This window comes from Paenibacillus sp. FSL K6-2441, assembly GCF_037964765.1.
GTDB lineage: Bacteria > Bacillota > Bacilli > Paenibacillales > Paenibacillaceae > Fontibacillus > Fontibacillus phoenicis.
The window spans coordinates 3,542,672-3,773,357 of record NZ_CP150174.1 but is presented as its reverse complement, the minus strand read 5'-3'; the positions used below and the strand labels follow the sequence as shown (position 1 = coordinate 3,773,357).

General features: G+C 51.7%; 222 protein-coding genes, 2 tRNA genes, 3 pseudogenes, 4 riboswitches and 1 other annotated feature (2 of these 232 cut by a window edge). Of the genes and pseudogenes, 166 read left to right on the top strand and 61 right to left on the bottom strand.

Annotated features, from left to right (window positions below):
* The 9 genes from NSQ80_RS17400 to NSQ80_RS17360 form a co-directional block, all read left to right on the top strand.
* On the top strand, positions 1-1,035 hold the 3' portion of the coding sequence (locus NSQ80_RS17400; protein ID WP_323077712.1) for a helix-turn-helix domain-containing protein. Its footprint begins 375 nt before the window's first position; the window shows 1,035 of its 1,410 coding nt (coding positions 376-1,410); its start codon lies off the left edge, out of view; the stop codon is at positions 1,033-1,035.
* 35 nt (positions 1,036-1,070) lie between these two features.
* A complete protein-coding gene (locus NSQ80_RS17395) occupies positions 1,071-2,522 on the top strand; it encodes a sugar ABC transporter substrate-binding protein (protein ID WP_323077710.1) in 1,452 nt (483 codons plus the stop codon).
* A 355-nt stretch (positions 2,523-2,877) separates the two neighbouring features.
* On the top strand, positions 2,878-4,044 hold the full coding sequence (locus NSQ80_RS17390; protein ID WP_339300128.1) for a substrate-binding domain-containing protein: 1,167 nt from the start codon (positions 2,878-2,880) through the stop codon (positions 4,042-4,044).
* Positions 4,045-4,113: 69 nt separating this feature from the next.
* The gene (locus tag NSQ80_RS17385) at positions 4,114-5,613 is read left to right on the top strand and encodes a sugar ABC transporter ATP-binding protein (RefSeq protein WP_339300126.1); all 1,500 of its coding nucleotides are present in this window, start codon (positions 4,114-4,116) and stop codon (positions 5,611-5,613) included.
* The gene (locus NSQ80_RS17380; RefSeq protein WP_339300124.1) at positions 5,594-6,577 is read left to right on the top strand and encodes an ABC transporter permease; all 984 of its coding nucleotides are present in this window, start codon (positions 5,594-5,596) and stop codon (positions 6,575-6,577) included. The genes NSQ80_RS17385 and NSQ80_RS17380 overlap by 20 nt, the downstream gene beginning before the upstream one ends.
* 25 nt (positions 6,578-6,602) lie before the next feature.
* The gene (locus NSQ80_RS17375) at positions 6,603-7,772 is read left to right on the top strand and encodes a Gfo/Idh/MocA family oxidoreductase (RefSeq protein ID WP_339300122.1); all 1,170 of its coding nucleotides are present in this window, start codon (positions 6,603-6,605) and stop codon (positions 7,770-7,772) included.
* 25 nt (positions 7,773-7,797) lie between these two features.
* Positions 7,798-8,835, top strand: a complete 1,038-nt coding sequence (locus NSQ80_RS17370) for a zinc-binding dehydrogenase (RefSeq protein ID WP_339300120.1) — start codon at positions 7,798-7,800, stop codon at positions 8,833-8,835.
* A 45-nt stretch (positions 8,836-8,880) separates the two neighbouring features.
* Entirely contained in the window at positions 8,881-9,726 is an 846-nt protein-coding gene (locus tag NSQ80_RS17365; RefSeq protein WP_260070564.1) for a sugar phosphate isomerase/epimerase, read from the top strand.
* A gap of 32 nt (positions 9,727-9,758) precedes the next feature.
* Entirely contained in the window at positions 9,759-10,727 is a 969-nt protein-coding gene (locus NSQ80_RS17360) for a sugar phosphate isomerase/epimerase (RefSeq protein ID WP_260070563.1), read from the top strand.
* On the opposite strand, the gene NSQ80_RS17355 is transcribed toward NSQ80_RS17360, so the two are convergent.
* Positions 10,693-11,097, bottom strand: a complete 405-nt coding sequence (locus NSQ80_RS17355; RefSeq protein ID WP_323077697.1) for a hypothetical protein — start codon at positions 11,095-11,097, stop codon at positions 10,693-10,695. The genes NSQ80_RS17360 and NSQ80_RS17355 overlap by 35 nt on opposite strands.
* Positions 11,098-11,314: 217 nt before the next feature.
* Between NSQ80_RS17355 and yunB the strand changes: the two genes are divergently transcribed.
* Positions 11,315-12,205, top strand: a complete 891-nt coding sequence (gene yunB, locus NSQ80_RS17350) for a sporulation protein YunB (RefSeq protein WP_339300117.1) — start codon at positions 11,315-11,317, stop codon at positions 12,203-12,205.
* Between the two features lie 11 nt (positions 12,206-12,216).
* Here the strand turns inward: yunB and NSQ80_RS17345 are convergent, their stop codons facing one another.
* Positions 12,217-13,269, bottom strand: coding sequence for a M23 family metallopeptidase (locus NSQ80_RS17345; RefSeq protein WP_339300115.1), 1,053 nt, complete (start codon positions 13,267-13,269; stop codon positions 12,217-12,219).
* A 165-nt stretch (positions 13,270-13,434) separates the two neighbouring features.
* Between NSQ80_RS17345 and lipA the strand changes: the two genes are divergently transcribed.
* Together lipA and NSQ80_RS17335 are read left to right on the top strand one after the other, a co-directional pair.
* Positions 13,435-14,331, top strand: a complete 897-nt coding sequence (gene lipA / locus NSQ80_RS17340; RefSeq protein WP_339300113.1) for a lipoyl synthase — start codon at positions 13,435-13,437, stop codon at positions 14,329-14,331.
* A gap of 20 nt (positions 14,332-14,351) precedes the next feature.
* Positions 14,352-14,714 carry a YutD family protein gene (locus NSQ80_RS17335; RefSeq protein ID WP_009224733.1) on the top strand — a complete coding sequence of 121 codons (363 nt, stop codon included), beginning with the start codon at positions 14,352-14,354 and terminating at the stop codon, positions 14,712-14,714.
* A 30-nt stretch (positions 14,715-14,744) separates the two neighbouring features.
* On the opposite strand, the gene NSQ80_RS17330 is transcribed toward NSQ80_RS17335, so the two are convergent.
* The 3 genes from NSQ80_RS17330 to ylbJ form a co-directional block, all read right to left on the bottom strand.
* Positions 14,745-16,238, bottom strand: coding sequence for a S41 family peptidase (locus NSQ80_RS17330; RefSeq protein ID WP_339300111.1), 1,494 nt, complete (start codon positions 16,236-16,238; stop codon positions 14,745-14,747).
* A gap of 57 nt (positions 16,239-16,295) precedes the next feature.
* Positions 16,296-17,099, bottom strand: a complete 804-nt coding sequence (locus NSQ80_RS17325; protein ID WP_036645006.1) for an NAD kinase — start codon at positions 17,097-17,099, stop codon at positions 16,296-16,298.
* Positions 17,100-17,210: 111 nt separating this feature from the next.
* Positions 17,211-18,434 (bottom strand): sporulation integral membrane protein YlbJ, encoded by a 1,224-nt coding sequence (ylbJ, locus tag NSQ80_RS17320; RefSeq protein ID WP_260070559.1) that lies wholly within the window; start codon positions 18,432-18,434, stop codon positions 17,211-17,213.
* A 398-nt stretch (positions 18,435-18,832) separates the two neighbouring features.
* On the opposite strand from ylbJ, the gene NSQ80_RS17315 reads away from it, so the two are divergent.
* Both NSQ80_RS17315 and NSQ80_RS17310 read left to right on the top strand, forming a co-directional pair.
* Positions 18,833-19,210, top strand: a complete 378-nt coding sequence (locus NSQ80_RS17315) for a globin (protein WP_009224737.1) — start codon at positions 18,833-18,835, stop codon at positions 19,208-19,210.
* Between the two features lie 54 nt (positions 19,211-19,264).
* Entirely contained in the window at positions 19,265-19,963 is a 699-nt protein-coding gene (locus NSQ80_RS17310; RefSeq protein WP_260070558.1) for a DUF2225 domain-containing protein, read from the top strand.
* A gap of 105 nt (positions 19,964-20,068) precedes the next feature.
* On the opposite strand, the gene NSQ80_RS17305 is transcribed toward NSQ80_RS17310, so the two are convergent.
* Together NSQ80_RS17305 and NSQ80_RS17300 are read right to left on the bottom strand one after the other, a co-directional pair.
* Complete coding sequence (locus tag NSQ80_RS17305; protein ID WP_009224739.1) at positions 20,069-20,299, bottom strand: hypothetical protein; 231 nt, start codon at positions 20,297-20,299, stop codon at positions 20,069-20,071.
* Positions 20,296-20,499 (bottom strand): YycC family protein, encoded by a 204-nt coding sequence (locus tag NSQ80_RS17300; protein WP_036644968.1) that lies wholly within the window; start codon positions 20,497-20,499, stop codon positions 20,296-20,298. Before NSQ80_RS17300 ends, NSQ80_RS17305 begins: the two co-directional genes overlap by 4 nt.
* Before the next feature lie 110 nt (positions 20,500-20,609).
* Between NSQ80_RS17300 and NSQ80_RS17295 the strand changes: the two genes are divergently transcribed.
* Together NSQ80_RS17295 and NSQ80_RS17290 are read left to right on the top strand one after the other, a co-directional pair.
* Positions 20,610-22,412: a M3 family oligoendopeptidase gene (locus tag NSQ80_RS17295; protein ID WP_323077685.1), complete on the top strand. Its 1,803-nt coding sequence runs from the start codon at positions 20,610-20,612 to the stop codon at positions 22,410-22,412.
* A gap of 208 nt (positions 22,413-22,620) precedes the next feature.
* Complete coding sequence (locus NSQ80_RS17290) at positions 22,621-23,037, top strand: hypothetical protein (RefSeq protein WP_009224742.1); 417 nt, start codon at positions 22,621-22,623, stop codon at positions 23,035-23,037.
* A gap of 79 nt (positions 23,038-23,116) precedes the next feature.
* On the opposite strand, the gene NSQ80_RS17285 is transcribed toward NSQ80_RS17290, so the two are convergent.
* Together NSQ80_RS17285 and NSQ80_RS17280 are read right to left on the bottom strand one after the other, a co-directional pair.
* Entirely contained in the window at positions 23,117-23,344 is a 228-nt protein-coding gene (locus NSQ80_RS17285) for an alpha/beta-type small acid-soluble spore protein (RefSeq protein WP_009224743.1), read from the bottom strand.
* Between the two features lie 164 nt (positions 23,345-23,508).
* Entirely contained in the window at positions 23,509-24,498 is a 990-nt protein-coding gene (locus tag NSQ80_RS17280; protein WP_323077683.1) for an aldose 1-epimerase, read from the bottom strand.
* A 121-nt stretch (positions 24,499-24,619) separates the two neighbouring features.
* Positions 24,620-24,894 (top strand) — a binding site (T-box leader).
* Between the two features lie 80 nt (positions 24,895-24,974).
* On the opposite strand from NSQ80_RS17280, the gene trpS reads away from it, so the two are divergent.
* The 3 genes from trpS (at position 24,975) to NSQ80_RS17265 (ending at position 27,739) form a co-directional block, all read left to right on the top strand.
* Positions 24,975-25,958 carry a tryptophan--tRNA ligase gene (gene trpS, locus NSQ80_RS17275; RefSeq protein ID WP_339300106.1) on the top strand — a complete coding sequence of 328 codons (984 nt, stop codon included), beginning with the start codon at positions 24,975-24,977 and terminating at the stop codon, positions 25,956-25,958.
* Between the two features lie 227 nt (positions 25,959-26,185).
* Positions 26,186-27,124, top strand: coding sequence for a heme o synthase (gene cyoE / locus NSQ80_RS17270; protein ID WP_009224746.1), 939 nt, complete (start codon positions 26,186-26,188; stop codon positions 27,122-27,124).
* Between the two features lie 15 nt (positions 27,125-27,139).
* Positions 27,140-27,739 carry an SCO family protein gene (locus NSQ80_RS17265; RefSeq protein ID WP_009224747.1) on the top strand — a complete coding sequence of 200 codons (600 nt, stop codon included), beginning with the start codon at positions 27,140-27,142 and terminating at the stop codon, positions 27,737-27,739.
* A gap of 12 nt (positions 27,740-27,751) precedes the next feature.
* Here the strand turns inward: NSQ80_RS17265 and NSQ80_RS17260 are convergent, their stop codons facing one another.
* The 3 genes from NSQ80_RS17260 to NSQ80_RS17250 all read right to left on the bottom strand — a co-directional run bounded on the left by NSQ80_RS17260 (position 27,752) and on the right by NSQ80_RS17250 (position 31,924).
* A complete protein-coding gene (locus NSQ80_RS17260; RefSeq protein WP_323077681.1) occupies positions 27,752-28,111 on the bottom strand; it encodes a toprim domain-containing protein in 360 nt (119 codons plus the stop codon).
* 130 nt (positions 28,112-28,241) lie between these two features.
* Complete coding sequence (locus NSQ80_RS17255) at positions 28,242-30,320, bottom strand: serine hydrolase domain-containing protein (RefSeq protein WP_339300103.1); 2,079 nt, start codon at positions 30,318-30,320, stop codon at positions 28,242-28,244.
* 434 nt (positions 30,321-30,754) lie between these two features.
* Positions 30,755-31,924, bottom strand: coding sequence for an MFS transporter (locus tag NSQ80_RS17250; protein WP_009224750.1), 1,170 nt, complete (start codon positions 31,922-31,924; stop codon positions 30,755-30,757).
* A gap of 304 nt (positions 31,925-32,228) precedes the next feature.
* Between NSQ80_RS17250 and NSQ80_RS17245 the strand changes: the two genes are divergently transcribed.
* The 9 genes from NSQ80_RS17245 (at position 32,229) to NSQ80_RS17205 (ending at position 43,061) form a co-directional block, all read left to right on the top strand.
* Entirely contained in the window at positions 32,229-32,672 is a 444-nt protein-coding gene (locus tag NSQ80_RS17245; RefSeq protein WP_009224751.1) for a hypothetical protein, read from the top strand.
* Between the two features lie 44 nt (positions 32,673-32,716).
* Complete coding sequence (locus NSQ80_RS17240) at positions 32,717-33,877, top strand: transglutaminase domain-containing protein (RefSeq protein WP_260070552.1); 1,161 nt, start codon at positions 32,717-32,719, stop codon at positions 33,875-33,877.
* A 226-nt stretch (positions 33,878-34,103) separates the two neighbouring features.
* A complete protein-coding gene (locus NSQ80_RS17235) occupies positions 34,104-36,140 on the top strand; it encodes a penicillin-binding transpeptidase domain-containing protein (RefSeq protein WP_050769742.1) in 2,037 nt (678 codons plus the stop codon).
* Between the two features lie 94 nt (positions 36,141-36,234).
* Positions 36,235-38,241: a penicillin-binding transpeptidase domain-containing protein gene (locus tag NSQ80_RS17230; protein ID WP_339300099.1), complete on the top strand. Its 2,007-nt coding sequence runs from the start codon at positions 36,235-36,237 to the stop codon at positions 38,239-38,241.
* Positions 38,242-38,439: 198 nt separating this feature from the next.
* Positions 38,440-39,414: a zinc ABC transporter substrate-binding protein gene (locus tag NSQ80_RS17225; protein WP_339300097.1), complete on the top strand. Its 975-nt coding sequence runs from the start codon at positions 38,440-38,442 to the stop codon at positions 39,412-39,414.
* Positions 39,415-39,435: 21 nt separating this feature from the next.
* Positions 39,436-40,194 carry a metal ABC transporter ATP-binding protein gene (locus tag NSQ80_RS17220; protein WP_009224756.1) on the top strand — a complete coding sequence of 253 codons (759 nt, stop codon included), beginning with the start codon at positions 39,436-39,438 and terminating at the stop codon, positions 40,192-40,194.
* Between the two features lie 4 nt (positions 40,195-40,198).
* Positions 40,199-41,161 (top strand): metal ABC transporter permease, encoded by a 963-nt coding sequence (locus tag NSQ80_RS17215; RefSeq protein ID WP_339300095.1) that lies wholly within the window; start codon positions 40,199-40,201, stop codon positions 41,159-41,161.
* 1 nt (position 41,162) lies between these two features.
* Positions 41,163-42,056 carry a metal ABC transporter permease gene (locus NSQ80_RS17210; RefSeq protein ID WP_339300094.1) on the top strand — a complete coding sequence of 298 codons (894 nt, stop codon included), beginning with the start codon at positions 41,163-41,165 and terminating at the stop codon, positions 42,054-42,056.
* Positions 42,057-42,221: 165 nt separating this feature from the next.
* Complete coding sequence (locus NSQ80_RS17205) at positions 42,222-43,061, top strand: prohibitin family protein (protein WP_339300092.1); 840 nt, start codon at positions 42,222-42,224, stop codon at positions 43,059-43,061.
* Positions 43,062-43,176: 115 nt separating this feature from the next.
* On the opposite strand, the gene NSQ80_RS17200 is transcribed toward NSQ80_RS17205, so the two are convergent.
* Positions 43,177-44,214 (bottom strand): LacI family DNA-binding transcriptional regulator, encoded by a 1,038-nt coding sequence (locus NSQ80_RS17200; RefSeq protein ID WP_323077674.1) that lies wholly within the window; start codon positions 44,212-44,214, stop codon positions 43,177-43,179.
* 524 nt (positions 44,215-44,738) lie between these two features.
* Between NSQ80_RS17200 and NSQ80_RS17195 the strand changes: the two genes are divergently transcribed.
* From NSQ80_RS17195 to NSQ80_RS17155, 9 genes and pseudogenes are all read left to right on the top strand, one after another.
* Positions 44,739-45,632, top strand: coding sequence for an ABC transporter permease subunit (locus tag NSQ80_RS17195; protein ID WP_323077673.1), 894 nt, complete (start codon positions 44,739-44,741; stop codon positions 45,630-45,632).
* A gap of 44 nt (positions 45,633-45,676) precedes the next feature.
* A complete protein-coding gene (locus tag NSQ80_RS17190) occupies positions 45,677-46,558 on the top strand; it encodes a carbohydrate ABC transporter permease (RefSeq protein WP_323077672.1) in 882 nt (293 codons plus the stop codon).
* A gap of 56 nt (positions 46,559-46,614) precedes the next feature.
* Positions 46,615-48,225 carry an ABC transporter substrate-binding protein gene (locus NSQ80_RS17185; RefSeq protein ID WP_339300089.1) on the top strand — a complete coding sequence of 537 codons (1,611 nt, stop codon included), beginning with the start codon at positions 46,615-46,617 and terminating at the stop codon, positions 48,223-48,225.
* Between the two features lie 75 nt (positions 48,226-48,300).
* On the top strand, positions 48,301-49,755 hold the full coding sequence (locus tag NSQ80_RS17180; protein WP_339300087.1) for a glycoside hydrolase family 32 protein: 1,455 nt from the start codon (positions 48,301-48,303) through the stop codon (positions 49,753-49,755).
* 79 nt (positions 49,756-49,834) lie between these two features.
* Positions 49,835-50,725, top strand: a complete 891-nt coding sequence (locus NSQ80_RS17175; RefSeq protein ID WP_028539809.1) for an ROK family protein — start codon at positions 49,835-49,837, stop codon at positions 50,723-50,725.
* 108 nt (positions 50,726-50,833) lie between these two features.
* Positions 50,834-54,657, top strand: a pseudogene (locus NSQ80_RS17170) (GH32 C-terminal domain-containing protein).
* A gap of 115 nt (positions 54,658-54,772) precedes the next feature.
* Entirely contained in the window at positions 54,773-55,573 is an 801-nt protein-coding gene (locus NSQ80_RS17165) for a Cof-type HAD-IIB family hydrolase (RefSeq protein WP_323079132.1), read from the top strand.
* Between the two features lie 10 nt (positions 55,574-55,583).
* Positions 55,584-56,069 carry a DUF456 family protein gene (locus tag NSQ80_RS17160; protein ID WP_036645012.1) on the top strand — a complete coding sequence of 162 codons (486 nt, stop codon included), beginning with the start codon at positions 55,584-55,586 and terminating at the stop codon, positions 56,067-56,069.
* 51 nt (positions 56,070-56,120) lie between these two features.
* A complete protein-coding gene (locus NSQ80_RS17155) occupies positions 56,121-57,755 on the top strand; it encodes a polysaccharide biosynthesis protein (RefSeq protein ID WP_339300085.1) in 1,635 nt (544 codons plus the stop codon).
* 403 nt (positions 57,756-58,158) lie between these two features.
* Here the strand turns inward: NSQ80_RS17155 and NSQ80_RS17150 are convergent, their stop codons facing one another.
* Positions 58,159-59,457 carry a DUF2515 family protein gene (locus tag NSQ80_RS17150; RefSeq protein ID WP_339300083.1) on the bottom strand — a complete coding sequence of 433 codons (1,299 nt, stop codon included), beginning with the start codon at positions 59,455-59,457 and terminating at the stop codon, positions 58,159-58,161.
* 147 nt (positions 59,458-59,604) lie between these two features.
* Between NSQ80_RS17150 and NSQ80_RS17145 the strand changes: the two genes are divergently transcribed.
* The 8 genes from NSQ80_RS17145 (at position 59,605) to NSQ80_RS17110 (ending at position 68,184) form a co-directional block, all read left to right on the top strand.
* Positions 59,605-59,973 (top strand): thioredoxin family protein, encoded by a 369-nt coding sequence (locus NSQ80_RS17145; protein ID WP_260070548.1) that lies wholly within the window; start codon positions 59,605-59,607, stop codon positions 59,971-59,973.
* 148 nt (positions 59,974-60,121) lie between these two features.
* Complete coding sequence (locus NSQ80_RS17140) at positions 60,122-61,117, top strand: heme A synthase (protein WP_323077663.1); 996 nt, start codon at positions 60,122-60,124, stop codon at positions 61,115-61,117.
* A gap of 174 nt (positions 61,118-61,291) precedes the next feature.
* On the top strand, positions 61,292-63,058 hold the full coding sequence (locus tag NSQ80_RS17135; protein ID WP_339300080.1) for a UbiD family decarboxylase: 1,767 nt from the start codon (positions 61,292-61,294) through the stop codon (positions 63,056-63,058).
* 14 nt (positions 63,059-63,072) lie between these two features.
* Complete coding sequence (locus NSQ80_RS17130; protein ID WP_009224767.1) at positions 63,073-63,789, top strand: Cthe_2314 family HEPN domain-containing protein; 717 nt, start codon at positions 63,073-63,075, stop codon at positions 63,787-63,789.
* A 127-nt stretch (positions 63,790-63,916) separates the two neighbouring features.
* Positions 63,917-64,074: riboswitch (SAM riboswitch) on the top strand.
* Between the two features lie 313 nt (positions 64,075-64,387).
* Positions 64,388-65,401, top strand: a complete 1,014-nt coding sequence (locus tag NSQ80_RS17125) for a methionine ABC transporter ATP-binding protein (RefSeq protein ID WP_009224768.1) — start codon at positions 64,388-64,390, stop codon at positions 65,399-65,401.
* Entirely contained in the window at positions 65,401-66,069 is a 669-nt protein-coding gene (locus tag NSQ80_RS17120) for a methionine ABC transporter permease (protein ID WP_009224769.1), read from the top strand. Before NSQ80_RS17125 ends, NSQ80_RS17120 begins: the two co-directional genes overlap by 1 nt.
* Before the next feature lie 60 nt (positions 66,070-66,129).
* The gene (locus NSQ80_RS17115) at positions 66,130-67,011 is read left to right on the top strand and encodes a MetQ/NlpA family ABC transporter substrate-binding protein (protein ID WP_009224770.1); all 882 of its coding nucleotides are present in this window, start codon (positions 66,130-66,132) and stop codon (positions 67,009-67,011) included.
* Between the two features lie 399 nt (positions 67,012-67,410).
* The gene (locus tag NSQ80_RS17110) at positions 67,411-68,184 is read left to right on the top strand and encodes an SDR family oxidoreductase (protein ID WP_009224771.1); all 774 of its coding nucleotides are present in this window, start codon (positions 67,411-67,413) and stop codon (positions 68,182-68,184) included.
* 105 nt (positions 68,185-68,289) lie between these two features.
* Here the strand turns inward: NSQ80_RS17110 and NSQ80_RS17105 are convergent, their stop codons facing one another.
* Positions 68,290-68,535, bottom strand: a complete 246-nt coding sequence (locus tag NSQ80_RS17105) for a NifU family protein (RefSeq protein WP_009224772.1) — start codon at positions 68,533-68,535, stop codon at positions 68,290-68,292.
* 78 nt (positions 68,536-68,613) lie between these two features.
* On the opposite strand from NSQ80_RS17105, the gene NSQ80_RS17100 reads away from it, so the two are divergent.
* Positions 68,614-68,847, top strand: a complete 234-nt coding sequence (locus tag NSQ80_RS17100; RefSeq protein WP_323077661.1) for a YuzB family protein — start codon at positions 68,614-68,616, stop codon at positions 68,845-68,847.
* A 22-nt stretch (positions 68,848-68,869) separates the two neighbouring features.
* On the opposite strand, the gene mqnE is transcribed toward NSQ80_RS17100, so the two are convergent.
* Positions 68,870-69,976, bottom strand: a complete 1,107-nt coding sequence (mqnE, locus tag NSQ80_RS17095) for an aminofutalosine synthase MqnE (RefSeq protein WP_009224774.1) — start codon at positions 69,974-69,976, stop codon at positions 68,870-68,872.
* A 195-nt stretch (positions 69,977-70,171) separates the two neighbouring features.
* Here mqnE and NSQ80_RS17090 point away from each other — a divergent pair, with 195 nt between their 5' ends.
* Positions 70,172-70,528: an iron-sulfur cluster assembly accessory protein gene (locus tag NSQ80_RS17090; protein WP_009224775.1), complete on the top strand. Its 357-nt coding sequence runs from the start codon at positions 70,172-70,174 to the stop codon at positions 70,526-70,528.
* A 44-nt stretch (positions 70,529-70,572) separates the two neighbouring features.
* Here the strand turns inward: NSQ80_RS17090 and NSQ80_RS17085 are convergent, their stop codons facing one another.
* Together NSQ80_RS17085 and NSQ80_RS17080 are read right to left on the bottom strand one after the other, a co-directional pair.
* A complete protein-coding gene (locus tag NSQ80_RS17085) occupies positions 70,573-71,766 on the bottom strand; it encodes an AI-2E family transporter (RefSeq protein WP_339300073.1) in 1,194 nt (397 codons plus the stop codon).
* A 170-nt stretch (positions 71,767-71,936) separates the two neighbouring features.
* Positions 71,937-72,161 (bottom strand): hypothetical protein, encoded by a 225-nt coding sequence (locus tag NSQ80_RS17080; protein WP_009224804.1) that lies wholly within the window; start codon positions 72,159-72,161, stop codon positions 71,937-71,939.
* A gap of 196 nt (positions 72,162-72,357) precedes the next feature.
* Between NSQ80_RS17080 and NSQ80_RS17075 the strand changes: the two genes are divergently transcribed.
* Both NSQ80_RS17075 and sda read left to right on the top strand, forming a co-directional pair.
* The gene (locus NSQ80_RS17075) at positions 72,358-73,020 is read left to right on the top strand and encodes a YheC/YheD family protein (RefSeq protein ID WP_009224805.1); all 663 of its coding nucleotides are present in this window, start codon (positions 72,358-72,360) and stop codon (positions 73,018-73,020) included.
* A gap of 224 nt (positions 73,021-73,244) precedes the next feature.
* The gene (gene sda / locus NSQ80_RS17070) at positions 73,245-73,388 is read left to right on the top strand and encodes a sporulation histidine kinase inhibitor Sda (protein WP_028540204.1); all 144 of its coding nucleotides are present in this window, start codon (positions 73,245-73,247) and stop codon (positions 73,386-73,388) included.
* 393 nt (positions 73,389-73,781) lie between these two features.
* Here the strand turns inward: sda and NSQ80_RS17065 are convergent, their stop codons facing one another.
* Positions 73,782-74,780 (bottom strand): NAD(P)/FAD-dependent oxidoreductase, encoded by a 999-nt coding sequence (locus NSQ80_RS17065; protein WP_323077613.1) that lies wholly within the window; start codon positions 74,778-74,780, stop codon positions 73,782-73,784.
* A 441-nt stretch (positions 74,781-75,221) separates the two neighbouring features.
* Here NSQ80_RS17065 and NSQ80_RS17060 point away from each other — a divergent pair, with 441 nt between their 5' ends.
* Together NSQ80_RS17060 and NSQ80_RS17055 are read left to right on the top strand one after the other, a co-directional pair.
* The gene (locus NSQ80_RS17060) at positions 75,222-76,415 is read left to right on the top strand and encodes an NAD(P)/FAD-dependent oxidoreductase (RefSeq protein ID WP_009224808.1); all 1,194 of its coding nucleotides are present in this window, start codon (positions 75,222-75,224) and stop codon (positions 76,413-76,415) included.
* 1 nt (position 76,416) lies between these two features.
* Positions 76,417-76,668 carry a hypothetical protein gene (locus tag NSQ80_RS17055; RefSeq protein WP_260070541.1) on the top strand — a complete coding sequence of 84 codons (252 nt, stop codon included), beginning with the start codon at positions 76,417-76,419 and terminating at the stop codon, positions 76,666-76,668.
* 170 nt (positions 76,669-76,838) lie between these two features.
* On the opposite strand, the gene hemQ is transcribed toward NSQ80_RS17055, so the two are convergent.
* The gene (hemQ, locus tag NSQ80_RS17050) at positions 76,839-77,585 is read right to left on the bottom strand and encodes a hydrogen peroxide-dependent heme synthase (RefSeq protein WP_009224810.1); all 747 of its coding nucleotides are present in this window, start codon (positions 77,583-77,585) and stop codon (positions 76,839-76,841) included.
* A 214-nt stretch (positions 77,586-77,799) separates the two neighbouring features.
* On the opposite strand from hemQ, the gene NSQ80_RS17045 reads away from it, so the two are divergent.
* Complete coding sequence (locus NSQ80_RS17045) at positions 77,800-78,093, top strand: YuiB family protein (RefSeq protein ID WP_009224811.1); 294 nt, start codon at positions 77,800-77,802, stop codon at positions 78,091-78,093.
* 76 nt (positions 78,094-78,169) lie between these two features.
* Here NSQ80_RS17045 and NSQ80_RS17040 read toward each other — a convergent pair whose 3' ends face one another.
* From NSQ80_RS17040 to NSQ80_RS17025, 4 genes are all read right to left on the bottom strand, one after another.
* On the bottom strand, positions 78,170-78,505 hold the full coding sequence (locus tag NSQ80_RS17040; RefSeq protein ID WP_009224812.1) for a helix-turn-helix domain-containing protein: 336 nt from the start codon (positions 78,503-78,505) through the stop codon (positions 78,170-78,172).
* A 148-nt stretch (positions 78,506-78,653) separates the two neighbouring features.
* On the bottom strand, positions 78,654-79,241 hold the full coding sequence (locus NSQ80_RS17035; RefSeq protein ID WP_260070539.1) for a CalY family protein: 588 nt from the start codon (positions 79,239-79,241) through the stop codon (positions 78,654-78,656).
* Positions 79,242-79,332: 91 nt separating this feature from the next.
* Positions 79,333-79,938, bottom strand: coding sequence for a signal peptidase I (locus tag NSQ80_RS17030; protein ID WP_323077610.1), 606 nt, complete (start codon positions 79,936-79,938; stop codon positions 79,333-79,335).
* 1 nt (position 79,939) lies between these two features.
* Positions 79,940-81,199, bottom strand: a complete 1,260-nt coding sequence (locus NSQ80_RS17025) for a hypothetical protein (protein WP_339300067.1) — start codon at positions 81,197-81,199, stop codon at positions 79,940-79,942.
* A 461-nt stretch (positions 81,200-81,660) separates the two neighbouring features.
* A riboswitch (cyclic di-GMP riboswitch) is annotated at positions 81,661-81,745 on the top strand.
* 39 nt (positions 81,746-81,784) lie between these two features.
* Between NSQ80_RS17025 and NSQ80_RS17020 the strand changes: the two genes are divergently transcribed.
* The 3 genes from NSQ80_RS17020 to dnaI all read left to right on the top strand — a co-directional run bounded on the left by NSQ80_RS17020 (position 81,785) and on the right by dnaI (position 84,702).
* Entirely contained in the window at positions 81,785-81,958 is a 174-nt protein-coding gene (locus tag NSQ80_RS17020) for an anti-repressor SinI family protein (protein ID WP_260070536.1), read from the top strand.
* 202 nt (positions 81,959-82,160) lie between these two features.
* Positions 82,161-83,711: a DnaD domain protein gene (locus NSQ80_RS17015; RefSeq protein WP_260070535.1), complete on the top strand. Its 1,551-nt coding sequence runs from the start codon at positions 82,161-82,163 to the stop codon at positions 83,709-83,711.
* 37 nt (positions 83,712-83,748) lie between these two features.
* Positions 83,749-84,702 carry a primosomal protein DnaI gene (gene dnaI, locus NSQ80_RS17010; RefSeq protein ID WP_009224818.1) on the top strand — a complete coding sequence of 318 codons (954 nt, stop codon included), beginning with the start codon at positions 83,749-83,751 and terminating at the stop codon, positions 84,700-84,702.
* Between the two features lie 93 nt (positions 84,703-84,795).
* On the opposite strand, the gene NSQ80_RS17005 is transcribed toward dnaI, so the two are convergent.
* Entirely contained in the window at positions 84,796-84,951 is a 156-nt protein-coding gene (locus NSQ80_RS17005) for a hypothetical protein (RefSeq protein ID WP_009224819.1), read from the bottom strand.
* Positions 84,952-85,223: 272 nt separating this feature from the next.
* On the opposite strand from NSQ80_RS17005, the gene trxA reads away from it, so the two are divergent.
* Both trxA and uvrC read left to right on the top strand, forming a co-directional pair.
* Positions 85,224-85,541, top strand: a complete 318-nt coding sequence (gene trxA, locus NSQ80_RS17000) for a thioredoxin (RefSeq protein ID WP_009224820.1) — start codon at positions 85,224-85,226, stop codon at positions 85,539-85,541.
* A 144-nt stretch (positions 85,542-85,685) separates the two neighbouring features.
* A complete protein-coding gene (uvrC, locus tag NSQ80_RS16995; RefSeq protein ID WP_339302184.1) occupies positions 85,686-87,503 on the top strand; it encodes an excinuclease ABC subunit UvrC in 1,818 nt (605 codons plus the stop codon).
* Here uvrC and NSQ80_RS16990 read toward each other — a convergent pair.
* A complete protein-coding gene (locus tag NSQ80_RS16990; protein ID WP_260070534.1) occupies positions 87,463-89,211 on the bottom strand; it encodes a type II CAAX endopeptidase family protein in 1,749 nt (582 codons plus the stop codon). The two genes, uvrC and NSQ80_RS16990, sit on opposite strands and share 41 nt — an antisense overlap.
* A 313-nt stretch (positions 89,212-89,524) precedes the next feature.
* A riboswitch (cyclic di-AMP (ydaO/yuaA leader) is annotated at positions 89,525-89,687 on the top strand.
* A gap of 67 nt (positions 89,688-89,754) precedes the next feature.
* Here NSQ80_RS16990 and NSQ80_RS16985 point away from each other — a divergent pair.
* The 3 genes from NSQ80_RS16985 to NSQ80_RS16975 are packed head-to-tail and all read left to right on the top strand — an operon-like array spanning position 89,755 to position 93,101.
* Positions 89,755-91,098: a TrkH family potassium uptake protein gene (locus NSQ80_RS16985; RefSeq protein ID WP_339300061.1), complete on the top strand. Its 1,344-nt coding sequence runs from the start codon at positions 89,755-89,757 to the stop codon at positions 91,096-91,098.
* Positions 91,099-91,115: 17 nt separating this feature from the next.
* Positions 91,116-91,778, top strand: coding sequence for a TrkA family potassium uptake protein (locus NSQ80_RS16980; protein WP_323077603.1), 663 nt, complete (start codon positions 91,116-91,118; stop codon positions 91,776-91,778).
* 42 nt (positions 91,779-91,820) lie between these two features.
* On the top strand, positions 91,821-93,101 hold the full coding sequence (locus tag NSQ80_RS16975; RefSeq protein ID WP_009224825.1) for an ArsB/NhaD family transporter: 1,281 nt from the start codon (positions 91,821-91,823) through the stop codon (positions 93,099-93,101).
* A 99-nt stretch (positions 93,102-93,200) separates the two neighbouring features.
* Here the strand turns inward: NSQ80_RS16975 and NSQ80_RS16970 are convergent, their stop codons facing one another.
* Complete coding sequence (locus NSQ80_RS16970; RefSeq protein WP_009224826.1) at positions 93,201-94,112, bottom strand: LysR family transcriptional regulator; 912 nt, start codon at positions 94,110-94,112, stop codon at positions 93,201-93,203.
* A 283-nt stretch (positions 94,113-94,395) separates the two neighbouring features.
* Here NSQ80_RS16970 and NSQ80_RS16965 point away from each other — a divergent pair, with 283 nt between their 5' ends.
* The 9 genes from NSQ80_RS16965 to NSQ80_RS16925 all read left to right on the top strand — a co-directional run bounded on the left by NSQ80_RS16965 (position 94,396) and on the right by NSQ80_RS16925 (position 102,767).
* On the top strand, positions 94,396-95,067 hold the full coding sequence (locus NSQ80_RS16965; RefSeq protein WP_339300056.1) for a succinate dehydrogenase cytochrome b558 subunit: 672 nt from the start codon (positions 94,396-94,398) through the stop codon (positions 95,065-95,067).
* A 125-nt stretch (positions 95,068-95,192) separates the two neighbouring features.
* Complete coding sequence (sdhA, locus tag NSQ80_RS16960) at positions 95,193-96,938, top strand: succinate dehydrogenase flavoprotein subunit (protein ID WP_016310977.1); 1,746 nt, start codon at positions 95,193-95,195, stop codon at positions 96,936-96,938.
* Positions 96,939-96,956: 18 nt separating this feature from the next.
* Entirely contained in the window at positions 96,957-97,736 is a 780-nt protein-coding gene (gene sdhB / locus NSQ80_RS16955; RefSeq protein WP_260070573.1) for a succinate dehydrogenase iron-sulfur subunit, read from the top strand.
* 120 nt (positions 97,737-97,856) lie between these two features.
* The gene (locus NSQ80_RS16950) at positions 97,857-98,954 is read left to right on the top strand and encodes a tyrosine-type recombinase/integrase (RefSeq protein ID WP_339300053.1); all 1,098 of its coding nucleotides are present in this window, start codon (positions 97,857-97,859) and stop codon (positions 98,952-98,954) included.
* A 224-nt stretch (positions 98,955-99,178) separates the two neighbouring features.
* Positions 99,179-99,625: a GNAT family N-acetyltransferase gene (locus NSQ80_RS16945; protein ID WP_009224833.1), complete on the top strand. Its 447-nt coding sequence runs from the start codon at positions 99,179-99,181 to the stop codon at positions 99,623-99,625.
* A gap of 234 nt (positions 99,626-99,859) precedes the next feature.
* Positions 99,860-100,066, top strand: coding sequence for a hypothetical protein (locus tag NSQ80_RS16940; protein ID WP_339300050.1), 207 nt, complete (start codon positions 99,860-99,862; stop codon positions 100,064-100,066).
* A gap of 83 nt (positions 100,067-100,149) precedes the next feature.
* Positions 100,150-100,962, top strand: coding sequence for a TIR domain-containing protein (locus NSQ80_RS16935; RefSeq protein WP_339300048.1), 813 nt, complete (start codon positions 100,150-100,152; stop codon positions 100,960-100,962).
* A 302-nt stretch (positions 100,963-101,264) separates the two neighbouring features.
* The gene (locus NSQ80_RS16930) at positions 101,265-101,879 is read left to right on the top strand and encodes a GNAT family N-acetyltransferase (RefSeq protein WP_339300046.1); all 615 of its coding nucleotides are present in this window, start codon (positions 101,265-101,267) and stop codon (positions 101,877-101,879) included.
* Between the two features lie 195 nt (positions 101,880-102,074).
* On the top strand, positions 102,075-102,767 hold the full coding sequence (locus NSQ80_RS16925) for a toll/interleukin-1 receptor domain-containing protein (RefSeq protein WP_339300044.1): 693 nt from the start codon (positions 102,075-102,077) through the stop codon (positions 102,765-102,767).
* Between the two features lie 393 nt (positions 102,768-103,160).
* On the opposite strand, the gene NSQ80_RS16920 is transcribed toward NSQ80_RS16925, so the two are convergent.
* On the bottom strand, positions 103,161-104,060 hold the full coding sequence (locus NSQ80_RS16920) for a hypothetical protein (RefSeq protein WP_339300042.1): 900 nt from the start codon (positions 104,058-104,060) through the stop codon (positions 103,161-103,163).
* A 318-nt stretch (positions 104,061-104,378) separates the two neighbouring features.
* Between NSQ80_RS16920 and NSQ80_RS16915 the strand changes: the two genes are divergently transcribed.
* The 7 genes from NSQ80_RS16915 (at position 104,379) to NSQ80_RS16885 (ending at position 110,283) form a co-directional block, all read left to right on the top strand.
* Entirely contained in the window at positions 104,379-104,666 is a 288-nt protein-coding gene (locus tag NSQ80_RS16915) for a nucleotidyltransferase family protein (RefSeq protein ID WP_036645127.1), read from the top strand.
* Positions 104,663-105,010 carry a DUF86 domain-containing protein gene (locus NSQ80_RS16910; protein ID WP_339300040.1) on the top strand — a complete coding sequence of 116 codons (348 nt, stop codon included), beginning with the start codon at positions 104,663-104,665 and terminating at the stop codon, positions 105,008-105,010. The genes NSQ80_RS16915 and NSQ80_RS16910 overlap by 4 nt, the downstream gene beginning before the upstream one ends.
* Before the next feature lie 414 nt (positions 105,011-105,424).
* Entirely contained in the window at positions 105,425-106,111 is a 687-nt protein-coding gene (locus NSQ80_RS16905) for a hypothetical protein (protein WP_260070379.1), read from the top strand.
* A 250-nt stretch (positions 106,112-106,361) separates the two neighbouring features.
* On the top strand, positions 106,362-106,646 hold the full coding sequence (locus NSQ80_RS16900; RefSeq protein ID WP_009225040.1) for a hypothetical protein: 285 nt from the start codon (positions 106,362-106,364) through the stop codon (positions 106,644-106,646).
* A gap of 326 nt (positions 106,647-106,972) precedes the next feature.
* Positions 106,973-107,308: an HIT domain-containing protein gene (locus NSQ80_RS16895; protein WP_339300037.1), complete on the top strand. Its 336-nt coding sequence runs from the start codon at positions 106,973-106,975 to the stop codon at positions 107,306-107,308.
* A 162-nt stretch (positions 107,309-107,470) separates the two neighbouring features.
* Complete coding sequence (locus tag NSQ80_RS16890) at positions 107,471-109,030, top strand: IS5 family transposase (RefSeq protein ID WP_339302183.1); 1,560 nt, start codon at positions 107,471-107,473, stop codon at positions 109,028-109,030.
* Positions 109,031-109,725: 695 nt separating this feature from the next.
* Positions 109,726-110,283, top strand: a complete 558-nt coding sequence (locus NSQ80_RS16885) for an SMI1/KNR4 family protein (protein ID WP_339300036.1) — start codon at positions 109,726-109,728, stop codon at positions 110,281-110,283.
* 83 nt (positions 110,284-110,366) lie between these two features.
* Here NSQ80_RS16885 and NSQ80_RS16880 read toward each other — a convergent pair whose 3' ends face one another.
* Entirely contained in the window at positions 110,367-111,587 is a 1,221-nt protein-coding gene (locus NSQ80_RS16880) for an IS256 family transposase (protein ID WP_009226529.1), read from the bottom strand.
* Positions 111,588-111,866: 279 nt separating this feature from the next.
* Here NSQ80_RS16880 and NSQ80_RS16875 point away from each other — a divergent pair, with 279 nt between their 5' ends.
* The 4 genes from NSQ80_RS16875 (at position 111,867) to NSQ80_RS16860 (ending at position 115,471) form a co-directional block, all read left to right on the top strand.
* Positions 111,867-112,748 (top strand): hypothetical protein, encoded by an 882-nt coding sequence (locus NSQ80_RS16875; RefSeq protein WP_339300034.1) that lies wholly within the window; start codon positions 111,867-111,869, stop codon positions 112,746-112,748.
* A gap of 235 nt (positions 112,749-112,983) precedes the next feature.
* A complete protein-coding gene (locus NSQ80_RS16870) occupies positions 112,984-114,015 on the top strand; it encodes a DUF4917 family protein (protein WP_339300032.1) in 1,032 nt (343 codons plus the stop codon).
* Positions 114,016-114,233: 218 nt separating this feature from the next.
* Positions 114,234-114,761, top strand: a complete 528-nt coding sequence (locus tag NSQ80_RS16865; protein WP_339300031.1) for a hypothetical protein — start codon at positions 114,234-114,236, stop codon at positions 114,759-114,761.
* 245 nt (positions 114,762-115,006) lie between these two features.
* Positions 115,007-115,471, top strand: a complete 465-nt coding sequence (locus NSQ80_RS16860; RefSeq protein WP_339300029.1) for a GNAT family N-acetyltransferase — start codon at positions 115,007-115,009, stop codon at positions 115,469-115,471.
* Between the two features lie 243 nt (positions 115,472-115,714).
* Here NSQ80_RS16860 and NSQ80_RS16855 read toward each other — a convergent pair whose 3' ends face one another.
* Both NSQ80_RS16855 and NSQ80_RS16850 read right to left on the bottom strand, forming a co-directional pair.
* Positions 115,715-115,981: a type II toxin-antitoxin system RelE/ParE family toxin gene (locus NSQ80_RS16855; protein WP_212953172.1), complete on the bottom strand. Its 267-nt coding sequence runs from the start codon at positions 115,979-115,981 to the stop codon at positions 115,715-115,717.
* Positions 115,965-116,201: a hypothetical protein gene (locus NSQ80_RS16850; protein WP_016310982.1), complete on the bottom strand. Its 237-nt coding sequence runs from the start codon at positions 116,199-116,201 to the stop codon at positions 115,965-115,967. Before NSQ80_RS16850 ends, NSQ80_RS16855 begins: the two co-directional genes overlap by 17 nt.
* Positions 116,202-116,526: 325 nt before the next feature.
* On the opposite strand from NSQ80_RS16850, the gene NSQ80_RS16845 reads away from it, so the two are divergent.
* The gene (locus tag NSQ80_RS16845) at positions 116,527-116,874 is read left to right on the top strand and encodes an AAA family ATPase (RefSeq protein WP_339300025.1); all 348 of its coding nucleotides are present in this window, start codon (positions 116,527-116,529) and stop codon (positions 116,872-116,874) included.
* Between the two features lie 417 nt (positions 116,875-117,291).
* Here the strand turns inward: NSQ80_RS16845 and NSQ80_RS16840 are convergent, their stop codons facing one another.
* Positions 117,292-118,656: an ISNCY family transposase gene (locus tag NSQ80_RS16840; RefSeq protein ID WP_339300023.1), complete on the bottom strand. Its 1,365-nt coding sequence runs from the start codon at positions 118,654-118,656 to the stop codon at positions 117,292-117,294.
* Positions 118,657-118,852: 196 nt separating this feature from the next.
* Between NSQ80_RS16840 and NSQ80_RS16835 the strand changes: the two genes are divergently transcribed.
* The 6 genes from NSQ80_RS16835 to NSQ80_RS16810 all read left to right on the top strand — a co-directional run bounded on the left by NSQ80_RS16835 (position 118,853) and on the right by NSQ80_RS16810 (position 122,394).
* Entirely contained in the window at positions 118,853-119,137 is a 285-nt protein-coding gene (locus NSQ80_RS16835) for a hypothetical protein (protein WP_339300021.1), read from the top strand.
* A 4-nt stretch (positions 119,138-119,141) separates the two neighbouring features.
* Positions 119,142-119,537: a hypothetical protein gene (locus NSQ80_RS16830; RefSeq protein ID WP_339300019.1), complete on the top strand. Its 396-nt coding sequence runs from the start codon at positions 119,142-119,144 to the stop codon at positions 119,535-119,537.
* Positions 119,521-119,883, top strand: a complete 363-nt coding sequence (locus NSQ80_RS16825) for a YbaK/EbsC family protein (protein WP_339302182.1) — start codon at positions 119,521-119,523, stop codon at positions 119,881-119,883. Before NSQ80_RS16830 ends, NSQ80_RS16825 begins: the two co-directional genes overlap by 17 nt.
* Positions 119,861-120,364 carry a GNAT family protein gene (locus tag NSQ80_RS16820; protein WP_339300017.1) on the top strand — a complete coding sequence of 168 codons (504 nt, stop codon included), beginning with the start codon at positions 119,861-119,863 and terminating at the stop codon, positions 120,362-120,364. Before NSQ80_RS16825 ends, NSQ80_RS16820 begins: the two co-directional genes overlap by 23 nt.
* A gap of 194 nt (positions 120,365-120,558) precedes the next feature.
* Positions 120,559-121,779: an IS256 family transposase gene (locus NSQ80_RS16815; protein WP_009226529.1), complete on the top strand. Its 1,221-nt coding sequence runs from the start codon at positions 120,559-120,561 to the stop codon at positions 121,777-121,779.
* 159 nt (positions 121,780-121,938) lie between these two features.
* Positions 121,939-122,394, top strand: coding sequence for an NUDIX hydrolase (locus NSQ80_RS16810; RefSeq protein ID WP_339300015.1), 456 nt, complete (start codon positions 121,939-121,941; stop codon positions 122,392-122,394).
* 106 nt (positions 122,395-122,500) lie between these two features.
* Here NSQ80_RS16810 and NSQ80_RS16805 read toward each other — a convergent pair.
* Positions 122,501-123,552: pseudogene (locus tag NSQ80_RS16805) on the bottom strand (MFS transporter).
* A 425-nt stretch (positions 123,553-123,977) separates the two neighbouring features.
* On the opposite strand from NSQ80_RS16805, the gene NSQ80_RS16800 reads away from it, so the two are divergent.
* From NSQ80_RS16800 to NSQ80_RS16780, 5 genes are all read left to right on the top strand, one after another.
* A complete protein-coding gene (locus NSQ80_RS16800; protein WP_339300013.1) occupies positions 123,978-124,865 on the top strand; it encodes a LysR family transcriptional regulator in 888 nt (295 codons plus the stop codon).
* 312 nt (positions 124,866-125,177) lie between these two features.
* On the top strand, positions 125,178-125,549 hold the full coding sequence (locus tag NSQ80_RS16795) for a hypothetical protein (RefSeq protein ID WP_339300011.1): 372 nt from the start codon (positions 125,178-125,180) through the stop codon (positions 125,547-125,549).
* 172 nt (positions 125,550-125,721) lie between these two features.
* Positions 125,722-126,183: a GNAT family N-acetyltransferase gene (locus NSQ80_RS16790; RefSeq protein ID WP_339302181.1), complete on the top strand. Its 462-nt coding sequence runs from the start codon at positions 125,722-125,724 to the stop codon at positions 126,181-126,183.
* Between the two features lie 17 nt (positions 126,184-126,200).
* Entirely contained in the window at positions 126,201-126,584 is a 384-nt protein-coding gene (locus tag NSQ80_RS16785) for a VOC family protein (RefSeq protein ID WP_127575814.1), read from the top strand.
* Positions 126,585-126,694: 110 nt separating this feature from the next.
* On the top strand, positions 126,695-127,309 hold the full coding sequence (locus NSQ80_RS16780) for a YjgB family protein (RefSeq protein WP_339300008.1): 615 nt from the start codon (positions 126,695-126,697) through the stop codon (positions 127,307-127,309).
* A 164-nt stretch (positions 127,310-127,473) separates the two neighbouring features.
* Here NSQ80_RS16780 and NSQ80_RS16775 read toward each other — a convergent pair whose 3' ends face one another.
* Entirely contained in the window at positions 127,474-127,848 is a 375-nt protein-coding gene (locus NSQ80_RS16775) for a hypothetical protein (RefSeq protein WP_339300006.1), read from the bottom strand.
* Between the two features lie 283 nt (positions 127,849-128,131).
* Here NSQ80_RS16775 and NSQ80_RS16770 point away from each other — a divergent pair, with 283 nt between their 5' ends.
* The 5 genes from NSQ80_RS16770 to NSQ80_RS16750 all read left to right on the top strand — a co-directional run bounded on the left by NSQ80_RS16770 (position 128,132) and on the right by NSQ80_RS16750 (position 135,184).
* Entirely contained in the window at positions 128,132-129,730 is a 1,599-nt protein-coding gene (locus NSQ80_RS16770) for a response regulator (RefSeq protein WP_339300004.1), read from the top strand.
* A gap of 40 nt (positions 129,731-129,770) precedes the next feature.
* Entirely contained in the window at positions 129,771-131,510 is a 1,740-nt protein-coding gene (locus tag NSQ80_RS16765; RefSeq protein WP_339300002.1) for a sensor histidine kinase, read from the top strand.
* A 209-nt stretch (positions 131,511-131,719) separates the two neighbouring features.
* The gene (locus NSQ80_RS16760; RefSeq protein WP_339300000.1) at positions 131,720-133,366 is read left to right on the top strand and encodes an extracellular solute-binding protein; all 1,647 of its coding nucleotides are present in this window, start codon (positions 131,720-131,722) and stop codon (positions 133,364-133,366) included.
* A 15-nt stretch (positions 133,367-133,381) separates the two neighbouring features.
* Positions 133,382-134,272, top strand: a complete 891-nt coding sequence (locus NSQ80_RS16755) for an ABC transporter permease subunit (RefSeq protein WP_028538635.1) — start codon at positions 133,382-133,384, stop codon at positions 134,270-134,272.
* Between the two features lie 21 nt (positions 134,273-134,293).
* Positions 134,294-135,184, top strand: a complete 891-nt coding sequence (locus NSQ80_RS16750) for a carbohydrate ABC transporter permease (RefSeq protein WP_316010251.1) — start codon at positions 134,294-134,296, stop codon at positions 135,182-135,184.
* A gap of 77 nt (positions 135,185-135,261) precedes the next feature.
* Here the strand turns inward: NSQ80_RS16750 and NSQ80_RS16745 are convergent, their stop codons facing one another.
* Together NSQ80_RS16745 and NSQ80_RS16740 are read right to left on the bottom strand one after the other, a co-directional pair.
* On the bottom strand, positions 135,262-135,807 hold the full coding sequence (locus tag NSQ80_RS16745; RefSeq protein ID WP_339299994.1) for a helix-turn-helix transcriptional regulator: 546 nt from the start codon (positions 135,805-135,807) through the stop codon (positions 135,262-135,264).
* A complete protein-coding gene (locus tag NSQ80_RS16740) occupies positions 135,804-136,649 on the bottom strand; it encodes a sialate O-acetylesterase (RefSeq protein WP_339299992.1) in 846 nt (281 codons plus the stop codon). Before NSQ80_RS16740 ends, NSQ80_RS16745 begins: the two co-directional genes overlap by 4 nt.
* Before the next feature lie 413 nt (positions 136,650-137,062).
* Here NSQ80_RS16740 and NSQ80_RS16735 point away from each other — a divergent pair, with 413 nt between their 5' ends.
* On the top strand, positions 137,063-137,485 hold the full coding sequence (locus tag NSQ80_RS16735) for a hypothetical protein (RefSeq protein WP_085279853.1): 423 nt from the start codon (positions 137,063-137,065) through the stop codon (positions 137,483-137,485).
* A gap of 61 nt (positions 137,486-137,546) precedes the next feature.
* Here NSQ80_RS16735 and NSQ80_RS16730 read toward each other — a convergent pair whose 3' ends face one another.
* A complete protein-coding gene (locus NSQ80_RS16730) occupies positions 137,547-139,175 on the bottom strand; it encodes a helix-turn-helix domain-containing protein (protein ID WP_028538637.1) in 1,629 nt (542 codons plus the stop codon).
* Positions 139,172-140,917, bottom strand: a complete 1,746-nt coding sequence (locus NSQ80_RS16725; RefSeq protein WP_339299988.1) for a histidine kinase — start codon at positions 140,915-140,917, stop codon at positions 139,172-139,174. The genes NSQ80_RS16730 and NSQ80_RS16725 overlap by 4 nt, the downstream gene beginning before the upstream one ends.
* Positions 140,918-141,279: 362 nt before the next feature.
* On the opposite strand from NSQ80_RS16725, the gene NSQ80_RS16720 reads away from it, so the two are divergent.
* The 7 genes from NSQ80_RS16720 to NSQ80_RS16690 all read left to right on the top strand — a co-directional run bounded on the left by NSQ80_RS16720 (position 141,280) and on the right by NSQ80_RS16690 (position 146,632).
* Positions 141,280-142,203, top strand: a complete 924-nt coding sequence (locus tag NSQ80_RS16720) for an ABC transporter permease subunit (RefSeq protein ID WP_009225056.1) — start codon at positions 141,280-141,282, stop codon at positions 142,201-142,203.
* A gap of 18 nt (positions 142,204-142,221) precedes the next feature.
* Positions 142,222-143,148 carry a carbohydrate ABC transporter permease gene (locus NSQ80_RS16715; RefSeq protein ID WP_339299985.1) on the top strand — a complete coding sequence of 309 codons (927 nt, stop codon included), beginning with the start codon at positions 142,222-142,224 and terminating at the stop codon, positions 143,146-143,148.
* A 47-nt stretch (positions 143,149-143,195) separates the two neighbouring features.
* A complete protein-coding gene (locus tag NSQ80_RS16710; RefSeq protein ID WP_339299983.1) occupies positions 143,196-144,815 on the top strand; it encodes an extracellular solute-binding protein in 1,620 nt (539 codons plus the stop codon).
* Between the two features lie 156 nt (positions 144,816-144,971).
* Positions 144,972-145,910 carry a glycoside hydrolase family 43 protein gene (locus NSQ80_RS16705; protein WP_339299981.1) on the top strand — a complete coding sequence of 313 codons (939 nt, stop codon included), beginning with the start codon at positions 144,972-144,974 and terminating at the stop codon, positions 145,908-145,910.
* Entirely contained in the window at positions 145,907-146,053 is a 147-nt protein-coding gene (locus NSQ80_RS16700) for a hypothetical protein (RefSeq protein WP_016311002.1), read from the top strand. The genes NSQ80_RS16705 and NSQ80_RS16700 overlap by 4 nt, the downstream gene beginning before the upstream one ends.
* Positions 146,050-146,385 (top strand): cupin domain-containing protein, encoded by a 336-nt coding sequence (locus NSQ80_RS16695; RefSeq protein WP_016311003.1) that lies wholly within the window; start codon positions 146,050-146,052, stop codon positions 146,383-146,385. The genes NSQ80_RS16700 and NSQ80_RS16695 overlap by 4 nt, the downstream gene beginning before the upstream one ends.
* A 13-nt stretch (positions 146,386-146,398) precedes the next feature.
* On the top strand, positions 146,399-146,632 hold the full coding sequence (locus NSQ80_RS16690; RefSeq protein ID WP_323077569.1) for a hypothetical protein: 234 nt from the start codon (positions 146,399-146,401) through the stop codon (positions 146,630-146,632).
* Positions 146,633-146,654: 22 nt separating this feature from the next.
* Here the strand turns inward: NSQ80_RS16690 and NSQ80_RS16685 are convergent, their stop codons facing one another.
* A complete protein-coding gene (locus NSQ80_RS16685) occupies positions 146,655-147,338 on the bottom strand; it encodes an MBL fold metallo-hydrolase (protein ID WP_323077568.1) in 684 nt (227 codons plus the stop codon).
* Positions 147,339-147,531: 193 nt separating this feature from the next.
* Between NSQ80_RS16685 and NSQ80_RS16680 the strand changes: the two genes are divergently transcribed.
* The gene (locus tag NSQ80_RS16680; RefSeq protein ID WP_323077567.1) at positions 147,532-148,053 is read left to right on the top strand and encodes a YfiT family bacillithiol transferase; all 522 of its coding nucleotides are present in this window, start codon (positions 147,532-147,534) and stop codon (positions 148,051-148,053) included.
* Positions 148,054-148,283: 230 nt separating this feature from the next.
* A complete protein-coding gene (locus NSQ80_RS16675) occupies positions 148,284-150,896 on the top strand; it encodes a carbohydrate-binding protein (protein WP_339299977.1) in 2,613 nt (870 codons plus the stop codon).
* 41 nt (positions 150,897-150,937) lie between these two features.
* On the opposite strand, the gene NSQ80_RS16670 is transcribed toward NSQ80_RS16675, so the two are convergent.
* The gene (locus tag NSQ80_RS16670; protein WP_260070368.1) at positions 150,938-152,017 is read right to left on the bottom strand and encodes a permease; all 1,080 of its coding nucleotides are present in this window, start codon (positions 152,015-152,017) and stop codon (positions 150,938-150,940) included.
* A gap of 204 nt (positions 152,018-152,221) precedes the next feature.
* Between NSQ80_RS16670 and selD the strand changes: the two genes are divergently transcribed.
* From selD to nagZ, 7 genes are all read left to right on the top strand, one after another.
* Positions 152,222-153,274, top strand: a complete 1,053-nt coding sequence (selD, locus tag NSQ80_RS16665; protein WP_260070367.1) for a selenide, water dikinase SelD — start codon at positions 152,222-152,224, stop codon at positions 153,272-153,274.
* A 22-nt stretch (positions 153,275-153,296) separates the two neighbouring features.
* Positions 153,297-154,334: a tRNA 2-selenouridine(34) synthase MnmH gene (mnmH, locus tag NSQ80_RS16660; RefSeq protein ID WP_260070366.1), complete on the top strand. Its 1,038-nt coding sequence runs from the start codon at positions 153,297-153,299 to the stop codon at positions 154,332-154,334.
* Between the two features lie 136 nt (positions 154,335-154,470).
* Positions 154,471-156,870, top strand: coding sequence for an S-layer homology domain-containing protein (locus tag NSQ80_RS16655; RefSeq protein WP_339299973.1), 2,400 nt, complete (start codon positions 154,471-154,473; stop codon positions 156,868-156,870).
* A 380-nt stretch (positions 156,871-157,250) separates the two neighbouring features.
* Positions 157,251-157,709 carry a DinB family protein gene (locus NSQ80_RS16650; RefSeq protein WP_339299971.1) on the top strand — a complete coding sequence of 153 codons (459 nt, stop codon included), beginning with the start codon at positions 157,251-157,253 and terminating at the stop codon, positions 157,707-157,709.
* Between the two features lie 62 nt (positions 157,710-157,771).
* A complete protein-coding gene (locus tag NSQ80_RS16645) occupies positions 157,772-158,314 on the top strand; it encodes a hypothetical protein (RefSeq protein WP_339299969.1) in 543 nt (180 codons plus the stop codon).
* A gap of 37 nt (positions 158,315-158,351) precedes the next feature.
* Positions 158,352-158,936, top strand: coding sequence for a TIGR00730 family Rossman fold protein (locus tag NSQ80_RS16640; protein ID WP_260070363.1), 585 nt, complete (start codon positions 158,352-158,354; stop codon positions 158,934-158,936).
* Positions 158,937-158,972: 36 nt separating this feature from the next.
* Positions 158,973-160,295, top strand: a complete 1,323-nt coding sequence (gene nagZ / locus NSQ80_RS16635) for a beta-N-acetylhexosaminidase (RefSeq protein ID WP_339299967.1) — start codon at positions 158,973-158,975, stop codon at positions 160,293-160,295.
* On the opposite strand, the gene NSQ80_RS16630 is transcribed toward nagZ, so the two are convergent.
* On the bottom strand, positions 160,283-160,618 hold the full coding sequence (locus tag NSQ80_RS16630; protein ID WP_009225070.1) for an MGMT family protein: 336 nt from the start codon (positions 160,616-160,618) through the stop codon (positions 160,283-160,285). The genes nagZ and NSQ80_RS16630 overlap by 13 nt on opposite strands.
* A gap of 178 nt (positions 160,619-160,796) precedes the next feature.
* Here NSQ80_RS16630 and NSQ80_RS16625 point away from each other — a divergent pair, with 178 nt between their 5' ends.
* Both NSQ80_RS16625 and NSQ80_RS16620 read left to right on the top strand, forming a co-directional pair.
* Positions 160,797-161,540 (top strand): DUF1361 domain-containing protein, encoded by a 744-nt coding sequence (locus NSQ80_RS16625; RefSeq protein WP_009225071.1) that lies wholly within the window; start codon positions 160,797-160,799, stop codon positions 161,538-161,540.
* A gap of 40 nt (positions 161,541-161,580) precedes the next feature.
* The gene (locus tag NSQ80_RS16620) at positions 161,581-162,144 is read left to right on the top strand and encodes a GNAT family N-acetyltransferase (protein WP_009225072.1); all 564 of its coding nucleotides are present in this window, start codon (positions 161,581-161,583) and stop codon (positions 162,142-162,144) included.
* Positions 162,145-162,283: 139 nt separating this feature from the next.
* Here NSQ80_RS16620 and NSQ80_RS16615 read toward each other — a convergent pair whose 3' ends face one another.
* Complete coding sequence (locus tag NSQ80_RS16615; RefSeq protein WP_009225073.1) at positions 162,284-163,093, bottom strand: histidinol-phosphatase; 810 nt, start codon at positions 163,091-163,093, stop codon at positions 162,284-162,286.
* A gap of 63 nt (positions 163,094-163,156) precedes the next feature.
* A complete protein-coding gene (locus NSQ80_RS16610; protein ID WP_323077553.1) occupies positions 163,157-164,059 on the bottom strand; it encodes a LysR family transcriptional regulator in 903 nt (300 codons plus the stop codon).
* 271 nt (positions 164,060-164,330) lie between these two features.
* Between NSQ80_RS16610 and NSQ80_RS16605 the strand changes: the two genes are divergently transcribed.
* The 5 genes from NSQ80_RS16605 to NSQ80_RS16585 all read left to right on the top strand — a co-directional run bounded on the left by NSQ80_RS16605 (position 164,331) and on the right by NSQ80_RS16585 (position 169,217).
* Entirely contained in the window at positions 164,331-164,789 is a 459-nt protein-coding gene (locus NSQ80_RS16605; RefSeq protein ID WP_323077551.1) for a chemotaxis protein CheX, read from the top strand.
* 105 nt (positions 164,790-164,894) lie between these two features.
* On the top strand, positions 164,895-165,671 hold the full coding sequence (locus NSQ80_RS16600) for an SDR family oxidoreductase (RefSeq protein WP_339302180.1): 777 nt from the start codon (positions 164,895-164,897) through the stop codon (positions 165,669-165,671).
* A gap of 122 nt (positions 165,672-165,793) precedes the next feature.
* On the top strand, positions 165,794-167,212 hold the full coding sequence (locus tag NSQ80_RS16595) for a DEAD/DEAH box helicase (RefSeq protein ID WP_339299963.1): 1,419 nt from the start codon (positions 165,794-165,796) through the stop codon (positions 167,210-167,212).
* Positions 167,213-167,235: 23 nt separating this feature from the next.
* Entirely contained in the window at positions 167,236-167,988 is a 753-nt protein-coding gene (locus NSQ80_RS16590; RefSeq protein WP_339299961.1) for an ABC transporter ATP-binding protein, read from the top strand.
* Positions 167,989-167,990: 2 nt separating this feature from the next.
* Positions 167,991-169,217, top strand: a complete 1,227-nt coding sequence (locus tag NSQ80_RS16585) for an ABC transporter permease (protein ID WP_339299959.1) — start codon at positions 167,991-167,993, stop codon at positions 169,215-169,217.
* A gap of 65 nt (positions 169,218-169,282) precedes the next feature.
* On the opposite strand, the gene NSQ80_RS16580 is transcribed toward NSQ80_RS16585, so the two are convergent.
* From NSQ80_RS16580 to NSQ80_RS16570, 3 genes and pseudogenes are all read right to left on the bottom strand, one after another.
* Positions 169,283-169,417: a YjcZ family sporulation protein gene (locus NSQ80_RS16580; protein ID WP_232282282.1), complete on the bottom strand. Its 135-nt coding sequence runs from the start codon at positions 169,415-169,417 to the stop codon at positions 169,283-169,285.
* A 108-nt stretch (positions 169,418-169,525) separates the two neighbouring features.
* Positions 169,526-170,824: an aminotransferase class I/II-fold pyridoxal phosphate-dependent enzyme gene (locus NSQ80_RS16575; RefSeq protein ID WP_036645138.1), complete on the bottom strand. Its 1,299-nt coding sequence runs from the start codon at positions 170,822-170,824 to the stop codon at positions 169,526-169,528.
* 128 nt (positions 170,825-170,952) lie between these two features.
* Positions 170,953-171,231 (bottom strand): annotated as a pseudogene (locus NSQ80_RS16570) (pyridoxamine 5'-phosphate oxidase family protein); the annotation flags it as partial.
* 243 nt (positions 171,232-171,474) lie between these two features.
* On the opposite strand from NSQ80_RS16570, the gene NSQ80_RS16565 reads away from it, so the two are divergent.
* Both NSQ80_RS16565 and NSQ80_RS16560 read left to right on the top strand, forming a co-directional pair.
* On the top strand, positions 171,475-172,260 hold the full coding sequence (locus NSQ80_RS16565) for an AraC family transcriptional regulator (RefSeq protein ID WP_009225083.1): 786 nt from the start codon (positions 171,475-171,477) through the stop codon (positions 172,258-172,260).
* 209 nt (positions 172,261-172,469) lie between these two features.
* Entirely contained in the window at positions 172,470-173,405 is a 936-nt protein-coding gene (locus NSQ80_RS16560) for a hypothetical protein (RefSeq protein ID WP_009225084.1), read from the top strand.
* Between the two features lie 42 nt (positions 173,406-173,447).
* Here the strand turns inward: NSQ80_RS16560 and asd are convergent, their stop codons facing one another.
* On the bottom strand, positions 173,448-174,245 hold the full coding sequence (asd, locus tag NSQ80_RS16555) for an archaetidylserine decarboxylase (protein ID WP_339299956.1): 798 nt from the start codon (positions 174,243-174,245) through the stop codon (positions 173,448-173,450).
* A 181-nt stretch (positions 174,246-174,426) separates the two neighbouring features.
* Positions 174,427-174,538: riboswitch (TPP riboswitch) on the top strand.
* A 108-nt stretch (positions 174,539-174,646) separates the two neighbouring features.
* On the opposite strand from asd, the gene NSQ80_RS16550 reads away from it, so the two are divergent.
* From NSQ80_RS16550 to NSQ80_RS16540, 3 genes are read left to right on the top strand one after another with little or no spacing between them, the layout of a single operon-like run.
* The gene (locus tag NSQ80_RS16550) at positions 174,647-175,252 is read left to right on the top strand and encodes an ECF transporter S component (RefSeq protein ID WP_339299954.1); all 606 of its coding nucleotides are present in this window, start codon (positions 174,647-174,649) and stop codon (positions 175,250-175,252) included.
* Positions 175,252-176,877 carry an ABC transporter ATP-binding protein gene (locus tag NSQ80_RS16545; protein ID WP_009225087.1) on the top strand — a complete coding sequence of 542 codons (1,626 nt, stop codon included), beginning with the start codon at positions 175,252-175,254 and terminating at the stop codon, positions 176,875-176,877. Before NSQ80_RS16550 ends, NSQ80_RS16545 begins: the two co-directional genes overlap by 1 nt.
* Positions 176,874-177,677: an energy-coupling factor transporter transmembrane component T gene (locus NSQ80_RS16540; protein WP_009225088.1), complete on the top strand. Its 804-nt coding sequence runs from the start codon at positions 176,874-176,876 to the stop codon at positions 177,675-177,677. Before NSQ80_RS16545 ends, NSQ80_RS16540 begins: the two co-directional genes overlap by 4 nt.
* 96 nt (positions 177,678-177,773) lie before the next feature.
* Here the strand turns inward: NSQ80_RS16540 and NSQ80_RS16535 are convergent, their stop codons facing one another.
* Positions 177,774-178,871: a YheC/YheD family protein gene (locus NSQ80_RS16535; protein WP_323077541.1), complete on the bottom strand. Its 1,098-nt coding sequence runs from the start codon at positions 178,869-178,871 to the stop codon at positions 177,774-177,776.
* 224 nt (positions 178,872-179,095) lie between these two features.
* Between NSQ80_RS16535 and NSQ80_RS16530 the strand changes: the two genes are divergently transcribed.
* The 11 genes from NSQ80_RS16530 to NSQ80_RS16480 all read left to right on the top strand — a co-directional run bounded on the left by NSQ80_RS16530 (position 179,096) and on the right by NSQ80_RS16480 (position 188,115).
* Positions 179,096-180,274 carry a glycosyltransferase family 4 protein gene (locus NSQ80_RS16530; RefSeq protein WP_339299951.1) on the top strand — a complete coding sequence of 393 codons (1,179 nt, stop codon included), beginning with the start codon at positions 179,096-179,098 and terminating at the stop codon, positions 180,272-180,274.
* Between the two features lie 184 nt (positions 180,275-180,458).
* Positions 180,459-181,289 (top strand): glycosyltransferase, encoded by an 831-nt coding sequence (locus NSQ80_RS16525; protein WP_036645143.1) that lies wholly within the window; start codon positions 180,459-180,461, stop codon positions 181,287-181,289.
* 7 nt (positions 181,290-181,296) lie between these two features.
* On the top strand, positions 181,297-182,433 hold the full coding sequence (locus NSQ80_RS16520) for a glycosyltransferase family A protein (RefSeq protein WP_339299949.1): 1,137 nt from the start codon (positions 181,297-181,299) through the stop codon (positions 182,431-182,433).
* Positions 182,430-183,173 carry a glycosyltransferase family 2 protein gene (locus tag NSQ80_RS16515; RefSeq protein WP_260070348.1) on the top strand — a complete coding sequence of 248 codons (744 nt, stop codon included), beginning with the start codon at positions 182,430-182,432 and terminating at the stop codon, positions 183,171-183,173. The genes NSQ80_RS16520 and NSQ80_RS16515 overlap by 4 nt, the downstream gene beginning before the upstream one ends.
* A gap of 38 nt (positions 183,174-183,211) precedes the next feature.
* Positions 183,212-183,943, top strand: coding sequence for a sugar phosphate nucleotidyltransferase (locus NSQ80_RS16510; protein ID WP_323077535.1), 732 nt, complete (start codon positions 183,212-183,214; stop codon positions 183,941-183,943).
* Positions 183,944-183,973: 30 nt separating this feature from the next.
* The gene (locus NSQ80_RS16505; protein ID WP_339299938.1) at positions 183,974-185,323 is read left to right on the top strand and encodes a GT-D fold domain-containing glycosyltransferase; all 1,350 of its coding nucleotides are present in this window, start codon (positions 183,974-183,976) and stop codon (positions 185,321-185,323) included.
* Positions 185,313-186,632 carry a glycosyltransferase family 2 protein gene (locus NSQ80_RS16500; protein ID WP_339302179.1) on the top strand — a complete coding sequence of 440 codons (1,320 nt, stop codon included), beginning with the start codon at positions 185,313-185,315 and terminating at the stop codon, positions 186,630-186,632. The genes NSQ80_RS16505 and NSQ80_RS16500 overlap by 11 nt, the downstream gene beginning before the upstream one ends.
* Before the next feature lie 137 nt (positions 186,633-186,769).
* On the top strand, positions 186,770-187,057 hold the full coding sequence (locus tag NSQ80_RS16495; protein ID WP_009225097.1) for a hypothetical protein: 288 nt from the start codon (positions 186,770-186,772) through the stop codon (positions 187,055-187,057).
* Positions 187,058-187,082: 25 nt separating this feature from the next.
* Positions 187,083-187,439, top strand: coding sequence for a hypothetical protein (locus NSQ80_RS16490; protein ID WP_009225098.1), 357 nt, complete (start codon positions 187,083-187,085; stop codon positions 187,437-187,439).
* The gene (locus tag NSQ80_RS16485; protein WP_009225099.1) at positions 187,436-187,783 is read left to right on the top strand and encodes a hypothetical protein; all 348 of its coding nucleotides are present in this window, start codon (positions 187,436-187,438) and stop codon (positions 187,781-187,783) included. The genes NSQ80_RS16490 and NSQ80_RS16485 overlap by 4 nt, the downstream gene beginning before the upstream one ends.
* A complete protein-coding gene (locus NSQ80_RS16480) occupies positions 187,747-188,115 on the top strand; it encodes a hypothetical protein (protein WP_036645147.1) in 369 nt (122 codons plus the stop codon). The genes NSQ80_RS16485 and NSQ80_RS16480 overlap by 37 nt, the downstream gene beginning before the upstream one ends.
* Positions 188,116-188,295: 180 nt before the next feature.
* Here NSQ80_RS16480 and NSQ80_RS16475 read toward each other — a convergent pair whose 3' ends face one another.
* Positions 188,296-188,790 (bottom strand): hypothetical protein, encoded by a 495-nt coding sequence (locus NSQ80_RS16475; protein ID WP_339299933.1) that lies wholly within the window; start codon positions 188,788-188,790, stop codon positions 188,296-188,298.
* A gap of 102 nt (positions 188,791-188,892) precedes the next feature.
* Positions 188,893-189,201 carry an IS1595 family transposase gene (locus tag NSQ80_RS16470; protein WP_339299931.1) on the bottom strand — a complete coding sequence of 103 codons (309 nt, stop codon included), beginning with the start codon at positions 189,199-189,201 and terminating at the stop codon, positions 188,893-188,895.
* A gap of 504 nt (positions 189,202-189,705) precedes the next feature.
* Between NSQ80_RS16470 and NSQ80_RS16465 the strand changes: the two genes are divergently transcribed.
* From NSQ80_RS16465 to NSQ80_RS16405, 13 genes are all read left to right on the top strand, one after another.
* On the top strand, positions 189,706-190,791 hold the full coding sequence (locus NSQ80_RS16465; RefSeq protein WP_339299929.1) for a DUF3880 domain-containing protein: 1,086 nt from the start codon (positions 189,706-189,708) through the stop codon (positions 190,789-190,791).
* A 74-nt stretch (positions 190,792-190,865) separates the two neighbouring features.
* On the top strand, positions 190,866-191,990 hold the full coding sequence (locus NSQ80_RS16460) for a glycosyltransferase (protein ID WP_339299927.1): 1,125 nt from the start codon (positions 190,866-190,868) through the stop codon (positions 191,988-191,990).
* 64 nt (positions 191,991-192,054) lie between these two features.
* Positions 192,055-193,629, top strand: a complete 1,575-nt coding sequence (locus NSQ80_RS16455) for a glycosyltransferase (protein ID WP_339299925.1) — start codon at positions 192,055-192,057, stop codon at positions 193,627-193,629.
* A gap of 20 nt (positions 193,630-193,649) precedes the next feature.
* Positions 193,650-194,741, top strand: a complete 1,092-nt coding sequence (gene wecB / locus NSQ80_RS16450; RefSeq protein ID WP_339302178.1) for a UDP-N-acetylglucosamine 2-epimerase (non-hydrolyzing) — start codon at positions 193,650-193,652, stop codon at positions 194,739-194,741.
* Positions 194,734-195,720 carry a polysaccharide biosynthesis protein gene (locus NSQ80_RS16445; protein ID WP_260070342.1) on the top strand — a complete coding sequence of 329 codons (987 nt, stop codon included), beginning with the start codon at positions 194,734-194,736 and terminating at the stop codon, positions 195,718-195,720. The genes wecB and NSQ80_RS16445 overlap by 8 nt, the downstream gene beginning before the upstream one ends.
* Entirely contained in the window at positions 195,717-196,547 is an 831-nt protein-coding gene (locus NSQ80_RS16440) for an SDR family oxidoreductase (protein WP_339299922.1), read from the top strand. The genes NSQ80_RS16445 and NSQ80_RS16440 overlap by 4 nt, the downstream gene beginning before the upstream one ends.
* Positions 196,540-197,472, top strand: a complete 933-nt coding sequence (locus NSQ80_RS16435; RefSeq protein WP_009225108.1) for an SDR family NAD(P)-dependent oxidoreductase — start codon at positions 196,540-196,542, stop codon at positions 197,470-197,472. The genes NSQ80_RS16440 and NSQ80_RS16435 overlap by 8 nt, the downstream gene beginning before the upstream one ends.
* Entirely contained in the window at positions 197,469-198,179 is a 711-nt protein-coding gene (locus NSQ80_RS16430) for a glycosyltransferase (RefSeq protein WP_009225109.1), read from the top strand. The genes NSQ80_RS16435 and NSQ80_RS16430 overlap by 4 nt, the downstream gene beginning before the upstream one ends.
* Positions 198,180-198,318: 139 nt before the next feature.
* On the top strand, positions 198,319-198,726 hold the full coding sequence (locus NSQ80_RS16425; protein ID WP_009225110.1) for a hypothetical protein: 408 nt from the start codon (positions 198,319-198,321) through the stop codon (positions 198,724-198,726).
* A 90-nt stretch (positions 198,727-198,816) separates the two neighbouring features.
* The gene (locus NSQ80_RS16420; protein ID WP_009225111.1) at positions 198,817-199,746 is read left to right on the top strand and encodes a glycosyltransferase; all 930 of its coding nucleotides are present in this window, start codon (positions 198,817-198,819) and stop codon (positions 199,744-199,746) included.
* A gap of 64 nt (positions 199,747-199,810) precedes the next feature.
* A complete protein-coding gene (locus NSQ80_RS16415; protein WP_339299917.1) occupies positions 199,811-201,121 on the top strand; it encodes a nucleotide sugar dehydrogenase in 1,311 nt (436 codons plus the stop codon).
* Positions 201,122-201,148: 27 nt separating this feature from the next.
* Positions 201,149-202,135, top strand: coding sequence for a polysaccharide biosynthesis protein (locus NSQ80_RS16410; protein WP_260070338.1), 987 nt, complete (start codon positions 201,149-201,151; stop codon positions 202,133-202,135).
* 17 nt (positions 202,136-202,152) lie between these two features.
* Complete coding sequence (locus tag NSQ80_RS16405) at positions 202,153-203,223, top strand: glycosyltransferase family 2 protein (protein ID WP_260070337.1); 1,071 nt, start codon at positions 202,153-202,155, stop codon at positions 203,221-203,223.
* Between the two features lie 86 nt (positions 203,224-203,309).
* Here NSQ80_RS16405 and NSQ80_RS16400 read toward each other — a convergent pair whose 3' ends face one another.
* Entirely contained in the window at positions 203,310-204,380 is a 1,071-nt protein-coding gene (locus NSQ80_RS16400) for a glycosyltransferase (RefSeq protein ID WP_009225115.1), read from the bottom strand.
* Positions 204,381-204,593: 213 nt separating this feature from the next.
* Between NSQ80_RS16400 and NSQ80_RS16395 the strand changes: the two genes are divergently transcribed.
* Positions 204,594-205,595: a YhcN/YlaJ family sporulation lipoprotein gene (locus tag NSQ80_RS16395; RefSeq protein WP_036645153.1), complete on the top strand. Its 1,002-nt coding sequence runs from the start codon at positions 204,594-204,596 to the stop codon at positions 205,593-205,595.
* Between the two features lie 91 nt (positions 205,596-205,686).
* On the opposite strand, the gene nagA is transcribed toward NSQ80_RS16395, so the two are convergent.
* From nagA to NSQ80_RS16380, 3 genes are read right to left on the bottom strand one after another with little or no spacing between them, the layout of a single operon-like run.
* Positions 205,687-206,877: an N-acetylglucosamine-6-phosphate deacetylase gene (nagA, locus tag NSQ80_RS16390; protein ID WP_009225117.1), complete on the bottom strand. Its 1,191-nt coding sequence runs from the start codon at positions 206,875-206,877 to the stop codon at positions 205,687-205,689.
* Complete coding sequence (gene nagB / locus NSQ80_RS16385) at positions 206,877-207,605, bottom strand: glucosamine-6-phosphate deaminase (RefSeq protein ID WP_009225118.1); 729 nt, start codon at positions 207,603-207,605, stop codon at positions 206,877-206,879. Before nagB ends, nagA begins: the two co-directional genes overlap by 1 nt.
* Positions 207,599-208,468, bottom strand: a complete 870-nt coding sequence (locus NSQ80_RS16380) for a MurR/RpiR family transcriptional regulator (RefSeq protein WP_009225119.1) — start codon at positions 208,466-208,468, stop codon at positions 207,599-207,601. The genes nagB and NSQ80_RS16380 overlap by 7 nt, the downstream gene beginning before the upstream one ends.
* A gap of 236 nt (positions 208,469-208,704) precedes the next feature.
* On the opposite strand from NSQ80_RS16380, the gene NSQ80_RS16375 reads away from it, so the two are divergent.
* A complete protein-coding gene (locus tag NSQ80_RS16375; RefSeq protein WP_009225120.1) occupies positions 208,705-209,148 on the top strand; it encodes a MarR family transcriptional regulator in 444 nt (147 codons plus the stop codon).
* A gap of 378 nt (positions 209,149-209,526) precedes the next feature.
* Here the strand turns inward: NSQ80_RS16375 and NSQ80_RS16370 are convergent, their stop codons facing one another.
* Entirely contained in the window at positions 209,527-210,903 is a 1,377-nt protein-coding gene (locus NSQ80_RS16370; protein ID WP_260072012.1) for an IS110 family transposase, read from the bottom strand.
* A gap of 320 nt (positions 210,904-211,223) precedes the next feature.
* Between NSQ80_RS16370 and glpK the strand changes: the two genes are divergently transcribed.
* Both glpK and NSQ80_RS16360 read left to right on the top strand, forming a co-directional pair.
* A complete protein-coding gene (gene glpK, locus NSQ80_RS16365) occupies positions 211,224-212,714 on the top strand; it encodes a glycerol kinase GlpK (RefSeq protein ID WP_009225121.1) in 1,491 nt (496 codons plus the stop codon).
* Between the two features lie 118 nt (positions 212,715-212,832).
* On the top strand, positions 212,833-213,057 hold the full coding sequence (locus NSQ80_RS16360) for a LuxR C-terminal-related transcriptional regulator (protein ID WP_009225122.1): 225 nt from the start codon (positions 212,833-212,835) through the stop codon (positions 213,055-213,057).
* 151 nt (positions 213,058-213,208) lie between these two features.
* Here NSQ80_RS16360 and NSQ80_RS16355 read toward each other — a convergent pair whose 3' ends face one another.
* Positions 213,209-214,564 (bottom strand): dipeptidase, encoded by a 1,356-nt coding sequence (locus tag NSQ80_RS16355; protein ID WP_009225123.1) that lies wholly within the window; start codon positions 214,562-214,564, stop codon positions 213,209-213,211.
* A gap of 247 nt (positions 214,565-214,811) precedes the next feature.
* Between NSQ80_RS16355 and NSQ80_RS16350 the strand changes: the two genes are divergently transcribed.
* From NSQ80_RS16350 to NSQ80_RS16340, 3 genes are all read left to right on the top strand, one after another.
* Positions 214,812-216,008 (top strand): peptidylprolyl isomerase, encoded by a 1,197-nt coding sequence (locus tag NSQ80_RS16350; protein WP_339299911.1) that lies wholly within the window; start codon positions 214,812-214,814, stop codon positions 216,006-216,008.
* A 179-nt stretch (positions 216,009-216,187) separates the two neighbouring features.
* Positions 216,188-216,922 carry a class I SAM-dependent methyltransferase gene (locus NSQ80_RS16345; protein ID WP_036645155.1) on the top strand — a complete coding sequence of 245 codons (735 nt, stop codon included), beginning with the start codon at positions 216,188-216,190 and terminating at the stop codon, positions 216,920-216,922.
* Positions 216,919-217,920 carry an MBL fold metallo-hydrolase gene (locus NSQ80_RS16340; RefSeq protein ID WP_339299909.1) on the top strand — a complete coding sequence of 334 codons (1,002 nt, stop codon included), beginning with the start codon at positions 216,919-216,921 and terminating at the stop codon, positions 217,918-217,920. Before NSQ80_RS16345 ends, NSQ80_RS16340 begins: the two co-directional genes overlap by 4 nt.
* Before the next feature lie 66 nt (positions 217,921-217,986).
* Here the strand turns inward: NSQ80_RS16340 and NSQ80_RS16335 are convergent, their stop codons facing one another.
* Positions 217,987-218,547, bottom strand: a complete 561-nt coding sequence (locus NSQ80_RS16335) for a phosphatidylglycerophosphatase A (protein WP_323079125.1) — start codon at positions 218,545-218,547, stop codon at positions 217,987-217,989.
* Positions 218,548-218,707: 160 nt separating this feature from the next.
* On the opposite strand from NSQ80_RS16335, the gene NSQ80_RS16330 reads away from it, so the two are divergent.
* The 3 genes from NSQ80_RS16330 (at position 218,708) to NSQ80_RS16320 (ending at position 221,318) form a co-directional block, all read left to right on the top strand.
* The gene (locus NSQ80_RS16330) at positions 218,708-219,766 is read left to right on the top strand and encodes a GerMN domain-containing protein (RefSeq protein ID WP_339299907.1); all 1,059 of its coding nucleotides are present in this window, start codon (positions 218,708-218,710) and stop codon (positions 219,764-219,766) included.
* 155 nt (positions 219,767-219,921) lie between these two features.
* Positions 219,922-220,680 (top strand): ribonuclease PH, encoded by a 759-nt coding sequence (rph, locus tag NSQ80_RS16325; RefSeq protein ID WP_323077496.1) that lies wholly within the window; start codon positions 219,922-219,924, stop codon positions 220,678-220,680.
* A 2-nt stretch (positions 220,681-220,682) separates the two neighbouring features.
* Positions 220,683-221,318, top strand: coding sequence for an XTP/dITP diphosphatase (locus NSQ80_RS16320; protein WP_009225130.1), 636 nt, complete (start codon positions 220,683-220,685; stop codon positions 221,316-221,318).
* A 370-nt stretch (positions 221,319-221,688) separates the two neighbouring features.
* Here NSQ80_RS16320 and asnB read toward each other — a convergent pair whose 3' ends face one another.
* A complete protein-coding gene (asnB, locus tag NSQ80_RS16315) occupies positions 221,689-223,533 on the bottom strand; it encodes an asparagine synthase (glutamine-hydrolyzing) (RefSeq protein ID WP_339299904.1) in 1,845 nt (614 codons plus the stop codon).
* A gap of 170 nt (positions 223,534-223,703) precedes the next feature.
* Here asnB and NSQ80_RS16310 point away from each other — a divergent pair, with 170 nt between their 5' ends.
* The 3 genes from NSQ80_RS16310 to NSQ80_RS16300 all read left to right on the top strand — a co-directional run bounded on the left by NSQ80_RS16310 (position 223,704) and on the right by NSQ80_RS16300 (position 224,568).
* Positions 223,704-224,018, top strand: a complete 315-nt coding sequence (locus tag NSQ80_RS16310) for a hypothetical protein (protein WP_339299902.1) — start codon at positions 223,704-223,706, stop codon at positions 224,016-224,018.
* A 34-nt stretch (positions 224,019-224,052) separates the two neighbouring features.
* A complete protein-coding gene (locus tag NSQ80_RS16305; protein ID WP_232282284.1) occupies positions 224,053-224,403 on the top strand; it encodes a hypothetical protein in 351 nt (116 codons plus the stop codon).
* 91 nt (positions 224,404-224,494) lie between these two features.
* Positions 224,495-224,568 (top strand) — tRNA-Arg (locus NSQ80_RS16300).
* 538 nt (positions 224,569-225,106) lie between these two features.
* On the opposite strand, the gene NSQ80_RS16295 is transcribed toward NSQ80_RS16300, so the two are convergent.
* From NSQ80_RS16295 to NSQ80_RS16285, 3 genes are all read right to left on the bottom strand, one after another.
* Positions 225,107-225,180 (bottom strand) — tRNA-Gly (locus NSQ80_RS16295).
* Between the two features lie 365 nt (positions 225,181-225,545).
* Positions 225,546-226,046: a glutathione peroxidase gene (locus NSQ80_RS16290; protein WP_009225134.1), complete on the bottom strand. Its 501-nt coding sequence runs from the start codon at positions 226,044-226,046 to the stop codon at positions 225,546-225,548.
* A 4-nt stretch (positions 226,047-226,050) separates the two neighbouring features.
* Positions 226,051-226,632 carry a thioredoxin family protein gene (locus NSQ80_RS16285; protein ID WP_036645157.1) on the bottom strand — a complete coding sequence of 194 codons (582 nt, stop codon included), beginning with the start codon at positions 226,630-226,632 and terminating at the stop codon, positions 226,051-226,053.
* A 525-nt stretch (positions 226,633-227,157) separates the two neighbouring features.
* On the opposite strand from NSQ80_RS16285, the gene NSQ80_RS16280 reads away from it, so the two are divergent.
* From NSQ80_RS16280 to NSQ80_RS16270, 3 genes are all read left to right on the top strand, one after another.
* Positions 227,158-228,147: an ABC transporter ATP-binding protein gene (locus NSQ80_RS16280; protein ID WP_028539362.1), complete on the top strand. Its 990-nt coding sequence runs from the start codon at positions 227,158-227,160 to the stop codon at positions 228,145-228,147.
* Entirely contained in the window at positions 228,144-229,145 is a 1,002-nt protein-coding gene (locus tag NSQ80_RS16275; RefSeq protein ID WP_339299898.1) for a dipeptide ABC transporter ATP-binding protein, read from the top strand. Before NSQ80_RS16280 ends, NSQ80_RS16275 begins: the two co-directional genes overlap by 4 nt.
* 104 nt (positions 229,146-229,249) lie before the next feature.
* Positions 229,250-230,686, top strand: partial view of an ABC transporter substrate-binding protein gene (locus tag NSQ80_RS16270; protein ID WP_339299896.1) — the 5' portion only. Its footprint extends 228 nt past the window's final position; only the first 1,437 of its 1,665 coding nucleotides appear in the window; the start codon lies at positions 229,250-229,252; its stop codon lies off the right edge, out of view.

Below are 230,686 nucleotides of genomic sequence, written 5' to 3'. Positions count from 1 at the left end.
CTTACGGAGCTCGATTTGCTCGTCTCCAAGGAGCCTGGAGTACGGGCGATTCTGAAGGAGATCCATCCGGTCAATACAAGCCTATGGTTTGATGAGCGAATATGGAAGCGCATACAATTTGAGGATGGGCCGCCGTCGGCGGATTTTCTCTCCCGGGAAATACTGCTTACGTTTGTTACGGATGCGGGGAGCCGGGGAAAGGTCGTGCAAACCAATCTGGATCAAGGCGGAGGGTGCTTTAGGGAAAAGAAGAAATTTGCCGAAGCGCTGCTGCTTCAATATCGGAGGAACCGGCAAATCGCTTTTTTTCAGCTTAAAGGTGAAGAGGCGGCGCTCAACCCGAAAGAGCGGAAGGAGGCGGCGAAGCGGGCCGCGAAAATGCGGCAGGAGATGATCAGCCGGGCCAGAGGCGGAGATTTTGCGGGACTTGAGCGCGACCTTGAGCGATGGTTTGACTGCTTGGAGCAAGCCGGGTATGAGGAGCTGCAGAAGGAATGCGGTTATCTGATGTCGCTCTTGGATGAGGGGCTAAGCAAGCAGGAGATCATTTATCTGGAAGAAGACACCTTATATTACTGGGCCGATTGGGTAGCAAGGCATCGTACTTGGGATGAGCTGAAGGGTAAAATCAAAAAAATAGTTCTTGGCGGAGTTAAGGCGCTAAAAAACCTTGAACAGCAGCAGGAGCAGCACGCTTCCGGGCTGCAGCCTTGGCTTCTTGAAGCGCTCCGCCTTGTCGAAAACTGCAGTGACCCGAACGTAAGCCTGGAATGGATCGCCGAGGAGGTCAACGTCCACCCGGTTACGTTAAGCCGAATCTTCAAGCAGCAGACCGGCATGAATTTTGTGAAATATTTGACGCAGAAGCGGCTCCGTATGGCCCGGACTCTGCTACTTGAAACGAACAAAAAAATCAATGAAATCGCGGAAGAGGTCGGATATGCGGATTATCCTTATTTCCGGAGTAAGTTTAAGAAGGAGTTCGGACTGTCTCCCTCCGAGTTTCGCAAAAGTCACGGTATAGCGTCGGATTAACTCTGGGAACATACAGCATGTAAGGGGGGAAAAGTATGAACAAAAACAACGTGCTACTCCTGAAGATCGTTTTTGCGCTGCTGGCCTTCGCGGCCGGCACCGGCTGCTTGGACCGCATGATCGAGCCAGCGAAGCCGGACGAGAAGGAGAGCCGGGCGCAGCAGCAGGTGCTTCGCGTGCTGTACTCAAACCATGAAGCCGGGCCGGAAGCCGTTATCGACGCCATGGAGACGTATTCCCGGCAGACCGGCATCCGCATCGAAGTGGAGGCGCTCCCCTACAACAATCTTCAGGAAAAGGTGTTCTCGGAGCTTGCGCAGGGGAAGGGAACCTATGATCTGATCGCAGTCGATACCCCATGGATGCCCAAAGTGATTGAGCATCTGGAGCCGCTAAGCTCCTATATCAAGCAGTCGAATCATCCGGATTCGATCAAGCTAGACGATTTTATCGCCAAAGTCTTCCTGGACACTTCCGTCTTTAGGCTGGACTCTCCCCAAGCGGAGCCTCCTTCGCTGGAGACGGTAAGTTTAGACGGGATTACGTCGGCTGGTTTTGAAATATGGAGCCTGCCGATTCAATCGAACGCGCTGACGGTCAGCTATCGCAAAGACCTGTTTGAATCGCCGCAGTATCGGGAAGAATTCCGGCGATTGTATGGCCGGGAGCTTGAGATTCCCCGCACCTTCGACGAATATGCCCAACTCGCCAAGTTTTTTACCCGGGATACGGATGGCGACGGCAAGACGGACTTGTACGGAACGACGTTGATGGGAAGCCGACACGAAGCGAATTTCGTGGATTTCAAATCCTTCCTCAACTCCTTTGGCGGCCGTTTGTTTGACGATGATTTTGAGCCGGCTTTTCAGAGCAAGGAAGGGGTAGAGGCGCTGCAAACTTACGGGAGCTGGATTAACGAGTACAAGATTACGCCGCCGGACGTCTTAACCTATACGTGGGACGAAGTCTCCGTCGTGTTCGAATTCGGAAAAGCGGCGATGGGGATGAACTATCACAACATGAGGCTGAATCCGAAGGTCGGCGGAGAAGTGGGGTACTTTATGTTTCCGGGAACGATGGAAAGCGGCGCTTTGATCCGAGGCCCCCATTTCGGTTCTTGGGGGCTGGCGATCAACCGTTACTCCCGGCAGAAGGAGGACGCTTATGCGCTGGCGGAATATTTGACGAGTCCTCAGTCCCAGATGGGGTATTTGAAGTTTAACCACCATGTGACCCGAAAATCGGCTTATGAACAAGCTCAGCATATCACCGATCCGTCCCTCCGCGAGTATTACCGCGTACTTGGAGATTCGTTAAGAGTCGGCGTAGGCCGGCCGCGCATCACGAATTACGAACAAGTATCGGATGCGGTGCAGTCCGCTGTCCATGAATACCTCACCGGCGAAAAAACGGCGCAAGATGCGCTTTCCGATGCGGCGGCGGAGGTGAGAGGGCTGATGCGGCAGGCCGGATACCATAAAAGTTAAGATGAACCTCCAACAAACACATCCAACCTAGAGCGAACATCCGCTCATCCCGGAGCGCCGTTTCTTAAAGGCCGCGCCGGGATTTTTTTAAGATATCAGAAAGTATAAACTTCGGGGGATCGGCATCCTGATATCGCAAGAAAAACTTCCGCTAAACGCGGTCTGGCTACATTGAATGTACGTCGATAGACGTTTTTCTTATGCCCGGAGCCGGGCGTGTTGTAAGCGCTAAAAACATCCCCCCACATAGCTAAATTCGTCTTCTATTTCAAGCCGATCCGGCGCTCTATACTGTGGGTATCAAGCAGCCGGGGGACAGCTTGAAAGCGATCACAAAATACCAGGGGGGAACAAAATGAAAAAAGTATGGATGGGAACTTGCCTGGCGCTTGCGCTTAGTCTTGCGATTGCAGGCTGCGGCAAGCAAAACGCCGCAACCAACACCGGAGCCGGGCAGGAGAATCCGAATTACAGCGCCACTTCGGGGCCGCTTACGATCAACCCGAATATTCCCGACCTCGAGGTGCTCGATAAAGGTCCGAGCGGCGTGCAGGCCGTATCGGCCAAGTCGCTGAAGCTTACCGAGGAGGAGCTTCAGAAGATCAAGGAAGGGAAATACAAAGCGGCGATTGTCATGCACTACTCCGGTACGGACTATATGTCCGCCGCTGTGAACGCCATGAAGAATACGTTCAAACAAATGGGCATCGAAGTCATAGCCGTAACGGATGCGCAGTTCAAGGCGGAGAAGCAGGTGAACGATATCGAAACCGTGCTCGCCAAGAAGCCGGATGTGATGATTTCCGTGCCGGTCGATTCGGTATCGACCGCGGGCGCTTACAAGAAAGCCGTTCAGCAAGGCGTCAAGCTGGTATTTATGGATGGGGCGGCTGACGGGCTTGTCGCAGGCAAGGATTATATCAGCATCGTGTCGGGCGACAACTACGGCAACGGCGTCCTGGCGGCTGACATTATGGCCGAAAAGCTTGGCGGGAAAGGCAAAGTCGGCATCGTGTACCATGACGTGAACTTCTTTGTGACGAAGAACCGTTCGGATGCTTTTGAAGCGACGATAAAAGAAAAATACCCGAATATTGAAATCGTCACCAAGGGCGGTATTACAGATCCCAATAAAGGGCAGGAGGTTGCTGCCGGAATGCTAACCAAGTATCCCGATATCGACGGCATCTTTGCTCCCTGGGACGTGCCGGCAGAAGGCGTGATGGCCGCGGCCCGCACGGCAGGGCGAAATGATCTGGTGGTGACGACAGTCGATCTGGGAACCAACGTCGCGATCTCGATTGCTTCGGACGGCATTGTGAAAGGGCTTGGCGCGCAGCTTCCATATGACCAGGGGGTAGCGCAGGCGATCCTGGCAGGCTATGCCCTGTTGGGCAAGGAGGCGCCCGCTTACGTGGCTTCTCCGGCGATCAAAGTCACCAAAGAGAATGTGCTTGAGAGCTGGAAGCTGATCTACGGCGTAGACGCTCCCGACAGCGTGAAGAACGCCGCGGCAAAGTAACCAAATTTGCGGAAGCGGGGACGGCCTGCAAACCGTTCCCTTGCTTCCTGGTAAAGAAGGTGAGACATCATGGACCGTAACGTACTCGAAATGAAAGGCATCAGCAAAGCGTTTAACGGCGTCAAGGTTCTGCAAAACGTTGACTTTTCCTTAAAAAAGGGCGAAGTACACGCCTTGATGGGCGGGAATGGAGCCGGAAAATCGACGCTGATGAAAATACTGACTGGAGTTTACAACGCCGATCAGGGAGAGATTTATATCGATGGCGAGCCGGTAAGCATCAAAAGTTTCGAGGACGCGCAAAAGAATAAAATTTCGATGATTTTCCAAGAGTTCAGCTTAATTCCCACGTTAACCGTGTCCCAGAATATTTTTCTCGGCAGGGAAGCCAAAACGGCGGCAGGTCTGCTTGACGATAAGGAGAACGAGCGCAAGACGGAGCGGCTTCTCCATGAACTCGGCGTAAACATCAAGCCTACGGAACTGGTGCAAAATCTGGGCGTCGGCTATTGGCAGATGACCGAAATCGCCAAAGCGCTGTCGCAGGAAGCCAAAATATTGATCATGGATGAACCGACCTCTTCGCTGACCAAGAGCGAAACGGAAATTTTGTTCTCTTTTATCAGACGTCTGAAAGAAAAAGATTATTCCATCATCTATATTTCCCACCGGATGGATGAAATTTTTCAAATCTGCGACCGCGTCACCGTGATGAGAGACGGGAAGAAGGTTACGACGGAAGTGATCGCCGAGACGGATATGGATACGGTGATCCAGCATATCGTGGGCATGGAGTTCAACAAAGCGTTTGAGTGGAAAGAGCGGAGCTATTCGACCGATTTGACGCCGGTGCTGGAAGTGAAGAAGCTGACATCGGGAACGAAGGTTAAGGATGTCAGCCTGCGCGTCTACCCGGGAGAAATTGTCGGCATAGCCGGGCTAATGGGAAGCGGAAGAACGGAGCTATTGCGGGCGATCTTCGGAATCGCGCCCATCGAAAGCGGCGAAATTTTGATCGAAGGGAAGCCAAAGAAGATCGGCAGCGTGCGCGACGCGATCGAAGCCGGGCTGGCGCTGATCCCGGAGGACCGGCGGATGCAGGGACTGGTGCTTCAGCACAGCGTAAAGGAGAACATGATCCTGCCGATGTTGTCCAAGCTGAAGAAAGGATTGCTACTGGACGACAGAAAATCGAACCAAATCAGCGAGCGCTTTGTGCGGAAGCTGAATATTAAGACGGATGGCATTTTTAAGCAGGTGAATCTTCTGTCCGGAGGCAATCAGCAAAAAATCGTCTTGGCCAAATGGCTGGCTAACGAACCGACGGTGCTGCTGCTGGACGAGCCGACCATCGGCGTGGATATCGGAGCGAAGACGGAAATCATTGATATCGTGCGGGAAATGGCCGACAGCGGCAAAGGAATTGTTGTTGTTTCTTCGGAACTCCCCGAACTTCTGGCGCTTAGCGATCGGGTGATCGTGCTGCATGAAGGACGCGTCAAAAGAGAACTTGATCGCAGAGACATTCAATCAGAGGAGGAGCTGCAATATGCAATCCAGGGATTCTAACGTGCAGACGGCCAAAACGGCGCTTAGCCTCAAAAAATTCGATTGGCGGAATTATATCGTTTATTTGGCGTTTGTAGGCGTGTTCATTTATTTTTCCGTCATGCTGTTTGACGACGGATTCCTTACGGTCGGCAATCTGCTCAATATCGTAAGGCAGACGACGACCATTACGCTGATGGCGCTTGCCATGACCTTCGTCATTAGCACGGGAGAAATCGACCTGTCGGTCGGCTCCATCACCGCCCTATCCTCGCTGGTCGGCGCGCTTGCGCTGCAAGCCGGATTCGGGCTTCTTGGCGGCTTGATCGCCGGGGTAGGCGCGGGCCTTATCATCGGCCTCATTAACGGGCTTCTGGTGACCAAGGTGGCGATCCCCTCCTTCCTCGTTACCTTAGGGACGATGGGGGCGGTCAAAGGGATGGCGATGTGGATTACGGGAACGGCTCCGGTATCCATTGTCCATGAACAGTTCAACTTTATTTTCGGATCGGGGGATATCGGTCCTGTGCCGATTCTGCTGATTTGGACTTTAGTCTTCACGGTGATCGCCCATATTCTGCTTCGCAAAACCTCCTTTGGCCGGCAAGTGCTGGCGACCGGCGGGAACGAGAGCGCGGCGCGTTTCTCCGGCGTCAAGACGATGAAAGTGAAGCTTTGGGTGTTCTTGGGCACGGGCTTTATGGCCGGATTGGCCGGGCTCTTGTATGCGGGGCGCATGAACGCCGGACGATTTTCCTTCGGCGAAGGAGACGAGCTGTCGGTTATTGCCGCGGTCATTCTGGGCGGCACTAGCCTGTTCGGAGGAGTGGGCACGATCATTGGCACGGTTGTCGGCTCGCTCATGATCGGAACGATTAACAACGGGCTGATCATTATGGGACTGGACGTCAGCCAGCAAATGATCATTAAGGGATTGATTATTATTCTGGCGGTAGCTTTCGGCAAAAAAGCGATGAAGAAATAAGAACCGAATTGGGGAGGACAAAGAGATGAACAAGACGATCAACGTTGGCATTATCGGGAGCGGATTTATCGGACCGGCCCATACCGAAGCGATCCGCAGGCTGGGATTCGTTCAGGTCGTCGCCATCGCCGAGCAAAATGAGGAAAAAGCCCGGGCTGTCGCCGAGAAGCTGAATATTCCTAAGGCTTACGGGGATTACAAGGAACTGCTTAGCGATCCGGACATCGACGCGGTTCACAACTGTACGCCCAACCATCTGCATTTTGAAATCAACAAAGCGATCATGGAAGCGGGCAAACATGTACTGTCGGAAAAGCCGCTGGCCATGGATGCCAAGGAAAGCGCGGAGCTGGTTAGGCTGGCGAGAGAAAAAGGGGTTGTCCATGGAGTCAACTTTAACTACAGACAGTACCCTATGATGAAACAGGTTGCGGAAATGGTTCGACGTGGCGATCTCGGCAGTGTCTACCTTGTTCACGGCGGCTACCAGCAGGATTGGCTCCTGTACGACACGGATTTCAACTGGCGGCTGGCTAAGGAGGTGGGCGGAAAATCCCGCGCTGTGGCGGATATCGGCTCCCACTGGTGCGATACGGTGCAGTATGTGACCGGGAAGCGGATTAAGGAAGTGTTCGCCGACCTTTGGACCGTACATCCGGTGCGCAAAAAACCGAAGGTAGCCCAAGTCACGTACAGCGGCCAGGCGCCGGACGGCGATGGCTATGACCCGGTGGAGGTCAGCACGGAGGATTATGCGTCGGTGTTGATTCATTTTGAAGACGGCACTAAAGGGGTGTTTACCGTTTCGCAAGTAAGCGCAGGCCGCAAGAACCGGCTCAGCTTCGAGCTAAGCGGAAGCGAAAAATCCGTGTTCTGGGACCAGGAAGAGCCTGCCCGGCTGTGGATCGGGCATAGGGACCAGCCGAATCAGACGCTGATGGCGGACCCGGGGCTGTTCTATGAAGGAGCGAGGGACGCGGTTCATTATCCCGGAGGACATACCGAAGGCTGGCCGGATTCGATCAAAAATATGATGCTTCGCTATTACACCTTTATCCGGGAGGGGAAAGATCTGCTTAAGGAAAGGGCGGATTTTGCCACCTTTGAAGACGGGCACTTATCGATGTGTATTACGGATGCGATTCTGCAAAGCCATGAGCAAAAACGATGGGTTCAGGTTCAGCATCTGCTCTAATAAAAAAAATTGGGAGGGACCAGACATGAGTACGACGATGAAAGCGGTCAGTTTTCCGGGGAACAAAGCGGTGGAGATCAGGGAGGTGCCGATTCCGGCTCCGGGCCCGAGAGAAGTGCTGATCCAAATGAAGGCGTCGGCGATTTGCCGCAGCGACATGAGCTTGTATTACGGGAACAAAGGCGTCGTCGGGCAAGGCAATACCGGAGCCGTGTATCCGGGCCATGAGCCGGCCGGACAAATCGTACAGACAGGTGAGGGCGTTGAGCGCTTCAAGCCCGGCGACCGGGTAGCGGTCTATCTGGCGGTCGGCTGCGGCGAATGCCAGTTCTGCAAGAGCGGCTATAAAATGTTCTGTAAAGAATGGAAGTGCATCGGGTTTGACCGGCATGGCGGGGACGCCGACTACATCGCTGTACCGGAGGACAACTGCATGAGAATTCCGGACGGCATGAGCTATGTTACGGCCGCGGTGTCCACGGATGCCGTAGGCACCCTGTACCATGCCCAGAAAAGACTGGCCGTCAGCGGCCGCGACACCATTGTGATCTTTGGCCTCGGTCCGATGGGCGGCGCTGGCGTCATGGTGGCTAAAGGGCTGGGAGCGACGGTGATTGCCGTGGATATGCTGGACGAGCGCCTGGAGATCGCCAAAGAGCTCGGCGCGGACTATACGATTAACGCCAAGGAAAATGTATTGGAGCGTCTGTTGGAGATCACGGGCGGACGCGGCGTCGACGCAGGCATCGACTGCTCCGGCAATCCGGTTGCGCAAAATACGATTCTGGACAGCCTTCGCCCGCACGGCCGAGCCGCCTTTATTGGAGAGGGCAAAGAAGTAACGATCAAGCCGAGCGAGCAATTGATCCGTAAACAGATAACGGTGATGGGCTCCTGGTATTTCCCGATTTTCGAATATGACGAGATCGCTAAGTTTATTCAGGATAAGCGTCTGCCGGTGGAAAAGCTGGTATCGCACACCTTCAAGATCGAGGAGGCGGAAACGGCGTTCCGGATGTTCGATGAGAGAAAAACGGAAAAAGCCGTGTTCGTCTGGGAATAAAGAAGCCGGATACCCTAATTTATTCCATATAAGGAGAGATCGAATATGAAAGGCATCTCATTCAACACTTGGACGTACAGCGGGTTCCCGGTATGGGTTCCTTCTTACCCGCTGGAAGAGGCGATCCGCAGAATCGCTTCCTTCGGTTATGACGGCATTGAAATTGGCTGCGCCAGCCCGCATGCCTGGCCTGAGACGGTGACGAAGGAACGCCGCGCCGACATTCTGAAGCTGCTCAAAGCGGAGAATCTGAAGGTATCGTCGATGCTGCCCGCTCCGGGGGGCGGGCCCGGCAACAATCCAAGCTCGCCGATCGCGGAGGAGCGCCGGTACACGATCAATCATTACAAGGATGTGCTTCGTTTAGCCCATGATTGGGAATGTCCTACCGTCATGTACATTGCCGGTTGGGTCGTGTACGGCACGCCGCAGTCGGACGCCTGGAATTACAGCCTGGAGGGGCTCGTCGAAATCGGCAACTATGCGAAGGAGCTCGGCATTACGATCGTTGTCGAACCGACGCCGGCGGACAGCAATCTAATCGAAACCGCCGACGATGCGCTGCTGCTAAGCGAACAGTCGGGCCTGTCCAACGTCAAAGTCATGTTCGACACCTTCCATGCCCTGTACCGCAACGAAGTGGCAAGCGATTATGTGTACCGGATGGCGGACAAGCTGCATCATGTGCATCTGGCGGACAGCGACCGCCTGCCTCCGGGACAAGGACGCTGCGACTTTACGGAAGTCTTCAAAGCGCTCAAAGCGATCAATTACGACGGTTACCTTTCCATGGAAGTCGGGTTCCATACGCGGCAGGCGGAGCCGGACTGGTATGCGAAAACTTCCATCGAATATGTGAGAGCGAAATTGAAGGAACTGGATTGGGAGTAGTTATGTAGCTGGAATAAAGGAGGATGAGCGGGATGAAGTTAGGCGTGTTTACCGTTATATTTCAAGATCTGCCGTTCGAGGATATGCTCGACCGGGTGAAGAGCTACGGTATTGAAGCGGTTGAAATCGGTACAGGAGGATATCCGGGCAGCGCTCACTTGAATGCCGATCTGCTATTGACCGACGAGCGCAAGAGAGATCGGTTTTTGGCCGCGATTCAAGAGAGAGGGCTGACGATCTCGGCGCTTAGTTGCCACGGCAACCCGCTCCATCCGAATAAGGAGCTCGCCCGGGAGTACCACGAAGCTTGGAGGAAAACGGTTCTGCTCGCTTCCAAGCTGGGAGTGGACACGGTGGTCGGATTTTCAGGATGTCCGGGCGATTCGCCGGATGCCAAGCGGCCAAACTGGGTCACCTGCGCGTGGCCGCCTGAATATTTGGAAACGTTGGAATGGCAGTGGCAGAAGGTTGCCATCCCCTATTGGAAAGATGAAGAGCGGTTTGCCAGAAGCCACAGCGTAAAAATCGCTCTGGAAATGCATCCCGGATTCCTGGTGTACAATCCGGAAACTTGCCTTAAATTGCGCGAGCATACCGGCCCCAACCTCGGAGCGAACCTCGACCCGAGCCATTTGTTATGGCAGGGCATCGATGTTGCGGAAGCGATTCGGATGCTGGCGGAGCAGGACGCCTTATTTTATGTTCATGCGAAGGATACGAACCTGTCTTCGAGGAATGTGGCCCGTAACGGCGTGCTGGACACCAAACCTTATACCGATTGGCTGAACCGTTCCTGGACTTTCCGCAGCGTAGGCTGGGGTCATGACGCGTCGGTCTGGAAAGAAATCGTCAGCACGCTAAGAATGGCAGGCTACGATAACGTCATCAGCATCGAGCATGAAGACGGATTGGCTTCGGTGCATGAGGGACTCTCCAAAGCGGTGGGATTTTTAAAAGAATGCATGCTCACCGAACCTCCTGTTGATGCTTGGTGGGCTTAAAGGCGTGATTACCGGCGCTTTCAGGGCAGTTTAATTTCACGCAGAGCGCTTTTTGGTTTAATTGCAAATCTTTCATGTATGTATCGATTTTTGCCGCCAGATGATTGATGATGATTCGCTCGGCTTCCTCAATATGTCCCTCCCTGCAAAACACGGAAGCTATCAACCTGCCGTCGCAGTAATGCTTCGTTTCCAGCACGGCGGTGTTGAGCTTCTCTTTATACAGTCTTTTTACGGGGCCGGTTGCCGCTTTGATTTCATAATAACGGTTTGTTTCGATCAGCAGTTTCCATGGCGTGACCTTGAATTCCAATTGATCTTTGTGCAAATTGCCGACGACCTGATACAAAAACTTTTTGGAGCTGTTCATGCTGAAAATCCCCTTGCAAGACGGTTTATATTTTGTATAATTTGCGATTTGTAGCAATGATTAAGTATAATTTACCAACAAACGATTCTAATGAACTATAAAACAAAAAAGCTTGAAAAACAAGGGCAAAGCGCCAAGCAATCCGCTTCGTCCTTCTTTTTTTTTCCTGTCCGGCATAATTTGTATAGTAGTGTTACCGCTGCAGGGGGGCTGAAACATGCGGATACGACGACGACGCGGATGGCGAAGCCGAACAAGGCGGCCGAAGCATAGACGGACGATTTGGATCGTTCTTGTGATCATCACGGTGATCGGCTTGGTGCAATTTGTGCAGTATGTCGAACGCCGGATGACAGGGCCGATCATTCATCTGGCGCAAATTCGAGTGAAACAAATCGCTACGGAATCCATTAACGACGCCATCACCGCGCAGGTGGCGAATCAACAACAGGTCGAAGAATTGATCGATTGGAAGATGGGCGATAACGGGAAAATTACCGGGTTTATGCTCAACTACTCGGCCCATATGAAGGTGACGTCTGAAACGATTCAAACGGTGCGGCATACGCTGGTGGAAGTCGCCCGATTATCGGAATCCATCCCGCTGGGGCAAGCTCTCGGCAGTCCGATCCTGGCTTCCTTTGGTCCCAGCATCCCGATCAAAATCGAGCCCAAAGGGGATGTGAAGGTTGACCTGAATACCCGGCAACAGGATGCCGGGATTAATATGATTCTTGTCGAAGTGTACCTACGGGTAAAAACGGAGCTGGCCGTAGTCGTCCCGTTTGACATGGAGTCGCAGACGGTCGAAACGGAAATCCCGGTGTCCTACCTGCTTGTGGTCGGAGATGTGCCGATGTACTACTATGACAGTAAGGGCAACCCGGTTGGTGAAGGCCAGGCAAATGCACCCAACATTGCGCTTCCGGTGCTGCCCGGTGACAAGGATACGACCGAGCCGCTAACAAAGGATAAAGCGGTTTTGCCGGATGGAACTGGAGGAACAGGGGATTCCAATTCCGCTGGGAATACAGGGGCCGGGAACAAGGGATCAAGCTCGGAGGAGTCGGAAAGCTCAGAGACATCCGATGCGGGGGGACATGAATAAAAGGGCGCCGATTATTTGGTCGCCCTTTTATTTTTTTTGGAACGTTCGGCTTGCTCCCAATTCTTCAGCAGAGGGTAAGGATCAAACGCCCATTCCGTGCTTCCCGTATCCCGATAGATTCCGTAATGCAGATGCGGCGGGAATTTTCCCGACGTTCCTGGCGGGCCATATCCGCTGCTACCGACCCAGCCGATCGTTTGCCCGGGTTCGACGAAATGACCGACCTCGATTCCTTTCTCATAACCTTGCAGATGCGCATAATAGTGGTATCGGTTTTGGATATCCCGGATACCGATGCGCCAGCCCCCGTAGGGGTTCCAACCTTTTGTTTCCACAATCCCGTAGCAGACGCTGCGTACCGTGACGCCCATCGGGGCAAAAATATCCGTTCCCTCATGGATTCGGAGGCCGCCCCAGCCGCGCCGATCTCCCCAGGTATCGCGATAGGTATAGGAACTGCGCAGCGGAAGCGGAAAGGCGCTGTCCGTTAAGTCCAGCTTGCCCCAGTGCTTGTACATTTTCGCGAATTGGCGAATCCGTTCGACGGCAGCATCATTTTGATAATAACGCCATAAGGCGATGCGGAAATCCTCATCTTGATAGCCAAAGCTGGTTAAGTAAGAAGCCAAGGTGTACAAGGCATCTCGATCGTTCTTCGGATCGGCCGCGCCATCTGCGGTGGCGTCTTTCCCGACACCGCCAAACAGTTCGATGGTGGCCGGATTCCGGTCCTCGGGATCGGGATTCAGCGGCCCAGTCCAGAACGCTTCCTTGAATCGAAATCCGGTTACGCGCTGCTCTTGCTGTTGTTCCTTACGCGGCGTGATGGTGCGTTCATATTGATCCACAGCCGCAAGCCAATACCAGGGAACATTCGTCAACAACTCCATTTCTTCGTACAAGGTGCGTCGTTGCTGATATACGCTGACTACCGCCTTCTCTGCTGTTCCTGGAGCGTTCGCCTCTGCAGCGCCTATGCCGGATATCGGCCAAAATGAGGTAATCAGCATCACGCAGGCGATGCACCAGAGCGCTTTGCCGCGGGCAAACCGTTGAGACTTCAAGGCAAGTATTCCTCCTTCGCCTTTATTTTGCACGCGATTCGTGACCCTCTTAGATTGAGGCAAACGCTGTTTTTTTATTCCATATGCGAAGTAGGTTTTTCCAGCGGTTTCATGATATAATAAATGGCGCTACAGCTTATATCACAAGAAGGAAGGTCTTGCGCTTTGGCTAAACAAATCCAGGAACCGAAACCGGATTGGATTCGTATCAAATTGACGACAGGTGACAACTATCAAGACATCAAGCAGATGATGCGCTCCAAAACTTTGCATACCGTTTGCGAAGAAGCGCGTTGTCCGAATATATATGAGTGCTGGGCCAACCGGACGGCAACGTTTATGATTTTAGGCGATATCTGTACGCGGGCATGCCGCTTCTGTGCGGTAAATACCGGGATGCCAACTGAGCTCGATTTGCAGGAGCCGCAGCGCGTGGCTGAAGCAGCGGAGCAGATGAAATTGCGACACTGCGTTGTGACCAGCGTAGCCCGGGACGATTTGAAGGACGGCGGGGCAAGCATTTTTGCCGGGACGATTAAGGCGATCCGGGAACGCTTGCCGTTCTGCAGCGTAGAAGTGCTTATTCCAGATTTTCAGGGGGATGAGGAAGCGCTGCGGATCGTGATGGATGCGAAGCCGGATATTCTGAACCACAACATCGAAACGGTGGAACGGTTATCTGACCGCGTTCGCGCGAAGGCGAAATACCGCCGCTCCTTGGAGCTGCTCCGGCGGGCGAAGGAGATGCGGCCGGAGATTCCAACGAAGTCCAGCATTATGCTGGGTGTCGGGGAAGAGTGGGACGAGATTTTGCAGGCGATGGACGATCTGCGGGCCGTGGACTGCGATATTTTGACGATCGGGCAATATTTGCAGCCTACTCCGCAGCACCTGCGCGTAGAGAAGTATTATAAGCCTGAACAGTTTGCAGAGCTGAAGGAAGAAGGCATGAAGCGCGGCTTCAGCCACGTGGAATCCGGCCCGCTCGTGCGCAGCTCGTATCACGCGCATGAACAGGTCCAATCGGCCAAGAAACAAGCCAGCGTACCCGTTTTGCCGTAAACCGAAAGGAGGATGGAGCTTTGATTCAAATTGGCGGCAGAACCTACGAATTGATTCGGAATTATCGGGATGCGTGGGATCCTGAAGCGTTTAAGCAGCGTTACAGCGAAGTGCTTGACCGCTATGATTACATTATTGGGGATTGGGGTTACGAGAAGCTCCGCCTCAAGGGTTTTCTGCGGGACAACCATCCCAAGGCCAATCGGGATACCGCGTATTCCGGCATCACGGATTATATTAACGAATACTGCAATTTCGGCTGTGCTTATTTCGTTCTTCAGAAGGTGCGGGACAACCATAAGGACAAGGACGCAGCGAAGGACAAAGATGCCGGAAACGGTAAAGACGTTCAAGTACAGGAAACAGAAACGGCCCCCGAATAATCGGGAGGCCGTTTCTGTTGTTTTATGTTATTACTTCATAGATAAGTTCAGTATACCTTGTTTATAGCTCCATGTCAGCTTCGGATATTTCTTCTGGAACTCGTGCAGCTCGAGATAAGCTTCACCATCTACAACTTTGATCGTTTTGGCAGCCAAGGTAAATCCGGTTTGCTTCCCAAGCGAATCGGTGATGGTTAACTTCCCGTTCTTCGAATCCCACACCGGCGTTCCTTGAATCAGCGACGATAATAAGCGGGAAGGGGCGTAAATGAGTTTGCCGTCCTGAATCACATCGATATATCCCGGGAAAGCCGCTCCGTTAATGTTCAGCGAGGCAGGTCCGCCGGATACGCTGATATGCCGTACCCCGGCTGCATACATCCCGGTAATCAACTGCGCTGCTGCATTGTTCTTCACCTCAACGTCCGGCTTCAGCCCCACATGGTTGAAATCCAGCTTATTTGGCGTCAAGTAGGCTTGGACTGTCAGCTTCAATGAGCTGCCGTTGGACAGCGGGAATACGTTCTGAATGCGCGCCTTCCCGTAAGTTTGATCCCCCACAACCTTGGCGATTCCGTTGTCGCGCAGCGCCCCCGTTAAGATTTCCGATGCGCTGGCGGTCAGGCCGTTGGTCAGCACCACGACCGGCATCCCGATGTCTTGGCCACCCGTGATTTCAACGGGCTGCAGCTCTCCGCTTTGGCCGGAGGTGTACATCAGGATCCCCTCCTTCATGAACTGCTTGGCGATGTTGGCCGCCGATTCGACGTAACCGCCAAGATTGTCACGCAGGTCCAGTACGAGAGCGCCAATCCCTTCCTTGCGCAGGGCGGCTAATTTTTGCGCAAATTCCTCATCCGCTGTATCGGAGAAGGAGGTCACGGCGATGTAGCCGACCTTGCTGGAAGGAATGACCTTGCCGGTGACGGAAGGCAATGAGAAATGCGCTCTTGTGATCGGAAATACTAGAGCCTGTCCGTTCCGGTTGATCGTAATGGTGACTTGGGTATTTTCCTCCCCTTGAATCCGTGCGACATCCTCGCTGCTGGTTACCGGCTTCGCATCCACCTTGGTGATGATATCGCCTGCCAGAAGGCCGGCTTTGGAGGCTGGAGAATTGGGCAACACGTCGGTGATGTACAGCTTGTTGTTATAGAAGCGAAGCGTAACTCCGATGCCAACGAACTCCTGATTTACGCTATTCTCGAAGCTCTCCAGTTCATCCTTGGAATAGTAATCGCTATAGGGATCGTCCAGCGTATAAACCATGCCGCGTATCGCATTATCGAGAAACTCCTGACGCTCAACGCCTTCAATGTTGTAGGCTTCCAGGTAGTTCAGCACTTCCTGAAGTGTCTGAAGGTCTGTGGAGGTTTCTGACGTTCCCAGCTGAATGATCGTTCCAGCTGCGGTGGTACCGGCAGCGCCTGCCGTCCCGGCCGCTCCAACCGTCTGGGGCAAGCCCAGCAAGGCGAGGGACAACATCGGGATGAATGCATACTTGCGGAATGAGCTTAAGATCATATTCAGTTCTTCCTTTACAATATTTTCGATATCCAAAGAGCTTGTCAGACCTGCCGATTAGTCCAGGAACGCATTGCGGACCCGGTTCCAAAACGGAAACGGCCGATAACGGACAAAGCTGATCTTCTGATCCGACACCTGGCAGCGTACGGACACTAGATCGTCCATCGGCAGGTTGACGTGGTCAATGGTCAGCAATAAGCGCTGTTCCTTGCGCGAATAAATGTCGCAATGATGATGCTTGGGCAGCACCAACGGAGAGCCTAGCGTCCGGAACACCCGATTGTTGATCGAAGCGATCTCTGTGATCTGCAGCGCTTCAATCGTCGGATGGATCATCGCTCCCCCCAAGCTCTTGTTATAGGCAGTACTGCCGGAGGGGGTGGATACGCAAATGCCGTCGCCGCGAAACATTTCGAACATTTGGTCATTGATGTCCACTTGGGCAACCACAGTGCCATCGACGCCCTTCAGCGTAAATTCGTTTAAGCAAATGTGGGAAGAGCTGCCCGATCTCTTCTGAATCTCCAGATCGATTAAGGGGTAACGGACGATGCGCGGCCTGAGCAAGCCGGGATCTGCATGACCGCTCATCATTTCCACCAGCTCAGGAATTTCGTCGGCTTTCCAGTCGGCGTAAAAGCCCAGATGGCCCGTGTGAATTCCTACGAATGCGATGGAAGGAATCTGATCGATAAACGTATGGAAGGCATGAAGCATTGTTCCGTCTCCGCCGATGGAGACAACGATGTCCGGGGATTTCGCATCCAGCTCAAGCCCATGCTGCGCAGCAAGCTTATGAAAGGTTTGGCTTAATTCCACAGACAGCTGATCGCCGCGGTCAAGTACAAAGTATCTCAAGTTGACAAGCTCCTTTGAAAAAGGCTGTTCAAAAACGAACATTATTTTGAACATGCGCTTGAATATCCTTTTGTAAAGATCATAATCAATTCGTCCGCAGAACACAACGTTTCATTTTCGGTGCCGCTGGCGGCGAATGATTTCGGCCAGGAATGACAAAATAAGTAGGATGGCCAGGGTCACCAGGAAGAAACGGGACGCTCCCGGAACAGCCCCCCAACCGTAAAGCACTTCTTGGCCTCCAAACTCAGGAGGATGAATCGCCCACGCCGGCGCGGCCCCCATCAGGGGGTTCCAGAGAAGCAGCAACAGCCCGGCGGAAATCACGGCATGAAGGAGCCTAGCGATTAGAAAAGGAAAATAACGCAGGTCAGCTCCATTTAAGATGCTGGCCACTTGGGCATGAACCGATAAGCCCCCCCAAGAGAGAATGAAAGCTGCTGCTGCGGCTTTGAACTGCAAAGGGATTCCCTCCGGCGCCGCGGATGCTTTAGCGCCCAAGGTGACTTCAAACAAGCCGCCCATGAGGGGCTCGGCTAACTGGCTGGGCAGACCCAGCAGCGGCAGCAGCTGTTGGAACCCGGTATATAGGAAGCCCATGAAGCCCGAAGCGGTGAGCACCTCCAGGATCACGGAAAAAAATACGACCAGGCCGCCTACTACGGTCATCAGCTGCAGGGAGGAGGCAACTGCCTGCCGCAGCAGCTCTCCGAGGCTGCGTCCGTCCTGAACCCGGGCTTCATGCATGGCCTTAAGCGCCAGCTTCAGGCTGAAGCGCCCGGATTCATCGCCTTCACCGGGATCTGCCGGCAAGTTTCGGTCCGGACGGTAGAAGCGCATGACCAGGCCGATCAGCAGGGCCCCTCCATAATGGGTCAAAGCGAGCGCCCCGGCCAGCTTCGGATTGCCAAAGAAGCCGACAGAGACCGCCCCGATGAGAAAGATGGGGTCGGATGACGTCGTGAACGAGACAAGTCGTTCTCCCTCTACACGGGAAACGAGCCGTTGCTCGCGCAGCTTGGTCGCCAGCTTGGCGCTGACGGGGTAGCCGGAAGCAAACCCCATCGCCAGCACGAACCCGCCGCTGCCCGGGATCCGAAACAAGGGCTTCATCAGCGGGTCCAGCAGCTTGCCGAGAAAATGCACAATCCCAAAGCCTAGCAGCACTTCGGATATGACGAAGAACGGGAATAGGGACGGGAACAGCACGTCCCACCAGATGGCGAGGCCGCGAACCCCTGCCTGCCAGGAAGCTTCCGGGTAACAGGCCATCAGAACGGCCAGCATCAGCGCGGCAACGAGCAACAAAACAGCCGTTAAGCGTTGGAATTTCATGGGTACGCCTCCACATCAAATCATAGTGAAGTGTATGAAATGAATGGGACAAACAGCACAAAAAAATAAAGGAAGCGGTTTCAAAAAAGGGCTGATATTTTTGAGCTTCTATGCTAAAATGATGCTTAAGACCAATATAGAACTTTAGTACCAGCTATCATTTGATCAAACATGGTGCAGCAGCCAAATTTTGAGGATGGAGTGATGTTCATGAGCATTGTCGCAGGTATTCTTGTCTGTGCTTTTGTTTATGTCATTCGAGCCGCTCTCGTCCATCCCGGCGAAGAGGATTGGCGCAGCTACTGATAGATTGAAAGACCGCATTCGAGTAGAAGCTCCTTTGGTAGGAGCTTTTATTTTTTTTTGATATAATAAGGAAAAACGGAGGCGGTGAACAGATGAATCAAGGCTTGAGTTTATACGACAACCTCGGCGGAGAAGAGACGATTCGGCGGTTGGTGGAAGCCTTCTATCCGCGGGTTCAACGTGATCCGTTGTTAGGACCCTTATTCCCGGAAGACATTACTCCGGTCATGGAGAAGCAATTTATGTTCTTGTCGCAGTTTTTTGGAGGCCCGTCCCTCTACTCTGATGCCTTTGGTCATCCGATGATGCGTGCCCGGCATTTGCCGTTTCCGGTGACGACGGAACGCGCCGAGGCTTGGCTGGCCTGCATGAAAGCTGCGCTGGAGGAGATTGGAGTCGAGGAGCCGCTGCGAGGGATCGTGCTGGAGCGTCTGTCCGGCCCGGCTTTTCATTTCGTGAACACACCTTAGACCGATGAACTAATGTGCCGGGCAGGGCAGATTATTGAAAGGAAGTAGGACGTTTTGGAACTTGAACCGCTTTATCAGATCAAGGTCACTTGCATCCATTGCCAGAGTGAATTTTCGACCTCGCGTGTGCGTCCGAGCTTTAAACGGGCTGTACGTACGGATACGGATTTTTGCGGCTATTATCAGAAGGAGAATCCGGATTATTACGTCGTTCGGGTATGCCCGTCCTGCGGTTTTGCTTCGACGGAAAATTCGGTATCCCGCTTGACCGACCGGCAAAGAGCCCTCTTCCAAGAGGCGATCGGCAGCCGGTTTAACCAGAAGGACTATGGCGGGCGCCGGGATTGGGAGACTGCGATGGAGACGTACAAGCTGGCGCTGATTTGCGCACAAACCATCGGCGAAACCGACCGGATTATTGCCAGCTTGCTGCATCATATTGCTTGGTTGTATCGATACAAGAACAACGTCGAACAGGAGAAGCGTTTTCTGGAGTATTCGCTGGAAGCCTACATCCGCGTTTACGAAAAAGAAGGCGTCGGCGGCAGCGATGCCCGCCTGATGTATTTGATCGGCGAGCTGAACCGGCGGATTGGCAAGTACAACGACGCAGTCAAATGGTTTGGGCGCGTCATTAATGACAAGCGGATCATGGATGCGGCGATGATTCGGGCATCCCGCGAGCAATGGGCGCTGCTGCGCGAAGAAATGATGAATGGCGGACATGAGCTGCCTGAGGAAATGCGCGGTTGACGGAACGGACAAGCAGACATCCAAGCGTAGACATGACGAAGGGCCGTATCCAGAGGAAACGGCCCTTTAGATCGCTAAAGGCGACCTGGTCACATTACGTTATTTCTACCGGACAACCTTATCGGTTAACAGGTAATCGTTGTCACAGTCAAGGACATGTAGCTTGTTCCCGCAGCAGGGGAAGACGAGCAGCTTCTTCTTCCCCTCGTGGATCGATTTCAACTCGCGGGGCTTCAGAGGCAGCAGCACGTTACGGCTGGAGCAAAATGGGCACTCATGGACATACACGTCCCCCATGACAACATCATAAGGCCACGTTTGGTTAAAGGGGATCATGAATGCTCCGGTTCGTGACCGGCTTGGCTGGCATCTCCGGCTTCCGCTTCTGCGGAAGGCTGGCCTGCTTCTTCTTTCGCCAGTTCTGCGATTTTTTGCATTAAAATGTGCTGCGGCATATGCATAAGGTGCTCGACCGGCACCTTGAGTTTTGCGGCTAATTTCACGGCGGTATCCGCCGATATTTGCAACGGTCTCATGGAAATCCCCCCTGTATTCAGACAAGCGTTATAATAGAGCATCCTCTACTAGCATACACTGTTATCCCATAAGGCATCAATTATAAACGATACGGAAAGGAAGCGAACTTATGTCAAGATTCGTAGGAACCCTTCAACCCACTTGGGACCTGGAAACGATTTTCCCGGGAGGCTCTGCCTCCAAAGCGCTGCGAGATCATCTGGATGCTCTGGAACGGGACATTGCCGCATACCAGGCGAAACTGCAAGAGCTGCAGGCCCCGTCTACTGTAGAAGAGACCAAGGCGTTGGACAGCCTGATTGTGGATCTGCAAGCAGCAGACAGCCGTCTGTCCGAAGCCGGCAGCTTTATCGGCTGTTTGACGGCGCAAGACCAGCACGACAAGAAAGCTCTCCAGCTTGACGCCAAAGTCACTTCGTTAAACGCTGCATTCAATAACGTGATGACTTTATTCTGGAACCTGCTCCGATTGACGAACGATGAGGTGTGGGAAGCTTGGATGCAGCGGGAGGAAATCGCGCCGATCTCCTTCTTGCTTCGCGAGAAACGGGAGCAAGCGCGGGAGAAGCTTGCGCCGGAGCTGGAAAATCTGGTTTCCGATCTGGCAGTAGACGGTTACCACGGCTGGGGTCAGCATTATGATACGATCGTTGCCAAAGTGGGAGTCCCCTTTGAAGAGGACAATGGTGAGGTCAAAATGCTATCCGTCGGCCAAGCGGCCAACAAGCTGGATGATCCGGACCGGAACGTGCGCGAGCGCGTGTTTCCAAAATGGGAGGAAGCCTGGACCAAAGCGGAGGACTATTGTGCTGATGCGCTGAACCGCTTGGCAGGGTTCCGGATCAAATTGTACGAGAAACGCGGATGGGACGATATCCTGAAGGAACCGCTGGCCCTTAACCGGATGTCCAAAGCCACGCTGGATGCGATGTGGCAAGTGATCGTCGAGAACAAGCCGAAATTCGTCGCTTATCTGGAGCGCAAAGCCAAGCTGCTTGGGGTGGAGAAATTAAGCTGGACCGACGTGGATTCCCCGCTGGGCCAAGCCGCCGGCAAAATTACGTACGAACAGGCGGCCGAAGACATCGTCCAGCAGTTTGGCAAATTTAGCCCGAAGCTGGCGGAGTTCGCCACCATGGCGTTTAACAAGCGCTGGATCGAGGCCGAGGACCGTCCTGGTAAACGGCCGGGGGGATTCTGTACCTCTCTGCCGCTGAGCAAGCAGACGCGGATCTTCATGACGTTTGGCGGGAACGTATCCAACGTATATACGTTGGCGCATGAGCTGGGGCACGCCTATCACCAGTACGTGATGGAGGAGCTGCCGAGATTTAGTCAGGATTACGCGATGAACGTCGCGGAGACCGCTTCGACCTTCGCGGAAATGATCCTGGCTGACGCCTTCGTCAAAAATGCGGCAGATGATCAGCAGAAAATTGTTCTGCTCGCCGATAAGGTGCAAAATTCGATCAGCTTCTTCATGAATATTCATGCCCGCTTCTTGTTTGAAACCCGGTTCTATGAGAAACGCCGGCAGGGATTTTTGGATGCCGCCGAGTTGTGTGAATTGATGGAAGAAGCACAGCGCGAAGCCTTCCAGGGGGCGCTGGGCAGCTATCACCCGCATTTCTGGGCATCCAAGCTGCATTTCTATATCACAGATGTGCCTTTCTATAATTTCCCTTACACCTTTGGGTACATGTTCAGCACCGGAATTTATGCGCAAGCGCTGCGTGAAGGCCCAAGCTTTGCGGCGAAATATGATGCGCTGCTGCAAGACACCGGCCGGATGACAGTGGAAGAGCTGGCTGCCAAGCATCTGGGCGTGGATTTAACGAAGCCGGATTTTTGGCGCGATGCGATGGCGGTATGTGTGGCCGACGTTGACGCTTTCTTGGAATTAACCCAATAACCAACTGTATCTGCTTCACAGGTTTAGGTCCTCGAAAGAGGGCCTTTTTTGTTGCAGAATTTTGTCGGAAGATAGAAGAAAATATTGGACGAACAAGACATAATTAGTCAATATATAGCATAATGTTGATGTAAAGGGAAATTTAACCTATAATGTGACATAAGACCTATACCATAGGTTGCATTCTTTGGGGGAAAGGTGGGAGAATATGCTGAAAGCCGAGCAACTATCGCTGGTTAGGCAGATCGACATGGTTTTTAAGGAACTGGAGGAGGAGCTGTCGGGATTAACTTCGGGTACCGTATTTCTGCAGATCCGGAATAATACCATCGGGAAGTTTGGCATCCGCCACAATCCGATTGCGGGTCGAAACGGGCAGCTTAGTGAAGAACCCTACGGACTAAATGCAGAACAGATCCACTCTTTTCGAAAAATGGCGATTGAAGCGCTGAAGTACAAGCGGTACTGGACGCATGGCGAGATCAGCTACGAATTTGCCCTGCGCCAAGGGGCCGTAGTCGTGGATGCAATCATGGAATCGAATTATAACATGGCCAATTTGCTGATCCAACGGTATCCGCAGAAGGAGAAAGGCGCTAGTACATACCGAAAGCTGTCTTCCTAAAGGGTTCAACATTCAAGGGAAACAGGCGATCTGCTAAGCAGACCGCCTGTTTCTATAGAGGGTAATGGGAGGATGCAAGTTACAGGTTCGAACGACCCGACAATTGCTGCTCCGCCATTTGAACCAAACGTTTCGTGATATAGCCCCCAAGAGAACCGGTTTCACGGGAAGTATAGTTCCCATAGTAACCGTCTTGCGGAATTTGTACGCCCAATTCCTGAGCTGCTTCAAATTTCAGTTGTTGCAGCGCAGCAGTTGCTTGAGGAACAATAAGGTTATTACGGCTTCCGCGGCTTTGACCTGCCATGTTTGTCACCTCCTTTGGCGTTTGTGATGTTAGTATGGTTCGTAGGGTGCAAAATATGCGGGGAGCTTCAAAGCTATGGCAGTGGTAATTATTTCTTCTCGCCGAGAAGATTTGTTATCACGAAAAAAACGCCTTCCAACGGAAGGCGGAAATTTTGAAAAAGGTTAAGCTTCGTTATCATTACCGGTATTCGGATAGATCATTTCTAGGGAAAGATTTAATTCCAACGTTTGTTGCGGCGTCAATTCGATCAGCCCGGTCTCACTGGCGGGAAGGTTCAAATTTGGAGCGTCCGGCAACCAAGTGTATGGTTCAATGCAGAAGAATTGATCCGCTTCCCCCTTGGAGTAGATCACCCAAAATTTAAAATACTCAGGATCCGCTGCGTAGCGCAGGCCATAGCCGTCGTCGCGCAGCATCAACGCTTCGACTGGCTTATCTCCGATTCGCAGCATCGTATCGCAATTCACGCCTTGCAGATTCATGCCCGAGTTTAACGCATCCCATATCCCTAGCGGAGCGGTCTTTCCGTTAGGAATGTTCTCCTCGTCCAATTCGTAAAGCTCCGTCACCGGCAACTTCACTTTCCAGCGCCCAGGCTCGCCGTCAATTCGAAACCAGGTATGCAACCCCAAACCGAAGGGGGCCGGGTTTTGACCCAGGTGCGTAATTTTGAAGGTTTGCGTTAATCTTGCCCCTTGCAGTCTGAGCGTCATTTCCAGCTTCAAGGGCTCAGGATATTGACGGATCCAATTTGGATCGTCAGAGGTTTTGAATTCCGTTGTGATGGTGCAGCCTTCGTCGTCTTCTTCGATATCGCTCACGCACCAGCTTTGCGTACGGTGCAGACCGTGGATGTGGTTGTCATTTGCCGTATTGCGATCAAATTGATATTCTTGCCCGGCATACGTGAATTTCCCTCTGCGAATGCGTCCGGGGGGAGTTAAGAGCGGGATGCCGAAATGATATGGCTTCTGCAGGTAGAAATCAAGTTCGTTCTCTTCTGGATGACGCAGCACATCGCGCTGCTGGACATTGTCCCATATACGAATGACGTTATTTCCTAGGCGAGGTAGCAGCGTGACTTCAAGCTCGCGGCTATGTAAGATGTACGTATCGTAACCGTTCCATTGCCCTTTGGTCACCTTTTTCATATCGTTGCTCCTTTTCCCACATAATCAGTTCCTTAAGCTAGACTAATCATAACACTTTTTGCGTAAGACGAAAAATAGATTTGACACCACCGCTGGTGTTATTTATGATGATAGGCATAACGAGAAAGCGTTGATGAGGGGAAGTAAGCGAAGTTTCCGTTCTGCAGAAAGCCGGTGGTTGATGCGAACCGGTGAAGGAGCTTGTGCCGAATGGGCCTCGGAGCGCCAGGTTGAACGCAAGAGGCGGCGAGCCTGTTGTCAGTAGGCCGGCCGGGTCATCCACGTTACGGATTGGAAAGGCTGATCTTGTTGAGGCATCGCGTCTAAGCTGACCGCGAACCCCAATGCTCCAACCATCAGCAAATAAGGGTGGCACCACGGTCTCACGTCCCTTGCGGGCGCGGGGCCTTTTTGCATTTTACCAAAACCGGGGTCTTACTCATGCAGCATTTGAATCAAAGGGAGGAATTTTCGTCATGAAGAGAGTATTATCTGGCATCCAGCCCAGCGGCAAACTGACACTAGGCAATTACATCGGGGCTATTAAGAACTTCGTGGAGCTGCAGCATGATCATGCCTGCAACTTTATGATCGTGGATTTGCACGCGATCACCGTTCCGCAGGAACCGGCAGCATTGACGGAGCAATCCGAAGCGGTTGCGGCGCTTTATCTCGCGGCCGGTATCGATCCGAATAAAGCAAATGTTTATCTGCAATCCCATGTGATGCAGCATGCCCAGCTCGGATGGCTGCTGACGACGCTCACCTCGATGGGCGAACTTGAACGAATGACCCAATTTAAAGACAAATCGGCCGGGAAGGAATCCGTTGGGGTTGGGCTGTTCGTCTATCCTGCTTTGATGGCGGCGGACATCTTGATTTATAACGCTGACCTGGTACCGGTTGGGGATGACCAGAAGCAGCATTTGGAATTAACCCGTGATTTAGCAGGACGGTTTAACCATCGGTTTGGCGAATACTTTACGCTGCCGGAGCCGTACATTCCTGAGGTTGGGGCACGCATCATGTCGCTGGATGATGCCTCCAAGAAAATGAGCAAAAGCAATCCGAACCCAGGCAGCTATATCGCTTTGCTGGACACGCCGGACGAAATCCGTAAGAAGATCAGCCGGGCAACGACCGATTCCGGACGCGAAGTGAGATTCGATCCGGCGACGAAACCGGAGATCAGCAACCTGATTACAATCTATAGCCAATGCTCGGGACTGACTATCGCAGAAGTGGAGCAGCGGTATGAAGGGCAAATGTATGGTCCGTTCAAAAAAGACTTGGCCGAAGTGGTCGTCAATGTGCTGGAGCCGCTCCAACAGCGGTACCGTGAAATCCGCGAGTCGGGCGAGCTGCGCAGCATCTTGCGCCAAGGGGCGGAGCGCGCTTCCGAAATGGCTGAGAAAACGCTGCAGGATGTTCAGCGCCTGATGGGGTTTGTCGGAAAATAAACGATATTTTGAAAGAAAGCCGCCGGCTGCGCCCGGCGGCTAATTGTGTCACTAAATTGTCATAGTTAATGCGCGATATTCCATCGATTGTCAAACATTTCAGGGTTTTGATATGATAAAGTTTATAGCGTAAGGGTAAAAACGTTGAACGTTTTATGAATGATCAATAGAGGTAAACCTAAACCTAAACTGAACTTTACTTCAAATATAGGAGGAATGAATCGCGCGTGGACAAACCATTAAGTGTTCAGGCTTCTTCGGAATCCGCTGCGTTGTCCGTGAGACCTACTCCTCCGGGAGAGACGGCGACTTGGAGAGATTTTATCGCCTTAACGAAACCGGGCATTTTGCGTTCGAATCTGATTGCGGCGTTTGCCGGGTTTTGGGTGGCTTCCCGCTGGGAGCTTGATTATATTCAATTAATTGTCATGTTGCTGGGGACGACGCTGGTGATGGCATCGTCCTGTGTCTTTAACAATTACTTCGACCGGGAGATGGATACGAAGATGGCCCGGACGAAGAATCGCGTCCTCCCCACGGGGAAGCTGGCTCCGAAGACGGTGTTATGGTATGCCGTCATCTTGGGAGTGCTGGGCCTTTCAGTGTTGTTTATTTTCTCCGGTCTGCTGGCCGGGTTGTTTGGTGCGGTAGGGATGTTTGTCTACGTGGTGGTGTATACGCTGTGGCTTAAGCGGAGCTCGACCTGGAGTACGTCGGTTGGTGCCATCTCCGGCGCCATGCCGCCTGTCATTGGCTATGTTGCGGCATCGGGACGGATCGATTTGGGAACTTGGATGCTGTTCGCCCTGTTGTTCCTCTGGCAACCGCCCCATTTCTGGGCGCTGGGGATTCGCCGTACCGAGGAATACCGGGCCGCTGGCTTCCCGCTGTTGCCGGTCGTGAAGGGCATTCCGCGCACGAAGTTGCAGATGATCCCTTATCTTGCATTGCTGATTCCGATTCCGATTTTGATGTATGCCTACGGCTATACGGGCGTTTGGTTCCTCATCATCGGCTGCCTGCTGTCGGTAGCTTGGCTGCTCATGGCACTTCAGGGATTCCGGGCTAAGGATAACGACGCTTGGGCGAAACGGGTATTTATTTTCTCAGTGAACTATTTAACGATTGCTTTAATCGTGATGATCTTGGATACGGTAAGGTTGTAATTAGGGGGATGGGGAATGGCGGTTTTGAAGAAATATAAATGGACATGGATTCTGCTGGCCATCTGCGTGATTCTAGCCGGTTATCTGCTCTGGGATACGTATGCGAAGCCTAAGCTTCCGGTGATCCGTCCTGTTGCGGATTTTAGCATGGAGAACGTAGACGGCAAGACGGTGACGCTGCAGGATACGAATGGCAAAGTCCGGCTGTTTTATTTCTTCTTCGCCAACTGCCCTGACGTTTGCCCGATCACAACCTTTCGGCTGAGCCAAGTACAGGATATTTTGAAAGAGAAAGGCTTGTTCGGCAAAGATGCTTCGATCGTCTCGATCACGTTTGATCCGGAACGTGATACGCTGGAGAACATCAAGGCGTTTGGGGATAAATTCAAAGCGGATTATTCCGGCTGGTATTTCCTGCGCGGGGATCAGCAGAAGACGATCGACCTGGCGATGGACTCCTTTAAAATTCTGATCGACAAGGATGCGGATGGGAATTTCGTGCATATGGATCTCATCGGTCTCGTAGACCGTAAGGGCCAACTGCGGGAAATTTACCGGCCGGAGGCGACGCCGGATGAAATCGCTGCGGGTGTGATCAGCCTCGCCAAGGAGTAACTCACTTCGCGATCAAAACTTGTCATAGGAAGCCGGTGTTGGGGGATAGACAATGTATTCCTCCAGCCCGGCTTTTTCTAATTGGGTGATCAGGTATTCATCGGGCGTTCCTTCGACTCCGGCATATCCCCGTCTTGTATAAATTTGCTCCGCATCGGGAAAAGCATCCCGAAGTACGCCGCGAATCCGTTTGCCGGAAGGATCGTTATCGAGGAACAGAAACAACTCGTCATCCTTGACCTTCTTGCGCAAGCTCTCCAGCTTCTCAGTGTTTAACGTACCAAACGTACAATAAATGCGGACTTCTTCGTCTAATAAGCGCCGCAGCTTGCTGCGGTCGTTCTTCCCTTCCACGATAATGCTAATTGGCAAAATAAATCCCCTCCGGGCTAAAGCGTAAACCTCCAAGCTGGGGTCGTTACGCTTCTAGTTTATACCCGGGAGGGGACTTCATGCAAAACTGCTAGAAATTAGATAAGAAAATAAGGACAAGTATTATCGATTAGTTCAATTCAATGCCAAAACGCATGCCTGGATCGCCAATAAACACGATGGTTCCGTTCTCGGGCAGTTTCACTTGGTTACTGCCGCTGGCCACCGAGAAGTTCACGCAAGCCCCGGCGGCGTCATAAACCGCAAAGGATGCCTTGGCTGGCAGATCTACGGTGATCGTCTTTCCAGCGGCTTTCGCCGGAATGGTGAACCAACGGGCTTGCTCAGACGGCTGCAAGGTCACCGTGGACTTCTTGCCGGGGTACAACTCTTGGATTTGATCGCCGCTGAGGTACAAGGAGCCGGCGGCCTCCAAATATTCGCTTCCGCCTTGGGTAAAGAAGCGGTATTCTGCGGAATCCCGGCTGCCTGTCGTTGGAACCTGATGTTTGCCCATCAGCGTATCAGGGCCCGTAATTTGTTTGTCCATCACGTAACCGGGCAAGCTGTCCGTACGGTTCACTTGAACGACCGGCAACATCATGAAGTAAGCCATCGAGCTGTATTTTTCCGATACGAGGTAATAACTTTTCCCATCGCGTTGCTTCCAGGCTACCTCAACTTCCGGTGAAATGGCGTTTTCCTCCAATTTCTCCGCGGAATACAGATTAAGCGCGAGCTGACCTAATTCAGGAACGGTGGCGTATTGTCTTTGCCATAGATAGGTGCGCCCGTTCTTCTCCTTCACGAAGCTGACCTTCAGTGAGCCGTCTTCGCTGACAAAGGTGCCGTCTTTCGTATAAACAAGCTTGGGAAGTCCTAACGATTCGCCAGGTGCAAACGGGGATGTGATTTGGATTTCACCATCTGCAACATCGATGCGGAACAGCTGGTTGGTTGCCCCGTAGAACCCGCTAAACTGCCTGAGCTCTTCAGGCATGTCAGCTTGTTCCGGCGAACCAAAGGACTTGGCCGGCTTAAACTCCGTGATTGTGCCCTTCTCCTTCAACGCTTGGAGCAGCAGTTCGTTCGCTAGCAATTGGTTCAGCGAGCTGGAGCCCCCAGAGGAGAGAACCGCCGCCGCCATTTGGTGGTCCGGCAACACGACCAGTTCAGCATGATACATCAGTGTATCGCCGCCTTTGGCCAATGCTTGGATGCCGTATTCATTAAAAGGAAACAGTTTTACGCTGTCCCAGCCTAAACCAAAATCAAAGCTGTTGTCGGTATCCTGAGGCCAGATTCCTCTTTTATATTCCGGCTGTGCCGTCACTTTAGCGGCTTGTTTGGACAAAATGCTGTCCGCTTCGCCCGTAAACAAATCGGCAAATTTCACCAGGTCTTCGGCGGTGGAGTAAACGCCGCCCGTCCCAATCACATTCACCGTTTCCTTCGGCAATGGCTCTGGACTTCCAGGTGCATAGATTGCGGCAAGCTTGCCAAAGTCCAGACCATCCTGCGGCGTCAGCGTATGCTTCATGCCCAGCGGTCCGGTGAATTCCTGGTGGATAAAGTCAGTAAAATCCATCCCGCTGACGCGTTCAACTAAAATTTCCGCCAGTGTAAACCCGTCGTTGCTGTACACGGAATACGCTCCTGGGTCGGCCTTCAGAGATCGATTGGCCAGTTGGTCAAGCAGCGTATCATGCGCATAAGGGTCGTTGTCTTCGAACAAAAACGCGTTGGCAAGACTGGATCCCTGTAGTCCTGCGGAGTGGTTCAGCAGCATGCGCGGCGTGATCTGCTTGTACCGCTCGTCCTTCATCTTGAACTCCGCGATATAATTCACCAACGGCGAATCGAGGTTGATTTTGCCTTGATCGACCAGTTTCATGACCGCAGCGGTCGTAAACATTTTGCTGGTGGAGCCGATGCCGTACATCGTTTTAGAGGTCAGCGGGATCTTTCCTTCAGGATCGTTCTTGCCGGCTTGCCCCGAAACGATGAGCTTGCCATGGTCGACCAGAGCGTACTGAACGCTGGTTGTTCCGTAAGTATCGGTGAGCAATGCGGCCTTTGCGGCGGCGATTTCCTCCAATCCCTGCGGTGCGGTGTTGGTCGGCGGCGCCTCGGCTGCCATAGCACCTCCAGGCAACCATAGCGTAAGCGTAAGAATGATGGCAAAAATCGCGTTTCGTTTCTTCTTCAACTAGAGCCCTCCCTAAAATTTGATCTATTTTTAGTTACGTTAACAAAGGAGGGAAGGGTTCATCTTTTTCGGAACATTATGGAAATTTAGTACTTTAGAAACCCCATAAACAAAAGCGGCCTGCCCGAGGGCAGACCGGTGTGCAGGGGTCAGTAGCGATTGCAAGAATTAATAAAAAGGAGCACGGAGGATGATTACCAGTAAGATGTACAACACGAGGATCGTCCCCGTCGTTGTCCAGAATCCATAGCCAGGAACCACCGGGCCCGGTCCGCAATTGTCAATGCCGCCCATTCATGTTCACCCCGCTTTCAAACATGATCGGTTACTACACGATTATCTTATGTAGGACCCTATCATGTGCCCTGTGCGGCAGCCTAACCTTGGATGAAAAATCCTGTTGCACTTGTCCCGTAGGCTTAAAAGGACATGGATCAGTGGTGTCCGGTGCCCGCGCCAACTGGGGGCGGCAGGGTTGCGGTGAACTTTCTGGGCGGGACGATGATGATGGCAAGCATCAGCACGAAAAAGGCTAAGAAGTAAGGGGAATAGCTGCCGTGCATCGCTCCCGCGACAATCGGGCCGATAAAGGAACCCAGCGACATGGCGATCGATTGCAGTGAAAACACGGTACCCAGCCGTTTTCCGCCGCTTAAATCGATAAACAACGAAGCTATGGCCGGGTACACGACCCCTTTAGCCATCCCTAAGACCACAAGCACGACGGGAAGCGGAATGAACTCAAATGCGGCCAGGGCAAAGAAAGATAAGGCGATCCCCAGAACGCCGATGCTGGCTCTTAAATAAGGGGAATAACGGCTCAAAAATAACATCGACAGCGTGACCAGCGCCCCTAAGCTGATAATGGAAAAATAGAAGCCTGTATTCATGATCCCCTCGGCTCCGCCGGCTTGCAGCGGCAGTTCAAAAAACAAAATGCCCTGGGAGCAGGCGACGGCGAGCGGCAGCACATAATAGCGCAAAGGGATCACATTGATCTTCACCGGTACCCGTGACTTCACAGAGCCCGATTTGGCCAGACCTTCCGCAACCAAACGGGGAGGCTCCTTGATCGTAAAAATGGCAATGATGCCCGTCGAGATCAACAGCCAGCCCAGCATTTGAAAGGCGATGGAAAAGCCGGATTGGGCGACAAGGAAAGCGCCGGCGGCCGGTGACACGACGGAAGCAACGGTATGCATCACCCCGTGACCGGCCATCAGCTTACCTTGCTGTACCGGATTTTTGGACAGCGAGGCGAGCATCGCCAGACAGGCCGGGGACAGGAAGGCGAGCACAAAACCGCTGATGGAGCGCAGCACGAGCAGCTGCCAAGGCTCCGTTACATGGGCTTGAAGCAGCAGAACCCCGCCGGCAGTCACCAGGCTGAAGATCATGTACGGCTTGCTGCCGTGACGGTCGACGCCCTGGCCGGCGAGCAGGTTGCCCGGCAGATGCGTCAGCGCATAAATCCCCATCATCCAGCCGATAAACGTCGGCGCGGCTCCCAGCGACAAGGCAAACGGAGTTAGGATCGGGTACTGGGCGTGCAGATCGAAGAAAGCCAGAAACATAAAGAAGTACAGCCAGAAGGCGATTTTCACGCGTCGCCCCTCCTTTGCGTAGAATGAACGTTAGTATTACTTGTACGCTCCCCAGGACGAACTTATTACCCCCAGGCAGCTGCGCTCAGCTACTCGATCCAAGCTTCATCCAACCTTCTCGGTGATGAAAAGCCTTTGCGGCTTTCCATCACGAAGTAGAACGAAGATGTGGTTCGGCGTAAATGCTTGAAATCCGCGGGATTGGGGGTTAAGCTGACATGGTCTTGGGCCATCATGTATAATGGGTTAGAATCAAAATGCAGAAATCAAAAATCATGGAAAATCTAATTATGGAGGATTCATCATGTTTGATGTACAAGTATGGACTGAATTTCTGAAAGAAAATTGGCTGGTGATCGTCGTAGCGCTGGTCATTCTCTTCCTTGTGCTGAATTTTGTAAGAACGGTCGTCAAATGGGCGCTGGTGCTGATCATCGCCGCATTTATCGTGATTTACAGCGGCATCACGCTTAAGGATATCGGGGATGCGGTAGCAACGGTGAAGGAACAAGCCCTCGACATCAGTAAAACTGAAGCGTTGAACATGATGAAAAATGAAGCGAAGGAAGCCCAAATGACGCAAAATCCGGACGGTTCGTTTACCATTACGACCCCGAATCTGGAGGTTACCGGACAAGCGGGCAGCGATAAAGTGAAAGTATCGTTCCGCGGGGTTTCGTTGGGCGAATGGTCGATGAACGACACGCTTGAGGCATTTATCCAGGAAGCGAAACGGAATTCTCAATAACCCTAAGAAAAATACAACTTACACCTAGATTGACGGAGGAGCTTATGAAGCTGGACATGACGACATTGCTGCAAACGCTAAGCGAATATAACTGGATCACGGTGCTGCTGCTTGCCGTGCTTCTCGGCTCGGTGCTGCAGGGATTGGTGCGCGGAGCCTCCCGCTCGGCAGGCCGTCTGTTCACGCTATTAAGCGGCGGCGTCTTATCGCTGGTTGGCATTGCGATTGCCATCCCATTAACGATGTGGTTATCTCCGAAGGTTCAGACTTGGTTGACGGAGCTGCCGCTGCCGGATCGGGAGCTGGCTCAGTGGGAGCAGGTTCTGTACATGCTGGTCATGGCGGTACGGGATTTTCCGCTGATGCGATTTGCCGTCGTTTTCCTTCTGCTCTATTGGATCATACGTACCTTGGCGGGTTTTGCGATGCTGTTCGTTCGCGGGGGGAGCGGTCTGTTCGGCTGGCTGTTTTCCGGCGGGGACCGTCCGGCTTCGCTGCTGAGCCGTTTGGCCGGCGCCGGGATCGGCGCGGTGATTGGTGCGGCGCGATGTATGATGCTGATCGCCATGTTGTTTATTGTTGTGACGTTGTATCCGAACAGCGGGTTCAGCCGTTACGTGGAAGCCTCGCCGGTCTACCAGCAAGGGGCGAGAACGGTCATTGAGCCGCTTACCGGCAATTTGATCAAGGAGAAGCTACCGGTATTCACGCGCAGCGTAGAAGCAGAGCTTGGCAGCATCCTTCAACAGAAATACGAAGTCATTGATGCTAACATTCCCGAATCCATTGAGCTGGCTGCAGCAGAGATCACCAAAGGGGCCGATACGGATGAAGAGAAGGCCCGGCGGTTGTACGACTGGGTTGGAACCCGGGTGTCATACGATTACGATAAAGTGAAAGACTATGAGGAAAAAGGCATCTGGCATGAGCAAACACCGCAAATGACGTTTGATACGAAACGCGGGGTGTGCATCGATTATGCCCGGCTCTATGCCGTCATGGCTAGAACCGTTGGGCTTCAGGTGAAGGTCGTGACCGGACTTGGATACGACGGGCAAGGCGGGTACGGTCCTCATGCCTGGAACGAGGTTTATTTGTCAGAGAAAAACGCCTGGATTCCGCTGGATTCGACTTGGGCCAAAAGCGGCGACTGGTTTAATCCGCCGGCGTTCAGCGAAACCCACGTCCCCAATAAGCTGATTTGAGCCTTGGCTGCGGAAAAAACCGGGCAACATGGGATCTGGGTCGTGCGATTCGGCACGCAAATCATGCGGAAAAAATGCTGGAAAGGGGGCGTAACTTCACCGCCCCTTATTTCGTTATGGTACTATAGAGTAGTTGACTTCAAGAAATGAGGATTTAAGGGAAAGAAAGTAGGGAAACGCCTTGAAAAGCACTTATGCGAAGGATCCGCAAGAACAAGAAATCGCAATGCAACGCCATTTTAACATTCGGCTAAACATGTTTTTCTTTAGTGCTTTTGCCATATTTACCGTCATCATCGTACGTTTGGCCATATTACAGTTTGTAGAAGGCCCGACGTTATCCAAACAGGAGAGCAACCTGCGCGTCAAGGACGTGCCGCTGGCTCCAACCCGTGGAACGATCTATGCAGCGGGGGGCGAGAAGTTGGCCTATTCCACGCCGGTTCAATCGCTGTATATCACGCTGCAGAAAGACTACAGCAATTCCACGGATAAAGGAAAAGCCAATCGTCCGGAAGCTTTGGCTTTGGCCAAGAAGCTGAAGGAGGTTTTCGATAGATTAGGTTCGCCGGAGACCCAAATGACGGAAGAGGAAATCATCAAGGCAATGGACCTTGATTACCGGCAATATAACGGGTTTACGCCGCGCCGAATCAAAATCGATTTGACACCTGAAGAAGTCGCTTATTTCTTGGAACGGAAAAGTGAATTTCCGGGGATCGACATCGTCGAGGAGAGCATCCGCCATTACGATCCCGATACGGTAGCCGTGCAAACGATCGGTTATATCAGGAAGTTTAAAGGGGCATCCACATCGCTGGAGAAGTACAAGCAGATCCGGGAAGCGAAGAACGATGATCCGGCGATGCAATACACGGAAAACGAGGACGTCGGATACGACGGCCTGGAGCTGTACTATCAGGACGAGCTGCGCGGGAAGAACGGCTACAAGAGCGTGCCGATCGATCCGCGGAACATGGCCACCGGGATCCCGGAAATCACACCGCCGGAAAAAGGCCATGATCTCCATACGACGATCAACAAAAACATTCAGATGGTCGCTGAGCAGGCGATCCTTGACCAGATCGAGTGGGTTCATACCCACCCGGTATCCGGCAAGGTTCATCCCAACGCCAAAACTGGCTACGCGGTTGCGATGGAAGTGGAGACCGGCAACGTAGTGGCCATGGCCAGCATGCCGGACTACGACACCAACGTGTGGCAATCCGGCGGGGTGTCTCCTGAGAATTGGAGCAAAATCTCTTCCAACTATCAGAACGGAACGATCACGCCGATTAGTTCGGGTCGGTCAGGGCATAACATGGAATCCGTTATTTTGTTGGGTTCAACCATTAAGCCGTTATCAGTGTTAATCGGACTTAACGAAGGTTTGTTTACGACAAGTACCTATTATAACGATACAGGAATTGCATATTTTGGGAAAAACAATTCCGCAAGCGTCCGCAACTCCCAACGCCATGCCTACGGCTCCATCGATCCGGCTGGCGCGATCCGTCACTCATCGAACACCTTTATGGTCGATATGGTCGGTGAGAAGCTCTACAACAAATACGGATCTAAAGGGATTGAAATCTGGGACAACTATATGAAGCAGTTTGGTCTAGGTGTTTCGACCGGTGTGGATCTGCCAAATGAATATTTGGGCAAGCTGGAGTATACAAATGAATCGGAGACAGCATTATCAAGGCTTGTCTATGCTTCCTTTGGACAACAAGGGAAATACACCGCGATGCAGCTCGCCCAATATACAACGACTTTGGCTACACGAGGGAAACGCATGGAACCGCATCTCGTCAGCAAAATTACCGATACGGACGGCAATATCGTCAAGGAGTTCAAGCCGGTAGTTCTAAATGAGGTTAAGTTTAACAATGCTTATTGGAACGAGGTTATCGGAGGAATGGAGACCGATGTCTCCTTTGCTTTCTCGGGTTTCCCTTACGATTTTGCCAGAAAAACCGGAACCTCGGAGCAATGGGCTAACGGTGCCAATCGCGACAACGGCGTGTTTATCGCTTTCGCCCCTCGGGAGAATCCGAAGCTGGCGGTAGCGGTCGTCATTCCGGAAGGCGGCTTTGGTGCCTACAGCGCCGCGCCGGTTGCCCGCAAAATTTTTGATGCGTATGATCAGGAATATGGCTTGGACGGGGTTCCGAAGAAGACCAAAAACCAAAATCAGCAACAGACAGACAATAACGCTTCACAGCAAAACGGGAATCAAACCGAGCAAACGAATCCTTAATTGAATCCAATGACAGCAACGACCTTTTCGCAGAGATGTTGAAAAGGTCGTTTTTTGATGGGAAGGAAGATTCATCACTTCGAGGGAGGCGGAAATGAAGATGAACAAATACGTCATCGAGGATCCTCAGGAACAGCAAGCCTCCATAAGGCGGCATTTCCATATTCGGCTTAATCTGTTTTTCTTCAGTGCCTTCGCGATGTTCACCCTTATCATTATCCGACTTGCCATCTTGCAGTTTGTCGAAGGACCATCGATCTCCATGGAAGAGGTGAAAATGAGGTTCCGGGATGTCCCAATGCCGCCGGTCCGGGGTTCGATTCTGGCCGCAGGGGGAGAGAAGTTGGCCTATTCCACGCCGATCCAAACCTTATATTTGACTTTGCAGAAAAGTAACTACGATCCGACGACCGAAGCGGGTAGAGCGAATTTGGCGGAAGCTGCGGCGCTGGCTAAAGAGCTGAAGAAGGTGTTTGACACGTATGGCGATCCGAACGCACAGATGTCGGAAGAAGAGATTCTGGATGCGATGGATTTGAAATTCCGCCGCAGCGGCGGGTTTGCTCCACGCCGAATCAAGAGCAATCTGACTGAACAAGAAACCGCGTATTTCCTTGCTCAAAAAAGCAGGTTTCTCGGTATAGACATCATTGAGGAGTTGGTGCGGCATTATGATCCTGATTTGGTAGCGGTGCAGACGGTAGGTTACCTGAAGAAGTTCCAATCCACCTACGATTTGGATTGGTATAAGCCGATTCGGGAACGAAGGGATGCAGACCCGGCGCTGCAATACACGGAAGAGGAGTTTGCCGGCTTCGACGGGTTGGAGTTGTATTATCAGCAAGAGCTGCGTGGTAAGAACGGTTATAAACGCGTTCCAATTGATCCGCGAAACATGGCGAATGGCGTAGCCGAAATCGTCCCACCGGTAAAAGGCTATGACCTGCATACAACAATAAATAAAAACGTACAGCAAGCAGCGGAACAGGCAATCCTCGATCAAATCGAGTGGGTCCATCACAATCCCGTATCCGGAAGTGTGCATCCTCATGCCAAAACGGGTTATGCCGTGGCGATGGAAGTAGATACCGGAAACGTCATCGTTATGGCCAGCATGCCGGACTATGATACGAATGTATGGCAATCCGGCGGGGTATCTGAAGAGGTGTGGAGCCAAATTTCGTCAAACTATCGAAACGGTACGATCACACCGTTTTCCTCCGGGCGCTCTGGCCATAATTTCGACTCGACGGTGTACCTGGGATCAACGATCAAACCGCTGTCAGTGTTAATCGGCCTAAACGAAGGTTTGTTTACGACAAAAACGAAATATAGCGACCGCGGGATCGCCTATTTCGGCCGCAACGACTCAGCGAGTGTGCGAAATTCCTCCGGGCATGTCTACGGCTCCATCTATCCGAAAGATGCCATCCGCTTCTCGTCCAATGCGTTTATGGTCGATATGGTGGGGGAGAAGCTGTACAACAAATATCGAACCCAAGGGATTGAGGTTTGGGACGAATATATGAAACAATTTGGCTTGGGCGTTTCCACGGGCATTGATTTGCCAGGTGAATATTTGGGGATCTTGGATTATAAGGATGAAAGGGAAACGGCGTTGGCCCGTTTGGCTTATGCTTCCTTCGGGCAGCAGGGCAAATATACGACGATGCAGTTGGCGCAATATACTGCGACGCTAGCCAATCGGGGGAAGCGCATGCAACCTAGACTTGTGCAAAAAATAACCGATGCCGAAGGCCGTTTGGTGATGCAATTTGAGCCGAAGGTGTTAAATGAAGTCAAGATGAAGGACGCCTATTGGGACGAAGTCATCGACGGGATGCGAACCGACGTGAGCGCCTTTGGTGGGTTTCCGTACGATTTTGCGCGCAAGACGGGGACTTCCCAGCAAGCCTATAAGAACAAGTTGTTGGATAACGGCGTGTTTATTGCGTTTGCACCAAGGGAGAAGCCGAAGCTGGCGGTGGCGGTTGTTATTCCCGAAGGGGGCTTTGGGGCTCACAGCGCGGCACCGGTTGCCCGGAAAATTTTTGATGCGTACGATCGGGAATACGGTTTGGACGGCAACCCCAAGAAATAATCATAAGATTGAACGAAGCCTTGCTCGCGATGAGCAGGCTTTTTTTGTTTCGGAGGAAATTCCTCTTGCTTTTTGGGAATCTTTTGATTAAAATTTGCCCTAAGGAAACTTTTTTATATAAATAAAACAAAAAGAGATCAAGTAAACAAGTATTCACTTGTACAACATTAGGTAAAGTTCGAGGAGAGGAGAAGCGTAATGGACGAAATGAGGATTAAGAAAAGCCCGTTTGAAAGGGCTAAAATGACGCTGGGCGTGTTGGCGTTAATCGTATTGGCGGCTTGTTCCAAAGTAGAGGGTCAGGCGGATCATGTTCGCGCATCGGCTAATGATTCGCCAGTCAAGGTGGTGGCTACGATCGGAATGATCACAGATGTCGTTCAGGAGGTTGGCGGCGAGCAGGTCGAGGTCACCGGTCTGATGGGCCCAGGAGTGGACCCGCATTTATACAAGGCATCGCAGGGGGATATCGAGAAGCTGGATAAGGCGGAGGTTGTTTTTTACGGCGGTTTGCATCTGGAAGGGAAAATGACGGAGATTTTTGAGAAATTGGAGCAGAAGAAGCGGACCGTGGCGGTGTCGAAGGACATTGATCCGAGCGAACTGCGCTCCGGTGCGGATGCCGGGGGCACGCAGTACGATCCGCATATCTGGTTTAACATCCGGCATTGGATAACAGCGACCCAAACGATTCGCGACACGCTGTCGGCCTATGATCCAGACCATGCGGACGTCTACCGGAAGAACGCCGAGGCGTATATCGCCGAATTGGAGAAGCTGGATGCGGAAGTGAAGGAGCGGATCGCTGAAATTCCCGAGCAGGACCGGGTGCTGGTTACGGCCCATGATGCGTTTGGTTACTTCGGAGATGCCTACGGCATCCAAGTGATGGGCCTGCAGGGGATCAGTACGGCGGCGGAATACGGATCAAAGGATGTCGCCAAGCTCCGGGATTTCCTGGTTGAGAACAAGATCAAAGCTGTATTCGTTGAATCGAGCATTCCGACCAAATCGATGGAAGCGGTGATTGCCGGAGCTGCAGAGCTGGGGCATACGGTGAAAATTGGCGGTGAGCTGTATTCCGACTCGCTGGGTGAACCAGGCTCAGAAGCGGACACCTACATCGAGATGGTCCGTCATAATGTCAACACGATCGTTGAGGCATTGAAATAACTCAAGGAAGGGTGATCCGATATGAATGTTTATCCGCTTGAAGTCAACCGATTAACCGTCGCTTATCAGAAAAAGCCGGTGTTAAGATCGGTCTCTTTTCACATCCCGGAGGGGCAGTTGATTGGGATTCTGGGTCCCAACGGAGCGGGGAAATCCACGCTGCTCAAAGCCGTACTGGGGTTGCTTCCGACCCTGGACGGTGAAGTTCGCATCTATGGCAAATCCTATCGGGAGCAGCGCAAATTGATCGGCTATGTGCCGCAGCGCGAATCGGTGGATTGGGATTTCCCAACCCATGCGCTGGATGTCGTGATGATGGGCCGTTACGGCCAGCTTGGCTGGTTTCGCCGCCCCGGAGCGAAGGAACGGCAAATCGCGCTGGAGTGTCTGGCGAAGGTAGGGATGGCGGAGTATGCCGGGCGTCAGATCAGCCAGTTATCCGGCGGTCAGCAGCAACGGGTGTTTCTGGCCCGGGCTTTGGCACAAAACGCGCAGGTGTATTTTATGGATGAACCGTTTGCCGGTGTCGATGCCACCACGGAAAAAGCGATCATTGCCCTGCTGCACGAATTAAAGGAGCAAGGGAAAACGGTGCTGGTGGTGCATCACGATTTATCCACGGTGAAGGAATATTTTGATCACGTGCTGCTGCTGAACGGTGAATTGATTGATGCCGGACCTACCGGGGAGACGTTTACACCGGAAAATTTGCACAAGACCTACGGTGGGAAGATTGCCATGCTGGCCGATTTCGGCGCGGTGCCTGCGGGGACGGTGTGATGCGATGCTAACAACATTATGGCAATGGATAACGGATCCGAACCTGCAATGGATTCTAATGGGATCCTTGTTGCTTGGCTTGGGCAGCGGCGTCATCGGCTCTTTCACTTATCTTCGCAAGCAAAGTCTGCTTGGAGATGCGTTAGCGCATGCCGCGCTGCCAGGAATCTGCATCGCCTTTATGCTAAGCGGCGTCAAATCCGTGGGTCTGTTTATGCTTGGGGCCATCCTCGCCGGGGTGGCAGCGACGTTTGGTATCTCCGCCATTACCCGCTACACGCGGATCAAGCAGGACGCGGCGCTTGGAATCGTATTGTCGGTGTTCTTTGGCATCGGCATCGTGCTGCTGACCCAGATCCAGCACAGCGGCAACGGGAACCAAAGCGGGCTCGACAAATACATGTTTGGCCAGGCGGCTTCGATGATGCTGGCTGACGTTTACTTGATGGGTGCGGTGTCCGTGCTGCTGATTGCGATATGCGCACTGCTCTTTAAGGAGTTGAAGCTGGTGAGCTTTGATCCCGGCTTTGCGAGGGGCATGGGGCTTAACGTGGCCTTCCTTGAGCAGTTGCTGTTGCTGATGACCGTGGTGGCGGTTGTCGTGGGCATTCAAGCCGTGGGTGTCGTGCTGGTAGCCGCCTTATTAATCACCCCGGCGGTTGCTGCGCGGTACTGGACCGACGCGCTGGGTGTGATGGTCGTGCTGGCCGGCGCTTTCGGAGCGCTGTCAGGGGTCACCGGTACGCTGATCAGCTCCACTTTGTCGAACCTGCCGACTGGGCCGGTGACAGTGTTAGCGGCGACCGCCTTGTTTTTCGTCTCCGCCGTGTTTGCGCCAAATCGGGGGCTGCTGGCCAAGTGGATACGCCGCTGGCGCAGCCGCAGCGAAATACAGCAACCGATGGAGCTGGCGATGATCCGGCAGGCTGGAAACACGGTGAATGCAGCCGAGAGGGGAGCGGAATAACATGGCCGATTTTTGGATTATTTTGACCGGCACGCTGGTCGCGGCGACGTGTGGAATTTTGGGTTGCTTTTTGGTATTGCGAAAAATGGCCATGGTCGGGGATGCCATCAGCCACTCCGTGCTGCCTGGCATCGCCATCGCGTTTCTGATCAGCAGCTCGCGGGACTCCTTACTGATGCTGATTGGGGCCGCCGTGCTGGGGCTGATCACCGTGTTCCTGATCCAGGCGCTGCAGCAAAGCGGCCTGCAATCCGATGCCTCAATCGGCATCGTGTTTACGGCGCTGTTCGCCGTTGGTGTGATCCTGATCAGCCGGAACGCTTCGCATATTGACCTGGACCTGGATTGCGTGTTGTTCGGCGAAATCGCCTATGTCCAATGGGACACCTGGATTTGGAACGGCTACGATATGGGGCCGGTTGCCGTCTGGATGCTGGGCGGGACGCTGCTTATCGTGCTCGCGGCCATCCTGCTCTTCTACAAGCAGTTTAAGCTATGTGCCTTTGATCCCGCGTTAGCGGCTGCAGTCGGCATCCCGGTTGCGTTGTTCCACTATCTGCTGATGGGGCTTGTTTCGCTGTCGACGGTGGCCTCTTTTGAGAGCGTAGGGGCGATTCTGGTCGTCGGCATGCTGATTGTCCCGGCTTCGGCGGCTTATCTGCTGACGGATCGACTGAGTGTAATGCTCGGTTACAGCGTGTTGATCGGCGCTGTGAGCGCCATCGCCGGCTATTACGCCGCCAAATGGCTGGACGCTTCGATTGCCGGCTGTATGGTCGCCGTGGCCGGGCTCCTGTTTCTGCTGGCGTTGATGTTCTCGCCGAAGCATGGCGTGATCGCCCGGTTTGGGAAGAAGCAGCGGAAACGCGAGGGGTTGCATTCTGCGGCAGCTTAAGGCGACGAGAATCGTAATATGAACGTAAAAATCGCCGGTTAACACGAATACGACACGGTTTTGTCAAGTTTTTGCCACCAAGCGACGGCCTTCTCCGTATTACTTATTAAAGTTAGCCGGTCAATCGGTCCGGCTAGACCACATATTAAGGGGAGAGGGATTCATATGGAGACAGGTACGCAGCAGCAAACCAAGAGGAATATGTCCGTGGGGAAATGGATTTCTACGGCCATTATTGTCATTGTCGTCCTGATCGTCGGATCCAACAGTTATGCACAGGTCGAATATGGTCATGTCGGCTTGTACAAAACGTTCGGGAAGTTAAATGATAATGTTTTGGCCCCGGGCATGCATTTTAAAATACCGTTTGTTCAAACCGTCATTCAGGTGAATACGCAGGTGACCAAAACGGAAACAGATACAACCGCATCATCGAAGGACCTGCAGCCGGTATCTACGCATGTTGCCGTGAACTATTCGGTGAACAAGGAGTCGGCTTACAACCTGATGAACAATATCGGTGGCAATTACGATACGGTCATTATTAACCCGGCGGTGCAGGAGATCGTCAAAGAAGTGACAGCTCGCTACCAAGCTGAGGAATTGATTGCCAAGCGTGACGTTGTCGCCGGGGAGATCAGCGAGCATTTAACCTCCCGTTTGGCCAAATACGATTTAATCGTTAACGAAATTAATATCGTCAACTTTAAGTTCTCCGACGCGTTTAACCAATCGATCGAAGCGAAGCAGGTAGCTCAGCAACAGGCGCTGAAAGCGAGCAACGATCTGAAGCGGATTCAGATCGAAGCGCAGCAGAAGATCGCTCAGGCGGAAGCCGAGGCTGAGGCGCTGAAGCTGAAGAAGCAGGAGGTTACACCGGAGCTGGTGCAGCTGAAACAGATCGAAGTGCAGGAGAAGGCGCTGGAAAAATGGGACGGCAAGCTCCCGCAAGTTACAGGCGGCGCCACACCGTTCATTGATATTGAGTCGCTGACCAATCAATAATAATCGCATCAAATAATATGGGCCCTCGCTCTTTATAAAGAAAGGGGGTTCAGATCATCCGGGCCGCCCTTGAAGGGCGGCCTTTCTATTACCTCAAGTATAATGGGAAAGAGCCTCAGATGATATTCGGCGTGGAATCCCGGATAATTGGCTTGGTGTAGATATGGGAAACCTGATAAGGTTGATTCGGGTTGTTAATCCGCGAGAGAAGCATTTCGGCTGCCTTTATCCCCATCTCGTTGCTGAAAATATGGACTGTCGTCAAATGAGGTTCGACAATCACGGATTCGGGGCCGTTGTCGAAACCGCAGATGGCGATATCCTGCGGAATCGACAGTTTTTTGTTCTTCAAAGCCTTCATGACACTGACAGCAATGTAGTCGTTTGCGCAGACAAAAACAGAAGGGAGATGCGGTATCCCGGCCATCCGCTCGTCCATCCATTCGGGATGAGAGAAGAATCGGTCGTCGTCAACCACGCACTGGGACAAATCAAGGGTTATGCCAGCTTCAGTCAGCGCACGATTAAATCCGGTCCATCGCTCGTTAAAGCTTCGGCAATGGTTATAATCGCCGACGAATCCGAAAGTTTTATACCCGCCATCAATCAATTTCTTGGTAAGTTGATAGGTGCTGTGTTCATTCTCCATCAGCAGCACGTCGGCACGAAAATCTGGATAGCAAACGTAAGCCGAGCAGTCGATAAAGATGGTCGGGATGCCAAGCTCGGTGATGAGCTTGCTGTATTCCAGGTCAAACAACTCGATGCAGATGATGCCGTCCACATTGGCTGCGTCGAAATTGTTCGGCAACGATAAGGTCTGTTGCTCAATGTCCCTGATAATATGGATGGACAGGTTGTAGCCTTCGGCGCTGATTCTTTTTTCCAGACCGCTGATCAGGGTGGAGCCGAAATGGGATGTATTCGGCAAGTTCTCCGTCAGCAAAGCAATGTTGCCCGAACTCTTGGACAATAGACTGTCGCTGTCCATAAATGCAAACTGCTTGTATTTCAGCTCAATGGCCTTTCTAATCACTTTATTGCGCGTTTCCGCCGGGATGCTCTCGCTCCCGTTCAACGCTTTGGAGGCCGTGTTGCGGGAAATCCCCAAAGCATCGGCGATATCCTGAATCGTTACTTTTTCCTTCGCCATTATTTCACCTCTATGAAAAGCCGCAATTACGATAAATAGCGGTTTGATTATGTATGTTCTCTCTCAAATGTATAATAGATCAAAAAAAATAGCAACATTAATTTTACATATGCACAATTGTTGTTTACATTATAAAACTTGTGATTGTCAAATAAATCGCTGAGATATGAGATGAAATCGTTGACTCAGCCTAGGATAGAACGTAAGAATTGTACGATTTTTTTGCCGAATTCGGTCGAATTATCATTTTTTTCAAATAAACAAGCGTTTTTGTGAAATAAAAGTGGCAATATATTTAGCAAATGCACAAATAATATTTTTACAAATTGTATTGACTTCAATGATTTGCTTTGATAAATTGTAAATGAAACAGGGTGCATCCAATTAGCAAATGTCATTTATGCAAGCCCTTACTTGTTAAGAAAATGTAAACTAAATGGGGGAACGGAGGAAAAAAATTGCAAAGCATAATAAAGGGCGGACAGAGAAAGACAGTGCCTGGAAAAACTCGCGGACAAAGCCTTTTGGAATATTTGCGGAAATACGGTTTTCTCTACTTGCTGCTTGCTCCGGCCTTGATCTTAACCTTGATCTTTAAGTACGGGCCGATGTATGGTGCGGTGATCGCGTTTAAAGATTTTAGCCCGATCAAAGGCATTTTGGGCAGCGATTGGGTGGGGCTTAAAAATTTCGACAAGTTTCTGTCTTCGCCCAATTTTGAAGTTATTTTTATGAATACGCTTAAATTAAGCTTGCTTGGGCTTGTCTTCAGTTTTCCCGTGCCGATCCTGCTGGCGCTGATGCTGAATCAGGTCCGCCGGGCGGGGGTGAAGAAGAACATTCAGCTGTTTTTGTACGCTCCCAACTTCATCTCGGTTGTGGTCGTTGTCGGGATGCTGTTCATCTTCCTGTCGCCAACAGGCCCGATCAATCAACTGTTCGTCTGGTTCACCAATGAACCGATCATGTTCATGTCGCGCCCGGAGTATTTCAGGTGGATTTATATTTTGTCGGATATCTGGACCGGAGCGGGGTGGTCTTCCATCATTTATGTGGCCGCGCTTGCGAACGTCGACCCGGAGCTGCATCATGCAGCCCACCTGGACGGCGCCAACCTGCTCCAGCGGATCCGCCACATCGATTTGCCAACGATCCGTCCGATTATGGCGATCGTGTTCATCCTTGCTGCGGGCGGGATTATGTCGATCGGGTTCGAGAAGGCTTACCTGATGCAGACGGCCATGAACCTGCCGACCTCGGAAATCATTCCGACCTACGTATACAAAATCGGTTTGCAGTCCGGAGATTACGCTTACTCCGCTGCGGTGGGACTGTTCAACTCCATCATTAATGTCATCTTGCTCGTGACCGTGAACTTTGCGGTTAAAAAGCTGAACGAGGGCGAAGGTCTCTACTGATGAGGCAGTAGAACTCGCACTGTTATCGAAAGGAGCCAACTGCCATGCCCATCAAACATTCGAAATTCGACCGTTTTCTACTGGCTTTAAACGCCGCCGGGTTAGCGTTCGCCGTACTGATCGTCGTCGTCCCGCTGATATATGTTGTCGTGGCTTCGTTCATGGACCCTTCCGTGCTTCTCAGCCGCGGCTTGTCCTTCCATATTGCCGACTGGACGCTGGACGGTTATGAGAAGATTCTGACCAATCCCGCGATGATCCGGGGATTTGCGAATGCCGTACTGTACTCGGTCTCCTTCGCTTTGATCACCGTGACGGTATCGATCTTTGCGGGCTATGCCCTCTCAGATCACCGACTGGTTGGCCGCCGCTTTTTTATGACATTGTTTTTGATCACGATGTTTTTCGGCGGCGGGCTCATTCCGACTTATCTCCTGGTCAAGGAGTTAGGCATGATCGATACGGTCTGGGCGGTGATTATCCCCGGCGCAGTCAACGTATGGAACATTATTTTGTCCCAGACGTTTTTCAAAGGCGTGCCGAACGAACTGAAGGAGGCCGCCAACGTCGACGGCGCCTCCGAAGCGAAAATCTTTTTCCGCATCGTGCTGCCGCTTTCCAAACCGATCGTTTTCGTGCTCGCGCTATATGCCTTCGTCGGCCAATGGAACGCATATTTCGACGCGATGATCTACCTTGACAATCCAAACTTGCATCCGCTGCAACTTGTGCTCCGCTCGATTCTGATTCAGAACCAGGTCGATCCCGGCATGATTGCAGACCAGTTGGCTATGGCGGAAATGAAGCGGCTGTCGGAGATGATCAAGTACGCGGCGATCGTGATTTCGAGCCTTCCGCTCGTCGTAATGTATCCTTTTTTTCAGAAATATTTCGAGAAAGGTGTCATGGTCGGCTCCCTGAAATAACGGCCGGCTGCACATAAAAGCATTGCCTAAAGCACAAATCCGGGAGGTTAAAGACAATGAAAAAAAGCCAAAATTTGAAACTCACGTGCAAAGCCATATCCTTATCCGTGCTTGCATCCGCTCTGCTGCTGTCCGCCTGCGGCAATGGGAAAAGTGCAGGTTCAGCCGACAAGGAGCCGGATCCGAGCGGAAAAATCACGCTGAACATGATGACGCAAAGCTCGCCACTGGCGCCCGCAAATCCTAACGACAAGCTGATTTTCAAGCGGCTGGAGGAAAAAACGAACGTCCATATCAATTGGAAGAACTTCACCAAGGACGTGTTCGTGGAAAAAAGAAATCTCGCCATGGCCAGCGGCGATCTTCCCGACGCAATTTTCGACGCTGGCTACAGCGATTATGAGCTGCTCAAGCTGGCCAAGGACGGAGCGATTATCCCCTTGAACGATCTGATCGAGCAACATATGCCGAATTTCAGAAAGGTACTGGACGAAGCGCCAGAATACAAGGCGATGATCACCGCGCCGGATGGTAACATTTACGCTTTTCCGTGGATCGAGGAGCTCGGCACGGGCAAGGAGCGAATTCAGGCTGTCGATGCCGTTCCGTGGATCAATGTGGAGTGGCTGAACAAGCTGGGCCTGGAAATGCCGAGAACGACGGAGGAATTGAAGCAGGTGCTGATCGCCTTCAAAACCCAGGATCCGAACGGAAACGGGCAGGCTGACGAAATTCCGCTCTCCTTTATCAATAAGCCGGGAGCCGAGGATTTGGTGTTTCTGTTCGCCGCGTTTGGCCTGGGTGAAAATCCCGATCACGCGGTGGTGACGAACGAAGGGAAGGTCGTATTTACGCCAGCGGAAGAAGGCTACAAAAACGCCGTGAAATATATCAACGAGCTGTACAAAGAAGGACTCATCGATGTCGAAGCGTACACGCAAGACTGGAGCACGTATCTGGCTAAAGGCAAGGACCATAGATACGGCTTGTACTTCACCTGGGATAAGAGCAATATCACGGGCGCTAATGACAGCTACGAGGTTATGCCGCCATTAGCCGGGCCGAGCGGTGAAATCAATGTGGCTCAAACGAATGCGCTGGGCTTTCACCGCGGCCGGATGGTCATTACGAGCGCTAATCAAAACCTGGAGGCGACGGCCAAATGGGTGGATCAGATGTACGAACCGATCCAATCTGTACAGAACAACTGGGGCACTTACGGTGACGAGACACAGCAAAATATCTTTGAGTATGACGAAGCAAGCAACAGCCTGAAGCATTTACCGCTAAACGGAACCGCTCCGGTCGAACTGCGCGAAAAAACGAGCGTCGGTGGCCCGCTGGCGATCCTGGACAGCTATTTTGGCAAATATACCACCGTACCAGATGACGCCAAGGAAAGAATGCGAATCGTCAAGGAGGTTATGGCACCACATATGAAGTCGGAGCAGGCGATGCCCAATGTGTTCCATTCAATCGATGAACTGGAACGCTTGACGACGATTGAGACAGACCTCTTCGCCTATGTGCTGAGAAAGCGCACTGAATGGTACCAAAACGGCAAAATCGATGAGGAGTGGAGCAGTTATTTGCAGGAGCTGGATCGTTTGGGACTGCAGGAGTGGCTCAAAATTAAACAAGACGGCTATGACCGGGCAACGAAGTAGTAATTGGAGAAGTGATTGAGAATTTCCTTGATAGAAAAAAAGATTTCATTAAGGGATAGAAGGAGAGACGCTGGAATGTTGACAATCGCCAAGCAAAACTACAGGGGAAGGTATCATTTCTCGCCGAAGGAAAAATGGATGAATGATCCGAATGGATTGGTTTATTTTGCTGGAGAATACCATCTATTCTTTCAGTATCATCCTTACGGAACGACCCACGGGCCGATGCATTGGGGCCATGCAGTAAGCAAAGACCTGGTACATTGGGAGGAGCTTGATATTGCGCTCTTCCCCGATGAGAACGGAACGATTTTCTCGGGAAGTGCGGTGGTGGATTGGCGCAATACGACCGGCTTTTTTGAGGAGGGGCCGGGGCTGGTCGCAATCTTCACCCATCATCTCGAAATGGAAGGAAAACCGCCCGTGCAGACACAAAGTCTGGCCTACAGCACGGACAAAGGCAGAACATGGACGAAATATGCGGGAAATCCGGTGCTGAGACATGATCGCTGCGTCGATTTCCGCGATCCCAAGGTGTTCTGGCATGAAGACACCCAGTGCTGGATTATGATCGTCGCATGCGGACAGACGGTGGGCCTGTATCATTCGCCCGACTTGAAAAACTGGACATTAGGCAGTGAATTCGGGCAGGGGTTCGGCTTCCACGAAGCGGTTTGGGAGTGCCCTGATTTGTTCCCGCTGGCGGTGGACGGCGTTCCTTCCAGAACCAAGTGGGTGATGCTGGTCAGCGTGGGCGATCATCCAGCTTATGCGGAAGGGTCGAGAACGCAGTATTTTACCGGGGATTTCGACGGCGTGACATTCACGCCCGACGAAGACTCGCGGAATGTCCGCTGGCTGGACCATGGCCGGGATAATTACGCGGGCGTTAGTTGGTCCGATATTCCAGCAGAGGATGGCAGACGGTTGCTGATTGGCTGGATGAGCAACTGGAAGTATGCACAGCTGACACCGACGGAATCATTTCGAGGCGCGATGACGGTACCGCGGGAACTTGCGTTAGAATCCCGTAACGGAACGACCGTTCTAACGCAGAGACCAGTTCGAGAACTGGAGCGTGTGCGCCGAACGGTGCTCAGCCTGGCGAATGTCGCTGCCGGGGAAGTGGAAGTCGCACTGCGTTCCTTGCGGCTGGACAGCTTCGAACTGGTTGCAGAAGCTGCACCCGGCGCGTCCTTTGCCTTTAAGGTCAGAGCGGGGGATGGCCAGGAGACGGTTGTCGGCGTGAACGCGGCTTCCGGTGAGGTCTATGTAGACCGCACGAAGTCGGGGCAGCATGAGTTCCACGAGCAATTCCGCGGCGTACACTCAGCCAAGCTGCATTCCGCAGGGGAAAAGCTCGAGCTGCGCATTTTCGTGGACCGAGCCTCCGTCGAAGTGTTTGCCAATGCCGGGGAGGCGGTCATTACCGATCTGATCTTCCCTGGACCGGAGGCCACCGGCATATCTCTGGCGGCGGAAACGGAATTTGTTCTGAAGTTGCTGACGATTTATGAGCTTGCACCATAAGCGGTCGTTAAATGAGGCCGATGAAATATACAAGATGCGGGACCACCTTAGTACTGTATCAAAAAAGGAGACAACGACAATGCGCATAGGAGCAATTGAGGCTGGCGGGACAAAATTCGTCTGCGGCATTGGGGATGAGTATGGTGTGATTGAGGACAGCATCAGTTTTCCAACAGAAAGTCCGGAGATTACGCTTGGCAAAGCGATTGCTTATTTGAAGGACAAACGGGTGGAGGCGATTGGGGTCGGGTCATTTGGCCCCATCGATCTTCGGCAAGACAGCCCCACCTACGGCTATGTGACCACAACGCCGAAACCCGGTTGGAGCCGGTTCGATTTCCTCGGCGCGCTGCGCCGCGAATTCTCGGTCCCCTTGGGCTGGGATACCGACGTGAACGCGGCCGCGCTGGGGGAAGCGGCGTGGGGGGCCGCCCGGGGCCTGAACAGCTGCCTGTATTATACGGTGGGAACGGGCGTTGGGATCGGCGTCTATCTGGAAGGCCGGCTGGTGCATGGGCTGGTTCATCCGGAGGGCGGCCATGTGCCGGTAAGGCGGCACCCGGGCGATGATTTCGCGGGCCGCTGCCCGTATCACGGCGATTGCCTGGAAGGCATGGCGGCGGGGCCGGCGATCGAAGCCCGCTGGAAAACCAAAGGGTATGAGCTGTCAGGGAATCATCCCGCTTGGGAAATTGAGGCGTTTTATCTTGCCCAGTCGATTACGGGGGCGATGCTCTTGGTCTCGCCGGAAAAGGTCATCCTGGGCGGCGGGGTCATGCAGCAGCCCCAACTGTTCCCGTTGATCCGGGAGGCGGTGCGCCGAAATCTGAACGGATACTTAAACGCCGGCGAGATTTTGGAGCGCTTGGAGGAGTATATCGTGCCTCCCGGCCTTGGGCAGCAAGCAGGGCTTTGCGGCGCTTTGGCATTGGGGCTGAAGGCGTTAACCGGGCCGCTTCTTTCTTCTTAAGTGCAAGCGAAGAAAGCGTGCCGGAGGGAGGCGGTGGCCGTGATCCATGGCCTCCTGCGCCGGAAGCCAAAACAAGTATGTATCTCTTACAGGAAAAGAGGGTGTATCATGGGTAAAGGAAAATCCGTATTATCCATCCTTTTGTCCTCCGCACTTATTTTTGCCGGGCTTGATGCAGGGATAGTCCGGGCGGCAGGTGCGGAGACGGAAACGGGAAAGGAGGCTAACGCAATTTTTGAAAGCGCAACCAAATTAGAGACGAATTTGACTGGCTGGCGAATCGAGGGAAAAGGCCGAATGGAGACGGTGGAGCAGGGGCTTCTGCTCGTCTCGGAGCCGAGGGAGAACGTGATGGCCCTGACGGAAACCCGGGCGGCCGATTTTATCTATGAAGCCGACGTCATGGTAACGGAGAGGCAGGCGGACGCCACGTTGGTATTCCGCTCCAATCAGGACGGTTGGTCCTCCTACATGCTTCAACTCGTGCTGAACGCGGGGTTGATCCGGCTAAAGGACGCGAGCGGAGAAGGCAAGCTGCGGGAAGAAAGGCGGGTGGATTTGGCCGAGGGAGAAATCTATCATCTAAAGGTCAAGGCCGAAGGAAGCCGACTTCAGGTGTATTGGGGAGACCGCTATGAACCGTTAATTGACGTGCATGATGAGGCTTACGCTTCCGGGTATTTGGGCCTGAACGTTTGGGACGGTTCCGCGCTGTTTCAGAACGTGAAGGTCAGCGAACTGAACAGCAATTTAGGCGCGGCGATCGCGAGTTCGGGAGCTTGGCAGCCGGACCTGCGGGGGGAGCTGGGAACGGCGGACGGTTCCCGGCGGGCTCTGCGGATATATGAGGGTTATGAACGGGATCTCGTGCTGGAAGGAAACGTGTCTTTTGCCGCCGATCAGGGGGATGCTGGTTTGCGGTTCAGAGCGAACGAGCAGGGGACGGATACGAGGCGGCTTTGCGAAAAGACGGCGGCCAGGTTTGGGCGGAGCTGAGAAAAGCGGACGGCCGCGTCATCGCGGCCTCGGAACGTGCTTACCCGTCAGCTTCCAAAGCAAGGCACCATCTGGAAATCCATGCGCTCGGGAGCCGGATTCAGGTCTATGTGGACGGATACACCGAACCGGCTGTGGATGCCGTTGACAATAGTTATGCGGACGGTCACGCGGGATTTGCGGTATCCGGGGGAGCGGCATATTTTCAGGACGTCTATTTGACTGCGGCCAATGATTATTATACGGAAAAATACCGCCCCGACTACCATTATTCGCCCGCCCGCGGGTCGGCAAGCGATCCGAACGGACTGGTCTATTACGAAGGGGAATACCATCTGTTTCATCAGGATGGCGGAACTTGGGCGCACGCGGTCAGCACCGATCTCGTTCAATGGAAGCGCTTGCCCATCGCTTTGCCCTGGAACGATTTGGGCCATGTCTGGTCGGGTTCGGCCGTCGCCGATCTCCACAATGCCTCCGGCTTGTTCGCGGATTCCGGGGGCAAAGGCCTGCTTGCTTATTATACTTCCTATAATCCGGACCGCCCGAACGGCAACCAGCGCATTGGGCTGGCGTACAGCAAGGATCGCGGCCGCACCTGGGAGTACGCCGCAGAGCGCCCGATCGTGATCGAAAATCCGGGCAAGCAGGGGGACGATCCGGGAGGATGGGATTTTCGCGATCCCAAGGTCGTGCGGGACGAAGAACATAACCGCTGGGTTATGGTTGTGTCCGGCGGCGACCATATCCGCTTTTTCACTTCGACCAACCTGATCGACTGGACGCTGACCGACAACTTCGGATACGGGGCTTATGTCCGCGGCGGCGTGTGGGAGTGCCCCGATTTGTTCCAACTGGCTGTGGACGGTACGGTCAAGAAAAAATGGGTGCTCATGATCAGTACGGGTGCCAACCCGAATACGCAGGGTTCGTCGGCGGAGTATTTTATTGGGGAGCTTACTCCCGAAGGCAAGTTCGTTAACGACAACCCTGCCGGCAAGGTGCTGGCGACCGATTACGGAAAAGAGTACTACGCCTCTATGTCTTTTGCCGGTATGCCGGATGGACGCAGGGTAATGCTGGCCTGGATGACGAACTGGGATTACCCGTTTGCTTTTCCGACCGAGGGTTGGAAGGGGGTTCTAAGCATTCCGCGCGAGTTAACGCTGCAGAAGACGAACGAGGGAATCCGCCTGGCACAGGCGCCGATCCGTGAGCTGGAATCGCTGCGCGGCCAGCTGCTGTTTGCGGCGTCGGACCGCCTCGTCCAAGCGGATAGGGAGAATTTACTGAAAGGCGTGTCCTCCGGAGCCTATGAAATTGAAGCCGAAATTGAAATTCCCCAGGCCAGCAATGTGAGCGAATTTGGTTTCCGCCTCCGGGAGGGAGCCGGAAAGCGGACGGTCGTCGGGTACAAAACAAAAGAGAACGAGATTTACGTGGATCGCTCCCTTTCCGGCGACACCGGCTTCTCCGACCGGTTCAGCACGCTTCATCAGGCGCCGCTTCAGCCGGACAACCGGCGCGTGAAGCTGCGGATTTACGTGGACGATTCCTCGCTGGAGGTATTCGGAGGGGATGGCCGCGTAGTATTTTCGGAGGTGATTTTTCCCGATCCTGCGCACCGTGAAATGAGCCTTTTTACTGTAGGTGGAGAGGTGAACGTGGTTTCCTTGAAAGTGCACGCACTAACAAACGTATGGAACAAGGCGGCGGAGAGCCAAACCTCCATCGTGATGGACACGAGCCCGCAGCAAATGGGGCTGGGGGACACCCGGACCTTGTATGCGGCGGTGAACGGCGGCGTGAAAGGCGGGTGCAGCGGCGGTTCGGACGTCAACCAAAATCAGCCGATCCGCTGGGAGACGAGCGATCCGCAAGTCGTGGCCATCACCTCGTTCGATCAGCGGCAGGCGGTGATTCGCGCGGCCGGCCAAGGAGAGGCGGTGATTACCGCCTCCACTCCGAACGGGAAAGCGTCGGCCAGCGTACCGGTGAAGGTGTTTGCCGGGGAGTTCCATACGAATCTGATCGGCTGGGCTCCTGATTTGGCGGCATCCTCCTGGGTGGCGACGGAGCGGGGCATCCGCGGCAGCTACTGGAGCGACGCTCACTATGTGGCGGAGGAGACGGCCGGGGATTTTGTATATGAGGCCGAAATGACGCTGGACGAAAAGGGCGGAGCGGGCTCAGTTCTATTCCGGGCGAGCCGGGACGGGCGCAGCGGGTACTATTTTAATATCGATCCGAATATGAAAGCCTTCCGCTTGTTTTACAAAATCGATGGCGCATTTGCCGACCGCCAGGTGCTGGCCAACGTGCCGGCATTCATCCAGCAGGGAAAGAAATACGCCATCGTTATCGAAGCGGACGGGCCGCGTATCCGGATTTCCGTGGATGGTGCAGGGATCATTGACCTTACCGACGGAACGTTTGCGGAAGGGCATTTCGGCCTTCACGTCTTTGGCGGCGCGGCGTATTACCAAAACGTCAACGTCAGCCGGGTGGAGCAGGCCAAGCTGCGGAAGACAAGCTTCGTTAACGCCGGCGCGAACACGTCGCTGTATGCAGCGAAAGCGGAAAACGGCGAACCGGTCGCGCTGCTCCCGGCCGGGGATGGGGAGGCGTCCTCCCGGACTTGGGTTATGGTGCCGACCGGAGACGAGTTGGGCTCCTATTCGATTCGCACCGCCGCGGGAGGCAAAGCTTTGGACCTCGATACCGGGCAAAACAAACTCCAGCTGTACGATTATCTCGGCTACGACAATCAGCGCTGGCTGCTTCGCGACAATGGCGACGGCACGGTAGCCATTCTGTCGCTTCACAACCAGCAAGCGCTTGAAGCTTCGGCGGACAGCGGCTCCTTGTACTTGAACGAACCGGATCCGGCGCTGGACCGGCAAAAATGGCAAGTGGTCGATGTCGGTGCTCCGTGATGCTTCGGTTTTTATAGTTATAGCTTCCGGATTGGTTAATTAAGGGTTCCCAATTAGCGGAGAATTTTCTTCTGCTTGGGAGCTCTTTTTGTTGGGTTTCCGGGATTATGGTAAAATGGCGGTATGCTGTTTAGAGAGTCAGAAACTTGCGGATGGGGGGAGCTGTCTGTTGTTGAAATATAAACTGTTAGCGCTCGATATGGATGGAACTTTGCTGAACGACGATCTGCAAATCTCGCCGGAGACAGAACGTTGGATTCGGAAAGCGGCGGCTGCCGGGGTTCATGTCTGCTTGTCAACGGGACGCGGTTACCGGGAGGCGGTTCCGTATGGCGATCAGCTTGACCTTGGGACGCCAATGATTACGGTGAATGGAAGCGAGGTTTGGAAGTCGCCGCATGAGCTGTATCGTCGGGTGCTGCTTGATCGATCGCTCGTTTCGCGAATGTACGACATTTCCCGGGAAAAGAATGTCTGGTTCTGGGCCTACGCCGTGGAAGGCAATTATAACGAAGGGAACTGGCAACCGGAATTGTTGGAACAGAATCATTGGATGAAGTTTGGCTATTTTACCGAGGATGATGAGGTGAGGGGAGAGATATTGCGGGAGCTGCAAGCGATGGGCGGCCTTGAAATCACGAATTCCTCGCCGCACAACTTGGAGATCAATCCGAAAGGGATCAGCAAGGCCAGCGGCATACAGACGGTGTGCGGGCTGCTTGGGCTGGAGATGTCCGAAGTCGTCGCGATCGGAGACAGCTTAAATGACTTGGCTGCGATTGAAGCCGCGGGTCTGGGGGTTGCGATGGGGAACGCCCAGGAGGCCGTGAAGGAGAAGGCCGATGTCGTGACCACGTCGAATAATGAAGATGGCATTGCCTGGATTATTCGGGATTATATTTTGACAGGGGTGTGAGAAAATGGCGCTGTCCGTGATTGGCTGGATTTTGGTGATTGCCCTGTTTGCCGTGGGGATGGCCGGAGCGGTGTATCCCGTATTGCCTGGGGTGCTCGCCATATATTTTGCCTTTTTTGTGTACGGATGGTTTTTCTCGTTTGAGTCGTTTGGCCCCTTCTTCTGGATTCTACAAACGTTGATCGTGGTCGCGCTGATGGTGGCGGATTATGCGGTCGGGGCTTGGGGCGTCAAAAAATTCGGCGGCAGCAAGCTGTCCGTCTGGCTTAGCACGATCGGCATTATCATCGGTCCGTTTGTTATTCCGGCTTTTGGTCTGGTACTAGGGCCGTTGCTGGGTGCAATGATCGGGGAATTGATTAAGGGCGAGTCGCTCACCAAATCGTTTAAAGTGGGCATTGGTTCCGTCGTTGGCTTGTTTAGCAGCATGGTGGTCAAGGTGATTTTACAGCTGGTGATGATCATCGTGTTTATCATTTGGATCGTTGCATTTTAGTTTTCATTCTAGTTAGCACTTATATGGATTGCGGGAAAGAAGGAATTGCTTTTGTCCAAGAAGGAATCGTTTATTAAAGGCACGTTAATTTTGGCGGGAGCCGCGCTGATCGCAAGGGTGCTTGGCTTGTTCCAGCGCGTTCCGTTGGAGCACATCCTTGGAGATATCGGGAACGCGTCGTATTCGCAAGCGAATGCGGCGTATTTCATGCTGTTAACTTTAGCAACGGCGGGGATCCCGAGTACGCTGAGCAAAATGGTGTCGGAGCGGCACGCGCTGAACCGGCCGGAGGAGGCGCGGCGCGTGTACCAGGCGGCGCTGCTCTTTGCCGGTGTGGCGGGCTTGGTCATGTTCGTGCTGCTGTATGCCTTGGCGCCCTATTATGCGGAAGCTTCCGGCGTTCCGGAATCGGTGATGGCCATTCGTGCCCTGGCGCCGGCCTTGCTGCTGTTCCCGCTGATCGCTATGATCCGAGGTTACTTGCAAGGTCGGAATATCATGATCGCCGGGGGGGTTTCACAGGTCATCGAGCAGATCGTGCGGGTGGCGGCCGGCATTATTTTGGCGTTCGTGTTGTTCCACTGGGGCTATTCGGGCGAAAAGATCGCGGCCGGCGCGACGTTTGGCGCGGTGCTCGGCGGAGTTGCCGCACTGATCGTGATGTTGGTGTACAGCATGAAGCTGCAGCGGAAAGACCAGGCCGCGGGGCGAGGAAAGCCGCGGGGCGATTCCGGTCGTCTGCCGTTTAAGCGGATCTATGCGGAGATCTTTAAGCTGTCGATTCCGATCGTGCTAACCGCGCTGGCGGTACCGGCGGTCAACTTCATCGATAACTCGATCCTGAAGCCGTTGCTGACCGGGCAAATCGGCTCCGGACAAGCCACCTACATCCTCGGGATCCTCGGCAACCGGGCGCAGATGATCGCCGGGATTCCGCCGATTCTGGCGATTGCGCTCAGCCAATCGCTGGTGCCGATCATCTCCGCCGCATACGCGCGGAAGGACCAGGAACATCTCCAGCGTCAGGTCACCCTGGCGATGCGAGTCGCAGTGTTGAGCGGGATGCCGATTATCCTTGCGCTGGGCACGGCGGCTTACTCTGTGAACGGGCTGCTGTTCAGCACCCGGGACGGCAGCAGCATCGTGGCGTTGCTGACGTATGCGACGATTTTTCAAATTACGATGATGACCAGTAACTCGATTCTGCTTGGGGTAGGCAAAGCTAATTTGTCGATGGTGCACGTGGCCATCGGGATTCTCGTGAAGCTGGCGGCCAGCTATGTGTTTGCGCAGTTTTGGGGGATATATGGCATCATTATCGCCACCGGACTCTGCTTCTTTGTCATCACGCTGCTGAACGTTCGGGCGATGAAGCAAATCGTGCCGTTCTCGCTCATGGGCAGCCGCTGGGGCGGTTTCCTGGTGACGGTCGTGGTGTTGTCCGGTGTCGGCTACGGCCTGAACCAGGCCGGAATTCAAATGGTGGACCTGATGCCGGCGCGGGTCGCCTTCTTCCTGACCTGCTGTATCGTTGGCGTGGCAGTAGTCGCACTTTACCCAGTGCTGCTCATCCTGCTGCGCGTCGTCCGGAAGGACGAGCTGGCTAGCTACCCAGCCCCCCTCCGCAAAATCCTCTCCCCGCTCATGCGCCTGCAACACGGCGGCCGAGATCGTCAAGTTCAGTGAGGAAGAAGTACGTCGGGGATGCTTTGATGTAGCTTTTGCACGATTATCCCATTGGCTCAGGAAAGCTAGAAGTGCGAGGGGATGCCACACGCGGTTGCAGAGGGGCGGGCGGTAGGTTGATGGGTAAAGCTCGGCTAACTAAGGTATCCTGCGTGAGCGCTTTTGCATGATTATCCCTTTGGTTAAGGAAAGGTGGAAGGTACGAGGGGATGCCTCATGTGGTTGCAGTGGGGTGAGCGGCAGGGCGTTGGGTAAAATGTATATTCACTTGTGTTGCTTTTGAGTTACCTGATCATACGGGATAATGGTGAAAAAGAGCTGGCAAGGGAGGTCCCTCGGGGGGAGGAGGGTAGACGAAGACGGGAGCGGGGGTGACGTTCAACTCAACCTCAACCCCGGTCAGTCAATGCTCCTCCACCGCATCGTGCACAAATGCGGTGGTGAGGATGCCGTTCCTGTGCGAGCGGCTGATGTCGCACAGGAACGGCGCCTTTGGCGCGCTGATGTCGTCCAGCGCGCGGGTGTCTTTGAGCCAGTCCTCCCTAGAGATTGGCTCGTAGGCGGTGTCGCCCCAAGCGCTGAGCAGCTTGGGGCTGTAGAGACGCTGGCCCGGCGGCAGCGTCTCCTGGGCGAGAAGCTCTGACCCCTGTACCTTGGCGGTCAGAGCTTCTTCTAAATTGGCCGTGAACAGTTCCGGCCAATAGTCCGCCCGCGAGCCGCTGTGCGGCACGCTCGCGGCGAAGCGCTCCGCGCCGCTGCGCACGGTGCGGTAGCCCATCAGCATCGCGTACAGGCTCTTGCCTAACGCGATGCGGGCCTGCAGGCTGCCGAAGTCGGAGACGGTGCGCCCCGCAAGGCGGCGCATTTTACCCCCGGCAGCCCCGTCCACTCCCGCCGCTTCGCTCAGCGGGAACACCACCTGGTTTAATCCAGCCAGGCTGAACAGGCGGAAGTTCATTTTTTCCGTGACATGCTTCTGGAAGTAAGGATGGCGCACCACGCGTTTCTCAATATAATTCTGCTCGTTGATGATGAGTCCGACGGTCAGCAAGGCGCTGCCGCGGTCGATCCAAAACCGCTCCCAAAACGGCCGCATAAAACGGGAAACGTGAAAATACGGCAGCAAGTGGAACCGGCTGGCTCCGAACTCCCGGCTAATCATGTACAGTCTAAGCTGCGGATAAGCGTCCTGAAAAATCAGGGCGTTGCAACGTTCCAGAAACCGATACGTGAGCCGTTTCTCTTCGGCATCAATCACATCAGCCATTCGGCTGCTGTGCAGGTCTGTCATGTTCCAGCCGGCGTTTCGCGAGACCATATGCGCGAGGAAAGCCCAGTGCAGCTCCGGGCAAGCTTGATAGCAGGCGAGATAAGCCGCCGTCCGGCTGATGTTGTTCGCACCGGCCAAACGGGTTTCCTCAGCGATTGCTTCGGCCAACTGCAAATCCTCGGCGCTGTAATCTTCACCTGCTGACGCCGTCCGAGCGGCCGCAGTGCGCCGCAGCAACTCCTCGATCTCGCTGATGACCGTACGGGCGGCCGCTTCGTTCCAGCCCAAATCAACCGTCTCTTTCCGCAATTCAGAAGAATCGGAAAGCACGGCGGTTTTGTTTTTGAGCATGGTTGAGATTGCGGCGGGCAGGCTGGACATCCATCTTCTCAGGTTGACAGCCTTCCCATTGTCTTGGCGGTGGTCCCCCATGGATTCCGCCTCCCTTCTACCTTAGATCGAGCGTCCGAATATTTGGCGGCCGGCTAGGCATAATACGATCTAGTATGTCCAAAAAGATTGACTTCCACTCCCGCTTCTGGTTGACTAGAAGTATCCTGATGAAAGGAAGGATCATCCATGAAAAAAATTACGTCCCCCGCGGAATTTCAAGTCAGCATTCAATCCAGCAACTTAATCGTAGCGGTCTTTAAAGCCGACTGGTGCTCGGATTGTAAATTCATAGATCCGTTTATGCCTGAGGTTGAGGCGAAATACGAAGGTCGACTGACGTTGATTGAGGTCGATGTGGACCAAGTTGGCGAGGTCAGCCAGGAGCAAAACATTCTCGGTATCCCCAGCTTTGTCGCCTATACCGACGGCCGCGAGCTGGTTCGGTTCGTGAACAAACTCCGCAAATCCCGTGAGGAAATTGAGGATTTCCTGAACAAGGCGTTGGATGTGTATCATACGCTCCATGACACGCCGGAAACCCGGGATACGTTATAATCCAAAAATCAAACGCCATTATATTCATCACACCGCCGCAGGGAAATCCCTTGCGGCGGTGTCGATTTTTCAACATTTTCTATGAAAGTGGTTACTTGATCGGTTATAATGAAAAGGATTAGCGATTAACTTAAAGGTGTGAACCGTTTTGCATACGAAATCTTTAAAATGGCTCAGTTACGCCTCTTGTTTTGTCATGTTCCTGGCGACGCTTGGGGGCAGCGTTGTGACCAAAACGGAATCAGGACTCGGCTGCGGCAATGATTGGCCGCTCTGTCACGGGAAGTTTGTCCCGGCTCATACGCTCGCTTCCATGATCGAATATTCTCACCGGGCAGTCAGCGGGGCGGCCGGTTTGTTTTCTTTGGCGGCGTTTGTCGCGTTTTGGATGTATCGGAAGAACCGCAAGGATCTGCAGTTGTATTCCTTGATGGCCTTAGTTTTTGTCATGGTACAGGCCGTGATGGGAGCGATGGCGGTCATTTACCCTACGTCGTCCGCCGTTATGGCGCTGCATTTCGGGTTCTCGTTGATCGCATTCGCCAGCTCGATCATGCTGGTTCTAGGCGTTCGCGAGGAAGAACGCGGACAAGCTGACCGCAGCGCGGGGCGCCGTCCGCAGGACCCTATGCGCCCATCTGGTTCGGCAGCCCGCGTGTCTAAAGCGTTCCGCAATCTGACCTGGTTTGCGACGGGCTATACGTATATCGTCGTTTATCTCGGTGCCTATGTCAGCCATACGGACTCGGCGGGCGGATGCAGCGGCTGGCCGCTATGTAACGGTCAGCTCATTCCCGGATTATCCGGCGGAGAAGGGATCGCCTTTATTCACCGGGTTGCGGCCGCTCTGTTGCTGGTCGTGATCGCAACGGTTGGCCATTTTGCCTTCCGCAAGCATCCGGAACTGCCGGACATCCGCAAGCTGGGCGTTGCTGCAACGGTGCTGGTGATCGTTCAAGTGTTGACCGGGGCGACCATCGCGCTGACGTTAAACAATTACCACGTTTATCTCTTCGCTTCGCTGGCCCATATTATCGTGTTGGCCTCCTTGTTTGGGGTCTTGTGCTATTTAAGCGTCCGAACCTGGCAGTTGAGCCGAACAGCCAAGGAGGCACAGGCTGCGCCGGCTGACAAAGCCGTTTAACTGGCACTTCTTGACGTCCGGCTTCGGCGTGACTTCCGCGATTACGTCGGGATTGTCATGAATCTGTAGAATGACAGGGCCTCCCGAGGAGTGTGAGGTAAGGTATACTTTTGTCTATAGTGTAAAGTGATGCAACGACCGGGTGATGACCCGGTCTTTTAGGAGGATCAGGAGATGAGCTACAAGAACCTGCGTCAATGGATCGATGCACTGCAAAAAGAAAACGACCTGGCGATCATCGATGTGCCGGTTGATCCTTACCTGGAGTTGGCCGAAATTCACCGGCGGGTCATTGACGACGGCGGCCCGGCTTTGCTGTTTACCAATGTCAAAGGTACGCCTTTCCCCGTGGCAACGAATCTGTTCGGAACGCCTCGCCGGGTGGAGATGGCCTTTGGTCCCCGGCCTGAACAGCTTGCTAACCAACTGGTTGACGCGATACATAAACTGCTGCCGCCGACACCTAAAGCGATTTGGAATGAGCGCGGGCTAATCCGCGACGTACTGAAGGTCGGCATGAGAACGGTATCCAAAAAAGACGCCCCCATTCTGGACGTCTGCCGAACGGAAGCGCCGCTGAAGGACCTGCCGAAGGTGACCAGCTGGCAGAAGGACGGTGGCCCGTTTATTACACTGCCGCTTGTATATACGGAAAATCCGCTGCAGCCAAAAGAAAACAATCTGGGGATGTACCGGATCCAATTGTATGATGACCAAACTACCGGCGTGCACTGGCAAATCCAAAAAGGCGGAGGGTTCCACTACCATGAGGCGGAGAAACGCGGCGAGCCGTTGCCGGTATCCGTGTTCCTGGGCGGACCTCCAGCCATGATCGCCTCGGCGATCTCGCCGGTGCCTGAGCATCTGTCCGAGATGCTGGTCGCTTCCTTCATTCTCGGCGAGAAGCTGCCGATGGCTGAAAACCCGCTGGGCGGCCACCGCATTCCGGCCGAATCGGAATTCGCCATCTTTGGGCTGGTGCCTCCGCATGAACGCCGACTCGAAGGTCCCTTCGGCGACCACTTTGGATATTATTCCTTGCAGCATGAATTCCCGGTGCTGCACGTCGGACATATGTGGCATCGGAAGGATGCTATCTACCCGGCGACGATCGTCGGTAAACCGCGTCAGGAGGATTATTATCTAGGCGATTTCCTGCAAAAGCTGCTGTCGCCAGCCTTCCCGATCGTAATGCCGAATGTGCGCTCGCTATGGACGTATGCGGAGAGCGGGTTCCATGCGCTGAGCTCGGCGGTCGTCCGTGAGAGCTATTCCCGCGAAGCGCTGGTGTCCGCCTTCCGCATTCTGGGTGAAGGCCAGCTCTCGCTGACCAAATTCCTCATGCTGACGGACAAGCTGATTGATCTCGCAGATTTCCGTCTGCTGCTGAAGACGGTGCTGGAACGTTTTGATCCGCGCACGGATCTGTTCATTCTAAACAACACCTCGCATGATACGCTGGATTATACCGGCCATAAGCTGAACCACGGCAGTAAGGCGATTCTGATCGGCGTAGGCGAGCCGATGCGCGAGCTGCCCCGGGCGTACGAAGAAGGTGAAATCGCGGAAATCGATGCGATCCAAGTTTTTCATGACGGATGTCTTGTCGTTTCTGGTGCATCCTATGAGGACGAGCCGGAGCTTGCTGAGCGTCTGCTGGGCCGTCTTCGCGAACGCGGGACCGCTTGGCCGCTTGTGGTATTGGTGGATAACGCCGAAGCGGCGGCCCATGATCAAACGGCGTTCCTGTGGACGGTGTTTACGCGGTTTAATCCGGCCAGCGACATTTACGCGGCTTCCGAGGTGCGTCAGCATCATCTGTCCTACAGTTTGCCGCTGGTCATTGATGCCCGCATGAAGCCGGGTTATCCGGATGAGCTGTTCCCGCAAGAGGATATCGTGTCCTTGGTGGATCAGCGTTGGAAATCCTACTTTCTGTGAAAAGGGGAATGCCTATGCTGCGAAGCTTGCTTGGGGAGCCGCCTCGCCAAAACGAGGGGCGGTTGGCCGAAACGATCAGCGCGATGACGCAGACCGTGAGGCTGCTGCAGAAGGAAATCAAGGAGCATCAAGACCCTACGCATGATTTCCGCAAGCTGGAGATTTGGGTGCACGGCTTGATCACTTCGTTGGATGAGCTCGAACAATGCTTATATGCCGCCACCTTTTTTCGCAAAAAGGTACATACCGAATTCGTTGAAGACATGGATCCGGTTGAACGGGCGGATTATGCAAGATATGTGTATTTTTACAAGGACGGATTCATTCGCGTGTTCTCGGCGCTGGACAAGCTCGGGACGGTGCTCAATGAGCTGTTTGATTTGAACACATCGAAGGTGAAGTCGCGTTTCTCTTATTTTACCGTGCTGCGCCAATTTGCTGCTTTGAAGACTCACACCGAGCTGGGGAACCGGTTGAACGCGATTAAAGAGACGTACCGGGAAGCGCTAGGCGTGTTGCGGCGCCGAAGAAATACGGAGATTCACTACATGAACTCGGAGATGAAGGACGACTTGTGGCAACGGCATCAAGCGTTGTTCGGAAAGGTCGCTCTGGAGGACTTGGATCAGCATATCCGTGAGCTTGAGCAGGGATACCAAATGGTTTGCGAAACCTATTTCACGGTTTTTGACTACATCAATCATAGATGGAAAAAAATTACGGCGATCTAACCCGATCGCCATTCTTATTTTTCCTCTTTACAAAACGAACAAAACTCATTATACTCATCAATAGTTTTACATGACAGGTTAACAACGATGTAATCTCGCAAATGACTCTTTTAATTTCATATTTTATTTCTTATCGAGAGAGGCGGAGGGAAAGGCCCGATGAAGCCCAGCAACCGATTCGCCCGTGAAATGATTTGCAGGATGTAGCGCACTCGTCACGGCGGAATGTCATGGTGCTAATTCCTTCAAAACCGATGTGATTTACTCGGTTTTGGCAGATGAGAAGGCATTGTCTTTACGTAAAGAGAGCCCTTTGAATCTGTTAGGGCTCTTTTTCTTTAAGATATCAGAAAGTATAAACTTCGGAGCATTGGCATCCTGATATCGCAAGACAAACTTCCGCTAAACGCGGTCTGTCTACTTTGAATGTACGTCGATAGACGTTTTTCTTAAGATATCAGAAAGTATAAACTTCGGGGCATTGGCATCCTGATATCGCAAGACAAACTTCCGCTAAACGCGGTCTGTCTACTTTGAATGTACGTCGATAGACGTTTTTCTTATATTTACGCCATGCTAGGAACAGGAGGTTAGCCGATTGATTGAACTTAAGGGCATTACGAAAATCTATCGCACCAAAAAAACGGCGACCCCCGCACTGTCCGGATTAAATCTGAGCGTTCGCAAAGGGGAAATCTTCGGCGTCATCGGTCATTCCGGTGCCGGCAAGAGCACGTTGATCCGCTGCATCAATTTGCTGGAGCGCCCGACCGAAGGTGAGGTGTGGGTCGGCGGGGTTGAGCTGACGAAGCTCGGTAAGCGTGAGCTGCAGCAGCAGCGCCGCAAGATCGGCATGATTTTTCAACATTTCAACCTGCTGTCATCGGCTACCGTTTATGATAATATCGCATTTCCGCTGACGCTGATCGGAACGCCGAAGGCGGCCATCGCGGAGAAGGTCAATGAGCTGCTGGCTCTCGTCGGCTTGGAGGAGCATCGTCACAAGTATCCGGCGCAGCTCTCCGGTGGTCAGAAGCAGCGCGTCGGCATCGCCCGGGCCTTGGCCAGCGAACCGGATGTGCTGCTGTGCGACGAGGCCACTTCGGCGCTGGATCCACAGACGACGGATTCCATCCTGAAGCTGCTGCTGGACATCAACAAGCGGTTCCAGCTGACGATCCTGCTGATTACGCACGAGATGCATGTCATCCAAAGCATCTGCGACCGTGTGGCGGTTATTCACCAAGGAGGCATCGTGGAAGAGGGGCCGGTGACGGAGGTGTTCCTGAAGCCGAAACATCCGGTGACCCGGGAGTTTATCCACCGGGAGTCAGGGGACGAAGGCTTGAAGCTGGCGACTTCGGTTCCGCATCCTGCGTGGGCGAAGCTGGTGAAAATCACGTTCCTGGGAGCGAAAACCTACGAATCGGTGTTGTCCCAGGTCGTTCGGGAAACCGGCGTCAACTTTGCCATCCTGCAAGGCACGATCTCAGCGATTAAGGATATCCCGTACGGTCAACTGACCGTATCGTTTGAAGGCGAAGATGACCAGGTGGAGCGCACGCTGTCGCTCCTGCGGGAACGCGACCTTGACGTGGAGGTGATCGAATAATGCGTGGATTGGATCTCGGAACCATCGATTGGGCAGAGATGGGTGTGGCCACGCTGGACACCCTAAAGATGATGGGTTTTGCAACCTTGTTTACTTTCTTGATCGGGCTTCCGCTCGGGGTGTTGCTGTACACCTTCTCGCGTTCTCAATCCTTGGTATTAGGATGGGTTTACCGGATAATTTCGCTAATTGTTAACATCCTTCGCTCGGTTCCGTTCATTATCTTGATCGTTGCGTTAATTCCGGTTACGCGGGCGATCATGGGCGTATCCACCGGTGTGGAGGGGACGATTCCGCCGCTGGTGATCGGGGCAGCCCCGTTCTTCGCCCGGTTGGTGGAAACGGCGCTGCGCGAGGTGGATCGCGGAGTGATCGAAGCTTCCCAAGCGATGGGCGCTTCCTCGTTCCAGATCATTCGCAAGGTGCTGCTGCCGGAATCGCTGCCCGGCCTGATCGCGGGCATGACGATTACCGTAGTCACGCTGGTGTCCTATACCGCCATGTCGGGCATGGTCGGCGGCGGTGGTCTCGGTGACCTGGCGATCCGTTACGGGTATTACCGGTACGAGACGGGAATCATGATCGTTTCGGTGATTTTTATGGTCATTCTGGTGCAGGTGCTGCAAATGCTGGGTGACCGCTTGGTGATTTATTTTACGCGGAAATAAGGAAACTTAAATATATAGAAGCATCCTTATTCAAAAAACCTTTAAGGGGGAGAACCTGCAATGAAAAAATGGACTTTATCTTTGTTAACGCTCGTATTGGTACTGGTACTGGCTGCTTGCGGCAGCAATAACGCCGCCAATAACGGGGCAGCAGGTAACACGGCTGGCGAAACGTCGGCAGCTGAAGGGAACGCCGCAGATACGGGGAACCAAACCGCAGCCGAGCCAGTGAAGCTGGTTGTAGGTGCGACCGTGCCTCATGCTGACATCTTGAAATTTATTGCACCGAAGCTGAAGGAAGAAGGCGTTGAGCTGGAAGTTAAAGAATTCACCGATTATGTGCAACCCAACGTACAGCTGTATGAAAAAGAGTTGGATGCGAACTACTTCCAACATCAGCCTTACCTGGACGAACAAAATGCCCAAAACGGCTTTGATCTCGTTCCGGTTGTAGGGGTTCACGTTGAACCGTTTGGCGCTTACTCCAACAAATACAAATCCGCTGACGAGCTTCCGGACGGCGCTACAATCGCGATCCCGAACGACCCAACCAACGGCGGCCGCGCGTTGCTGTTGCTGCAGAAGCAAGGCTTGATCAAACTGAAGGATGACGCTGGAATCACAGCAACGGCTAAAGACATCGTAGAAAATCCGAAAAACCTGAAATTCAAAGAAACGGATGCAGCTATGCTGCCTCGTCTGCTGCCTGAAGTGGATCTGGCGCTGATCAATACGAACTTCGCGCTGGAAGCGAAGCTGAATCCGACGAAGGATGCTTTGTTCATCGAGGATAAAGATTCGCCATACACGAACCTTCTGGTAGCTCGCCCGGACAATAAAGATTCCGAAGCGATCCAGAAGCTGGCGAAGGCGCTGACTTCCGACGAAGTCCGCACGTTCATCAACGACACCTATGATGGTGCTTTGGTACCGGTATTCTAAGTAGCAAGAAGCAGAAATGTCCCGTTGCGTGTGCAGCGGGATTTTTTTGTTTTCCTGCCAGTTTGAAGCGTCCATTGCATCTCAACTGTAAAACTGCAGTTCATTTTCGGCAAATCGCCCGATTTATGGCCTGTGAAATGTAAAAGTGCATTCGATTGGAGGCAATTTGGCCCCAAAAGACGCTTCTGACGGGAAATCAACTGTACTTTTGCATTTGAAAGCTTAATGTCAGGGCATTTTGGTGAAAATCAACTGCACTTTTGCATTTAAAGAGCGCTGTTTCGTCGTGGAGCATGGGGGGAGCGCAAAAGAACGGGATAGAACGCCGCGGCGGTTTGTGGGAATCCTTTAAATCTTTTATACTTAAAGGAACAGCACCTGGGAGGAGGAGAAGGAACGTTGCATGGCAAAGTTGCCTTAATTACCGGGAGCGCCAAAGGCCTCGGGAAGAAAACAGCGCTGACGCTGGCAGAACAAGGCTGCCATATCGCGCTGAATTACGTACATAGCAAAGCGGAAGCGCTCTCCCTCCAATCGGACATCGAGCGCCTGGGCGTCCGCTGCATCGCAGTGCAAGCCGACGTTTCGCGCCGGGAGCAAATCGAGGACCTGGCCCGTCAAGTGAACGAGCAGCTCGGCACGATTGACATCCTGGTCAACAACGCCGGACCGTTTATCCGCGAACGCAAGCTGTTTGCCGACTACAGCCAGAGTGAAGTGCTGGCCATGATCGAAGGGAATTTGGTGGGCAGTCTGCTGCTGGATCATCTTGTGCTGCCGGGGATGCGGGAGAAACGATGGGGGCGGATCATCCATTTTGGATTTGGTCATGCCGCTGAATCGCGCGCCTGGCCGCATCGGGCGGTCTATGCCGCGGCCAAAACCGGGCTGGTGTCCTTTACGAAGACGCTGGCCGTCGAGGAAGCCCCATACGGCATCACCGTCAATATGGTTTGCCCCGGCGACATTCGCGGGAGTCAGAAAGAGATGTCGATACATGAAGTTCGGGGGCTCCGCGATGGGGAGACGCCGCTGGGGCGTCCCGGAAGCGGGGAGGATATCGCCCGCGTCATTGCGTTTTTGTGCCATTCGGACTCGGATTTCATCACTGGCAATATCATGGACATCTCCGGCGGACTCGACCCGATCCGTCCGTGGATCAAGCCTTCTTAAGCGGGTCTGTCAGACCCAACAAAAAAACCCGGCCTTCCGACATCTTGCCGGAGCCGGGTTTGTTTAAACCCTCCTGCTGAAGAGCGATCATTCATGGATTGCGAATTAAAATACTTGTACGACCTCTTCTACGCCTTCCACTTCTTCAAACAGAGCGCGTTCGATCCCTGCTTTGAGGGTGATCGTGGAGCTTGGGCAGCTGCCGCAGGCACCCATCAATTTCAGTTTCACGATGCCGTCTTCTACGTCGACGAGTTCGACGTCGCCACCGTCACGTTGCAGGAAAGGCCGCAGTTTGTCCAATACTTCCAATACTTCATCATACAATTTATCTTGTACGTTTTCACTCATTGTTTTCAACTCCTTTCTTGCCTTATTATATTACAAAAAGTCAAAAATTTAAATGCTTCTTCATGGGGAGGACGGAAGATGAAACCGATCCTTGAATATTGTACGAATAATGCCAGTTTAGGTACGGACGAAGCGATTTGGAAAGTGAAGGAGCAAGTCGATTGCGATATCTATGAATACGGCTGCCTCACCGCTTGCGGCACGTGTTATTTGTTTCCGTACGTGCTGGTTGACGGCGAGCAGGTGGAGGGGGAAGATGCCGACCAGTTAGCCGAACGAATCCTGCAAAAAATTAGGGAGACCCATCCGTAACGAAAGGTTCCCCCTGACGAAATTATTCGTAGACCCGAAGCTCGTTGTAGAACGTATCCCGTTCAACCGGAATGCGCCCGGCCCCTTTGACGAGCCAGATCAGCTCTTTTAACGTCAATCCTTCCGGGGTTTGCGCGCCTGCCGCATGGCTGATTTGCTCCTTCAGGATCGTGCCGTGTACGTCCGAGGCCCCAAAGGTTAAGGCCACCTGCGTCAGCTGGACGCCGATATTGATAAAGTAAGCTTTGATGTGCTGAATGTTATCCAGCATCAAGCGGCTGATCGCGATCGTCTTGAGGTCCTCGAAGGCCGAATTGCGGCGCATGATGCTGGCGTTCTTGTTTCGCGGCTGCATGGACAACGGGATAAACACCTGGAACCCGCCGGTTTCGTCCTGCAGATCGCGGATTTGCATCATATGGCGGATGCGATCCTCATAGGATTCGATAGAGCCGTAGAGCATCGTGGTTGGGGTCTTCATTCCCAGCCGGTGCGCCGTCCGATGGACGTCCAGATATTGGTCAACGTTGGCTTTCTCGACCTTCATCTTTTCCCGATATTGGTCGGACAAGATTTCCGCGCCGCCGCCGGTTAAGGATTCGAGGCCGGCTTCCTGCAGTTGCATCAGCACTTCCTTCGTGCTCAGGCCGCTGAGCCGGGTGAAGAATTCGATCTCCGCCGCCGTATACGCCTTGATGGTCACATGCGGGAAATTCTCTTTCAGCGCTTTGAGCGAGTCCACGTAATATTGGAACGGTACGTGGTTGTTGTGCCCGCCTACGATATGGAACTCACGGACGCCCGGAGTGATGTGCTGCTTCACGTAAGCGACCATTTCCTCCCCGGAAAGCGTATAAGCCCCTTCTTCTCCTTGATCCTTGCGGAAGCTGCAAAACGCACAGTGAGATTCGCAGACGTTCGTGAAGTAGAGGCTCATATTTTCGATAAAATATACCTTTTTCCCGTTCTTACGCAGGTTAACTTCATTCGCTAATTGCCCGATCGTCAATATATCATTGCTTTCATATAGATAGACACCGTCTTCGAGGTTGAGACGTTCGCCTTGGCGGACTTTGTCCACAATTTCGGCCATTCTCTTGTCGGTGTTTGGGGTGACTACAGTGAACATGACGTTCCCTCCGTTTCCAATTACATGAAATGCCTCGTATCCTAACAGTATGAATTACCTACCTATTATAAACCTCACATTCCAAGCGGGCAATAAGCCTAGGGCGAAGATTAAAGATTGGCAACTAGAAAAATCACAGTTGTTGAGCGATTGGAGGAGAAGGAGTATAATTTTTCGTAAAGGAGTGAGTGCATAATGATTAATATCAGCGACAGCGCCCTGGCGCGGATTAAAGATATGATAGCCCAAGAAGAAACACCCAATATGTTCCTGCGTGTCGGAGTGAATCCCGGCGGCTGCAGCGGCTTCTCCTACGGGATGGGCCTTGATGATCAGGAGAGCGAACAGGATGTCTATATGGACATCAAGGGGCTGAAGGTCGTCGTAGATAAGGACAGCATCCGTTATCTGAACGGCCTGGAGATCGACTTCAAGGAATCCGGCTTGAGCGGCGGCTTCACCATCCACAACCCGAACGCCATCGCCACCTGCGGATGCGGTCAATCGTTCCGCTTTAAGGACGAGGAAGGCGCGCCGCAACCTTGCGATTGATTGGAAAATAATAAGGGACTCTTCCATCTGGAAGAGTCCTTTTTTCATGGTTGCGTTTCAGCTGGAGGCTCGCGAAGGTCAAGCTGATCAGGGGCAGGCGCATCCGGCTCCTCATACAAATGGGACCGCCGTTCGAACCATTGGAACAGATGGGTGAAAATTACTTTCAGCACAGCGTAGCCCGGCACGGCGAGAATCACGCCCAGGACGCCAAACAGATTGCCGGCGGTGAGGATCACGAAGATGATCGTGATCGGGTGAATGCGCAGCGTCTTGCCCATGATTTGCGGCGAAATGAACTTGCCTTCAACGAGCTGGACAACCGTCCAGACGACGATCAGCTTCAGCAGCATGATCGGCGAGGTGACGATGGCCACAATGATCGCCGGAGTAATCGCGATAGCCGGCCCGAGATACGGGACGACGCTCGTGAACGAAGCGATGATCGCCAGCGTCAGCGAATAATCCAGGCCGATGATCACGAAGCCGACATACATCAGCGCCCCGATGCAGAAGCTGACGATGATTTGCCCGCGGATATAAGAGCTAATTTGGCTGTTCATCTCGGTCATCACATGGTGCGTTTGTTCACGGAAGCGAACGGGCACGTAACGCAGGATGAACTCCGGCAGCTTCTTGCCGTCCTTTAACAGATAAAATAAGATGAACGGCATGGTGATGATCGCCAGGACGACGTTCTTGACGGCTCCAAGGAATCCGCCGATGCCGGACCAGGCGTTGTTCAACAAAGCGGTCCCTCGCTCCGACAGCGTGTTGGACAGGTCGTCCAGATTAAAGTCGGTCGACTCTTGGACCTGATGGAAGAAGTTGCTGCCGATCAAGCTTTCGAACTGCCGCTGCACCTCAGACGTATATCTTGGTAAATTTTCGATCAAACTCAGAATCTGTGCCTGAACCAACGGGATAACGGTCATAATGAGCACCGTGAGGATCCCCGCGATCAACAAATATAACCCGGTAATCGTGTATACCCGGCGAATGCGCTTCGTTTCCAGCCAATCCACCAGCGGGTTGAGCAGATAATAGATCGCTCCGGTGAGCAGAATCGGGAGCAAGACGGTTTTGAACAGCACCGTAATGGGTTTGAACACAAACGGAATATGGGCGAACACCAGAATATTCAAGCCAATCAGCAAGACGACGAGCAAAAACACTACGAAACGGTTATTTAGAAAAAACCTTTTGAATCGGTCCCCCCAAGGTTGCGTACTTCCCATGCCAATAGAACCTCCTGTATCTTTCTACTATCCCAAGTAACGATAATTTCTATGTAGTAATACGCAGAAATGGGTTTTGGTTCCCATCTTTTTTATGGAAAAAAGCCCGGATGCCATCCGCAAGCGATGCTCCGAGCTTTTCCTGTGCGGTCAGGCACTCCCGACTTGCTTTAGAAAAATTGACGATTCACCATCATGACGACCATACAGGCCGCTGCCAGAGAAAAGACGATACAGCCGATGCCGAGACCCTTACGCGTTGTCCTGGCCATTTTGATGCCCGTGAGGAACAATGCGACGGTAATGCCGGCCAGCACCAACGACATGGCGATCATGGCAAACCAATAGAGGACCTCGAACAGAGCTGCCTCAAATGAAGAACCCTCTGTATTCAAAGCTTGTGAACTCTCCTTCCTCTGCTAGTCATAGACTAACGTCTCCCCTTAATATACGCGAAATCCCTCGCTTTGCATAGAAAGAGCCTGCCTGACAGCCTTACCGGAGAAAGGGCTTAAGCCTTGGACAATCATCCAAGAATACGAATCTACAAATGAGTACTATACCGTATAGTGAGAGGAAGGGGATGGTGTCATGGCGGGGAGACAATTGGCCAATAAGTGGCTCAAGACCGAAGCGCTTCTCAGCAACGCGGTCGTGGCCGCCCACATACCGCAAACCCGATTGTACAGTGCCGATTCGTTAAGGAGCATGCTGCATCAGTTCGGCATGGTCGTCATTAAACCCCTCCGCGGCGGCGGAGGTTATGGTGTGATTAAGGTAACTTACGCAGGCGGAGTTTATGCTTATACCTATTTGTCCCGAACACGCGCGTTTTCCAGCTTTGAGGCGATGTTTCGTTCCTTAAACCGAGTGAAGGTCGGACGTAAGTATATGATCCAGCAAGGTATTCATTTGGCCCGCATCGCCGGGCGCCCGATCGACTATCGCGTGAAGGTCGTTAAAGAGAACGAAGTTTGGGTCTATCGCTCCATGGTCGGCCGGTTAGCCCGCCCTGGGCTGTTCGTGACCAACTTGTCCAAGGGAGGGACGATGCTTAGTGCCCGCGCAGGGCTCAGCCGCTCACTGGGCCGCAAAATCGCCGCCAGCAAGCGACGGGAGATGCGTACGTTAACGAATCTTTGTGTACAGATTCTAGAGGCTCGGTTTCCGGGGATCGGGCAGCTTGGTTTTGATTATGGCGTGGATCGAAACGGGAAGATCTGGATTTTTGAGGTCAATACGCGGCCACAATAAGCTCGGATTGTCGGAAAATAAAAAAATTTTTGGTGAAAAATGGGAACGGGTGTCCTGTGAATAACTTTTGTCCACATTATCCCACTAGCTTTTTCAACGGTTTTCGATATTTACTAACACGTTATTCACAGGATTTCCACAAGGGTTTGTGGATAACAAGAACACTTGTTCTACTAAACTTTTCCTGTTATGATGGGGAAAATACTAGAAAGGATGTGTTATCAATGGCGCTGTTAACGGATGAGTTGCTCCTGGAATCCTACCAGAAGGCGACCGAACTGCAGTTGGATCGGGAGTTTATCGCACTGCTGTTAGCAGAGATTCGCAAACGCGAATTAGAGCTTGCCGCGCCGTCCGTTTTGCACTAATTGTGGACAACCTGGCTAACTTCTTTAAGAAGGATAAAATTATCCCCAACCATCAAGGCGCCCGCCAGGCGTTGACATGATAAATATAAGCTTCATGACAATGCGGACACTGAACGACATGTTCGCAGCCCGAAGGAATACGCGCGGAGATGGCTGAGGTATACTGATCAGCGGATCCGTAGGGGCTGTAAGGCCCAGCGTAATCTTCTCTTTTTCCAGCATTCTCTAGAACGTGTCCGCAATCGGGGCAGGTGGCGTTTAATGAAGCTAAGCCGTTGCATAACGGGCATATATATGGCAAAGGGTATCTCTCCTTTACGACATCATCTTCCGTAAAGGTAAGATACCCTTTTGTTTGCTAGAACATGTAAGAACGTGAATAAGCTGCTTAAATTACAGCTTCAAATTACTGCTGTGACCTGGGGACAACTTCGCTTCCGGATCGATGTAGACCTTGGCGTTGTTGACCGCTGTCGGCGCTTCGCCGAATCCCACCGCAATCAGGTCCAATTTGCCGGGATATGTCGTAATGTCACCGGCGGCAAAAATGCCGGGAATCGAGCTTTCCATCCGGGAATCGACGACAATGGCGTTGCCTTCGATCTCGAGGCCCCATTCCGCGATCGGTCCCAGCGAGGATACAAAACCGAAGTTAACGATCACGTCGTCCACAACGATCTCTTGGGTTTCCTTCGTTTTAACGTCTGCCAGTGTGACGCGTTCGATGCGCTCGTCACCGTGCAGCTCTGCGATTTCCGTAGGCGTAATGACCTGGACGCGGGAAGCCATCAGCTTCTCAACGCTGTGCTCATGCGCCCGGAATTTATCGCGGCGGTGAATCAGCGTCACCTGCTCAGCGATCGGCTCAAGCATCAATGCCCAGTCCACAGCGGAGTCGCCGCCGCCGCTAATCAGCACTTTCTTGCCGTGGAAGCGGTTCATGTCGCTAACGAAATAATGCAGGTTCGTTTTCTCGAAACGGGCGGCGTTCTCCAGATCCAGACGACGAGGCTCAAAGGCGCCGACTCCTGCGGTAATGATGATGGCGCGCGCATAGTGAACACCTTTATCGGTGGTCACCACAAAATGGCGCTCTTCTTTCTTCTCAATTTGCAGCACCCGTTCCTCCAGACGCACGTCCGGCTCGAAAAGCTTTAATTGTTCATGCAGGTTGTTGATCAGCTCTTGGCCGGTCACTTTAGGAAAGCCAGCCACGTCGTAAATATATTTCTCAGGGTAAAGGGCAGCAACTTGCCCCCCAAGCTGAGGCATACTTTCAATCAGTTTGACGGAAGCCTTTCTCATTCCGCCGTAAAATGCAGCAAACATGCCCGCCGGTCCACCACCGACAATCAGAAGATCCGTGAATTCGGCGTTATTTTGGGTTGACACGTGTCAAACACCTCCAGATGGTTTCTTTTTCTTTCTGCAACTATAATGTCAATTCTACTTTATTATAATCGTCGTATCCCTAGTTTGGAAAGGCAAGATGAAAACTGTCGAAAATCTGGAATATAATCCGTTGAAAGTCCTATAATTACGGGTAAAATAAGACTTGATCTTTTAGGCAAAAGCCGATATCATTCAAATGTATGCATTCATATTTGTGACGAAAAAAGTACATTTATGATTATACGACAGAAGACTTTTGCTCATCCTACAAATAAGGTTTAAACTAATACTAAAATGTGACAAATGTCTCTGGATTGACCTAATGGGATGACTGAAACGGTTTGAGTTGGTATAGACTGGGTTTTTATGTGTTAATTTTCACATTGCGTTTTTGGCTTTAATCAAATATAGAGTGCGTAATATTGGAAGGAGAACAATTACATGAGTACCATACCCAAAATAGTGATTCTTGGTGCGGGTTATGGCGGCATTCTTACCGCGCAGCGGCTGCAGAAAGAGTTGAATTACAATGAAGCGGACGTTACTCTGGTGAATCGGCACGACTATCACTACTTCACGACGCATCTGCATATGCCGGCTGCCGGGACGGATTCCATTGAACATACCCGAGTGGCAATATCCAAATTAATTGACGAATTTAAAATCGACCTTGTGAAATCGAATGTACAGGAGATTCGTCTGGCCGACAAGAAGGTCGTGCTGCAGGACGGAACCCTTTCTTATGATTATCTGGTGATCGCGCTGGGCGGCGAACCGGAATCCTTTGGCATCCCGGGCCTGACGGAATATGCGATGACGATCCGCAGTATCAATTCCGTTCGCTTAATTCGCCAGCATATCGAATATCAATTCGCGCTTTACAAAATGGACGAAAGTCGGACCGACCGATTGAACTTCGTCGTTGGCGGCGCGGGCTTCAGCGGCATTGAATTCGTTGCCGAGCTGGCTGATCGGATCCCGCAGCTGTGCAAGGAATACGACGTTGATCCGAACTTTGTTAACGTGTACAACGTTGAAGCTGCACCAACGGTTCTGCCAGGCTTCGATCCGGAGCTGGTCGAATACGCGATGGACGTGCTGAAGAAGAAGGGCGTACAGTTCAAGATTGGCGTAGCGATCAAGGAATGCACGCCGGATGGTGTTATCTTGGCCACCGGAGAGGAAATTAAGTCGCAAACCGTCATTTGGACAGGCGGCATCCGTGGCAACCGTCTTATCGAAGCGGCAGGCTTCGAGACAGCGCGCGGTCGCGTGAAGGTCGACGATTATTTGCGGGCACCTGGCCATGATAACGTCTTTATCATCGGGGACAATTCGCTGATGTTTAATCCGGAAGGGCGTCCATACCCACCTACGGCGCAAATTGCCATGCAGCAAGGGGTGACCTGTGCGCAAAACGTGGTGGCGGCCATTCGCGGCAAAGAGCTCAAGAAATTTGTGTTTAGCAATAAAGGAACCGTGGCTTCGCTGGGCAAAGGGGAAGCCATCGCCAGCGCGTTTGGCAAGAAATATAAAGGTTGGGTTGCTGCCCAATTAAAGAAGCTGGTGGATATGCGTTACCTGTTCATTATCGGCGGGATTCCGCTGGTGTTGAAGAAAGGAAGATTCTTCTAAGATGCGTCACTGCAGCGTACAGGTTCGGGGGCTGTTGACGCGGGACGAGCTGGATCGCTATAACGCCTTGATGGAAGTGGGATCTTACCTGGAATCGCAGCAGCGTTACGATTTGGCTTATACGGTGCAGAAGGAAGTGGACCTTCTGATCCAGCCGGCCATCGAACGGCTGAAGGAGAAGAGCCGCGAACGCGACCGGGCGACCGCGGAGTTCCTGAAGTCGCTGGAGGCAGAGGCCGAAGGGGAAGATTAAACGAACAAAAGGGTGTGCCGCCCGAGGCTGGCACACCCTTCTTTTTTAAGATATCAGAAAGTATAAACTTCGGAGCTTCCGCTTCCTGATATCACAAGAAAAACTACCGCTAACCGCGGTCTGTCTTCCTAGAATATACGTCGATAGACGTTTTTCTTATCTATATGGAATTACACTTTCAACATCTCGTCCAAACGCTCTGCATTCAGCAGATTGCCGACGTAAAAGGCACCAAACTCGCCAAAACGTGCGCTGACCTCGTCAAACCGCATTTCATAGACCAGCTTCTTGAATTGCAAGGCATCGTCGGCGAACAGGGTAACGCCCCATTCCCAATCGTCGAGGCCTACGGAACCAGTGATGATCTGCTTCACTTTACCTGCATAGCTGCGGCCGATCAGGCCATGGCTGCGCATCATTTCGCGGCGCTCTTCCATCGTCAGCATGTACCAGTTGTCGGTGAGATCGCGCTTTTTGTTCATTGGATAGAAGCAGATATGGTTGGTCTTCGGCAGGATCGGCTGCAAACGGGCCATCACTTCCGGATTCGCCTTCGGGTCACCGCCGCCGGATGCGAGATAATTGCTAAGTTCTACGACGCTGACGTAGGAGTATGCTTTGGTTGTATATTCAGCAAAGGTTGTTTTGTTGAAGGCCGTCTCCAGGGCGTTCAGCTCTTCCAGGCTTTCGCGCAGGTGCATGAACACGAGATCGGCTTTCTGTCCGACGATCGAATACACCGCGGTGCTGCCGGTTTTGGATTCCTCCATCAATTCCCATTCTTTCAGGAACGTATGCAGCTCCTCCAGGGCTCCGGCGCGTTCTTCGTCATCCGCCGCTTTCCAGGCGGTCCAATCGATGGTGCGGAAATCGTGAAGCGCATACCAACCTTCTAAGGTTAGAGTAGCTTCGTTCATGTATAATCACTCCTAGATTCAATCTGATCCTCATTTACGAATTGCCAATACGTATCTTATTGTATCGCAAGGAGCCTAGACGGGGCAAATCGATTCACTCCATTTTCATGTAAAGTTCATTGCTTCGTTACATAATATCTAGTAAACTAACTACTAGCTTGATTTAGTGTGATGAATGTTATAGTTACCTCTAAGAAGGGTGGGGGAGCGATCGATGGGCTGGCTCATCGTACTGGTGCTGATGGTTCTCTTCTTCGTGATGATGTTCGGCATCGGTTTCATTTTGAATATGTTAATGAAAACAACCTGGTTTCCGGCATACGTCTTTATCATCGTGATTTTGCCCATTGTGGTCTATACGCTGTGGGACCATGAACAGAGCTTTGGGACCTATCTCGCATCGTTCCGGCTGGTCGATTATTTGACGGCGTTCGCCGGGCTGTGCGGGGCGATCCTAAGCGGATGGACGATCCGAAAACTGCGGTTGGGCGGGTACAAAATGTTTTAAAAAAAGCGCGAGTACCGTCGGGGGATAACCCTGAGGTCTCGCGCTTTTTCTGTGTGTACTTTTTCTCTGTGTACCGTTATTCCTGCTGGCCTCGCTTCCATTTCTGATATTCAAGGAATTCCTTAAATTCCTTCTTGCTGACGCCCGAAGTCATAGCTTCCTGCACCAACTCCGACCATTCCGGATCGAGTAATTCCGGTGCGGGGCGGTCGCCATACAATAGCAGGTTGATCGAGACGTTAAGAGCGTCGGCTATCTTCTCAATGAAGGAAATAGAGGGATTCGATTGAATATTGCGCTCAACGTTGCTGAGATAGGATTTTGCCACATCTGCCTTCTCCGCCAGCTCGGACAAGGAGTACCCTCGGTCCTGCCGAAGTTTCTGAATACGCTCGCCAATATGTTCTGCCATGTAGCCGTCGCCCTTCTATCAGAAATAATTTGATGTCATTATATCAGAATAACCGGGATCGGACAAAGGTGTTAAGTCGGAAATTCAACCAAACAAAGAACACCTTAGTCCCAGATCGGGGTAAGGTGTTCTGCTTAAATTTCTCAAATTATCTAATTTGACCGTCGCCTTGTTTCGCTTCAAACGTCCACGTCAGGTTCAGCGTGTCGCCTTGGAATTGGTTTTGGTCTTGACCGTTGTCCACGAATTCAAAAGCAACGGCCAACGTGTCGGTAGTGCCGGCTCTTAAGCCGCTGCGCTCGCCGAGGAAGAAGCCTCTTTCAACGGCGTCCGGTGTTTGATTTTGCAGGTCATAGAGCGTAGTTTCCCAAATGACGTCATTCAGCTTGTCGATATTGTTCAGGAATTTTACCTTAATATGTTTACCAAAATCGTCCGTGTTGTCTGGAGCGCCGGCTTTATTCGTCACCGTGTAGCTCGTTTTCAACAGAACTTCTTTAATGTCAAGCGTTCCGTCATTTTTGAGCTTGAACGTACGAGGAATCGTGTCACCTGGTTTCAAGTTGTTAAGATTTACAATCGCTGTTGGATCAGCGTTGATATCCAATGTACCTGCGGCGAACGTCCCAGTCGTTTCGACCGTATCGCTAAAGTAAGCGAACGTTCCTCCGCCGATCAATGTCAAACCGAGTGCTGCAGTTGCTACCCCAAAACCTAATGTCTTTTTGATACCCATTCCTGAATTCCTCCCTGATCTTAAATAAATTTTTTATATATAGCATCCTTATGTATACATAAGGAGAACAACCAAATCATTAGTGCTGAGCTTAGGTTGATGCGTCAATGACGTCAGGGTGCTTGGTGTCCGATTGCGATTGATTCGCTTCCGGTTTTTTTTCTTCCAGACTGGCGATGGCTTTCCACAGCGTAACCACCGCGTACAGGAACAATAGGATCCCTGGGATGATCAACAGGGTGACATTCCCCGTCTTCGTTCCAGCGAAGCTTAAGAAATAGCCCACGTACGGAACGTTAAATCCGGTATAGACGCCGGTCACATTCGCGGGGTGCACCAATTCCGAATCGGCGGAATCGTTATTATCGCCTTTCGTCCGGTACAGCACCTGGCCGTTTTGTTCGTCCTGTGTCACCTCGATGATGCGGTGGGTAATCAGCTTGTTATCGCCTGACCGGAAGGTGATGACGTCGCCGACGTTGAAACGGGTCATATCGCCGCCCGGCTTAATGGCCGCAACGGAACCGGTAGGGATGGAAGGCTCCATCGAGCCGGACAAGACCGTTTTCAGCTGATAGCCGTAGAAGTTCGGTTCGCTGCCGGAAATCTTTGAGAGGACCACCGAGCCTGCCACGGTAAAAAAGGCAACCGCCATCAGGAACGTCAGCGCGTTTCCTAACCATTTACGAATACGCATGTTATTCACCTACTTCTGAAGGAATCGCGTCCTCATTCTCGTCATCGTCATCCTCTTCATCCCCGTCGTCGTTCAAATCGATGGGCAGTTCATCCTCCGGTTTCGTCAGGATAAGACTGTCCAATGGATTTGGCTGCTCGGGGGGCAGCAGAGGTTCTAGCCCCGGTGTGCCGCTGCTAGCCGGCGCATCCGGCGGAAGGGTTGCAGATTCATCCTCTGCAACACCATCTTCTTCTGCAGGAGGTTGGACTGCTCCATCACCGGAATCGCCCACCGTCGGAGGGGGTTCTTCCTCCAACTGCTTTAATCGTTCCAGCTCCGCCAGCCGCTGTGCTTCCGCTTCTGCCAACAGTTGAGCCCGCTGCGCTTCGAGACTGGAAATCTCGGCAGTTAAGCCTGCGATTGCCGATTCCAGAGAAGCATGTACGCTCTCAAAGTACGTGCGCTCTTCGCCGGCGACCGGATCGCTGAGGGCACTTAAATCATCGGCCGACCGGGACGAAAACGGGCTGGCAAAAGCGATAGCAACAAAGCCGTTGGTCGAGAGGCTAAACTCAGATTGATGGACGGAGCGCAGGTAGCTTAAGATCTCCTGTAACGTCCCGCGAAGCGGGCCGGATAGCAAACCGCTGCCCTTCAGGAGATCCGCAATCCGGTCAAGCACCGTAGTTTGCGTGAGCTCGGCACAATTCGGCTCCAGGCCGTTTAATGAAGTCAGTAGCCCTTGAATCACGGCGGTCGCTGCCGTGATTTCCTGCACCAGCTCTTGCCAAGTGGACTGATTCAGCGCCAGTTGCTGCTGCAGCTGCTGGATTGTGGCGTTCAGCTCGCTAATCCGTGCCGATAAGCCTTCGGCTGCGTCCAGCTGCAGGCTTGCGGAGAAATCTGCGGAACCTTCCGAGCTGACCGGTCCGTCGCCGCTGGAGTACACCGCATCGGTTGAAGACGGGGGCAGCGGAAGACTGGTGGCCGGATCACTCGCATTCGGAAGAGCCGGAGACGAGATCGGAGTTGTTGTATCTATCGAAGCGCGGATTAGGCTTGCTCCGATAAGTCTCCCTTTTAAGGAAGCGGCTCGGTTCAAATGCTCGGCCAACATCGCGAGCTGGCTTTCGATTTGGCTTGGAAAGACTCGGCACGCCTTGATTTCCGTGTTATCTTCGCGTGTGCTGGTGAATTCGCCGAAGGTTGTGCCAACCTGCTGAGAAGTCCACAAGAGCAGAGTTGAGAGAATTAATCCGGACTGCAGCGATTTGACCATGTTTTGCTTCTTCCGTTTTTTGCGTAGTTTACGGATTACTTCAGCTCGGGATCTTCGCAGAATAGTCGCTCCTTTCTAGGTATGGTCCGTTCTGTTCGTTAATATGTTCGTTATTAAGAACAAACGCCGTGATTTGAATATACCTGAAATGGTTAACGTTAGGAAAGGCGCAAATCCAGTGATTTGTTCTTAATAAAGAACATTTATCTATTGTTTTCTTTAAAAATCTGACTAATTCACGGGATTTCACGATTTATTGTTCTCTATAAGAAACAATTCCTAGTACTTGACAAGCGGTGGTTCAATATGACAAGAACATTAGGGATTAAACAAAAAAAGCTAACCTTTTCGATGAAAACGGTATGCCGAACTTACGTGGAATGACATACTTTTCAAATTTGAGACGTTATAATAAGTACCAAGATGCATACTGACTAAGGAGATCCATTGGCATCAGAAGCACCAGATAAGGGTAAACCTGTTGAAAAGCAGGGGCACAAAGTCTCAGATCTAAGGTAGGAATACTAAGATGGCTGGACTGCCTGGGGACAAAACCAAAATAATGATCTTAGGAGGAGATTGTTGTTGAAGAAGTCCGCCCAGGTTATTTCTTATGATCGGTTCCCCGGAAACGTTGACCCGGAATGGGTGATTTTGCTCGCCATGGCAAAGGAGGAGGGGGTCTCCATTGATGAGGTTCGGCGTTTTTTAGCCGGAGATCGCCCTTATTTAAAAGAGTGGCATTTACATAACAAATAGATGATAAAGAAGAGGGAGTAAAGGGCCGCCCCATCAGGGGGACGGTTCTTTTTTGTGCTTATTCCGGCGTAAAACATTGTCCCGGCGAGGCTCAGGAAGAAAAAGGGAGATTTTTGTAAGCTGGGGGCGATTCAGGACGGCGTCTTTTATGCTAAAATAGAGGAAGTCTATTTGTACGTGATAGGGAAGGAGCGATGAAGCCGTGCGCATGAACAACATGCTGCATTTTACCGAAAATCACCGTTATTGCGTATACCGTGACTTCGGACTCAGTCCCGTCGATGGCAAAATGCTAGGTTTGATCTATCAACCGATGGTCGGGGCGTTCGCGATTTCGCTGTACCGGCTGCTGGTAGAGCATGTTCCTCAGGAGCAGGTTGGATATTCGGACGTCGAGCAGCAGCGGAAGCTGTTCCTGACCCTTGGCCTCGATCCAAGCGAGAAAGGGCGGAAGTTTCTCATCGAGCAGACTTCCCGGTTGGAGGCGGTGGGGCTGCTTCAGACGAACCGGCTCTATGTTCCGGACAGCGACGATTATATCTACGAATATGAGCTTCAGGCACCGCTGGCGCCGGCGGAATTTTTCCGGACTCAGCACCTGACTTTGCTGCTACGAGACAAGATCGGGAAATTCGCGGTCCTGTCTCTGCGGGAGCAGTTGTTCCGCGGAGAACCGGAGGCGTGGTCAGGGGTTGGCCTGAATAAGGAAAATATTACGGTTCCGTTCTATGAGATCTTTGAGCTGAACACCCATTCCATTGATTACGAGCTGGAGCAGGCGATTGCCGAGACGTCGATCGCCAGGCAGCCGGGGCTCAAGCTGGCTTTGGAAGAGGATGCGATCAACTATGCGGACATCATCCTGCGTTTTCCGCGTGAGTCCCAGAATCGCTCCTTCGTTGAGGCGCTTCGCTTTGACCCGGAAGGGATGGGCGTGGTGAATTATGTTGCCCGCAAGTACGATTTAAGCGTCCAGGATATTTGCCGGCTGCTGGATGAAGACGGCGTCTTTGATCCGGGCGGCGGGATTCTGCTGGATGCACTCCAGCACAAGGCCAACCTGCAGTTCCGCCAAGGCAAGCGCCGTCAGGAGGAACGCGAGGTAGCTTACGGCAAAATCGTCGCGTTGCGCGGCGAGGAGCCGAAAGCGGCGGCCGCTTCCGCTCAAGCGGGGAACGTGGCCGAGGAGGTTGCGGTACAGATGGAGTATTACGTTGACGTACCGCCGCAATTCCAAAGCAAATGCGATATTCACCAATATAATATGATGCTTCGCAATGAGCCGTATACCCGGTTACTGAAGACGTTCTTTCCGGGATCGATTCCGGACAACCTGCTGGACATTTTTGAGAAAATCGATTTGAACTACAAGCTGCCCGGCGAAGTAATCAACGTACTGATCCATTATTTGATGTCTTTGCTCACTTCTGGCGGGGAGCAGCGGATCAATCGCAATTTCATCGATGCGATCGCAGCCAACATGCTGCTTAAGCAGATCAACACGTATGAGCAGGCCGTACAATATATCCGCGACCAATCGAAGGTGAAGGAGAAGGTCAAGGAGAAGGCGGGCGGCGCCGCCTCCGGTGGAGGACGGGCGCGAACCTACGGCAGCCGGGGAGCGAAGCCGAAGCCGGAAATCCCGATTGTGGAACGGACTGGCCAGGAGACCGCCGTATCGGAAGAAGAATTTGCTGAGCTGATTAAGATGGCGGAACGCATGCAATCCGGAAAGCATAAAAAAGAAGTCTGAATCCGTTTAGGCTTGGGGAAGGAAGGTGACACAATCAATGGAATCACTTGGGGAACTGCTTACGCAGATGAAAAGCACGCAATTCAAACAACGCTCCGAGGAGCTGACCGCACGTCTGATGAATGACCCGCTGGTAAGGGAACTCCGGGACCAACATCCGGAGCTGGAACAGGAGCAGCTGACGCGCGGGATGGCCAAGCTGTATCAATACATCAACGACAGCAAGCACTGCGCCAACTGCCCGGGCTTGGAGCAATGTCCCAACGATTTCCCTGGCCATTTCACGAAGCTGACGGTCGAGCAGGTGGGCGGGAGCCCGCAGCTTGTAGATCGTCAGGTGCCATGCCCCAAGCAACTGCAATATGAGCGCGAATTGTCCGTCAAGAAACGGATTCATAGCTTTTATGTGGATGAGCGGGCGCTGGAAGCCGGTTATGACGAAGTGGAAATCATGACGAAGGATGCCATGCGTGCGCCGGCGGTAGGGCAAGTGTTCCGCTATATTAATGAAACGAAGGAATCCGGCCTGCAAACGAAAGGGCTGTATCTGGAAGGTCCGTTTGGCACCGGCAAAACGTTCTTGATGTGCTATTTGCTGCACGAACTGGCCAAGGAAGGTTACTCCGGCGCCATCGTTTATATGCCGGAATTCGTGGAAGAGCTGAAGAGCATGCTGCAGGACAGCGACAAGCTGCGCGAAACGGTGGAAATGATGAAGCAGGTGGATCTGCTGATCTTTGACGATATCGGTGCAGAGAACCTGAATCCGTGGGTGCGCGACCATGTCATGGGCGCGATTTTGAATTATCGGATGAACCGGAAGCCCACGTTCTACACGTCAAACTATTCCTTGAGTGCGTTGGAGAAGCATTTGAGCTTTACGAGCAAGGACGGGGAAGAGCGGCATAAGGGCCAACGGTTAATGGATCGGATTGCCCCGTTCGTGAACGTTGTTCAGGTGAATGGGACGAATAAGCGCGGCCAAGCCTAATAACGGAATACTGCGGACAAAGATAAAGAGCCGAGCACATCCCTTATCGGGGGATCGCCTGGCTCTTTCGTTAATTCGAGGTCTGGTTACCGCCTAGCTGGCGATAAATTTAATGATGACCATGCCGAAGAAAATCACGATCATAAACGTCAACATGCCAAAAAAGCCGTTCATCAAATCAAACAGATCGTTGCGGGGTTCTTCGTTGATATGCTGCCGCGGATCGTTCGCATGCGTGTTAGCATCCATGGCGACGGGCCTCCTCAGGAAATTATCGTCTCGTCAATGAAATATGTCATAGACAATCCGTTTTCAGGTTATTCTTAGTATAACCAAACTTTTTTCGTTTTGTAAAGAAGGCGTTACCATACACTTTCTTTTTTTCAGTGTAGTGTGGTATAATGAGTTCGGCAACAGCTTTTTGGGCTGACTGCTCCAATTTTTTTGTCTAACTATCCAGTTGTTCGCGTTTGTGTCACTAAAGTGCCAGGCCGGGCAACCCAAATAAGGAGGAAATTATCATGGCTATCGTGAACGTATCCGATCAGTCCTTCAATGCTGAAATCGAAGGACAAGGTCCGGTTCTTGTTGATTTTTGGGCTCCATGGTGCGGCCCTTGCAAAATGATCGCTCCGATTCTGGAGGAGCTGGATGCAGAAGTAGGTGACTCCGTGAAGATCGCCAAGCTGAACGTGGATGATAACCCGGAAACAGCTTCCCGTTTCGGCGTGATGAGCATTCCTACACTGATCCTGTTCAAAGACGGTCAACCGGTCGATAAAATCGTCGGATTGAACTCGAAGGATACGCTGAAGAACCTGATCGCTAAACATCAATAATCCAGACGATCAGGCGCGTCGCTTGACGCCTTGGATGACGCCTCCGGTTTGGGCCGGAGGCGTTTTCTGCGTTAACTTGGAGTGGAGAAAGGAGGAGGAAGCTTGGACACATCGGCCAATGAAACGTTAAGTTACGAGAAAGCGATGGAGCGAATCCAACATAAACTGGCGCTGCTGCCCGATTCCCCGGGTTGTTACTTAATGAAGAACAAAGACGGTAAGATCATTTACGTCGGCAAAGCCAAGGTGCTGAAGAACCGGGTCCGTTCCTATTTTACAGGCAGCCATAACGGGAAAACCCAGCTGCTCGTATCCGAGATCCGCGACTTCGAATACATCGTGACCGCGAGCAATATGGAAGCACTTATCCTGGAATGTAACCTGATTAAAGAACATCATCCGCGTTACAATATCCTCCTGAAGGATGACAAGACTTTCCCCTATATCAAAATTACGAATGAACCGCATCCCCGGCTGGAAGTGACCCGGCGGGTGCTTAAAGATAAAGCAAAATATTTTGGTCCGTATCCGAACGCCTACGCGGCTCAGCAAACGAAGAAGCTGCTCGACCGCATGTATCCGCTGCGCAAATGCAATGTGATGCCGAAGGAAGTGTGCTTGTATTATCACATCGGCCAATGCTTGGCACCTTGCGTATATGAGGTCGAGAAGGAAACGTATGAGAAGATGACGCAGGAGATCATCTCGTTCCTGAGCGGCGGGCATGAGGAGATCAAGAAAGAGCTGGAGCGCAAAATGCACGAGGCAGCCGAGGCCCTGCAATTCGAGCGAGCTAAGGAGCTGCGCGACCAAATCATTAACATTGATGCGGTGATGGAGAAGCAGAAGATTACGGTGACCGATGCGAAGGACCGCGACGTGTTTGGGTATGCCGTAGACAAGGGCTGGATGTGCGTGCAGATTCTATACATGCGTCAGGGAAAAATGATCGAACGGCATGCGTCGGTCTTTCCGTTTTACGGCGACGCCTATGGCGATTTTATGTCCTACGTGACGCAGTATTACAGCGATAACCCGGCTTTGCCGCAGGAGATTCTGCTGCCGGAGAAGCCGGAGGATCAAGAGGAGGCCGGCGCGCTCGATGCTCCAACCGCCTTGCAGGAGTGGCTGGGGGTGAAGACGCTGGTGCCGCAACGCGGCTTAAAGCGGCAAATGACCAAAATGGCCGAGGAGAACGCGCGCGTGACGCTGGACGAGAAGTTCCGCCTGATCGAACGGGATGAGGAACGCACCTCGAAGGCGGCCGAGAACCTCGGCAAAGCGATTGGCCTGGAGTCGGTGTCGCGGATCGAAGCGTTTGATAACTCCAACATCCAAGGGTCGAACCCGGTCTCAGCCATGGTGGTGTTCATTGACGGCAAGCCGGCCAAGAAGGAATACCGCAAATATAAAGTAAAAACCGTGAAGGGCCCGGACGATTACGAGACGATGCGCGAGGTCATCCGCCGTCGCTATGAGCGGGTGCTGAAGGAGAATTTACCGCGGCCTGACCTAATCGTGGTCGACGGAGGCAAGGGGCAGATCTCTGCGGCTACCGATGTGCTGGAGAACGAGCTGGGCCTACACATCCCGGTATGCGGCCTCGTGAAGGACGCCAAGCATAAAACCGCACAGCTGATGGCGTTTGATCCGCCGGAGCCGGTTTATCTGCCGCGCGACAGCCAGGAGTTCTACCTGCTGCAGCGGATTCAGGACGAGGTGCACCGCTTCGCCATTTCGTTCCATCGCGAACAGCGGGCCAAGTCGATGGTCGCCTCACGGCTGGACTCGATCCCCGGCATCGGGGAGAAACGCCGGAAGGCGCTGCTTAAGCACTTTGGATCGCTGAAAAAAATTAAAGAGGCCTCCGTCGAAGACTTTCGGCCTCTTTCTATCGGGGATAAATTAGCCCGTCAAATCCTTAATGCCCTTCGGGACGAAGATCCGCCAGAGGAGTCATAACATACGGCTCCTCTTTTTGTTGCGGCGTCGGGGTCTTCCGCTCCTTGCTTGGCGGGTTAAACAAGTAAATCACATACGCAACGATCGCCGGCAAGGCGATGTAGAACAACCCGGCGACGATGTTCAGCGCTCCGCCCATAAACATCAGGCTCAGCGACATCAGGATGCTGTCGAAGATGACGTGCGAGAAGACAACGGTCGCGAAGCCGTAGCGCAGGAACACGAAGCTGAACAGCAGTCCGATAAAGGTTAATTCGATCGGGCGCGAAATGACCGGATAAATCGGATACAACGTGTGGCCAAACGCCCAGATTAAGGTCGACAGCAGGCAGGCGATAAAGGTGCTGCGGAACATTTTCTTCAGCATTGGGATCCCGAACAAGCGATACACCGCTTCTTCTCCGATCCCTGCCACCCAAGCCAGCAGCGGAAACAATAGCGGGTACACCATGTTGTAAGGCGATTGCGTCGCATCGGTCGTGGACCAGGTATGAATCGTTTGCTCTAAAATGAAGAAAACAACGGATTGAACGCCTAACAGGATCAATGCCCAGGCATACCCGTCAGCCACGGAGGTCAGGATGGAACGGCCGTACCCTTCTTCCCGTGATCGCGCCCACAAGTTGATGCCGTTCTTCCGCCACAGTCCATCGCCGCCCACCAGCGAGAAGTACACGGAAGCGGCGAGGAACAACGTCACCAGACCTTGGAAGAAGAGGCCAAAGATGAGCACGCCGGATTCAAGACCGTCTTTTTGGAACACGGGGATCATGTTGATCGTTCCAATCGTGGATAGCACGAAGTAAGCCGAAGCCAGGAAAATACCCCGCTTAAACGAGGTATGGGCCCGCGTCAGCGCGCTGTAGACGATCGCCAGAATCGCCAGCACGAACGTCAACAGGGCGTATCCGGCATAGGTGAGCCAGCTGGCGATTTTCGTCTGTCCGGCGACGTAGTCCTGATGAGCCTGCGGTACGGTAAAATAGCTCTCCAACGAGGAAACCTTGCCGTATTCGAAGCTGAGCTTGATTTCCGCTTGCGATTCGCCTAACGTGTAGCCATTGATATGGTAGAGGAGGCCCACATCCCCTTCACCGGAGGCCAGCTCCAGATCGCTTGGTTTAAATCCAAAGGCGTTCAGGTAAGGCTGTGCCAGCTCTTCTTTCTCCGCTAACGTTAAATCCCCCTCCCATGCCTTCATGGAATCGGTGGTTTCCGATCCTACATCAAGCATCATCTGCTTGGTGGCGTTGCTGGAGGAACTGATCTCCTCGAAGCCGACGACTTGACCGGTGGTCATATGGACATCCACGGTCACGGCGCTTAACGATTCGGTGGGGTCCGTGTAACGGACGCGAAATACGTCATATGGAAATTGCTTGTCATACGTTTTTAAGTATGGGGCGAGCAGATCGGCTTTGGTTAAGTAACCAAACAGATCGGAACGCGTTTCGTATGTAATCAATGCTTTATCCTTCGTGGGATTCGGCAGGTCGATCCCAAGTACGGATTGGACAAATTCACTTGCATGGGCAGCTGCTTCCGGTTTGCTGATCACCTCATTTGCTTGCTGCAGCTGCAAGGACTCCGAATCGGTGGTCGGAAACAGTTGAACGGCGACGAACACAATGAATCCTAGGGCGGCCAGCAGCCACAGATTTTTGGTCTTCATCCTGCGGCGGCCATTTGACGTCAAAGGGGAACTCACTCGCAAAACTCCTTTGTTATTAAGTTGAATGAAATCGGGAACACGTACTCTTCTTATATTATGAGGTATGTTTTTCCCTCAAGTACGTCAAAGTAAAGATAACACAGCTATCCCCCCTGCGCCAGACGGATGGCAAAAATGACGAGAAACGGCAAAAACTCCGGCAAGCCCTCGCATCACTCAGATTGGGGGCGAAGTTGATCCTCCCACTCCCTGATTTCGTCCTTTTCTGGTCTTTTTCTTGAAAATAGAGCTTTGTGGCGGGACGGAATAAGGGATATAATCCATTTGACGAAAAATGATTGAAAACAATTGAAAAGATTGGCCGAATTTCGCAATGAAAACGGGGGAACCGTATATTTTGGGGTGAATTTCACGGAGCTTCAACTCCCAGCAAGGGGATATGTTCCGCGAATAGGGCAACTGGGCATGTCCGAATCCGTCAGCTAACCTCGTAGGCCTGTGCATCAGGAACCAAACACCGAAAGGCATTGGATTTCCAGTGCTTTTTTTCTTTTGTGTTTTTTTCAGAACGATGATGAGGTGAACGCGTTGCATACCAAGAAAATTAACCTTTCTCCGCCGCAGATATTGGTGACTGGGTTTGCCCTCATCATTTTGTTGGGAACTCTGCTGCTTATGCTTCCGATCTCTGGGACGTCCGGGGAACCGATGCCATTTATTGATGCTTTATTTACGGCAACCTCGGCAACTTGTGTGACGGGGCTGTTTGTGGTGGATACGGGAAGGTATTTTTCAACCTTTGGACATATCGTCATCATCATGCTTGTACAAATCGGGGGGCTTGGCTTTATGACCATGGCCACCTTGTTCTCCCTTGTCCTCAAACGGAAAATCTCGCTGAAAGACCGTCTGCTGCTCCAGGAAGCGATGAACCAGAGCTCAATGGAAGGCATCGTTCGCTTAATCCGCAAGGTGCTGATGTACTCCCTGATCATCGAGTCCAGTGCGGCGGTGCTCCTCACGATTCGCTGGGCCTTTGATATGCCGTTTGGCCGGGCGCTGTATTATGGGATTTGGCATTCGATTTCGATGTTTAATAATGCGGGATTTGATTTGTTTGGGGAAAATCGCAGTTTAATCCCCTATGTTAACGATCCTTTGATTAACATCGTCTCCATCTTGCTCATCGTGTCCGGGGGGCTTGGTTTTATTGTCTTGTCCGATCTGGCAGAGTATCGCAAGCATCGCAAATTGTCGCTTCATTCCAAAGTGGTGCTGTCCATGACGGGGGCGCTGATTGCGATTGGCACGATCGTCATTTTCGTGTTCGAATTCACGAACTCGCGTACGCTGGAACCGCTCAGTTGGAGCGGCAAAATCTGGGCTTCAATGTTCCAATCGATTACGCCTCGTTCGGGAGGGGTTGTCACCCTTGATATCGGTTCGCTGCGTCAGGCTACGCAATTCTTCATAATCATCCTGATGTTTATCGGGGCTTCGCCCGGCTCGACGGGGGGCGGGATCAAGACAACTACCTTTACGCTTCTCATCGGCGCGGTGATCTCCATGATCCGCGGACGAACCGATTTGGTGTTGTTCCGTTACCGGATGGCCCAAGAACGGATCTTCAAGGCGCTCACGATTACGATGATGGCACTGTTCGTCATCGTTGCTGTAGCGATGGTGCTGTCCACCACAGAAGACGCAAGCTTCCTCTCCATTTTATTTGAAACGACTTCCGCTTTTGGAACGGTTGGATTATCGATGGGCTTAACGGAGCACTTGACGGAATTTGGGAAAGTTGTGATCAGTCTTACGATGTTTGCCGGACGGCTGGGGCCCTTGACGCTTGCTTATGCCATCGGTCCAAGGAAGGGGAAAGAGCTGTATCGCCATCCAGAAGGTAAAATCATTATTGGATAAGGGGAAATGGGGCAAAAATGAAAAAGCAGCAGTTTGTGGTCATCGGCTTGGGGCGCTTCGGCTCGAGCCTGGCCTTGGAGTTGGTGGAGTTAGGATATGAGGTTCTGGGCATCGACCGGAATGAAGAGATCGTTGACGAATTAAGCGATCGGCTCACGCATACGGTTGTCGCCGATGCAACAGAGGAAGAGGTGCTGAAGTCGCTGGGGGTTCGTAATTTCGATTGCGGGATCGTGGCGATTGGCAACGATATTCAAATGAGCATCCTAGCGGCCATTCTCCTCAAAGATCTGGGCATGAAAACGGTAGTCGCCAAGGCGATCTCGCTTCTGCACGGCCGGGCCCTAGAGAAGCTGGGGGTGGATCGGGTGATCTATCCGGAACGCGACATGGGGATTCGTGTTGCCCATCAGCTGGTTACCCCGAATCTGCTGGATTATATTGAACTGTCGAAGGAATACAGCATCGTCGAGATGAACGTCCCGGCATGCCTGGACCAAAAGAGCCTGGGCGATATTAATCCGCGGACGCGCTTTGGCTGCAGTATTGTGGCGATTCACCGCAATGGCGGTATTTTGGTTGCTCCCACTGCGATGGATCAGTTAAATGAAGGCGACATTATGGTTATTATAGGAGCAAAGAAAAATATCGAGCAATTTGAATCAATCATCAATCCTTAATAAGATGGTAAGATGGCTTACTAGCATGGAACGGAGAGAAGTATGGAACAACAGGCCATTTGGGCTTTAATCATTTTTTTGCTGACCTACGCACTCATTATATCTGAGAAAATTCACCGAACGGTGCTGGCTATGGCTGGTGCGGCGTTCATGATAATCTTTGGCATCCTTGATCAGGAGAGCGCAGTGCATCATATTGATTTTAATACGCTGGGACTCTTGATCGGGATGATGATCATCGTGAATACGACAGCCAAGACCGGTTTATTCACGTACATCGGCATATGGACGGCCAAGCTGGCCAAAGGCAATCCGATCACTTTGCTGTGGTTGCTGGCGCTGATCACCGCGATAGGTTCGGCATTCCTGGATAACGTAACGACCATTATTTTGATGGTCCCGGTGGCATTTAGCATTACGCGGAGGTTGAGGGTTCAGGCGTTCCCTTACCTCTTTTCTATGATTCTTGCCACGAATATCGGCGGGACGGCGACTTTAATCGGAGACCCTCCCAACATTATGATTGGCAGCGCCGTGAAGGAACTGACCTTCGTGGCCTTCATGCAAAATTTGACGCCAGTCGTGTTGATCATTTTGGCAGTGATTCTGCCGCTTGTGATCGTGATCTTCCGCAAAGAGTTGAAAAAGGCTTATGCTCATCAACAGAGCTTGATGGAGATCAGTCTGGAGGGCTTGATTACGGAGAAAAAGCTGCTCACCCAATGCCTGATCGCCTTGGGGTTGACCTTGTTGGGCTTTTTCCTTCATCAATACATACATCTGGAAACGGCTACTATTGCGCTGGCTGGCGCCTTCTTGCTGCTGCTCATGACCGGCGAGCACGTGATGGAACAAGCCTTCCGTTCGGTGGAATGGCCCACCATCTTCTTTTTCGTGGGTTTGTTCGTATTGGTCGGAGGGTTGGTTGAAACGGGAATCATTACGAGAGTGGCCGAAGAGGTGATGCGCCTGACTGGAGGCGATCCGCTAACCACCTCGATGCTGATCCTCTGGCTGAGTGCTTTGGCGTCGGCGTTTATCGACAATATTCCGCTGGTGGCGACGATGATTCCGATGATCCAAGACATGGGCGGAATGGGGATTCAGCACCTGGAGCCGCTATGGTGGAGCCTATCGCTTGGCGCTTGTCTCGGTGGAAACGGAACATTAATCGGAGCCAGCGCCAATTTGATCGCTGCTGGGATGTCCGCCAAGGAAGGGGAACCGATCAGCTTCCTAAAATATTTGAAATACGGGCTGCCGCTGATGATCGTCACCATTTTGATCTCCAGCCTCTACGTTTATTTGCGATACTTCATTTAAAATAGACAAGCTGCCGCTAATCCAGGTTTTAGCCTGAAGGAGCGGCAGCTTTTTTGGTGTAACGAATAGCTGTTTAGGTTCGGGTGGATCATGGTGGCGTTAGAGCGGCAATTCTTTCACGAGGGTTTCGCGGATTTGCGTGATCCATTCCTTCGTTTCGCTCGTCAGCTCCGATTTGTCGCCATATACGAGACAGGTTTCGCGCCGTGTCTGGGCCAGTTCTGGAATCGGCACGGTCAGCAGGCCGTTATCCCGCAGCAGCGGCATACGCAGGTACGATTTGGGCAATAGCGCGGCTGCTTTACAGATCGGCAGCAGGCGGACGATCGCTTCAAACGAATCGATTTCCATGCGAATATCAGGCACGATGCTGTAGCGTCCAAACAGGTCGTCGATCAGCCGGCGATACCAAGTTCCCTTGGAAAATACGATCATCGGCCGACCGTTCAGATCGTCCATGATCAGACGGCGCTTCTGCCCGGCGGCGGCTAGCTCATGCCCTTTGGGAACGACCAACTCGAGGTGGTCTTTGAACAGCGGCAAGCATTTCAAGCCCGTCTCGTTCACCAGGGAGGCCACGACGCCGAAGTCCACTCTCTTCTCGCGGACATAAGAGACGATTTCATGGGTTTTGCCGGTAACGAGCTTCAATTCGATATCTGGAAACTTCTCCATTAACGAGGTCACGAGCGGCGGCAGGGTGGTTTGGATCGTCGTCAGGCTGGCGCCTAACGTGACGATACGGCGCTCCGCTGCCTTGATTCGGGACACGGTCTGCAGGAAGTTCTGGTGGCGTTGCCGCTGTTCCAGCGCATATTGGTAAGCTTCCTGCCCGACGCGGGTCAGCTCGAGTCTTTTCCCTTTGCGGTGAAACAGGGAGACCCCCCATTCCTCTTCTAATTTTGCAATTTTGCGCGAAAGGGCAGGCTGGGACAGGTTTAACAGCTTGGATGCTTTGTTCAAACTGGATTGCTCCACGACGGTGGTGAACACCAGCAACTCTTCCAGCATGGGTTACCTCCTTTTTCTGGGTGAAGGACAAGATTCGACAGGTTAGCTTATGCGAATTTGTTATAATGATTAATAAATATATTGCAATTCCATTATAAGATAAAAAGGAGTAACATGAAAAGTGACACAAGTTGTTCACAAGTAACTGGAGGTACAAAGGGGTTTTACCGACTGCGGTGTGGTATTTATCATATTCAACCTCCGCGCCCCCGTAAGGTCGAATCTTGAGTGAAATTGCGCAAGTTGAAACGGATGATGGAATGAGAAAGGGGTATACGCATTTATGAAAGGGTTTTATTCCAGAAAACTGCACTCGCTGCTGGGCGTCATTCCGCTGGGATTTTTCCTGCTGGAGCACATGATCACCAACTTTTCGGCGGTGGAAGGCGGGAGCGAAGGCTTTAGGGAAGCTGTCGCGTTCCTGAACAGCCTGCCGCTCGTCTTGGTTTTGGAGATTTTTGGGATCTGGCTGCCGCTCTTGTATCACGGGGTTTACGGGCTTTATATTGCGTTTCAGGCGAAGCCGAACAATCGGCGGTTCCCAACCGAGCGCAACCTGCGTTATTTGTTGCAGCGGATTACCGGCGTTATCGCGTTTGTGTTCGTGATCTGGCACGTGGTGGAGACCCGTGTACAGGTAGCGCTGGGCAATGTGGAGCATGAGGAATTGGGCGGCTTGATGCATGAGATCGTCAGCAACCCGCTTTTCTTCACGTTGTATATCATTGGGGTCGTGTCGGCGGCCTTCCACTTTACGAATGGATTGTGGTCGTTCCTCGTCAGCTGGGGCGTGACAGTCGGCCCGCGGTCGCAACGTGTGTCCTCCTATATTTGCATGGGCTTGTTCGCGATCGTTGCTATCATGTTCGTGTGGTCGCTGATCGCATTCCGCGGCTCGGAATTCCAAGCCGAAGGCACTGCCTTGCTGGAGACGGCAAAGGCTTGGATGGCTTAGGCTTTGTTCGTAGATGACTCGTTTGAAGTAACGCTCACAAAACTAAGCGAATGCTTCCGGTGCAAGTTTTGTACGAAGCATTCCCTTGAAGCAACGCTCACAAAACTTTTAGGAGTTGAAAGCAAATGGCTAAACAAAGCTTAATCGTCGTTGGCGGCGGCTTGGCCGGTCTGATGGCTACGATCAAATCGGCCGAAGCAGGCGTGCCGGTACAGCTGTTTTCCCTTGTGCCGGTAAAACGTTCCCACTCGGTGTGCGCGCAAGGCGGCATTAACGGGGCCGTGAATACGAAAGGCGAAGGCGACTCGCCTTGGGAGCATTTTGACGATACCGTATACGGCGGGGATTTCCTGGCCAACCAACCGCCGGTGAAGGCGATGTGCGAAGCTGCACCTGGCATCATTCACTTGATGGACCGGATGGGCGTCATGTTCAACCGCACGCCGGAGGGGCTGCTTGATTTCCGCCGGTTCGGCGGGACGAAGCATCACCGCACGGCGTTTGCCGGAGCAACGACCGGACAACAGCTGCTGTACGCGCTGGATGAGCAGGTACGCCGTCATGAAGCGGCCGGCCTGGTCACGAAATATGAAAACTGGGAGTTCCTGTCTGTTGTTTTGGACGATGAAGGCGTCTGCCGCGGCATTACCGCACAAAACCTTCGCTCGATGGAAATCACCACGTTCCCTTCCGATGCGGTCATTTTGGCGACAGGTGGCCCAGGGATTATCTTTGGTAAAACGACGAACTCGGTCATCAACACGGGGACCGCGGCCAGTGCCGTGTATCAGCAAGGCGTCACGTACGCTAACGGTGAGTTCATTCAAATTCACCCAACGGCGATTCCGGGCGATGACAAGCTGCGTCTGATGTCGGAATCTGCACGCGGCGAAGGCGGACGGATCTGGACGTATAAGGACGGCAAACCGTGGTACTTCCTGGAGGAGAAATATCCGGCTTACGGTAACCTTGTACCGCGGGATATTGCGACACGGGAAATTTTCCATGTGTGCGTGGACCTGAAGCTGGGCATTAACGGCGAGAACATGGTGTATCTTGACCTGTCCCACAAAGATCCGAAAGAGCTGGACGTGAAACTCGGCGGGATTATTGAGATTTATGAGAAGTTCATGGGTGATGACCCGCGCAAGATTCCGATGAAAATTTTCCCGGCAGTCCATTACTCCATGGGCGGCATGTGGGTCGACTATAACCAAATGACCAACATTCCTGGTCTGTTTGCGGCAGGAGAATGTGAATACCAATATCACGGCGCGAACCGTCTTGGTGCGAACTCGCTGGTGTCGGCGATTTACGGCGGTATGGTGGCCGGACCGAAAGCGGTCGAATATCTTCGTGGCCTGAAGAAGTCGACTGAGGATCTGAATCCAAGCGTCTTCGAAAGCTACCGCAAAGCCCAAGAAGAGAAGTACGAAGGCATCCTGGCGATGGATGGCACCGAAAATGCTTATGTCATCCACAAAGAACTGGGTGAATGGATGACGGCGAACATGACTGTCGTTCGTCATAACGATCGACTAGAAGCTACCATCAACAAAATCAAGGAACTCAAAGAACGTTACAAAAAGATCAACATCAACGATACGTCCCGCTGGAACAATACGGGAGCCGCATTCACCCGTCAGCTGTGGAACATGCTGGAGCTGGCCGAAGCGATGACGAAGGGCGCGTTGCTTCGTAACGAAAGCCGGGGCGCGCATTATAAACCGGAGTTCCCGAACCGGAACGACGAAGAATTCTTGAAGACAACGATGGCGAAATGGACGCCGGACGGTCCGGAAATTTCGTACGAACCGGTCGACGTTTCCTTGATCCCGCCGCGGATTCGCGACTACTCGAAGGACAAATAGGAGGGGATACCCATGGCAATGGCGGAAACGGATGTAACGGCCAAACAACAAACGGCCAAAAAAGTTAAATTCATCATTACACGCCAGGATGATCCGAACTCGAAGCCTTATACGGAAGAATTCGAGCTGGATTACCGCCCTGGCATGAACGTGATCAGCGCCTTGATGGAAATCCAGCGGAACCCGGTAAACCGGAAGGGCGAGCATACCTCGCCGGTTTGCTGGGAGTCCAACTGTCTGGAGGAAGTGTGCGGCGCCTGCTCCATGGTGATCAACGGCAAACCGCGCCAGGCTTGTGCGGCACTCATCGACAATTTGGAACAGCCGATTCGCATTGAACCGATGCGGACGTTCCCGGTCGTGCGTGACCTGGTGATCGACCGCAGCCGGATGTTTAATGCGCTCAAGCGGGTGAAAGCATGGATTCCGATCGACGGCACGTACGATCTGGGACCGGGGCCTCGGATGCCGGAGAAGAAACGGCAATGGGCGTATGAATTGTCCAAGTGCATGACCTGCGGCGTCTGCCTTGAAGCTTGTCCAAACGTCAATGAGAAGACGGACTTCATCGGTCCGGCAGCCATTTCCCAAGTGCGCTTATTCAACGCGCATCCAACAGGCGAGATGAACGCCGAAGAGCGTCTGGAGGCCCTGATGGAACCCGGCGGCATCGAAGGCTGCGGCAACTCGCAAAACTGCGTCCGCGCCTGCCCGAAAGGCATCCCGCTGACCACCTCCATCGCCGAAATGAACAAGGCGACCACGAAGCATATGTTTAAAATGTGGTTTATGCAGTAATAGAATCTAATGGATTCATACCGATAAAGTAACGCCATTCATCCGAAAGAATCGGAGACAGACCCCGGGAGGGGCTGTCTCTTTTTTTCGAGCTAGACAGAATAATGGAGGGGATCAGGGATGTACATTCATATTCATCGGATCGAACATGATCAGGTTTCCGTGAAATTGGAGGATTTCTCGAAAGAGGATGTAGGTAAGCTGCGTGCGGTTGGGGGAGGGAAGTGGGATCCTAATGGGAAGTTCTGGCGTTTTCCTTGCACAGAGGAGAAAATCAGGCAATTCGCAGAGTGCTTTCCGGAAGCGGAGATTCGAATGGACGGGTTAGCCGTGTCGTCAAAGCTATCCAGTAATGAAAAACTCATTCAGGCCCTGGATCAAAAGCTGCTCACCACGCTCAAGCTGAAGGGATACAGCCTCAAAACCAGCAAGGCCTACAGGGGGCATGTCCGGCGATATTTACAGAACTTGGCTGATCATTTGAAGATGAAAAGCCCAGGAACCCTCAAGGATGAGAAAATGACGTCCGCGATCATCGACTCGTCCCGTACACAACAGTATGCTTTGCAGCTCCTTGAGCAAGGGCACTCTCCTGCTTATGTGAACCAAGCCATCAGTGCTTTGCGTTTCCTGGCCGTCGAGGTATTCAAGCAACCTTCCGAACAGATGAAATATATCCGACCCCAAAAAGAGAAAAAACTGCCCTATGTCCTATCGGAGCAGGAAGTACTCCGCGTTATCCAAGCGCCGACGAATCTGAAGCACCGCACGATGTTGTATCTGGCTTACGCCTCAGGGCTGCGCGTGAGCGAGGTCGTCCGGCTGAAAGTCACGGATATCGACCCAGAACGCGGCCTCCTTCGAGTCCGGCAAGGAAAAGGCAAAAAGGACAGGCATACCTTACTATCGCAAACGGCTTGGGACATGATCCAAAAATACGTAGAAGCGGAGCGACTCTCCAACTCGATGTGGTTGTTTCCGGGGCAGCATTCGGGGAGCCACTTGCATGAACTTTCATTGCAAATGGTATTTCAGGAAGCCCTGCAAACCTCCGGCATCCGGAAACAGGTAGGCATTCACGTCCTTCGGCACTCTTTCGCCACCCATTTGCTTGAGAACGGCACCGACCTCCGCTATATCCAGGAACTGCTGGGCCACGCCAATCCCTCCACCACCGAACGCTACACTCACGTCAGCACCAAGTCTGAAACGGATTGAGAGTCCGCTTGATCGGATTTTACGTGATCGAAGGGGGGAATAGCAGACTCCGGGAGGAGGATAAATTACAACTTACAGAAATAAGAAATGGAGGTATAATTAAGGTTATACGATTAATTACGCAAATCCCCATCTCAAGAAGATATTTGTGACGTGCAGAGATAGGGGAGTTAAGTGAAATTCCTGAGAGAAAAGAAAAATGAAATTAGGTGAAATCCAAATCAATGATTAATCTAAAAGATTACAATGATCGAAAGGAAATCATAAATTTATTAGCTGAATGCATGTTCTCAGAGGAAGAACGAGTAGTTCAGGAATATGAACAATATAAGAATGATCAATCTAGAATATTACTAGGAAGAATTGAGAACCAAAAATTAGTTGGGTTACTCGGAATCGTTTTTCAATCAGATAACGAAGTTGAATTAAAACATATAGCAATAAAATCTAGTAATAGAAGACAAGGATTAGGCACTAAATTAATAATGGAATTTTTGAAAGAGAATCATATAAGAAGAATAGAAGCCGAAACCGATAAGGATGCAGTAGATTTTTATAGAAAGATTGGCTTTTACATTACGACTTTGGGAGAGAAATATCCTGGAGTAGAACGATATAAATGCATATTAATAAATTCGAAGTTTATTCAAGAGGTCAGGAACTTCACATAACACCGTATTCACGCTTCAGGGCTATCGCCCCTCGGTTGTCAGATGTATAATCATGGAAGAAGATCAGACAACAAACGCCCCAACCTAAGATAAGAGCTATCTAAGGCTGGGGCGTTTCGTGAATACAAGAACGTTATCGGAAATTACTTATAATAGAAGGAAATAAATTTAAATTATCGAATTTATTAAAATTATGGAGAAATCTATAAAACATAAATAATGGAGATGGTGATTATGGGTACAGAAAAAAAACGTACTTATTTGTCCCAAGCTGATATTCCTAGATACACTATTGAAAAAGCCCTTGTTATAGCCCAAACTTTATGGGATGAATTTGCTGGGAAAGCGCTGAACCGCATCAAATTGCTATTGCGAATGAATACTCACCCTCCAGTGGGAGTTGGAGAAATCTATGTGGTGCTTCTATTGCTTACGGATTAACCGAGGGGGGATACAACGCTAAAGAAATTTCGCTTTCATCACTTGGAAGAGCAATTGTCGCTCCAAGTTATGAAGGTGAAGATATGGAAGCAATGAAGGAAGCTGTTCTCAAACCAACCATATTGAAATCTTTTTTTGATAAGTATGATAGAGCCAAATTTCCTTCTGCAAATATAGCACAAAATGTACTCGTGTCGATGGGAGTACCTAAAGAGAGGACTGGAGAGGTTCTACATGTCATTCAAGAAAACGGTCATAAGGTTGGTATTATTCAGGAGACAAAGACAGGTCCTTTCGTGTCTATAAGTACTCCTAAAATTCAGCAACAACCTAGTGAAATTTCAGTTAATCAGACTGATGTGGAAAAAACTAGTAATCAGTATGAAGAAAATACAGATGCAGAGGAATTTGCTAGAAAGCTTTCTGGAAAACCAGAGAGAGAAATAACAAATAATGAAGTAGAGCAAATGGAAAAAAACAACAAAGTATTCATATCTCACGGAAAAAATAAGGAGGTTGTTGAGCAACTAAAGGAAATAATTAAATTTGGAAAATATGAACCGGTTGTTTCAGTGGAAAATGAGACTTTGTCTAAACCGGTTCCAGATAAGGTTCTGGATGATATGAGATCATGTTTTGCCGGGATTATTAATGTTCACAGCGAAGGAGAATTACTAGATCAAGAAGGCAACCGCCACATTAAGATTAATGATAATGTTCTTATAGAAATAGGTGCTGCAATGGCGTTGTACGGAAGGAACTACATATTGTTAGTACAAAGAGGGGTAAAACTACCTTCAAATTTACAAGGATTATATAGATGTGAATATGAAGGTGAGAAATTAGATTATGAAGCAACAATGAAGATACTGAAAACTTTTAATCTATTTTCATAAGCATAAGTAGTTACGCGTAAGTTAACTTGCGCGTTTTTAGATTTGATTATTCGAGGAAGAAAGTAACTTCCGATAACACAGCATTCACGCATCGGACCCTGGCGGATCCTCGGTCCGCAAGAGGAATTCCGGGAAAGTAAATCGGCGGACAACCCTGCACCGACTAAGCGCAGTCGCGCCCGGCCTTTGGCCTTAAGTCGGTGAGGGTTCTTGAATACCAGAACGTTATAGGAAATCAGCGCTAACCATCTAACCATATAGAGAACATCGGAATTGAATTATGCTCTTGAGGAGAAAAGCATATGAAACAAACGAAGAACATTGATTCAACTAGTGTCAAGCTGCCAATATTAACAGAGAGACTTAGAATAAGAAAACTAACTCGAGAAGACTTTGATAATATTTATAGTCTTTGCATGCAGAGTAAATCTAATGATTGGCCTTCCGGCTGGAATATGAGCAAGGAAGAGGCTTCTGGTTTTCTTGATTGGCAGATCAACAAGTATGAACGTTTTGATGTTATCAATGATATGGTCCCTTTTGCCATTGAATTGTTAGAAGATTCAACATTCGTTGGACATTGTCACGTTGGTAGCATAGATGATTTAAATGAGACTGAAGTTGCTTATGGCATATCAAAGCAACATAGAGGATTTGGTTATGCTACGGAAGCAGCTGTTGCATTGACCAAATGGACACTTGAAACCTTTAACCTTTCATATGTAGTGGCCACTATTTCAGACGATAATAGTGCATCATTAAAAGTTATTGAGAAAGCTGGATTTTCAAATTGTGGGAAGAAGGAACTGAAGAATTTCACGAAGGAAAGAAGAGAATTCAACTATTTTAGATTCTATAATATCGATAAGAATAAAACTAATGAAAGTACAATCGAAGAAGGCACTGACATCCTATAACAACATATTCACGCATCGGGCATTCGCCCTCGGTCGCCGGGAGAGATTACGGAGAAGCTGAATCAGGCGACAACCCTGCACTGGCCAAGTCCGTCGGACCCGCGCTTACGCGCTTAAGCCAGTGAGTGTTCGTGAATACACAACGTTAGCTGAAACATCTGCAAAACTCTAAACTTATAAAGGAGCAGAATAACTATGGATTATGATTTGTTTATCTCACACGCTTCAGAAGATAAAGAAACCTTTGTAAGACCATTAGCGGTAGCATTACAAAAATTAAAGGTTACAGTCTGGTACGATGAATTTTCATTGAAACCAGGTGATAGTTTATCTAAGTCTATTGATATGGGTCTAATAAACTCGTCGTTTGGAGTAGTAGTATTAAGCGAAGCATTTATGCGAAAGAGTTGGACAGATTACGAGTTGAAAAGCCTAATAAGTAAAGAGATAGCCTATGGTAAGGCTATTTTGCCTATCTGGCATACTATAACCAAAGAGGACTTACTTAAATTTAGTCCTTTTCTTGCAGATAAATACGCATTAAATACAAGTGGGATGGATGTAATGGAGATAGGTTTAGAATTGTGTAAAGTAGTAAGACCGGATATATTTGAAAACCTAACGAGAAAGATATTGTATGAACAAATATATGAGGACAAGACTAATGAAATTAGTGTAAATATGGAGGAAACGATTAACCTATTCCCCGTCAGACATGCTAAATTACCGAAGCAACTGATCAATAGGATTAAACTCGTTCATCACCTTTTTAAAGATTTTTATGATATTACTCTAGAACAAACAATAGACAATTTTGGAAACATGACACTAATCCGGAAAGAGAAGTCTCCATATGGGAAGCTATCGCTTCTACGTACTTTGACTTAATTGAGCATGTTCCTAATTCTAGAAATTATTTGACTAAATATAATTTATACGGATTGCTTTTACAAGTATCGTTTTCTGATAAAGAAAAGGTATATAAAGAGTTCAAAAAATTCGATAAAAGAATAATTGATTTAGCTTTTGAATTATTTAATAGGAATTGCCCTTACAAAAATACACATTTTGTATTAACAAATAAAAAATTCAATTAATTCTGTTTTTCAAGGAAGCAGATGCATCAGCTAACATTATATTCACGCATCGGGCCATTCGGCCCTCGGTCCGGCAGAAGTTATGAATCGAGAAGTGGAATCAGTCGGACACATCCGACTACGTCGGACGTCGTGAATACAGTAACGTTAGACGAAATACTTGTAAGTGATCAGAACATTAAAATCAGCGCATGATTTTAATTATCTCTAAATGCGCCTTTCTTAAGCCATTAGTATTCTTGTACTTTTCGTTAAGATCTTTCTCTGAGTGGGCTGGTTTTAACAAATTAGTTCTGCGTGCAACATAGCCATTACTAATGTAATAGTTAAAGGTAACTACTGGAGCATTTGCATTTAGGACGAATTCAATAATTTTATACAATTTCTCTGGGTGCCTTGTTATCATCTTGAAAGAGTCCGAAAAGAAAAAGTGCTGTTTCCTGTTTCTAATACTTTCAAGTATTTTGTTTAAGGTATGATTAATAGTGGGGTCAATTCCACTTTGAACTTCTACAAAGATATCCGATGCATTACTTTTGTTGGTAGTATAGTCATTACTTTTCAAAATTTCTTTGGCCCCAAATGTTGTAAAATTAGTACATTTACTAAGTTTTCTCATTACATACCAGGCTAGAGGATACTCAAATTGAATCTTTTCGAAAGGATCCACTAGAGGCTTAGTGATTTGTTGGGATGCTGACAGCAGGTCGTTATTTGAGAAGAAAGTAATAGCATCCGAAGTAATTTTCTTAATTTGGTCATCTGAGATAATAGGATTTGATAAACCAAGACTTTTGGCTGCAGATCTTGTGCTTGAAAGGTCCTCTAGCAAGCTATTTCTAATACAAACTACCACAAGTGCCCTTATATTTATATCACTCACAGGGCTATAGTATGTGGCTTCTTCAATTCCATGTAGGAGTATTGTTGAACGGAATTCTTCATCACTCCAACGATAAATTATTGACGATAACCTTGAGTTGATATCAGCGCAGACTTTCGAGACAACTTCTGTATTTGCACCAAATTCTAAAAGTAAAGGGGTTAAATTATGAGTTAAATAATCGTCCACAAGATTTCTCAAGATATTACCTCCAAGGACATTAAGGATTTAATAATAACTATATCAGTAAACTCAAAGAGGACAAGTACTTCGTCTAACACCGTATTCACGCTGCAGGGCTAATGCCCCTTGGTCTGCCCGCGGCATTTCGAAGAAGGGGATCAGGCAGACAACCACTGCGAGCCTAAGTCTGGCGACCCGTTCCCGTTGTTCACTTAAGGCTCTCGGGTTCGTGAATACAAGAACGTTAAGTGAAATCTCCCTTTAAAGACAATACGAACAAAATAATATCCATTAGGTTATAATGAAAACATAATCTTGAAACAAGGAGGGAATTCAATGAAGCGAGAAGATATTGAAAACAAGTTAAGGATTGAAAAGAGATTTTTGATGGATCGTTTTTATGTTTCGAAGATAGGATTATTTGGTTCTTTTGCTCGAGATGAACAGACGGAAACAAGTGATATCGATTTATTAGTTGAATTTTCTCGTCCAGTAGGATTTGAATTTTTGGATTTGAAGGATTATTTAGAGTCTGTATTTGGCAGAGAAGTCGATCTTGTAACCCCTAATGCCATTAAATCTTATATGAAAGATGAAATTCTTAGCGAGGTACAATATCAGTGAAGCGATCGGTTAATGTACTAATGGACATTCTAGAGTCAATTAATCGGATAGAAACTTATCTCGGTGCCGTTAAATATGATGAGTTTTTAGCTAATCAAATGCTTTTGGATGCAGTAATAAGAAACTTAGAAATTATCGGAGAAGCCGCTAGAAATCTTAGCGATGAAGTTAAGAAGAAGTATCCAGAAGTCCCTTGGAAGAATATGATCGGACTAAGGAATATCTTGATTCACGAATATTTTGGAATTGATGAAAGTATCGTTTGGGAAGTAGCTACAAGAAACCTAAAAGAAGTTAAACCCATTATCGTGAGGGCAATTCAAGAAGAGGGAGACTTCACTTAACACCGTATTCACGCTGCGAGACTTAATTGTCTCTTGGTTGTCAGACGAATAACCGAAGAAGCAAGCTCAGACAACAAACGACCCAGCCTAAGATAAGAGCTATCTAAGGCTGGGTCGTTTCGTGAATACAAAAACGTTAGCTGACATTGCTGCGAAAACACAAAAGAGCGAGATGATAAAATGTGGCTCTCACAATTAAATCAAGTATTTAGCAATAGGGAACTAGCTATTGGATTTTGGATATTGATTTTTATTTTGTATGCACTCTCTTTACATAATGTAAGAGCACAAATTCCAGGTATGCTAAAAATTATGTTTAGTAGAAAGTTAGTATATTGGTATATCACTATGTGTATTTATTACTTGTTAATGATCTATATTTTAATAAAGATTGGATTCTGGGAATATAGACAGTTGAAAGACACACTTGTATGGTTTTTCGTTACCGGTGTAATTTCTGCGTCATCTGCAATCGGAAAGGCAAAAGATATTAGCTACTTTTATAATATGATTAAAGAAAATGTCAAAATAGTCGCTATCGTAGAGTTCATTACTAACCTTTATAGTTTCAGAGTAATATGGGAGATTGTAATTGTGTTTCTTATTATCGTTTCTTCTATATTTGTAGGATTTATAGAACATTCGGCAGATTACCAAAATAGAAATGCAATCATAAAGAACTTCTTCAACGCTATATTATTTATAATAGGGTTCATTGTAATAATTCACTCAATAAGATCAATTATATTAGGCTTAGATCAAATTAACGTAAGTGAATTAATTAAGGACTTTCTTTTACCGCTACTCCTTTCATTGATGTTTGTAATCTACATATATTTTTTTGTACTCTATGCTGCGTATGAGATATTGTTTATAAGACTTAGCTTTAAGAAAACCATAGATGATAATTTAAGAGGTAAATTAAAACTAAGGATTCTTTTCTTCTGTAACATCAATATTAAGAAAGTTAGTAACTTTGTTCAGAATAGTCAAGTATTAACTAGCTATGTAACAAGAAAATCGGATATAAAAAAATTATTTGATAATTATAGAAGAAATACCTCGCGGGAAATTTCAAGAGAAGGCAGCAACATCAGCTAACAATGCATTCACGCATCGGGTCGGCTCGCCGTCCCACGGTCGCCCGAGGCATTTCGAAGAGGCTATCACAGGCGACACACCCGCACCACCTAACCGCATCGCGGCCGGTTCCTCTGGAGCCTTAAGGTGGTGGGGCGTCGTTAATGCAAGAACGTTAGACGAAATTATTGCAATACAGTAAAAACCTCACATCAAAGGACTTTAAATTTGTTGATTTAAATCGAAATAATAATTTGATTGGAGGATTACTATGCCGTATTTTGAAAGAGCCAAAAAACTATCAATCTGGCTTATTTTAGTAGGGGTTGTATTCTTTTTCTTAGGTATTATTTTCTTTAGTACAAGCAACTTTAATGAGCTTATAGATTACGATATTAAAGATAAATTGCTTGGAAAACTTATAACAATATTTTCATTTCTAGTTTCTATATTTCTTATTTTATTGGGAATTATATTGAAGATTATTGCTAAGGATGCAAGAGAAGATTTACTTGTTATTGAGAATAGAATTAGAAATGAAATGAAAAATGAGTAATAAGAACATTAATGCAGGCATATCAAGATGGCAATAACTTCGTCTAACACCATGTTCACGCTTCGGGGCATTCGCCCCTCGGTCCGGCAGGAGTAAGATGTGGATTCAGGGATGTAATTGGCAGCTGCTGGGAAGCAGAATCAGCCGGACACATCCGCACCGACTAACCGCATCGCGGCCGCCACTTCGTGGCTTAAGTCGGTGGGACGTCGTGAACACGGAAACGTTATATGAAACCTACGCAAACATTTAAACATAGATGTTAAATCACAGAAGAAATTTATGAACCAGCCTGAGCATTTCCAATTTTATTAGGCGGTGATACTTTGACGAACGATTTTTATTGTGACGAAGTGTTGAGTGGAAATATTGAAGTAAATAAAGTTTTAGAGACTGATAATGTACTAGCGTATCATCATACACGTCCGTTTTACGAAGTACATATTGTTGTTATTCCAAAGAAGCATATTAATTCTCTGATAAGCCTTATGGATGCTGAAGACCATAAATTACTTATAGAACTACTGGAAGTAGTGTCGCATGTATCAAAGACAATAATATCGAATCATGGAGCTTGCCGAATAGTAACTAACCTAGGTGAATACCAAGAATCTAAACATCTACATTGGCATGTAGTATATGGGAAAAAGGTTAGGAACTAAGAAGAATAATATGTTAAGTAGGGCTTGCTGAATAATCAAAAAATCCTTATCTCACAAGGGTTTAGAGGCACTTTTGTCGAATTCATCTGCAAAGAAAACACGGAAAATCGGTAAAAAACCTTGCAGATGGAGTGAGCGAAAGTGTTCGTGCTGAATCGAGATATGGCAGACTTGTTGGAAAACTTCTATTTGCCCTTTGGCGGAAAATTAAATCCAACCAATCGGTGGGTGCAGCTTGCGGCGATCATCCCTTGGGACAAAGTAGAAGAGAAATATGTGAGCTCGTTCAAGTCCCCAGCCATCGGCCAAAAGGCGTACTCGGCACGTATCGCCCTCGGCTCGCTCATCATCAAAGAGCGCCTTGGTTTAAGTGACCGCGAGACCACCTTACAAATCCAGGAAAATCCATATTTGCAGTTCTTCTTGGGCTACACCGCGTATGTCGATAAAGTGCCGTTTCATCACTCCCTGCTCACGCATTTTCGGGAACGGCTCGGCTTGGAAATCCTAGCTGAAGTCAACGACTGGATCGCCCAAGCCGCGCTGCAAGCAGAGCGAGAGGTCGAGGCGAAACCGAAATCGTCCAAGCGAGATCGCGATGACGACGACAACGACGCGGGCGGCTCGCAGCTCACCATGGAGGTAGGGGACGCTTTCTCTATTCCCGAGGAGCCCCCTGTTGTGGCGAAGAAACCCCGCAACATGGCGAAAAAGCTACACGTCCTGCCATCTACAGCCGCACCGACAGCGGAAGTCATGAACAAGGGCACCCTCATGCTGGATGCGACATGCGCGCCTGCGGACATCAAGTATCCGACTGACTTGGGGCTGCTGAATCACGCCCGTGAAATCCTGGAAGACATCATCGACGTGCTGCACCGTCCCCATGTCGGAGCGATGGAGAGGCCGCGCACGTACCGCGAGAAAGCCAGAAAATCGTACCTGAGTGTTTCCAAGCAACGCAAGGCATCGGGCAAGGTGATCCGCAAAGCGATCAAAAAGCAACTTGGCTACGTGGGACGGAATCTGCGGATTATTGAAGCCCTCGTGAAGTATACGCCTCTCACGGAACTGAGCAAAAGACACTATCGCCAGCTTCTGATCATCTCGGAGCTCTACCGTCAGCAGCGCGAAATGCTAGAGAAGAATACGCATGTCGTCGCCGATCGCATCGTGAGTATCGAACAGCCGCATGTACGTCCGATGGTTCGAGGCAAAGCTGGAGCGAACGTGGAGTTCGGCGCCAAAATCGCCGCCAGTCTGGTGGACGGTTACGCTTGGATCGAAACGGCACAATGGGACAGCTTCAACGAGGCAACCACGCTGCAAGCATCGGTGGAAGCGTACAAACAGCGATTCGGGTATTATCCCGCCGTCATTCTAGCCGATAAAATCTACCGCAATCGAGACAACCTGAACTATTGCAAAACGCTAGGGATTCGCCTTAGTGGCCCGAAGCTCGGCAGACCCTCGAAAGAGCAAAGTGAAGTCGCCGATCGTCGGCAAGAGCGCCAGGACGCTGTACAGCGTAATGCGATCGAAGGAAAATTTGGAGAAGGCAAGCGCAAATTGGGCCTAGGTCGCATTCGGGCGCGTGGCGCCGAAACCAGTTTGACCGTCATCGCCCTTCAGTTTCTGGTCATGAATCTGGAGCGGCGACTGCGTGTTCTCTTTTTGCATTTTTTCAGACTGCTTGGGTTTAGAGACTTGCGTTGGGTGTAGATGGAACGAATCTTGTTCAGCAAGCCCTAAGTAGATCATAGAAGTCGTAGGCATCATATAACACCGCATTCACGCATCGGGTCAGCTAAAGCTGCCCCTCGGTCCGCAAGAGGGATTTCGGAGAAGAGAATCAGCGGACAATTCCTGCGAGGCTAAGTATATCGACCCGTTCGCTACGCTCACTTAAGCCTCTCGGATTCGTGAATGCAACAACGTTATCTGCCATCGTCTAGTCGAAGAAGTGGGAAAGAATGAAAAGCTGAATAACACGAAGCAGATCAAAGGTATCTAGTTGACTACGAGAAGAGGGCTAAAAGAAGTAAGCAGTAGCTAGGACTTGGTTCAGTAAGAGTCGTGAGTTAATAACGATGAAACATCATGAAGAGGATACATAGAAGTATATAAAAGAAATAAAGGCAGTAAAAAGAAATTGCAGTGAAGAACGACGGCAGATAACACAATGTTCCCGCAACGCGGCTGTAGCCGCAAGGTCCGCCCGAAGATATATGAAGTGGAATCATTACGGTGCTAATTCAGTAGCAAGGAAGGGAATTCAGGAGGACACGTCTGCAAGGCTAAGTGGCGGAGCCACCCGGCAACCTGATTCGCTGCGCTCGACGGGTCAGCGGCTTAAGCCTTTCGACGTCGGGAACACGATACGTTAGACGACATGCTTTTACGGGGAGAATTATAAGATGAAGATGGAAGTAATTATTGACATTTTAAATCGTAATAACGTTAAAAGTGAATCAGGGTTATCTCTAGAAGAGATTATTCAAGTTGAAAGTATTTATGGAGTTCGATTTCCTCCGGGTTTAAAAGAACTTTTACAAATCCTATTGCCTGTCCAAAACGGTTTTGTTAATTGGAGAGATTTCTCTGAGAATAATATGAAATCTATAAAGGATAGATTGTCCTGGCCGTTAGAAGGAATGATGTTTGACATAGAACATAATTCGTTTTGGTATGACTCGTGGGGAGAGAAGCCACAGAACATTGAAGAAGCAAAGGAAATTTGTAGAAGAGAGTTTATGAATGCACCAGCAATGATTCCAATCTATTCGCATCGATATATTCCTGCAGAACCGGATCAAAGGTTAAACCCAGTATTCTCTATATATCAGACTGATATTATCTATTACGGGGAGAACTTAGTGGAAAATTTCAAGATTGAATATAGTGAAAAACAACATCATGAAATGGACTTTAACGAAATAAAAGATATTCGTTTTTGGAAGGATCTTGTGGGTTAACTCATTGAAGAAAAGCAGGGTCTGTCAAGATTTCTGTGTAAACTCAGTTCCAAGCAATCCCCCCGAGGGGGGATTTGGCGTTTCTAACGTAAGTAGTTGCTGATCCGATCCGGAAAGAAGACCGAAAGCTGAAGCAGCATCTGTCCCCAGTTTTGGACGCGGCCTGTCCATTTGCGGGTCACATCCATCGTGGCCAGATAGAGCATTTTCAGCAGAGCTTCATCAGTCGGAAAAATACTCTTTCCCTTGGTCACCTTGCGAAGCTGTCGGTGGTAACTCTCAATCATATTTGTTGTGTAGATGAGTTTGCGGATCTCAGGTGGGTACTTGAAGAAGGTCGAGAGCTCCTCCCAGTTGTTGCGCCAAGAGCGGACAATGAGCGGATACTTGACGCCCCAGACTTCCTCGAAGCGGTCCAGTTCCAAGAGCGCCCCTTCCTCAGTTGCTGCCTTGTAAATCGGCTTCAGGTCCGCAGTGACTTTCTTGAGATCCTTGTACGACACGTAGCGAGTGGAATTACGGATTTGGTGGATGATACACTTTTGGATCTCGGTCTTTGGATAGCAGGCAGCAATCGCTTCGGAGAAACCACTGAGATTGTCCACACAGATGATGAGAATGTCTTGGACACCACGATTTCGCAGGTCATTTAGGACGCTTAGCCAGAACTTACTGGATTCATTCTCCCCGATCCACATGCCGAGCACATCCTTGTTTCCGTCCAGGTCGATGCCGATAACCATGTAGGCCGCTTTGTTTACAATGGCACCGTCCTGCTTCACTTTGAAGTGAATCGCATCCATGTAAACGACGGCGTACACGCCTTGAAGCGGCCGATTCTGCCATTCCTTAATGAGAGGCACGATTTTGTTGGTAACATTGGAAATGAGCGTAGGCGAGACTTCGATGCCGTACAGGTTTTGCAGATGGTCTTGAATCTCTCGTGTGCTGACTCCTTTGGCGTACAGGGCGATGATCTGATCTTCGATGCCAGTTACATTCTTCTGGTGTTTCTGCACAACAACGGGCTCGAACTCACCCATCCGATCCCGTGGAACCATAATTTCCTGCTCTCCGTATTCGCTGACCACCGTCTTCTTGCTCTTGCCATTTCGGCTATTTGGCGTCATCTTGGCTTTGACCTCATGCTTTTCGTAGCCTAAATGCGTATCGAGCTCTGCTTCCAGCATCTCTTGAAGAGTTTCAGCAAACAGTTCTTTCAAGGCATTTTGCGCATCCTGAGCCGTTACCAGCTTGTTCTCCTTAATAAACGTCCGTAGTTGCTCTTTTGTCCATAGTCCCATGTGTTCTCCCAACCTTTCTATTACTTTCCATTTTAATAGATTTGGGAGTTTACACAAACTATTTTACAGACTCGAAAAGCACGTCGTCTAACACCGCATTCACGCATCGGGGCTAACGCCCCTCGGTCCGCGAGAAGCATTTTCTAAAGCAGCTGATTCAGCAGACAACCCTGCACCGGCTAAGTCTGACGACCCGCGCTACGCGCTTAAGCCGGTGAGGGTTCGTGAATGCCATAACGTTAGACGAAAGTCACGAAATGCTGAAAGGAAGAGATTCTTATGAATGAGGTCACATTTGAACAAAGATTCGGATTATCATCTGGAAAACCAATTATTAATGATTTTCCGAATTCAGCAAAGATAGCTTTATCCTATGTAATTGATGATCTTATAAATAGAAAGTATATTCTTGAAGGTCATACTGGTTCAGCTTGGAATACAATTATTACTGAAGCATATAGAATCTCTAGGATTGATAGTTCAGGAAGTCAATTCCATACATTTCATGATGAACTTATGTGGCTATTAGAGCAAACTGAATGGCCAAAGGTCTTTACATTCTGTGAAAGAATCTATTCAAGATTTTTAACAGATAATTATACACAATTAGAATCTATTGAATCTGTAAGGAAGTACTTTTCGGATGAAATCAATCAACTATTATCTGAAGAGAACATGGATTATAGGTTTGTGGGTGGACTGTTTGAAAGGAGGGGTAGAGCCCAAACGCAAAAAAATATAAAGAAGATGGGTTCTATACTTGCAGACAGTAATTTGAATGAGGTAAGGAAACATTATAATAAAGCACTAAAATTCTTCAATCAAACGCCAGAACCTGATTATCATAATTGTGTAAAAGAAGCTTTATGTGCTTTTGAGTGTGCTATTGAAATCTGCACCGGAAAGAACGCTTCAAATAACTTTACTCAAGCATTGAATGAGCTTGAAGGTAGTGCCGAAGACGAAATACCGACACCAATTTCTCAGAGTATGAAGAAAATTTATGCTTACCGAGGAAGTGGTCAGGGAATATCTCATTCTGCACTAAATGGATATCGTGTAACAGATTTAGAAGCTGAACTTGTATTAAATTTAGTTGCTTCTTATATCACGTATTTTGTAGATTTGTACCTAATTGTTAAAGATGATTTACCATTTTGATAGTATTCCAGGATGTCGTGACCTTCGTCTAACACAGTATTCACGCATCGGGCCATTCGGCCCTCGGTCCGGCAGAAGTTAGAAGAGGATTCGGAGAGGATTTTCAGTTTCGGGGAAGCGGGATCAGCCGGACACATCGATCCCCCTAAGATAGGAGCTATCTAAGGGGGATCGACGTCGTGAATACGATAACGTTATATGCAATCGACAGAACATAATTAGGGGTGAACATATCATGGAGAATTTAAAAACGTTTGAAGAGCTTATAAGTATAGATAAAATATATCTAACAAACCTATTGTTTGGAAACGGCTTTTCTATTAATTTTGGTACCAAGTTTATGTATAGTAATTTGTTTGAAGAAGCAAAAGAATTGTTTTTGAAAGAGGACATTGATTTATTTGAAAATCTAAATACAACCAATTTTGAGTATGTTCTCCGAATCTTAGGTATTTCAAGTAACACCAATAGAATTTTTAATATAGAATACAATCCAATTGAAAATAGCTACCAAAGAATTAAAGATGCCTTAATTGAAACAGTAAGGAAAGTTCATCCTGAACCTAATGAATTGACTATTGAACAAGATAATGATCTTAAAGCAACATTCAGATTATTTCAAGAAAAAGTCTTTACTACAAATTATGATCTATTGGCATATTGGGCACTTAATAAAGTAAATGGTGTTAGGAAAGTTGCAGATGGTTTTGGTTATGATAAAGATTCTGAAATGATAATTTTTGGTGCCGGACCAGGAGTTCCTCCTAAAGATAATCCAATAAGACTATATTACCTTCATGGTTCATTACATTTGTATATGAATAAAGGTGAAATAATTAAAATAACAACTAAAAGAAATCCAGTAGGTAGAACAGATTTACCTTTGCTACATACTATTACAGAGACGTATGAATCAGGATATTTTCCACTATATATATCAGAAGGCACTTGGAAACAAAAACTAAACAATATCTTGAATAATAAATATTTAAGTTTTTGTTACAGTGCGTTAACTACAGCTTCTAAAGGACTGACAATATACGGACAATCTCTAGATAAAGATAGCGATAAGCATATTATTGATGCAATCAAACACTCATCGATACAAAAGATCGCATATGGTATATATGATGTGGATAATCACGAAAAAATTATACGTGAAGTTAGAGAGAATTTTGAAGGTAGTTCAATTGAATTAGCATTTTTTAATGCAAGATATTTTTTTGAATCCTTAAGAAATATTGAAATGGAAGAAGCATTTAAGTAGATCGTTGAGGCGTCGACAGCATATAACACTGTATTCACGCTTCAGGGCTATTGCCCCTCGGTTGTCAGATGTATAATCATGGAAGAAGCTCAGACAACAAACGCCCCAGCCCAAGATAAGAGCTATCTAAGGCTGGGGCGTTTCGTGAATACAAGAACGTTAGATGAAATCCCTGTAATAGACAAATTAGCAAATCTCAACAGAAGGGAAGGATTTAAATGGCAGAACAAGGTCAAGAGATTGTTAAAAGGTTTTTAGAATCCCTTGGATTTGAAGTTAAGAAAATACCTGAAAGTGATGTGAAAACACCTGATTATGAAGTGTATCTAGATGGTGAATTGGTCTTCTATTGTGAAGAAAAGACCCTTGAATATGATGATTTTTTGGGAGTAAAAGATGATCCAACTTATAATTCAATTTCAAGTCATGTACATAAAGCAGTAAAACAATTCAAGAGCATAAATCCAAATAGAACTATTCCAAACGTAATAGCATTTGTAAATTTTGATACTTTAAAGAATGTTCATGATCTATTCATTACTTTGACAGGGCATGCTCTATTGGACAATGGGCAGTACATGAAGATCCATCGAGTTGATAGAGTCGGGAATGATTTGGATCAGGTTGATCTATATTTATGGTTTGATAAGGAGAATTTTACAAATTTGATTTGGGGAGAAGTTCACCAAGATCACCATCAGAAACTAAGTGAGATAATTGATATTAAAAAAACGGAAGAAGAGTAACTCGAAGAAGACAGGGACTTCATCTAACATCGCATTCACGCATCGGGCATTCGCCCTCGGTCCGGGAGCGGCGTATTCTTGGAAGCGATATCAGCGGACAACCCTGCACTGGCTAAGTCTTCGACCCGGCGACCAGATCCTAAACGGATCGGCCGGCAGCTTAAGCCAGTGAGGGTTCGTGAATGCCGAAACGTTATGCGTAATTACTGTAGTGCAAGAGATATTGAAACCATGGAGGAATTGAAGTGATTATTGTTCGTCCTTATTCATTTTCGGATATTGAAGCGTTGACGGAATTAATGACTGATTTGGGCACTCCTTCTTCAATAGAAGACATGAAGAAACGAATGGAGATAATTGATGCAACACCTGGTTACTTTACATTCGTTGCGAGCAAGGATGATATCGTCGTCGGTATGATCGGAATTAGAATTCAACAGAGTTATGTAAGTAATGATTTAAAGACTCAAATAGCAGCATTAGTAACTAAGAAACAATATCAAGGACAAGGCGTAGGAAAAGCATTAATTAAGCATGTAGAAGCCTGGATACAAGAAAAAGGCTTCAATGCATTATATCTAACAAGTGCAATAAAAGAAGAGAGATTAGATGCACATGAATTTTATAAGAAATTAGGATATGAGATTAATGGATATAGATTTGTTAAGAAGATCGACAAGGGAATTGAAGGTAACTCAAGAAGACAGTAACTACGCATAACACCATATTCACGCTTCGGGCCATTCGGCCCTCGGTCCGGCAGAAGTTAGAAGAGTATTCGGTGATGAATTTTCAGTAGCGAGGAAGCTTGATCAGCCGGACACATCCTACCACCTAACCGCGGTCGCGGCCAGTCGCTTCGCTCCTTTAAGGTGGTAGGACGTCGTGAATACACGAACGTTATCTGAAACCGGTGCGAGGCAAAATAAATGACACTTGTAGTTTAAGTGCCATCAAGATTTATATATGTCACCGCGAGATCCTATCTTTACAACAATTATTATAAGTTCATTATCAATTACTGAATAAATCACACGAAAGGATCCAACACGAAGCCGAAAATGATTTTCCATACCTTGCATTCTTTTTATGTCGAGCTCTGGATGTCTTGGATTTTCAGAAAGAATTTTTAAGTGATCCAGAATGCGATTTCGAGTTGTGATATCCTGCTTTTGAAGATACTTAAAGGCATCCTTTAGGAACTTAATTTCGTAATTCATGTTCAACATCCTTAAGGCTAATTAATTCACCTCTTAAGTAAGCTTCATGAGCATCCTTTATGGCATCTAATTCATCTTGAGTTGTTGGTTCATCATCGAGAGGGATTTCTCTATTCACGGGAATATTGGCGAGGCGCTCCATCAATTCGGAAACCAACTCAAGATCTTTATCGGATAGTCGATCAAGCAACTCATAAAATCGTTCTTTATTTACAGCCATTTTGCCAACTCCTTTCAAGATCTAATTATAACCATTATAACATTAGATACACCTAAGGGAATGGAGTTAGTAACTCGAAGAAGGCACCGGCATCAGATAACACAGTATTCACGCATCGGGCATTCGCCCTCGGTTCGGCAGGAGTTAGAAGTGAAGTCGAAGAGGGGATTTCAGTTTCGGGGAAGCGGGATCAGCCGGACATATCCGCACCGACTAACTGCGCAAGCGCAGCCGGCATCTGGCAGTGCCTTAAGTCGGTGGGACGTCGTAAATACGAGAACGTTAGGCGAAACTCCCCTTAATCTATAAAATGAAGGTGGATTCATTGAAGAAACTTATTGTAATAAACGGAACAATGGGAGTCGGAAAAACCACAGTTTGTCAAGGGTTATATAAGTCACTTGATAAAGCAGTATGGTTAGATGGTGATTGGTGTTGGATGATGAATCCTTGGAACTTTAATGAAGAAAACATACGGATGGTTAAGAATAATATTACATATTTACTCAGAAACTTCTTAACGAACTCTACATTCGAATATGTCATTTTTAACTGGGTTCTTCATAGAAAAGAGATCCTGGACGAATTACTTGTCCGTTTAGGTGATTTAGATTTTTTCAGCTTAAGAAGGTTACATTGTTGTGTTCTGAAACCGCATTACGACAAAGAATGATTCAAGGCGGTAGATCAGAAGAACAAATTAAATTGAGCATCGAGCGGTTAAGTATGTACGAGAATATGGATACTAATATTATTGATACAAGTGAAATTGGCACAGAAGAGATTGTCCAAAGAATCAAAGAAATCATAAGTTGATGGTTGGTGTTGAGAAAAGGGGAGCATCACCTAATACAGAATTCACGCATCGGGCCATTTAGCCATCGGTCCGGCACGAAGGTTGCTAGTGACGCAGAAGTAGCAGGACCCTGGCGTGTCCTTAAGTCGGTGGGACGTCGTGAATACAATAACGCTAGCTGGAATTTATGCTTGAATATAACTAGTTGCTCCTGAAAAAGTCGATTTTCAAAAATAGTTTCGGGTTGCTGGCTGGGTTGTGAGGGGGAACTTTCCCTAATGATCGGTTTCCATGTTAGTTTTGGAGCATTTTTGCCGCTCTTTGCAGGTTGTGGGTCAGAATCCCGAAGCCGACCCAGCATTTTGAGCCGACAAAGCCCCGATACCTGCTGCGGTTCAAACCGTACTTCCGCTTGAGAAGACTAATCTTCGCTTCTCCAGCTGCACGGTAACGCTGCAAGTCTTTGAACCATAATTCGTTTTCGTACTCGGATCGGGCAATGCCTTTTTTGCCCTTTCGCGGCAAGCTAGCTCGCTTCACACCAAGTTCGGTAATGGCCGTTTCGTTCTTCTTGCTTGAGAAACCGCGGTCGGTCGCTACAGCTTGCGGCGCTTTGCCGAATTGCTTGATATGCGCCTGTACAGCGGGAACGAGCAGTTCATCATCCGAGGGGTTCCCCTCGTAGACAGCATAGCCGGTCACAAAGCCGCTTTCCGTCTCGTCGATTCGCACCTTGTAGCCGAACTCAGTTCCTTTGGCCAGCTTACCTTTCTTAATCGGTCTTGCTTCCGGGTCAAAGAAACTGACGATCCGATCTGCGATGATTCGATTGCCGGAAACGACCTGTTTGGCTTGTTCCAACAACTTGCCGGTTAGCGTGACCGCCTCGGTCAGTTTGGTTTTACTTTGTCGAAGAGCAGCTTTGCCCTTGTCTTGCAGTTTCTCGATAACGGCTTGCGCCTTGTTCACAACGTTCTCGGCTACTTCGATTACGCTCCCAGTGATCCGGTCAACTTCTTCCCAAGATTCACGGGTGCGGCGACGTAGAACTTTCGCGATGGACAGAATCTTTTCCTTGATTTCTGCCGTACGATCTTCAAAGCCTTGAACAGTGTGGGAGGCGATTTTCCGGATTTTCTGAATCGTTCGAGTGATGACTTTTACGCCATCTTGCAACAGCGTAGCGTCTGTCGGGTGATGGATGTCGGATTCCACAACCGTCGTATCCGTGCGCAATTTGCGGGTTTTCAGAACGGCTTTTTCCTCACACTGCTTTACGAGTGCGGCATTGATGTCTTCGACGATCTTGTCGCCGTAGCGTTTGCGGGCATAGATGAGCGTAGACGGGTCGGGCATCGGTTCGTCGATGGCAAACCGGCAGAACATTCGCCATGTGATGCTGTCACCGACTTCCTTCACGAGTGACTCGTAGCCCAAATTGTATTTATGCTTCAGGACCATAAGACGGATGTACTTTTCAATTGCAAGCGTAGGACGGCCGCTTTTCTTGCCTTTCGGGTGCAACTCAGTAAACGGTTGAAGAAAACGGTCGTCGTCCAGTAATTGATCTATGATTGCAAGCTCGACCGGCAACTTTCTAACAGATTCCGGGAGAATGGCATCCCAGATGGTCAATTGCTCGTCTCGAAGTTTCAACATTTTCTTCACCTCTTGGAAGGATTCCCGAGGGCTTCTGTTGAACTCCTATAGCAAAGGAATTCTTCCCTCGGGGTGTGGAACTTTGTTATCTCGTCAATAACAATTTCCATTTTGAGGTGCTGAATTCCTTTTAATTATGCTCAAAACACCCTAACTTTTTCAGGGGAAACTAACTAGAAAGAACTGGAGGGAATTCATGAAGAAAATTCTCAGTGGATTATCATTCTTGTTTTTTGGATTAACTCTCTATATTACGGCCCACATTCAAGCAGTAAATTATTTACCATTAGTTACATCGTGGAATACGGACAAGGGGAAGTATTGGAGTGCCTTAGATGAAACACATGGAATACAGCTAACTTATTTTGGAATCACATTTTGTGTGTTAGGGACAATATTAATTTTGATTGGGTGTTTTGAGGATCAAATAAAGAAAATATTTAAAACCTCAAGCAGTAAGCAAGAAGAAACACGGAGATGATTTTGTGAGTAAGTACGGAGAAGCAGCAGTCAGATCTGTAGTTCTATTAAATACTGGCATAACCCATGACCCAGTGCTAGCATGGGAGACTATTACAAGAGAGATCTTTGGTGAAGGTACTTCTTCACAGAAGAAAGGTTGTCCCAAAGGTACTTTTTTAGGTATTTGCGAGTCTGGATTAGTAAATGGTGTGCCAGCTGGAACATATACTAGATCAAAATTAAATAAAGAATATGGACTAAGGGCTCTTACCCTTTTATCCCTTAATCCTGAATTGATCAATGATATGAAAACATTATGGTTTCAAACCTTAGGGGATAACCAGAAGAAACATAATCAGCAAATGGATGTTGTAATTTCTCTTTGGAAGAACGACTTAATAAATACGAGAAATTTGTGAGTGGTTCGGAGATGGCAATAATTTCGACACTTGTATTCACACCAGAGCATTCGCCCCTCGATCCGCCCGAATCATTTCGGGAAAGCAGATTCATGCGGACAACGCTACGAACCTCATATTGAAGACGGATAGAGGATACTGCTCACTGATAGTATCAGGAGATTATGGGCATGTAGACCTGGAAACGATCAAAGAAATAATAAAAGCTCAAGAAGTTAGATTCGCAAAACCCAAAGAAGTAGAAGAAGCCACAGGCAGTCGAATAGGAAGTGTATCATTAATAAATCCTACATCTGAAATACATTTGAAAGGAATAGACCACAATGACTCAGTACATTGTCAGTAATAACGAACTATTCATAAGAAAAACAGAACTTGAAGATTTAAATTATGTACTACAGGCAGAACAAGATCCGGAAAGTAAGAAGTTTATTTTGTCATGGTCCAGAGAACAACATGAGAGAGCGATCTCCAACGATGATTCTCTACATCTGATTGTAGAGGATACAAATAGAAGAAAAATAGGTTATGTAATCATTCAAGGGATGAAAAATCCGAATAGTTGTTATGAGATCGTTCGAATCAATTTGAGTGTGAGGAACCAAGGTTACGGTAAGAAAGTCATGAAATTGATATTAGATTATTTGTTTAATCAATTGAAAGCCCACAGAGTCTGGCTAGATGTGAAGGAAGGGAATCAGAGAGCCTTTCATGTATATCAATCGCTTGGATTTAAGGTGGAAGGCACTTTGCGTGAATGTATAAAGAAGGAAAGCCACTATGAATCATTAATAATAATGGGATTATTAAGAACCGAATATAGCTGACCAATCGAGGAAGCCAGGAACTTCATATAACACCGTATTCACGCATCCGGCATGGTGATAGTGCCTTAAGACGGTGGGACGTCGTGAATACAAAAACGTTATCTGAAACCAGCGAAAGGAAGAGTCTGTAAAATAGTTTGTGTAAACTCCCAAATCTATTAAAATGGAAAGTAATAGAAAGGTTGGGAGAACACATGGGACTATGGACAAAAGAGCAACTACGGACGTTTATTAAGGAGAACAAGCTGGTAACGGCTCAGGATGCGCAAAATGCCTTGAAAGAACTGTTTGCTGAAACTCTTCAAGAGATGCTGGAAGCAGAGCTCGATACGCATTTAGGCTACGAAAAGCATGAGGTCAAAGCCAAGATGACGCCAAATAGCCGAAATGGCAAGAGCAAGAAGACGGTGGTCAGCGAATACGGAGAGCAGGAAATTATGGTTCCACGGGATCGGATGGGTGAGTTCGAGCCCGTTGTTGTGCAGAAACACCAGAAGAATGTAACTGGCATCGAAGATCAGATCATCGCCCTGTACGCCAAAGGAGTCAGCACACGAGAGATTCAAGACCATCTGCAAAACCTGTACGGCATCGAAGTCTCGCCTACGCTCATTTCCAATGTTACCAACAAAATCGTGCCTCTCATTAAGGAATGGCAGAATCGGCCGCTTCAAGGCGTGTACGCCGTCGTTTACATGGATGCGATTCACTTCAAAGTGAAGCAGGACGGTGCCATTGTAAACAAAGCGGCCTACATGGTTATCGGCATCGACCTGGACGGAAACAAGGATGTGCTCGGCATGTGGATCGGGGAGAATGAATCCAGTAAGTTCTGGCTAAGCGTCCTAAATGACCTGCGAAATCGTGGTGTCCAAGACATTCTCATCATCTGTGTGGACAATCTCAGTGGTTTCTCCGAAGCGATTGCTGCCTGCTATCCAAAGACCGAGATCCAAAAGTGTATCATCCACCAAATCCGTAATTCCACTCGCTACGTGTCGTACAAGGATCTCAAGAAAGTCACTGCGGACCTGAAGCCGATTTACAAGGCAGCAACTGAGGAAGGGGCGCTCTTGGAACTGGACCGCTTCGAGGAAGTCTGGGGCGTCAAGTATCCGCTCATTGTCCGCTCTTGGCGCAACAACTGGGAGGAGCTCTCGACCTTCTTCAAGTACCCACCTGAGATCCGCAAACTCATCTACACAACAAATATGATTGAGAGTTACCACCGACAGCTTCGCAAGGTGACCAAGGGAAAGAGTATTTTTCCGACTGATGAAGCTCTGCTGAAAATGCTCTATCTGGCCACGATGGATGTGACCCGCAAATGGACAGGCCGCGTCCAAAACTGGGGACAGATGCTGCTTCAGCTTTCGGTCTTCTTTCCGGATCGGATCAGCAACTACTTACGTTAGAAACGCCAAATCCCCCCTCGGGGGGATTGCTTGGAACTGAGTTTACACAGAAATCTTGACAGACCCGAAAGGAAAAATAAATGAAGGCACATCTGTAGTTTTATGTGATAGAAAAGACTTCATGATCTGAATGTAGAGACAAGACTAGGAGGATCTTAAGTGGGATATATCATGGAGCTCCGAAAGTTGGTTGGCACAAGACCAATCATTCTGGTTGGCGTGACAGTTATAGTTAAGAACGCTGAAGGACATGTATTACTTCAGAAGAGAACAGATAGTTATGACTGGGGAACTATCGGTGGCTCGCTGGAACTCGGAGAATCCTTCGAAGAAGCGGCAAGACGTGAGCTTTTTGAAGAAGCAGGATTGAGAGCTGAAGAATTACTTTTTATAACTAATCTATCCGGAAAAGATTTCTACTATAAATACCCTCATGGGGATGAAGTTTACAATGCCATAGCTGTATTTGAGGCGATTAAGGTGCAAGGAATACCAACTATAAATGATGATGAAGGACTCGAATTAAAATATTTCTCACTTGAAGAACCGGTAGAAAACCTAAATCCCAATAGTTATATGATTCTAAAAAAATTAGGATATATAAGGAATTGGTAGAGACTAAATCTGAAAATTCCAATCTCGAACGTTATCAGAAAAAACTCGGCGACCTCTCCCCGCCACAGAATATCGGGAAGCGATCGCCGCTGAGCTTCGAACTTTTTTATTGTCTACTACTTGCCGGGGTTGCGACCAGCACTTCTCGGTCTGACTCCTTTTTGGATCCGATGAAAAGCTGCACGATAATCATCGCTACGGTGACAGCGGCAAGTCCGACGAAGGCGAAAACAAAGCTGCTTGTCATATCTTGAATCCATCCAACCAAAATCGGTCCAAGCGCCCCAATTACATATCCCACCGATTGTGTCATGGCGGACCAAGAGCTTGCATCTTGTGCGTTCGAGGTTTCTTCAATCGGTAACATCAACGCGATAGGGAAGAGACCGCCGTTGCCGATGCCGAGCAGGATCGCAGCAAGCCATGGTGAACTAGAAAAGATGATAAGTAGTATCCCGGCTAAATTAGACAAAGCGCAGGCAATCATCCATAGAAGTCGATTGGAAAAACGATGCATTAGCATCGGTATCAAGAACGTTGCCGGAATTTGAACCAATGTAGAAAGTGTAAGCATGTTACCAGCATAAACCTTACTGTACCCCATATTTGAGACGGCTGGTGCAAGCCATGCTGTAACGGAGTAGAACGCGATAGCCATCATTCCGAAAAATAGGGTCAAAAGCCATGCTCTACTATTTCTCCAGTTCGATCTGCGTGTCTTACTACAAATAACCACCAGGCTGGCAAAGCAATAGCGGCAAGGATTGCCCAAAAACCTAATGCGGATCGCCAAGAGCCATTAAAAGCATTTTGGAAGGGAACGGATAGTCCTGCGCTTAGGGCTGCTCCAATCACCATTGCTACGGAATAGACGCCGATCATGGAGCCGACCTGGTTGGGAAAATAACGTTTAACGAATCCAGACAAAAGCGGACCAGCAGATGCAATACCGATACCAGCGATGAGTGCTGTAATTAGCAGGAATGTATAAGAAGGCGTAAACCAACGGACCAAGGTAGCTCCTCCCACGAGCAATAGAGCTATCGATAAGATCCGTTCGATGCCATGTCGAAGCCCCAACTTAACAGCTATCGGGGAGAAGAGTCCCATACATAGAACCGGTATAGAGGTGAGAAGACTGGCAGAGGATGCGCTCATTCCGAGATCGTTCCGAATGGTCTCTAAAAGCGGCGAAACTGAGGAAATCACCGGCCTCAAGTTTAAAGATGCCAAAAATAGGGCTATTACTAAAAGTGTTGAACGTTTCATTTTTTCTCTCCTTACTCTCCTTACTTTCTTCCTAAATCCGTGATCATCACCCACCCTGATATCCTCTATGCTTACTTGGGATTATTCGAGTCGGCCGATTTGTTGCGCTTACGTGGGAGGGATACATATTACCTTTCACAAAAAAATTGTAGTGATATTGGATTGGGGGGTTCGCCTGTATCACGGATTTAGGTTTTTTGTATATGATGTTTTTCATATTTGCTAAGTTTAAAATATAAAATTTGATTGATCAATATAATGATTTCTATTAAAATAATAAGAAAAACGAATGATTGTTTAGAGATGGGGCAACTATGGATCTTAGACAATTAGAATACTTTGTCGCTGTATGCGAGGAACTGCATTTTACCAAAGCGGCGGAGAAATTAGGCATGTCGCAACCGACACTCAGTCAGCAGATACGTTCATTGGAAAATGAAGTAGGGACGCCGTTGTTTGATCGGATTGGCAAACGGATTGTACTTACGGAAGCAGGTAGACTGCTGTTAGATTACAGTATCCAGATGTTCAGGATTCGTAAAAATGCAGTGGACGCGATTGATGAACTCTGTAATCATCAGCGTGGAACACTGGTCATAGGAGCGATCCCCTCTGATCTCGATTACAGAATTACACAATTATTAATCGATTTTCACAAGGAATTTCCTCATATACGACTTACCGTCTTGACATCCGTCGAAGTCTTGAAGCAAGTGTTGGAGATGGAGGTAGACATTGGTATTGGGATCCTGCCTCTCCCAGATGAGCGGATTGTGAGCATTCCTTTATCCAGTGAGGAGTATGTGCTGGTCGTCCCGGGGAACCACGAATTGGCGGATCGAAGCTCGATCGATATAGAGGAACTTCGCCATATTAGCACTGTGATGTACCCCAAGGGCACGCTTGGACGCGAGCTAGTCGATGATTGTTGTAGAAAGTTTGGCTTCAGTTTAGATCCTATTATTGAAACGACAACCCCTTTTTCGCTGATTCATTTAGTTAAAGCTAATATTGGCGCGACAATTCAACCTTTACCACTTATTTTATCTATGAATGATCCCGAGTTACGTACCATCAAGATCAAGAGGGGCCCAACTCGCACCATCGGTATTATTTATCGCGCTGACAGGTTTCTTAACCATGCGGCGCAAACATTTATCAAGAAATTACAGGATAATTTACAAGGGATAAATCCGATATGAAGGACCGTGTGGAGGGATACTCCGCACGGCTTTTTGCTTTAGTGGGGAAGATAACACAATTCTTTTAACCCTAGAGCAGATTTATGATTGATAATTTCACGTCTAAATGTATAATCATGGAAGGAGCTCAAACAACAATGACCCAGCCTAAGATATGAGCGATCTTTGGCTGGGGTGGCATACATCTACATTTTCTTTTTTATATGGGTGCTGTTCTATTTGGCTTTCTTATTGGAATGTTCAGTAAACCAGTAACGAGACATAATTATAACCATACCTGCCGCGTTTGTACCGTATAGGAGGCTAGATGAATTGAAGAAATTTGTAGCATTCATTTCTATAATACTGATCCTATGTAGTTGTTCTAACTCCACACTTATTTTTAAAGGCGAGAGTCAAAACTGGTCCTCCACTTATACGGTCAAACATGTAAACAGCGAGTTTCATCAAACGATCTTGAAAATAAAATACAAAGGAAAAAATCTAAAAGACATTAGTGGAATTAAATATTCGTATAAGGGTATTGGGGTAGGCGGTAGTGGAGAATTACCGGATTTGTCAGTTGATGGTGTAATAAGTGCACTATCAGGAGGAAATGGTGCAATTCCACCAAAAGATTCAGTAATTAAGGTAATGATCGAATGGAACAATCGAAAAGAGGAATTAGAACTTATTTCCAAGTAACCTCGACTTAATTGGGACGCTGCCTTCTTTCAATGCTGACGTATATGCCGAGAAGGGTCGAACAAGGGTTAGGCAAGAAGAAGTTGAAAGACTAATATTAAACGGCAGTACAACGTTTCAGATCTGATATATTTAAAAGAAAAACATAACCTATAGGGAGATACATATGGATGTGAAGATACGCCTACTAGAAGATCACGAAGAAGTTCCCCTTGATCTATTACTGTTAGCTGATCCATCGCAAGAGATGATTGCGGAGTATTTGCAAAGAGGTCAGTGTTATGTGGGCTTGGACGAGAGAGAGCAGATTATTGCTGTCATTGTATTACTACAAACACGACCCGGAACATTGGAAATTGTGAACATCGCAGTGCGTGAAGCGTTTCAGGGAAGAGGGATCGGGAAGAAACTGATTCAGTTTGCAATGGACCAAGCAAGAGAGAAAAACGCCAAAACGATTGAAATCGGGACAGGAAACTCAAGTGTAGGACAGCTGCTGCTTTATCAAAAATGCGGATTCCGAATTACGGGGATTGATCGGGACTTTTTTATCAGACACTATCCTGAAAAAATTTATGAGAACGGAATTCAATGCAGGGATATGATCCGATTAAGTCTTGATTTATTTGAATAAGAAAGAAGGAGTTTATCATGATCCATCATGTTGAAATCAATGTATCCGACCTCCAAACAAGCAGAGCATTCTGGGATTGGATCTTTCAAGAGCTTGGATATTCGGTCTATCAAGATTGGGATCAGGGAGTGAGTTGGAGAAGTGGAACTACCTATCTGGTCTTTGTACAAACGGAAGCAAACTACTTAGACATCCCCTATCATCGAAAAAGAGTGGGACTCAACCATCTCGCATTCCAAGCGAACTCCAAGGAACAGGTCGACAGGATGACGAAGCATCTTGAAGAACGTGGGGTACCTATTCTCTATAAAGACAGACATCCCTATGCCGGGGGACCAGGTCATTATGCAGTATTTTTTGAGGCCCCTGATCGAATCAAGGTCGAAATCGTTGCTCCTTGAATTCAGCGAAGGTTTGCTCCTGTTACCAGCAACCTTTTACAGTTTCGTTTCGTTACAAGGGTGTAGCAAAAATCAGCATCCGAGGTGCTAGAAAACAGGAGGATGGTTTCATGAATAAATCTGCAAGAAAGAAAACGGCAGCCTTGTATATCGCAGGAGCTGCAGTACTCGGATTCATTGGGATCTCGAACAGCCTGCCGACTGTATCTGCGGCACCGCCAGCAAAGACTGCAACAGCGACGGAATCTAAAGCTTCACAGTCCGTGAACAGCTTTTTAAATAGCTTTTATAAGCCGGCCCTTAAAGGCCAATTCCCGGAAGATGCAATCAAACCATTAAAAGCACCTACGCTTGGAAAAACCACACGTCAAGAGATCATTAAAGCTATTGGTGAGCCTGAGGAAGCGGGCACAGGGGCGAATGCCTTTGACTCATATCATGGTTCCATGGGACAACCTAGCCTTGCTTTCTCCTACAAATCGAAGAAGCTTCAAGAAATGCGTTACTTTGGCACGGGAGTCGAGCGTCAACAGAATCTCGGCAGCATTACTCAAAAAATTTTGATGAAGCAATGGGGAATGCCTAACTCGACTTCTACCTTTAAAACGGGTAAACTCACCCAGAAAAAATTAGTGTACATCCGCGGGGATTACCAGCTGGAATTTATTTTTGACTGCAGCACGGACCTGAATCACATTAATTTGACCTACAAAGATGCGAAGTAAAAAAGCAACATAATACACAAATAAACGCCCCGGCCTAGAGTGATTCTTTAGGCCGGGGCGTTTCGCTATATTCGTTCATTTAAGGAGGAAAAACCATTCGGTGAAGGAACGCGGTGGCATGCTCACTTCTTCCGTTCTGCTTCCAACGATGAGCCTGTGATCCCTTATTGTCTAATAATCAGGATGTCTCTCGGAGGTCTTCCGGTACGCTGAATTTCAGCGATCTCTGCATTGGTCAGGTTGCGGCCAACGAGAACAAGTGAAGAAGTTACGTTGTTGAAGCCGAGGTTGCCCAGGTTGGCCACATTTTGACTGCCCCGGAATACCCGGATCGAACCTTGGAAGTTCGTTCCCGAGAACAATACCAGGGTGACGCGGTTGCTTTGCACAATATTTCTGAGCCGGAAGCTGGTAAGTGCATTATTAAATCTGAACGCTTCCAGATCGCGGACAGCGACCCCGCCACGTCTGAAGAGAATCCGGCGGCCTGTAAAATTTGCACCTGACCATAATGCAAGACGTACATCGCGGTTTGCCAAAATCTATCACTCCTTTTCATAGGGATGATATATTCTATTTCCGTTTCTATGAATCGGTGTGGACAAGAGAGCAGGGTACTCGTTGGATTTTGGCTGGATTTCGTTCGAGACATAAGCAGAAACGAGACCCAGCAAGAGATGCAATCTTGATAGAGCGCAATATATTGCAACTGCGGCACCATAATTACCATGGGAACTGTAATTTTTACCCATTAAGATAGAAATCAAGATGTAAATGCTTTCTAGTATCGCTATCGAGGAGGATTAGAAATGGAAATGAGTGATGATGATGTTCAAACTCCTGATTGTCGACGATGAGTTATTGATGCGCATGGGGATCCGTTCGATGGTTGAATGGGAGCAGCAGGGATTCTGTCTCGCCGGAGAAGCATCAAATGGGAAAGAAGCGCTGGAGCTGGCGAGAAGCGTTCAGCCTGACTTAATCATTACAGATATCAAGATGCCTCTAATGGACGGTTTGCAGTTGATCCGCGAAGCCCAAAGGGTGGTTCCAGGCTGCAAATTCGTGATTCTAAGCTATTTTAATGAGTTTAGTTATGCGAAAGAAGCGATGCAACTGGGGGCTGTCGATTATCTGATCAAAAATGAGATTACGCCGGAGGGATTGGTTCAATTACTGGAGCGCATTCGGCAGAAGCTGTTGGCCGAGAGGGCTTCTTCCGGTAAAAGCGAACCGGCGGTAAGTTATTTGGAAAGCCTTTCGTATCTTAAAGAAAATCTGTTCAAAGACTGGATCAGCGGTCTGCTGGAGGTCAATGAAGCGATCATGAAAGCTGAACAGCTTCATGTCCGCGTTCGTTCCGCCGAATTGCGGGTGATAAAATTTCGTCTGGACAATTTCGAAAGGGTGCGTAAGAAGTACGTTGAGAAAGACGAGAAACTGCTGCGTTTTTCCATTCTTAATATTTTGGAAGAGATGATTCCAAGAAAGTGGGAGAAGGAGGTCGTCATTGAAAGCTCCTCCGATTATTTACTCATCATCAATACGGTTCAAAGTGAGTCCGAGCTTTCAGAGATCCATCATTTATGCAGGGGTATTCAACAAGCGATGAAGGATTTTATGAACGTCACGTTTTCTGTAGGTGTTAGTTCGATCATCCCAAGCTTAAAGTGCTTGAGAACGGCGTACCGCGAAGCGGATCAAGCCCTTCAAAGCCGATTTTTTTGGGGAACCGGTCAAATATTAATTTATGAAACCCCTAAAATGGACCATGGATCAAAGAAAAGGTCTGGTTTACCGTTGGAGGAATGGAAATCGGAATTTCGAAATGCGTTAGAGAGTCGTAAGGAGGAGAAACTGGCAGACACGCTCCTAGAGATACGGCGAAATCTAGTTGCTGAGGAGGCAAGCGAGCGCGAAATCCGGGAGTTCTACATGGGATTAGCCGAGATCATCAGCACCGAAGGTTTCTCCAAGTGCACGTGTCGGCTGCCACAGGTGGAAATGCTGCCGTATGAAGCGGTGCTGACCGCAGAGAGTTGGGATGAGATCCACTGTATTGTACTGGAATATGCGAAGCAGTGCATCGCCACGGATTATCCGTTACCGGAGAGAAGCTATGCGGACCTGGCGGCTGATTTGATCCACCGAAATTATGCCGAAGAGATTTCGCTCATTAGCGTAGCCAATCAGATCAACGTCAATCCCTCGTATCTCAGTCGGGTCTTCAAGCAAGAAAAAGGTGAGAATTTCATTTCCTATTTGACCCGAGTGCGAATCGAACGCGCCAAATCGATATTAGAGAATCGAAGATATAAAATATCGGAAGTAGCCGAGAAGGTCGGGTATCGCAATTATCCGTATTTCAGCAAAATTTTCAAGAAATTTGTTGGTATGAGTCCTGAGGAATATCGCGGATAATCCCACCGACTTTACTTGGAAAGGGGCTCTGTGTGAATCGATGAGAAAGCGCTTACCATTCGTTAGCATTAAATCGAAAATCGTGATTATCTGTCTAACGGTCATCATCGTGCCGATCTTAGCGATGACGGTCATCTCCTATTTCTCTTCCCAAAATCAATTGGAACGGAAGTATACGGAATTATTGATGGAGGTCGCCAAACAGACGAATATCCGCATTGACGAGTATTTTAAGGAGATTGAGAAGATTTCGCTGGTAACGACTTTTGGAATGAACAACCCGGATCATCCAACAGAGAAAATTTACCCGATCCAAGTGTTTCTTCGTAACGACAGCGAACAGAATAAAAATGAAGTCTATGGCATGCTGATGAACTACATCATGATGAAAGATCAAGAAATCTCCATCTATGTATACAATCTGAACGGCGGGCAGGATCTGATTGTTGGTACCAATCAGCCTTATAACTACCGTTATCGTCCGACTGAAGAAGAGTGGTTTCAATCTCTTCAGGTTTCCACCAGTAAAATGATGATCCTTGATACTCACATCGACAGACAGACTCAAAATAACACTTTGGCCATCTCGCATGTCCGCAAGATTTTGGATACGGACAGCGGGACTCTGCTTGGCTTCATGGTCGTTAGTATTGATCTTGACGTCATTGAGATTGCCAGCAATCGGCTGCAAGAGTCGTTGCGGAAGCGATTCACCATTGTGGACGAATCGGACAACATCATATATAACAATGATTTCTCGTTAATCGGCCAGAAATTTTCAGAGACGATTCGGCCTAACCGGACGGATCATCTTATGGTCGCCAGCCGATTTGAACGTCAACGATGGACGACCTATCTCTATATGCCGAAGAAAGAGCTCTCGGCGGAGGGAAGTCTATTGCGACACAACCTATACTTGCTGGCTACGCTGATGTTAATCTTCCTCGCGATCGTTTCCATTCTATTATCTACTGTGATTACACATCCCCTAAAAAAACTGATGAGAAATATCCTGCTGGTCGAGAAGGGGCAATTTGACCAGGTGCAAGAGATTCGTTCTCGTGACGAAATCGGACATCTATCTACTCGGTTTCAAAGAATGTCCCATGAATTAAAACGGCTTGTCGAACGGATCCAGCAAGAGGAGAAGGACAAGGCTACCGCCGAAATACGCGCGTTGCAGTCCCAGATCAATCCTCATTTTCTATACAATACCCTGGGATCTGTGAAATGGATTGCCTCCATGCAGCAAGCGAACAAAATCGTGGAGATGACGGATGCGCTTATCGAGATGCTGTTTTATGCCGCCCGTTCCGAAGACGCATTGGTTACGGTTCGCCAGGAACTGGATAACCTGCGCAATTATATGATCATCCAGAAAGTACGCTACTACAACCGAATACGACTGGAAATCCAAGCGGACGAGGATACCCTCGATGAACGCATTCCAAAGCTGATTCTTCAGCCGTTGGTGGAGAATGCGATTTTCCACGGGTTGGCATGGAAAGAGGAGAGCGGTACCATCACGATCAACGTCGAGCGTTCGGGCAACGATATCTCGATCACCATTCAAGACAATGGCGTCGGTATGGACGATGAAACACTCCATTCTCTTACTGATTCACTGGCCTATGCGGAGAAGGAGGAAGCCCAAAATATTGGACTTTATAATGTGATGCGGCGTCTTAAGCTTCATTATGGAGAGAATCATGGATTTGAGTTGAAGAGCAAGTGGGGGGAAGGCACCACCATCCGCATGGTTCTTCCGAATTTAACGTAAGATCTGGCCTCCATGACTGCGGGTTAGGCGGAATAACACTTTTTTTACTTTGCTTATATCATTTTTACTTCTTTCAAAATCTTTGAGTGGTTCTGCGCACAAGACGTAAAGAATCTAACATCAATAAGTCATTTTCGTTGATTTCTTGCGGTCTGACGCTTCTTCTACAATATAGGCGAAAGTATTCCATACTCATGAGGGGGGCAAGTATGAACAGAAAGCTAGTTTCCGTTTTATTATCCTTATCTTTTGTTCTTGTACTGGTTTCGGCCTGCAGTAATTCTACAAATTCGAGTCAACCTGCTGTCAATGGAGAAGAACCTAAACAGGCAACAAATGAAAAAGGGGAAGTCGATTATGCATTTGGCTCCTACGAAGAAACGGTCACCCTTCATACCGTTCGTGCCGAATATGCTTCTGCGCAATTTCCTGATGGCGATGATATGACCAAGAACATCTGGACGCGAGCGTATAAAGAGCGCTTCAATATTGACGTCGTAACGGATTGGGTAACCGACGAGTATGATACGAAATTAAATTTGGCGATATCCTCCAAGAAGCTTCCCGATGTGTTCCATGTCAATCCGACTCAATTGCAGCAATTGATTAAGGCGGATATGATCATGGATCTAACCGAAGTGTTCAATAAGTATGCCTCGGATCGTGTAAAAAGCTATATGGAAGCCGATCGCTCCAGTTATGAATCGGGAATGAAAGACGGCAAATTATACGGGATTCCTCAGATGCATTGGGGGATCATTGATCAGCCGGATTACATCTGGATTCGCAATGACTGGAAAGAAGAACTTGGTTTGCCGGACCCGAAGACGATCGACGACCTTAAGAATATCGCCCTTAAATTTAAAGAAGCCTATGGCGGATTCGGCATGGCCGTGGATCAGACGCTCGATTATTTGAATCTTCTGGCCGTCGGTTGGGGGGCTCACCCAGATATGTGGATCCCGGGCGAAGACGGGAAACTGGTATACGGAACAATTCAACCCGAGATGAAGAACGCCCTGGCTGATTGGGCGGAATGGTACAAACTGGGCATCATTGATCCGGAATTCGCCATTAAAGACTTTAGCGCTATGAACGCAGGTGTGGTGTCAGGCAAGGCAGGCATACAACCTTATTATCAATGGTGGGGATATAACCCTGGTGTAGACGTCGTCACCAACTTGGGCAAAGAGGCGGTTTTTTATCCGTACAATATTCCAACCGTCGACGGGAAGCCAGCCACGCATTCCATTTTCTTTGCCAACGGAGTTTATACGGTAGTTAATAAGAACTGCAAAAATCCCGAAGCGGTTATCAAATTACTCAACTTCTACGCCTACATGCTGGATGAAGGAGCACAGAATGAGGATCCCGAAACCTTATCTGCCTTTTTGGATAATGATATTGCTCACGTTACCGGGGCATTCAAAATTATTAACCCGGAAACCGACTATACCCAGTTCGAGCATGTGAGTGAAGCGCTGAAAACCAACGACACGAGCAAATTCACGACAAGCGGGATGTGGCAGAAGTATAACAACAGCGTAGAGTTCAAGAAAAACGGAACTCCAGCGGCTACAGGTGATTATCTTCAACAAGGCAGCCCGAAGCCAGCGTACGGTCTTGCCAAGTCTATTCTTGACAACGAACAATATATCAAGACCGCGTTGTGGGGCGCTCCGCCTGAGGTGCTCATCAAGTATGGATCGACCTTGGATGACATCCTCACGGAAGGCTTTACCAAAATTATCATGGGCGCAGAAAGCATTGATTATTTCGATAAGGTAGTTGAAAACTGGCGGACAGCCGGCGGTAACGAAGTAACTGAGGCCGTTAACGAAATGTACGGGCAATGAACGGAGGATCAAATCATGCTCAACAAATTATGGCGGCAGCGAGCCTTCCATCTCATGCTCATCCCGGGAGTGGTTCTGGTTTTTATTTTCAGCTATCTTCCCTTTTACGGATTAATTATTTCCTTTCAGGACTATAATCCTGGACTAGGTTTCAACTCCCCTTGGGTCGGCATGGAGAATTTTCACCACGTCTTTCAACAGCCGAATTTTATAAGAACGATCTGGAATACCCTGTACATGTCCATCTTCAAAATTATCGGCGGCATTGTCGTCCCCGTTATCTTTGCATTGCTGCTGAATGAAGTAGCTCATACGTTTATTAAACGAACGTTTCAAACGTTGGTTTATTTGCCGAACTTCCTGTCGTGGGTGATCATGGCGGGTATCATGATTGACATTCTGAGCTCGGAAGGGATTGTCAATTCGTTTCTCGGCTTATTCGGGGTGGGCCCTATCTCTTTTCTAGGTAGTCCCTCCATCTTTCCTTGGACCATGATTGTGACGGATATCTGGAAGGGATTTGGGTTTGGAACCGTCGTTTATTTAGCGGCCTTAACAAGCATTGACCCTGGTTTGTACGAGGCTGCGGTCATGGATGGAGCGAGACGTTGGAAGCAAACGCTCTATATCACCTTGCCGTTGCTTGCGCCTACCATCGTGCTCATGTCCGTATTATCCCTGAGTAATGTACTGAACGCAGGGTTTGACCAGATATTTAACCTGTATTCCCCGGCTGTATATGAATCCGGCGACATTATCGACACTTATGTATATCGCCTCGGAATCCAGCAAGCGCAATATTCCGTGGGAACCGCAGTAGGTTTATTTAAATCGGTTGTTTCCTGCGTGATGGTCGCCTTGTCCTATTTCTTGGCGGATCGGGTTGCCGGTTATCGAATCTTTTAGCGGGGAAAAGGAGGCAATTCTATGATATTAGACCGCAGTCCGGGACGTAGGCTGTTTCAAGCGGTAAACTACTTGATCCTCATATTAACATCGCTGCTTTGTATTCTGCCCTTCGTGAACCTGCTTGCTGTCTCTTTCAGCGGCAGTGCTGCTGTCTCGGCGGGGGAAGTCGCCTTTTGGCCGGTTGATTTCAATACAAAGGCATATGCGTTTGCGATCAAAGGCGGGGAGTTTTTTCAAGCCTTGTGGGTATCTGTCCAGCGCGTCCTATTAGGGACGCTTGTGAATCTTGTATTAATGGTGCTTACCGCTTACCCTCTGTCCAAATCCAAAGAGAAAGTAGCGGGGCGCGGGCTCTATATGGGATTTTTTGTGATCACCATGCTGTTTAACGGAGGGCTTATTCCGAATTATCTGATCGTTGTCAAAGCGGGGCTGATCGATTCCATTTGGTCTTTAATTCTGCCGGGGGCGCTTCCAGTTTTCAGCATGATTATATTGATGAACTTCATTCGGGGCTTGCCGGAAGAGATCGAGGAATCGGCCACTATCGATGGGGCGGGGCCTTTGCAAATTCTGATTCGAATTCTAATGCCAGTCTTAAAGCCGGCGCTGGCCACCGTCGGATTATTTAGCATCGTCGGTCATTGGAACTCTTGGTTCGACGGCATCATCTATATGAACGACACCGCCAATTACCCTCTGCAAAGCTATTTACAGACGCTGTTGCTGAATTTCGAGCAAATTATGCAGCGATCCAACAACGATTATACACAGCTCTTGGCGATGATGAATGTAAGAACGGGACGCGCCGCTCAACTCTTCCTGGGAGCACTTCCTATTTTGGCCGTTTATCCTTTCTTACAGAAATACTTTACGAGCGGCCTTGTCCTCGGCAGTGTGAAGGCATGATGAACAAGGGGGAGTGTTCGTCAATCTAGACAGTATCGACGAGGAATGGTCAAGAACCCCAGAGGCTAAGATGAAAGTCATCTAAGCCCTTGGGTTCTTGTTATTTCTGTTTTTAATCGTTCAAACCATTCCAGGTTAACCAAGTGATGGGCTCGGGAGTTTTCGTTCATGAGGCGGAAGTAATCGAGAGTGCCCGGAATCTCCTGCGTGCTGGACAGGTATTCATCCAAAAGTGCAATTCGGGATTTGGTCTGATCGATTTGCGACTGGATCAGCTCTAGCAGCTTGTCTTTGTCATATTCATCAGCAAACAGAAGCGCTCCATAAAATTGCAGGTTCACATATTCCGATTTGGTGCCGTATTGGACCATTAACTTTTCGAACTCTGCCCTTCCGGAGGGGGTGATTTTGTAGTTTCGCGTTTCGCGTCTGCTGGTTGTGGACTCTTGCTGGATCTGTTCAATCCAACCTTTCTCTTCAAGCTGCTGCAGATTGTAATAAAACGACCCCTTGGTGAAATTAACGATGTACTTGTAATGGCGTTGTTCCATGAGGGCTAGCAGCTCGTAGCCGTGAGCGCCGGGATTCTGGATCAGTAAGCCAAGGATCAGTAAGGGGATCAAGGCATCATCACCTTCGCCATCCTTGCTTCAAATTCCGCGTAGGTGATTTTACCCAATGCCAAATCCATGCTATGGAGGTAAATCAGTTCGTTTTTCGAATAATTACGCTCCACGTTCAGCGACTGCTCTTCTCCCGGAAGGGGCTCCAGGACATGACGTTTTTTCGAAAAAGCCTCAAAATACCGGTAGCCAAATTTACGCTGCGAAACCGCATTGATATGAATCCCATCCGGATTCGCGGTTAATTCCGCTGCCGTTACAAAATAACAATTTGGATGCGTGTTGGCATAACGCTGTAATTGCTCATTCACTTGTTGATATTCCGTCGCGTGCTGTCCAAACCCGGTTTTTCCTAAGAAATCCCCAAGCCCGCCAAGGATCAGCGGCACTTCATCATCCAGATTTAACTCGTTTCTCAAGGTCTCGATGATCAAGGCGAATTTCTCGTAGTAGGTTTCATGAAGTGAACCATAACTATCACTTTCTCCCTGATGCCAAAGAATCCCGCAGATTTGACTGGACTGCTGAGCGAAGCGGGCTTCGGATAAGGCATGCTGAAACAGGGTGCCTTCTGGATGCCAATCCTTCAAGGAGCTGCCTCCTTCCGCACAAGGAATCAACCCGATTTCCTCATCGGGATGGGCCTTCGACCAGGCATCAGCAAAGGATGCCGCCAGGCTTACGCCAGCGACCGGACGGTCGTAATTGATTGGCTCCGTCATCATCTGCCACTGCCCGTTGCGCAGCATTTTGATTTTCTCATTATAGATCGGATCGACTTCATGCAAAAATCCACGACCCGCCATATTCGACTGACCTAACATTAAAAATGACTTGATCATCAGTTTAACTCCTTTATCTCATATCAATAGTCTAATTAGACTATTGATAGCTTATAACAGACTTGGGCAATAGTCAAATGAATGTGGGATGTGAAGTTCTGCAATTGGCATTAAGAGCTTGCCTTTTTCTCGGTGAAGACCAAGTCCTCCCATGCTTCATCAGACAACTTCTCCATTTACGGAAAATATGTCTATCTGGAGAACGGGGATTGCAACCATAGCATTGCAGATACGGGCGCGCTGGAGCGGTTCTTGCTTTCGGTTGGAAAATAAAATCGAAGAGAAGATCGCCTTTTTGAGGCGCCTTCTTTGTGCTTTAAGGATTGCAGAATGGGAAAAAATTGAAGTAAAATGGAAGCAAATCTGAGGCGGGTTGAATGATTCAGTAATATGCTTTGAGGGAGGCACTCTCAATGAAAAAAGCACTAAAACTCTTCCTGATGTTTTCCGTGATCTTACTTTGCTTGGTTCAACCTGTATCGGCTGCGACCAGCACGGTGAAGCTCAAGGTGACGCTAGTCCGCGTGGAACTGGTGGAAAACAATCACGTGGGTAACGAGTGGTATACCACGGCATCGGTGAATGGCAAAGAGATCGAAGAAGGCTCAAGTGTTACTTTGAAACTTAAATCATCGGAGAGCCTAAAGTTAAAGGCGTATGCGGAAGAGCAGGACAAAATCCCCGAGAGCGGCTCGGCTAACGCAACGGTGAAAGTGTCCTCGGTGACCAAGGACATCACCAAGTCACTTAAGGTAAAGGTCACCGAAAATCGAGGCCGATATTCCGGGAATACAGCGGAATGGAAATTTACGTTTAAGGTGCAAAAGTCAAAATAAATCAAGGAGAAGGGCCTATCCAACAGTCGGAAAGGCCCTTCTTCCTGCGCTTGGCGTGCCATCAAGCCCGCTCCGCCACCCGCCATCGCTCCGCGCTGCGCGGGTTCTTCTTGTAATCGTTGGGCGTGACGCCGACCTCTTGCTTGAACAGCTTGGAGAAGTAGGAGTAGTTGGCATAGCCAACTTGGTTGGCGACAGCGTACACGGACAGTTTGGTCGTTTCGAGCAGCTGCTTGGCGACGGAGATCCGGACTCGGATGATGTAACTACCCAGCGAAATCCCCGTTTCTTTCTTGAATAAACGGGCGAGGTAATCCGGGTTGAGGTAGACAACCTCCGCGAGATCGTTCCGGGTCAGCTCATCTCCGTAATGGGCGTGGATGTACTGCTTGATCTCTTCAGCAACGGATTTCGGTTCCGCCGCAAAATCCCGATAAGCCATGGCTGTATTCACCAAGTAAGTGACATACTCCTGCATGTCTTCGATCGAATGGAGTGACTGCGCCAACAGCTGCTCATTGGCCCGTGCCGCATATAATTTGTGCGCTTCGATTCCTTTTAACTTTAAGAAGGCGTAGACGAGTTGCACAATATCCAGACGGAACAAGGCGAGGCTGGAAGTGTCCAGCGTTTTGCGGTCCAAGCAGTCGCGAAGGTATCTCGCCGTCTCGGCAAGGAACGAAGCCGAATCGTTCTGATGAAGCAGCTCCTCCAGACGGGTCAGGTTCGGGGGATGATATACTGGTTGCTTTTTCAAATCATCGCGCTCTGCCCAATAGGTTCGGTTGCGGGTTTTGGTTAAGCTCTCGTTCATCATCAGCAGCTGGTGCAGCGCGTGGCCAATTCGTTCCAGCTGATCGGAGAGGCCCACTAAGCAGCAAGCATCACAATGCAAATAGGCGTTGGCTCGGCGAATCCCTTCAGAGCACAATTCCGCAAGTACGCTGGGGTTCGGCGGAGCATTCCACTTGAGGATAGCCATCCATTGATGCTCTTTCACCTCCAGGATCGTCTCGGCGGTAAACTGCGAATGATGCAGCAGCTCGCTCATTACATTCCCAAGGGCAAAATCGAACAGTCCTTTTTCCTCCCGCCCCAAGCTGCCGCTATATGGGAATACGTGAATCAGCACCGGCTGGAGGATATCGGACGGAAGGTAGGCAAGCTGCTGATCTTCCACCGCCTGAATCACCGCTGCCGGCTTAAGTGGGGCGGTAAGGCTTGCGCTCACCAGCTTACGCCAGAAATATTCCAAGAGATTGGCCTGATTTCGCTGCCACAGTACCCCTTCTTGCATCGCCTTCTCCCGCTGCTGTTGTTCCTCGGCTCGGGCGATCGCCTTACGAAGGATCAGCATCAGCTTATCGAACTCGATGGGCTTCAAGAAGTACTCGAAGCTCTGCAGCTCAATCGCTTTCTGCGCATAATTGAAATCCGCATAGTTCGTCAGGAAGATCGCCTGAACGTTGTAATTCTCTTCCCGAATCCAGGCGAGCAGCTCCAGCCCGCTCCCCTGCGGCATCTCGATGTCAGAGATCAGGATTTGTATCGGGTACTGTTGCAGGATGTCGCGAGCTAGGGCGACGTTGTTTGCGGTATAGAGCTTATCAATGCCCAGCGCCTTCCATTCGATTTTCTTCTCTAAAGCAGCGACAACATAAACATCGTCATCCACAACTAATGCGTTCATACTGCCACGCTCCTGTTCATCCCAACTTCTGCTGGGAGGGATAAGATCACACATGCACCGCCGCTCTCCCGATTGGAGAATGATACGGCAGCATCCCCGTTGTAGAGAGACTCCAAACGCTTCAGCGTATTCATGATTCCGATATGGTTGCCAGCGGATTGATCCAAGGGGGTGCCGTTCTGCAGACACTCCAGAATTTCCGGTGGAAATCCGGGCCCGGTATCGGTAATTTGGATCGTCATGCGATCCTCGCTCCTCGCACGCTCCCATCGCACCGAGAGCGCGATGTGTACTTGTGAAATCCGGGACACCGCATATTTAACGGCATTTTCCACAAAAGTCTGCAGGACGAGCGGCGGGATTCGCACCTCCTCAGCCCAATCTTCCTCCGCATCGATCGAATAGACCAGTGCATCAGGATAGCGGTGCTTCTGAATATCTAGATAAATCCGCACATGCTCAATTTCGTCTCTTAACTTTACGAAATTCCTGTTGTTCTGAAAGATGTAACGGAAATACCGCGAGGTGGACAAAGCCATCTGCTCGATTTCCCGGTACAGCTGCATTTGCGCCATGCTATAGATATTCGTCAGGCAATTCAGGAAAAAATGCGGATTAATCTGCAGCTTCATATAATCCAATTGGATCCGCTGCTTCTCCAGTTCCCGTTCGTACAAGTCGATTTTAAACTTCTTGATCTGGTCGACCAGGTTCATGAATTGTTTATTGGCTCTTTCCAGCTCGACGATCTTACTGCTCTCGAAGGCCAGCACCTCCCCTTCCTCCGTCCAAAACGCCAGATTATAGGAGAAGCTCTTGATCGGTAGAAGGACTTTGTTGCGGAAATAGAGCAGGATGAATCCCAGGCTGCAGGTGATCATGACCGCGAGCAGAAGAATTAGCAGCTGGGCGATCATGATTTTCTCGAAGGTTCCAAACTGGATGACCAGCTTGACGTGAAAAGTCGCGTCCGTGAACTCCCCATTCACCGTCGTTCCGCCCTTGAATAAGTTCTGAAAAAATGAGGAGCGTCGATCCTCATCCATCCATGCGCCGTTATTGGAGATGGGGCTGGTTAAGGCCTGACCGCGATCATCCACCAGGGAGACATACCCGTTCTTGCCGAGATTCAGTTCACGTAAAGGACGAATCAGTTGATCTGCTGACACCAGGCTGATCATGTAGCTGTCGTGATACGGGACGATGTTGGTAATATAGTGCCTGCCGTTAATTTCAACGGGAGTCCACTTGGAGTAAATTTTCTCGTAAACGTCCCGGCCCGCTTCTACGTTAGCAACAACCTGTTCCTTCAGCTCCAAGTAATCTGAATACGGGATGCTGATTGGCGCGCAGTTAAGGAAGAAATCCTGGTTCTTTAAATACACGAAGAAATTGTATTCCTGGCCGTAGTTTTTTTGCAGCTCATTAAAGCGCTTGTGCAGATTTTCATTCCCCTCAAAAAACTCCACGCTGTTCATCGGGTGATCGTTCATCGCCTGCAAGTTCTCATCGTTCGCCAGCGTCCAGCCCGTATAGTGGTTGATATAAGCGAAATCGTGGTTGATCCGGTTGATGTATAAATCCGCGGTATCCTGCAGAAAACGCGTGGATTGCTGCTTGACGATCGATACCGCAGATAAGCTGATGACAAAATCCAGGATCAGGATGATGAAGGAGATCAGAAACATGAAGTTAACGTAGTGACGAATCGGATATGGTTTGTTTTTCGCGGTGTTAGCCATGGCCCCCTCGCCTCTTCCTGCCGATACTAGCTTGTGTTTCAGTGTGAACACCTTTATGAATGCGCTGTCAAAGGTATTAACCCTATTATAAATCCTTCCTTTAGAAAAAGAAGACCGAATCCCATCCACACCAACGGAAAGTCCGGAAAGCGTCAAATCAAGTCTGGATTCCGTTATTCCCTTCGGCCGCTGGTTAAGGGGACAGGCTTCGGGCCCATGGGAGCCGGCGAGCAAAAGTCCGTTTACTGCCGAGTTTGAGTCCGATAAACGCACCAGGCTGGGCACTATACTGAAGACATGAAGCCGCCGGACATACGAAAGGCGTGACTAGGAGTTTAGACGATCAAGAAGGAGGGGATGTCATGAAATCCGGCGCAGTGGGCCTAAGGCGGACGCTTGGACAAATCAAAAGAAACCGGGGACTGTACTTGCTGCTGTTGCCTGCGGTGGTGCTGACGCTGTTATTCGCGTACAAACCGATGTACGGCGTGGTCATTGCGTTCAAGGATTATAGCCCGGCGCTTGGCATTGACGGTAGTCCTTGGGTGGGGTTCAAGCATTTTGAGAAATTTTTTCATTCGTATCAATTTTCGACGACGATTAAGAACACCATCATTATCAGCTTATACAGTATCGCCACGTTTCCGATTCCGATTGGGCTGGCCTTGATGGTCAATCAGATGCGGCCGAACCGGTTCCGACGTTTTTTTCAAACCGTCTCGTATATGCCGCATTTCATTTCTACCGTCGTCATGGTCGGGTTGATGCTGATTCTGCTCTCTCCGAGCACCGGACTGGTCGGCAATTTGTACAAACTGTTCGGCGGAGATGCACCTGATTTGATCGGTTCTGCCGGTTGGTTCAGCAGCATCTACGTCTGGTCGGACGTGTGGCAGCATGTTGGATGGGACAGCATCATCTACATTGCTGCGTTGTCTACAGTTGATCCCAGCTTGTACGAGGCGGCTACCGTTGATGGAGCCAGCCGCTGGCACAAAATCCGCTACATCGATATTCCGATGCTGATGCCGACGGCGATCACGCTGCTCATTTTGCGGGTTGGCGGTCTGCTGGGCGTTGGATTCGAGAAGGTCTATCTAATGCAAAACGACCTGAACATTACCGCAAGTGAAATCTTGTCCACGTACATCTACAAGATCGGCCTGCTGAGCAGCCAGTACAGCTTCTCCTCGGCGGTCAACCTGTTTAACACGGTCATTAACTTCCTGCTGCTGATTCTGGTGAACCAGATCTCCAAGAAATACAGCGAGAACAGCCTGTGGTAGGGAAGGGGGGAGAAGGAGATGAAAATGGAGACAGCCCATTCAGCAACAAATCCAGCCGTGCAGCCAATTAACAATCGATCTTCCGACAGAGTGATGGAAGTGCTGCTTTATGTCTTTGCGGTGCTGTTTCTGATTGTGTTAATTTACCCGCTTTATTTTATCGTTATCGCTTCTTTCAGCGACCCGTCAGCGGTAGCGAACGGGCAGGTGTGGTTTGTTCCCAAGGGGTTTACCCTGGATGGCTATAAGGAGCTGCTGAAGCACGAAAACATTTGGATCGGCTATCGAAACACGATATTGTATACGGTAGTAGGCACGGCCATTGGCCTGATCGTGAACGTGTCAGCGGCGTACGCGTTGTCGCGGAAGGATCTGGTCGGACGGAAGTTCCTTTCGTTTTTTTTCATCTTTACGATGTTTTTCAGCGGCGGACTCATTCCAACCTTCCTGACGATCCGGGATTTCCATCTGTACGATACGTTTTTGGTGATGGTCTTGCCGTTTTCCGTGATCGTGTACGATATCATCGTTGCAAGGACGTTCTTTCAGTCGAGCATTCCCGAGGATTTGTGGGAGGCGGCGCAAATTGACGGCTGCGGCAATCTCCGTTATTTCGCCCAGATCGTGCTGCCGCTGTCCAAGGCGATCATCGCCGTGCTGGGGCTATGGATCGCGGTTGGTTACTGGAACTCTTACTTCAATGCTTTGATTTATTTAAAAAATCCGGACCTGCATCCCCTGCAGCTGATCCTGCGCAACATCCTGATCACAAACCAGATGCAGTCCGGCATGGGGACCGGGGAAGCAGCCCAAATCGCGCTTCGGCTCGCCAATCTGATGCGCTACTCCGTCATTATTATCGCCACCGTCCCGATCATGTGCGTGTATCCCTTCCTGCAGAAATATTTCAATCAGGGGGTGATGATCGGAGCGGTCAAAAGCTAATTGGACACCGTAAGGCATGGTACAATCAAAGAATGGGGGAACGAGCAATGAGCAAACAAACAGGCAGATTCACGGTAAAAAAATGGACCGCGCTGATTCTTGCGGGAGCGCTCGCCTTTGGCCTCGCAGGGTGCGGCGGCGGTAAATCCGCGGATTCCGGAAGTCCGGCGCCAAGCGATACGAGCCTTTTTAATAAAGAGGGGCTGCCGATTGTCAATGAACCGGTCACGCTGAAAGTGTTAACGATGCGTTGGGGAAACATGGGCGATACGTTTACCCAGAATCAGTGGCTGAAGGATTTGGAGAAGAGTACGAACGTCAAAATTGAATGGCAGGTCGTATCCTCCAACGATTGGAACGAACAAAAGTCGATTATGCTGGCCAGCGGTACGCTGCCGGATATTATTTTGGGCGACCAGACGTTCTCCGACTCCGATATCGTGAATAACTTAAGTTACTTCCGTCCACTGGACGAGTACATTGATCAATACATGCCGAACCTCAAAGCCGCAATGGCCGAGACACCGGAGCTGAAGAAGATCAGTACGTTCCCGGATGGCAAAATCTATTCCTTGCCAACCCGGTTGCCGTCGCGTCCAAAAACGAAAAACCAGCCGGTCATCAACAAGGCTTGGCTGGATAAATTGGGACTCCAAGTGCCGGACACGATTGATGATCTATACAACGTGTTGAAAGCGTTTAAGGAGCAGGATCCGAACGGCAACGGGAAAGCGGACGAAATTCCGTATACCGAAACCGGGTTGGCCCCGGATTTCCTGAATCCATTTGGCATTACCGACATCAACGCCAATAACATGTTGGTGAAGGATGGCAAACCGGTGTTCTATCCAACCAGCGAGGAGTACAAGGAAGGCTTGAAATTCGCCCATAAGCTGTATGCGGAAGGCCTGATCGACAAAGAGTTGTTCACCCAGGATGCCACGATGACGTCGGCGAAACAGCAGAATGCGGATGCTCCGATCGTCGGATTTACGAACCAGTGGACGCCGGACGCGGTGTTTGGCAAATGGAGTGATCAGTATGTCGCCATTCCGCCTATCGCAGGTCCCGACGGGAAGCGTTACAATCCGGGGAATCCGAACGGCATGAGTTTTAACCGCAACGAGTTGTTGATTACGACGTCCTGCAAATATCCGGAAGTGGCCGCCCGCTGGGCCGACCAGTTCTATACCAACGAAGCGAGCATCCAGAACTTCTGGGGCGCGATTGGCACGGTCATTCAGAAGAATGACGATGGCACCTACACCTTGATGGATCCGCCGGCCGGCACCAGCGCGGACGCATGGTACTGGGAGCAATCGCTGCGGGATTTCGGACCGAAATACGTCAGCCCTTCCTTCGAGAAGAACATCGTGCTTAACCCGAAAGCTGGCGACGGCCTGAAGCTGGAGATTGACAAAATGGGCAGCGAATACGTGACTACGCCATTCCCGAATGTCATGTATACGGCCGAGGAGTTCCAGGAGCTCCCGACCCTGACCACGGACATCGACACTTATGTTTCGACGATGCGCGCCCAGTGGGTAACGAAAGGGGGCATCGACGAAGGCTGGGACGCTTACGTAAAGAAGCTGAACGACATGGGCCTGGAGAAGCTGATGAAAATCCGCACCGACGCCTACGACCGTTACATGAGCGTGAAATAACATCTTAATCGCCAAGGAACCGTCCTGTACATGGATTGCAGGGCGGTTTTGTATTCTTTAGGGATGACGGGATGATCCCATGCAGGTATGGATACCCGCGGCGGAGAATATAGCATTATGTGTCCGTTGATGCAATAAGCAAAAAGGAGGAGCCCCATGAACGAAGAGCAGCTCAAGAGATCCGGCAATCCCTTATTTCCAGGCTGGTATGCGGACCCGGAAGCGAGGATTTTTCAGGATCGGTATTGGATTTACCTGACGTACTCGGCCCCTTACGATGAACAGACGTTTTTTGATGCTTTCTATTCCACGGATTTGACGGAGTGGACGAAGGTTGAGCGCATCCTGACGATGGAAGATATCGCTTGGGCGCGACGGGCGCTATGGGCTCCGTCGCCGATCGAACGAAACGGAAAGTTCTATTATTATTTTGCTGCGAACGACATTCAAAGTGACGAGGAGCTGGGCGGAATCGGCGTGGCGGTTGCCGATCGGCCGGAGGGTCCGTACCGGGATGCGCTGGGCAAGCCGTTGATTGATCGGTTTCATTTTGGCGCGCAGCCGATTGACCCCCATGTTTTTCTCGATGATGACGGAAGCGCTTACCTGTACTATGGGGGGTGGGGACATTGCAATGTGGCGAAGCTGACCGAGGACATGATTCATCTGGACACGTTCGAGGATGGAACCACGTTCAAGGAGATCACCCCGGATCATTATGTTGAGGGGCCTTGCATGTTCAAACGGAACGGCATTTACTATTTCATGTGGGCCGAGGGGGGCTGGACCGGACCGGATTATTCCGTAGCCTACGCCATGTCCGATTCGCCGGTTGGACCGTTCAAGCGCGTAGGCAAGATTCTGCAGCAGGATCCGGAAATCGCCACCGGCGCCGGTCATCACGGATTTCTGCAAATTCCGGGCAGCGACGAGTGGTACATCGTTTACCACCGCCGGCCGCTCAGTGAAACCGATGCGAATCATCGCGTGGTTTGCATCGATCGCATGTTATTTGAAGAGGACGGGCGAATCCAGCCAGTGCAAATGACCCATGAAGGCGTTACGGCCAGACCGTTGCAGCGGGCGGAAGGATGACGAACAACTTTATGGATCTAACGTATTTGCAAAAAGGCAATGAACGACAACGCCAAGCTTACTATGAAACGCTGCTAACGCTGTATAAGTGGGAGGATGCACGGCTGCGTCATTTTATCGCAGAGAGGATGGAAATGACGTGATCAGTAAACAGAACGCAGAGCATTATGTGTGGGGCGGAAATTGCGACGGTTGGCGGCTGGTGGATCGGGAGGAGTGCAGCATTATCCATGAGAAAATGCCCCCGGACAGCCAGGAAGTCCGGCATTTTCACGAAAAGGCGGAGCAGTTTTTCTTCGTCCTGTCCGGTTGTCTGCATCTCGAATTGGACGGAATCCAATACGAGCTTCATCCGCATGAAGGGCTTGAGATCCCGCCGAATATGCCGCATCAGGCCATGAACCGATCCGCTGATTCGGTGGAATTCCTTGTTATATCCCGCCCAAATACACGGGGGGACCGAGTGCTGGCTTAAATCCACTGGAAGGATGCAGATAAAAGAAGAGGAGAACAGAAATGTACAGCCCCGGTTCGACCGGAGAATCCTGTATTTGATCGAACAAATGCTGCAAGAGCCAACGGCCGAGCGGATCGAAGCTTTTTACCATTCGGTCCGCACGTTTGCCGATTGGGGCGAGGACGACCGAAGCTGGCCGTCGCGTTTTATGGAAGACAGCGAAATAAACTGGTTAACCGGCTTAATTCCGGTAGGGGATATCTAGCGGTTCTGTTGCCGCGAACGGTTTATTTTACGCCTGCCGCAATCTCCTTCAGCCGTTCTTGAACCGCCCCGGTACATACGCCGCCATGATAGGTGATCACGGTTTCCACATCCAAGGCAGCCAATTTCTTGACCGATCTCAGGGCCTGGGGGTAATCCTGCGTGAAATTCGGTACGGGCGGCTGTACCTGGCCCTCGCTAGAGACGACTGCGTCTCCGCTGATTAACGTTTTACTGGAAGGATGATACAAGCTAATATGGTCAGGCGTGTGTCCTGGGGTGTACACGACTCGTAATCCTCCGCCAAATGGCAAATCGTCCCCGTCGTGAAGCGCCGTATTGACTTTCACCGACTCGGCGTAAGCACCGCCCTTAATCAGCGGGATTTCACCAGCCAGATACGGAATCCCCTCCTCGTGGGCCAACACTTCCAACTTCCCTTCCTTCGCCCGGATCAGCTCCGGCAGGCTGCCGATATGGTCGCGGTCTTGATGTGTAATGATCACATGGGTCAGCTGATCCAAGGAGAATCCTGCTTGCTCCAACCCTTCGCGGATCACATCCAATTGCCCGGGAACCCCGGTGTCAACGAGGACGAGATGATCGGTACCCCATAATAACGCCGCATGGACAGCCATCTGGTTCCCATTTTGCAACTTCAGGTTGAGCGGCAACGGCAGAATGCCGGATTCTTTAGAATGTTCCATTTTCGTCCCCTCCTCGACATTTAAACATAGTTTAACCTGCGCCAAAATCGTAGCAGAGAATAGCCCAAAGGACAAGTCCTAAGCTTCAATCGTATGGAATAGGTTATCGACAATGTCAGCTTGATCAGGTATAAATGAATCAATAAGAAAGTGAAAGTGGCAGTTTAATTCCTGATCAAGAGGCGAACCAGACATGGACCCTAGATATCCAATAGGCGAGTATGCCTTCACAGGCGAGATTACGGCGGCACAGCGGGAGCAATGGATACGTGAAATCGAGACGCTGCCGACGCGATTAAGGCAGGCGGTGGCCGGATTAAGTGAAGATCAGCTGAACCTTCCCTACCGCGAGGGCGGCTGGACGCTGCGGCAGGTTGTGCACCATCTGGCTGACAGCCATATCAATGCCTACACCCGGTTTAAACTGGCGCTGACTGAAGAGACCCCAACGATTCGGCCTTATCACGAAGACCGTTGGGCGAAGCTGTCCGACTACGAGGGAGACATCGAAGCTTCACTGCTTCTGTTGGAAGCGCTGCATCGTCGCTGGACCCACCTGTTGAGATCGCTGAGCGAGGAAGATTTTGAGCGTTCGTTCCACCATCCCGAATCGGGGAAAACGACGAGCTTGGCCTACAACCTCGGAAACTACGCTTGGCACGGGAATCATCATCTTGCTCATATTACGGCGTTAAGAACGCGGCTGGATCTTTAGTTCCATCCTACTCTTTTGCAGACAGCCTGAAAGTCCTAATAAGGACGGCAGGCTGTTTTTTGTTTGCATCGAAATTGGAAAAGAACTTTAATTTCCGCTATAAATCGGCATTTTGAGTTATAGAAAGAAAGCGCTGTCTATTTTAACATGGGGTTCGTAATCGAACTTATCGATGAAAGGATGGATGATTCGTGAAGGCGGGTACGGGGAAGAGGTCGAGGTGGAGTGCAATGCTCCGATATGTACTGATTGCGGTATTGGCTTGTTCGCTGACAGGTGGCGCGCAGATCGCCCCAAAACAGGCGGCCGCTGAAGCAGGAAGCACGCAAGCAACGGAGGCGGTTTATACGTTTGAGGCGGAGGCGGCGGCAAATACCTACTCCGGCAAAGCCGGTCCGGTTCCTTGCGACACCTGCTCCGGCGGGGCAAAAGTAGGCAACCTTTACCAAGGCTCGGCAATGCAGTTTAACGCGGTGAATGTAACGGAGGCAGGCGTTTATAAGCTAAGCTTGTCCTATATTTCCGGGGATCCCCGTTCGTTTATGGTCAGCGTAAATGGCGGAGAGCGGGAGCGCTTCTCGCCGCCGGCGACGAAGGATTGGAATACGGTGGGCGTATTCGACTTCGAGGTCCGTTTACAGGCGGGCGATAATACGTTGTCTTTTGACGATGACGGCGGATATGCTCCGGATTTGGACAAAATTAGCTTGACCTTCGTCTCGTCCTCGGAGCCGGGAACCGATCCGGGGAACGGTGAAGATCTGGAGCTTGGTGCGCCGCTCAGCACGGTGAAATACGGGCCGATTGCCGTAACCCGGCACGCGAAAGGGATGAGCGTAACCAGCGGCAGTCTGAAGCTGCTCTATAATACGGAAAATGGGCTCTCGGCGTACAGCTGGAAAAATCGCGGTGAAGAGGCCAAGATCCAAGGGGCGTACAGCTCCATACAGTTGGACCAGTACTTAACCAGCAAGGATTACGCCAAGCATGAGTTCAAGCTGGAAGAGGTGGAGCGGTTCCACGACCGGGGAGGCAAAGGGATCAAGGTCACGGTGAACAACAGGCAGGAAGGTCTGCCGACCCTGAAGCAAATCTACTATATCTATGAGCAGAAGGATTATTTGCTCACTCAAGTTATTGCCGAGCAAGATACGCCGCTCGCAACGAACTATATTGCCCCGCTGATTGTAGATCACCGCGGCGGAGTGGATATCGGCCAATATGGCGACAACCGGGTGCTGGTAGCTCCCTTTGATAACGATGCATGGTCGCGGTATTTGTCCAAGACGATCAACACGGATCTCAACAATCAAAATTATGAAAGCTCGGAACTGACGGCCATTTTCGATAACGACAGCCGTCGCGGCTTTGTGGTGGGTTCGGTTAGCCATGATACGTGGAAAACCGGCATTTATTGGAGCGGATCCAATGACCGTCTGAACAAGCTGAACGTATATGGCGGCTTCACTTCTCTTGCTTCCACGCACGATTCGCTGCCGCATGCCAAGGTCAGCGGGACGACGATTGCTTCTCCGAAGGTGTTTGTTGGATTTTTTACCGACTATCGGGACGGTTTGGAAACCTATGGTCAGGCAAATGCAGTGGAAGCCCCGCCGCTGGCTTTTGGTCCCGGTGTTCCGCAAGGGGTCCCGGTGGGCTGGAACAGCTGGGGAGCTGTCGGCAGCAAATTAAGCTACGATCAAGTGATCGAAACCTCCAATTACTTTAAGGAGAAGCTGCAAGGAGAGTCGTTTAATAACGAAGGTCAGCTGTATATTAACCTCGACTCGTACTGGGATAATATGAACGATGAGCAGCTGGGGCAGCTGGTGGATTATATTAAGGCGAACGATCAAAAAGCAGGCATCTATTACGGCCCGTTCGTCTACTGGGGCGATAATTTGAACCAGACTGTGGAAGGCACGGACGGAAAATATACCTATGGCGATATCGTCCTTCGCGATGCGCAAGGGAATCCGCTGCCGAAGATAGACGGCGCCTATGCCGTCGATCCGACCCATCCGGGGACGAAGCAGCGTATCGACTATTATATGAATCGCTTTAAGGAGCATGGCTTCGAGTATATTAAGCTGGATTTTCTGAGCCATGGCGCATTGGAAGGCCAACACTTTAACCTGCAAGTTTTTACCGGCATTCAGGCTTATAACGAAGGAATGGCTTACATCGTGGATGCGCTGGACGGCTCGATGTTCATCAGCGCGTCGATCGCGCCGCTGTTCCCCAGCCAATACGCGCACAGCCGGCGGATCTCCTGCGATGTTGACGGTTCGCTGGGCAGTACGGAATACCAGTTAAACAACCTGACCTACGGCTGGTGGCAAAACGGAACCATCTACCGCTACACGGATCCGGACTATATGACGTTGGAGAAGGGCGGCTCGCTGCTTGGAGCGCAAACCCGAGTGAACGCGGCGGCGATTTCCGGTACTGTGTTCCTCAACTCGGATGATGTGGCTAATCAGACGGCCCGGGAATATATGGAGCAGCTGCTGGTGAACCCGGCGGTGAATGCGGTGGCGAAGAAAGGGCTAGCATTCCGGCCGATGGAGGGCAACACCGGAACGGCAGCGGCGGACGCTTACATCTTAAAAGACGGCGGGGGATATTATCTCGCGATCTTCAATTTCACGAACGAGCCGGTGGAACGGACGATCTCCTTCGAGCGGGCTGCCATGGACAACAAAGGGAAGTCCGGCTTCCGCGTGACGGATCTGTGGACTGGTGAAGAATGGCGTGAGAAAACGGAGCTGCACGTCACACTGCAAGGGGCCGAGTCGAAATTGCTTCAGCTTGTTCCTGTTGCGGGGGGCGGAAAAAAATAAACAAAAAAAGGAGCCGTGAATCTCGGCTCCTTTTTAATTTGTTACAGCACCCAAGCGCCCACAATCCCGGCAACGATGCCAAGGATGACCACTGAGGCGAACAAGAATCCCAACACCTTGCGCGGGAACGAACGCGACACCATCAGCAGAGACGGCAGGCTGACAGCCGGCAGCGTGATGAGCAGGGCTGCAGCTGGGCCTGCGCCAAGCCCAAGCGCGGTGAACGATTGAATAATCGGAATTTCCGCAGCCGTCGGAATGACGAACAACGTGCCGACGAGGGCAAACAACAGGATGGCTAGAATGCCGCTGCCCAACTCAACGGGGAACAAGACGCCTTGGAAGGCTCCCAGCAGCAAGACGGACAACAGATACGCCGGTACAACGTTCAGGATCATCATCCCGAGGCTCTTCAGCCAGCGAAGAGCGAACGGTCCCTCGTTCTTCTGTTCGGCTGCCGCTTCCGCCTTTTCCAGCTCCGCTGGCGCGGGAACCTGCTGGCCTTTCGCCAGACGGTTGGCGAGGTAACTTACCCCAAACGTCAGCACGATGCCAAACACGAGGCGGAGCAAAGTAAATTTCCAGGACAAGACAAAGGTCATGAAGATCAATGTCGCCGGGTTCAGTACCGGATTACCCAGCCAGAAGGCCAGGCTGGCGCCGACGGATACATTACGTTTCCGCAGGCCGGCGGCGATAGGGGCGGCACAGCAGGTGCACATCATCCCCGGCAAGGAGACGATACCGCCCAGAAACGTGCTCTTAAACCGGCTGCTGCCGAGCACTTTATATAACCATTGAGCCGGCAGGAGCACCTGGACAAGCGATCCTAGTAAAATCCCGAGGACGGCGGCCTTCCAGACCGATTTGAAATAGGCGGCTGCATAATCGAGCGCGGCACTCCATGAAATGGGTCCGGAAGCATCTGATCCAAGGATCGAAGAGCCAATCGAATGCTCGGTGGCGGCTTTGAACGCTTTTCCATAATAAGGCCACCACTTGACATAACTTAGGCCAGCGATGGCTATGATGAGAAACAGAACGACAAATATCGCCGTTTTGCGTTTATCCAAACCGCGTGGTTGCTGTTGCGGATAGTTGCCGCTTGATGATGAAACCATAGACTTCATTTCCCTTCACATATGATTCAAAATTTGAACTAAGACACGAAATATAGTATACCATACGATGGCAAGTGAACTACATTGAATCTGCTGGTAAGCGAGAAGCGGGACGGTTGCCATTTGTAATTCAACGGAGTACGCTTAAATAAGCATAAGCTAGAAAATCCTATATCGATACGTAGGGAAGGATTGTGATCCGTCATGTCTACTGTTGAACCTATAAAATTAACATCCTTGTCCAGCAAAGGAGGCTGCGGCTGCAAAATCGGCCCGGCAGACCTCATGCAAGTGATTCGAAGCCTCCCGCCAACGGTGCCGAATCCAGATTTGCTGGTGGGGCTTGATACAAGTGATGATGCCGGGGTATATCGGTTAAGCGATGACCTCGCGCTGGTGCAAACGGTCGATTTCTTTACACCAATCGTTGACGATCCGTACGCGTTTGGCCAAATCGCCGCCGCAAATGCGCTCAGCGATATTTACGCGATGGGCGGCAAGCCGCTCACCGTGCTGAACATTGTAGCTTTTCCGATTTCCACTTTGGATAAAAGCATTCTGGCCGACATCCTGCGCGGCGCAGGAGACAAGGTGCAAGAAGCTGGAGCGACGCTGGTGGGCGGCCACTCCATCGACGACAAAGAGCCGAAATTTGGCTTGGCTGTGACCGGGTTGGTTCACCCGGATAAGGTCAGAACCAATGCTGGCGCCAAGCCGGGGGACAAGCTGATCTTAACGAAGCCGATCGGCGTTGGCATCATGACCACCTCGATCAAGAAGGATCAGCTCAGCGCAGAAGAGACGAAGCGGGTCACCGAAGTCATGTCGACCTTAAACAAAACGGCCGCTGAAGTCATGGAGCCGTATGATGTACACGCATGCACGGACGTGACCGGCTTTGGATTGATGGGACATACCCTGGAGATGGCCAAGGGCAGCGGAACCGGCATCACCATCTTCCAGAGCCGCGTGCCGGTGCTTCCACGCGTGCGGGAATTAGCGGAGCAAGGATTTGTCCCTGGCGGAACGAAGAACAATTTCGCGCATGTGGAAGCGAACATTACGTTCCCGGACTCGCTGGATCAGATCGGCCGATACATCCTGTGCGATGCGGTGACATCGGGAGGCTTGCTGATTTCTGTGAATCCGGATCAAAGCGAGCAGCTGTTGGATGAACTGCAGAAAGCCGGCGTTGAAGCGAGCCTGATCGGTGAGGTCACCGCAGAGAACGCGGGCCATATTGTGGTCGAAGCCTAGGAAGGGGTTTGCAGCATTGGATATGTTTCAGGATATAGGCTTGCAGGAATGGGCGGAGCAGCGAGAAAGCGGCAAAGCGATCACCATGATTGACGTTAGATCGCCCTCCGAGTTCGCCGAGTCCACGATTCCAGGCAGTTTGAATATCCCGCTGTTTGATGATCAGGAGCGGGCGGAAATTGGAACTTTATATAAGCAGGTGAGCGTAGACGCCGCCAAACAACGCGGGCTTGAGATCGTTTCAGCCAAGCTGCCCGACTTTGTCCGGAAGTTTGCGGAAATCCCGGGGCGTAAAGCGGTGTTCTGCTGGCGTGGTGGGATGCGAAGCCGAACGACGGCGACGCTGCTCAGTCTGATGGATATCCATACGTACCGGCTGGCCGGCGGATATCGCGCTTATCGCCAATGGGTTGTCAGCACGCTCGAGCAGATGGAGTTTGCTCCTGAACTCACCGTGATCCACGGGAATACGGGAAGCGGCAAAACCTTGCTGCTTCGCAAGCTTCAGGAACAAGGGTATCCCGTTATCGATCTGGAGAAGATGGCGGGTCATCGGGGCTCGGTGTTTGGGCAAATTGGGCTGCAGGCGCATAACCAGAAGATGTTCGACTCGCTGCTGTTGGATGATCTCCTGCGTTATCGGGAAGCGCCTTACGTGTTGATGGAGGCGGAAAGCAAACGAATCGGCAAGGTGGTTGTCCCTGAATTCCTCATGGAGAAGAAAGAGCAGGGGCGGCATATCCGGATCGATCTGCCAACGGACGTACGGGTGCAGATCATTTTGGAGGATTACGAGCCTTGGAACAATCCGGAGGGCTGTCTGCTAGCGTTCCGAAAAATCAAATCCAGAATCCATACGCCCATCGCTGCGGAAATCGAACAAAGCCTGCTTGCAGGCCGCTATGACCGCGCGGTTGAGCTTCTTCTAACTTACTACTATGATCCTCGGTATGCCCATACAGAAGGGCAATACGAGGGAGCGGAATTTACGGTGATTCGGGCCAACACGGTTGACGAAGCCGTCATGGAAGTTCAACGACTCTTACCGAAGTTGGTTTAACTCCGATTGACTTCTTAACAGCTCGCAGAGGTTCTGCGGGCTGTTATTTTGCTAAACCGTTTTAGGGATGGTAAATTCAGCCAATTGCATTTACAATGGAAAAGAAAATATGGGTAAATGTGGGAAGGTGAAACGGTTGAAGCAACAATTGAATCAAATCAGCAAAGCAGCACGGCAAAAGCCGCCTGTCAAATTGGCATTTCTTGGTTTGGTGGCGCTTTCAGTGGCCTTGCCGCAGCGGGCGGCGCTGGCAGAGGAGGCCACAGCCTCTACGTCAACAACGACGACGATCGTAAACACCGGGAACTTGGGAACCGATCCGTCCAAGCAAGGGGAGGCAGTTGCCGATTCGTCTCGTGCCAAAATTACGAAGGAGCAGGCTATCGCTAAGGTTCGGGAATTGTTTCCGATTTTGAAAGAGGCGACAGTGAACCAGGTCGAATACGGGATTATTAATGTGTACCCTGCACCAAGCTATCAGGATGTCTGGACCATTCATTGGCAAGTTGAAGTTGGCAATGGGAGTCACAGCTTTTCAAGCAGGGTGGATGCCATCACCGGGGATTTGATGAGCACCTATATTACCTTTCCGCGACAAGGCAATAAGGTCTATTATCCTCCGAAATTAACGAGAGAGCAGGCTTCGGAACAAGCGAAGGCCTTTCTCGCCAAAGCTGCTCCATCGTTATCAGCCGATGAGGTGAAAGAAAGTGATTCTCTTTTTTACTTGGATTCGCAGGCTTTATTTGGTCCGGTACAGTATGATTTTTCTTTCGATGTTCTGAAGAATGGGCTGCCCTCCGGTTTTGAATCCATTCATATCACGGTAACCGGCGATGGAGAAGTCGTCTTTTTTAGCCGTTCTGAGGAGAGGTTGGAATATCCGTCCTCCGTTCCGACGGTTTCTAAAGCGGAAGCGGAGAAGAAGTTCCGAGACGAGTTCCAGGTTGAACTGGGGTATGTCCCGGTACGGAAGAACGGTGCCATTTCCGATTGGATCCTGGCTTGGCAGCCGGTTTCGGATGCTTCCCTGGCCATTAACGCCCAGACGGGACGCAAGATTAACAGTGAAGGTACAGAGCTGACCTCCACCACGGTTACAATTAGCGATGTTCCAGCCGGGACCAAGATATTTGAGCCGCGCACTTCTAAAGTGGAATTAACATCTGATGAAGCCGCGAAGTTGGTGGAACAAACGGTTTTTATTCCAGAAGGCCGGAAGCTTATATATCCGAGTATGAGCAGCGATTACAGGAATCCGGAGAGGAAGACATGGAGCTTAAGATGGGAAGAGGAGCGCCAGAACCTGACGGGACCGATGTATTTCCCGGCCCAGACGTACGCCACGGTCGATGCCTTGAGCGGACAAATTCTCGGGTTCCAGATTGAAGCGTTTAATTATGGCGAGCCGCGTGAACCGTTGGCGCCTCCGCCTGGAGCAGCGAAACTGAATTATGAGCAAGCGAAGCAGCGCGCCTTGGAATGGGTGAACCAGTTATATCCGCAAGCGAGCCGGAACCTAAAACTGATTGAACGCGGGGAATCTTGGAGTCGCCTCTCGAATGGAGAGCAATTCCGCTTCGAATTGACCCGTTACGTTAATGACCTTCCGGTGCTCGGTGGAGGGGTTTTTATTACGGTCGATGCGTATGGTCGGTTGTTCTTCTATTCTGTGAACCACGAGCAAATTCCGGAGGATCTGCCGGACAGCCAAACAGCAACCGTAACAGCGGAGCAAGCACTCCAATCGTACCTGGACAACTTTAAATTAGAATTGCAGTATAACCAGATCGGCGGGTATATGATTGATAATACCTACGTGGATCCAAAGGTATACCTCGTTTACTCACCGCAATTCAAGGATCCAGGAACGTCTTTTCAAGTGCTGAATGCCGTGACGGGCAAGTGGGTGACGACGTATGAGGGCATCCGCATGGAACCAACGCGGGGTGACATCGAGCCCAAAGATGTGAAGGGCCACTGGGCAGAGGCAGATTTGAAGACCCTGGTTCAATACCGCATTCTAGAAACGGATGAGCAAGGGAACCTGAATCCCAATGAGACGATCACGGTGGGGGACTGGCTGACCTATGCCGTGAAGGCGGCGAATCCTTATTATACAAGCTACGTGCTGGCATCCCCGTCTGCCGCGTCCGCAGAGGTCTCGATGGACGACAAGTATTCCCAGGCGGTGAAGTACGCTGCCGATTTGGGGTGGATCGATCCGGCCGAGCCGTTACAACTGGATCAGAAGCTGACCCGAGAGCAGCTGGCCGTCTTGCTTACCTCGATGGTCAAATACGATCGCTTGGCGGCGAATTTCTTCGGCAAAGACGCATTCATCAGCCAGTTCAGCGATGCCAAGCAAATCACTCGCCCCGGCGAGGTCACCATCGCAGTTCGACTCGGATTGCTGCAAGGCCAGAACGGCAAATTCAACCCGCAGCGCCAAGTCACCAAAGCCGAAGCCGCTTCTATCCTGATGAGATTGGTGAAGCTCCAAGGTCATACCGATCAGCCGATTGCCTCGCAGTAAGCCCCAGGATAGAGTGTTGACTCTCCCCTTTGAGGAGGCATTACGCTCCGGGATTGCCCACAATGATGAGAAAGTTCAACAGCTCATCGAAAGACATCTGGATTTTATGAAAAAATATGGTCAGAAGGACAACAAACCGGGCTGGCGTATTACTTGCTGGCGGCGGCTGAAGCTTATGCGGCTACCGCGCCGGATGCTAACGACAGTGACCAGTAATACTCATGAGCCCAATACCCCAAAGGCTCCCGCGACATGAGGTCCGGGGGCCTTTTACATTCCGCGTGCTGAATTGAGCCAGATACTTATGGTAAAATCAGGTTACTGCTGAGAAGAGTGGAGTTACGTCTAAGGTACCTTTACCAGGGAAAGGAGTTAGGTTGATGTTAAAGTGGTTTCAATATAATTGGCAAGTCCGGGACGAATGGTTTCACTGGTGTGAGAATGTCCCTGAAGAAGAGCTGCTGCGCAAACGGGTCGGCGGTGTGGGGAGTATTTTACAGACCTTATTTCATATCGTTGATGTTGAATGGAGCTGGATCCGCACCATCGAAGGGAAACCGGATTTTCAGGAGGACTTCCATTCGTTTATGTCTTTAGAATTGGTGAAGAAGCTGTCGGATTCCTTTCATACGGAAGTCGAGGCGTTTCTTCAGACTTGGACCCCCGAGATGGACGGAATACTTGTGACCGATTCATGGGGAAGAGAGTTTACGCAAGGCGAAATCCTCCGTCATGTGATTGCCCACGAGATTCATCATATCGGTCAGCTGTCAGTGTGGTCACGGGAGTTGGGGCGGGTGCCGGTGTCACCAAATTTTATTGACCGGGGACTTCGTTAGCTTTTGATAAAAAAAGGGCAACCTATCCATATCTCCCAAATTACGACCGAGGAGGAAACGTCTTGAGACAGAATATTCAGGTGCCCTTTGGTTATGAGCCTCCGGCCCCGAGCCGGAAAGGGACGTTAATCTTCTACGATTCCTTTGAGTTGATTTCGGACGAAGAGCTGCTGCGGGCCGCGGAAGAGGCGGAGACCCGCAAGTTTGCGAAGCTGGTCCTTTATCCGCTCCATGAAGAAACGATGAGACGGATGTCGAAAGAACCGGTGAGTCCTTTCTATCGAAGGGAGGACCGGTTGCATGCGTGGAGACGGGAGCAGAAGGGAGCAGGGCCGGCGCTCCTTGTGGAAGGCTGGGAAGGCAAGCGGAAAAAGTATACGCCCTTCGACACGGCCCTTCGTCATCTAACGGAGGCTTATCCGGCCCCCCACTTCCTGTATCTGACACCGGAGCTGGCAAACCAGTTTGCTTCCTTCTCCTCCTTTGAGGAGTGGATCGTCAAGATCCGGCTTCTGCTTGCGGCCGAGCCGAGCCATCTGCATCCGCGGCTGGAGAAGTTCAGCCATCGTTGGGATCTGGCCGGCGCACGGTTAGATTTCGCTTGAACACGTGTTGTCTATTTATTTTGCAGGAGGGAAGAGGATGAAATCGATTTGCGTATTTGCCGGCTCGCGATTTGGTGAAGACGAGCAATACCGCGTCAAGGCGGAACAGCTGGGAAAAGTCATGGCACAGCGGGGATACCGCTTAATTTATGGAGGCTCTAGGCACGGGCTGATGGGCGCCGTAGCGAATGCGATATTGGAGGCCGGCGGCGAAGCGATTGGCATCATGCCTTCCGGTTTGATTCACGGAGAAATGGCGCATCCGGGGTTGACGCAGTTTATCGAGGTCGAGGGTATGCATGCCCGGAAAGCAAAGATGAGCGAGCTGGCAGACGGGTTCATCGCTCTTCCCGGTGGATTTGGCACGTTGGAGGAGCTGTTTGAGGTGTTATGCTGGCTGCAAATCGGCATCCACCAGAAGCCGGTTGGCGTTCTTAATGTGCAGGGCTATTTCGAGCCGCTGATGGAATTGGTGAATTCCTGCATCCGGGCCGGCTTTGTCCATCCTGGGCATGAAGCCTTGATCAATCTAGCCGAGGAACCGGGCGAGCTGCTGTCGCGGATGGAGAACTTTGTACCGGTTATTGCGGAGAAGAAATGGAAGCAGGGGCGAACCCTGTGAAATATAGGCATTCAAAAAAGAGACGGAGGCGATAGAATGGACAGAATCAACACATCGCATCGGAGCAGAAGCCTCTGGATGATCACTTGCTTGCTGCTGCTCGTGATCCTCGTGATCGGGGGATGTTCGGGGGCAGCACGCAATCCTTCGTCTTCTGTTGGAGAAGGAAACGGAGGTTCCACCTCCAACGGGACGGAAACGAACCAAGGAGAGACGTCCCCTTCAACCCCCGAAGCGCCGGAAACCTCGGAGAAACCGGCCGATCCTGCCGCCAAACTGCTGGATGAGCTCAGCACCGAGGAGAAAATCGGCCAGCTTGTTCTGGTGGGCATGGATGGAACTGAGCCAAACGACGTGACTCGCCAGCTCATCGAGGAGTATCACGTTGGGGGCTTTATTTTCTATAAAGACAACATCCAGGACACCAAGCAGGCGCTTACCTTATTTAACGGCTTGAAGACCGCCAACCAGAACAAGGCGGTACCGCTGTTTCTGAGCGTTGACGAAGAAGGCGGGCGGGTCAGCCGCATGCCTGGGGAACTCACGAAGCTGCCTGCCGCTCGCAAAATCGGCAATACCGTCAGCGAGGAATTGGCCGGGCAAATTGGCGGAATCATCGGGCAAGAGCTGGCCGGCTTCGGACTGAATCTGGACTTCGCCCCGGTGCTTGACGTCAACAGCAATCCGGATAATCCGGTGATTGGGGATCGGGCATTTGGCACGAAGCCGGAAATCGTTAGCCGCATGGGCATTGCCGTGATGAAGGGAATCCGGGAGCAAGGCGTAATTCCGGTCGTTAAGCATTTTCCGGGACATGGCGATACTTCGGTGGATTCGCATCTGGGGCTGCCGGTTGTGGAGCATGATTTGGACCGGCTGCGGAAGCTGGAGCTGGTGCCCTTTAAGCAGGCGATTCAAGAGGGGGCCGACGTCGTCATGATCGCTCACCTGTTGATGCCGAAGCTGGACCCCGAGCATCCGGCTTCCTTCTCTAAGGCGGTCATTCATGACTTGCTGCGGGAGGAGCTGGGATACGAGGGGACGATCATTTCTGATGATATGACGATGGGCGCCATCGTGGAGCATTACGATATCCGTGACGCGGCCGTGCAGTTCATTCAGGCCGGCGGGAACATCGTGCTGGTGGGCCATGACGAAGAGAAGGAGAAGCAGGTGATCCAGGCGCTGCGCGATGCCGTCAGCTCCGGCACCATTTCAGCGGAAACGCTGGATGAACGGGTGTATAACGTGCTGAAGCTGAAGCAGAAATATAAACTCACCAACGACCCTGCGCAAGGGCCGAATACGAAGCAGTTAAATCAGGATATCAGCGATATCCTTAAGCCTTACGGGCTCTGATCCTTGGGACTGTCCGGGCGGTACTGGTGCTGGTAACGATCCAGATCAATCCGTCCGCCTGGCAGCACTTCGACGCCTTCCGCTTCCAGGTTCCATGTCTGCTCTTGGAAGGCGGCTTCTTCTTGCAATGCGATTTGCCCCTTCCCGTTCACAACCCGGTGCCACGGCAATCCGTATTTACCGCTCATGCTATGCAGGATGCGGACGACCTGCCTGGCGGCGCGGGGACTTCCTGCTGCGGCAGCGATCTGGCCGTAGGTCATCACCTTGCCTGGCGGGATGGAGGAGATGATTTCAATCGTTCGTGCGGTAAACGGCTGCATGATGAAAACTCCTTATTTTTAAATGAAGATTGTCTATACCGTTATATACCACGCCGCAATAACAAGTTCCAGCCTCAAAATCATCCGCCCCAGCCCGGAGCAGAGGAGGAACGCTGCCACGGTAACGATCCGCCGGCTCCAAACGTATATAGGTCAAAGGCAGACGGGAGGGATGGGTTTGCAACGCTGGAGGATGCTGGGGTATCCGGAGAAATGGATTTTATATGTTGTTTTATTCATTTTCACGGTGATCGGGATGAAATATGTAATCGGCACGCGGTTGCCGGATGGCGGACGGCCGCCTTATTTGTTCCTGATCTGGAACGTGTTTTTGGCTTGGATTCCGCTCGGGCTGGCGGTTCTGCTCGACATGATTCACTTGATCCCATCGCGGACGGCCAAGGTTGCATTAAGCGTTCCGGTTGGGCTGTTATGGCTGTTTTTCTATCCAAATGCCGCGTATCTCATCACCGATTTGCTTCACCCGTTTAACCGTTACCCGATTGCGGCGGGCATCCGGTTCTGGGAAGAGCTTTCGTTCTGGGATCACCTCTTTACGTTGTTGTTTGCTGCGTTGCTGGGATTGGCGCTGGCGACGGTATCCCTGGCATCGGTGCATCACCTGGTGCGGCGAGCGGGAGGCGGCTTGGCAGGCTGGGCGTTTGCTGTTCTCGTGCTGCTGCTTAGCAGCTTCGGCATTTATCTCGGCCGCTTTATCCGCTGGAACAGCTGGGACTTGCTCAGGCATCCGGGATATGTGCTCCGAGAAACGGCGGATTATTTCACCGATGCCGCGAACGTGGCGCATATGGTGGGGTTTTGCAAATGGATCTTTTTGATTACCTTCTTCTGTTATGTGGTGCATTACGGGGTGGCAAGAATTTATCGCGCCTCGGAACGGATGCAAGGGGATAAGGTGTGACAGGATTTTAGAAGCGAGATCCGGGGGGGGGGGATGGGACATGACGGAAATGAAAGAGCAGCTGCGGCGGCAGTTTCCAGTCCTGGAAAGTGAGCGGCTGGTGCTGCGGCGGCTGCTTCCGGAGGATGCGGAGGCGATGTTTCGCTGCATGTCCGATCCGGCGGTGCGCGCCTTTACCGAACTCAATCCGGGCAAGCTGCTATTTCCCGGCCGGCTATACCGCTATTTCGAGGAATCCTACCGTGTATTGCGGGATCTTCACTTTGCTGTGATTCGTAAAGCGGAAGGAGATTGGATTGGTTTATGCTCGCTGCAGCATTGGGACGTTGAGGGACAAACTGCGCGACTCGGCTATCTGATCTCCCCGGCGCATTGGAACCAGGGCTATGCAACGGAAGCGGCAGCGAGTGTGCTGGATTTCGCTTTTGAGACACTTGGGCTCGGCTGCGTCGAAGCACGCTGCAGCCCGGACAATCCGGCATCGGAGCGCGTCCTTCGGAAATGCGGTCTGCGGGAAGCCGGAAGGCTCTCCCCGGCGGGGCGAAGAGGCCGAAGATTGGCGCTCAAACGATATATCATCGAAGGGAAGTCCTTTGAAACATAAGTGATCGTTTTTGTTACACAAATGAAATATAGCTGTGATCAAACCCTAATAGAAAGGGGGTACACTTATTACATGACCCCCTTTTGAATATATATCTCTCTTAGAACCCGAAGGACGTGATCGGGTTCTCTTTTTTTGTCTACAGAGGAACGGTGACTTTCTGTTTATTTTTGAAATAGACCCATTCCTGAAATCCGATTTCCTTCAAGCGTTGGGCGACTTCCTCCCACTCATCCCCGACCCGTGACGGCGTGTGGGCGTCGGAGCCAAAGGTGACGGAAACGCCGAAATGAAGGGCCCGCTCGAGAATGGAATCATCAGGATACCATCCGCCGCTCAGCTTGGTTTTCCCGGAGGTGTTGATTTCGATGGCCACCCCGTGCTCTGCGATCGTTTTTAAAGTATCGTCAATCGCTTGTGCGGCGGGAATGTCCGTAAATGCCGGGTAGTTGCCCTTCATCGCGTCGATGTGTCCCAAAATTTGAAACATCCCGCTGCGCGCCGATTGGCGGATCAAATCGTAATAGGCCTCTTTGCTGGCCACTTTTTCCTCTTGGCTCAGGCCCTTCCAACGATTTTTGTTGAAGATGCTGACCTCTCCAACGCTGTGAACCGATCCGATAATGTAATCAAAAGGATACTGGTTCAGCATATTCCGATAAGCGCCCAAATGTTCCGGGAAGAAATCCGATTCAATCCCCAGTAGAACATCGATTCGGCCAGCGTATTCCTGCTTTAACTTCAGCACTTCCTCAACATATCCGGCAAAAGCTTGTTTGCCCATGGCGATCCGGGGAAAAGGCTGGTCCTCATCATGGCCGAAGTATGGCGTATGATCGCTGATCCCGATTACCGATAATCCGGCAGCCAGGCCGGCTTCGATGTAATCCCGGATGTTCCCGTCCGCATGGCCGCAGCGGAAATGATGGGTGTGAAGGTCAAACTTCATGGGAGACGGCTCCTTTCTGTTGGCGTTGAGGTGTTGTGCTTATCTGCACGTGCGTATCCTGGTTTATTCAGAACTGATAAAATGGGTTTCCGGCATGCCCTTCAGGTCACCCAGAAACTGCTGCATCGCCGAGTTGATGTATCGGCTGGATTTGTAAATGACGCCCACCGGGTGAGTGACTTCAAGCTCAGGGATCGGCACAACCTTTAGCGTGCCTTGTTTCAACTCGCGTAATATCGATTGCCGTGAAATGATCGCCGCGCCCAGATTGATCTCCACCATCCGTTTGACTTCTTCACTGCTGGACAGTTCCATCACGATGTGCGGTTCGATGTCGTGTTGCCGGAAGACCTCGTCGATAAACCGGCGTCCGACCGTATCGGGAGACAGCATGATCATAGGGATGCCGCGCAGCGATTCCAGAGTGGGAGATGGGTTGCTCGCCAAGGGGTGCAGCGGCGAGACGACGAATTCGAAAGTATCATAATACAGCACCGACGAGAGAACTTGCGGGTTGTTTTCGATCAAATACCCGATGCCGATGTCGACAAGACCCTGCTCCACGTTCTGATAGATCTGGCTGGAGGGCATGGATTGAATGGTGGTTTTGATCAGCGGAAACTGGTCTTGGAAATACGATAAGATCCGCGGCAGAATTTGAATTGCGATCGACGTGGTTGTCCCTAACACGATATGTCCTTGCGGGGTATGCTCCATATCGGACAGCTTCTGCTTGAGTTCTTCAACGATGTCCAGAATGCGTTCCGCCTGCTCAAGGAAAACTTGCCCCCGGTCCGTCAGGGTAACCGGTTGGTTGCGGTCAACCAATACGGTATTAAACTCATCCTCCAGGCTTTTGATTTGAGCCGAGACTGCGGGCTGGGTTAGGTTGAGCAATTCACCAGCCTTTCGGAAGCTTTTTGTTTTGGAGATCGTAATCAGCGTCTCCAACTGACTAATATTCACCAGAAGGCCTCCTTTCTTTCCCGTTCCTTGGGAAATGCGCCGGATGCGGCGCCTTCCTCCATGATTAATTCATTATAGGGGAATTTCGTTGGCTAAATCAATGACACGCCATTCGGCCTCATTCGAAAAGATCATCCTTTAGAAGTACTTTTGTCCCCGTCATTCGATTTTTAATGACTTGTGCCTAGGAATAAAGTATAATAAGTTTTAACTAAATGCCGGGTCTATTGAATCGTAAAGTTATTCTTCTAGTGAAAAGGGGCGCATCCTTTTGAAAGCAGAAGTCATAAATCCTTTTCTTGAATCCGCACGTTCGGTTATTCAACAGGTTGTTCAAGTTTCGCCTTCCACCGGGAGTATGGGGGTTAAAGAAGTAATTCCTGTGCAGGATCATATATGGATTCAAATCGGAATGACGGGCCATTTCAGCGGCATGGTGGTGTTCGGTTTGCAAGAGGCCGTGGCGCTGCGCATCGTTTCGGCGATGATGGGCGGATTCGTCCTGACGGAAATGGATGAGATGGGACAAAGCGCGATCTCCGAGCTCGGCAACATGATCAGCGGGAATGCCAGCACCATTTTGTCCAATCAGGGAATTGTTGTGGACATTACGCCTCCGCAGGTCCTTAAGATGGAGCACGCGGCAGGGATTGGGCCCCGCAAGGCGCTTTGCATCCCACTGCTGATGGACGGCATCGGCGAACTGGACATTCAAGTGATGATCTCTTAAGATTAGGTACAGCAGAAAGTCATGGTTAAATCATTTTCTTGATGCGGCTTCGTGAACGGAAGATGACTTTTTGAACTACCTCTTGAAGGGAAGTTACAGGTGAGTATGTCGTTAGAGGGCAAAATCGTTGTCGTCACCGGCGCATCCAGCGGGATTGGCGCCTTGGCGGCGCAGAGGTTGTCTGAGCGCGGCGCTGTGGTCGTTCTGGCTGCCCGGAATGCGGAGAAGCTGAACCGGGTTGCGGCGAGTCTGGCCGGACCTTATCGGGTACTGGAGATGGACGTTGGCAGCGACGCTTCCGTGAAGGAAGGATTCGACCAGGTTCTGACGGAGTTTGGACGGGTGGATGTCCTGTTAAACAATGCAGGTTACGGCAAGTTCGAATCCTTGGACCAAATGCCGATTTCCGAATTTGCGGAGATGATGAACGTCAATTACATAGGTATGGTTCGGTGCACGAAGGCGGTTCTTCCGTCCATGAAGGCTGCCCGTTCCGGACGGATCGTTAATGTCGCTTCGATGGCCGGCAAAATCGGCACGGCCAAGTCTGCGGCCTACACCGCGACGAAGCATGCGGTTATTGGCTTTAGCAGCGCATTGCGCCAAGAGGTCCGGGAGTACGGCATTTCGGTGTCGACGATTAATCCGGGACCGATTGATACGTCTTTTTTTGACATTGCGGATCCAAGCGGCGGTTATGTCAAGAACGTGCGTTGGATGATGCTCAAGCCGGAGCGCGTGGCCAAAGCGATGGTAAAGGCGGCAGAGAAAGGCACGATGGAGATCAACCTGCCTTGGATCGCCGGCGCAGGAGCGAAGTGGTACCAGATGTTCCCGCGATTGGCGGACCGGTTAAGCTATCGAATGATGAATAAGAAATAGCCTGCCTGTGAAGGCAGGCTATTTGCGTCGGTGTGGATTTGTTGTGACTTAGGCTTATCGCATATAATGAAAATATTGGCATAGGACATCAAGTACTTTGAAAATAAAGGATGAATGGCGAAATGACGATTATTACATTTGCCGGGCTGGGAATTGGTGAACAGTTGACCGCAGCCTTGCTGGACTACGGAATATCGGAGCCGTCACCGGTTCAGGCGGAGTGTATCCCTGCGGCGCTGGAAGGCCGGGATATCCTTGCGCAGTCGCAGACGGGGACGGGGAAAACGCTGGCTTACCTGCTGCCATTGCTGCAACGGATTAACCCTGGGGAGAAGACGTTACAGGGGTTAATTTTGGCACCAACCCAGGAGCTGGCGATGCAAATTTTGCGGGAGGCGGAGAAGTACGGAGAACCGCTGGGGATCAGAAGTCAGGCGTTGATCGGCGGCGCAGCGATCAAGCGCCAGCTGGAGAAGCTGAAGCTGCATCCTCAACTTGTCGTGGGCACGCCGGGACGCATCCGCGAAATTTTGGCGCTCCGCAAGCTAAAGCTGCATACGCTGCTCACCGTTGTTGTGGACGAGGTGGATCAAATGTTCCAGCTCGGCGGCACGGCAGACGTGGAGCATATTCTGCGCGGGACGTTGCGGGACCGCCAGCTGATGTTCCTGTCGGCGACGATTAACCCGGATATTCGGGCATTGGCGGCGAAAGAGATGAAGGAGCCGCTTGAAATCGGGATCGAACCGGAGCAGCGGACGTCCAAAACGGTGGAGCATCTTTACTTCGTATCCGAAGCGCGGGACAAAATCGATATGCTGCGGCGGATCGTACGCCACTTCGAACCGGAGCGGACGATTGTTTTTATCAACAATACGGATCAGATTGCCGAAGTTGAGGCGAAGATGAATTATGTTGGTCTCAGCGCCGGAGCTTTATATGGAGATGCGGACAAAACGGCGCGCAGCTTGACGCTGCAGCGATTCCGCGAGGGGAAAATCCGCGTGCTGGTGGCGAGCGACGTTGCTGCCCGAGGACTGGACATTGAGAATTTGGCCCTGGTCGTTAACCTCGATCCGCCCATTGATTCCGAGCATTACGTTCACCGGGTCGGCCGAACTGGCCGTATGGGCCGGAAAGGGCTGGCCGTATCGATCGTTACGCCGCAGGAAGAGTTCATCATGCGTAAATTCGCTCGAGAACTGGGCATTGAGATTGAGCCCAAGGCGTTATATAGCGGGAAGCTGGTGGATGCCGGTGAGGCGGGTTCCGGCAAGCGAACTCGTTCCTCCGTTCGCGGCAAGGCCGGCGCAGACGCGGCTCCTCGCCGCGCAGGCTCATCGGGGACCGCAGGCCGTACAGCAGGGGAAGGCGGCAGCGGGCGAACACACCCGTCCGCGCAGATTTCCGGCCGGCCGGCTTCCGGTCACGGAGGACCGCGGAAGGCATCGCCAACCGCGGAGCGGAAGAAGGAGCGTCTTTCGGATCGGAAGAATAAAGGCGCTCCGAAGTGGTTGAAAAATAAGCCGCCGCGCAGTTAGGCGGATCGTGGGAGGCGTTAGGTTTGAGTGGAAGTGAACTGCCCGTATTGCAGGTCGACGAGCTGAGCGGCGGCTACAGCTTGGGAAGGCCTGTACTTCACGAGATTAGCTTCGAGGTGAAGCCGGGGGAAATGGTTGGGCTGATCGGGTTAAACGGAGCCGGTAAGAGCACGACCATGAAGCATATTCTGGGGCTGATGACGCCGCATCGGGGAGAGATTCGCATCTCCGGCAACACGCGGGACGAAGCGCCGGAAACGTACCAATCACAGTTGGCCTTCGTTCCGGAGTCGCCGTTGCTCTATGAGGAATTGACAGTACGGGAGCATTTGGAGTTTGCGGCCCGGGCTTACGGCGTGGAGCCGGCGGCTTACCGGGAGCGGGCGGACCATCTGCTGAAGCTGTTCCATATGGAAGAGAAGGCGGACAGCCTGTCAGCCCATCTCTCCAAAGGGATGAAGCAGAAGGTGATGATCATGTGTGCGTTCATCGCCCGGCCGCCGCTGTATATTATCGATGAACCGTTTCTGGGATTGGACCCGCTGGGCATCCGGTCATTGCTTGATTTCATGTTGGAAATGAAACAGGGCGGAGCCTCGATTCTATTAAGCTCGCATATTCTGTCAACGATTGAAAATTACTGCGACCGCTTTATCGTTCTGCACCGGGGGAGAGTGCTGGCCCAAGGGACGCTGGCTGACATCGGGGAGCAGGCGCAAGCCTCGGGAGCTTCGCTGGAGCAAATTTTCTACGCCTTAGTGAAGGACGGCGAATAGCGATGGAGCTTCAAACGCTGCGAAGCCGGCGGAGAGCGGCCTTCTGGGGCAAAGTGCTCCCGTATTTGCCCTATGTCTTTCAGAGCGGCCTCGCCGTCTTGCTGCTCCTGCTTATTATTGCGTTTTCGGCCTGGTATACGGCGTTTCTGCAAAACATTCCGCCCGGTTTGCCGATTCGCTGGATTTTGCTGCTGTTATGGGGTCCGCTGACCGTATATGCCGGATTTCGAACCTATGCGCAGCCGGCTGACGTAATTTTCTTACTGCCGCAGGAGACGCAAATGAAGGCCTACCTAGCCCCGGCTTTTCGGAACGGACTGATTTATAAGCTGGTTGGACTCTATATTGTGGTGTTGCTGGCTTGGCCGTTGTATCAGCGCAGCGGAGAGGGCGTGGTTATTCAGCCCCTATGGCTGATGCTGGTCGTCCTGCTGTTGCTCAAGGCGTTAAGTGCCTACGGAGCTTGGCAGGAGCTCAGAATTACGACGTCCCGGGCCAGAGCCGGGTACCGCTTGCTGCGCTGGTGCTTTGTGCTGCTGATGACGGCGGCTTGGATCTGGCAGCCAGCCTGGAAAAGCACCTTGTTCACGGTGCTCGTCAGCCTCAATTACGGCCTGATCTTGTGGTTTCCGATGAAATACAGGGTCCCTTGGGACAACCTGATCACCGCTGAACGCACGGCGGCTGCCCGGGTGCAGATGATTCTCGGCTGGTTCGTGGACGTGCCGTCGGAAGGACAGAAGGTGATCCGCCGCCGCTGGTTGTCCGGCATCGGCAACCGGATTCCTTGGCAGCCGGCCGAGGCCTACCGTTATTTGCTGGTCAAGACGTTTGTCCGCAGCGAGCTGTTGGGCATCCTGCTTCGCCTAACACTGCTGGGCATGGTGCTGACGGGATGGAACGACAAATCCTGGCTCGGACCGGCGATTCACTTGCTGTTTGTGTTCCTGTCGGGCATGCAGCTAGCCGCCTTACGCCAAACCCATCGGGACTCACCGGCAGCCTCCTTCTATCCATTGCCTGCCGGCGCACGGAAGACGGCGACGCTTCGATTAAGCTCCCGATTGCTGTTCGCGATCACGGTATTGCTATGGCTGCCGATGGCCGTCATACCGGGCGGCGATACCCTTTTGACGTTTGGTTCCTTGGCCGCAGGCTTGCTGCTGGCGATAGGCATGCGTTCTTCCTGGAAGCGCAGATGGCGCGAGGAGGACGAAGACGAGGAATAGCAAAAACGGACCGTTCCCGGGTGGGAGACGGTCCGTTTTTGCTTGGAAACTTTTTATTCAGCAGATTAATACAGGATGGAACGGCTAACGATAACCAACAGGATAAAGAGAACCAGGATCACACCCGTGCTCGTGAACAGGCCGCCGTGACCGCCGTAGCCGCCTCCGTAGCCGCCTCTTGCTTCTTCAATTCCACTCATCTTCATTCCCCTTTCCCATTTAGGTGTATTGTGATAGTACACCGTATTGTATGAGAAGAGGGGCTGGCGTGCGTGGGCCAATGTGCCGTTCTCCGACGGACCCGCCGCCTATTTGCCCTGCAGGTCTTGGACCCCTTGATAGATCAGATCAAACAGTTCCTCCAGATGCTCCTCCGCGATACAGGAGAAGGCGATCCGCAGGTCGGTGTCGCCCAGCGCGATCGTGCCGATACCGTACTGGTGGATCAGATGCTGGCGCAGCGCTTCCGCCGCAACCGTCTTGAGCTTCAGGCACATGAAATAGCCGGAATTAAACGGATAGTATTCCCAAACGTCCCCATACTTGCCGCTGTCGAGCAAGGCTTTGACTTTATTGGCCCGGCCTTTCATAATCCGGAATTTCTCTTCCTTCTGGGCGGTAAATTCCGGAGATTTCAGGGCATGAAGCACAAACGTCTGCGAAGGATGGGCACCGCTCGAAATCGTGGCGCGGATGATCCCCAACGTCTTCTGTTCCAATGCGGTCAGCACCGCTTGGTCTTCGGCGGCGTAAGTAATAAATCCGACGCGGAAGCCCCAGACGTATTCTTCTTTCGTTGCGCCGTCCACTTTGATCGGCAAAATGCGCGGATGCAGTCCTGCCAGCTTGCCAAACAATGATTCATGAAGGGAATCTTCGAAAAACAACCCAAAATAAGCGTCGTCGGTCACGACGACCACATTAATTCCTTCTTCGGCCGCTGCCTGGATGGCAGCTACGATCTCTCCGCCTTCCTTGGCGCCCGGCGTATATCCGGTTGGATTGTTCGGGAAGTTCAAGATAACGATCGCTTTGCCTTTGTCCTTCTGAGCTAGCAGCGCTTCACGCAATCCGGCGCTGTTGAAGGTCATGTCTTCGGTAAACAGCGGGAAATTCACGATGTCGGCGTGACGGCGAATGCCGAAGGTAAGCTCGTAGTTCTCCCAGTTTTTGTCCGGATAAATGACAACATCGCCTTCATCAACGAACAGGTCGGCGACGATGCTGAGCCCGTGGGTCAGGGCGTTGGTAACAATCGGTTGGCCGAAGCTCTTGCCTTCGAGCGACGGGTTCTCCTGGATCATTTTGTCACGCCATACGCTGCGCAGCTCAGGTTTGCCTGCTGGCGGGGCATAAGGGTACAAATCCTGCGGTTTATAGGCGGACAACGTGTCCTGAATCGCTGCCAGATGCATCGGGATGCCGTTTTCGGTAGCGATGCCGATCGTAGCGTTATATTTCTTAGCGTGGGCTGAAGCTTCGGCAGATTGGCTTAAAATGCCTTCCTTCGGGAAGTAAATTTCCTTGCCCAGCGTGGACAGCATGTCATACACGTGCCGGTTGCCGGATTTGACGCTCTCGTTTAACTGCTCCGCGAGTGGGTTCATCACATTCATCCTTCCAAATCGGTTTGATATTTTAGGACAGTAACGTCTTAAACTGCCTAACATTATATCATTTCGACTCGGGCACGTCACGGTGAAATCACAACGGATTTGGCTTATTTTTCTTAGTGGGCCGGGCAGGCCAGCTTGGGATCGGTAAAACACGACGGAATGATCGCATACTCCTTGGCTACCGTGAAGCAGACCTGCGGATCCCGAGTGATCTGCTTCATTTTCTCTCCGGCCAGACTTCCGTGAAAATAGAAATGCTCGCCATCATAAACGAATTTGAGCGGCGTGACCCGGCTCCAGCCGTCCTCGCCTACCGTACCGAGAAAACCGAAGCTCATCTCCTGCAAAAACTCGCGAATTTCCGCCTCTTCTGTGATGCTAAATTCTTTTCTGCGCATGGATGGTTCCCCCTCCGATTGTTTGACATTCAGCTTACGCCGGAAATTGACAAGAAAAAAGAACCAATTTACATTTGAGGGTGTATTTCGAATGAAAGCGGCCTGGGGGGATATTTAAACCCGTGCGCTTTAAAGGTATAATAAAGGTGATAAACTTGTCCTCGTTATTAAAATAGGAGGGCAGGATACTGTACGGATCAGGCAAAATGATGCGTTTGTAGTTTTTTTATGGGGGGGAAGGACATGCTTCACGTTTCACCATCATCATTTGAATTGAAGCCGGCATTCGCCAAAATCGTATGCGAACCCGGTTGGAAATGGCACAAGCGGGAGAAGCCGTTGCAGAATTATGATCTCTTCTATGTGTGGAGCGGTGAAGGTACGGTTGTCCTGAACGACCAACCCATTCCGGTCAGTAAAGGCAGCTGCTTCCTGTTCCGAAAAGGGGATCACACCAGTGCCACGCACAACCCGCAGAAACCGCTGGTGCTGACGTACATTCATTTCGACGTCCATGAGCCCGTGACGGAAGTGCCGGGTCCCTACCGCGTACTGGAGGATACGCTGGATTTCGAATATATGTTGTCTCGTTACGTCCGTTTATTCTTGATGAAAGCCTATGCCGCCGAGGAGGAGGCCCAGCTGATTCTCAAGCAGCTGTTGATCCATTTGCTGCGGGAGGAGCGGCAAGTGCCGGTGGAGAAGAAGGTCAGCAACCAACTGCATGAAGTGATTCATGAAGTGGCGAATTATGTGCTGCAACATCCCGGACTTCCCCACAAAGTGCAGGATTTGGCTGCCCGGGCGGGCTTATCCCCGCGCTATTTCTCGATTAAATTCAAGGAAATTATCGGGATGTCCGTGCAGTCTTACATCATCAAGTCAAGGATCGACCGGGCGCAGCATTTGCTCCTGCATGCCGGCATGAATGTGACCGAGGTTGCGGATGCGCTGGGGTATCGGGATATCTTCTTCTTCAGTCGCCAGTTCAAACAATATACGGGAAAAAGCCCGTCCGAAATCCGCTAAGCAGGCTACTCTAATCTAACCCAACCCACCCTAAAGTTAAATAAGCTTCATTTATCGACCGCCGGGCTTCATGCTCGGCGGTTTTTCCGCTTGCCCTGCGAACCGTCTCCTTGACCAAAGTCTAGGGAGCAAACCGGTCCCGCGCCTGTGGTGGTTCACGGGAACCTTGATATAAGCTCAGGATAGATGGAAATAGAAGGAGGACGAAAATGCGAAAGAAACGTACATCCCAAATCGCATGGCTGGCGGCATCGGCCGTACTTCTGGCCCTGGCTTCAGGTTGCGGTCCGGCGGAAAATGAAACGCTGCAGCAGCAATGGGGGCAGACCTTGGGGAATACCGTTGATTCGATAAGCCAATCGATTAGCGAGACCGCGGCATCCGTGCAGCAGTCGGTGGCGCTGGCCGCAGACGAGTGGAAGGACGATTTGACGTTCACGGGACGCTCGCATGACCTTTCGACAAGCGAAGCCATCGGCAACGCCAGCAAGCTGCAGCTGGAGAATGCCGTAGGGCGTCTTGAGTTGAAGGAAGGCACGTCCGATCAGATCGTGGTGAAAGCGACCATCCAGGCCGCGGATCTGCCGGCACGTAAGGAGAAGCTGGATACGTTGTTTGAACAGAGCGAGGTGACCGTCACCTCTCAGGGCAATACGGCTCAGGTGCGCGTGCACGCCAAAGGCGCGCCGGACCAAAATTTATGGGATTGGGCGCAGAAGGAGCTGCATTTTACCGAATTCCGCATCGATTATGTCGTTGAGGTCCCTGCCGGGATTCAGGAGTTTGAAGTCACGAACCATGTCGGGGAGATCGCGGCGAGCGGGCTTACGGGAACCTACCGGCTGAAGGGAGAGGTCGGGTCGATTCGGGTCGAGGATGCCCGTCTGTCCGGGGATTCATCGATCCGTACAGCCACCGGCAGCATCAATCTAGATATTCTCACGCTGGATACGGGCGGTCAGCTTCAAGCCATCACCGATGTTGGCAGCATCACGGCAACGCTTGATCCGTCGTTAGCCTGCGATCTCGAAACGTCCAGCGAACTGGGCGAAGTCATTGGAGCCGCGAAGGGACGAAGCGAGCGGGGCGGCGGAGGGCCGTTGGTCGCGCTGGAGACTTCCATCGGCAGCATTACGGTGCAATAAAGGGGAAGAGCCGGCCGAAGCCGGCGGGCGATGATCACTGAATTAGCTTGGTTTTGCGGAGTTAAACCGGCCCAGCGCTTCGCCCATCCGTACCTTCTGTCCGGGCGCAAGTTCAGGCAATGGGGTGAAGGTGCCGTTCTGGGTGAGCAGAACGACGGTGGATCCAAACTCGAAATAAGCCAGGTCGTCGCCTTGCTCCCAGGATTTTGCCGAAGGGTCGGTGTACTGGATGCTGCTCACGTTCATCGCGCCGACCTTCACGAGGGCGATTTCCCCATAGTCGTGGGAAATGTAAGTGATCAAGCGTTCGTTTCGGCACAACACCTTCTTCATATGGCGCATGCCAAAATCGTTCACCGGGTAGACCCGGCCTTTGATGTGCTCGCATTCCAGCTTCTTGCCCGTCACGGGTGCGTGAATCCGGTGATAATCGGTAGGACTCAGATAAAGAACAAAGGCGTAACCGTGTTTGTACAATTCTACACGAGGGGAGCCGTCCAGCAGCGCTTCCAAGGAATAATCCTGTCCTTTGACGTTCAAGATCGTGCCGGATTGCACCTCGCCCATAAACGTAATCAGCGCGTCCACTGGACTGATCATCACTCCCGGCTCCGCGTGCAGCGGGCGCATGCCCGGCTTTAATTTGCGGGTGAAGAACTCGTTTAACGTGCGATATTCCCGAAGCTCCTTCTCCGCTTCATGCAGCGGAATGCCATACGATTTTGCGTAAAAAGGGATCATTGCTCGGCTAACCCCCGAATGGGAGAACTTGCCCATCAACCGGGATAACCATTTCCGGGAGGAGAGCTCTGTCATCCATTTCATCCATGTCGCGGCCAAATCGCATCCTCCTAGTCTGTCCAGTAATGCTGCATTGGTATTGATGAATTCGTTGCCACTTCCGCTTATCTTGACACAGAATCAGGCCGAAATCAATACAGGACGGGTAACTCCTAGTTTACAGATTTGTACAAATTTAGGCTTGATGCCTGGGCGGAGTTGGTGTATGTTTATATCAATCGCATAGGGATACGGGGGCTTGAGCGAATCAGGCTGAGATAGCGGCATATTGCGCCGCGGACCGTTAATCTGATCTGGATAATGCCAGCGTAGAGAATCGATCGTCCGGGACTTTTTGTGCCTATGTGCGCCCCCGTGACCTGACCGCCGTCTGAGCTTATTCAGGCGGTTTTTTTTACGATGCGAGGATTTAAACCAAATGATCAAGAGGAGAGATGAAGATGTCGGAGGTTGTTCAAAAAAGAACGGGGCGTGGCCTCAAGCTAAGCGATGTGCTGGTGATGGTGTTGGTTTCGTTGGTGCTGGGCGTGGTGTATCACTTCTGGAGCTCGGTGTACAATTTGTTCTCCCCCCTGTTCTTCCAGGCCGATGAACTGGTGTACGGAATGTGGTTCCTGGCTGCAACGCTGGTGTTCTTGCTGATCCGCAAACCGGGGGTGGCGTTGATCGCGGAGGTCGCTGCGGCCCATGTGGAAATTTTGTTCGGCAGCGAATGGGGAGTTCAGCTGATTCTTTACAGCGTGCTGCAAGGCTTAGGGGCGGAGCTGGTGTTCGCTGCGTTCCGGTATCGGAAATTTTCCGGCTCCGTTGCTGCATTAGCCGGGATCGGAGCTGCCGTGGGTTCGGTTATCCCGGATTTCTTCTACGGATATGTGCAGGATTACGAGCCATGGCTCTTGACCGCCAAATATGCGATGCGGGCCGTCAGCTCGGCGCTGATCTGCGGGTACTTCGCTTATGCCGTTGTGAAGGCCGTAGAGGCGACAGGGGTTACGACGCTGCTGCGACCGGTTGATCCGAAAGACTATGCGGCGTTGAATGACTGATGCGGAAGGAAACGACGGCAGCTGAGGTCCGGGAGCTGCGGCTCAAGTTCCCGGGTGAAGACCGGTTTGTGTTTAAGGATTTGGATTTCTCGGTGCGGCGCGGGGAGCATGTGCTGCTGCTGGGTCCCAGCGGATGCGGCAAATCGACGCTGCTCCAGGTGCTGAGCGGCATCATTCCAGACTTGGTAGAGATTCCGATGCGCACGTCCGCGCAGCAGCTTCCCTCGTCGTGGCGCTTTCTGTTCCAGGATCCGGATACGCAGTTTTGTATGCCTTATGTGGATGAGGAGTTGGCTTTTGCCTTAGAAAATTTAGGCGTGCCGAAGCAGGATATGCCCGCGCGGATGCAGGCCGCATTGGCCAAGGTGGGCCTGGACCTGCCTGAGATCCATGTGCCGATCGATTCGCTGTCCCAAGGGATGAAGCAACGGTTGGCGCTCGCATCGGTGCTGCTTGGCGATCCGGAGGTGCTGCTGCTGGATGAGCCTTCGGCTTTGCTGGACCCGCAGGGCCGCGAGCAAATCTGGCAAGCGATCGCCAAGGTGGCCGAGGATCGCACCTTGATTATCGTGGAGCACCGGATCGAGGAGTTGACGGCACTGGGGCTCGTTGACCGCGTCGTGTTGTTTGGACCGGACGGGCAGGTGCTGGGCGAGGGGGCACCGGACGTAGTGTTTGACACGTACCGTTCCGAGCTCATTGAGTTTGGGATCTGGTATCCCGGCGTCTGGGAGGCGTATTTTGCCACCGAAGCCGGCCGTCGATTGCTAGAGCCGGTGAAAGATGAACGGCGATTGGATGGACCTGCCGCCGTGGAACTGACCGATTTTTGCGGGTTCCGGCAAGGGCGGCCGGTGATTGAAGTCGGGCAAGCCGCCGTGTATCCCGGGGATTGGATTGCGATCACAGGACCTAACGGTGCTGGGAAAAGCTCGCTGTTGCTCAGCCTGATCGGCTTGTTGCCATCAGAGGGAGCATTCGTGCTGCAGGGAAAGCGGATCGAGACAGGGAAGCTCAGCCGCCGTGCCCGCAGACGAATGCTGGAGTCGACCGCTCGTGAGATCGGATTTGTGTTCCAGAATCCGGAGTTTCAGTTTGTCGCCGATCGGGTGGTGGACGAAGTCGCCTTCTCGCTGAGGGAGGACGGACTTGGCGACGATGCGCTGAACCGTCGGGTGACGGCGTATCTGGAGCAGTTTGGTCTAACCGGCTTGGAGATGCGGCATCCTTACCAGTTGTCGCTGGGCCAGAAGCGGCGTCTTAGCGTGGCTGCGGCTGCGGTGCGCGAGCAACGGCTGCTGTTGCTAGATGAGCCGACCTTCGGCCAGGATGCGGCGAACACGTTCGCCATCCTGCAGCTATGCGAGGCGTTGCGCCGGCGCGGGACGGCGATTCTTATGGTTACCCATGAAGAGCGGATTGCGGAGCAGGTGGCCACCCAGCATTGGGAGGTGCGGGACGGACGGCTAACGTCGCAGCGGTTGACCCGGCGGGTGGATCGATCTCCGGCAGGTGCCGGTGAGTCACCTGGATCAAATGGATCGGCCGGACGGGGAGCGGATACCACCTCCGCGAAAATCAAACAACACGGGAGTTCCGGTCCAGAGGCGGTGATATCAAGATGAGACGTTTTCTGACCCCGAAGCGGCGGACTTGGCTGCACCAGGCGAATCCGGCCGCCAAGCTGGCGTTGATGATCCTGCTGTTTCTGCTGACGTTATTTACGCACCGGCTCGATTTTATTTTTTATCAGGCGATCTTGTTTACGTTCCTGCTGTTCCTGTTCAGCGGATATGAGCCCTGGAAAGTCGCCTTGCTTCTGTTCCCCTTTGCACTGATTTTTGCCTCCTCAGCGGCGACGATGATTCTGTTTGGCAAAGGGACGGAAATTTGGTGGTCGTGGGGATTGTTCCGCATCTCCGAAGAAAGCTTTTACCGGGGGATTCATATCGGGTTTAAAGCGGTGGCCTTTGCCGCCGAAGGGCTGTTGTTCGTGTTGACGACTCCTTCGGTCGCCTTGTTTTACGCGCTGATGCAGCAGGCGAAGCTGCCGCCAAAATACGCCTACAGCTTTATGGCCTCGGTCCGGCTACTTCCCATGGTCTGGGAGGAGCTGCTTGTCCGACGCAATGCGCTGCTGATCCGCGGCGTTCGCCGTCCGCGCGGACTGCCCGGCCTTGTCGCGCATGCGAAGCTGTATGCTGTGCCGCTGCTATCCCAGAGCATCCGGCGGGCCCATCGCGTTGCTGTCGCCATGGAAGCGAAAGCGTTCGACGGGAATCGGCCGCGCACGTATTATTACCCGACTTCCTATTCCCGGTACGATGTGCTGACATTGCTGCTCATCGCCTTGTTTGCGGCTGCAGCTTACTTGCTGGCGGTCTTGTACCCGCCATTTCACATTGCGGATGTCCGTTATCATTAAATCTATGAAACGAAAGGGCATGATTCCTTCCGGAGGCGGTTTGCAGCCTGCTCTGTGGAGAGGAATCTGCCCTTTTTTTGGGCTTTGGTCATTTGGCTAGGCCCGGTCCGATTGGTCTAACAAATAACGGGCGTAAGCCATCGGCTGACGATACGAATCCTTCCAAGCATCCAGCAATCCGGCTTTTCGAAAGCCGTAACGCTGGTCACGCCCATTGCATTCGATAAAGTAAGGCTTCCCGCTTGCGGTTAAGCCAATGTCCAGCCCCAGGTCGGCGAGATGCGGGAGACGGTTGCCCAGATAGCGGGAGATGGTCAGGGCAAGCTCATTGACGTGAGCAAGGGCCGCCGGGACGATCCGCTCCGGGAGCGCTTTGGCCAGCAGTTCCTCAGCGGGAAGGGCTTCGCCGCCTCTGGCGAGGTTGCACACAAAGCTGCCTGCAGCAGCGACTTTGGCGAAGCGCCCGGTCACGCTCCAATCGCCTCCGCCGCCCCGCTGGACGGTGATCCGCAGATCGATGGGGCGCTGCTCGTATTCCGCCAGCGGAATACGCTCTTGCACGAGATACGGCGTACGCCGTAGCATGCGCCGGGCCCAGGGCGGCAGTTGTCCCCGGTGCAGTCGAACCGTCCTCCATTGCTGCTTGCCTAGTGGCGAAGCATAAGTGAGTTCCCACCCTGACGACGGCATATATCGCAATCGCATTACGCCATGGCCAACGGAGCCGCGGATCGGCTTTAGGATGAGGTCACTATGGCGGGACATCATTTTCCGCAAGTTGCCGGAGTTTAACGGCATCGCCGCCGGAAGGTACGGCCGCAAGTGAGGAGCGCCCCAAAGCAAGCGGTGGATGAAGTCTTTTCCATAACGGTTGGTCGTATTAAAGATCGTGATGCCCCGGGCATTCAGGGATTGGAGTTTTTTTCGAGCTGCGAGTCTGGGGTATAACGCTCGGTTATGGATCACCGCAGGCAAGGGCAGCTGTTGCTCTACGTATTCGATGCCATTATAAACATACGCGACACATCTGGCCCCTGCCGGATCGATGCCAGCAAGACGCAAGAAAACGGGGGTTAATCCATATTCCCGCGCCGCTTCTTCATACCCTGTGATCCACTCTTGGCCGGTTCTGCGCGTGGGGATCCCTCGGTACATGCTGGAATTCAGCAGGATTCCGATAGTGTCCTGACTCAAGTGGGTTTCCTCCTTCCCGTGCGTCTTCCTTCAGTGTATGTTGTCCCGGTTCATTAGCGTGGACGACTGTGCTGCGACAGCCGCCTGTTTTCGGGCGAACTGCGGATGGATCGTCGCCTTTGGCAAATTAGGCTCATCTTCCAAGAAGGTGTCACAATTGCCGGGAGGTTTTCGTATATTTAGGATATCGAATGCAAGCGAAACGGTAAGGAGGGGGACTTCACATGGATCGGGAAAAAGTCGCGGTGATCGCGCCTGACGCCCTTGCGGCTGCATCAGGAAAACACCGTCCAGTGAAGAGGGTGCTGGAACGAATGCTCCCTCATGCGGCAGAGCAGCTGCACATTCGCCTCTTTGGCGTTGCTGACGGGCATTTACCGTCCCAAGGCTGGATGGGGGGCGTCCCTTTTTATTGCTTGCCCGGAGGACGTCTCTACCTGGAGTCACTGCTGCGGCACTTGCGCAAGTGGCGGCCGGATACGGTGGACGTTCATGGCCGACCGCTGCTGGCCTGTCAACTTAAAGCTCGGCTTCCACTCTCCCGCGTACTGTTGACGTTGCCCTCTGCCCGGATCTTTTCTCCTCCCTGCCATCCCAAGGCATGTACGACGCAAATTCTGGAAAGCGTGGACGGCCTGATCGTCGGCAGTGAACGGACTAAAGCCGAGTTGCTGGCGCAGTTCCCCTCCTTGGTCACTCCGGTATGGGTGCATTTGCCGGGGGCGAGCTTGGAGGAGCAGGCGGTGCTGCGTTGGACGCCAGATGGGGAACAGCAGCGTCAGCAGCGGCTGATGGAGCTGGGATGGACGAACCGCAAAATCGTTCTGCTGGCCGGCAGTTGGCCGCCGCTTAGGGATGAGGGGCACATTGTCTCGGCTCTTACGGAAGTGCTGGATCGCGTACCGGAGGCGATGTTGGTGTTCCTTGCCGCCGACTCCCCCGGATCCGGGTCTTCCCGTGAATTGCTTGAACGACCGAAGCAGCATGGGCTTGCCGCCTACGCTCCGGAACGGATTGCCTGCCTGCCGGCCGGGTCGCCCTATTCCATCTCGGACAGGTACCTCTTGGCGGATTGCCTGGTGCTGTTACCGGGCGATGAGCCGGCGTCGATGTTAACGCGCATCGAAGCGATGGCCGCCGGCTTGCCCACGTTGGACGCCAGCGACGCCCAGGTGCTCGAATTTGCGGTAGATGGTCTGCTCGCCGAAGGGGCGGGGGACAGCTTGGCAGATCGGATCGTACTGCTGCTGGAGGAAGAGGAGTTTCGTCAAGTCATCGGCCGGGCCAGCCGAGAAATCGTTCGTCGTCATTACCGCTGGGAGCACGCCGCAGACCGTTGGGTAAGTCTCGTTCGCGCTAGAGGGATTCAGACGAACGCAGGCCGCCGCAGCGCCAAAAACTGACGATGTCTGGATATCCATAGCTAATCTTAGGAAAACGCCGAAAGGCGTTTTTTTCTTTTGGCTCACAGCAGGGCCTGTGCCGCATTCGTCAGGACAACTGTACGTTTGCCGTTACCAGCCCCCCGGCCAGACATACACTGAGGTATATGCTCCGGTATTATTATGTTTTTGGGAGGAAATTGATGTGGTCAAAAAACGCAAGCCGCCGCGCATCCGACTGAACCGCAAACCGATTCAGCGCAAAAAAGTGCTGCCGCGTTTGGTCAATCATCCCGATCCCATCGTATCCATCATCATTCCGGCGATGAATGAAAGGGCGACGATCGCCAGCGTTCTGCGCGAAGCCAGCCGGGTGCATCCGCGCAGCGAAACGATCGTCGTTGTTAACGGCTCAACCGACGGGACCGCCGCGCTGGCTGAAGCCTGCGGCGCTCGCGTCATCCACGTACCGGAGCCGCTGGGACATGATGTGGGCCGGCGCGTTGGGGCGGAGGCGGCCCGCGGTCAAGCGCTGCTGTTCATCGACGCCGATATGGTGATTCCGGCTCGGGAGCTGCGGCCTTTTGTCACCGCGGTGCTGATGGGTGTCGACGTGGCGCTGAACGGCTACTCCGGCCCGGCGCGAGGGAAGGTGGCTCATCCGGTCATTCTGGCCAAACACGTCCTGAACGGTGTGCTGCAGCGCCCTGACCTGCGTGGAGCTTCCTTAACGGCGGTCCCGCATGCGATGAACCGAACAGCGGTGGACACCGTCGGCTTGGATACGCTGGAGGTTCCGCCGCTCGCCTTAGCTAGAGCGATCCGGCTGGGGTTAAACGTCCAGCCGGTGCATACCGTTCCCGTCGGCAAGCTGAATCCTGCCCGGGGACGAATATGGAACAAGGGAAGTCGCGTCGATCCGCTGACCGCATTGGTGGCAGGGGATCATCTGGAGGCCATTCATTGGCTGCTCCGCCAGCTGGGACCGCGCGGCGGATACAGCGATCTGGGCCGGCAGCGCGGTAAGGTGAGGTGAACCATTGATGGTCATGGTAACTAGGCAAACGATGAAGCATCGTCGGAAACGAAGAAGCGGATCGCTGACCCGCTTGCGCGGAGCAGCAAGCCGGAGAACGAGCGGCTTCATCCGCAAAGGCCGCCGTTTGGCCCGTCCGTCGACGGGGAAAAGATATGCCAGCGCCCCGCTCCAACACCTCAAAGCCAAAGCTTGGGCCGCAGGAGTCCGTGCGGTGGCAGCACAGGATAGGGCGGAGAAGGGTTCGCCTCATATGCAGGATTGTTTTCAAGCGTGGGCGCAGGCGGAGCGGGTGGACCAACTGCCTTTCACGGCTTTGCTGACGGCCTCCTTGGCGTATCGCCGCGGTTATGCCCATGCGGCCGGGCTTAGTAAGCCGTGGATTCCGCTGCCGCTGAAGGGCCGTGCCTCGGCCATTGTGACGGCGAGTAATGAGGAGAAGACGTTGCCGGCGGTTTTGGCGGAGCTCCGCAAGTTGCCTCTGCATGAGATCATTGTCGTCCTGAATGGTTGTAATGACGCAAGCTTTGCCGTCGTGGATCGGGATCCGCGTATCACGCGGCTGAGCTTCCCCGAACGGTTAGGGCATGACGTAGGACGGGCGATTGGGGCAGCGGTAGCCACCGGAGATATTTTGCTGTTCACGGACGGGGATATGTGTGTTGCCGCAGAGGATCTGGCTGCTTTTTTGATCGCGATCGACCGGGGGGAGGATTTGGCTCTCAACGATTTGACGCCGCATCTGCCGCCGTTCTCCCAGCAGGATGAGGTGACGCGCTGCAAGGCATTCCTGAATCTGGCGCTGGGACATCCGGAGTTGAAGGCGAACTCGTTAACTGCGGTGCCAAACGCTTTGTCCCGCCGCGCTGTGCGGACGGTGGGCATCACTGCGCTGGTCGTTCCTCCGAAAGCCCAGGCGCTGGCGTTGGTTCGTGGACTGAAGGCAGTAGCGCCGATTTCCGTGGACGTTATCCGCAAAAACCGTCTCCGCACCAGCAACAGCGGGGCAGGCAATGCGGTCGCGCAGATGATCGTTGGCGACCATCTCGAGGCGCTTGGCGAGGTTATGAAAACGGAAGGTGTCCGGTTGCGATTTTCCACACTGGGCCGGAGCGAATTGGCGAAAGTGAGGAATGCCCGATGACGGCTGGAGTGACGAGTATCATCATTCCGACCTATAACGGGCTGCACTTGCTTGCCCCTTGCGTGGCGGCGATCCGCCAGTATACGGAGACTCCCTATGAGATCATTGTGGTGGACAACGGCTCCGAGGACGACACGGCATCGTTCTGTCTGAGCGAGCGCCTGATCCTGGTGGCGCTGCCGCGCAATGAAGGTTTTCCGGTCGCCGTGAACCGAGGATTGTCCGTCGCTTCGGGCGATCACCTCCTCGTTCTTAATAATGATGTCCTCGTCTCCCCGCGATGGCTCTCGAATCTGCTGCTGGCGCTGCACAGCGCCGCTGATGTCGGCCTCGTCGGCCCGGTGACCAATTATGCCAGCGGACGGCAGCAGGTGGCGATCAACTGGGCGGAAGGTGAGGATTTCGCCCAAATCGCCGAGCGCCATAACCATTCGGATCCGGTGAAATGGCAGGAAGTCCAACGGCTGATCGGCATGTGCCTGCTCTTTAAGCGGGAGGTACTGGAGCGGGCAGGAGGATTCGATGAACGGTTTTCGCCCGGCCATTATGAAGATGACGACTACTGCTACCGCGCTCGGCAGCTAGGTTACCGTCTGCTCATTTGCGGCGATACGCTGGTGTACCATGAAGGCAGCGCCAGCTTTAAAACCCGCCATCCGGAAGGGTGGAACGAGCTTATAGAACGGAACCGTATGCGGTTTATCGAAAAATGGGGCGTAGATCCTTGGCAATTTATTTAATGGGAGCCCCAAATTTTTAAGGTAAGGGAGGAGCGTTCATGAAAGGTGTGATTTTGGCGGGGGGCACCGGCACGCGTCTATACCCGCTGACCCGATTGATCAACAAGCATCTGCTTCCGGTCGGGAATTATCCGATGGTCTGTTACGGCATAGAACGGCTGCGTCAAGCTGGAATCACCGACATCCTCATTGTGATCGGCAAACAATCCGCAGGGCTGTACGCTGACTTCCTTGGCAGCGGGGAGAACTTTGGAGTCAACCTGACGTATCGCATCCAGGAATCGGCCGGCGGAATTGCTGAAGCTCTGGAGCTGGCTGAAGGGTTTATCCCGCGCGGCAGCAAATTCGTTGTGCTGTTGGGTGACAACCTGTTCTTGGACGATTTAACGCCATACGTGGAGCGATTTAAGCAGCAGCCGCTGGGCAGCGCACGGGTGATGCTGAAGCCGGTGGATGATCCTCGGCGTTACGGCGTGCCGGTGTTTGCTGAAGACGCCCCGGAACATATTGCCTATATCGAAGAAAAGCCTAAGAAGCCGAAGTCGAAATATTCGGTTACCGGTATTTACATGTACGATGACAGCGTATTTGGCATTATCCGCAGCATCGAACGTTCTGCCCGCGGCGAGCTGGAGATTACGGACGTGAACAACCGCTACGCGCGGGACGGAAAGCTCGAGTTCGACGTGCTCCAATTGTGGTGGGGAGACGCCGGCACGTTTGAATCGCTGCAGGAAGCCGCAATTCATATGAAAGGCGTACTTCCCTAAGCGATAGGGAAGCCGGAAAGGAGGCACGGGATGGCTACACGCGACAATGCGGCGGGCACCAGCCGCAAAACTCTCGGCCGGCGGGGCACCGGCAGCGCAGCTGCGGCCGCAACGGTCCGCCGGTCTGCCGGCCGGTGGAAGAACGGCCGCGCTAACCGGAACGTCGCCGGCAAGGCCGCGTTGCGCCGGCGTCACGGCAGCCGCCGGCGCCGCAGCGGGCGCCTCGGGCGCTTCGGGCGTCGCGGAGCTCGCGCGGCGGCTTGGCGGCGGTACCGGCAGGCGGCGGGCTATGCCGGCGGTATGATCGGTACCGGCGCCATGGCCGGTACCGACGGCGCGGGCAGTGCCGGCGCTGCAAGCCGCATTAGCGGCCCGGGGGGTCGCCAAGACCTGGCCGCTAAGGCCCTTTCGCCTGGCCCGGCCGCAATTACGCCGCCGCTATTGCCCGCATCCGGGCCGGCCTCGCTGGGCGCTTCCGGAGCCGCCTGGTCTGCGGCGGAAGCGGAGCGGGTTCGCGCCGCCGCCTTCGAGGCCGGCTACCGCGAAGGTTTGTTTGAAGGCGGGGAAGCCAAGCTGGGCCGCTTAATTCCCCGCTATATGCTGCTGCCCGAAATCTGGGTGGATGACGTCATTGCCGCGGGTTTCCCGACCGTCGCCGGGCAGCTTTATCCGCTGCTTACGCCAGCAGAGGTGTTCGCCGCTGCGGAGGGGGCGCTGCGGGAAGGCCGGCCGCTGTCGATTGTCCGTCTCGGCGACGGAGAACTGCTCACCTTGGCGCACGATACGGTAATTTCCACCGAGGAAGCGCTCCGCCGGGGGGCTTTTTTGCCCTATGCAGGCGTGCATTTGCCCGATCCAGCAGCGCGCGAAGCGTTGGCAGCCGCGATAAGGGCTGCGGATATTATCGGGGTTCCGGAATCCCGGCATCCTTCCTATCAAGGGCTGTTGTTCCCGGTGCTGCGCCACTATGGAATCGATTACCGCGGTTTACGCTTGACCACTTCAACCGTGAATTATGAATTAAATGCCGGAGGTTATTTAACGAGACTGCTGCATGGCCGGCGCGTCTTGCTGATCGGGAATCAGGCGGAAGTGTTGGCGGGATTTCTTGGGCAGCGCAGCGTGCAGGTTGTTGGTTGGCTTGCTCCGGTGCAGGGTGTAGCCGATGTGCCGAGAGTCGCGATGCGCCTCCGGGAATTTCCGGACTTTGATCTGGCTTTGGTTGCGGCCGGAGTGGCTGCCGTGATGATCTGCACACGGCTCTCCGGAGAGCTGGGCAAAGTGGCGCTGGATATGGGACATTTAGCCGACAAACTGATAAAAGGCGAGGCGGCATGGCCGCAGCTCGGGGAGGTGCACATCGGTGCAAATGGAGTTTGACGGAAAAACCAAGATGCAAGCTAGACTCGGTTCGGAAACCTACGAGCAAGGATACGTTGCCGGCTATGCTTACGGAGTTCAAGAAGGCTACCGAGCATTTGCTGACCGCCAGGAAATCACGAGTATCATCATACCGACCTGTGATCGCAGAGACCTGCTGCTGCAGTGCTTGGATCATATCGATCGATATACGTCTACACCGTATGAGGTCATCATCGTTGACAACGGGTCGACCGATGGAACGGCGACAGCGGTTCGGCGGCGGCCGGGTCGGGTGCGGCTGGCGGTGTATCCGCAGAACCTGGGGTTCGCCCGCGCCGTAAATACCGGACTGATGATGGCCAAGGGGAATACAATTGTGCTTCTGAACAACGATGTACTGGTGACGGAGCGCTGGCTGGATCAACTGCTGGCATGCCTTCGTCAGTTTCCTCAAGCAGCCGCAGTTGGGCCGGTAACGAATTACATCAGCGGCGAGCAGCAAATTGACGTTCCCTATGAGGACGTGGCGGATATGCCGGCTTTTGCTGCTTTGTACAACCGTTCGGATCCGATGAAGTGGCACATGACCGATCGGCTGGTAGGGTTCTGCGTAGCCTTTCCGCGAGCGACGCTGGAGCAAGTTGGTTATTTCGACGAAGGATATGAGATCGGCAATTTCGAGGACGAGGATTGGGTCGCCCGATTGCGCCTGCAAGGAAAGAAGCTGGTGATCGCTGAGGACACCTTCGTCCATCATTACGGAAGCATGACGATGAAAGGATTAGGCAATCAGCAGTTTCAGGAAGTGAATACCCGCAACCACCATTTCTTTCGTGAAAAATGGGGAGATTTGCACGCCCTCTATGCGAGGATGACCGATTGGCGCGAGGAACGGACGCTAAGGGCGGCCGATTTCTTCCCGACTCACGTGCGGGTTCGGGATGTAAAGGGAGGCGTACACTGGCTGGAGCATGGTGTTCGCCATCCTGTGCATCCGGCGGCGGCTGACACGATGCCGGTGCCGCTGCGGCTGTCTGTGCTGGATCTGGTCCAACTGCCCGTCGGCCCGGCCCGTTCAGCGGGGCAGCTGGCTGGTTTAAGTAGCGGAATGCCGACCGAAGCGGGCTTAACGGACGGCATCGTAGTCGCCAGCAGTGGACGGTGGTATCAAATTGATCGGGGGCAACGACGGGAGATCATCTCGGAATACACGCTCAGCGCATGGGGGCTTACGCCTTCGGTAACCGTACCGGAAAACGTAGTGGCCGCCTATCCCGAGGGGCTGCCGATTCTGCCTCCGCAACGCATCGTGAGTGAGGATTTATAGGCTGAAACGAGCCGGCTCTACAGGAACGCGCTTATTCGTACCGGCATATGTTATTGGAGGGCATCCTGGGGCTGGTGTCCGAAGTCCGCTAATCAGAGCGCGGCGTAAAGGCCGGCCTAAGTTGAGGAGGAGTCAGAGTGGAGCAAAAAATTTCTGAGATCATCGTGCACATGGCCCACTCTCACCAGCAGATGGCGCGGGTGATCGATGCGGAACGACAAGTTGCTGTACGCATGGCGCAGATCGTGCATGCGATTCCCGACGCCGAGCCAGCGTTCGATGGGACGCCCGGCATATTGGAGAATTCGGGTCGGATCAACAAAAGCGTGATCTCCTACTTAAATGCCATTGCCGATTTACAGGAAGCGATGGCCGAGAATTTGAGCCATGTGATGAAGCAATTAAAGGTCCAAGAAGAAGAGTGAGGTTAATGAAGCGGGGTATGATGCCATGAGCAGGGAACAGGCTTATCTGAACATGCTGGATGCGGCCGCGAAAATCCAGTGGAATGTCGCGATGATACTGGAGGCCAAGGCGGTCGAGTCCGAGAAGGTGCGCAACTGGATATTGAATCATGTGCTGGAGAGCAGTTTCGAGGATCACGAAAAGCAGCTGTCCGACCCGCTGGAGGTTCACGATCAACTCGTGGAGGTGATTGAGGGCCTGACCAAGCTGCAAAATGGGCTGTGCAGCAACCTGAAAACGGTGCTTCCTCCCGATGTGACAGAAGGCAGCGGCGATGGCCTGGACGGAGGATTCGGCGGATTGTTCGACGGTGGTGATTTTGATCTGGAGGCAGGCAAATGACGAGGTTCCCCCTTCAGGCCGGGGAGGAGGCGAAACTCCGGTTAGTTGATGCCATAAGCCAAAGCCAGAAGGCGATGGCGCGGATTCTCGGCAGCCTCGCCGATGTGACCGAACTCTCCCCGGACGCCGCAAGGCATATTGCCGGAAATATCGATAAATTGACCAAATATCAAGAAGCGATGGCTCGCACGGTTTGCGGGTTAACTTTTCATCGCGTCAAATATGGAACTCCTTCGCCGCCATGGATGATGGACGCTTGTTATGCAGCATACGACGTTACCCGAGGAGAACAGGAGGAAGAAGAAGGATGGCAAAAAACAAACTCCGGCGTACCCGCCGTGTAAAGCCGCGTACGGCGAGAAAAGTCCGGATCCGCAGAAAACGGAAGCTGACCCTAAGGCGGAGAAGTAAGACGATCCTTGCCCGCCGCAAGCGTCGCAAGGCGGTGCACAAGCCGCGTACACATCGCAGAAGAAGACGGAGATTAAGACGCCGGCGCACCGCTCTGACGGTCCCAGCAGCAGGGGTTGCGGAGCCTGTAGCGGAACAGGCAACGCCCGAAGACAAGACGATTTACGATCAGGCCTATAACGAGGCTTATCAAGAAGGGTTTAACAGCGGCTTCGCCCAAGGCTACGAGGATGGGCATAAGATGGCCTATAAGGATCAAGTCTAATAAGGATCAAGTCTACCATCACCGTTGTCGGTTTATCCGGCAGCGGTTTTTCATTACGGGGGAGGGGGACATAGTCTCCCTCCGCCCCTTTTTAACCATTATCCCTTTGCATCAGGGAGTGAAGAGAAAGGGGAGAAGTGCGCAGTTTAAAAATCTCGACGCGTACCTCGATTAGCAGGTTTACGCCGCTGCTGCGAGGAACGGCTTCTGACCACGTGCGATTAACTGGCGGTAAGGGATCGCTGGAATGGACAAGCACATCTGTAGCAGTTTCTGGCGCATTTCTTCCTCGGAACAGGACATGCGCAGGTGACGGCGGACGGTGTACTCATTCAAATACGCCTGCAAATGTGTTAACCCCAAGGCGACATACGTGCGTCTGATCGACTCCCTTGCTTGTCTCACGACTCTCCGTAAGGGCAGATACATCCGATAAACGAAAGGGAACCACCGCTTGGTTGAGGTATGGACGTCTACATGTTTGTTGATGAACGCGACGAGATCGCACCGGGTAGCCCATTGCTCGCTTCCTCTTTTATGTGATACCAGTTGGATCTTCACTCGCTCGGGCTCACCAGACTCCGTGACCGTGCAGCCGGCGACGACTGCGGTGGCATAAGGTTGAGAAGCTGGATGAAAGCGGTTGGTATCCGTCCCATACTGATCGCGGTTCACCTTTACCTCTCCAGAGAGCAGCTCCCGGGCATCACATTCACCGAGGGTATGGCGGATTTTGTGCAGCACGAGCCAAGCGGTCTTGTAGGTAACTTGGATTACCTAACTCAACCGCAGCGCCGAGATACCGTCGGGAAGCAGAAACAACTCCATAGCTTGGAACCACTTCACCAAAGGCAGATGGGTTCTTTCAAAAATGGTGCCGACCAAAGGCGAGGCTTGATAGCCGCATCTTCTGCACTCAAACAAAGGAAGTCGTCGGGAGGACAGGCGGGTGCATTCGGTATAAGCGCAGCGGGGGCAAACAAATCCGTTTGGCCACTTCATAGCGATGATCGCCTCGATGCAGTCGGCCTCACTTTGAAAACGGCTGCTGATAGATTGAAGCTCCATACTCGTAACTAATTCCATGTCCGATCCCTCCAAAACAAGAAATGGGCACATACGTTCCTCTTTTTTCATTATACCAAACATATGTTCTATACACAACTAAAAAATCCCAAATCTCTATTAAATAAATCTGGATGTTCAGATCACTGTGCAACCTTAGTTTAATCCCGTCGATTGATTCCCCAATTCTGAACAAAAGGGATAATCGTGCAAAAAGGTAGCTAGAAGACCCTCTTCCTAGATCTCTCAATTCTGAACAAAAGGGATAATGATACAAAGAGGCGCAGCGAGAGGATCCCTATCTCGATCTCCGCATTCTGAACGAAAGGGATAATCGTGCAAAAGGGCGCGAAAAAGAGGACTAAGGGGCGCGAGGGGGGCATTAAGAGTCCGTCCCTAAAGGCGGCATTCGCCAATTTATCCGGCGGGCGGGTAGTCGTCCATGATGCACGTGTCCCCTCAGCATATATTTATTAAGACCCAGGAAACGCAAGATCGAAATCCACGAAGATAGGATGAAGGACCTTGGAGAACGTCAACGAGAATCGATACGGCGAGGCTTATCAGGCCGGATACCAGGAGGGGATCCGGTTTGGCGGATGCCAGGCTGTGCTGGAACGAATTCCGCCGGTTTCTCGGCCGAAAGTGGACCTGCGGGTGCTGTACGTGCCTCAAGGGTTCGATGCGATTGACGAAGGGGTTCAAACGGCGCTTGCGGAGCTGACGCGGGAGTGCATCGTTGCCTCACCGGAAATGATGTTGCAGGAAACCGAGCACCATCATCCCGATCTGGTGCTGGTCATGAATTCGCTGCACATCTTTCCGCCTGATCATACTGCGCAGTTGGAGCAGATCCGGAGGATGGGGATTCGGACCGCTGTTTGGTTCGTGGATGACCCTTATTTTACCGATGATACGCTCGCGCTGGCTTTAAGCTACGATGTGGTGTTTACGCACGAAATCGAATGTGTGCCGCTCTATCGCTCCCTTGGGGTGCAAAGCGTACACCACCTTCCGCTCGCTGCGAATCCGCGTCAATTTCGGCCCATTCCGGCTAAGCCGGAATATCGCTATGATGTTTGTTTTATCGGCAATGCTTTTTGGAATCGAGTCGCCTTGTTTGATCGCTTAAGCTCGTTCCTGCAGGACAAACGCGTGCTGATCGCCGGGTATCATTGGGACCGCCTGCCCCGATACGAGCAGTTGGCACGGTTCATCCGACCCGGATGGGTTCCCGTTGAGGAGACGGTTCGTTATTACAACGCCTCCAAAATCGTGCTCAACATCCATCGACCAACGCAAGCCGGCCAGGATAACCGGAACGGGAACGATACCTCAGGGAGATCGATCAATCCGCGAACCTATGAAATCGCCAGCTGCGGCGCTTTTCAAATTACGGACATCCGCGACGATTTAACCTCTTTCTACCGGCCGGGCTACGACATCGAGACGTTTCGGGATGAGGCGGAGCTGGAGGCGAAAATCCGTTACTATCTCGAGCACGACGAGGAACGGCGCATGATCGCTTGGCGCTCGCTGTGGACGACGACGGCCGTCCATACGTATATGGACCGGGTTAGCCGCCTGCTGGCAGCAGTCACCGAAAGCTAAGAGCAGGAATCAACCGGCAAGCATCACCCTACAAGAAGCAACCGACAAGTATCAACCTATAAAGGAGTGACCTTATGTTCATGGAAGAAGCGACTGGCAATCCAACTCAACCCGTGATGAGCCCGGAGGAGCGCGGTAGAACCAACGGGTTCTGTGACGGCTACGCCGAGGGGTACCTGAGGGGAAGGGCCAGCTATATTGTAAGTCAACCGCGGCCGAAATTTCAGGTCCGCAACTTAAAAATATTATATGTCAGTTCGGGGAAAGGATTTCCTTATTCTCCGATAGACGAGGCCGTAACTTCCACGCTCCGTACGTTAACCGCGGAAGTCATCACCGCGGTGCCGGGCGATTCTATACCGGATTTGGCATCGCTGCATAAGCCGAACTTGCTGCTCGCCCTCGACGGTTTGGAGCTTCCTGTGGAGTATATCAACGCCGTGCGGGCTATGGGCATCCCGACGGCCATTTGGTTTACAGATGATCCCTATTATACGGATATGACGGTTCCGCTGAGCACTCAATATGACTACGTGTTTACCCTTGAACGAAATTGCGTTGATCTTTATCGCGCAGCCGGCTGCAGCCAAGTCCATTATTTGCCGTTTGCAACCTTTCCGGAGCATTATCGTCCGACCTTGATGCCATCCCCGCACCGCCGCAATTTAAGCTTTATCGGTTCAGCGTATTGGAACCGGGTGAACTTTCTTCAGCCTATTTTACCGGCGCTGATCGAACAAGGCTTAATGATCAACGGAATCTGGTGGGATCGGCTGCCGGAGTACCCGGCTTATGTGGACCGGATCGAGCTGGGAAAATGGATGGGCCCGGTGGAAACCGCAAAAGTGTACAGCGGTTCGAAGATCGTTCTGAATTTACATCGCTCCCCGTTTGAGGAGGATGTCAACAACAACAAAGCCGGTATAACGGCGGCGTCGCCAAATCCGCGGACGTTCGAAATTTCGGCCTGTGCAACGCTTCAATTGGTTGATTCGCGGGACGATTTGGCATCGTTCTACGTTCCCGGCGAAGAAATCGAAACCTTCTCCTCGCCGGAGGAGTTGGTCGAGAAGGTGCGTTTTTATCTGACCCATGAGGAACAAAGACGGGAAATTGCGCTGCGTGCGCTGAATCGGACCTTGCGGGATCATACCTATTCCAATCGGTTAGATCAGCTGCTAACCGTGATTTTCGGGTGAATCCTGTGAAGTGGAAGCCGGTTCCGGAGTCCCGGACAAACGCACAGGCAAAGGAGGGGCAATTGTGTCGGATAAAAAGAAGTTGCTGCTGTTCTCGCATGTGTGCAATTCCAGGAACGTAACCGGCGCGGAAAAGCTGTTGTTATTCAGCGCGAGAAAGCTGTCGGCTTATTACGACTGTACGATCGTGGTTCCAAGGCAGGGCAGTTTGTCGGTTCTGGCCAATCGTTATGGGATTCGCACTCTGCTGTGCGATAACTCGTTGCTCTACGGGATGTGTTCCCCGCACTCCGGTCTGTCTGGCGAATTCCATGCGATCGCCTGGAGCGACTCGGTGCAGCGCACGATCGGCTTGCTCCAAGAGGAGCAGCCGGATGCTGTACTGGTGAATACCAGCGTAAACGTGTCGCCGGCGATTGCTGCCAAACAGTTGGGAATTCCTGTGATTTGGCAGATTACGGAGGTCATTGCGTCCAATGAGTTTACGGCGGAAGCGGTGAATCTGATCGACAGATACAGCGATTTGATCGTTGGCATTTCCGAATCCGCGCTGCTCCCTTTCTTTGGAACGCAGGCCATGCACAAAACCGTGTTGCTCTACCCTTCGTGGAACCCGGAGGATATCCATCCCGAGCTTTGGCCGACACAACGCTGGCATCGAAGAGCGCAATGGAAGATCAAGCCGTCCGAGGTCTTGGTCGGCTATATTTCCTCTTACCTGATTCCGGAGAAAGGAGCCGATCATTTCATCGGGGCAGCGCTGAATCTGGTGCACCGGTTCCCGGCGGCCAAATTCGTCATCATCGGTGCAGAGGTTCAACCTGAGTATTACCGGAGCTTAAAGCGGGCGGTTCAGGGATCGCCGCATTCGCAGCGATTTATTTTTGTCAGTATGGAAAACCATGTGGAATCCGCCTTTAGTGCGATGGATATCGTCGTTGTTCCAGGCATTCTGCCCGAAGGGTTTGGATTAACGGCGCTCGAAGCGATGATCTTCGGTAAACCGGTTGTTGCCTATGCTTCAGGCGGATTGCGGGAAATTTTGGAGTCGACAGGCAGCGGTGCTTATTTGGTACCGACGGGAGACAGCGTCGGACTTGCGGAGAAGTGTGCAGAGCTCCTGTCTTCCATGGAAATGTCCCGCAGCGTAGGGGAAAGGAATCGAGCTCAAGTGGAGGTTGTGTTTGGCCCGGCCGCTTACGAGCTGCGGCTTCAAGGACTCGTTCAGCGCATGCAGGGGCTGTCGGGGGTTGCCGTGCCGCTGCCTGAGCCGGCCCCGACTGCTCCTTCCCCAGATGCGGCGGAGTTTCGAGGCTCTGGAGTGGGGGCAGTGCCAATTGGGAAGGCGCCGGCAGGTGCAGCGAGCTCATCCGGCCGCCGCAGACGGGTCAAATTGAAGCGAGCCAAACTTCGCAAGAGAAGATCCGGTACGGGAAGGAGCTTGACCGCCCGACGCGGCGGGAAGCGACGCGCAAGCAAGAATACCCGGCGCAGGGTGGCGCGTGCTCGTAAGAACCATCGAAGCCGCGGGACGGGGCGCGCACGGAAGATGAACCGGAATCGCCGCCCAGCCGGCCGGAGAACAGGAACTACCCGCAAGCAACGCGTGCGGAAACGCCAGAAGTCTACAAGGAGATGAGTCAGCAAGGAGATGAGACCGTGAAAATCATGACCATATTGGGGACCCGACCGGAAATCATTCGGCTCAGCCGGATCATCCCGTTGCTGGATCAGTGGGCCGAAAAACATGTACTGGTGCATACGGGGCAGAATTTTGCGGCTAGTCTCAGCGATGTTTTTTTCCAGGAGCTAGGGTTGAGACAGCCAGACTATATCTTTCAAGATCATCAAACGACGCTGGGCAGCCAGTTGGCGGCGATGTTTGGCCAGATGGAGCGGATCTTGGAGGTGGAGCGGCCGGACCGCGTGCTTCTGCTGGGGGACACCAACAGTGCGCTGTGCGCCGTACTAGCCGAGCGACTCGGCTATCCTGCGATCCACATGGAGGCGGGCAACCGCTGCTTTGACCTCGAGGTGCCCGAGGAGAAGAATCGGAAAGTCATCGATGCGGTGTCGACCATCAATATGCCGTATACTCCGCAGAGCAAAGCCCATTTGCTGGCGGAGGGGGTGCCAAGCAACCGCATCGTGCTGACCGGCAATCCGATTTACGAAGTGATGAAGTTCTACGAGCCGCAGATTGAGGCGAGCGACATCCTGCAACGGCTGGGGCTGAAAGAAGGGGATTATTATCTCGTGACCGCCCATCGGGCGGAGAACGTCGACCGCCCGGCCTCCCTGCACGCCATTATGGAGGGGCTGAACCGGGTCGCGGAAGCGTCGTCTAAACGGTTGATTTGCAGCATTCACCCCCGGACGAGATCGCGGATTGAACGTGATTTGAAGCTGGAAATGCATCCTTTAGTGGAATTTCACGAGCCGTTTGGTTTCTTCGACTTCGTGAAGCTGGAGAAGCATGCGCTTTGCGCGTTGACAGACAGCGGTACCGTACAGGAGGAATGCTGCATCATGCAGGTGCCTACGGTAACGATTCGCCGTACGACGGAGCGGCCGGAGACCGTGGATTGCGGCAGCAACGTCGTATCCGGCGTAGACGCCGGCAGAATCGCCGAAGCGGCGAAGCTGATGGCCGGCATGGAGCGTTTGTGGCCTTGTCCTGAAGGTTATCTGGAGGAGAAGGTATCGCAAAAAGTGGTCAAATTCGTGCTTGGGGGGAAGTTGAATGTTTAAAGATCAAGTCATTCTCGTCACCGGGGGGACCGGTTCCTGGGGTTACGAGCTGATCCGCCAGCTCCTCCCTCAAGACCCGAAGGAGATCATCATTTACTCCCGTGGAGAAGCGGCGCAAGTTGCGATGAGCCGCACCTTTAACGACGAGCGCCTGACGTTCCGAATCGGCGATATCCGCGACAAGGAAGCTTTGGTCGCGGCCTGCCAGAACGTGGACATCGTCTTCCATCTGGCTGCTTTGAAGCACGTGCCCATCTGCGAGGAGCAACCTGCCGAAGCGCTGAAAACCAATGTGGTTGGCACCCAAAACGTTATTGAAGCCACCATTAAAAACAAAGTGAAAAAAGTCCTTTATATCTCTACGGACAAAGCGTCGAACCCGTCTAACTTTTACGGCATGACCAAGGCCATCGGTGAAAAGCTGGTCGTTTACGCCAACCTGATCCAGGATGAAACCCGATTTGTATGCATCCGGGGCGGCAACGTGCTGGGCACCAACGGCAGCGTGATCCATTTGTTCAAGCAGCAGATCCGTGAGCAGAAGCGGGTAAAGATCACCGATTTGGAAATGACCCGATTTTTCCTGACGATGCCGGAAGCGATCCAGCTTCTGTTTAAGGCTTCTCGGGAGAGCATCGGCGGGGAGATTTTCGTCATGCTGATGCCAACCTGCCGGATTATCGACCTGGCGGAAGTGCTGATTGAAGCTTCGGGCATACCCGATGTGTCGATCGAGGTGACGGGTATACGCCCTGGGGAACGGATTCACGAGCTGCTGCTCAGTGAATATGAAAGCCGGTCGACCGTGGTATACGACAAGGAGTATCTGGTCATCATGCCTGCGCTCGAGATCGTGGGTCTGAGAGATCGTTACGGCCATTTGCCGCTTGTTCCCTACGGCGAGTTGAGTTCGGAGCATGAGCTGATGAGCAAGGAGGAGATCCGCATCATGCTGGATAAAGGAGGATTTCTCTCATGAAATTGCTAATCCTAGGGGGCCATGGGATGGCCGGTCATGTATTGGTACGGCATTTTCGCGAGAAGGGAGGCTACCAGGTGTTCTATACCTCACGTGACCCTGGTGACCGGGACTCGCTGATATTGGATGCCGGAGATATCGTCGCCGTCGATCAGGCGGTGCAGTTAGTTCGTCCAGATGTCATTATTAACGCGGTTGGGGTGCTTAATCAATTTGCCGACCGGGACAAAATTATGGCTTATCATATCAACGGATTTCTGCCCCACCGGCTGCGCCATTTGGCTGACAAAATCAATGCGCGTCTGATTCATATCAGTACTGACTGTGTCTTCCGCGGCGACCGCGGCAGCTACCGGGAGGATGATCAGCCCGATGGTGTTACGACGTACGCCTTAACGAAGGCGCTCGGGGAAATACGGGACGCAGGACATCTGACGATCCGCACCTCCATTATCGGACCGGAAATTCGCCGTCACGGGATCGGACTCTTTCATTGGTTTATGAGTCAGAAAGGCAAGGTGTCCGGGTACCGCCAGGTCAAATGGAACGGTGTGACAACGATCCAGCTTGCCAAGACGATCGAATTGCTGCTGGACCGTCCCGTGTCCGGGTTGATCCATTTAGCGCATCCAGAGGTCGTCAGCAAGTATGAGATGCTACAGATGTTTCAAGAAATTTGGGGGAAAACCGACGTTGAGATCGAACCGGATGACGGCCCTAACCTCGACCGTACGCTGGTAAACACCCGTCCGGACGCGGCGGTCCCCCTTCCCTCGTTCCGGCAGATGCTGGAGGAAATGGCGGAATGGATGAAACAGCATGGGTGACCGGGGGACGGTTCTGATTACAGGAGCCGGCGGTTTTACCGGACGCCATGCTTGCCAACGTTTTGCCGCCAAGGGATACCGGGTTTTCGCTTTGGTCAGGAAGGAAGCCGGATTGCCTGCAAACGAGAAGGTAGCGTACATCCCATGTGATTTGACTGACAGGGCAGGGGTCAAACAGGCCATCGAGCGGACCCGGCCGCAGTACGTGCTGCACCTGGGCGGTAAAAACTCCGTCCCGGATTCCTGGGCTGAGCCCATCCTTTATATGGAAAGTAATGTCATGACGACCCTATACCTGCTGGACGCGTTGTATTCCTGCGGTTTGGGGGATACCCGTATTCTCGTTGCCGGCTCACGGCTCAAATTCGGACTGGATCGACCGCTTCGACCCACTCACCCTTATGGGTTAAGCAAAACTTTGCAAGAGGCGTCCGCGTTGGCCTGGGGTAAGCTGTTCCATCTTGGCGTGTTGATCGCAGAACCGGGCAATTTGATTGGAGCCGGCCCGTCAACGGGGATTTGCTCTCTGCTCGCCCGGCATATCGTCCGGCTGGAGCGCGGGGAGTCCCCTCCCCCCTTCCAGTTGTCTGCGGCGGATGCTAGGCGCGACTTCCTCGACGTGAGCGACGCGGTAGACGCTTATGAAATGCTGCTGCGCCAAGGGGAGATCGGCGAGGTGTATCCGGTCTGCTCCGGGCGGGAGCGAAGCTTGGCCGAGCTGGTGGAGGACTTCGCGCAGCTAACAACTGTAACGGATATGAGGATCCAAGCGGGTCCTCCATCCGCAAACGGAGCGGTATCCCATGCCGAGCCGCCCCTTCCCCAGGCGCTCTGGGACTTGGGGTGGCGGGCTAGCGTGGCCTGGGAACAATCGCTGCTGGACATTCTGGACTATTTTCGCAAAGAGGGGGCCGAATCGTCATGAATCCGCGCGTTAGTATCATTATTCCTTTCTATAACTGTCCCTATATTGAACAGGCGGTGCAAAGTGCACTGAGTCAAACGTATCCGCATACGGAGATTATCGTTGTGGATGACGGTTCGACTGTCCACGCCGAGCGGCTCGCGCCTTACCGCGGTCATATCTATTATTTGGGCAAGGCGAATGGGGGAACGGCCTCTGCGCTGAACCACGGTATCCGACACGCTTCCGGGGAGTATATCGCGTGGCTTAGCTCGGACGATCTGTTTGCGCCTCAGAAAGTCGAAATGCAATTAAGTTTCATGCTGGGGCAAGGCGCTGAAATTTCCCATACCAATTTCCACTACATCGATGAGCATGGCCGAATCACTCAATACAATGCCGGCATGCAACCCCTGGGGATGCGAGAGCTGGCGAACACGTTGTACAGCGGCAACCCGATTAACGGATGTACTGTCATGATGAGACGCAGCTTGATTGAGCGCGTGGGACTGTTTGATGAAGGCCTGCCGTACACTCACGACTACGATCTGTGGCATCGAGTAATGCTCTCTCGTACGGCTTTTCCTTATTTGAACGTCCCGCTCATTTCCTACCGGCGCCATTCGGGGATGGGGACGCTGCGCCATCAAGCGGCGATCTCGGCGGAGATCCGGTTCATCCAGAATCGTTACCGGGATGCGCTGACCCATCTTATCGCGACTTCTTAACGATTCAAGCGGACCGGGCCAAGATATCGACGAATCCTAAAGAGACAAAATAAGCGGTTATCTTGATAAAGATGTCTATACCAAAACCTTCATCGGTTCATAACCTGTACTAGATTACAAGAAGGTGGTGATTTAAAAGATGGGTGTCTTTCTTGATGCCAGAAGCTCCGTGAACTCCAACCAGCCCGGATTCCCCGGAACTCCGCTCACAGATACTCCTGCATTGTTCGGGATTATCGGCCTGCAAACGCAGAACGTTCCGAATCCGATTGTTTTGCTGTCGGGTACTATCGGAATTCTGGGAGACGTCGGCGATACGTTTACGATTGAGATCGTTCGCGGTGCAACGTACGTTCCAGCCAATGTCATCTTTACCCTCGACGGCGGCGTTAGCAGCGCCGCTTCCACAGAAGTCACGTCTTTCGTAGCCGCCGACCTTCAGGCTCCGGCTGCTCCGGAAACCGTTTATACGTCCTTTATCTCTGGAGCAACAACGGCAGTCCGAAACGGTCCAGAATCATTTGTAGGCATTGCCCAACAGGGTTAGGTTGTACCCAGAAAGCCTGCCTCGGGGTGACCCGGGCAGGTTTTCTGCTAAACGAAGGATATAAGCTCCGATAGAAAAGGATTTGAAGGAATGAAGCGGCTAAAGATTTTGTTCGTAACGAAGGATTTCAGTCGATATTTGGAACGGAATTTTCACTACATGCAGTTGGAACTGCGAAAATATGCCGATTTGGCCTTGGATCATCAGGGCGGAGAGGTACGGGCCATTCTCCGGCGAGCTCCCTTTCAGCCCGATTTTGTTCTGTTTAACGATCGGTTTCATGCCTCTTATTGCCCTCCAGTTGAGGGGCTGGAACATTTGAAGTTACCTTGGGGCATGATCATGCATGATCTGCATGCCAAAGTCGAGCAGCGACGAGAGTTCCTGCGGCGTTACCCCTCTGCCACCATCTTTGTGATGTATCGGCAAGCGTTCCGGGAGCGGTATCCCGAGTTCAAGGGCCGTCTTTATTGGCTGCCCCATTTTGTAGAACCTACCGTGTTCAGGGATTATCGACGCCGGAAAAACATCAACGTTCTGCTTATGGGGGCAACTAACCCGAAGGTATACCCGTTGCGCCATAAGATGAAAACGGCTTTGACCGGATATCCCGGCTTTGTATGTCACAGCCATCCCGGCTATACGGACTTCGAATCCGATGCCCAGGCGCTTGTAGCGCGAGGCTTTGCGCTTGAAGTGAACCGATCCAAGATCTTCCTGACTTGCGATTCCAAATTCCATTATCCGCTTCGCAAATATTTTGAGGTACTCGCTTGCAACACGCTGCTGCTCGCTCCCGAGAACGCTGATCTACGCGCGCTTGGGTTCAGGTCCGGCGTACATTATGTGGCCGTGTCGGAGCGGGATTTTCTCGCCAAAATTCATTTCTATTTGCATCCAAGCAACGAATCGCTGCGGGCGAAGATCAGCGGTCAAGGGTATGAGTTCGTCCGGGAGAAACATACGACCTCCGTTCGTACTCTGCAGCTCCTTCAAATGATCCGTTCCATCGTCGGTTAAAAATACACGAAAGTGAGCGCGAGGCACGTCCTTACGGTCAAACTTCAAGCGAAAGGGGAGATGGATGTTGTCACGAATCATTGCCATCGTCGGTATGGGATATGTTGGTCTTCCTTTGGCCGAAACGTATCTAGACCAGGGTTTTCGCGTCATCGGCATCGACAAGGACGAAAAGAAATTACAGCTTTTGCAACAGGGACGAAGTTACATCGCTGACGTTCCCGATGAGAAAATCAAACGATATACCTATGCGCAGCAATTGACGGTATCTCCGGACTTCGCCGAGATCGCAAGCGCAGAAGCAATCATTATTTGCGTGCCGACTCCGTTGACGGAACAGCATGTGCCGGACTTGACCTATCTGGTCGATGCCGCAGAAAACATCGGGAAGCATCTTAAGCCCGGGCAGTTGGTCGCATTGGAAAGCTCTACTTACCCCGGAACCACCCGGGAAGTGATTTTGCCGCTGTTGCAAAAAAGCGGTCTACACCTGGGGACGGAGTTTTTTGTCGGCTTTTCACCGGAACGGGTGAATCCCGGAAGCCGCCGTTACTCCCTGAGAGATATTCCTAAGATCGTCAGCGGGATTACCGCTGCTTGCGCGGATCGGATGGAGGAGCTTTATCGTGCGGGCTTTCGCACCGTGGTGCGGGTATCCTCGACGGAAACGGCTGAGATGGCGAAACTGCTGGAAAACACCTTTCGTTTCGTGAACATTTCTTTCATCAATGAGTTTGCTTTGCTCTGCGATCAAATGGGAATCAACGTTTGGGAAGTGGTGGAGGCGGCCTCTTCCAAGCCGTTTGGCTTTAAGGCGTTTTATCCCGGCCCCGGCGTAGGCGGACATTGCATCCCGGTGGATCCGATCTATCTGCAATGGAAAGCACAGCAGTTAGGGATGGAAAGCTCATTTATCGAGATCAGCTCGCGGATTAACCGCGACATGCCAGGGTACATCGTGTCCAGGCTGCAGGAAGAATTGAACGGTAGCTCTCTTGCCGGTAAGCGGATTTTGGTGCTCGGAATTACGTTTAAAGAGGATGTCGCCGATATCCGCGAATCGAGCGTGCTTGAGCTGATTCGGCTGCTCATGGCCGCTGGTGCAATAGTCGATTATCACGATCCGTTGATTCCAGAAGTGGAGATCAGCGGAATCAAGCTGTATTCGGTGGAGTTGACAGCGGAGTGCTTAGCCTCCTCGGACGGCGTGGTGATCGCCGTCCGTCACCGCGGATTGCCGCTGGAGGATGTCGTGAAGCACGCGCCATTTGTATTCGATACGCGAAATGCGGTCGCCGGTATACAAGGCAAAGCGCGGATCGTTACGCTGGGGGGCGGAAAATCAGGATCCGCTCAAAACGGAATTTCCCGATGAATCTAGTTACGAAAGGAAGGTATATAGATGTTCAGAGACAAGACCGTGTTAATTACCGGGGGGACCGGATCCTGGGGGAAAAGGCTGACAAGGAGACTGCTGCAAGAGGGACCGCGGGAAATCCGCATTTTCTCGAGAAACGAATACGCTCAGGTCTTAATGCAGCGGGAATTTAGCGGGCACGCCTCAATGCGGTATCTGATCGGTGATGTCCGTGATTACGCGGCGGTGGAAGCGGCGAGTAAGGGAGTGGATTATGTCTTCCATCTGGCAGCTTTAAAACATGTGCCGGTTTGCGAATTCCAGCCGGAAGAAGCGCTCAAGACCAATGTGCTCGGAACGGAAAACATCATTCAGGCGAGCATCGCGAATAAGGTCATCAAGGTGATCGACGTGTCCACCGACAAAGCGGTGGATCCGACAAATACGTACGGGATGACCAAAGCGATCGGGGAGAAGCTGATGATTCGTGCGAACGATTTAAGCGAGCATACCCGGTTCACTTGTATCCGCGGGGGGAACGTGCTTGGGACGAACGGCAGCGTGGTTCCACTGTTCATCAACCAGCTGCGGGACGGGAAAGACTTAACGATTACCGCCCGGGAGATGACGCGCTTCTTCCTGACCTTATCCCAGGCGATCGATCTTCTGCTTAAAGCAGCCACGACAGCCATCGGGGGCGAAACGTTCGTGATGAAAATGAAGGCCTGCCGCATCATCGATATTGCTGAGGTGCTTGCGGAGCATTATGTCGGACATCACGTCCCGGTGCAGGAAATCGGCATTCGGCCTGGAGAGAAGCTGCATGAGGTGCTGGTCTCTCGGTACGAAGCTCCCTATACGCTCAAATATAGCGATCAATATTACGTCATTCTTCCTCCCAGCTCCAAGGAGCTCATTGCCCATTATTCCAGCTTGCCTCGCGAACTGTTCTCTGAATACAATTCCAATGCGTCTTTGCTTGATAAAGCCGAAGTGGCTGAGCTGCTGCGGGAGGGAGGGTTCCTGAACTGATCACGATAAGTTTATGTATGATTGTCAAAAATGAAGAAGCCCGTTTGCCTGTATGTCTAAAGTCCGTCGCGGATTTGGCGGACGAAATCGTGATCGTGGATACGGGATCAACCGACCGCACGAAGGAGGTGGCCGCGGAATTCGGGGCCAAGGTGTACGAGTTCGCCTGGCGGGAGGATTTTGCGGCCGCGCGGAATTTCAGTTTTTCTTTGGCAACCTGTGAATACATTCTCTGGATGGATGCTGACGATGTATTCACCGAACCCAACCGCGCCAAGCTCCTTCGGTTAAAGCAAGAATTGAGTTCTGACATCGACGCGGTCCTGATGAATTATGTGCTCCACGAGGAGGAGCAGACCGGAGCACCGCTGGCCTTCACTCGGCGGAACCGATTGGTCAAACGGAGCCGGAATTACCGCTGGATTGGCATCGTACACGAATACCTGGATGTCGCGGACGGGAAACAGCTGCTGACGGATATTGCTGTGACCCATCGCGGAACCGGGAGCCATTCCGGACGGAATCTAAAGATCATCGAGCATCATTTGGCTTCCGGCGGCGTACTGCAAGGACGCCTGCGTTTCCACTTTGCATGCGAGCTGGCAGATGCCGGTCGATATGAGGAAGCCGTACCGCATTTTGCGGAGTTCCTCCTCGATCCGAAGGCGAACCGGGATGATCTGATTCTAGCTTGCGCCCGTTTAGCGGATTGCTATGGTTTTTTGGGACGCGAGCGACAAAAACTGGAGACGCTGCTGCGATCCCTCCAATTTCATATTCCAAGTTCGGAAATTTGCTGTGCTATCGGCAACTGCATGGAGGATCGGCAAGAATGGGCGATGGCAATCTATTGGTACGGTCAGGCGATACAGAATGCCAATGTTGGCAGTTGGACAGCGATCGTTCATTCAGCGTCCCGGACATGGTTGCCGCATAGCCGGTTATGTTTGTGTTATGCGCAGCTCGGCCATTTACGTCAGGCTTATGAGCATAACCGGGAGGCGCTTCGCTATTTGCCCGAGGATCCGGGCCTCCTTGAAAATGAGAAGAAGCTGAAGTTGGCTTTGGAAACGGCGTCTACCTCATAGGCGGTTCCCCAATAGTATATGCATTTTGCAGAAAAATTGCCGACAAAAGAACCTCCAGATCACTGGAGGTTCTTTCATTCGCTTCTTTATTTTACTCCTAAGCTTTGCAGCATTTGGCGGAACGAATCAGCATACTGCTGCGGCGACAGCCACTGGTGGATATGCTGTTCCCCCATGCTGCGGATCTTCTCCCGCTGCCCGTGATGGTCCATCAGCTCCAACGCTCTGGCAACCGCTTGGCCCACTTGCGGGTACGCGAAGAACTTTCCCGTTTCATTATGCTTGATAAAAAGACGTACGCCATCGGAATCGGTGGTAAGCACGGGACAACGGCAAGCTAAGGCCTCGGCAACGGCATAGCCGAAGCCCTCCAGGGTAGATGTGGAGATCATCAGTCCGCCTGAATCGCCGACGCGGGATAGATAATAGGGCATCTCCCGGTTAGGGGTATTTGGATACAATTTGAGTTTAGGCTCTAGCCCCAAGCGTTTAACATACTGCCAAAACCGGTTTTTCGTCTCCTCGGACGGGAGCTGATAATCAAGGAACATCCAAATTTCCATCTGTGGACGTTGGCGGTGTAGGGCGGAAGCGATTTTCAGGAACAACTCCCAATTTTTGTTGGGCTCCAGCCGTCCGACCCAAGCGATGATGGGCACCGGATACTTCGGTTGCGCAATGTGACGGAAATGCCGGGTATCCAACGGATTCATCAATACGAACTTGGGCAATGTGGGGTAGTAGGTGGAGGCCAGCTCAATCAAATGGGGGGTTGGAGGCATCAGCGAAGCCTGGCAGTTTCGCAGGATTTCCTCCTTGCCTTCCCGAAGCGTCTGCTCTGCTTGTTCCCGCGTTCCCAAGCCTTGAATTTCAAAAATAATCGGTTTGTGAAACCCAAGCCGGCGCAGCCGTCCGGGCATCCAGTAATCCGAGGTTGCGATAACGGCATCATATTGCGGCAAACGTTGAGCGAGTTCGGCATCGCTTGGATCCACCATCACGGGAATGTTCGCCTGCTGCGTGTTGATGAGCCCGGAACCGGGACGCAAATACATAATATGGCCTTCAATGTTCCGTCTTTTTAGCGCATCGCAGCGCAGGCGGTTTAAGGTTTCGACCCCGCCGCTCGGAACATAAAACGTAAACAGCACTTTCATGGGCCAGCACCCCTTGAGGTTATTCAGCGTCTCAGATTTAGTGTACGCGTAATCTGAATTGGACGTGTGGGTGGATTTCCCACGATACAAGCCCGCTGAAGCATAGGAGGCTGGTGGGTCGCTCGGTTATGTTTACCTGTATGACGACAACGGGATTTGGCGCATGATAAGTCCTGTTTCATACATTACTTCTTACGGATGGAGGTTGACTACATGCGAGGAGCGAAAGTCGTTAACTTATCGTTATCCGCAGCGTTGCTTGCCGGGATGGCTTTAATGGCAGGTTGTGGTGACGGGAAGGGCGACAATAATGTGCGCACGCAAAGCTTACGGGGCAATAACCGAAATTATGATGTCAATTCTTTAAACCCCAGCAACCGTCTGTTCTCCCGCAGCGCCGGCAGCGGACAGGATATGCGTATCCGTTCCCTGCGTTACAGCCCTGCGCTTAGCAACAAGGTGGCACAGCTTGGCGACGTTCAAACCGCACATGTCGTTGTTACCGACCGTGATGCATATGTAGGTGTCACACTCCACGGCACGAATACGACAGGCCGCACTAGCGCTTACGGGGTGCAACGTCCAAATGGAGTTGGCCTTGGTACGACCAATGTCGGCGGCCCTTACGGTGCGGACTATGGAACCCGCGGCGCCGCAGACAACGGTTTGGCTCGCGGCAACGACCGTGCCGGACTGGGCGGGCTCTTTGACCTCGGACGCGGTTTGTTCGGAACGGGGAACAACGTCAATCGCAGTAACAACGGCTCGATGTTGGGCACCGGCACAACCGGCAACCGTTTCGGGTCGATGTATCCTGGAGGTACTCGTGGGACGACGAACACCCCTTCGGGCTTCACTACCGGGAACGGAGCCTTGGGAGCTGGAACGAGCAACGTATCCCAGGATCTCAAAAACCGGATCGAAGCAGCGGTTAAGCAAGCGGCACCGCATATCCGCAACGTCTACGTATCTAACGATTCCGATTTTGTATCCACCATTGGCCAATATGCTACAGAGTCTCGGGGCGGCGGAACACTGAACAACTTCATCAGCGATTTCGAAACGCTGATTAACCGTGTATTCCCCGGTCGTGCAGGGACGATGACCGGGCCAAATGGTTATGCGCCGACAAGACCTAATGCCGGCATGGGCAATGGGACAGGAACAGGTGCACGTGACATGAATGCCGGTTTCACCGGAGGGACAACCCGCTAACGGCGGTTTATAGCGAGAACCAAAAAGCGCGAGAAGCGGGAAGAAATCCTTCCTGCGTCTCGCGCTTTATCTTGTGATTGGATGGTTTTGATTATTCGTTATCTTGGAATGCACGTCCTTTGACCCACACCCGCTGCAATTCCAAATCGCGGTCGACCAGCAGCAGATCTGCTTGTTTGCCGGTTTCGATCGAGCCGGTTAAATGGTCGATGCGGATCAGCTTCGCCGGATTGGCGCTGGCGGCTTCCGACGCGCGTTCGATCGACAATCCCACCTCGCGTACGAGATAGCGGAAACCGCGGATCATCGTCAACGTGCTTCCGGCTAACGTTCCTTCGCTGTCGCGCAGCGTGCAGACGTTATTCTTCACGACAACCGGCAGGTCGCCAAGCATGTAGTCCCCGTCACCGAGCCCTGCAGCCGACATAGCATCGGTGATCAGGAGCAGGTTGCTGCCGGTCTTCACGCTGGCCAACAGCCGGATTGCTGCAGGATGGACGTGAATGCCGTCGGCGATGATTTCTGCGCTAATGCCCGGCGTGCTCAGGATTGCCCCGGCGGTGCCCGGTTTGCGGTGATGCAGCGGCGTCATGGCGTTAAACATATGCACGGAGTGGTTTAAGCCAACCTCGTAAGCGGCCATGATTTCTTCGTAAGTGGCATCGGTATGACCGGCAGCCGCTACGATTCCCTGCTTCCGTAAATAGCGGATCAGCTCATGCGCCCCGTCCCGTTCAGGCGCAAACGTAACCTGCTTAATTAACCCCGGATACTGTTGTTCCCAACCTTCGATCCATTCGCGGTTCGGCGGGACGATGTGCTCAGGATTTTGGGCGCCCGGCCATTTCGGGCTGATAAACGGCCCTTCCAGATGAACGCCAACCAATTGGGCATAAGGCATCTCGCCAGCCATATATTGATGGACTTCGGCCAGCACGTTGTCGATCATCGCCTTCGGAAGGGTCATCGTTGTCGCCAGCATCGAAGTCGTTCCCTGACTGCAATGAAGCTTCGTAATGGCGTCCAGACCTTGCTTGCTTGGCTGCGAGAAATCCTTCAGCATGCCGCCGTGCACGTGCACGTCGATAAAGCCGGGCAGCACATAGCTGCCTTTCGCATCAATCGTCTCGACGCCTGCAGCGTGAGCTTCAGGTAATCCGGCGGTCGTGCCGACGTAAGTGATGACGCCGTCTTTCACCGCAACCGCGCCGTCGCGGAACGTTCCGCGCGGGGTGACAACTTCGGCATGAATGAGGTTGAAGGTACGTCCGGCGCCGCTCATCACAGGAATCTCCCCGCAGCCTGGTCAACGACGACAACCACATTCGGGTGGGTTTGCAGCAGCGAAGCCGGACATTGGGTCGTGATTGGCCCCTTTAACGCTTTGGCGATGATTTCGGCTTTGTCTTCGCCTTTGGCCATCAGCAGGATTTGCTTAGCCTGCAGGATCGAACCGATCCCCATCGTGAGCGCGTGAGTTGGCACCTCGTCAATGGAATTGAAGAAGCGCGCATTGGCCAGCCGTGTCCGCTCTTGCAGCTTCACGACATGCGGCGGCCCCGTCAGCTCATCGGCAGGCTCGTTAAACCCGATATGGCCGTTATGTCCAAGGCCCAGCAGCTGCAAGTCGATTTGACCCGCTTGATCCAGCAGTTTTGCGTAGTCCTTGGCCGCTTGCTCAGGATCCGGAGCATTTCCCTCAGGTACATGCGTATTTTCTGGCAAAATATCGATATGATTAAACAGCTTCTCGTCCATGAATCGGCGATAGCTCTCTGGATGGTCCGCCGGCAATCCGATGTATTCATCCAGATTGTAGCTGCTCGCTTGCTTAAAGCTGACGCTGCCTTTCTTGTACAGCTCGATCAGCTTCTCATACACCCCGACCGGTGTGCTGCCGGTAGCCAGGCCCAAAATCGCCCGCGGGTTAGATTGCAGGAGGCTGGCGATGATGCCTGCTCCGGTTTCATTAAATTGCTGCTCGCTGTTGGTTTTGATAATATTCAGCATTCGTGTTGCCCTCCTTGGGTTTTACGATAAATTTGAACATTCTGATACGAGCTTTCGAGCTTCGGAATGAAATCCTGGAATTCCAAGCTGACCATCCCCGTAAACAAAATATCGATGACGTGCAGCTGCGCAATACGCGAGGCCATATCGCCCCGGCGCATGCCTTCCTCTAACGAGGATGAGAATAAAGCGATATCCGCGAGCGAAGCCAGGGAGTTGCTGCTGTACTGCGTGAGCGACAACGTGGTTGCGCCGCTGTCTTTGGCGCAGCGCAGGGCGTCGATCGTTTCCGGCGTTTCGCCTGAATAGGAGATCGCCAGCGCCACGTCGCCTTCGCCGAGCGAGGAAGCGGAAGTGATCTGCATATGCGAGTCAGCGAAGGCGGTGCAGTTCTTGCCAATACGCACCAGCTTCTGGTAAAAGTCTTGGGCGACAATCGAGGAAGTCGCCACACCGTACAGATCGATGCGCTTGGCGCGGCATAACGCCTCAACGGCCCGGGACAGCTGGTTCATGTCCAGCAGCCGGGTGGTGTCGGTAATCGAGGCGAGATGGTTGGCTTCCATCGCTTCGACGATTTTTTGCAGGTCGTTGCCGGCGATGATGTCCTGGTAGTGGTTCTCCGCAGGCTTGTGGGCCAGCTCGGAAGCCAGCTTCATTTTGAAATCAGGGAAGCCTTTAAAGTGAAAAGTCTTGCAGAACCTTGTCACCGTTGAGGGACTAATCCCGCACGCATTGGCCAGCTCTGTGATCCCCTGATGAATGACGGTGGCCGGCGACTCCAAAATGTATTCGCCCAGCTTGCGTTCCTGCGGCGACAGCGTCTCCAGGTGGCTGGATACCGCATGCAATATGGGTGTCATAGATAAATTCCTCCCTCAGGAAGTTCAGCCGTTGGATGTGATTGTTTACTTGCTACGAAAATAATTTTTATTAAATTCTTGTGAAATGTGAAAATTATTTTGACTTCTCGGTTTCATCATAAGCGATTTTCCCGGCCTTTTCAAGTAGGGTTACCCGTCAAATGGCGACAGATTCCTTGAATTTTCGGAGTCTGCATAATACACTCTAAACAGTAGGGTTATTATCGGAGAGAGGAATGGTTTGGTTGTCCGTTGATCTCGACCATTACATAGATCGGATCGAATCGGTATGGACCCGTTCGTTTCGGAAAGTGAAAAGTGAATTAATGCACCATCAGGAGCTGGGCCTGACGGGCCCGCAATTTCATACGCTGATGCTGATTGCCCGGAAGTCCAACTGCAATGTCAGCTATTTAGCCGAGAAGCTGGAGGTGAAGCCCAGCGCGATTACGGTCATGATCGATCGGCTGGTCCAAAGCGGTTTCGTGGAGCGGCGGCATGACGAGCAGGATCGGCGGGCGGTGCTGTTGTCGGTTACCGAGCGGGGGGCCGAGGTGCTGGCGGAAGCCCGGAAGAAGTCACGGGAAGTGTTGAAAACGCATTTATCCGTCCTCAGCGAAGAGGAGCTGGAGATGATGATCACGATTTTGGAGAAGCTGTCCAAGAATTCCAAAGCGTGAGGGAAGCGGTGAACATATTGGCGGAAAGGAACCATGGAATTTTCTATGGTTCTTTTTTTAAGATATCAGCGTACTATGTCAAGTAGAATTTTTAGGTTTCTGGGTAACCCAAACACACCTAACCACCCAGATTTTCAAAAAAGTTAGCAACTGACAGAGAAGCGATGCTTGAAACCGGCCTTTCTCGGACTTGAAAGGAAATAGCCTCGTTTTTTCAATCCTGCGATGCAATCTGGCTGAGTGCAGAGTATACGCTAACGTACAATTCGCATTCACAGGGCGAGGTGGATAAAGCTGACATACGAGATCCAAGGTCTCCAAGAAAGTGATCCGATCTTCCCTCAGTCCCAGAAAGACCGGTTCCAAGATCTTGCTTAGTTAGGCCACCGCTAGTGTCGGCATAACGCAATTGAAGTTCAACTTCTTATTGACCTCATCAAGGATGTGATAATCAGAGCACTGCGATTGAAACGGTAAACGGTCTCGCAGCATGGCGAAAGCGACTTTGAGCATCTTATTACCCATTGCAACAAAGATGGCTCGTTCATGTTTTCCTTTTTCCTTCAGACGATCATAGAAAGGCTTAAGGTCCTTATTATGCATGCAGAGACTCTTACCTGCTAGATATACCGCATAACGAAGGTGATCGTTTCCCTGTTTGGAAATCTTGCGGTAGGAGCCTTTGCCGCCACCTGTTTGCTTAACAATGGGGTTTGTGCCAGCTTTCTTAATTAACTGGTTTGCGTTCGAGTACTGAGATACATCGCCGATTTCAGCATAAAGCTCAGCCGCGGTAGTCACTCCTAAGCCCGGGACGGTAAGAAGCAGTCGTCCGTCTGTCTGAAGGAGAAGGTTCTCGATCTCTTGTTCCAAAACATTAATTTTGGCATCAAATGTTCGTAAGTCACGTAGCTTCATTTTCAGTAACATAAGCTCAGGCCGAAGTTCCTGTAAGTTTCTCGATAACGCTTGTTCAGCGACGTGCAAGAGCTTCTGGATGGTGGTGTTTCGCAATTTGAGATTATGCTGAATCGAGAGCTTCCGTAGCCCGGTCTCCCCTAGTTTCAGGACAGCAGCGGGGTGTGGATAATGCTCCATGAAGAAGAGCGAGGCTTTCCCCCAGAAGTCACTGAATACTTTGATTTTTCGAGCTCTACCGGCTGAATAATCTGCATATCCTTGGTACTCGCGCCAGATGAGGTCCATAAGTGCTCGAATCTCTGTACGCAAGGAAGCACGCTTCCGTGTCTCAGAGCGCCGTGCTCGAGTCAAGACATGGAGCTGACGCTGCACGCCATTCAAAAGCTGGTTTTCAGTGGCTTTGTTGCTTTTGATGGCATGGGCGATGGCCACAAGATCAAGATCATCTGTTTTGCACCAATTCAGTGCGCCGGCGCGTTCCTCGAAGGTGGTATACGGATTCAAGATCTGAACGTGGTACCCTCGTTTCGCCATCTCGCGGACGATGTCTTCATAGTAATGGCCTGTTGCCTCAATACCCAGGAACAAGCGAACAGCCTCTGTGGCTGTAACCGCTTGATTAATCTTCTTGCAAAGCAGCTCCATACCAGAATTATTCGCTGAGAAAAAGAAGGGTTTTTCAATGATGTCGCCGAAATAATTGCATATTAAGGCTTTTTGGTGGAGCTTGGCCGCATCGATTGCAACGATGAGGACTTGCTCCAGGTTAACGCCCCTTAGCTGTTGACTGAACTTAGTTCCCTTACGGCCTTGAATGTGCGAGGATTTCCCCATGCGACTTTAACCTCCTGTGGTTGGTAGGTAAGATTGAAGCTTCCCTGTCAGGTGCTTCTTTCTTCGATAGTCGCTGGGGATTTCCTCTTTATATTTTGATTATATTACACGCCAGAAAGTATAAACTTCGGGGCATTAGCATCCTGATATCGCAAGATAAACTTCCGCTAAACGCGGTCTGTCTACTTTGAATGTACGTCGATAGACGTTTTTCTTATCGCTGATTCTCCGTGAACCTGATAGCATGCACGAAGGATGCCGGGTTATGATAGACATAAGAATGAAAGCGTTATTTCATCAAACCGAAACGGAGGAGTTCCATGGAAAAATATATCTTGGCTTTGGATCAAGGCACAACGAGCTCGCGGGCGATTTTGTTTAACCGGCAAGGGGAGATTGTTCATTCGGCACAGCGGGAATTCCCGCAGTATTTCCCCGAACCCGGCTGGGTCGAGCAGAATCCCAATGAGATTTGGGGCTCGATCATGTCGGTGATTGCTTCCTGCTTATCGGAATCCGGTATCAAGCCGCGGCAGATTGTTGGGATCGGGATTACGAACCAGCGGGAAACGACGGTCGTTTGGGAAAAAGACAGCGGCAACCCGATTTACCCGGCGATCGTCTGGCAATCCCGGCAAACGGCCGCGATCTGCGAGGAGCTGCGGAATGCCGGTCATGACGCTTTGTTCCGGGCCAAAACCGGTCTGCTGCTCGACCCTTATTTTTCTGGAACCAAGGTCAAGTGGATCCTCGACCATGTCGAAGGCTCGCGGGAGCGGGCGGCGAAGGGCGAATTGCTGTTCGGGACCATCGATACCTGGCTCATCTGGAAGCTGTCCGGCGGCCGCTTGCATGTAACGGACTATTCCAACGCTTCGCGGACGCTGATGTACAACATCCACGAGCTGACCTGGGATGACGAGCTACTTGCGATTCTGGACATCCCGAAGGCGATGCTGCCTGAAGTGAAATCCTCCTCCGAGGTATACGGCACGACGGTTCCGTACCACTTCTTCGGGGAGGAGGTGCCGATCGCGGGGGCGGCCGGAGACCAGCAGGCAGCTCTGTTCGGGCAAGCTTGCTTCCAGCCGGGGATGGTCAAAACGACGTACGGAACCGGCTGCTTTATGCTGATGAATACCGGCAGTACCCCCGTTGTATCGGAGCACGGGCTGATCACCTCATTGGCCTGGGGCTTAAACGGGAAGGTGGAGTACGCTCTTGAGGGCAGTATCTTCGTGTCCGGCTCGGCGATCCAGTGGCTGCGCGACGGGTTGCGCATGTTCCGGAACGCCAAGGACAGCGAGGTGTACGCCTCGCGCGTGGACTCAACGGAAGGCGTCTACGTTGTTCCAGCCTTCGTTGGTCTCGGCAGCCCGTATTGGGACAGCGAAGTTCGCGGCGCGGTATTTGGCCTGACGCGGGGGACGACGAAGGAGCATTTTATCCGGGCGACGCTGGAGGCGCTGGCTTACCAGACCAAAGACGTTCTCGGCGCGATGGAGCAGGATGCCGGATACGCCGTACGGTCCATGCAGGTGGATGGCGGCGCTGTTGCGAACGGCTTTCTCATGCAGTTCCAAAGCGACATTCTTGGGGTTCCCGTAGAACGTCCGGCGATCGGCGAAACGACGGCGTTGGGCGCGGCCTTTTTGGCGGGTCTCGCGGTCGGCTACTGGAGCGATTTGGACGAAGTCGCGCAGTGCAAACGCCTGGAACGCCGGTTTATCCCAACGATGCCGCAGTCTAAGCGGGAAGCGCTCTACCAAGGCTGGCTGAAAGCGGTTCAGGCCGCGATGGCCTTCAAATAACGGGCCGCCCATTTCTATACGGCACCGCACCATTAACCCTGTTTCTTCATAAGATGTGTTGACTGTATCCCTGAACCTTGTTAAACCACAAAACCCGAGCAAGGAGGGGTGACGCATTTTGAAGAGCAGCGATCGTAACAGCAAATTTCTGTTGACTCATCGTGAACGGGAGGTCTTCGAGCTTCTCGTGCAGGATAAAACGACGCGCGACATTGCCGGGCAACTGTTTATTAGTGAGAAAACCGTCCGTAATCACATTTCTAACGTAATGCAAAAGTTGAATGTCAAAGGTCGCGCGCAGGCGGTTGTCGAGCTGATCAAGCTTGGGGAGCTGAAAATCTGACGGTGAACTACGTGTTCGTAGAAAGCCGCAAGCCTTCTTTTTCACCCCGGAAGGGGTAAGAGAAGGTTTTTTTGTGTGCGTATCCGCAAATAAAAAAACCTCCAAGCATCCTATTCACATCAGATGCCGGAGGTTATTGGCTAAACTAACGTTACAGCGACTTCAAATAATGAACGATCGTGAGCAGCCCTTTGTCAAAGTTCTCCAGGTTAAAATGCTCGTTTGGCGCATGCAGGTTTTCGTCCGGCAGCCCGAAGCCCATCATGACGGCTGGAGCCGACAGGACGCGGGACAAGGTCTCGACGATCGGGATCGAACCGCCGTCCTTCGTGAACAGCGCCCGAGTGCCGTAAATGGCTTCGTAGGCATCGGCCGCTTTTTGCAGCATCGGATCTTCCGGATTGCATGTGAAGGCCCGCGCTTTCTCGGTCGCTTTGACCTTCAAGGTTGCCCCCGGCTGCAGGTGTTTGTGCAGATGCCGTTCGATGCGGTCGATCGTGGCTTGCGGGTCCTGGTCGCCAACGAGGCGGCAGGTGATTTTGGCATGGGCTTCCTTCGGCAGTACCGTTTTGGTCCCTTCCCCTTGGAATCCGCCGTAAACCCCGTTGAGTTCCAGCGTTGGACGGGCGCCGGTCCGCTCGACGAAGGAGTACCCTGCTTCGCCAAACAGCTCCTTCAAGCCAAGATCCCGCTTGAGCTTCTCTTCGTCAAATTGTTGCTTGGCGAACTCTTCGCGTTCGAGCGCAGACAGCTCGTGAACGCCTTCGTAGAAGCCTTCGACCGTGACTCGGCCTTGCTCATCATGCAGGGAAGCCAGCAACGATACCAGGGCGTGCAGCGCGTTAGGGACACCGCCGCCATATGTACCGGAGTGCAAATCGGTGTTGGCGGTATACACCGAGACTTCCATCGCACACAAGCCGCGCAGACCGATGCAAATCGCCGGTTTGCCCGGTGCCATCAGCGCGGTATCGGAGATCAGGATCACGTCAGCGGCCAGCTTGTCCTGGTTGGCTTCCAAGAAGGCGGGCAGGTTCGGGCTGGTGACTTCCTCTTCCCCTTCGATGCAGAATTTGATGTTGACCGGAAGCTCCTTCTCCTGCTTCAAAATCGCCTCCACGGCCTTGATATGCATAAACACTTGGCCTTTATCGTCCGTCGCTCCGCGGGCGTACAGCTTGCCGTTCCGAATGGACGGCTCAAATGGCGGCGTCTCCCACAGATTCAGCGGGTCTACCGGTTGTACGTCATAATGGCCGTAAACCAGAACGGTTGGTTTCCCTGGTGCGTGCAGATGCTCGGCATAAACGATGGGATGCCCTGCAGTAGGATGAATCTCCACCGATTCCATACCGGCGCGGCGCAGAGCTTCGGCGATCCATTCGGCCGCCTTCTGCACATCGCCTTTGTGTTCGGACAAGGCGGAGATGCTGGGAATCCGAAGCAATTCGCCAAGTTCATTTAAGTGTTGTTCGCGGTTCGTATTAAAATAAGCTTGATAATCCATCGTCGAATGTTCCTCCCGAACTAGAACTAGTTTTACCTTTATATTCTACACCTTTTTTGCCGAGAACACGAATGATGGGGTGACGCAATTAAAAGCAAGAGCCTCCCGATTCCTTAAATTCACCTTAAAAGGGACGCGCTTTTTTTAGGAATATTTAAGGTAAATTCGATGGATATCTGGTAAAGTCAAGAAAGCACGTTTTGAATCCAAATTGAATGCTTCATGAAGAAGGGAGTCGCAAAGTCATATGGACGAAAAGGAAAAAAAAGAGTTGGAGGCAACCGGAGGCGAAACCGGAGCCGCTGAGGAGACGCGGGCCCAGGATGGACAGGCCGGTCCGGTGGATGCCGGGACGGACCAGCTAGCGAAAGCGGCAAATGATCCGGCGGATGCTGTGGGCGACCCGTCGACGGAAACGGAATCTTCTCCAGCGAACGAAGCGGAAGTAACCGTCGCGGCTACGGGCAGCACAACCGATGAGGACTTGACGCCGGTGATGGTTCCCCTGAACGGGGAGACGGAGACTGCACCGGTACAAGCCCCTACATCCAGTAATAAAGTATGGCAGATCGTATCGTTGGTACTGGCTGTTTTGCTGGTCGTTGTACTGATCAAACCGCCGTTTGCCACGAATAAGGCAGAGGCCGTCGCTACGGTTAACGGTGTGGAAATTACGAAGGACCGGCTCTATGAAGAACTGGCTGCCAATGGCGGAGAACAAGCGCTGACAAACCTCATCAACCAGGAGCTTGTGAACCAAGAGGCTGCTAAGAACAATATCACGATCACGGATGCCGATGTCGACGCCGAAATCGAAACCTACAAAACCCAGTTTGGTTCGGAAGAAGCGCTGAATCAAGCTTTGGAGCAGTACGGGATGACCATGGATGATTTGCTCAAGCAGGTCGAAATGGAGCTGAAGCTGACGAAGCTGCTGGAACCGCAGATCAATGTTACCGAGGAGCAGGTTAAGGAAACGTTTGAAACCTACAAGGATTCCTTTAATACACCGGAGCAAGTTCGGACTTCCGTCATTTTGGTCGCAACTGAAGAGGAAGCGAAGGATATCGTGAAGCAGTTGAAGGAAGGCGCCGATTTTGCAGAGCTGGCCAAGAGCAAATCGCTGGATACAGCTACGAAGGATCAAGGAGGAGACACCGATTTCTTCGCCCGCGGCGAAATGGAAGAAGCGGTGGAAGAAGCCGCCTTCAAGCTGGCGAAAGGCGAGATTAGCGAGCCTGTTAAGACGAGCGAAGGTTATCAGGTCATTAAAGTCACCGACAAGAAGGAAGCCCACACGGCAACGCTGGAGGAGAAGAAGGATGAGATCCGCAAGAGCCTTATCTCCCAACAGGTTTCCAGCATGTCGGGAGCGTGGCTGGAGGACGTTCGCAGCAAAGCGAAAATCACCAATACATTTACGGATGCAGCCGCTGCCGAGTAATTCGGCTGAAGCAGCAGCCATTCTGAACCGCCGAAGCTCTGCTTCGGCGGTTTTTGGTATTTCGGTTTGAACACTTCAAGATCGCTTTGTGTTTCCGGAAGTCTGACGGTACAATGAGGATACACGGATGCATTTGAGTACATATCCAATTGGGACGGATCGTATGGAGGCAGGGGAAGATGGCGGAGTGGTATGAGCTTAGTTTCGGGGAAGATTATTTGCTGGTATATAAGCACCGCGATGCGCAAGGTGCGAAACACGAAGTTCAGCGGATGATCCGCTGGCTTCATCTTCCTCCAGGTGCGAAGGTGTTGGATTTATGCTGCGGCATGGGCCGCCATTCGCTGGCGCTGGCCGAAGCGGGTTACAAGGTGACCGGCGTGGATTTGTCAGAGGTGTTGCTGCGCGAGGCGAGACGCCTCGACCCCGAGGGTCGGATCACCTGGCACCGGGCGGATATGCGCGAGTTGCCGCTTCAAAGCGGGGAGTTTGAGGCGGTGGTGAACTTATTTACTTCATTTGGTTATTTTAAAAAGGACGAGGAGCAGATCAAGGTGCTGCGGGAAGCGGCCCGCGTACTGAAGTCAGGGGGCCGTTTCCTTCTCGATTTTCTTAATCCCGCTTATGTTGCCGCCCATCTTGTTCCGTATTCGGTACGGGAGGACGCGGGGCAGCAGATCGTAGAACGGCGGCGGATTGAAGATGGGTATGTCATCAAGGACATCGAAATTACCGCCCCTGGCGGAGAACCAAGGCATTATATGGAGCGGATTAAGCTGTACGAATTGGATGATTTTCGGCGGATGCTGAAGGAGGCCGGTTTAACCTTGCAGAACGTTCATGGGGATTATGATGAAGAGCTTTACGATCCGAAGACGTCTCGGCGCATGATTTTGGTGGGGGTGCGGCCATGACATTATTGCCGGAAATCCAGCTCTGGGACCGGGAGCTCGTGGCCCGTGTTCCGATCTCGATGGCCCCTCCCCTGCGCAGGGTGAACAGCTACGTGCTGAAGGGAGAAGAGGGGATTACCATCATCGATCCAGGGCCGCGAACGGAGGAGACGATCGAAGAGTGGCGGGCAGCTTGGCAGGATCTCAGGATATCGCCGCGCGACATTAGGCAAATCGTCTTGACCCACCACCACCCCGATCATTATGGCCTGGCGGGATATATGCAGGAGGTCACCGGAGCGGCCGTATTGATGTCGCCGCGGGCTTATAAAGAGACGCGGCTGATGTGGGGGCCGGACAGCCGGATGCACGAAGCGCTGCCCGATTTGTACCGGCGGCACGGGATGCCGGAATCGTGGTACAGCCAGCTGCCCGGGCATCTGCAGGGCTTTTTCGCTCAGGTCACGCCGGCTCCCGAAGTAACCTTTCTCCGGGAGGGAGAGCCGATCCGGATGGGTGGACGAGCCTGGCTGCCGATTGAAACGGCCGGACATGCCCCGGGGCACCTGTCCTTTTATAATGCCGAACACCAACTGATGTTCTGCGGGGATGCGGTGCTGCCGCAAATCTCCCCCAACGTCAGCTTCTTGCCTGGCAGTGATCCGCAGCCGCTGCAATCGTTCCTGGATTCGCTGGAGAAGCTGAGCGCTTACGAGGTGGCAACCGCATATCCGGGACACCGCAATCCGTTTGATTATTTTGCGGAGCGTGTGCGGCTGTTGCTTGAGCATCACGGCGAGCGGCTCCTGCGCATCGAACGGTTGCTGCAGGAGCGGCCGCAAACGGCTTTCGACGTTTGCGCCGCCTTATTTGGCACGGAGCTTAGCATCCACCAAATGCGCTTTGCCATGTCAGAAACGTTGGCCCATCTAGTTGAGTTGGTCCGGCAAGGGCGGGCTGAAGAGCAGACGAACGGAGAAGGTACAGACGAGGTTATCCGGTATGCTCCGGTGGAATAGTCCAATAATGCAAAAAGAAGGGCGGCATTTGATTTGCCGTCCTTCTTTGCGTTGCACTGATGGAGATTACCGCTCGGAGTCGAGGGATTCCTCACCGCGTTCTTTTTCCCGTTCCGCTTGTTTGCGATGGGCGATCCGGCTGCTGGCCGAGGCTGCAATGGCGCCGACAATGTCATCCAAGAACGTATTGCACGGACCCAGCGTCTTGTCATTCAGCCGTTCCAAAATGCCCGGTTTCAGCTTATCGACATAACCGTAGTTGGTGAAGCCGATGCTTCCATACACGTTTACGATCGAGAAGGCCAGGATTTCATCCACACCGTACAACCCTTCGTCATTGGCAATCATGTCCTGCAGTTCAGGGATCAGCATCCCCTGCTCTGCCAAAATATCGAGCTGGATGCCGGTCAGCACCGCATTTTGCACCTCGCGTTTGGTCAGCACCTGCTCCACGTTATGTATGCACTCTTCCATCGTCAGGTTCGGGTAGTATTTTTGCTGCAAAAACATTACGAGTTCTGCGATTTGCTCCGTCGTCACGCCGCGCTTGTGCAGCCACTCCTTGGTGGCATCAGCGACTTTCTTGCTGTTCAAGCTGTAAGGCACTTTGGCCTTCGGTTGTTCCATCCCCATACACTCTACTCCTCGTCATTTTTAGTTGGATTGACAAGATATGAAGAAGTTTGTCCAGATCCCGGAAAAATATAGTTATGTTTCGGGACAAGGCTCGTATATATAGTAATACAAATCTTAGCCAATTGAAAAACTTAGGGAGGCACGAGCAAAAATGAAATGGAACCGCCGATTACGAAATACGGCTGCCGCCGGGGCAATATCGCTTCCGCTGCTGCTGTCGGGCTGCGGCATGTTTGGGGGAAGCTCCGCCCAAATCGATCCTCCGCCTACAGATATCGAAACCCAAATGTTGGAAGGTCTGGATGCCGTAGAGCAGACAAGCTTTGCCCAGGAGGAAGCGCTCTCTACAGTTTACTTGGTGAACGAGCATGGCTTGCTGGCCCCGGTCGCCCTGCACTTGCCTGATGGCGAGGCTTCGCTCAAGCTGAACCGGATGCTGGAGATGCTGGTGAAGGACGGCAAATATGCCAGCCTGCTCCCGGCCGGCTTTAGCGGCATTCTTCCGGCGGGCAGTGAGGTGAAGGCCGTCACCGTGAAAAAAGACGAGAAGCTGGCCGTCGTCGAGTTTAATCAAGCGTTTACCGGCTATGAAGCGGCCGATGAGCGCAAAATCCTTGAGGCGTTGACCTGGACGTTAACCGGAACGCCGGATGTGGAGAAGGTTCAGCTGTGGGTGGACGGGCAGAAATTAAACGAGATGCCGGTGAACGGTACGCCGCTGGATCGGTCGCTCAGCCGTAATTTTGGGATTAACCTCGAAATTAAAGCTGAATCCGGCTTATCCCAACTGAGCCCGGTCATTGTGTATTTCTCCGCAGCAACGCCGGAGGGCGTCCAATATTTCGTCCCGGTGACCCGATTTGTACCGGCTGACGGCGATCGGGTGAAATCCGCGCTCGGCGAACTGCTCAAAGGGCCGCAACAAGGAGACGGCTTGGAGCGGGTCGTGACCGACAACACGAAGCTGGAAAGCGTCGAGGTCTCGAAGGACGGCATCGTGACGGTTGCGCTGACGGACGATATGTTTGAAGCCGGCGAGAAGCTGCCAGCACAAATGCTGCAATCACTGGTGCTGACGGTGACGGAGAACCGGGACGACAGCAAAGTACGCATTTGGCTAAACGGGCAAAAGGAAGTCGTTGGCCTGGATAACCAGACCTATAGCGAACCGGTGATGCGGCCGGAAACGATTAACGAAATCCCACTGTAAACCATGTTTAACCACGGCACGCCATACGAAGGCATACCGGGCCCTGCGAGGTGCAGGGTTCTTTTTTTGGCCGAATGGAAAGGTGCTTTTATGACCACACTTTGGTAGAATAGGGAAAGCATATTGACAGCAAGAACACGTAGGAGGCAGTAAAGATGAGAAGCAACGGACGCCAGGCGGACGAGCGCCGGCCGATGAATTTAACCGTCAATGTTAATAAATACGCAGAAGGGTCTGTCTACATCGAGGTGGGCGATACGAAGGTGCTGTGTACCGCCACGGTTGAAGAGAAGGTCCCGATGTTTATGAAAGGTCAGGGCAAAGGCTGGGTGACGGCGGAGTATTCGATGCTCCCTCGCGCAACTCAAACGCGGAATCAGCGGGAATCGGCCCGTGGGAAGCTGAGCGGCCGTACGATGGAAATCCAGCGGCTCATCGCCCGCGCGCTGCGTTCGGTCGTGGATCTGCAGGCGCTGGGTGAGCGCTCTATCACGATCGATTGCGACGTACTGCAGGCAGATGGCGGAACGCGGACCACGTCGATTACCGGGGCGTTCGTGGCGTTGGCGCTGGCGATGCACAAGATCGCTCAGAAGCACGCGCTGCCGAAGTTTCCGATCACGGACTTTCTCGCATCCGTCAGCGTAGGGATCGTTGGGGAGGACACGTTGTTGGATCTCAACTATGAGGAGGATTCCAAAGCGAAGGTCGACATGAACGTGGTGATGACCGGCAACGGCCAGTTTGTTGAGGTTCAAGGTACCGGGGAAGAGAACCCGTTCTCCCGGGCGGAGTTGGATCATATGCTGGAGCTCGCCGAGAAAGGGATTCGGGAGATGATCGAGCAGCAGCGTGAGGCGCTCGGGCCGATTGCGCTGCTGATCGGAAGCGGGCAGTCCCGATCGGTGGTGTAAGCATGATCGAAGGAACGGAGATTATCGTGGCGACCCGTAATGCCGGGAAAGTGCGGGAATTCGCGCATGCCTTGGCGCCGCTGGGCAAAGAGGTTCGGAGCTTGGCCGATTACCCGGATGCCCCGGAGGTGGTGGAAGACGGGACGACGTTCGCCGAGAACGCCCGTAAGAAGGCCAAAACGGTCGGCGACGCGCTAGGCCGCCCTGTGCTGGCCGACGATTCGGGCCTTTGCGTCGACCAATTGGACGGTGCGCCGGGCGTTTATTCGGCCCGATATGCCGGGGAAGGCGCCAGCGACGAGGACAACAACGAGAAGCTGCTCGCCGAGCTCGAGAAGCGGCGGCTGGGCGAGGATACGGAGCAGCCGCTGCTGAGCACGGCGCGGTTTGTCTGCCACCTGGCCTTGTACGACCCGGCCAATGGGCAGTTTATCGAAGCCTCCGGCGAAGTCGAAGGCTGGATCACCTCCGAGCCGGCGGGCGGCGGCGGGTTTGGGTATGACCCGCTGTTTTATCTGCCGGCGTACGAGAAGACCATGGCCGAGCTGACGCTGGAGGAGAAGCAGGCCGTCAGCCATCGCGGCGCGGCGCTGCGGGCGTTGGCGGACAAGCTGAGCGGGGCGGCTGCGGGGAAGTAGGCGAGGGCCGTGTGACCGTGCAGCACGTGAGGCCCGAGGAGGCCGTGCAGCCCGTGCAGCCCGTGCGGCTTGGCGCATAGCCGCTTGCTTGCGGGAAATTAACGGTAAATCCTCCTGTTAATTTTCGACTTTTTGGCTCGTTGCACCAATTAACGGTAAAACCTACAGTTAATTTTGCCCTAAAGGCCGGAAACGGCCCAAATGCCCGAAATTAACGTCAGGAAATACCGTTAATGCCTGTTAAAGCACCCGAACCGGTAAAATTAACGGCAGGTTTTCCAGTTATTTTTTCGCAACCCACTATAAGCGACATCAAAAAAAGCAAGTCAGGGACCTGGGTAAGGTTCCCGGCTTGCTTTTTGCGCTTCAATTAACGAATTTTCACGTTGTAGGTGCTCAGCCAGAAGTTCACCTGCGACAAATACGCAAACAGCTGCGGACCGCTCATCAGCTGGCCGAACCATGGCAGGTTGGAGGACGATTCCTTGGACGCGGCGATGGCGCGAATTTTGTCCGCATTAATCAGCGGCAAGATCGGCGAGGTCGGGTCGTCGAGAATCTTCAGCATTTGATCCCGCACGGCAGTCAGGTAGTTCGGGTTATGCGTTTTGGGGTAGGGGCTTTTTTTGCGGTAAAGTACGTCTTCAGGCAGGATGCCTTCCAGCGCTTTGCGCAAAATCCCTTTTTCCCGGTTCCCGGTCGTTTTGATCTCCCACGGAATATTCCAGACATACTGCACCAGTCGGTGATCGCAATAAGGCACGCGGACTTCCAATCCTGCAGCCATACTCATGCGGTCTTTGCGGTCCAGCAGCGTTGGCATGAACCGCGTGATGTTCAGGTACGACATGACCCGCATCCGAGCCCGCTCGCCTTTCTCCCCTTCCAGCTTCGGTGTCTCCGCGACCGCTTCGCTGTATCGATCGGCGATATACTGCTCCGGCTTGATCCATTCGCGGATTTCCGGCGACAACAGATCTGCGCGCAGCCCGGTCGCCACAGACCAAGGGAACGTTCCCGAATTCAGCAGCTCCTCGCGGTGGAACCACGGGTAGCCGCCAAAGACTTCGTCCGCAGCTTCGCCGGAGATGGCGACGGTGGCCCCTTTTTTAATCTCCCTACAAAAAAGCAACAGCGAGGCGTCCACATCCGCCATGCCCGGCAAATCGCGGGCAATCGTCGAGTCGGGCAGCGCCGCAATCAGCTCAGGCGTATCAAACTTGATCGCGTGATGGGCGGTCTGCAGCTCCTCGACCATCCGCTGGATCCACGGGCCGTCCGCGCCAGGCTGATAGCTGTGGGCCTGGAAATGCTTGTCGTTGTCGACGTAATCGATCGAATACGTATTGACTTGACCTTGGCCGGTCCGCTTGTAATAATCGACGGCCAGCGCGGTCAGTGCGCTGGAGTCCAGACCTCCGGACAGCAAGGTGCACACCGGCACGTCGGAAATGAGCTGGCGTTCCATCGTGTCCTGCAGCAGCTGGCGAATCGTTGCGGCGGTTTTCTCTACATTGTCCGTATGGGGCTCGGCTTCCAGCTTCCAGTAGGCGTATTTTCGCAGTCCATTGCGGTTGAAGATCAAGACGTGGCCCGGACGCAGCTCCTTCAGATCCTTGTACACGCTATGGCCGGGCGTCCGCGCCGGACCGATGACGAAAATTTCGGCAAGGCCTTCAGGCCCTACGACGGGCTCAACCTTCGGATGCCGCAAAATCGCCTTCGGCTCGGAACCAAAGATCAGGGTGCCGTCAATTTCGCTGTAGAATAACGGTTTTACCCCGAGACGATCTCGGGCAAAAAAGACATGCTCCCGAACGCTGTCCCAAATGGCGAACGCAAAAATTCCGTTCAGCCGGTAGACGCAATCCGGTCCCCACTCGATATACGATTGCAGCAACACCTCCGTATCACAGTTGGTACGGAACGTTCGGCCTCTCCGCTGCAGCTCCGCTTTCAGCTCCAGCGCGTTATAAATTTCCCCATTATATACAATCGTAAATACCGCGTCTTCCTCATGGATAATCATCGGCTGTGCCCCGTTCTCGGGGTCCATGACGCTGAGGCGACGATGTCCGAAAGCACACGGGCCGGAAATCCAAGTTCCCTGGGCATCCGGTCCCCGGTTTTCCAGACAGGATGTCATGGATAACACCAGATCCGATTCTTTCGTCAAGTCCCGGTTCCATTCGATAAAGCCGGTTATTCCGCACATTTTTGCTATCTCCTCTCCGCATTGCTTTACAGTCCCCGCTTGCCGACCGGGTGAAAAGTATTAACAAATTATGCCGAACGAGGGCATAAAATGTCTGTCCATTATGGAAAACTATGGCGTGGAGGCAGTATAGCGCGAGGTGAAGCAAGGCATAAGAAGGAGGGTTAACCATGGAAAAAAGGACTTATTACGTTTCGGTTCAAGGGCGATCGCTCCTTGAGGATCCCGGCGCTGCAGCGTACGAGTGGGAGATTCAAGCCACCCGGGAGGAGGCGGATCACCTGAGTCATATGCTCGAGCATTTAGGGGAGAAGGAGGAGAACGGGTTTTTGGCTTTTACCTATCCTTGGCCGGATACGCCGGAAGATGAGGTCAACCGCAGCTACGAAAGTTATCTGAACGCGTTGTATCGTGAAATTTACCGGCTGGGCACGGCGGAAACGCGGGCGCAAATGGAGCGCTCCGGTTTTGCAGCACAGCTGTAGCTGTTTGGATGTCCATCGGAAAGGAGCGACGCCTGTGACGTATTATATCAAGGACGCGGAATATCGGCGGATGGATGAGCACCAAGGGCGACCCTGTGCCGTGATCCAGGTGTATCCGGGCGCGGTGGGAGACCCCGAGCTTTTTGTATATGTGGCGCGTGCTGCGGACGGGAAAGGGTATGAAATCATCCGGATGATCCGCAGCGAGGCGAACTTGGAGATCGACTGGTACGATAATAATCTGCATCAGGCGTTCTCTGAGGTGGCGGAGGAGCGGTTTGGGGATCGGGGCTGGCCGGAGCCGGAAGCTCAGCGGAAGGAGTTCCTGCAGAATCTGCTCGCGAATGAGCAGATCGTCGCCCGATTGGAGCAGTTGCCCCATTGAGGGAGGAATCACCAAATTTATGCCAAAAACGCTTTGAAAAACAAAAAGGATGCGCTATAATAATTAACGCATCCTTTTTCTATAACGACGTGTCCCAGTAGCTCAGCTGGATAGAGCAACGGCCTTCTAAGCCGTCGGTCGGGGGTTCGAATCCCTCCTGGGACGTGACGAAAGAGCACCCTTTGGGGTGCTCTTTTTGCTATAGTCCCAGGTTGGGCGAGAACCCCCGGTGGGGTTCGTCGGAGCGAGACCGCCCGCGCAAGCGGGCGGAGGAGCGGAGTCTCGAGCGAAGCGAGAGTATCCCTCCTGGGACGTGACGAAAGAGCACCCTTTGGGGTGCTCTTTTTGCTATAGTCCCGGGTTGGGTGAGAACCCCCACAATCAACTAACTGGATTTTCTACCGCTATTTTGGCCGTTTTTGGACAAAACCGAAGAATTAGAGGTAAATCCTACTGTTAATTTTGTTCAAAAATGCCCCTGAGCGGGAAATCAGCAAAAATAACAGTAGAATTTCCAGTTAGTAGCTTGCACGTGAGAAAAAATCAAATATTAACGGTAAGTTTTCCAGTTAATTCATCTCGACCCTGGCTCAGGGGAAGTCAAATAAAGAACTCGCCCCCAAATGTGGTAAGATCCGCATCTTCCAGATAAAATCAAAAAAACCCTTTGTTAATCAAAGGGCTAGAGGTTAAAAAAAGGTTATGGAGCGGGTGAAGGGAATCGAACCCTCGCCTCAAGCTTGGGAAGCTGGCGTTCTACCATTGAACTACACCCGCAAGAGCTAAGCAAGAAATATTATAACGCCAATGCAGACAAGAATCAAGCCCCGCCATTAATTACCGGTCGGGGCGTTTCGATTTACTTTACGATGATGCTTCGGATGCAGCCATCCCTCTCACGATCTGCGCAGGTTTCAAGGGCAGCGCCTGCCCGTCGATCGACAGGATTTCGAGCGATGGCGGCGATCGGTGGATTCAGAGAATAACGAAAAGGCTCAGTTCTTCTAGTGGTTAGCATAAATAAGATTATAGCGAAAATTGTCGATTAGAACGAAGTTTTTTTATGCGGAGAGACTGCGTAAAAAACCGCCGGAGTATTAAGTTTCCGGCGGCTTTGGCGGTATGGGCGTTAGGGCTTGAGATTAACGGCCTGCCGCCGAACTAGACAGCAGCGCTTGAAGGTCCGGCTCAATCTCAGCGGGTTCGGTGCGAGCCGCATACCGCTTGACGATCTCGCCGTCTCGCCCAACAAGGAACTTCACGAAGTTCCATTCGATATCCCCCGTATCGTAAGGTTCTGGCGTATGCTCCCGCAGATAACGGTATAACGGGTGGGCGTGCTCCCCGTTTACGTCGATTTTGGCGAAGAGCGGAAAAGTGACTTGATAATTCGTTTCACAGAAAGCCTTAATCTCTGCTTCCGTCCCAGGCTCTTGCTCGGCGAATTGATTGCAGGGGAACCCAAGAACGGAGAAGCCTTGGTCCTTGTACTTGCTGTACAGTTGCTGCAGCCCCGCATAATGCGGTGTCAACCCGCATGCACTGGCGGTATTGACGATGAGCAGCACTTGTCCCCGATATGGCGCGAGCGTCGTGGTTTCACCCGTAATCGTACGGACTTCAAAATCGTAAAGGCGGCTCATCGGCTTACACCAAATCGCAGGCGTCCGCTGGCATCCAGTGAGCGTCCTGCCCTTCCCATTTCACATTGCAGCCGATCGGATTCGTTAGCGGAATCGAAATTTCGCGCCCGGTGGTGAGCTCCTCCAACACCCGATCCAGATCGTTAACCGTCATTTTGCTCGTGTCGCGCGGGTTATCAACGCCGCGTCCCGTATAGACGAGCTTGCGGTCGGCATCAAAGACGAAGAAATGCGGCGTGCGCAGCGCACCATAGTCTTTCGCTGCCGTTTGTTCCTTATCCCGCAAATACACCCAAGGGAATCGATGCTGCTCCATCCGTTTGACCATGTGCTCGAAAGAATCTTCCGGATGGGTGTTTTCGCTGTTCGAGTTAATCCCTACAAATACGACTCCCCGATCCTTGAACTTCTCCGCCGTTTGCCGGGTGACTTCATCGGAGCCAAGCACATAAGGACAGTGATTGCAAGTAAAAAACACGACGAGCACCTTGGCCAAAGCAAAAGATTCCAAAGAGTAGGTCTGGCCATCCGTAGCCGGCAGGTTAAAGTTTGGTGCCGGACTTCCCAAAGTTAACGTGAAACTCATCACCATCACCTCTCACATATTTTGATAACGTTTACTTCCATTCTACCTTAAATGTTCCGATAATCTCAAATTTTATGAATTACCTGCTAAATAGCTGTCATAGACATGACATTCTGAAATTTTCTATTGTCTATTCTGTGAAAATGCTGTAAAGTAGCTTATCAAATAAGCCATTAATTTATGTCAGTTAACTTAACACTCCAATTGACCATAGTTCGATAAATCGTCACTTTTAGCGAAATTACGGCAGAGTAATTGTGATTTACCGTATATCGCTTCATTGACCCCTTCTGCTTAGGCTTCTGCTTTACCTGATTGCTGTGCGGAAGCGAGAATGTACATTCGTCCGCGTTGTAGAGACAATTCGAAGGTCGAGTGCCGCAACTAACATAGAGATAGAGGGCACTGCTGCATCTTTACGCTTTAGGAAATTACAGCACGACAGATCGATTGTACATTTGTCTATTACTGACGGACATTGTCGAATTGCGAGATTCCATTTTTACGGGAAAAGAGGCTGTAAACATGATTCAACCCATTTTGCAGATTAAGGATTTGCACACCCACTTTTTTACCGACCGAGGCGAAATCCCTGCGGTGGACGGCGTGAACCTGTATGTGAATCCCGGCGAGGTGCTTGGCGTCGTTGGCGAATCCGGCTGCGGCAAAAGCGTTACCTCCTTGTCGATCTTGAAGCTGATCCCTCAGCCGCCTGGCAAAATTACGGGAGGGTCGATCGAGTTTAAGGGGAAGGACATTGTTCCGATGAAGGAGCGGGAAATGCGAGCGATTCGCGGGAACTCGATTTCCATGATTTTTCAGGAGCCGATGACGTCGCTGAATCCGCTGTTTACCGTCGGCCAACAAATTGGGGAGACGGTTCGGCTGCACCGGGGGCTCAGCAAGAAGCAAGCGCGGGAACATACCATCGACATGCTGAAAAAGGTCGGCATTCCTCGGCCGGAGGCCATCATCGATGAATATCCGCATCAACTCTCCGGCGGGATGAGACAACGGGTGATGATCGCGATGGCGATCTCCTGTAATCCGGAGTTGCTGATCGCTGACGAACCAACTACAGCACTCGACGTGACCATCCAGGCACAGATCCTCGATTTGATCCGGCGCTTGAATGAGGAGAACGGTACGGCCGTAATGATGATCACGCATGACCTTGGGGTCGTTGCCGAGATGTGCCACCGGGTAGCTGTGATGTATGCCGGCAAAGTGGTGGAGGAGGGCCCTGTGCGGGATATTTTTAAAAATCCGCTGCATCCCTACACCCAAGGGCTGATCAAGTCGGTGCCGCGCATGGACGAGGACCGCAAGCGCCTGTTCTCCATTCCAGGCAACGTGCCGATCCTGAACACCCGGATGAAAGGCTGTCGCTTTGCCGAACGCTGTTCGCATGCGATGCCGATTTGTTCGGAGCAGCTGCCTGAGTTGAAGGAATACGAAACGGCGCATAGCTGCCGGTGCTGGCTCCATGAAACGCCACAGGAGGAAGTTGTATGAGTGAACCCCTACTGCAAGTTAAACATCTGAAAAAATACTACCCTACCGGGAGCGGATGGTTTGGCAAGTCACAGCAATTCGTTAAAGCGGTCGATGACATCTCGTTTACCGTGCGACGGGGCGAAACGTTTGGACTGGTGGGGGAAAGCGGCTGCGGGAAATCCACGACTGGTCGTTCCCTGCTTCGGCTGATTGAGCCGACCGGCGGCAAGGTGATTTTTGAAGGGGAGGACATCACGGCTTTGTCGCCAGAGGCGCTGCGCCGGAAACGCAAGGATATGCAGATTGTGTTCCAGGATCCCTTCTCCTCGTTGGATCCTCGCCATACGGTGCAGCGGATTCTGGAGGAACCGCTGATCGTTCACGGCGTGGGCAATGCCAAGGAACGTAAACAGATGATCGACCGGTTGATCGATGTCGTTGGTCTGACGCAAAGCCATCTGCAGCGTTATCCGCACCAATTCTCCGGCGGTCAGCGGCAGCGGATCGGGATCGCCCGTGCATTGGCGCTCCAGCCAAAGCTGATTGTCGCCGACGAGCCGGTTTCCGCGCTGGATGTGTCGATCCAGTCGCAGGTGGTGAACCTGCTTCAGGATCTGCAAGAGGAGTTCGGGTTGACGTACATCTTTATCGCCCACGATTTAAGTGTCGTGAAGCATATCTGCGACCGGGTAGCGGTTATGTACCTCGGCCGGATCGTTGAGATTGCCGACAAACACAAGCTGTACTCGTCACCTCAGCATCCGTATACCCAGGCGTTGCTCTCCGCAGTTCCGCAGCCGGATCCGGACAAGAAGACCGAGCGGATTATTCTGCAAGGCGAAGTGCCCAGCCCGGCTAATGCGCCGGTCGGCTGCGCGTTTCATACGCGGTGTCCGATGGCAATGGACGTTTGCCGGACGCACCGCCCTGAGCTGGCTGAGACGGATGCGGGCCATTTGACGGCTTGCCATCTGTACACCGAAGTGAAGAACACAGGAAGCGCGAGCTTGGCATAAAGATGACGTTTTGAACTACCTCTAAAGGTTTATAGTCTGGGTACTATGCCCAGCTTTTTTATAAACAAGAAATTATATATTGGGATTCAGAAGGGAGCCACAAAATGAAAGCAAAGAGATGGAGTAGTGTTGTTCTTGTTACGATGCTGAGCGCCGCCATCGCCTTGGCGGGGTGCGGAGGCAGCAACAATGCCGGCAGCAGCAATTCCGGCGGAACGAATACGGGTACGAATACGGAGGCAACCACTCCGACCGGTTCGGCCCAAGATACATTGGTTGTAGGCCGCGGCGGGGATTCCGCTTCTCTGGACCCAGCCATCGTAACCGACGGTGAATCTTTGAAAATCGCCCACCAAGTCTTTGATTCCTTGCTGGAGTACAAAGAAGGAACAACCGAGGTTCAAGGCTCGTTGGCCGAGAGCTGGACGGTATCTGACGACGGTTTGACCTATACCTTCAAGCTGCGTCAAGGCGTGAAGTTCCATGATGGTACGGATTTTAATGCGGATGCGGTTGTATTCAACTTCACCCGTTGGTCTGATCCAAACAGCGAATACAAATTTGAAGGCGACTCCTTTGACTACTATGATTCCATGTTTGGTCCAGACGGCAAACGCGTTATCAAGGAAGTAGAAGCGGTCGACGAGAACACGGTTAAGTTTACACTGAACCAACCGCAAGCGCCGTTCTTGCAAAACCTGGCCATGACCTCCTTTGGGATCGCCAGCCCAACGGCCATCAAGGAGAAGAAAGAAAACTTCAAGAACGAGCCGGTAGGTACAGGTCCATTCGTATTCAAAGAGTGGAAACGCAACGACTCGATTACGTTAGAGAAGAACCCGAACTACTGGAAAGAAGGGCTTCCGAAGCTGAACAAAGTGATCGTTCGCTCTATCCCGGATAACTCTGCTCGTTTCAACGCGCTGCAAAGCGGTGAAATCGATTTGATGGAGGACCTGAGCCCGGACGATCTGGCGACCTTGGAAGCGAACCCGGATCTGCAAAAGATCGAGCGTCCTTCCAACAACGTAGGTTATGTCGGCTTCAACCTGAAGAAAGAACCGTTTAACAACGTGAAAGTAAGACAAGCGCTGAACTATGCCGTTGATAAGCAAGCGATCATCGATGCCTTCTTCGCAGGCCAAGCTGAACCGGCTAAGAACCCAATGCCGCCGTCCCTGTGGGGCTACAACGATAGCATTACCGATTATGAGTATGATCCAGAGAAAGCGAAAGCGTTGCTGGCCGAAGCAGGTTATCCGAACGGTCTGCCAGGCGAATATGTCTTCTATGCCATGCCGGTATCCCGTCCTTACATGCCAGATGGCAAGAAGGTAGCCGAAGTTATTCAGCAAAACTTTGAAGAAGTTGGCGTAAAAGTGAAAATCGAATCTCCGGAATGGGCCGTTTATCTCGACGATGCGCAAGCCGGTGAAAAAGACGATCTGTTCATGCTCGGTTGGACCGGCGACAACGGCGACCCAGACAACTTCCTGTACACGCTGCTGGACAAAGACGCGATTCCGTCCAACAACTACACG

What these genes read in the sequence shown, in the direction of transcription:
- NSQ80_RS17395 (WP_323077710.1), top strand. Translation starts at nt 1,071, where the DNA reads ATGAACAAAAACAACGTGCTACTCCTGAAGATCGTTTTTGCGCTGCTG.
- NSQ80_RS17390 (WP_339300128.1), top strand. Translation starts at nt 2,878, where the DNA reads ATGAAAAAAGTATGGATGGGAACTTGCCTGGCGCTTGCGCTTAGTCTT.
- NSQ80_RS17385 (WP_339300126.1), top strand. Translation starts at nt 4,114, where the DNA reads ATGGACCGTAACGTACTCGAAATGAAAGGCATCAGCAAAGCGTTTAAC.
- NSQ80_RS17380 (WP_339300124.1), top strand. Translation starts at nt 5,594, where the DNA reads ATGCAATCCAGGGATTCTAACGTGCAGACGGCCAAAACGGCGCTTAGC.
- NSQ80_RS17375 (WP_339300122.1), top strand. Translation starts at nt 6,603, where the DNA reads ATGAACAAGACGATCAACGTTGGCATTATCGGGAGCGGATTTATCGGA.
- NSQ80_RS17370 (WP_339300120.1), top strand. Translation starts at nt 7,798, where the DNA reads ATGAGTACGACGATGAAAGCGGTCAGTTTTCCGGGGAACAAAGCGGTG.
- NSQ80_RS17365 (WP_260070564.1), top strand. Translation starts at nt 8,881, where the DNA reads ATGAAAGGCATCTCATTCAACACTTGGACGTACAGCGGGTTCCCGGTA.
- NSQ80_RS17360 (WP_260070563.1), top strand. Translation starts at nt 9,759, where the DNA reads ATGAAGTTAGGCGTGTTTACCGTTATATTTCAAGATCTGCCGTTCGAG.
- NSQ80_RS17355 (WP_323077697.1), bottom strand. Translation starts at nt 11,097, where the DNA reads ATGAACAGCTCCAAAAAGTTTTTGTATCAGGTCGTCGGCAATTTGCAC.
- yunB (WP_339300117.1), top strand. Translation starts at nt 11,315, where the DNA reads ATGCGGATACGACGACGACGCGGATGGCGAAGCCGAACAAGGCGGCCG.
- NSQ80_RS17330 (WP_339300111.1), bottom strand. Translation starts at nt 16,238, where the DNA reads ATGATCTTAAGCTCATTCCGCAAGTATGCATTCATCCCGATGTTGTCC.
- ylbJ (WP_260070559.1), bottom strand. Translation starts at nt 18,434, where the DNA reads ATGAAATTCCAACGCTTAACGGCTGTTTTGTTGCTCGTTGCCGCGCTG.
- NSQ80_RS17315 (WP_009224737.1), top strand. Translation starts at nt 18,833, where the DNA reads ATGAATCAAGGCTTGAGTTTATACGACAACCTCGGCGGAGAAGAGACG.
- NSQ80_RS17305 (WP_009224739.1), bottom strand. Translation starts at nt 20,299, where the DNA reads ATGATCCCCTTTAACCAAACGTGGCCTTATGATGTTGTCATGGGGGAC.
- NSQ80_RS17300 (WP_036644968.1), bottom strand. Translation starts at nt 20,499, where the DNA reads ATGAGACCGTTGCAAATATCGGCGGATACCGCCGTGAAATTAGCCGCA.
- NSQ80_RS17295 (WP_323077685.1), top strand. Translation starts at nt 20,610, where the DNA reads ATGTCAAGATTCGTAGGAACCCTTCAACCCACTTGGGACCTGGAAACG.
- NSQ80_RS17290 (WP_009224742.1), top strand. Translation starts at nt 22,621, where the DNA reads ATGCTGAAAGCCGAGCAACTATCGCTGGTTAGGCAGATCGACATGGTT.
- NSQ80_RS17285 (WP_009224743.1), bottom strand. Translation starts at nt 23,344, where the DNA reads ATGGCAGGTCAAAGCCGCGGAAGCCGTAATAACCTTATTGTTCCTCAA.
- NSQ80_RS17280 (WP_323077683.1), bottom strand. Translation starts at nt 24,498, where the DNA reads ATGAAAAAGGTGACCAAAGGGCAATGGAACGGTTACGATACGTACATC.
- trpS (WP_339300106.1), top strand. Translation starts at nt 24,975, where the DNA reads ATGAAGAGAGTATTATCTGGCATCCAGCCCAGCGGCAAACTGACACTA.
- NSQ80_RS17265 (WP_009224747.1), top strand. Translation starts at nt 27,140, where the DNA reads ATGGCGGTTTTGAAGAAATATAAATGGACATGGATTCTGCTGGCCATC.
- NSQ80_RS17245 (WP_009224751.1), top strand. Translation starts at nt 32,229, where the DNA reads ATGTTTGATGTACAAGTATGGACTGAATTTCTGAAAGAAAATTGGCTG.
- NSQ80_RS17240 (WP_260070552.1), top strand. Translation starts at nt 32,717, where the DNA reads ATGAAGCTGGACATGACGACATTGCTGCAAACGCTAAGCGAATATAAC.
- NSQ80_RS17235 (WP_050769742.1), top strand. Translation starts at nt 34,104, where the DNA reads ATGCAACGCCATTTTAACATTCGGCTAAACATGTTTTTCTTTAGTGCT.
- NSQ80_RS17230 (WP_339300099.1), top strand. Translation starts at nt 36,235, where the DNA reads ATGAAGATGAACAAATACGTCATCGAGGATCCTCAGGAACAGCAAGCC.
- NSQ80_RS17225 (WP_339300097.1), top strand. Translation starts at nt 38,440, where the DNA reads ATGGACGAAATGAGGATTAAGAAAAGCCCGTTTGAAAGGGCTAAAATG.
- NSQ80_RS17220 (WP_009224756.1), top strand. Translation starts at nt 39,436, where the DNA reads ATGAATGTTTATCCGCTTGAAGTCAACCGATTAACCGTCGCTTATCAG.
- NSQ80_RS17215 (WP_339300095.1), top strand. Translation starts at nt 40,199, where the DNA reads ATGCTAACAACATTATGGCAATGGATAACGGATCCGAACCTGCAATGG.
- NSQ80_RS17210 (WP_339300094.1), top strand. Translation starts at nt 41,163, where the DNA reads ATGGCCGATTTTTGGATTATTTTGACCGGCACGCTGGTCGCGGCGACG.
- NSQ80_RS17205 (WP_339300092.1), top strand. Translation starts at nt 42,222, where the DNA reads ATGGAGACAGGTACGCAGCAGCAAACCAAGAGGAATATGTCCGTGGGG.
- NSQ80_RS17200 (WP_323077674.1), bottom strand. Translation starts at nt 44,214, where the DNA reads ATGGCGAAGGAAAAAGTAACGATTCAGGATATCGCCGATGCTTTGGGG.
- NSQ80_RS17190 (WP_323077672.1), top strand. Translation starts at nt 45,677, where the DNA reads ATGCCCATCAAACATTCGAAATTCGACCGTTTTCTACTGGCTTTAAAC.
- NSQ80_RS17185 (WP_339300089.1), top strand. Translation starts at nt 46,615, where the DNA reads ATGAAAAAAAGCCAAAATTTGAAACTCACGTGCAAAGCCATATCCTTA.
- NSQ80_RS17180 (WP_339300087.1), top strand. Translation starts at nt 48,301, where the DNA reads ATGTTGACAATCGCCAAGCAAAACTACAGGGGAAGGTATCATTTCTCG.
- NSQ80_RS17175 (WP_028539809.1), top strand. Translation starts at nt 49,835, where the DNA reads ATGCGCATAGGAGCAATTGAGGCTGGCGGGACAAAATTCGTCTGCGGC.
- NSQ80_RS17165 (WP_323079132.1), top strand. Translation starts at nt 54,773, where the DNA reads ATGGCGGTATGCTGTTTAGAGAGTCAGAAACTTGCGGATGGGGGGAGC.
- NSQ80_RS17150 (WP_339300083.1), bottom strand. Translation starts at nt 59,457, where the DNA reads ATGGGGGACCACCGCCAAGACAATGGGAAGGCTGTCAACCTGAGAAGA.
- NSQ80_RS17145 (WP_260070548.1), top strand. Translation starts at nt 59,605, where the DNA reads ATGAAAAAAATTACGTCCCCCGCGGAATTTCAAGTCAGCATTCAATCC.
- NSQ80_RS17135 (WP_339300080.1), top strand. Translation starts at nt 61,292, where the DNA reads ATGAGCTACAAGAACCTGCGTCAATGGATCGATGCACTGCAAAAAGAA.
- NSQ80_RS17130 (WP_009224767.1), top strand. Translation starts at nt 63,073, where the DNA reads ATGCTGCGAAGCTTGCTTGGGGAGCCGCCTCGCCAAAACGAGGGGCGG.
- NSQ80_RS17120 (WP_009224769.1), top strand. Translation starts at nt 65,401, where the DNA reads ATGCGTGGATTGGATCTCGGAACCATCGATTGGGCAGAGATGGGTGTG.
- NSQ80_RS17115 (WP_009224770.1), top strand. Translation starts at nt 66,130, where the DNA reads ATGAAAAAATGGACTTTATCTTTGTTAACGCTCGTATTGGTACTGGTA.
- NSQ80_RS17105 (WP_009224772.1), bottom strand. Translation starts at nt 68,535, where the DNA reads ATGAGTGAAAACGTACAAGATAAATTGTATGATGAAGTATTGGAAGTA.
- NSQ80_RS17100 (WP_323077661.1), top strand. Translation starts at nt 68,614, where the DNA reads ATGAAACCGATCCTTGAATATTGTACGAATAATGCCAGTTTAGGTACG.
- mqnE (WP_009224774.1), bottom strand. Translation starts at nt 69,976, where the DNA reads ATGTTCACTGTAGTCACCCCAAACACCGACAAGAGAATGGCCGAAATT.
- NSQ80_RS17090 (WP_009224775.1), top strand. Translation starts at nt 70,172, where the DNA reads ATGATTAATATCAGCGACAGCGCCCTGGCGCGGATTAAAGATATGATA.
- NSQ80_RS17085 (WP_339300073.1), bottom strand. Translation starts at nt 71,766, where the DNA reads ATGGGAAGTACGCAACCTTGGGGGGACCGATTCAAAAGGTTTTTTCTA.
- NSQ80_RS17075 (WP_009224805.1), top strand. Translation starts at nt 72,358, where the DNA reads ATGGCGGGGAGACAATTGGCCAATAAGTGGCTCAAGACCGAAGCGCTT.
- sda (WP_028540204.1), top strand. Translation starts at nt 73,245, where the DNA reads ATGGCGCTGTTAACGGATGAGTTGCTCCTGGAATCCTACCAGAAGGCG.
- NSQ80_RS17060 (WP_009224808.1), top strand. Translation starts at nt 75,222, where the DNA reads ATGAGTACCATACCCAAAATAGTGATTCTTGGTGCGGGTTATGGCGGC.
- NSQ80_RS17055 (WP_260070541.1), top strand. Translation starts at nt 76,417, where the DNA reads ATGCGTCACTGCAGCGTACAGGTTCGGGGGCTGTTGACGCGGGACGAG.
- hemQ (WP_009224810.1), bottom strand. Translation starts at nt 77,585, where the DNA reads ATGAACGAAGCTACTCTAACCTTAGAAGGTTGGTATGCGCTTCACGAT.
- NSQ80_RS17045 (WP_009224811.1), top strand. Translation starts at nt 77,800, where the DNA reads ATGGGCTGGCTCATCGTACTGGTGCTGATGGTTCTCTTCTTCGTGATG.
- NSQ80_RS17040 (WP_009224812.1), bottom strand. Translation starts at nt 78,505, where the DNA reads ATGGCAGAACATATTGGCGAGCGTATTCAGAAACTTCGGCAGGACCGA.
- NSQ80_RS17035 (WP_260070539.1), bottom strand. Translation starts at nt 79,241, where the DNA reads ATGGGTATCAAAAAGACATTAGGTTTTGGGGTAGCAACTGCAGCACTC.
- NSQ80_RS17030 (WP_323077610.1), bottom strand. Translation starts at nt 79,938, where the DNA reads ATGCGTATTCGTAAATGGTTAGGAAACGCGCTGACGTTCCTGATGGCG.
- NSQ80_RS17025 (WP_339300067.1), bottom strand. Translation starts at nt 81,199, where the DNA reads ATGGTCAAATCGCTGCAGTCCGGATTAATTCTCTCAACTCTGCTCTTG.
- dnaI (WP_009224818.1), top strand. Translation starts at nt 83,749, where the DNA reads ATGGAATCACTTGGGGAACTGCTTACGCAGATGAAAAGCACGCAATTC.
- NSQ80_RS17005 (WP_009224819.1), bottom strand. Translation starts at nt 84,951, where the DNA reads ATGGATGCTAACACGCATGCGAACGATCCGCGGCAGCATATCAACGAA.
- trxA (WP_009224820.1), top strand. Translation starts at nt 85,224, where the DNA reads ATGGCTATCGTGAACGTATCCGATCAGTCCTTCAATGCTGAAATCGAA.
- uvrC (WP_339302184.1), top strand. Translation starts at nt 85,686, where the DNA reads ATGGAGCGAATCCAACATAAACTGGCGCTGCTGCCCGATTCCCCGGGT.
- NSQ80_RS16980 (WP_323077603.1), top strand. Translation starts at nt 91,116, where the DNA reads ATGAAAAAGCAGCAGTTTGTGGTCATCGGCTTGGGGCGCTTCGGCTCG.
- NSQ80_RS16975 (WP_009224825.1), top strand. Translation starts at nt 91,821, where the DNA reads ATGGAACAACAGGCCATTTGGGCTTTAATCATTTTTTTGCTGACCTAC.
- NSQ80_RS16970 (WP_009224826.1), bottom strand. Translation starts at nt 94,112, where the DNA reads ATGCTGGAAGAGTTGCTGGTGTTCACCACCGTCGTGGAGCAATCCAGT.
- NSQ80_RS16965 (WP_339300056.1), top strand. Translation starts at nt 94,396, where the DNA reads ATGAAAGGGTTTTATTCCAGAAAACTGCACTCGCTGCTGGGCGTCATT.
- sdhA (WP_016310977.1), top strand. Translation starts at nt 95,193, where the DNA reads ATGGCTAAACAAAGCTTAATCGTCGTTGGCGGCGGCTTGGCCGGTCTG.
- sdhB (WP_260070573.1), top strand. Translation starts at nt 96,957, where the DNA reads ATGGCGGAAACGGATGTAACGGCCAAACAACAAACGGCCAAAAAAGTT.
- NSQ80_RS16950 (WP_339300053.1), top strand. Translation starts at nt 97,857, where the DNA reads ATGTACATTCATATTCATCGGATCGAACATGATCAGGTTTCCGTGAAA.
- NSQ80_RS16945 (WP_009224833.1), top strand. Translation starts at nt 99,179, where the DNA reads ATGATTAATCTAAAAGATTACAATGATCGAAAGGAAATCATAAATTTA.
- NSQ80_RS16940 (WP_339300050.1), top strand. Translation starts at nt 99,860, where the DNA reads ATGGGTACAGAAAAAAAACGTACTTATTTGTCCCAAGCTGATATTCCT.
- NSQ80_RS16935 (WP_339300048.1), top strand. Translation starts at nt 100,150, where the DNA reads ATGGAAGCAATGAAGGAAGCTGTTCTCAAACCAACCATATTGAAATCT.
- NSQ80_RS16930 (WP_339300046.1), top strand. Translation starts at nt 101,265, where the DNA reads ATGAAACAAACGAAGAACATTGATTCAACTAGTGTCAAGCTGCCAATA.
- NSQ80_RS16925 (WP_339300044.1), top strand. Translation starts at nt 102,075, where the DNA reads ATGGATTATGATTTGTTTATCTCACACGCTTCAGAAGATAAAGAAACC.
- NSQ80_RS16915 (WP_036645127.1), top strand. Translation starts at nt 104,379, where the DNA reads ATGAAGCGAGAAGATATTGAAAACAAGTTAAGGATTGAAAAGAGATTT.
- NSQ80_RS16900 (WP_009225040.1), top strand. Translation starts at nt 106,362, where the DNA reads ATGCCGTATTTTGAAAGAGCCAAAAAACTATCAATCTGGCTTATTTTA.
- NSQ80_RS16890 (WP_339302183.1), top strand. Translation starts at nt 107,471, where the DNA reads ATGGCAGACTTGTTGGAAAACTTCTATTTGCCCTTTGGCGGAAAATTA.
- NSQ80_RS16885 (WP_339300036.1), top strand. Translation starts at nt 109,726, where the DNA reads ATGAAGATGGAAGTAATTATTGACATTTTAAATCGTAATAACGTTAAA.
- NSQ80_RS16880 (WP_009226529.1), bottom strand. Translation starts at nt 111,587, where the DNA reads ATGGGACTATGGACAAAAGAGCAACTACGGACGTTTATTAAGGAGAAC.
- NSQ80_RS16875 (WP_339300034.1), top strand. Translation starts at nt 111,867, where the DNA reads ATGAATGAGGTCACATTTGAACAAAGATTCGGATTATCATCTGGAAAA.
- NSQ80_RS16870 (WP_339300032.1), top strand. Translation starts at nt 112,984, where the DNA reads ATGGAGAATTTAAAAACGTTTGAAGAGCTTATAAGTATAGATAAAATA.
- NSQ80_RS16865 (WP_339300031.1), top strand. Translation starts at nt 114,234, where the DNA reads ATGGCAGAACAAGGTCAAGAGATTGTTAAAAGGTTTTTAGAATCCCTT.
- NSQ80_RS16855 (WP_212953172.1), bottom strand. Translation starts at nt 115,981, where the DNA reads ATGAATTACGAAATTAAGTTCCTAAAGGATGCCTTTAAGTATCTTCAA.
- NSQ80_RS16850 (WP_016310982.1), bottom strand. Translation starts at nt 116,201, where the DNA reads ATGGCTGTAAATAAAGAACGATTTTATGAGTTGCTTGATCGACTATCC.
- NSQ80_RS16840 (WP_339300023.1), bottom strand. Translation starts at nt 118,656, where the DNA reads ATGTTGAAACTTCGAGACGAGCAATTGACCATCTGGGATGCCATTCTC.
- NSQ80_RS16835 (WP_339300021.1), top strand. Translation starts at nt 118,853, where the DNA reads ATGAAGAAAATTCTCAGTGGATTATCATTCTTGTTTTTTGGATTAACT.
- NSQ80_RS16820 (WP_339300017.1), top strand. Translation starts at nt 119,861, where the DNA reads ATGACTCAGTACATTGTCAGTAATAACGAACTATTCATAAGAAAAACA.
- NSQ80_RS16815 (WP_009226529.1), top strand. Translation starts at nt 120,559, where the DNA reads ATGGGACTATGGACAAAAGAGCAACTACGGACGTTTATTAAGGAGAAC.
- NSQ80_RS16800 (WP_339300013.1), top strand. Translation starts at nt 123,978, where the DNA reads ATGGATCTTAGACAATTAGAATACTTTGTCGCTGTATGCGAGGAACTG.
- NSQ80_RS16785 (WP_127575814.1), top strand. Translation starts at nt 126,201, where the DNA reads ATGATCCATCATGTTGAAATCAATGTATCCGACCTCCAAACAAGCAGA.
- NSQ80_RS16780 (WP_339300008.1), top strand. Translation starts at nt 126,695, where the DNA reads ATGAATAAATCTGCAAGAAAGAAAACGGCAGCCTTGTATATCGCAGGA.
- NSQ80_RS16770 (WP_339300004.1), top strand. Translation starts at nt 128,132, where the DNA reads ATGATGATGTTCAAACTCCTGATTGTCGACGATGAGTTATTGATGCGC.
- NSQ80_RS16765 (WP_339300002.1), top strand. Translation starts at nt 129,771, where the DNA reads ATGAGAAAGCGCTTACCATTCGTTAGCATTAAATCGAAAATCGTGATT.
- NSQ80_RS16760 (WP_339300000.1), top strand. Translation starts at nt 131,720, where the DNA reads ATGAACAGAAAGCTAGTTTCCGTTTTATTATCCTTATCTTTTGTTCTT.
- NSQ80_RS16755 (WP_028538635.1), top strand. Translation starts at nt 133,382, where the DNA reads ATGCTCAACAAATTATGGCGGCAGCGAGCCTTCCATCTCATGCTCATC.
- NSQ80_RS16750 (WP_316010251.1), top strand. Translation starts at nt 134,294, where the DNA reads ATGATATTAGACCGCAGTCCGGGACGTAGGCTGTTTCAAGCGGTAAAC.
- NSQ80_RS16740 (WP_339299992.1), bottom strand. Translation starts at nt 136,649, where the DNA reads ATGATCAAGTCATTTTTAATGTTAGGTCAGTCGAATATGGCGGGTCGT.
- NSQ80_RS16735 (WP_085279853.1), top strand. Translation starts at nt 137,063, where the DNA reads ATGAAAAAAGCACTAAAACTCTTCCTGATGTTTTCCGTGATCTTACTT.
- NSQ80_RS16730 (WP_028538637.1), bottom strand. Translation starts at nt 139,175, where the DNA reads ATGAACGCATTAGTTGTGGATGACGATGTTTATGTTGTCGCTGCTTTA.
- NSQ80_RS16725 (WP_339299988.1), bottom strand. Translation starts at nt 140,917, where the DNA reads ATGGCTAACACCGCGAAAAACAAACCATATCCGATTCGTCACTACGTT.
- NSQ80_RS16720 (WP_009225056.1), top strand. Translation starts at nt 141,280, where the DNA reads ATGAAATCCGGCGCAGTGGGCCTAAGGCGGACGCTTGGACAAATCAAA.
- NSQ80_RS16715 (WP_339299985.1), top strand. Translation starts at nt 142,222, where the DNA reads ATGAAAATGGAGACAGCCCATTCAGCAACAAATCCAGCCGTGCAGCCA.
- NSQ80_RS16710 (WP_339299983.1), top strand. Translation starts at nt 143,196, where the DNA reads ATGAGCAAACAAACAGGCAGATTCACGGTAAAAAAATGGACCGCGCTG.
- NSQ80_RS16705 (WP_339299981.1), top strand. Translation starts at nt 144,972, where the DNA reads ATGAACGAAGAGCAGCTCAAGAGATCCGGCAATCCCTTATTTCCAGGC.
- NSQ80_RS16700 (WP_016311002.1), top strand. Translation starts at nt 145,907, where the DNA reads ATGACGAACAACTTTATGGATCTAACGTATTTGCAAAAAGGCAATGAA.
- NSQ80_RS16690 (WP_323077569.1), top strand. Translation starts at nt 146,399, where the DNA reads ATGCAGATAAAAGAAGAGGAGAACAGAAATGTACAGCCCCGGTTCGAC.
- NSQ80_RS16685 (WP_323077568.1), bottom strand. Translation starts at nt 147,338, where the DNA reads ATGGAACATTCTAAAGAATCCGGCATTCTGCCGTTGCCGCTCAACCTG.
- NSQ80_RS16680 (WP_323077567.1), top strand. Translation starts at nt 147,532, where the DNA reads ATGGACCCTAGATATCCAATAGGCGAGTATGCCTTCACAGGCGAGATT.
- NSQ80_RS16675 (WP_339299977.1), top strand. Translation starts at nt 148,284, where the DNA reads ATGCTCCGATATGTACTGATTGCGGTATTGGCTTGTTCGCTGACAGGT.
- NSQ80_RS16670 (WP_260070368.1), bottom strand. Translation starts at nt 152,017, where the DNA reads ATGGTTTCATCATCAAGCGGCAACTATCCGCAACAGCAACCACGCGGT.
- selD (WP_260070367.1), top strand. Translation starts at nt 152,222, where the DNA reads ATGTCTACTGTTGAACCTATAAAATTAACATCCTTGTCCAGCAAAGGA.
- mnmH (WP_260070366.1), top strand. Translation starts at nt 153,297, where the DNA reads ATGTTTCAGGATATAGGCTTGCAGGAATGGGCGGAGCAGCGAGAAAGC.
- NSQ80_RS16650 (WP_339299971.1), top strand. Translation starts at nt 157,251, where the DNA reads ATGTTAAAGTGGTTTCAATATAATTGGCAAGTCCGGGACGAATGGTTT.
- NSQ80_RS16640 (WP_260070363.1), top strand. Translation starts at nt 158,352, where the DNA reads ATGAAATCGATTTGCGTATTTGCCGGCTCGCGATTTGGTGAAGACGAG.
- nagZ (WP_339299967.1), top strand. Translation starts at nt 158,973, where the DNA reads ATGGACAGAATCAACACATCGCATCGGAGCAGAAGCCTCTGGATGATC.
- NSQ80_RS16630 (WP_009225070.1), bottom strand. Translation starts at nt 160,618, where the DNA reads ATGCAGCCGTTTACCGCACGAACGATTGAAATCATCTCCTCCATCCCG.
- NSQ80_RS16620 (WP_009225072.1), top strand. Translation starts at nt 161,581, where the DNA reads ATGACGGAAATGAAAGAGCAGCTGCGGCGGCAGTTTCCAGTCCTGGAA.
- NSQ80_RS16615 (WP_009225073.1), bottom strand. Translation starts at nt 163,093, where the DNA reads ATGAAGTTTGACCTTCACACCCATCATTTCCGCTGCGGCCATGCGGAC.
- NSQ80_RS16600 (WP_339302180.1), top strand. Translation starts at nt 164,895, where the DNA reads ATGTCGTTAGAGGGCAAAATCGTTGTCGTCACCGGCGCATCCAGCGGG.
- NSQ80_RS16595 (WP_339299963.1), top strand. Translation starts at nt 165,794, where the DNA reads ATGACGATTATTACATTTGCCGGGCTGGGAATTGGTGAACAGTTGACC.
- NSQ80_RS16585 (WP_339299959.1), top strand. Translation starts at nt 167,991, where the DNA reads ATGGAGCTTCAAACGCTGCGAAGCCGGCGGAGAGCGGCCTTCTGGGGC.
- NSQ80_RS16580 (WP_232282282.1), bottom strand. Translation starts at nt 169,417, where the DNA reads ATGAGTGGAATTGAAGAAGCAAGAGGCGGCTACGGAGGCGGCTACGGC.
- NSQ80_RS16575 (WP_036645138.1), bottom strand. Translation starts at nt 170,824, where the DNA reads ATGAACCCACTCGCGGAGCAGTTAAACGAGAGCGTCAAATCCGGCAAC.
- NSQ80_RS16565 (WP_009225083.1), top strand. Translation starts at nt 171,475, where the DNA reads ATGCTTCACGTTTCACCATCATCATTTGAATTGAAGCCGGCATTCGCC.
- NSQ80_RS16560 (WP_009225084.1), top strand. Translation starts at nt 172,470, where the DNA reads ATGCGAAAGAAACGTACATCCCAAATCGCATGGCTGGCGGCATCGGCC.
- NSQ80_RS16550 (WP_339299954.1), top strand. Translation starts at nt 174,647, where the DNA reads ATGTCGGAGGTTGTTCAAAAAAGAACGGGGCGTGGCCTCAAGCTAAGC.
- NSQ80_RS16545 (WP_009225087.1), top strand. Translation starts at nt 175,252, where the DNA reads ATGCGGAAGGAAACGACGGCAGCTGAGGTCCGGGAGCTGCGGCTCAAG.
- NSQ80_RS16540 (WP_009225088.1), top strand. Translation starts at nt 176,874, where the DNA reads ATGAGACGTTTTCTGACCCCGAAGCGGCGGACTTGGCTGCACCAGGCG.
- NSQ80_RS16530 (WP_339299951.1), top strand. Translation starts at nt 179,096, where the DNA reads ATGGATCGGGAAAAAGTCGCGGTGATCGCGCCTGACGCCCTTGCGGCT.
- NSQ80_RS16520 (WP_339299949.1), top strand. Translation starts at nt 181,297, where the DNA reads ATGGTCATGGTAACTAGGCAAACGATGAAGCATCGTCGGAAACGAAGA.
- NSQ80_RS16515 (WP_260070348.1), top strand. Translation starts at nt 182,430, where the DNA reads ATGACGGCTGGAGTGACGAGTATCATCATTCCGACCTATAACGGGCTG.
- NSQ80_RS16510 (WP_323077535.1), top strand. Translation starts at nt 183,212, where the DNA reads ATGAAAGGTGTGATTTTGGCGGGGGGCACCGGCACGCGTCTATACCCG.
- NSQ80_RS16505 (WP_339299938.1), top strand. Translation starts at nt 183,974, where the DNA reads ATGGCTACACGCGACAATGCGGCGGGCACCAGCCGCAAAACTCTCGGC.
- NSQ80_RS16500 (WP_339302179.1), top strand. Translation starts at nt 185,313, where the DNA reads ATGGAGTTTGACGGAAAAACCAAGATGCAAGCTAGACTCGGTTCGGAA.
- NSQ80_RS16490 (WP_009225098.1), top strand. Translation starts at nt 187,083, where the DNA reads ATGAGCAGGGAACAGGCTTATCTGAACATGCTGGATGCGGCCGCGAAA.
- NSQ80_RS16485 (WP_009225099.1), top strand. Translation starts at nt 187,436, where the DNA reads ATGACGAGGTTCCCCCTTCAGGCCGGGGAGGAGGCGAAACTCCGGTTA.
- NSQ80_RS16480 (WP_036645147.1), top strand. Translation starts at nt 187,747, where the DNA reads ATGGCAAAAAACAAACTCCGGCGTACCCGCCGTGTAAAGCCGCGTACG.
- NSQ80_RS16470 (WP_339299931.1), bottom strand. Translation starts at nt 189,201, where the DNA reads ATGGAATTAGTTACGAGTATGGAGCTTCAATCTATCAGCAGCCGTTTT.
- NSQ80_RS16460 (WP_339299927.1), top strand. Translation starts at nt 190,866, where the DNA reads ATGTTCATGGAAGAAGCGACTGGCAATCCAACTCAACCCGTGATGAGC.
- NSQ80_RS16445 (WP_260070342.1), top strand. Translation starts at nt 194,734, where the DNA reads ATGTTTAAAGATCAAGTCATTCTCGTCACCGGGGGGACCGGTTCCTGG.
- NSQ80_RS16440 (WP_339299922.1), top strand. Translation starts at nt 195,717, where the DNA reads ATGAAATTGCTAATCCTAGGGGGCCATGGGATGGCCGGTCATGTATTG.
- NSQ80_RS16435 (WP_009225108.1), top strand. Translation starts at nt 196,540, where the DNA reads ATGGGTGACCGGGGGACGGTTCTGATTACAGGAGCCGGCGGTTTTACC.
- NSQ80_RS16430 (WP_009225109.1), top strand. Translation starts at nt 197,469, where the DNA reads ATGAATCCGCGCGTTAGTATCATTATTCCTTTCTATAACTGTCCCTAT.
- NSQ80_RS16425 (WP_009225110.1), top strand. Translation starts at nt 198,319, where the DNA reads ATGGGTGTCTTTCTTGATGCCAGAAGCTCCGTGAACTCCAACCAGCCC.
- NSQ80_RS16420 (WP_009225111.1), top strand. Translation starts at nt 198,817, where the DNA reads ATGAAGCGGCTAAAGATTTTGTTCGTAACGAAGGATTTCAGTCGATAT.
- NSQ80_RS16415 (WP_339299917.1), top strand. Translation starts at nt 199,811, where the DNA reads ATGTTGTCACGAATCATTGCCATCGTCGGTATGGGATATGTTGGTCTT.
- NSQ80_RS16410 (WP_260070338.1), top strand. Translation starts at nt 201,149, where the DNA reads ATGTTCAGAGACAAGACCGTGTTAATTACCGGGGGGACCGGATCCTGG.
- NSQ80_RS16405 (WP_260070337.1), top strand. Translation starts at nt 202,153, where the DNA reads ATGATTGTCAAAAATGAAGAAGCCCGTTTGCCTGTATGTCTAAAGTCC.
- NSQ80_RS16400 (WP_009225115.1), bottom strand. Translation starts at nt 204,380, where the DNA reads ATGAAAGTGCTGTTTACGTTTTATGTTCCGAGCGGCGGGGTCGAAACC.
- NSQ80_RS16395 (WP_036645153.1), top strand. Translation starts at nt 204,594, where the DNA reads ATGCGAGGAGCGAAAGTCGTTAACTTATCGTTATCCGCAGCGTTGCTT.
- nagA (WP_009225117.1), bottom strand. Translation starts at nt 206,877, where the DNA reads ATGAGCGGCGCCGGACGTACCTTCAACCTCATTCATGCCGAAGTTGTC.
- nagB (WP_009225118.1), bottom strand. Translation starts at nt 207,605, where the DNA reads ATGCTGAATATTATCAAAACCAACAGCGAGCAGCAATTTAATGAAACC.
- NSQ80_RS16380 (WP_009225119.1), bottom strand. Translation starts at nt 208,468, where the DNA reads ATGACACCCATATTGCATGCGGTATCCAGCCACCTGGAGACGCTGTCG.
- NSQ80_RS16375 (WP_009225120.1), top strand. Translation starts at nt 208,705, where the DNA reads ATGGTTTGGTTGTCCGTTGATCTCGACCATTACATAGATCGGATCGAA.
- NSQ80_RS16370 (WP_260072012.1), bottom strand. Translation starts at nt 210,903, where the DNA reads ATGGGGAAATCCTCGCACATTCAAGGCCGTAAGGGAACTAAGTTCAGT.
- glpK (WP_009225121.1), top strand. Translation starts at nt 211,224, where the DNA reads ATGGAAAAATATATCTTGGCTTTGGATCAAGGCACAACGAGCTCGCGG.
- NSQ80_RS16355 (WP_009225123.1), bottom strand. Translation starts at nt 214,564, where the DNA reads ATGGATTATCAAGCTTATTTTAATACGAACCGCGAACAACACTTAAAT.
- NSQ80_RS16350 (WP_339299911.1), top strand. Translation starts at nt 214,812, where the DNA reads ATGGACGAAAAGGAAAAAAAAGAGTTGGAGGCAACCGGAGGCGAAACC.
- NSQ80_RS16345 (WP_036645155.1), top strand. Translation starts at nt 216,188, where the DNA reads ATGGCGGAGTGGTATGAGCTTAGTTTCGGGGAAGATTATTTGCTGGTA.
- NSQ80_RS16340 (WP_339299909.1), top strand. Translation starts at nt 216,919, where the DNA reads ATGACATTATTGCCGGAAATCCAGCTCTGGGACCGGGAGCTCGTGGCC.
- NSQ80_RS16335 (WP_323079125.1), bottom strand. Translation starts at nt 218,547, where the DNA reads ATGGAACAACCGAAGGCCAAAGTGCCTTACAGCTTGAACAGCAAGAAA.
- NSQ80_RS16330 (WP_339299907.1), top strand. Translation starts at nt 218,708, where the DNA reads ATGAAATGGAACCGCCGATTACGAAATACGGCTGCCGCCGGGGCAATA.
- rph (WP_323077496.1), top strand. Translation starts at nt 219,922, where the DNA reads ATGAGAAGCAACGGACGCCAGGCGGACGAGCGCCGGCCGATGAATTTA.
- NSQ80_RS16320 (WP_009225130.1), top strand. Translation starts at nt 220,683, where the DNA reads ATGATCGAAGGAACGGAGATTATCGTGGCGACCCGTAATGCCGGGAAA.
- asnB (WP_339299904.1), bottom strand. Translation starts at nt 223,533, where the DNA reads ATGTGCGGAATAACCGGCTTTATCGAATGGAACCGGGACTTGACGAAA.
- NSQ80_RS16310 (WP_339299902.1), top strand. Translation starts at nt 223,704, where the DNA reads ATGGAAAAAAGGACTTATTACGTTTCGGTTCAAGGGCGATCGCTCCTT.
- NSQ80_RS16290 (WP_009225134.1), bottom strand. Translation starts at nt 226,046, where the DNA reads ATGAGCCGCCTTTACGATTTTGAAGTCCGTACGATTACGGGTGAAACC.
- NSQ80_RS16285 (WP_036645157.1), bottom strand. Translation starts at nt 226,632, where the DNA reads ATGAGTTTCACGTTAACTTTGGGAAGTCCGGCACCAAACTTTAACCTG.
- NSQ80_RS16280 (WP_028539362.1), top strand. Translation starts at nt 227,158, where the DNA reads ATGATTCAACCCATTTTGCAGATTAAGGATTTGCACACCCACTTTTTT.
- NSQ80_RS16275 (WP_339299898.1), top strand. Translation starts at nt 228,144, where the DNA reads ATGAGTGAACCCCTACTGCAAGTTAAACATCTGAAAAAATACTACCCT.